Annotated in this window: 180 protein-coding genes, 1 other RNA gene and 34 pseudogenes (2 of these 215 running past the window's edge); 110 read left to right on the plus strand and 105 right to left on the minus strand. The window is 69.0% G+C overall.

The features are described from left to right. From ACHMXE_RS32765 to ACHMXE_RS32790, 6 genes and pseudogenes are all read right to left on the minus strand, one after another. On the minus strand, nt 1-418 hold the 5' portion of the coding sequence (locus ACHMXE_RS32765) for a Re/Si-specific NAD(P)(+) transhydrogenase subunit alpha (RefSeq protein ID WP_395348174.1). The gene continues 725 nt to the left of window position 1, outside the view; 418 of the gene's 1,143 nt are visible here — the first part of the coding sequence; the start codon lies at nt 416-418; its stop codon lies off the left edge, out of view. A gap of 91 nt (nt 419-509) precedes the next feature. Then, nucleotides 510-1,826 (minus strand): MFS transporter, encoded by a 1,317-nt coding sequence (locus ACHMXE_RS32770; protein ID WP_395348175.1) that lies wholly within the window; start codon nt 1,824-1,826, stop codon nt 510-512. Further along, entirely contained in the window at nt 1,823-3,103 is a 1,281-nt protein-coding gene (locus ACHMXE_RS32775; protein ID WP_395352908.1) for a M20 family metallo-hydrolase, read from the minus strand. Before ACHMXE_RS32775 ends, ACHMXE_RS32770 begins: the two co-directional genes overlap by 4 nt. Continuing rightward, a complete protein-coding gene (locus ACHMXE_RS32780; protein ID WP_395352910.1) occupies nt 3,100-3,798 on the minus strand; it encodes an alpha/beta fold hydrolase in 699 nt (232 codons plus the stop codon). The genes ACHMXE_RS32775 and ACHMXE_RS32780 overlap by 4 nt, the downstream gene beginning before the upstream one ends. A gap of 310 nt (nt 3,799-4,108) precedes the next feature. Beyond that, nucleotides 4,109-5,128: pseudogene (locus tag ACHMXE_RS32785) on the minus strand (pyridoxal phosphate-dependent aminotransferase); the annotation flags it as partial. Nucleotides 5,129-5,139: 11 nt separating this feature from the next. Continuing rightward, entirely contained in the window at nt 5,140-5,925 is a 786-nt protein-coding gene (locus ACHMXE_RS32790) for an SDR family oxidoreductase (RefSeq protein WP_395348177.1), read from the minus strand. Nucleotides 5,926-6,169: 244 nt separating this feature from the next. Between ACHMXE_RS32790 and ACHMXE_RS32795 the strand changes: the two genes are divergently transcribed. From ACHMXE_RS32795 to ACHMXE_RS32825, 7 genes and pseudogenes are all read left to right on the plus strand, one after another. Beyond that, complete coding sequence (locus ACHMXE_RS32795; protein ID WP_395348178.1) at nt 6,170-6,844, plus strand: GntR family transcriptional regulator; 675 nt, start codon at nt 6,170-6,172, stop codon at nt 6,842-6,844. Between the two features lie 195 nt (nt 6,845-7,039). Continuing rightward, nucleotides 7,040-9,319: an AMP-binding protein gene (locus ACHMXE_RS32800; protein WP_395348179.1), complete on the plus strand. Its 2,280-nt coding sequence runs from the start codon at nt 7,040-7,042 to the stop codon at nt 9,317-9,319. 16 nt (nt 9,320-9,335) lie between these two features. Next, nucleotides 9,336-10,313, plus strand: a complete 978-nt coding sequence (locus ACHMXE_RS32805) for an ABC transporter permease (RefSeq protein WP_203205166.1) — start codon at nt 9,336-9,338, stop codon at nt 10,311-10,313. A 94-nt stretch (nt 10,314-10,407) separates the two neighbouring features. Continuing rightward, entirely contained in the window at nt 10,408-11,433 is a 1,026-nt protein-coding gene (locus tag ACHMXE_RS32810) for a sugar ABC transporter substrate-binding protein (RefSeq protein ID WP_209541061.1), read from the plus strand. A 22-nt stretch (nt 11,434-11,455) separates the two neighbouring features. Further along, nucleotides 11,456-12,232: pseudogene (locus ACHMXE_RS32815) on the plus strand (ABC transporter permease); the annotation flags it as partial. Nucleotides 12,233-12,344: 112 nt separating this feature from the next. Further along, on the plus strand, nt 12,345-14,675 hold the full coding sequence (locus ACHMXE_RS32820; RefSeq protein WP_395348181.1) for an SMP-30/gluconolactonase/LRE family protein: 2,331 nt from the start codon (nt 12,345-12,347) through the stop codon (nt 14,673-14,675). After that, complete coding sequence (locus ACHMXE_RS32825; protein WP_395348184.1) at nt 14,672-16,225, plus strand: sugar ABC transporter ATP-binding protein; 1,554 nt, start codon at nt 14,672-14,674, stop codon at nt 16,223-16,225. Before ACHMXE_RS32820 ends, ACHMXE_RS32825 begins: the two co-directional genes overlap by 4 nt. Nucleotides 16,226-16,252: 27 nt before the next feature. On the opposite strand, the gene ACHMXE_RS32830 is transcribed toward ACHMXE_RS32825, so the two are convergent. Beyond that, nucleotides 16,253-16,702, minus strand: coding sequence for a CBS domain-containing protein (locus tag ACHMXE_RS32830; protein ID WP_203205161.1), 450 nt, complete (start codon nt 16,700-16,702; stop codon nt 16,253-16,255). A 145-nt stretch (nt 16,703-16,847) separates the two neighbouring features. Between ACHMXE_RS32830 and ACHMXE_RS32835 the strand changes: the two genes are divergently transcribed. Together ACHMXE_RS32835 and ACHMXE_RS32840 are read left to right on the plus strand one after the other, a co-directional pair. Continuing rightward, nucleotides 16,848-18,158, plus strand: coding sequence for an O-acetylhomoserine aminocarboxypropyltransferase (locus tag ACHMXE_RS32835; protein ID WP_395348185.1), 1,311 nt, complete (start codon nt 16,848-16,850; stop codon nt 18,156-18,158). Nucleotides 18,159-18,162: 4 nt separating this feature from the next. Beyond that, nucleotides 18,163-18,969 (plus strand): alpha/beta fold hydrolase, encoded by an 807-nt coding sequence (locus ACHMXE_RS32840; protein WP_296778471.1) that lies wholly within the window; start codon nt 18,163-18,165, stop codon nt 18,967-18,969. A 114-nt stretch (nt 18,970-19,083) separates the two neighbouring features. Here the strand turns inward: ACHMXE_RS32840 and ACHMXE_RS32845 are convergent, their stop codons facing one another. Further along, nucleotides 19,084-19,755: an NAD-dependent epimerase/dehydratase family protein gene (locus ACHMXE_RS32845; protein WP_395348186.1), complete on the minus strand. Its 672-nt coding sequence runs from the start codon at nt 19,753-19,755 to the stop codon at nt 19,084-19,086. A 46-nt stretch (nt 19,756-19,801) separates the two neighbouring features. Next, the gene (locus tag ACHMXE_RS32850; protein ID WP_395348188.1) at nt 19,802-20,197 is read right to left on the minus strand and encodes a thioredoxin family protein; all 396 of its coding nucleotides are present in this window, start codon (nt 20,195-20,197) and stop codon (nt 19,802-19,804) included. 100 nt (nt 20,198-20,297) lie between these two features. On the opposite strand from ACHMXE_RS32850, the gene ACHMXE_RS32855 reads away from it, so the two are divergent. Then, on the plus strand, nt 20,298-20,642 hold the full coding sequence (locus tag ACHMXE_RS32855; RefSeq protein WP_395348190.1) for an Mpo1-like protein: 345 nt from the start codon (nt 20,298-20,300) through the stop codon (nt 20,640-20,642). Between the two features lie 9 nt (nt 20,643-20,651). Here ACHMXE_RS32855 and ACHMXE_RS32860 read toward each other — a convergent pair whose 3' ends face one another. Continuing rightward, nucleotides 20,652-21,863: a YihY family inner membrane protein gene (locus ACHMXE_RS32860; RefSeq protein WP_395348191.1), complete on the minus strand. Its 1,212-nt coding sequence runs from the start codon at nt 21,861-21,863 to the stop codon at nt 20,652-20,654. A gap of 77 nt (nt 21,864-21,940) precedes the next feature. Between ACHMXE_RS32860 and ACHMXE_RS32865 the strand changes: the two genes are divergently transcribed. Both ACHMXE_RS32865 and ACHMXE_RS32870 read left to right on the plus strand, forming a co-directional pair. Next, nucleotides 21,941-22,348 (plus strand): DUF2069 domain-containing protein, encoded by a 408-nt coding sequence (locus ACHMXE_RS32865; RefSeq protein WP_203205155.1) that lies wholly within the window; start codon nt 21,941-21,943, stop codon nt 22,346-22,348. Continuing rightward, nucleotides 22,345-23,781, plus strand: a complete 1,437-nt coding sequence (locus ACHMXE_RS32870) for an FAD-binding oxidoreductase (protein WP_395348194.1) — start codon at nt 22,345-22,347, stop codon at nt 23,779-23,781. The genes ACHMXE_RS32865 and ACHMXE_RS32870 overlap by 4 nt, the downstream gene beginning before the upstream one ends. 142 nt (nt 23,782-23,923) lie before the next feature. On the opposite strand, the pseudogene ACHMXE_RS32875 reads toward ACHMXE_RS32870, so the two are convergent. The 6 genes and pseudogenes from ACHMXE_RS32875 to ACHMXE_RS32900 form a co-directional block, all read right to left on the minus strand. Then, nucleotides 23,924-24,274, minus strand: a pseudogene (locus ACHMXE_RS32875) (nitrile hydratase accessory protein); the annotation flags it as partial. Beyond that, nucleotides 24,271-24,930, minus strand: a complete 660-nt coding sequence (gene nthB / locus ACHMXE_RS32880; RefSeq protein ID WP_395348195.1) for a nitrile hydratase subunit beta — start codon at nt 24,928-24,930, stop codon at nt 24,271-24,273. The gene nthB and the pseudogene ACHMXE_RS32875, both read right to left, overlap by 4 nt. Next, on the minus strand, nt 24,927-25,559 hold the full coding sequence (gene nthA / locus ACHMXE_RS32885; protein ID WP_395348197.1) for a nitrile hydratase subunit alpha: 633 nt from the start codon (nt 25,557-25,559) through the stop codon (nt 24,927-24,929). Before nthA ends, nthB begins: the two co-directional genes overlap by 4 nt. A 24-nt stretch (nt 25,560-25,583) precedes the next feature. After that, entirely contained in the window at nt 25,584-28,013 is a 2,430-nt protein-coding gene (locus ACHMXE_RS32890) for a TonB-dependent siderophore receptor (protein ID WP_395348198.1), read from the minus strand. Nucleotides 28,014-28,125: 112 nt separating this feature from the next. Next, nucleotides 28,126-29,142 (minus strand): FecR domain-containing protein, encoded by a 1,017-nt coding sequence (locus tag ACHMXE_RS32895; protein WP_395348199.1) that lies wholly within the window; start codon nt 29,140-29,142, stop codon nt 28,126-28,128. Further along, nucleotides 29,139-29,678, minus strand: coding sequence for a sigma-70 family RNA polymerase sigma factor (locus ACHMXE_RS32900; protein ID WP_395348200.1), 540 nt, complete (start codon nt 29,676-29,678; stop codon nt 29,139-29,141). Before ACHMXE_RS32900 ends, ACHMXE_RS32895 begins: the two co-directional genes overlap by 4 nt. A gap of 143 nt (nt 29,679-29,821) precedes the next feature. On the opposite strand from ACHMXE_RS32900, the gene ACHMXE_RS32905 reads away from it, so the two are divergent. From ACHMXE_RS32905 to ACHMXE_RS32935, 7 genes are all read left to right on the plus strand, one after another. Beyond that, the gene (locus tag ACHMXE_RS32905; protein WP_395348201.1) at nt 29,822-30,655 is read left to right on the plus strand and encodes a thymidylate synthase; all 834 of its coding nucleotides are present in this window, start codon (nt 29,822-29,824) and stop codon (nt 30,653-30,655) included. 67 nt (nt 30,656-30,722) lie between these two features. Then, complete coding sequence (locus ACHMXE_RS32910; RefSeq protein WP_203205146.1) at nt 30,723-31,232, plus strand: dihydrofolate reductase; 510 nt, start codon at nt 30,723-30,725, stop codon at nt 31,230-31,232. Then, on the plus strand, nt 31,229-32,335 hold the full coding sequence (locus ACHMXE_RS32915) for a phosphatidate phosphatase App1 family protein (protein WP_395348204.1): 1,107 nt from the start codon (nt 31,229-31,231) through the stop codon (nt 32,333-32,335). The genes ACHMXE_RS32910 and ACHMXE_RS32915 overlap by 4 nt, the downstream gene beginning before the upstream one ends. A gap of 215 nt (nt 32,336-32,550) precedes the next feature. Further along, nucleotides 32,551-32,820: a hypothetical protein gene (locus ACHMXE_RS32920; protein WP_395348206.1), complete on the plus strand. Its 270-nt coding sequence runs from the start codon at nt 32,551-32,553 to the stop codon at nt 32,818-32,820. Then, nucleotides 32,817-33,008, plus strand: a complete 192-nt coding sequence (locus tag ACHMXE_RS32925) for a hypothetical protein (RefSeq protein WP_395348207.1) — start codon at nt 32,817-32,819, stop codon at nt 33,006-33,008. Before ACHMXE_RS32920 ends, ACHMXE_RS32925 begins: the two co-directional genes overlap by 4 nt. 20 nt (nt 33,009-33,028) lie before the next feature. Beyond that, nucleotides 33,029-33,424, plus strand: coding sequence for an ester cyclase (locus ACHMXE_RS32930; protein WP_395348209.1), 396 nt, complete (start codon nt 33,029-33,031; stop codon nt 33,422-33,424). A 221-nt stretch (nt 33,425-33,645) separates the two neighbouring features. Then, the gene (locus ACHMXE_RS32935; protein ID WP_281081207.1) at nt 33,646-33,879 is read left to right on the plus strand and encodes a hypothetical protein; all 234 of its coding nucleotides are present in this window, start codon (nt 33,646-33,648) and stop codon (nt 33,877-33,879) included. On the opposite strand, the gene ACHMXE_RS32940 is transcribed toward ACHMXE_RS32935, so the two are convergent. Next, nucleotides 33,866-34,858: an AraC family transcriptional regulator gene (locus ACHMXE_RS32940; RefSeq protein WP_395348211.1), complete on the minus strand. Its 993-nt coding sequence runs from the start codon at nt 34,856-34,858 to the stop codon at nt 33,866-33,868. The genes ACHMXE_RS32935 and ACHMXE_RS32940 overlap by 14 nt on opposite strands. 156 nt (nt 34,859-35,014) lie before the next feature. Here ACHMXE_RS32940 and ACHMXE_RS32945 point away from each other — a divergent pair, with 156 nt between their 5' ends. The 5 genes and pseudogenes from ACHMXE_RS32945 (at nt 35,015) to ACHMXE_RS32965 (ending at nt 40,195) form a co-directional block, all read left to right on the plus strand. Continuing rightward, nucleotides 35,015-35,863 (plus strand): TauD/TfdA dioxygenase family protein, encoded by an 849-nt coding sequence (locus ACHMXE_RS32945; RefSeq protein WP_395348212.1) that lies wholly within the window; start codon nt 35,015-35,017, stop codon nt 35,861-35,863. Between the two features lie 43 nt (nt 35,864-35,906). Next, a complete protein-coding gene (locus ACHMXE_RS32950; protein ID WP_395348213.1) occupies nt 35,907-36,965 on the plus strand; it encodes a 3-keto-5-aminohexanoate cleavage protein in 1,059 nt (352 codons plus the stop codon). Nucleotides 36,966-36,987: 22 nt separating this feature from the next. Beyond that, nucleotides 36,988-37,960 (plus strand): annotated as a pseudogene (locus ACHMXE_RS32955) (Bug family tripartite tricarboxylate transporter substrate binding protein). A gap of 31 nt (nt 37,961-37,991) precedes the next feature. After that, nucleotides 37,992-38,963 carry a quinone oxidoreductase gene (locus ACHMXE_RS32960; RefSeq protein ID WP_261210401.1) on the plus strand — a complete coding sequence of 324 codons (972 nt, stop codon included), beginning with the start codon at nt 37,992-37,994 and terminating at the stop codon, nt 38,961-38,963. An 11-nt stretch (nt 38,964-38,974) separates the two neighbouring features. After that, the gene (locus tag ACHMXE_RS32965) at nt 38,975-40,195 is read left to right on the plus strand and encodes a porin (protein WP_395348214.1); all 1,221 of its coding nucleotides are present in this window, start codon (nt 38,975-38,977) and stop codon (nt 40,193-40,195) included. A 19-nt stretch (nt 40,196-40,214) separates the two neighbouring features. Here ACHMXE_RS32965 and ligD read toward each other — a convergent pair whose 3' ends face one another. Beyond that, nucleotides 40,215-42,773 (minus strand): DNA ligase D, encoded by a 2,559-nt coding sequence (ligD, locus tag ACHMXE_RS32970; protein ID WP_395348215.1) that lies wholly within the window; start codon nt 42,771-42,773, stop codon nt 40,215-40,217. 13 nt (nt 42,774-42,786) lie between these two features. Further along, nucleotides 42,787-43,356, minus strand: a complete 570-nt coding sequence (locus ACHMXE_RS32975; protein WP_395348217.1) for a DUF4142 domain-containing protein — start codon at nt 43,354-43,356, stop codon at nt 42,787-42,789. 282 nt (nt 43,357-43,638) lie between these two features. On the opposite strand from ACHMXE_RS32975, the gene ACHMXE_RS32980 reads away from it, so the two are divergent. Then, complete coding sequence (locus ACHMXE_RS32980) at nt 43,639-44,181, plus strand: DUF421 domain-containing protein (protein ID WP_395348219.1); 543 nt, start codon at nt 43,639-43,641, stop codon at nt 44,179-44,181. On the opposite strand, the gene ACHMXE_RS32985 is transcribed toward ACHMXE_RS32980, so the two are convergent. The 4 genes from ACHMXE_RS32985 to ACHMXE_RS33000 all read right to left on the minus strand — a co-directional run bounded on the left by ACHMXE_RS32985 (nt 44,174) and on the right by ACHMXE_RS33000 (nt 47,010). Continuing rightward, nucleotides 44,174-45,193 carry a lysylphosphatidylglycerol synthase domain-containing protein gene (locus ACHMXE_RS32985; RefSeq protein ID WP_395348220.1) on the minus strand — a complete coding sequence of 340 codons (1,020 nt, stop codon included), beginning with the start codon at nt 45,191-45,193 and terminating at the stop codon, nt 44,174-44,176. The two genes, ACHMXE_RS32980 and ACHMXE_RS32985, sit on opposite strands and share 8 nt — an antisense overlap. Before the next feature lie 102 nt (nt 45,194-45,295). Further along, complete coding sequence (locus tag ACHMXE_RS32990; RefSeq protein WP_203205132.1) at nt 45,296-45,529, minus strand: hypothetical protein; 234 nt, start codon at nt 45,527-45,529, stop codon at nt 45,296-45,298. Nucleotides 45,530-45,642: 113 nt separating this feature from the next. Beyond that, entirely contained in the window at nt 45,643-46,518 is an 876-nt protein-coding gene (locus ACHMXE_RS32995; protein ID WP_395348221.1) for a c-type cytochrome, read from the minus strand. A gap of 195 nt (nt 46,519-46,713) precedes the next feature. Continuing rightward, nucleotides 46,714-47,010 carry a hypothetical protein gene (locus ACHMXE_RS33000; protein WP_395348222.1) on the minus strand — a complete coding sequence of 99 codons (297 nt, stop codon included), beginning with the start codon at nt 47,008-47,010 and terminating at the stop codon, nt 46,714-46,716. 205 nt (nt 47,011-47,215) lie between these two features. On the opposite strand from ACHMXE_RS33000, the gene ACHMXE_RS33005 reads away from it, so the two are divergent. After that, nucleotides 47,216-48,004, plus strand: coding sequence for a c-type cytochrome (locus tag ACHMXE_RS33005; protein ID WP_395348223.1), 789 nt, complete (start codon nt 47,216-47,218; stop codon nt 48,002-48,004). A gap of 8 nt (nt 48,005-48,012) precedes the next feature. Next, nucleotides 48,013-50,538: a cytochrome c oxidase subunit I gene (ctaD, locus tag ACHMXE_RS33010; protein ID WP_395348225.1), complete on the plus strand. Its 2,526-nt coding sequence runs from the start codon at nt 48,013-48,015 to the stop codon at nt 50,536-50,538. Between the two features lie 10 nt (nt 50,539-50,548). Here ctaD and ACHMXE_RS33015 read toward each other — a convergent pair whose 3' ends face one another. Then, complete coding sequence (locus tag ACHMXE_RS33015; RefSeq protein WP_203205128.1) at nt 50,549-50,818, minus strand: hypothetical protein; 270 nt, start codon at nt 50,816-50,818, stop codon at nt 50,549-50,551. Nucleotides 50,819-51,039: 221 nt separating this feature from the next. Between ACHMXE_RS33015 and ACHMXE_RS33020 the strand changes: the two genes are divergently transcribed. From ACHMXE_RS33020 to ACHMXE_RS33030, 3 genes are all read left to right on the plus strand, one after another. Further along, a complete protein-coding gene (locus tag ACHMXE_RS33020) occupies nt 51,040-51,309 on the plus strand; it encodes a hypothetical protein (protein WP_395348226.1) in 270 nt (89 codons plus the stop codon). A gap of 103 nt (nt 51,310-51,412) precedes the next feature. Continuing rightward, the gene (locus ACHMXE_RS33025) at nt 51,413-52,192 is read left to right on the plus strand and encodes an APH(3')-II family aminoglycoside O-phosphotransferase (RefSeq protein ID WP_395348227.1); all 780 of its coding nucleotides are present in this window, start codon (nt 51,413-51,415) and stop codon (nt 52,190-52,192) included. Between the two features lie 35 nt (nt 52,193-52,227). After that, nucleotides 52,228-53,496, plus strand: coding sequence for an acyl-CoA thioesterase/bile acid-CoA:amino acid N-acyltransferase family protein (locus tag ACHMXE_RS33030; RefSeq protein WP_395348228.1), 1,269 nt, complete (start codon nt 52,228-52,230; stop codon nt 53,494-53,496). A 194-nt stretch (nt 53,497-53,690) separates the two neighbouring features. On the opposite strand, the gene ACHMXE_RS33035 is transcribed toward ACHMXE_RS33030, so the two are convergent. Then, nucleotides 53,691-55,331: a long-chain-fatty-acid--CoA ligase gene (locus tag ACHMXE_RS33035; protein ID WP_395348229.1), complete on the minus strand. Its 1,641-nt coding sequence runs from the start codon at nt 55,329-55,331 to the stop codon at nt 53,691-53,693. Nucleotides 55,332-55,554: 223 nt separating this feature from the next. Here ACHMXE_RS33035 and ACHMXE_RS33040 point away from each other — a divergent pair, with 223 nt between their 5' ends. Beyond that, complete coding sequence (locus tag ACHMXE_RS33040) at nt 55,555-55,929, plus strand: hypothetical protein (protein WP_395348230.1); 375 nt, start codon at nt 55,555-55,557, stop codon at nt 55,927-55,929. Nucleotides 55,930-55,941: 12 nt separating this feature from the next. On the opposite strand, the pseudogene ACHMXE_RS33045 reads toward ACHMXE_RS33040, so the two are convergent. The 7 genes and pseudogenes from ACHMXE_RS33045 to badH form a co-directional block, all read right to left on the minus strand. Continuing rightward, nucleotides 55,942-57,121, minus strand: a pseudogene (locus ACHMXE_RS33045) (acetyl-CoA C-acetyltransferase). An 89-nt stretch (nt 57,122-57,210) separates the two neighbouring features. Beyond that, nucleotides 57,211-57,990 carry an enoyl-CoA hydratase-related protein gene (locus tag ACHMXE_RS33050; RefSeq protein WP_395348231.1) on the minus strand — a complete coding sequence of 260 codons (780 nt, stop codon included), beginning with the start codon at nt 57,988-57,990 and terminating at the stop codon, nt 57,211-57,213. A 16-nt stretch (nt 57,991-58,006) separates the two neighbouring features. Further along, nucleotides 58,007-58,999: a Bug family tripartite tricarboxylate transporter substrate binding protein gene (locus ACHMXE_RS33055; RefSeq protein ID WP_395348232.1), complete on the minus strand. Its 993-nt coding sequence runs from the start codon at nt 58,997-58,999 to the stop codon at nt 58,007-58,009. 55 nt (nt 59,000-59,054) lie between these two features. Beyond that, nucleotides 59,055-60,711 (minus strand): annotated as a pseudogene (gene aliA / locus ACHMXE_RS33060) (cyclohexanecarboxylate-CoA ligase). 51 nt (nt 60,712-60,762) lie between these two features. Beyond that, nucleotides 60,763-61,914, minus strand: a complete 1,152-nt coding sequence (gene aliB, locus ACHMXE_RS33065) for a cyclohexanecarboxyl-CoA dehydrogenase (protein WP_395348233.1) — start codon at nt 61,912-61,914, stop codon at nt 60,763-60,765. A 22-nt stretch (nt 61,915-61,936) separates the two neighbouring features. Further along, nucleotides 61,937-62,719 (minus strand): 2-ketocyclohexanecarboxyl-CoA hydrolase, encoded by a 783-nt coding sequence (badI, locus tag ACHMXE_RS33070; protein WP_203205117.1) that lies wholly within the window; start codon nt 62,717-62,719, stop codon nt 61,937-61,939. A 37-nt stretch (nt 62,720-62,756) separates the two neighbouring features. Then, entirely contained in the window at nt 62,757-63,524 is a 768-nt protein-coding gene (gene badH / locus ACHMXE_RS33075) for a 2-hydroxycyclohexanecarboxyl-CoA dehydrogenase (protein WP_296735818.1), read from the minus strand. A 134-nt stretch (nt 63,525-63,658) separates the two neighbouring features. Between badH and ACHMXE_RS33080 the strand changes: the two genes are divergently transcribed. Further along, nucleotides 63,659-64,174 carry a MarR family transcriptional regulator gene (locus ACHMXE_RS33080; RefSeq protein WP_209541102.1) on the plus strand — a complete coding sequence of 172 codons (516 nt, stop codon included), beginning with the start codon at nt 63,659-63,661 and terminating at the stop codon, nt 64,172-64,174. 12 nt (nt 64,175-64,186) lie between these two features. Here the strand turns inward: ACHMXE_RS33080 and ACHMXE_RS33085 are convergent, their stop codons facing one another. Further along, complete coding sequence (locus ACHMXE_RS33085; RefSeq protein ID WP_395348234.1) at nt 64,187-64,969, minus strand: SDR family NAD(P)-dependent oxidoreductase; 783 nt, start codon at nt 64,967-64,969, stop codon at nt 64,187-64,189. A gap of 134 nt (nt 64,970-65,103) precedes the next feature. Here ACHMXE_RS33085 and ACHMXE_RS33090 point away from each other — a divergent pair. After that, nucleotides 65,104-67,825, plus strand: a pseudogene (locus tag ACHMXE_RS33090) (LuxR C-terminal-related transcriptional regulator). A 7-nt stretch (nt 67,826-67,832) separates the two neighbouring features. Here the strand turns inward: ACHMXE_RS33090 and ACHMXE_RS33095 are convergent. The 14 genes and pseudogenes from ACHMXE_RS33095 to ACHMXE_RS33160 all read right to left on the minus strand — a co-directional run bounded on the left by ACHMXE_RS33095 (nt 67,833) and on the right by ACHMXE_RS33160 (nt 82,520). After that, nucleotides 67,833-68,982 (minus strand): annotated as a pseudogene (locus tag ACHMXE_RS33095) (acyl-CoA dehydrogenase family protein). A gap of 48 nt (nt 68,983-69,030) precedes the next feature. Further along, entirely contained in the window at nt 69,031-70,590 is a 1,560-nt protein-coding gene (locus ACHMXE_RS33100) for a long-chain-fatty-acid--CoA ligase (RefSeq protein ID WP_395348235.1), read from the minus strand. Between the two features lie 40 nt (nt 70,591-70,630). Beyond that, a complete protein-coding gene (locus tag ACHMXE_RS33105) occupies nt 70,631-71,743 on the minus strand; it encodes a CaiB/BaiF CoA transferase family protein (protein ID WP_395348237.1) in 1,113 nt (370 codons plus the stop codon). 111 nt (nt 71,744-71,854) lie between these two features. Beyond that, a complete protein-coding gene (locus ACHMXE_RS33110) occupies nt 71,855-72,424 on the minus strand; it encodes a DNA-3-methyladenine glycosylase I (RefSeq protein WP_395348238.1) in 570 nt (189 codons plus the stop codon). A gap of 25 nt (nt 72,425-72,449) precedes the next feature. Beyond that, complete coding sequence (locus tag ACHMXE_RS33115; RefSeq protein WP_395348239.1) at nt 72,450-73,889, minus strand: amidase; 1,440 nt, start codon at nt 73,887-73,889, stop codon at nt 72,450-72,452. Nucleotides 73,890-73,911: 22 nt separating this feature from the next. Next, on the minus strand, nt 73,912-74,901 hold the full coding sequence (locus ACHMXE_RS33120; RefSeq protein ID WP_395348241.1) for a Bug family tripartite tricarboxylate transporter substrate binding protein: 990 nt from the start codon (nt 74,899-74,901) through the stop codon (nt 73,912-73,914). A gap of 35 nt (nt 74,902-74,936) precedes the next feature. After that, entirely contained in the window at nt 74,937-76,313 is a 1,377-nt protein-coding gene (locus ACHMXE_RS33125; protein ID WP_395348242.1) for an amidase, read from the minus strand. Between the two features lie 22 nt (nt 76,314-76,335). Further along, the gene (locus ACHMXE_RS33130) at nt 76,336-77,097 is read right to left on the minus strand and encodes an SDR family NAD(P)-dependent oxidoreductase (protein ID WP_395348243.1); all 762 of its coding nucleotides are present in this window, start codon (nt 77,095-77,097) and stop codon (nt 76,336-76,338) included. A gap of 10 nt (nt 77,098-77,107) precedes the next feature. Further along, nucleotides 77,108-77,872, minus strand: a complete 765-nt coding sequence (locus ACHMXE_RS33135) for an SDR family NAD(P)-dependent oxidoreductase (protein WP_395348244.1) — start codon at nt 77,870-77,872, stop codon at nt 77,108-77,110. Then, nucleotides 77,869-78,693, minus strand: coding sequence for a polysaccharide deacetylase (locus ACHMXE_RS33140; protein ID WP_057589642.1), 825 nt, complete (start codon nt 78,691-78,693; stop codon nt 77,869-77,871). The genes ACHMXE_RS33135 and ACHMXE_RS33140 overlap by 4 nt, the downstream gene beginning before the upstream one ends. A 33-nt stretch (nt 78,694-78,726) precedes the next feature. After that, complete coding sequence (locus ACHMXE_RS33145; protein ID WP_296778607.1) at nt 78,727-79,527, minus strand: ABC transporter permease; 801 nt, start codon at nt 79,525-79,527, stop codon at nt 78,727-78,729. Next, complete coding sequence (locus ACHMXE_RS33150; RefSeq protein WP_203205102.1) at nt 79,524-80,375, minus strand: ABC transporter permease; 852 nt, start codon at nt 80,373-80,375, stop codon at nt 79,524-79,526. The genes ACHMXE_RS33145 and ACHMXE_RS33150 overlap by 4 nt, the downstream gene beginning before the upstream one ends. Then, nucleotides 80,372-81,457: an ABC transporter ATP-binding protein gene (locus tag ACHMXE_RS33155; RefSeq protein ID WP_395348245.1), complete on the minus strand. Its 1,086-nt coding sequence runs from the start codon at nt 81,455-81,457 to the stop codon at nt 80,372-80,374. Before ACHMXE_RS33155 ends, ACHMXE_RS33150 begins: the two co-directional genes overlap by 4 nt. A gap of 37 nt (nt 81,458-81,494) precedes the next feature. After that, nucleotides 81,495-82,520: an ABC transporter substrate-binding protein gene (locus ACHMXE_RS33160; RefSeq protein WP_395348246.1), complete on the minus strand. Its 1,026-nt coding sequence runs from the start codon at nt 82,518-82,520 to the stop codon at nt 81,495-81,497. A 170-nt stretch (nt 82,521-82,690) separates the two neighbouring features. Here ACHMXE_RS33160 and ACHMXE_RS33165 point away from each other — a divergent pair, with 170 nt between their 5' ends. After that, nucleotides 82,691-83,305: a MarR family winged helix-turn-helix transcriptional regulator gene (locus ACHMXE_RS33165; protein ID WP_395348248.1), complete on the plus strand. Its 615-nt coding sequence runs from the start codon at nt 82,691-82,693 to the stop codon at nt 83,303-83,305. Between the two features lie 4 nt (nt 83,306-83,309). On the opposite strand, the gene ACHMXE_RS33170 is transcribed toward ACHMXE_RS33165, so the two are convergent. From ACHMXE_RS33170 to ACHMXE_RS33185, 4 genes and pseudogenes are all read right to left on the minus strand, one after another. Continuing rightward, nucleotides 83,310-84,761 carry an HD domain-containing phosphohydrolase gene (locus ACHMXE_RS33170; protein WP_395348250.1) on the minus strand — a complete coding sequence of 484 codons (1,452 nt, stop codon included), beginning with the start codon at nt 84,759-84,761 and terminating at the stop codon, nt 83,310-83,312. A 35-nt stretch (nt 84,762-84,796) separates the two neighbouring features. Further along, nucleotides 84,797-85,588 (minus strand): alpha/beta fold hydrolase, encoded by a 792-nt coding sequence (locus tag ACHMXE_RS33175; protein ID WP_395348252.1) that lies wholly within the window; start codon nt 85,586-85,588, stop codon nt 84,797-84,799. Between the two features lie 116 nt (nt 85,589-85,704). Next, a pseudogene (locus tag ACHMXE_RS33180) lies at nt 85,705-87,217 on the minus strand (M81 family metallopeptidase). Nucleotides 87,218-87,256: 39 nt separating this feature from the next. Next, nucleotides 87,257-88,234, minus strand: coding sequence for a tripartite tricarboxylate transporter substrate binding protein (locus tag ACHMXE_RS33185; protein ID WP_395348253.1), 978 nt, complete (start codon nt 88,232-88,234; stop codon nt 87,257-87,259). 254 nt (nt 88,235-88,488) lie between these two features. Between ACHMXE_RS33185 and ACHMXE_RS33190 the strand changes: the two genes are divergently transcribed. After that, on the plus strand, nt 88,489-89,406 hold the full coding sequence (locus tag ACHMXE_RS33190) for a LysR family transcriptional regulator (protein ID WP_203205095.1): 918 nt from the start codon (nt 88,489-88,491) through the stop codon (nt 89,404-89,406). Between the two features lie 20 nt (nt 89,407-89,426). On the opposite strand, the gene ACHMXE_RS33195 is transcribed toward ACHMXE_RS33190, so the two are convergent. The 3 genes from ACHMXE_RS33195 to ACHMXE_RS33205 all read right to left on the minus strand — a co-directional run bounded on the left by ACHMXE_RS33195 (nt 89,427) and on the right by ACHMXE_RS33205 (nt 93,550). Continuing rightward, nucleotides 89,427-91,898 (minus strand): TonB-dependent siderophore receptor, encoded by a 2,472-nt coding sequence (locus tag ACHMXE_RS33195; RefSeq protein WP_395348254.1) that lies wholly within the window; start codon nt 91,896-91,898, stop codon nt 89,427-89,429. A 123-nt stretch (nt 91,899-92,021) separates the two neighbouring features. Beyond that, on the minus strand, nt 92,022-93,017 hold the full coding sequence (locus ACHMXE_RS33200; protein ID WP_395348255.1) for a FecR domain-containing protein: 996 nt from the start codon (nt 93,015-93,017) through the stop codon (nt 92,022-92,024). Beyond that, nucleotides 93,014-93,550 (minus strand): sigma-70 family RNA polymerase sigma factor, encoded by a 537-nt coding sequence (locus ACHMXE_RS33205; RefSeq protein ID WP_395348256.1) that lies wholly within the window; start codon nt 93,548-93,550, stop codon nt 93,014-93,016. The genes ACHMXE_RS33200 and ACHMXE_RS33205 overlap by 4 nt, the downstream gene beginning before the upstream one ends. Before the next feature lie 166 nt (nt 93,551-93,716). Between ACHMXE_RS33205 and xth the strand changes: the two genes are divergently transcribed. Both xth and ACHMXE_RS33215 read left to right on the plus strand, forming a co-directional pair. Further along, nucleotides 93,717-94,502 (plus strand): exodeoxyribonuclease III, encoded by a 786-nt coding sequence (xth, locus tag ACHMXE_RS33210; RefSeq protein ID WP_057589626.1) that lies wholly within the window; start codon nt 93,717-93,719, stop codon nt 94,500-94,502. A gap of 16 nt (nt 94,503-94,518) precedes the next feature. Beyond that, complete coding sequence (locus tag ACHMXE_RS33215; RefSeq protein ID WP_395348258.1) at nt 94,519-95,043, plus strand: hypothetical protein; 525 nt, start codon at nt 94,519-94,521, stop codon at nt 95,041-95,043. A 58-nt stretch (nt 95,044-95,101) separates the two neighbouring features. Here ACHMXE_RS33215 and ntrC read toward each other — a convergent pair. From ntrC to ACHMXE_RS33275, 12 genes and pseudogenes are all read right to left on the minus strand, one after another. After that, nucleotides 95,102-96,653: pseudogene (ntrC, locus tag ACHMXE_RS33220) on the minus strand (nitrogen regulation protein NR(I)). Nucleotides 96,654-96,677: 24 nt separating this feature from the next. Further along, a complete protein-coding gene (glnL, locus tag ACHMXE_RS33225) occupies nt 96,678-97,757 on the minus strand; it encodes a nitrogen regulation protein NR(II) (RefSeq protein ID WP_093343381.1) in 1,080 nt (359 codons plus the stop codon). A 40-nt stretch (nt 97,758-97,797) separates the two neighbouring features. Then, nucleotides 97,798-98,301 carry a hypothetical protein gene (locus ACHMXE_RS33230; RefSeq protein WP_395348260.1) on the minus strand — a complete coding sequence of 168 codons (504 nt, stop codon included), beginning with the start codon at nt 98,299-98,301 and terminating at the stop codon, nt 97,798-97,800. 148 nt (nt 98,302-98,449) lie between these two features. Beyond that, nucleotides 98,450-99,865: a type I glutamate--ammonia ligase gene (gene glnA / locus ACHMXE_RS33235; RefSeq protein WP_203205088.1), complete on the minus strand. Its 1,416-nt coding sequence runs from the start codon at nt 99,863-99,865 to the stop codon at nt 98,450-98,452. A gap of 147 nt (nt 99,866-100,012) precedes the next feature. Next, the gene (locus tag ACHMXE_RS33240; protein ID WP_395348262.1) at nt 100,013-100,813 is read right to left on the minus strand and encodes a competence/damage-inducible protein A; all 801 of its coding nucleotides are present in this window, start codon (nt 100,811-100,813) and stop codon (nt 100,013-100,015) included. Beyond that, nucleotides 100,810-101,691: an EI24 domain-containing protein gene (locus ACHMXE_RS33245; RefSeq protein WP_395348264.1), complete on the minus strand. Its 882-nt coding sequence runs from the start codon at nt 101,689-101,691 to the stop codon at nt 100,810-100,812. The genes ACHMXE_RS33240 and ACHMXE_RS33245 overlap by 4 nt, the downstream gene beginning before the upstream one ends. Before the next feature lie 119 nt (nt 101,692-101,810). Further along, the gene (locus ACHMXE_RS33250; RefSeq protein WP_395348266.1) at nt 101,811-102,785 is read right to left on the minus strand and encodes a sterol desaturase family protein; all 975 of its coding nucleotides are present in this window, start codon (nt 102,783-102,785) and stop codon (nt 101,811-101,813) included. A 10-nt stretch (nt 102,786-102,795) separates the two neighbouring features. After that, nucleotides 102,796-103,618, minus strand: a pseudogene (locus ACHMXE_RS33255) (polysaccharide deacetylase family protein). Continuing rightward, entirely contained in the window at nt 103,602-104,618 is a 1,017-nt protein-coding gene (locus tag ACHMXE_RS33260) for a beta-propeller fold lactonase family protein (protein ID WP_203205084.1), read from the minus strand. Before ACHMXE_RS33260 ends, ACHMXE_RS33255 begins: the two are co-directional and overlap by 17 nt. 89 nt (nt 104,619-104,707) lie before the next feature. Next, nucleotides 104,708-105,439 (minus strand): 16S rRNA pseudouridine(516) synthase, encoded by a 732-nt coding sequence (locus tag ACHMXE_RS33265; RefSeq protein ID WP_209541135.1) that lies wholly within the window; start codon nt 105,437-105,439, stop codon nt 104,708-104,710. Nucleotides 105,440-105,528: 89 nt separating this feature from the next. Next, on the minus strand, nt 105,529-107,262 hold the full coding sequence (ggt, locus tag ACHMXE_RS33270; RefSeq protein WP_395348269.1) for a gamma-glutamyltransferase: 1,734 nt from the start codon (nt 107,260-107,262) through the stop codon (nt 105,529-105,531). A 59-nt stretch (nt 107,263-107,321) separates the two neighbouring features. Next, complete coding sequence (locus ACHMXE_RS33275) at nt 107,322-108,677, minus strand: methyltransferase regulatory domain-containing protein (protein ID WP_395348271.1); 1,356 nt, start codon at nt 108,675-108,677, stop codon at nt 107,322-107,324. Nucleotides 108,678-109,135: 458 nt separating this feature from the next. On the opposite strand from ACHMXE_RS33275, the gene ACHMXE_RS33280 reads away from it, so the two are divergent. Then, the gene (locus ACHMXE_RS33280) at nt 109,136-109,294 is read left to right on the plus strand and encodes a hypothetical protein (RefSeq protein WP_203205080.1); all 159 of its coding nucleotides are present in this window, start codon (nt 109,136-109,138) and stop codon (nt 109,292-109,294) included. A gap of 217 nt (nt 109,295-109,511) precedes the next feature. On the opposite strand, the gene ssrA is transcribed toward ACHMXE_RS33280, so the two are convergent. The 4 genes and pseudogenes from ssrA to ompA form a co-directional block, all read right to left on the minus strand. Further along, nucleotides 109,512-109,896: a transfer-messenger RNA gene (gene ssrA / locus ACHMXE_RS33285) on the minus strand. 12 nt (nt 109,897-109,908) lie between these two features. Beyond that, nucleotides 109,909-110,574 carry an HAD-IA family hydrolase gene (locus tag ACHMXE_RS33290; RefSeq protein WP_203205079.1) on the minus strand — a complete coding sequence of 222 codons (666 nt, stop codon included), beginning with the start codon at nt 110,572-110,574 and terminating at the stop codon, nt 109,909-109,911. Continuing rightward, a complete protein-coding gene (gene ubiG / locus ACHMXE_RS33295; RefSeq protein WP_203205078.1) occupies nt 110,571-111,293 on the minus strand; it encodes a bifunctional 2-polyprenyl-6-hydroxyphenol methylase/3-demethylubiquinol 3-O-methyltransferase UbiG in 723 nt (240 codons plus the stop codon). The genes ACHMXE_RS33290 and ubiG overlap by 4 nt, the downstream gene beginning before the upstream one ends. A 129-nt stretch (nt 111,294-111,422) precedes the next feature. Next, nucleotides 111,423-112,081: pseudogene (gene ompA, locus ACHMXE_RS33300) on the minus strand (outer membrane protein OmpA). Nucleotides 112,082-112,306: 225 nt separating this feature from the next. Here ompA and gyrA point away from each other — a divergent pair. From gyrA to mnhG, 21 genes and pseudogenes are all read left to right on the plus strand, one after another. Beyond that, nucleotides 112,307-114,952, plus strand: coding sequence for a DNA gyrase subunit A (gyrA, locus tag ACHMXE_RS33305; protein ID WP_093343403.1), 2,646 nt, complete (start codon nt 112,307-112,309; stop codon nt 114,950-114,952). Continuing rightward, nucleotides 114,949-115,536, plus strand: coding sequence for a DUF2059 domain-containing protein (locus ACHMXE_RS33310; RefSeq protein WP_395348274.1), 588 nt, complete (start codon nt 114,949-114,951; stop codon nt 115,534-115,536). The genes gyrA and ACHMXE_RS33310 overlap by 4 nt, the downstream gene beginning before the upstream one ends. Then, nucleotides 115,533-116,672, plus strand: coding sequence for a 3-phosphoserine/phosphohydroxythreonine transaminase (gene serC, locus ACHMXE_RS33315; RefSeq protein ID WP_395348276.1), 1,140 nt, complete (start codon nt 115,533-115,535; stop codon nt 116,670-116,672). The genes ACHMXE_RS33310 and serC overlap by 4 nt, the downstream gene beginning before the upstream one ends. 19 nt (nt 116,673-116,691) lie before the next feature. Further along, nucleotides 116,692-117,816 (plus strand): annotated as a pseudogene (gene pheA / locus ACHMXE_RS33320) (prephenate dehydratase). A 19-nt stretch (nt 117,817-117,835) separates the two neighbouring features. Next, complete coding sequence (locus tag ACHMXE_RS33325; protein WP_395348278.1) at nt 117,836-118,729, plus strand: prephenate dehydrogenase; 894 nt, start codon at nt 117,836-117,838, stop codon at nt 118,727-118,729. Nucleotide 118,730: 1 nt separating this feature from the next. Beyond that, nucleotides 118,731-120,742, plus strand: a pseudogene (locus ACHMXE_RS33330) (bifunctional 3-phosphoshikimate 1-carboxyvinyltransferase/cytidylate kinase). Between the two features lie 196 nt (nt 120,743-120,938). Beyond that, the gene (gene rpsA, locus ACHMXE_RS33335; RefSeq protein WP_057589605.1) at nt 120,939-122,624 is read left to right on the plus strand and encodes a 30S ribosomal protein S1; all 1,686 of its coding nucleotides are present in this window, start codon (nt 120,939-120,941) and stop codon (nt 122,622-122,624) included. A 75-nt stretch (nt 122,625-122,699) separates the two neighbouring features. Beyond that, the gene (locus ACHMXE_RS33340; protein ID WP_395348279.1) at nt 122,700-123,017 is read left to right on the plus strand and encodes an integration host factor subunit beta; all 318 of its coding nucleotides are present in this window, start codon (nt 122,700-122,702) and stop codon (nt 123,015-123,017) included. Between the two features lie 84 nt (nt 123,018-123,101). Further along, nucleotides 123,102-123,443, plus strand: coding sequence for a lipopolysaccharide assembly LapA domain-containing protein (locus tag ACHMXE_RS33345; protein ID WP_203205073.1), 342 nt, complete (start codon nt 123,102-123,104; stop codon nt 123,441-123,443). After that, the gene (gene lapB, locus ACHMXE_RS33350; RefSeq protein ID WP_395348281.1) at nt 123,433-124,611 is read left to right on the plus strand and encodes a lipopolysaccharide assembly protein LapB; all 1,179 of its coding nucleotides are present in this window, start codon (nt 123,433-123,435) and stop codon (nt 124,609-124,611) included. The genes ACHMXE_RS33345 and lapB overlap by 11 nt, the downstream gene beginning before the upstream one ends. Before the next feature lie 146 nt (nt 124,612-124,757). Beyond that, complete coding sequence (locus ACHMXE_RS33355; RefSeq protein ID WP_203205071.1) at nt 124,758-125,087, plus strand: helix-hairpin-helix domain-containing protein; 330 nt, start codon at nt 124,758-124,760, stop codon at nt 125,085-125,087. A 176-nt stretch (nt 125,088-125,263) separates the two neighbouring features. Next, nucleotides 125,264-126,230, plus strand: a pseudogene (locus ACHMXE_RS33360) (TRAP transporter substrate-binding protein). Between the two features lie 3 nt (nt 126,231-126,233). Continuing rightward, nucleotides 126,234-126,767, plus strand: a complete 534-nt coding sequence (locus ACHMXE_RS33365; protein WP_203205069.1) for a TRAP transporter small permease — start codon at nt 126,234-126,236, stop codon at nt 126,765-126,767. 36 nt (nt 126,768-126,803) lie between these two features. Beyond that, complete coding sequence (locus ACHMXE_RS33370; RefSeq protein ID WP_203205068.1) at nt 126,804-128,117, plus strand: TRAP transporter large permease; 1,314 nt, start codon at nt 126,804-126,806, stop codon at nt 128,115-128,117. A 34-nt stretch (nt 128,118-128,151) separates the two neighbouring features. Next, nucleotides 128,152-128,529: a fluoride efflux transporter CrcB gene (gene crcB / locus ACHMXE_RS33375; RefSeq protein ID WP_395348284.1), complete on the plus strand. Its 378-nt coding sequence runs from the start codon at nt 128,152-128,154 to the stop codon at nt 128,527-128,529. A gap of 136 nt (nt 128,530-128,665) precedes the next feature. Continuing rightward, a pseudogene (locus ACHMXE_RS33380) lies at nt 128,666-131,513 on the plus strand (monovalent cation/H+ antiporter subunit A). Nucleotides 131,514-131,733: 220 nt separating this feature from the next. Further along, nucleotides 131,734-132,096, plus strand: a complete 363-nt coding sequence (locus ACHMXE_RS33385) for a Na+/H+ antiporter subunit C (RefSeq protein WP_057589595.1) — start codon at nt 131,734-131,736, stop codon at nt 132,094-132,096. Beyond that, complete coding sequence (locus ACHMXE_RS33390) at nt 132,093-133,814, plus strand: monovalent cation/H+ antiporter subunit D (protein WP_395348286.1); 1,722 nt, start codon at nt 132,093-132,095, stop codon at nt 133,812-133,814. The genes ACHMXE_RS33385 and ACHMXE_RS33390 overlap by 4 nt, the downstream gene beginning before the upstream one ends. After that, complete coding sequence (locus ACHMXE_RS33395) at nt 133,811-134,302, plus strand: Na+/H+ antiporter subunit E (protein WP_395348288.1); 492 nt, start codon at nt 133,811-133,813, stop codon at nt 134,300-134,302. Before ACHMXE_RS33390 ends, ACHMXE_RS33395 begins: the two co-directional genes overlap by 4 nt. Next, nucleotides 134,299-134,577, plus strand: a complete 279-nt coding sequence (locus ACHMXE_RS33400) for a K+/H+ antiporter subunit F (protein WP_203205064.1) — start codon at nt 134,299-134,301, stop codon at nt 134,575-134,577. The genes ACHMXE_RS33395 and ACHMXE_RS33400 overlap by 4 nt, the downstream gene beginning before the upstream one ends. Beyond that, complete coding sequence (gene mnhG, locus ACHMXE_RS33405; RefSeq protein WP_203205063.1) at nt 134,574-134,957, plus strand: monovalent cation/H(+) antiporter subunit G; 384 nt, start codon at nt 134,574-134,576, stop codon at nt 134,955-134,957. Before ACHMXE_RS33400 ends, mnhG begins: the two co-directional genes overlap by 4 nt. 31 nt (nt 134,958-134,988) lie before the next feature. Here mnhG and ACHMXE_RS33410 read toward each other — a convergent pair whose 3' ends face one another. Next, the gene (locus tag ACHMXE_RS33410) at nt 134,989-135,981 is read right to left on the minus strand and encodes an ABC transporter substrate-binding protein (protein ID WP_281081194.1); all 993 of its coding nucleotides are present in this window, start codon (nt 135,979-135,981) and stop codon (nt 134,989-134,991) included. A 106-nt stretch (nt 135,982-136,087) separates the two neighbouring features. On the opposite strand from ACHMXE_RS33410, the gene ACHMXE_RS33415 reads away from it, so the two are divergent. From ACHMXE_RS33415 to ACHMXE_RS33440, 6 genes are all read left to right on the plus strand, one after another. Continuing rightward, complete coding sequence (locus tag ACHMXE_RS33415; RefSeq protein WP_395348291.1) at nt 136,088-136,792, plus strand: TetR family transcriptional regulator; 705 nt, start codon at nt 136,088-136,090, stop codon at nt 136,790-136,792. 101 nt (nt 136,793-136,893) lie between these two features. Further along, on the plus strand, nt 136,894-137,709 hold the full coding sequence (locus ACHMXE_RS33420) for an ABC transporter permease (RefSeq protein ID WP_209541145.1): 816 nt from the start codon (nt 136,894-136,896) through the stop codon (nt 137,707-137,709). Then, nucleotides 137,706-138,758 carry an NAD-dependent epimerase/dehydratase family protein gene (locus ACHMXE_RS33425; protein WP_395348293.1) on the plus strand — a complete coding sequence of 351 codons (1,053 nt, stop codon included), beginning with the start codon at nt 137,706-137,708 and terminating at the stop codon, nt 138,756-138,758. The genes ACHMXE_RS33420 and ACHMXE_RS33425 overlap by 4 nt, the downstream gene beginning before the upstream one ends. Nucleotides 138,759-138,769: 11 nt before the next feature. Then, on the plus strand, nt 138,770-139,639 hold the full coding sequence (locus ACHMXE_RS33430) for a GNAT family N-acetyltransferase (protein WP_395348295.1): 870 nt from the start codon (nt 138,770-138,772) through the stop codon (nt 139,637-139,639). A gap of 11 nt (nt 139,640-139,650) precedes the next feature. Then, nucleotides 139,651-140,718 (plus strand): dihydrodipicolinate synthase family protein, encoded by a 1,068-nt coding sequence (locus ACHMXE_RS33435; protein WP_395348297.1) that lies wholly within the window; start codon nt 139,651-139,653, stop codon nt 140,716-140,718. Continuing rightward, complete coding sequence (locus ACHMXE_RS33440) at nt 140,715-141,515, plus strand: ABC transporter ATP-binding protein (RefSeq protein ID WP_209541149.1); 801 nt, start codon at nt 140,715-140,717, stop codon at nt 141,513-141,515. Before ACHMXE_RS33435 ends, ACHMXE_RS33440 begins: the two co-directional genes overlap by 4 nt. A 10-nt stretch (nt 141,516-141,525) precedes the next feature. On the opposite strand, the gene ACHMXE_RS33445 is transcribed toward ACHMXE_RS33440, so the two are convergent. From ACHMXE_RS33445 to ACHMXE_RS33475, 7 genes are all read right to left on the minus strand, one after another. Beyond that, the gene (locus ACHMXE_RS33445) at nt 141,526-142,542 is read right to left on the minus strand and encodes an XdhC family protein (RefSeq protein ID WP_395348299.1); all 1,017 of its coding nucleotides are present in this window, start codon (nt 142,540-142,542) and stop codon (nt 141,526-141,528) included. Nucleotides 142,543-142,580: 38 nt separating this feature from the next. Further along, nucleotides 142,581-143,252, minus strand: coding sequence for a CoxG family protein (locus ACHMXE_RS33450; protein WP_395348301.1), 672 nt, complete (start codon nt 143,250-143,252; stop codon nt 142,581-142,583). 48 nt (nt 143,253-143,300) lie between these two features. After that, nucleotides 143,301-144,503 carry a VWA domain-containing protein gene (locus ACHMXE_RS33455; RefSeq protein ID WP_395348303.1) on the minus strand — a complete coding sequence of 401 codons (1,203 nt, stop codon included), beginning with the start codon at nt 144,501-144,503 and terminating at the stop codon, nt 143,301-143,303. 12 nt (nt 144,504-144,515) lie between these two features. Further along, on the minus strand, nt 144,516-145,421 hold the full coding sequence (locus ACHMXE_RS33460; RefSeq protein ID WP_203205054.1) for a MoxR family ATPase: 906 nt from the start codon (nt 145,419-145,421) through the stop codon (nt 144,516-144,518). A 185-nt stretch (nt 145,422-145,606) separates the two neighbouring features. Beyond that, complete coding sequence (locus ACHMXE_RS33465; protein WP_209541152.1) at nt 145,607-146,398, minus strand: xanthine dehydrogenase family protein subunit M; 792 nt, start codon at nt 146,396-146,398, stop codon at nt 145,607-145,609. Between the two features lie 37 nt (nt 146,399-146,435). Further along, nucleotides 146,436-148,886 carry a xanthine dehydrogenase family protein molybdopterin-binding subunit gene (locus tag ACHMXE_RS33470; RefSeq protein WP_395348305.1) on the minus strand — a complete coding sequence of 817 codons (2,451 nt, stop codon included), beginning with the start codon at nt 148,884-148,886 and terminating at the stop codon, nt 146,436-146,438. A 10-nt stretch (nt 148,887-148,896) separates the two neighbouring features. Further along, complete coding sequence (locus tag ACHMXE_RS33475) at nt 148,897-149,400, minus strand: (2Fe-2S)-binding protein (RefSeq protein WP_203205051.1); 504 nt, start codon at nt 149,398-149,400, stop codon at nt 148,897-148,899. Nucleotides 149,401-149,690: 290 nt separating this feature from the next. Between ACHMXE_RS33475 and ACHMXE_RS33480 the strand changes: the two are divergent. Continuing rightward, nucleotides 149,691-150,218, plus strand: a pseudogene (locus ACHMXE_RS33480) (GAF domain-containing protein); the annotation flags it as partial. A 691-nt stretch (nt 150,219-150,909) separates the two neighbouring features. On the opposite strand, the gene ACHMXE_RS33485 reads toward ACHMXE_RS33480, so the two are convergent. From ACHMXE_RS33485 to ACHMXE_RS33520, 8 genes and pseudogenes are all read right to left on the minus strand, one after another. After that, a complete protein-coding gene (locus ACHMXE_RS33485; RefSeq protein WP_395348308.1) occupies nt 150,910-151,287 on the minus strand; it encodes a nuclear transport factor 2 family protein in 378 nt (125 codons plus the stop codon). Between the two features lie 100 nt (nt 151,288-151,387). Then, nucleotides 151,388-152,864, minus strand: a pseudogene (locus ACHMXE_RS33490) (M81 family metallopeptidase). Beyond that, nucleotides 152,861-154,114 carry a Zn-dependent hydrolase gene (locus ACHMXE_RS33495; protein WP_209541156.1) on the minus strand — a complete coding sequence of 418 codons (1,254 nt, stop codon included), beginning with the start codon at nt 154,112-154,114 and terminating at the stop codon, nt 152,861-152,863. The pseudogene ACHMXE_RS33490 and the gene ACHMXE_RS33495 overlap by 4 nt, the downstream one beginning before the upstream one ends. A gap of 27 nt (nt 154,115-154,141) precedes the next feature. Continuing rightward, nucleotides 154,142-154,855, minus strand: a complete 714-nt coding sequence (locus ACHMXE_RS33500; RefSeq protein ID WP_395348310.1) for an ABC transporter ATP-binding protein — start codon at nt 154,853-154,855, stop codon at nt 154,142-154,144. Further along, nucleotides 154,852-155,619 (minus strand): ABC transporter ATP-binding protein, encoded by a 768-nt coding sequence (locus ACHMXE_RS33505; RefSeq protein ID WP_395348312.1) that lies wholly within the window; start codon nt 155,617-155,619, stop codon nt 154,852-154,854. Before ACHMXE_RS33505 ends, ACHMXE_RS33500 begins: the two co-directional genes overlap by 4 nt. Beyond that, nucleotides 155,616-156,575: a branched-chain amino acid ABC transporter permease gene (locus ACHMXE_RS33510; protein ID WP_395348314.1), complete on the minus strand. Its 960-nt coding sequence runs from the start codon at nt 156,573-156,575 to the stop codon at nt 155,616-155,618. Before ACHMXE_RS33510 ends, ACHMXE_RS33505 begins: the two co-directional genes overlap by 4 nt. Nucleotides 156,576-156,580: 5 nt before the next feature. Then, entirely contained in the window at nt 156,581-157,441 is an 861-nt protein-coding gene (locus ACHMXE_RS33515; protein ID WP_057589571.1) for a branched-chain amino acid ABC transporter permease, read from the minus strand. A 164-nt stretch (nt 157,442-157,605) separates the two neighbouring features. Beyond that, nucleotides 157,606-158,811, minus strand: coding sequence for an ABC transporter substrate-binding protein (locus ACHMXE_RS33520; RefSeq protein WP_395348316.1), 1,206 nt, complete (start codon nt 158,809-158,811; stop codon nt 157,606-157,608). A 243-nt stretch (nt 158,812-159,054) separates the two neighbouring features. On the opposite strand from ACHMXE_RS33520, the gene ACHMXE_RS33525 reads away from it, so the two are divergent. After that, nucleotides 159,055-159,819: a FadR/GntR family transcriptional regulator gene (locus ACHMXE_RS33525; RefSeq protein WP_209541160.1), complete on the plus strand. Its 765-nt coding sequence runs from the start codon at nt 159,055-159,057 to the stop codon at nt 159,817-159,819. 105 nt (nt 159,820-159,924) lie between these two features. Here the strand turns inward: ACHMXE_RS33525 and ACHMXE_RS33530 are convergent, their stop codons facing one another. Continuing rightward, on the minus strand, nt 159,925-160,875 hold the full coding sequence (locus ACHMXE_RS33530) for a LysR family transcriptional regulator (protein ID WP_395348318.1): 951 nt from the start codon (nt 160,873-160,875) through the stop codon (nt 159,925-159,927). 98 nt (nt 160,876-160,973) lie between these two features. Here ACHMXE_RS33530 and ACHMXE_RS33535 point away from each other — a divergent pair, with 98 nt between their 5' ends. Then, complete coding sequence (locus tag ACHMXE_RS33535) at nt 160,974-162,326, plus strand: aspartate aminotransferase family protein (protein WP_203205040.1); 1,353 nt, start codon at nt 160,974-160,976, stop codon at nt 162,324-162,326. On the opposite strand, the gene ACHMXE_RS33540 is transcribed toward ACHMXE_RS33535, so the two are convergent. The 7 genes and pseudogenes from ACHMXE_RS33540 to ACHMXE_RS33570 form a co-directional block, all read right to left on the minus strand. Further along, the gene (locus ACHMXE_RS33540; protein ID WP_395348320.1) at nt 162,327-163,052 is read right to left on the minus strand and encodes a hypothetical protein; all 726 of its coding nucleotides are present in this window, start codon (nt 163,050-163,052) and stop codon (nt 162,327-162,329) included. It lies immediately after the preceding gene. A 256-nt stretch (nt 163,053-163,308) separates the two neighbouring features. Beyond that, nucleotides 163,309-164,696, minus strand: a pseudogene (locus tag ACHMXE_RS33545) (FAD-dependent oxidoreductase). A gap of 18 nt (nt 164,697-164,714) precedes the next feature. After that, nucleotides 164,715-165,164: a GNAT family N-acetyltransferase gene (locus tag ACHMXE_RS33550; RefSeq protein WP_395348322.1), complete on the minus strand. Its 450-nt coding sequence runs from the start codon at nt 165,162-165,164 to the stop codon at nt 164,715-164,717. Continuing rightward, complete coding sequence (locus ACHMXE_RS33555; RefSeq protein WP_395348325.1) at nt 165,161-165,724, minus strand: phosphonate degradation HD-domain oxygenase; 564 nt, start codon at nt 165,722-165,724, stop codon at nt 165,161-165,163. Before ACHMXE_RS33555 ends, ACHMXE_RS33550 begins: the two co-directional genes overlap by 4 nt. A 2-nt stretch (nt 165,725-165,726) precedes the next feature. Further along, on the minus strand, nt 165,727-167,175 hold the full coding sequence (phnY, locus tag ACHMXE_RS33560) for a phosphonoacetaldehyde dehydrogenase (protein WP_395348327.1): 1,449 nt from the start codon (nt 167,173-167,175) through the stop codon (nt 165,727-165,729). Between the two features lie 18 nt (nt 167,176-167,193). Next, on the minus strand, nt 167,194-168,420 hold the full coding sequence (gene phnA / locus ACHMXE_RS33565; protein WP_395348329.1) for a phosphonoacetate hydrolase: 1,227 nt from the start codon (nt 168,418-168,420) through the stop codon (nt 167,194-167,196). Nucleotide 168,421: 1 nt separating this feature from the next. Next, entirely contained in the window at nt 168,422-169,147 is a 726-nt protein-coding gene (locus ACHMXE_RS33570) for a phosphonate utilization associated transcriptional regulator (protein WP_203205034.1), read from the minus strand. Nucleotides 169,148-169,305: 158 nt separating this feature from the next. Here ACHMXE_RS33570 and ACHMXE_RS33575 point away from each other — a divergent pair, with 158 nt between their 5' ends. The 7 genes and pseudogenes from ACHMXE_RS33575 (at nt 169,306) to ACHMXE_RS33605 (ending at nt 178,680) form a co-directional block, all read left to right on the plus strand. Beyond that, on the plus strand, nt 169,306-170,346 hold the full coding sequence (locus ACHMXE_RS33575) for a putative 2-aminoethylphosphonate ABC transporter substrate-binding protein (RefSeq protein ID WP_395348331.1): 1,041 nt from the start codon (nt 169,306-169,308) through the stop codon (nt 170,344-170,346). A 178-nt stretch (nt 170,347-170,524) separates the two neighbouring features. Beyond that, nucleotides 170,525-171,664: a putative 2-aminoethylphosphonate ABC transporter ATP-binding protein gene (locus tag ACHMXE_RS33580; RefSeq protein ID WP_395348333.1), complete on the plus strand. Its 1,140-nt coding sequence runs from the start codon at nt 170,525-170,527 to the stop codon at nt 171,662-171,664. After that, nucleotides 171,661-173,394 (plus strand): putative 2-aminoethylphosphonate ABC transporter permease subunit, encoded by a 1,734-nt coding sequence (locus tag ACHMXE_RS33585; RefSeq protein WP_395348335.1) that lies wholly within the window; start codon nt 171,661-171,663, stop codon nt 173,392-173,394. Before ACHMXE_RS33580 ends, ACHMXE_RS33585 begins: the two co-directional genes overlap by 4 nt. Nucleotides 173,395-173,433: 39 nt before the next feature. Further along, nucleotides 173,434-174,565: pseudogene (locus ACHMXE_RS33590) on the plus strand (2-aminoethylphosphonate--pyruvate transaminase). 79 nt (nt 174,566-174,644) lie between these two features. Beyond that, entirely contained in the window at nt 174,645-176,084 is a 1,440-nt protein-coding gene (locus ACHMXE_RS33595) for an MFS transporter (RefSeq protein ID WP_395348337.1), read from the plus strand. Nucleotides 176,085-176,323: 239 nt separating this feature from the next. Then, nucleotides 176,324-177,394, plus strand: a complete 1,071-nt coding sequence (locus ACHMXE_RS33600) for a hypothetical protein (protein ID WP_395348340.1) — start codon at nt 176,324-176,326, stop codon at nt 177,392-177,394. Then, on the plus strand, nt 177,391-178,680 hold the full coding sequence (locus ACHMXE_RS33605; RefSeq protein ID WP_395348342.1) for a hypothetical protein: 1,290 nt from the start codon (nt 177,391-177,393) through the stop codon (nt 178,678-178,680). The genes ACHMXE_RS33600 and ACHMXE_RS33605 overlap by 4 nt, the downstream gene beginning before the upstream one ends. Before the next feature lie 12 nt (nt 178,681-178,692). Here the strand turns inward: ACHMXE_RS33605 and ACHMXE_RS33610 are convergent. Then, nucleotides 178,693-179,998, minus strand: a pseudogene (locus ACHMXE_RS33610) (SUMF1/EgtB/PvdO family nonheme iron enzyme). Between the two features lie 177 nt (nt 179,999-180,175). On the opposite strand from ACHMXE_RS33610, the gene ACHMXE_RS33615 reads away from it, so the two are divergent. The 4 genes and pseudogenes from ACHMXE_RS33615 (at nt 180,176) to ACHMXE_RS33630 (ending at nt 183,874) form a co-directional block, all read left to right on the plus strand. Next, nucleotides 180,176-180,715 carry a TRAP transporter small permease subunit gene (locus ACHMXE_RS33615; protein ID WP_203205026.1) on the plus strand — a complete coding sequence of 180 codons (540 nt, stop codon included), beginning with the start codon at nt 180,176-180,178 and terminating at the stop codon, nt 180,713-180,715. 65 nt (nt 180,716-180,780) lie between these two features. Continuing rightward, nucleotides 180,781-182,321: pseudogene (locus ACHMXE_RS33620) on the plus strand (TRAP transporter large permease subunit). Next, a complete protein-coding gene (locus ACHMXE_RS33625; RefSeq protein WP_395348343.1) occupies nt 182,318-182,797 on the plus strand; it encodes a hypothetical protein in 480 nt (159 codons plus the stop codon). Before ACHMXE_RS33620 ends, ACHMXE_RS33625 begins: the two are co-directional and overlap by 4 nt. A 306-nt stretch (nt 182,798-183,103) precedes the next feature. Next, on the plus strand, nt 183,104-183,874 hold the full coding sequence (locus ACHMXE_RS33630) for a hypothetical protein (protein ID WP_395348345.1): 771 nt from the start codon (nt 183,104-183,106) through the stop codon (nt 183,872-183,874). Between the two features lie 54 nt (nt 183,875-183,928). Here ACHMXE_RS33630 and ACHMXE_RS33635 read toward each other — a convergent pair whose 3' ends face one another. Then, complete coding sequence (locus ACHMXE_RS33635; protein WP_395348347.1) at nt 183,929-184,858, minus strand: TRAP transporter substrate-binding protein; 930 nt, start codon at nt 184,856-184,858, stop codon at nt 183,929-183,931. 416 nt (nt 184,859-185,274) lie between these two features. On the opposite strand from ACHMXE_RS33635, the gene ACHMXE_RS33640 reads away from it, so the two are divergent. From ACHMXE_RS33640 to ACHMXE_RS33660, 5 genes are all read left to right on the plus strand, one after another. Continuing rightward, a complete protein-coding gene (locus ACHMXE_RS33640) occupies nt 185,275-186,429 on the plus strand; it encodes an ABC transporter substrate-binding protein (protein WP_203205021.1) in 1,155 nt (384 codons plus the stop codon). A 149-nt stretch (nt 186,430-186,578) separates the two neighbouring features. Further along, complete coding sequence (locus ACHMXE_RS33645; protein ID WP_208508800.1) at nt 186,579-187,460, plus strand: branched-chain amino acid ABC transporter permease; 882 nt, start codon at nt 186,579-186,581, stop codon at nt 187,458-187,460. 2 nt (nt 187,461-187,462) lie between these two features. Continuing rightward, entirely contained in the window at nt 187,463-188,341 is an 879-nt protein-coding gene (locus ACHMXE_RS33650) for a branched-chain amino acid ABC transporter permease (protein WP_395348349.1), read from the plus strand. Beyond that, complete coding sequence (locus ACHMXE_RS33655) at nt 188,335-189,123, plus strand: ABC transporter ATP-binding protein (protein ID WP_395352912.1); 789 nt, start codon at nt 188,335-188,337, stop codon at nt 189,121-189,123. Before ACHMXE_RS33650 ends, ACHMXE_RS33655 begins: the two co-directional genes overlap by 7 nt. Beyond that, the gene (locus ACHMXE_RS33660) at nt 189,120-189,851 is read left to right on the plus strand and encodes an ABC transporter ATP-binding protein (protein ID WP_203205018.1); all 732 of its coding nucleotides are present in this window, start codon (nt 189,120-189,122) and stop codon (nt 189,849-189,851) included. Before ACHMXE_RS33655 ends, ACHMXE_RS33660 begins: the two co-directional genes overlap by 4 nt. A 138-nt stretch (nt 189,852-189,989) precedes the next feature. Here ACHMXE_RS33660 and dxs read toward each other — a convergent pair whose 3' ends face one another. The 3 genes from dxs to xseB are packed head-to-tail and all read right to left on the minus strand — an operon-like array spanning nt 189,990 to nt 193,052. Next, on the minus strand, nt 189,990-191,846 hold the full coding sequence (gene dxs / locus ACHMXE_RS33665) for a 1-deoxy-D-xylulose-5-phosphate synthase (protein WP_395348352.1): 1,857 nt from the start codon (nt 191,844-191,846) through the stop codon (nt 189,990-189,992). A gap of 22 nt (nt 191,847-191,868) precedes the next feature. Continuing rightward, nucleotides 191,869-192,789, minus strand: coding sequence for a polyprenyl synthetase family protein (locus ACHMXE_RS33670; protein ID WP_395348354.1), 921 nt, complete (start codon nt 192,787-192,789; stop codon nt 191,869-191,871). After that, complete coding sequence (gene xseB / locus ACHMXE_RS33675) at nt 192,786-193,052, minus strand: exodeoxyribonuclease VII small subunit (protein WP_203205015.1); 267 nt, start codon at nt 193,050-193,052, stop codon at nt 192,786-192,788. Before xseB ends, ACHMXE_RS33670 begins: the two co-directional genes overlap by 4 nt. Before the next feature lie 280 nt (nt 193,053-193,332). Between xseB and ACHMXE_RS33680 the strand changes: the two are divergent. From ACHMXE_RS33680 to ACHMXE_RS33720, 9 genes and pseudogenes are all read left to right on the plus strand, one after another. Beyond that, nucleotides 193,333-194,462, plus strand: a pseudogene (locus ACHMXE_RS33680) (aromatic ring-hydroxylating dioxygenase subunit alpha). A gap of 108 nt (nt 194,463-194,570) precedes the next feature. Next, complete coding sequence (locus tag ACHMXE_RS33685; RefSeq protein ID WP_395348356.1) at nt 194,571-195,494, plus strand: DMT family transporter; 924 nt, start codon at nt 194,571-194,573, stop codon at nt 195,492-195,494. A 70-nt stretch (nt 195,495-195,564) separates the two neighbouring features. Beyond that, nucleotides 195,565-196,476: a sulfurtransferase gene (locus tag ACHMXE_RS33690; RefSeq protein WP_203205012.1), complete on the plus strand. Its 912-nt coding sequence runs from the start codon at nt 195,565-195,567 to the stop codon at nt 196,474-196,476. Further along, nucleotides 196,473-196,772: pseudogene (locus tag ACHMXE_RS33695) on the plus strand (DUF2796 domain-containing protein); the annotation flags it as partial. The gene ACHMXE_RS33690 and the pseudogene ACHMXE_RS33695, both read left to right, overlap by 4 nt. 14 nt (nt 196,773-196,786) lie before the next feature. Further along, nucleotides 196,787-197,068 (plus strand): DUF2796 domain-containing protein, encoded by a 282-nt coding sequence (locus tag ACHMXE_RS33700; protein WP_395352914.1) that lies wholly within the window; start codon nt 196,787-196,789, stop codon nt 197,066-197,068. A gap of 4 nt (nt 197,069-197,072) precedes the next feature. Beyond that, on the plus strand, nt 197,073-197,819 hold the full coding sequence (locus ACHMXE_RS33705; RefSeq protein WP_057589538.1) for an ABC transporter ATP-binding protein: 747 nt from the start codon (nt 197,073-197,075) through the stop codon (nt 197,817-197,819). Further along, on the plus strand, nt 197,816-199,078 hold the full coding sequence (locus tag ACHMXE_RS33710; protein WP_395348360.1) for an ABC transporter permease: 1,263 nt from the start codon (nt 197,816-197,818) through the stop codon (nt 199,076-199,078). The genes ACHMXE_RS33705 and ACHMXE_RS33710 overlap by 4 nt, the downstream gene beginning before the upstream one ends. Nucleotides 199,079-199,082: 4 nt before the next feature. Then, a pseudogene (locus tag ACHMXE_RS33715) lies at nt 199,083-199,723 on the plus strand (DUF3299 domain-containing protein). A gap of 218 nt (nt 199,724-199,941) precedes the next feature. Next, the gene (locus tag ACHMXE_RS33720) at nt 199,942-202,182 is read left to right on the plus strand and encodes a DUF3300 domain-containing protein (RefSeq protein WP_395348362.1); all 2,241 of its coding nucleotides are present in this window, start codon (nt 199,942-199,944) and stop codon (nt 202,180-202,182) included. Between the two features lie 105 nt (nt 202,183-202,287). Here the strand turns inward: ACHMXE_RS33720 and ACHMXE_RS33725 are convergent, their stop codons facing one another. Next, nucleotides 202,288-203,562, minus strand: a complete 1,275-nt coding sequence (locus tag ACHMXE_RS33725; RefSeq protein WP_395348364.1) for a glutamate carboxypeptidase — start codon at nt 203,560-203,562, stop codon at nt 202,288-202,290. A gap of 394 nt (nt 203,563-203,956) precedes the next feature. Between ACHMXE_RS33725 and ACHMXE_RS33730 the strand changes: the two genes are divergently transcribed. The 3 genes from ACHMXE_RS33730 to ACHMXE_RS33740 all read left to right on the plus strand — a co-directional run bounded on the left by ACHMXE_RS33730 (nt 203,957) and on the right by ACHMXE_RS33740 (nt 208,451). Next, on the plus strand, nt 203,957-204,295 hold the full coding sequence (locus ACHMXE_RS33730) for a hypothetical protein (RefSeq protein ID WP_395348365.1): 339 nt from the start codon (nt 203,957-203,959) through the stop codon (nt 204,293-204,295). Nucleotides 204,296-204,823: 528 nt separating this feature from the next. Beyond that, nucleotides 204,824-205,732, plus strand: a complete 909-nt coding sequence (locus ACHMXE_RS33735) for a P-loop NTPase fold protein (RefSeq protein ID WP_395348367.1) — start codon at nt 204,824-204,826, stop codon at nt 205,730-205,732. A gap of 1 nt (nt 205,733) precedes the next feature. Then, the gene (locus ACHMXE_RS33740; protein ID WP_395348369.1) at nt 205,734-208,451 is read left to right on the plus strand and encodes an ATP-binding protein; all 2,718 of its coding nucleotides are present in this window, start codon (nt 205,734-205,736) and stop codon (nt 208,449-208,451) included. 573 nt (nt 208,452-209,024) lie between these two features. Here the strand turns inward: ACHMXE_RS33740 and ACHMXE_RS33745 are convergent. The 5 genes and pseudogenes from ACHMXE_RS33745 to ACHMXE_RS33765 all read right to left on the minus strand — a co-directional run bounded on the left by ACHMXE_RS33745 (nt 209,025) and on the right by ACHMXE_RS33765 (nt 214,395). After that, nucleotides 209,025-211,319, minus strand: a complete 2,295-nt coding sequence (locus ACHMXE_RS33745) for a molybdopterin cofactor-binding domain-containing protein (protein ID WP_395348371.1) — start codon at nt 211,317-211,319, stop codon at nt 209,025-209,027. Further along, nucleotides 211,316-211,801: a (2Fe-2S)-binding protein gene (locus tag ACHMXE_RS33750; protein ID WP_395348373.1), complete on the minus strand. Its 486-nt coding sequence runs from the start codon at nt 211,799-211,801 to the stop codon at nt 211,316-211,318. The genes ACHMXE_RS33745 and ACHMXE_RS33750 overlap by 4 nt, the downstream gene beginning before the upstream one ends. Then, the gene (locus ACHMXE_RS33755; protein ID WP_395348375.1) at nt 211,798-213,117 is read right to left on the minus strand and encodes a c-type cytochrome; all 1,320 of its coding nucleotides are present in this window, start codon (nt 213,115-213,117) and stop codon (nt 211,798-211,800) included. Before ACHMXE_RS33755 ends, ACHMXE_RS33750 begins: the two co-directional genes overlap by 4 nt. Before the next feature lie 229 nt (nt 213,118-213,346). Continuing rightward, nucleotides 213,347-213,664 (minus strand): hypothetical protein, encoded by a 318-nt coding sequence (locus ACHMXE_RS33760; RefSeq protein ID WP_395348376.1) that lies wholly within the window; start codon nt 213,662-213,664, stop codon nt 213,347-213,349. A gap of 19 nt (nt 213,665-213,683) precedes the next feature. Further along, nucleotides 213,684-214,395 (minus strand): annotated as a pseudogene (locus ACHMXE_RS33765) (helix-turn-helix domain-containing protein). A 247-nt stretch (nt 214,396-214,642) separates the two neighbouring features. Between ACHMXE_RS33765 and ACHMXE_RS33770 the strand changes: the two are divergent. The 14 genes and pseudogenes from ACHMXE_RS33770 to ACHMXE_RS33835 all read left to right on the plus strand — a co-directional run. Further along, nucleotides 214,643-215,809, plus strand: a complete 1,167-nt coding sequence (locus ACHMXE_RS33770; RefSeq protein WP_395348377.1) for an NAD(P)/FAD-dependent oxidoreductase — start codon at nt 214,643-214,645, stop codon at nt 215,807-215,809. A 59-nt stretch (nt 215,810-215,868) separates the two neighbouring features. Continuing rightward, complete coding sequence (locus tag ACHMXE_RS33775) at nt 215,869-217,320, plus strand: M81 family metallopeptidase (protein ID WP_395348378.1); 1,452 nt, start codon at nt 215,869-215,871, stop codon at nt 217,318-217,320. A 62-nt stretch (nt 217,321-217,382) separates the two neighbouring features. Then, nucleotides 217,383-218,969, plus strand: coding sequence for an ABC transporter substrate-binding protein (locus tag ACHMXE_RS33780; RefSeq protein ID WP_093349074.1), 1,587 nt, complete (start codon nt 217,383-217,385; stop codon nt 218,967-218,969). 33 nt (nt 218,970-219,002) lie between these two features. Next, nucleotides 219,003-219,939, plus strand: a pseudogene (locus ACHMXE_RS33785) (ABC transporter permease). A 224-nt stretch (nt 219,940-220,163) separates the two neighbouring features. Beyond that, nucleotides 220,164-221,009 (plus strand): annotated as a pseudogene (locus ACHMXE_RS33790) (ABC transporter permease). A 13-nt stretch (nt 221,010-221,022) separates the two neighbouring features. Continuing rightward, nucleotides 221,023-222,082, plus strand: a pseudogene (locus ACHMXE_RS33795) (ABC transporter ATP-binding protein). Beyond that, nucleotides 222,079-223,078, plus strand: a pseudogene (locus ACHMXE_RS33800) (ABC transporter ATP-binding protein). The pseudogenes ACHMXE_RS33795 and ACHMXE_RS33800 overlap by 4 nt, the downstream one beginning before the upstream one ends. 35 nt (nt 223,079-223,113) lie before the next feature. Continuing rightward, a pseudogene (locus ACHMXE_RS33805) lies at nt 223,114-224,569 on the plus strand (amidohydrolase family protein). Between the two features lie 222 nt (nt 224,570-224,791). Then, nucleotides 224,792-225,331 carry a MarR family winged helix-turn-helix transcriptional regulator gene (locus ACHMXE_RS33810; protein ID WP_093349062.1) on the plus strand — a complete coding sequence of 180 codons (540 nt, stop codon included), beginning with the start codon at nt 224,792-224,794 and terminating at the stop codon, nt 225,329-225,331. A gap of 234 nt (nt 225,332-225,565) precedes the next feature. Further along, nucleotides 225,566-225,904, plus strand: a pseudogene (locus ACHMXE_RS33815) (ABC transporter substrate-binding protein); the annotation flags it as partial. A 139-nt stretch (nt 225,905-226,043) separates the two neighbouring features. Further along, nucleotides 226,044-226,421, plus strand: a pseudogene (locus ACHMXE_RS33820) (ABC transporter substrate-binding protein); the annotation flags it as partial. A gap of 112 nt (nt 226,422-226,533) precedes the next feature. Next, nucleotides 226,534-226,728: a hypothetical protein gene (locus ACHMXE_RS33825; protein ID WP_395348379.1), complete on the plus strand. Its 195-nt coding sequence runs from the start codon at nt 226,534-226,536 to the stop codon at nt 226,726-226,728. A 318-nt stretch (nt 226,729-227,046) separates the two neighbouring features. Then, nucleotides 227,047-227,988 (plus strand): ABC transporter permease, encoded by a 942-nt coding sequence (locus ACHMXE_RS33830; RefSeq protein ID WP_395348380.1) that lies wholly within the window; start codon nt 227,047-227,049, stop codon nt 227,986-227,988. Nucleotides 227,989-228,017: 29 nt separating this feature from the next. Next, nucleotides 228,018-228,178: pseudogene (locus tag ACHMXE_RS33835) on the plus strand (ABC transporter permease); it runs 788 nt beyond the window's last position.

Below are 228,178 nucleotides of genomic sequence, written 5' to 3' on the forward strand. Positions count from 1 at the left end.
CCTTGTAGCCGGCGATGTTGGCCTGGGAGCTGAGCACGTCCATGCTCTGGGCGCGCGTGGTGCGCGGGGCGGCTTCGAGCGCGAAGCCGGTGAGGCCGGCCGCGGCCACGCGCTGCAGGCCGGCGGCATCGAAGGGGTTGAGCATGCCCACGAGCACGCTGCCGGATTTGGCGAGGGCGCATTCGGCGTCGCTCGGCGCGCGCACCTTGAGCACGATGTCGGCACCGAAGGCGCCGGCCTGGTCGGTGATCTCGGCACCGGCCGCCTGGTAGGCCGCGTCGGTCACGCTGGCCGCCACGCCCGCGCCGCTCTGCACACGCACCGTGTGCCCCAACGCCACCAGTTTCTTCGCCGTCTCCGGGGTCACGGCCACTCGGGTTTCGCCTGTCGTTGTCTCGGCAGGCACGCCTATCCACATGGGAATCTCTCCTTCGTGTTTTCGAAAAAAAGCCGACCGGCCGCGGTGCGGCAACGGTCGGCATCGCAAGCGCCGCGATCGGCGCGGCCTGCTAGCGATTCACCAGCTTGGCCGGGATGAGCAGGATGAGGCCAGCGCCGATCACGAGCACGACGGCCGACACATACATGGCAATGGTCGAGCTCTGGGTCAGGTCGCGCAGCCAGCCGATGAAATAGGGGCTGACGAAGCCGGCGAGCCCCGCGAAGGCATTGATCGCGGCCACACCGGCGGCGGCGGCGCTACCGACGAGAAAGGCCGAAGGCAGCGCCCAGAACAGCGGTCCCGGCGTCATCACGCCTGCGGCCGCGAGCGACAGGCCCACCAGCGCCAAGGGTACGTTGTGCCCCGCGAGCGCTGCGATCGTGTAGCCTACGGCTCCCATGAGCATTGGAACGATCAGATGCCATCGCCTTTCGCCCGTGCGATCCGAACTCCGACCGAACGACAACATGGCGATCACGGCAACCCCGTACGGTATTGCCGACAGCAGTCCGATGTTCACCACGCCCTGTACTCCCGACGCCTTGATGAGCGTCGGCATCCAGAAGGTCAGGCCGTATTGACCCATGATGACGCAGAAGTAGATCACCGCCAGCAGCAGCATGCGTGGATCGCTGAACACGTTGCCGACCGTCGAAAGAATGCGCGCGTGGGCTCTCACGGGAATCTCCAGCGCGCGCTGGATGTGCGCCTTCTGCTCGGGCGTGAGCCACTTCGCCTGCGAAGGGTTGTTGTCGAGGAAGAAGAGCGTCATCACGCCGAGAACCAGCGAGGGAACGGCCTCGATGATGAACATCCACTTCCAGCCGGCCATGCCATGAGCGCCGTTGAAGGCTTGCATGATCCAGCCGGAGAGCGGTCCCCCGATGATTCCCGCCACCGGAATGGCGACCATGAAGAGCGCAATGATCTGGGAACGGCGATGCGCCGGGTACCAGGACATCAGGTAGAAGATGACGCCCGGGTAGAAGCCGGCCTCCGCGGCACCCAGCAGAAAGCGCAGCACGTAGTACTGGGTCGGCGTCGAGACCAGCGAGAAGCCCGCGGAGATCACGCCCCAGGTGATCATGATGCGGGCAATCCAGATCTTGGCGCCCACGCGCTGCATCACGAGGTTGCTGGGCACCTCGAAGAGAAAGTATCCGATGAAGAAAACGCCGGCCCCGAGGCCGTAGACGGTCTCGCTGAACTTGAGATCGTCCAGCATCTGCAGCTTCGCGAAGCCGATGTTCACGCGATCGAGGTATGCCGCCACGTAGCAGAACATCAGGAACGGGATCAACCGCCACGTGATCCGGCGGTACATGCGGTCTTCGGTGGCGCGCGCGCTTCCAAGCGTCGCGGCCGTGATGGTTGCGTCAGTCATTGCTTGTCTCCTGGTTGTATTTTTCTCAGGCGGGCCGGTCCGCGAGTTCCGCCAACACGTCGGTCAGGACCCCGCGCGCCCGCTGCTGCGTGCGCGGGCGTGATCGACTCGGCCTCGTTGTGCGTGATGCCGAGGTGGCATGGGATGAACACCATTCCCGATGGGCAGACACCATGCAGGTAGCGCGCGTCGTGGCCCGCCGCGGAGTGCAGCTCGGTGTGCGAAAGACCGAGGCGTTCAGCTGCGGCGGAGATGCACTCGCGCATCCCGGTCGGGAACTCCAGCGACATCGCGGTGGAAAGCTCCTGCACGCGGACCTCGCAGGGGCCGGCCGCCTCCCGGCACAGGCCCTCGATGGCGTTGCCCAGTTGCCGCAGCAGCATGGAATCGGGATGACGCAGATCGATGGAGAAGCTCACGGCGCTGGGCACGACCGACGGCGCATTGGGCGTGACGGTGAATTGCCCGACGGTGAACTTCACGATGTCCTGCGGATCGTGCATGTGCCCCGCCAGCGCCTTGACCATGTCGACCGCCGCCAGCAATGCATCGCGCCGCTCGGCACGCCGGGAGGTCCCCGCATGCGCGGCCTCGCCGACCACCGAGACACGGAAGGTGCGCTTGCCCTGGATGCCGCTGACGACACCGATGGTCTTGCCCATGCGCTCGAGCAGCGGGCCTTGCTCGATATGCGCTTCCACATAGGCGAAGACGCTGCCTCCCAGCGGCCGCACCTGCACGTCGGCCATCGTCGCGGCGACGCGTGCCAGCGCGCCCGCGACGCTCTCGCCCCCGTTGTCTACCGAGGCCCCGATGTCCGCCAGGCTGCGCTCACCCGCGAAGACCGCCGAACCCATCATGCCGGGCGCGAAACGGGAGCCTTCCTCGTTCATCCATGCCACCACGTCGATCGAGCGCCGCGGACGGCCGCCCGATTCGACGATCGCCTCGCACGCTTCCAATGCGGCCAGGACACCGTAGACGCCGTCGTACTTTCCGCCAGTGGGCTGGCTGTCCAGGTGCGAACCCGAGAGCACCGGTGCCGCAGCGGCATCGCTGCCCTGCAGGCGCAGGAAGACATTGCCCGCGAGGTCGCGCGAGGCCTGCATGCCGAGCGCCTCTCCCCATCGGATCAGGAGCCGGCAGGCAGCGACGTCTTCGTCGGACAACGCCGGCCGGTTCACACCGCCCGAAGCGGTTGCACCGAGCCTGGCCATCGCCTCGTGCCGCTGCCAGAGACGGGCCTGGTCGACCCGTTCGGATGGCCGCGCGCTCATGAGGTCTTCATGATCTGGGCCGGCACCGCGCGCGGATCCCGCGCGAGCCAGCGGTTCTGCCCCACGGTGGCCAGGAAATCCGCCACGAGCTGATTGAAGAGAGCGGGTTCCTCCAGGTTCAGCGTGTGGCCGGCCTTCGGCAGTACCGCGAGCCCGCAGGCCGGCACGGTCCGCTTGAGAAAGATGCCCGGCTGCAGGCAATGATCGTCCTCGTCGCCCACCACGACCAGGGTGGGCACGTGCATCGCCTTCAGGCGGTCCTCGAGATCGTAGAGCGAGGGCCGGCGCGCCTGCACGCCACGCATCGTGAACGCCGCGCCCTTCGCGGAGTGCTGCGCCAGCTGCGCGGCGAATTCGGCCCAGCCTCGCGGATCCTTCAACAGGTACGCGATGCGCGATGCGGCCAGCGCGTAGGTCCTGGAGAAGGTTTCGGAGCCCTGGGCCTCGAACTGCGCTGCGACCTCGAGCGAGACGTCGCGAAAGTAGGCTTCGTGCTGCTTCTCCGCGCCATAGCCGGCCCCCGCCACGACCAGCGAGATCGCGCGCGTCGGCGCGATCAAGCCGAAGTGCAGGGTGGCGAAGCCTCCCATCGATAAGCCCACGACATGGGCGCGCGCCAGTCCCAGGTGATCGAGCACCGCGCCGATGTCCAGCGCGGCGCGCTCCTGCGTGTAGCTCTCCAGCGACTCGGGCACTTGCGAGGGCGGATAGCCGCGCGCATTGAAACAGATGCAGCGATAGCGGCGCGAGAAGTACCCGCATCTGCGGTTCCCAGCTGCGCCATGTCGCCGCCGAACTCGTGCACGAACACGATCGGCTCGCCTTCGCCAGCCTCCTCGTAGCAGAGATCGACCCGTCCGAAGTCTTCAGATACGGCATGTGACCTCCCCGCTCAGAAGAAGTCGGCCGGCACGTCGATCTTTCGCGCCCGCTCGACCATCGACGGAAGCAACTCGCAGAGCGGTCGGCCCATGCCTCGGGCACGGTAAGGCTGACCTTCACGAAGCGGTCGCCGAATCTTTTCGTGTGATAGGCGCCCTGGCGGATCATCACGCCCTCCTCCTGGTAGGCCGCGACCAGCGCTTCGGGCCGCAATCCGGCCTCCACCGTCTCGACGATCAACAGGTTGGCCTGCGAGGGATACACCGGTACCGAGAAGCCCGCGATGGCGGACGCGGCGCGGGCCACTTCAGCTTGGTTGCGACGCTGGCGGCGGAAGGTCTCGGGGAACCAGTCCGCCTTGGTACGCAGCCCGGCGATTGCGGCGCGCTGCGAGAGCACGTTGCTGCCGAGGTTGTTGGGCGGTGCGGTCGCGAGCATCTCGATGATGTCCGCGCTCGCGAGTACCGCGCCCAGGCGCATGCCTGCCAGGCCCAGCCATTTCGAGAAGCTGTAGGTCACGATGGTCTTCTCGGGATAGAACCGAAAGGCCGGAGTGAAGCTGTCGGCGAAGTGGCAGTAGGTCGCGTCGTGAATGAGGTAGGCCCCCACGGAACGTGCGATGTCGGCGATCGCGCGGATCTCGTCCTCCGTGTGGCATGTGCCCAGCGGATTGTTGGGATCCACGAGGTAGATGACCCGCGTGTTCGGCGTGACCGCCGCGCGCAGTTGTTCCACGGTGAGCTTGTAGCCTTGCGCGGCGTCGTAGATCGGAAGCTCGATGACGTTGGCGCCCGCCTTCCTGGCGAAGTGCATCGGCCACGCCCAGCTCGGGTCGGTCGTGACGAAGTCGGTCCCGGGCGCGCAGATATTGCTGCAGACGTTGTAGAGCGCCTCGACCGCGCCATCGGTGACGAGCACGGACGCGTTCGGCAGGCCCATATCCTCCTTGATAAGGGCCCGCAGTTCCTCGAAACCGACCGGCGGTGCATAGGCGTGGTACTCGCCGCCGTCGAGCGCCTCGATGACGGCTTCGCGCACGGACGGATGCGGATCGAAGTGGTTGGTGTTCTGCCCCAGCCACATCAGGCCGGGCGTGTCGCAGAGCTTGTCGAAGTAGGCGTTGCGTGTTTCGAACTTGCGCATGATGGGTCGCCTCAGATGATGGAACGGCGCGACGCGATGCCACCGTCGATGGTGACGATCGTTCCGGTGATGTACGCGGCGCGGGCCGAGGCAAGCCACACGATCAGGTCGGCGACCTCCTCGGCTTGTGCCGCGCGCTTGCCCGGGTACTTGTCGAACAGCTCTTCCCAGCGGCCCTCGTCGCCATACCAGTCGAAGGCGCGGCGCTTCATCATCTTGACCATCCGGTCGGTGGCCACAGGCCCGGGGTTCACGCCGACGACGCGGATGCCGTCGTCGAGGCTGCGCCCACCCACGCCGCGGGTGAAGGCCATCATGGCGGCATTGCCGGTGGTCCCGACGATGTAGTTGGCGTCCCAGTTCTCGCCCGAGTTGCCGATGTCGTTGACGATCACGCCCGAGCCGCGCTTCTTCATGTACGCGTAGAGCTCGCGCGTCAGGGTGACATACGAAAAGATCTTCATGTCCAGGCTGGAGCGCCAGTCCTGATCGGTCATCTGGTCGAGCGGGCCGGGCGTGGAGTCGGCTGCGTTGTTCACGAGCACATCCACGTCGCGGCAACGCTCGGCCAGGGCCATCGCATTGGCGGTCACAGACAGGTCCATCGGGTGGATCTCGACCTTGGCGCCGTAAGCCTCCTCGATCTCCTTCCTGGCTCGCGCCAGCCCCTCTTCAGAACGCGCGGCGAGGTGGAGGCGGCTCACGCCCTCCTTGGCAAAACTGTGCGCGGTCGCCAGGCCGATGCCCTTGGACGCCCCCGTGACGAGGACTGACTTACCTTCTAGACCCAGTTTCATGTATTCACTCCATTCATTTGATGTATTCGACAAATTGATTCAGCGCATACATATGCTACCGGGCAGCCCCTTTTGCCGAGACAGGTACAAACCCTTGCATTCGTATCTGCGATTTTTGTTTTCTTTTTTCCTTTCATGTATTCGTACAAAAATCCAACGAATACATCACGAGCGCCGATGCGGCCCCGGTTGGGCCTCGCATGGCTACACTCGACACGTTTTGCGCAGGAAAAAGAGACCACGAGTGACCGAGCCACAGACCCACGCCCTGAACATCCAGCAAACGCTGGAGCAGGAGATCCTTTCGGGAGTCCTCGCCCCTGGGGCACGGCTCGAGGAGGTCGATCTCTCAGCCAGGTTCAATTGCTCGCGAACGCCGGTTCGCGAGGCATTGCGACAGCTTGCCGCCGCCTCCCTGATCTCGGTGAAGCCGAGGCAGCCGGCAGTGGTCGCCGCGCTGTCGGCCCGCAAGCTGATCGAGATGTTTCAGGTCATGGCCGACCTGGAAGGCTTGTGCGCCCGCCTGGCGGCACGCCGTATCTCGTCGGCACAGATCGAGCGGCTGAAGCAGGCACATGCACGCATGGAAGCACTGGCCCTGTCCGACGACGTCGACCTCTTCTACGAGATCAACCGCGAGTTTCACGAGGTGATCTACGAGGCCAGCCAGAACGAGTTCCTGACCGAGCAGACGCGCAGCCTGCGCAACCGAGTGGCGGCCTATCGCAAACTGGTGACTCAGCGGCCGCGCCGACGCACCGACACATTGACGGAACACGCCGCGGTTCTCGAGGCCATCGTCAGCGGCGACGAGGACAGGGCCGACAGGACCATGACGGCCCACGTCAATCTGCTGGGGGAGAAACTGCTCGACTTCATCGCGCTCTTCCCCGAGAGCGACGAGGCTTACCGCAGGTAACGCCTGCGTCGATGAGCACCTGCGCCGCCCTTTCTTTGATGCGCCGCAGCTAAGGGAAATTCCCCGAACCCCCCTCCTCCGACGCTCCGAATAATCGCGCCAGTCAACCAGGGTACTTTTGAGTAACCCCCGGTTTTCCTGGCGCCACGCGGCCTCCGCGCGGCATCGGTCCCTGGTCGTCGCCGCAGGAGTCGAATGTCTACCGAGCTGGTCGAATCGCCTTGGCAAAGCCGCGGAGAGCGGCAGCAGGACCGCCATGCCAAGAAGGACGCGGTGCTGCTGGCGGCGGCGCGCCTGTTCACGACCAAGGGCTTCCAGGGCACCTCGCTCGATGACATCGCGCGCAGCCTGCGCGTGACCAAGCCCACCGTCTACCACTACGTCGAGAACAAGGAACAGATCCTGTTCGAGTGCGTGCAGCGCGGGCTCGAGGCGCTGCGCGCGGGCATCCTCGAGGCGGCGCGGCGCGGGCTGCCGCCGCGCGAGCGGCTGCGCGTGGCGATGGAGAACTACGCGGGCATCGTGACCAGCGACTTCGGCCTGTGCGTGATCCGCGTCGGCGAGGACCCGCTGGCCGAGCCGCGGCGGCGCGAGCTGCGCGCGCTCAAGGGCGAGATCGACACCGAGTTCCGCGCGCTGATCGAGGCCGGCATGGCCGAGGGCTGGATCGCGCGCGGCGACGCGGCGATGGCCTCGTACACGGTGGTCGGCGCGCTCAGCGGCATCGGCCGCTGGTACCGGCCCGACAGCCATCCGGCGCGCAGCCTGCAGGATGCCGTGCGGCACTGCATCGAGATGCTCATGCACGGCGTGCTCAGCGCCCCGACGGAGCTGCGGCCCTCGCAGACCTCCGCGTCCTCGTGGTCCCAGTGGGGAGATTCCATGCCCAAGATGCGACGTGAAGTGCACTTCAACGAGCGCGTGGTGCGCTGCTTCGCCGAGCGGCCCGCCAACGTGGCGCAGATGCTGGCCGACGCGGTGCGGCTGTCGCCCGAAGGCGAGGCGCTGGTCTGCGACACGCTGCGCCTGAGCTGGCGCGAGCTGCACCATGCCACCACCAAGTGCGCGGGCGGCCTCGCGCAGCGCGGCGTTCGGCCGGGCGACCGGGTGGCGCTCTACCTCTCGAACGGACCCGAGTTCGCGATCGCGGTGTTCGCCTGCGCCTGGCTCGGCGCGGTGGCGATGCCGGTGAGCGCGCGGGCGCGCACGGCCGAGCTCGAGTTCTCGCTGGCCGACGCCGAGGCGGTGGCGATCGTCTGCTCGCAGGAGCTGCAGGCGCTGGTGCCTTCGCCCGAGGCGCTGCCGCTGCTGCGCCTGCGCTTCTGCACCGGCGCCGCGCAGGCTGGCTTCGAATCCTTCACGGCGCTGATGCAGGCCGAGCCGCTGACGAGCGCGCACGCGGCCGCCGAGGAGGACCTCGCGGTGCTGCTCTACACCTCGGGCACCACCGGCAAGCCCAAGGGCGCGATGCTCACGCACCTGAACATCGCGCACTCGGTGATGCACTTCGTGCACGCGATGAGCCTGGGCGAATCGGACCGCAGCATCGTCGCGGTGCCGCTGAGCCACGTCACCGGGCTGGTGGCGCAGCTCTACACCATGCTGCATGCGCGCGGCTGCGCGGTGCTGATGACGCAGTTCAAGGCCGCCGAGTTCGCGCGGCTGGCCGCGGCCGAGCGCATCACGCACACGATCATGGTGCCGGCCATGTACAACCTGTGCCTGCTGCTGCCGGACCTGCAGGCGCACGACCTCTCGGCCTGGCGCATCGGCGCCTACGGCGGCGCCTCGATGCCCACCGCCACCATCGAGGGCATCGCGGCGCGGCTGCCGGGCCTCACGCTGATGAACGCTTACGGCGCCACCGAGACCTGTTCGCCCGCGACCATCATGCCGCCCGGCATGACGGCCGAGCACCGCGACAGCGTGGGCCTGGCCGTGCCCTGCGGCGAGATCTGCGTGGTCGACGAGAACGGCAACGAGGTGGCGCGCGGCGAGGTCGGCGAGATCTGGATCGCGGGCCCGATGGTGGTGCCCGGCTACTGGCGCAACCCGCAGGCCACGGCCAGCGAATTCCGCGGCGGCTACTGGCGCTCGGGCGACATCGGCAGCATGGACGCCGACGGCTACGTGCGCATCCTCGACCGCAAGAAGGACGTGATCAACCGCGGCGGCTACAAGATCTTCTGCGCCACGGTCGAGAACACGCTGATGGAGCATCCCCAGATCGTGGAAGCGGCCCTGGTGGGCGTGCCCTGCGCGGTGCTCGGCGAGCGCGTGCATGCCTTCGTCTGCGTGAGCGAGCTCGACGAGCGCACCCAGGCCGCGGCCCTGCAGGCCTTCTGCGCCGAGCGGCTGTCGGACTACGCCGTGCCCGAGACCTGGACCGTCGGCACCGAGGCGCTGCCGCGCAACCTCAACGGCAAGGTCATGAAGCGCGAGCTGCGCCAGTCGCTGCACGCGGCATTGAGCTGAAGCGGGGCGCCACACCATGACGACGAAGAAATTCAAGGCCACGCAGCAGGGCATCGTGTCCGCGCTGTTCGCGCTGCTGTTCGCGGGCTTCGCGGCGTTCCTGCCCGGCTTCGCGCAGATCGACAACCTGCTCACGCTGGTGCAGAACGTGGCCTTCCTCGGCATCCTGGGGCTGGGCATGGCGGTGGTGGTGATCGGCCGCGGCATCGACATCTCGATGATCGCCGCGCTGGCCGTGCCCTCGGGCCTGCTTTTGCAGCTGGTGCAGAACGGCCATTCGCTCGGCTCGGCCTTCCCGATCGCGCTGGGCCTGGCGCTGGCCTTCGGGCTGGTCAACGGCTGGCTGATCGCCTATGCCGAGGTGCCGTCGCTGTTCACCACGCTGGCCTCGGGCCTCTTTCTCGCGGGACTGGGCCAGGCCTACTTCTTCCAGCTCGAGGTGGTCCAGTGGCCGGCCGCGCTCGACCCGGCCGCCTGGCTGGGCCGCGGCACCCTGGCCGGGGTGCCGACGCCGGTCGTGATGTTCGGCGTGGCGGCCGCGGCCATGGCCTTCTTCCTGCGCCGCATGCGCGCGGGCGCCTTCGTCTACGCGATCGGCGACAACCCCTTCGCCGCGCGCGCCACCGGCCTGCCGACGCGGCCGATGGTGCTGCTGCAGTACGTGCTGGCGGCGCTGATCGGGCTGTTCGCGGGCGTGGTGATGGCGGCCTCGGTCAGCAGCATGCCGACGCGGATCTTCAACTCCACCATGATCTACGACGTGGTGCTGGTGGTCGTGCTCGGCGGCATCGGCCTGTCGGGCGGGCGCGGCGGCGTGTTCAACGTCGTGATCGGCACGCTCTTGATCGGCACCATGCTCAACGGCATGACGATCATGGACCTCTCCTACTCCGTGCAGAACATCGTCAAGGGCGTGGTGCTGCTGGCCGCGATCCTGATCGACTCCATGCTCAACCCGCGCAACGAAGAGACCGCGCAGCAGGGCGACATCTGATCCCGGGGTCCGCGAACGGACCCACCTGTTTTCCGAAGCCGGGCGCCAGGCGATTTTGGCGTCATCCGAGACCACCGAAAAAAGGAGACATGCAATGCACTTCGTTCGCACACTCGCCGCGTCCGCCAGGCTCGCGGGCATCGCGCTGGCACTGGTTGCCGCCTCGCAGCACGCGGCCGCCCAGGGCAAGGGCCTCGACGAGCCCTTCCGCGACGGCTACAAGAAGTCGCTGGCCGGCAAGACCGTGGGCTACATCCCGGTGGCCATGGGCTTCGACCTCGCGCAGGGCTGGTACAACGGCCTCAAGAAGGAGCTCGAGCCCGCCGGCATGAAAGTGGTGGCGCGCGATCCCAACTGGAACACCAACGCGGGCGCGCAGGCCTTCACCGCGCTGATGGCCGAGAAGCCCGCGGTGATCGTGATCCACAACCCCGACGTGCAGACCTACGCCAAGCTGATCAAGAAGGCCGAGGAAGACGGCATCTACGTGGTGCAGATCAACATGCGCTCGGTGCAGCCCTCGACCGTGTTCGTGGGCGCCGACTGGGTCGACGTGGGCGAGCGCAACGCCGAGGCCGTGGTGCAGGCCTGCAAGGGCAAGTCGAACAAGATCGCCATCGTGCAGGGCGCGCCGACCGCGGCCACCAGCGCCTACACGCTCAAGGGCGTGGAGAACGTGCTGGCGAAGAACCCGCAGATCAAGGTGGTGTCGAACCAGGCCGCCGACTGGGACGCGGCCAAGGCCAAGGGCCTGACGCAGACGGTGCTCAAGCAGAACCCCGACCTGTGCGGCATCGTCGGCTTCTGGGACGGCATGGACATCGGCACCGCGGCCGCCATCAAGGAAGCGGGCCTGACCGGCAAGGTCTACCTCGCGACCTCGGGCGGCGGCGAGCAGAAAGGCGCCTGCGACCAGGTCAAGTCGGGCGCCTTCGACCTCGACGTGAGCTACGACGTGCCGACGCAGGCCGCCAACATGGCCGCCATGATCAAGTGGCTGGTGCAGGGCGGCATGAAGCCCGGCGCGGCCAAGCAGAACATCTACACCACGCTGATCCCGATCACGAAGGAGAACGCGGGTGCCGACGGCACCTGCTGGAAGCTCACCGCCGCCAAGTGACGCCGACGCCGGAGCCGCACCGATGAACGAAACGCTCACCCGCCTGCGCTACCGCTGGTGGCCCGACCACTGGGTCGGCGAGATCCTGTCCAAGCGCTGGACCGAGACCGCGATCCCGGTGCTGCTGCTGGTGGCGGTGCTGCTGGCCTCGGGCCAGCTGATCGGTAACTTCTGGTCGCCGGTGGTGCTGGCCGACACGCTGCGGCAGGCCGGCGAGATCGGCTTCATCGTGCTCGGCCTGGCGCTGGTGATGATCGTCGGCGGCATCGACCTGTCGGTGGGTTCCATCTTCGCGCTCACCAACTTCTGCGCGCTGATGTGCATGCACGTGCTGAAGTGGCCGATGGGCGCGTCGGTGCTCGCGACGCTGGCCGTCGGCGCGCTGCTGGGCGCCGTCAATGGCGTGCTGATCGGCTACCTGCGGCTGCGCGCCTTCCTCACCACCCTCATCACGCTGATCATCTTCCGCTCGTTCTACGAGATCCTGAGCCTGCAGTACTCGACCGCGATCGCGGGCTCGCTGCCCGATTCGCCGGCCTGGGACTTCCTGGGCAACGGCACCTTGCTGGGCCTGCCGACGGTGGCCTGGGCCTACGCGGCGGTGGCGATCGCGGGCCACGTGCTGCTCACGCGCCTGCGCGCGGGCTGGCACATCATGGCCATCGGCGGCTCGCGCCGCTCGGCCTACAACAGCGGCATCGCGGTGCGGCGCACGGTCGCGCTGTGCTACGTGGCCTCGGGCACGCTGTGCGGCGCGGCCGGCTGCTTCTTCGCCTCGCGGCTGGCCACGGCCGGCGCCGACATCGGCGTGGGCATGGAGGTGCTGGTGCTCACGGCCGCCGTGCTCGGCGGCATCAGCCTGGGGCGGCGGGCGCGGCTCGGTCGCCAAGGCGCTGGTCGGCACGCTGCTGGTGCTCTTGATCACCAACGGCCTGACCTCGATGTCGGCGCCCGGCGGCGTGATCCGCATGGTGCTGGCCGCGATCCTGGTGCTGGCGGCCGTGATCGACGTGCGCTGGCTCAAGAACCGCCAGCGCATCATCAGCAAGGTCTACGTGAGCCCGACCTACTTCGCGCTGCCGCCGGCACCGGCCAGCAGCGGCGACGGCGCGAGCGTCTACGCGGTCAACAACAAGCTGCGCGACGTCACGCTGATCGGCCTGGGCCGCATCGAGTCGCCCGAGGACGTGATCCTCGACCGCGACGACAACCTCTATGCGGGCTCGCGCCATGGCGACGTGATCCGCTTCCTCGCGCCCGACTACGAGCGCATGGAGGTCTATGCCCACATCGGCGGACAGCCGCTGGGCCTGGCCTTCGACCGCGAGGACAACCTGCACGTGTGCGTGGGCGGCATGGGCCTGTACCGCGTCACGCCCGGGCGCAAGGTCGAGCGCGTGACCGACGAGACCAACCGCAGCTGGACCTCGATCAACGACGACAGCCGGCTGCGGCTCGCCGACGACCTCGACATTGCCGACGACGGCCGCATCTTCTTCAGCGAGGCCACGGTGCGCTACGAGATGCACGAGTGGCCGGTCGACGGGCTGGAGGCGCGCGGCAACGGGCGCATCGTCTGCTTCGATCCGCGCGACGGCTCGACGCGCACCGTGCTGCGCGGGCTGCGCTTTCCGAACGGCATCGCGATCGCGAGCGACGGCCAGTCGATCCTGTTCGCCGAGACCTGGGGCTGCTGCATCAAGCGCTACTGGTTCGACGGGCCGAAGGCCGGCCAGGTGCAGATGGTGATCGACAACCTGCCGGGCTATCCCGACAACATCAACCTCGCCTCCGACGGCCACTACTGGCTCGCGCTGGTGGGCATGCGCTGCCCGGCCTACGACCTCGCGATGCGCATGCCGGGCTTTCGCCGCCGCATGGCCACGCGCGTGCCGGTGGACGAATGGCTGTTCCCCCAACATCAACACCGGCTGCGTGCTCAAGTTCAGCGAGGCCGGCGAGATCCTCGAGACGCTGTGGGACCTGGGCGGCGAGAACCATCCGATGATCACCTCGATGCGCGAGCACCGCGGCCACCTCTACCTGGGCGGCATCTCGAACAACCGCATCGGCCGCTACAAGCTCGAGGGCGCCGACCCCGACTTCGTGCAGTACGAACGGCGCTGGAGGACAGCCTGATGCTCGACACCCTTCGCGGTTTCACCGACCGCCTGCTCGGCCGCGGCAGCGCCGCCATCACGGTGCCGGTCATGGACGGCGTGCTCAAGCCCAACCGCGCGCTCGACAACGCCGAGGTGGTGGCCGAGCTCGCCGACATCGACGACCTCGCGGTGGCCGACGGCGTGCTGTGGATTGCGGCCGGACATGCGCTGTACCGGCTCGACGGAGGCGTGCCCGTCGAGCTGCGGCGCTTCGAGCGCCCGATCACGGCGCTGGCCGCGGCGCCGGGTGGACGGCTCGCGCTGGCGCTCGGCGGCACGCAGGTGCTGCTGCTCGCACCCGACGGCGCCACCGCCCACACGCTCACGGAGGCCGGCGGCCGCGCGCTGCGCTGCGTCAATGCGCTGGCCTGGGACGAGGCCGGCCGGCGCTGGCTCTTCACCGAGGGATCGGCCGAGCATGCACCCGAACGCTGGTGCCACGACCTGATGGCGCATGGCGCGAGCGGCCGCGTCTGCGCCTGGGCGCCGGGCGGCGGTGCCGCGCAGCAGCTCGCGGCCGGGTTGCGCCATGCCTTCGGCGTGCTGCCGCAGGCGGGCGGCACGGTGCTGGTCGGCGAGAGCTGGGCGCATCGCGTGCTCGCGCTCGGATCGGGCGGCACCGCGCCGCGAGTGGCCGACCTGCCCGGCTATCCCTCGCGCATGGCTGCGGCGGCCGGCGGCGGCTTCTGGCTCAGCTGTTTCGTCTGCCGCACGCAGCTGGTGGAATTCGTGCTGCGCGAGGAGGCCTACCGCCGCCGCATGGTGGCCGAGATCGATCCGCGCTACTGGATCGCGCCGGCGCTCTCGTCGGGCCACAGCTTCCTCGAGCCGCTGCAGGGCGCGGGCGTCAAGCAGATGGGCGTGCTCAAGCCCTGGGCACCGCCGCGCTCCTACGGGCTGGTGGTGCGCGTGAATGCGCAGGGCCAGGTCGTGTCCTCGCTGCACAGCCAGGTCGACGGCCGCCACCACGGCATCACCGCGGTGGCCGAGCATGGCGGCGCGCTGTTCGCGGCCTCGAAAGGCAGCGGCCGGCTGCTGCGGGTGCGCATGACCGCCGAGGAACAGGGAGCCGCGCGATGAACGCCCGCGATACCAGCGCCGACACCGTGGCCGTTGAAACGGGCGCGCCGGCCGTGCACGAGACCATGCTCGAGCTGCGCCAGGCCACCAAGAAATACGCGGGCGTGCCCGCCATCGAGGACGTCGACTTCACGCTGCGCCGCGGCGAGATCCATGCGCTGCTCGGCGAGAACGGCGCCGGCAAGTCGACGCTGACCAAGGTGATGGCCGGCGTGGTGCCGCTGAGCGCGGGCCAGATGCTGGTGGAAGGCCGGCCGGTGCAGCTGCGCACGCCGCTGGAGGCGCGCCACGAGGGCATCGCGATGGTGTTCCAGGAAACCAGCCTGGTGCCGACGATGACGGTGGCGCAGAACCTGTTCCTGGGCCAGGAGTCCTTCTTCAACCGGCTGCGCGGCGTCTACATCTCGGCGCAGCAGTTCCTGCAGTCGCTCAATTTCGACGTCGATCCGACCGCCACCGTGGGCATGCTCGGCGCGGCCAAGAAGCAGATGGTGGAGATCGCGCGCGCGGTGCTGCACAAGGCGCGCATCATCATCTTCGACGAGCCCACGGCCAGCCTCACGCCCGAGGAGAAGAAGTACTTCTTCGACCTGGTGTTCGACCTCAAGGCGCGCGGCGTGTCGGTGATCTTCATCTCGCACGCGCTCGAGGAGGCGCTGCTGCTGGCCGACCGCATCACGGTGCTGCGCGACGGCCGCCACGTGGTGACCGACGACAAGGCCAACTTCGACCGCGAGCGCATCGTGCAGGCGATGGTGGGGCGCGATCTCTCGCAGACGCTCTACGGGCAGAAGAAGACCCACGTGCGGCCGCAGGGCGACTGTCTGCTGTCGGTGCGCAACCTGCGCATGGCGGCGATGGTCAAGAACAACTCGCTGTCGGTGTTCGCGGGCCAGATCACGGGCGTGTTCGGCCTGGTGGGCGCGGGCCGCACCGAGACCTTCAAGGTGGTGGCCGGGCTGATCAAGCGCGACTTCTTCCATGGCGGCGAGATCCTGCTGCGCGGCCGGCCGGTGCGCTACCGGGTGGCGCGCCAGGCGGTGCGCGACGGCATCGCCTACATCACCGAGGACCGCAAGTTCGAGGGCTTCTTCGAGACCATGTCGATCGCGCAGAACATCTACATGGGGCTGCAGGGCAAGCTGGCCGGCGCGCGCGGGCTGGTGTCGGGCGCGAAGGCGCGTTCGGTGGGCGAGCACTGGAGCCGGCTGCTCAATGTGCGCGCCATCGGCAAGGACGTGAAGGTGATCGAGCTGTCGGGCGGCAACCAGCAGAAGGTGGTGATCGCCAAGTCGCTGGTGCAGGAGCCCGACATCGTGATCTTCGACGAACCCACGCGCGGGGTCGACGTGGGCGCCATCGCCGAGATCCATGCCGAGATCAACCGACTGGCCGATGCCGGCAAGGCGGTGGTGGTGATCTCCTCCTACCTGCCCGAGGTGATGGCGCTGTCGGACCGCATCCTCGTGGCCAAGCAGGGCAAGGTGGTGACGGAGTTTTCCGCCACCGAGGCGACGCAGGAGGCGATCATGTACGCGGCCATCCACTGACCGCGCCGATCGCCGCGTTGCGGCGCTTCAGTTCTTCTCGTCTTCCGCCGGCCAGTCGCGGATGTAGGCCTTGAGCATCTTGTTCTCGAAGTTCTGCGCGTCGACCACGGCCTTGGCCACGTCGTAGAAGCTGATCACGCCCATCAGCATGCGCTTGTCCATCACCGGCATGTAGCGGGCATGGCGCTCGAGCATGATGCGGCGGATCTCGTCGAGGTCGGTTTCGAGGGTGCAGGTGACGGGGGCGTCGTCCATGGCCTTGCGCACCAGCGTGCCGCCGACCTGGCCGCCGTTGGCGACGATGGTCACGATCACTTCACGGAAGGTGAGCATGCCCACGAGGTCGCCATGCTCCATGACGACCAGCGAACCGATGTCCTTGTCCGCCATCGTCTTGACGGCTTCGGCCAGCAGATCGTCTGGCGTGATGGTGAAGAGCGTGTTGCCCTTGACTCGAAGGATGTCGGTGACTTTCATCGTGTGCTCCTCTCGGACTCTGTCTTTCCTGGCGGCCTGCCTTTTTTGAATATAGCCCACAATCGGCGCCGACCTCCACGGCCCGGTTTGTCGCTGTCACGCAGCGGACGCCACCGGTCCAAAGCGCCGCTCCAGAAAGGACCCCATGCCCGGCTATTCCGACCCCGGTTTCGACACCCTCGCGCTGCACGCGGGCGCCTCGCCCGACCCCACGACCGGCGCGCGCGCGGTGCCGATCCACCTGACCACCTCCTTCGTCTTCGAGTCGAGCGACCATGCGGCCGCCCTGTTCAACCTCGAGCGCTCGGGCCACGTCTACTCGCGCATCAGCAACCCGACCAACGCGGTGCTCGAGCAGCGGGTGTCGGCGCTCGAGGGCGGCATCGGCGCGATCACCACCGCCAGCGGCCAGGCGGCGCTGCACCTTTCCATCGCCACGCTGATGGGCGCGGGCTCGCACATCGTGGCCAGCACCGCGCTGTACGGCGGCTCGCAGAACCTGCTGCACTACACGATGCGCCGCTTCGGCATCGAGACCACCTTCGTCAAGCCCGGCGACCTCGACGGCTGGCGCGCCGCCGTGCGACCCGAGACCAAGCTGTTCTTCGGCGAGACCGTGGGCAACCCCGGCCTCGACGTGCTCGACATCCCGGCCGTGGCCGAGATCGCGCACGGGGCCGGCGTGCCGCTGCTGGTCGACTCCACCCTGACCTCGCCCTACCTGATCAAGCCGCTGGACTTCGGTGCCGACCTGGTCTACCACTCGGCCACCAAGTTCCTCTCGGGCCACGGCACCGTGATCGGCGGCGTGGTGGTCGATGGCGGCAGCTTCGACTGGGAGAAGTCGGGCAGATTCGCCGAGCTGACCCAGGCCTACGACGGCTTCCACAACATGGTGTTCAGCGAGGAGAGCACGGTCGGCGCCTTCCTGCTGCGCGCGCGCCGCGAGGGCCTGCGCGACTTCGGCGCCGCGATGAGCCCGCACACCGCCTGGCTGATCCTGCAGGGCATCGAGACCCTGCCGCTGCGCATGGAGCGCCACATCGACAACACGCAGAAGATCGTCGAATTCCTGGCCACCCATCCCTTCGTCTCGCGCGTGGGCCATCCGCTGATCGAGTCGCACCCGAGCCACGCGTTGGCGCAGAAGCTGCTGCGCCACGGCGCGCGCGGCGCGGGCGCGGTGTTCAGCTTCGACATCAAGGGCAGCCGCGCCCAGGGCAAGGCCTTCATCGAATCGCTCAAGCTCTTCAGCCACCTGGCCAACGTGGGCGACTGCCGCAGCCTGGTGATCCATCCGGCCAGCACCACCCACTTCCGCATGACCGACGAGGCGCTCGCGGGCGCGGGCATCTCGCAGGGCACGATCCGGCTGTCGATCGGCCTCGAGGATCCGGCCGACCTGATCGACGACCTGAAGCGCGCGCTGAAGGCGGCCGAGAAAGCGGGGGCCTGAGACCATGCACTACACCGTCAACGGCCACGCCACCTACTGCTACACCGGCGGCAAGCCCTTCGATGCCGCCAAGCCCACCGTGGTCTTCGTCCACGGCGTGCTCAACGACCACAGCGTCTGGATCCTGCAGAGCCGCTGGTTCGCCAACCACGGCTGGAACGTGCTCGCGGTCGACCTGCCCGGCCACTGCAAGAGCGAGGGCCCGCCGCCGGCCAGCGTCGAGGAGGCCGCGCAGTTCGTGCTCGCGCTGCTCGATGCGGCGGGCGTGCAGAAGGCGGCGCTGATCGGCCACAGCTTCGGCTCGCTGATCGCACTGGAGGCCGCCTCGCGCGCGCCCGAGCGCGTGACGCACCTGGCGATGGTCGGCAGCGCCTACCCGATGGTGGTGTCGCCGGCGCTGCTCGAGAGTTCGCTCAACGACCCGCAGCGCGCGATCGCGATGGTCAACACCTTCTCGCATGCGCTGCTGGCGCCGCCGCCCTCGGCGCTCGGCCCCGGCACCTGGCTCTACGGCAGCTCGCGCGCGCTGATGCGCCGCGTGCTCGCGAGCAACCGCGAGGTCAACGTGTTCCATGTCGGCTTCAAGGCCTGCAACGACTATGCGGGCGGCGAGGCGGCGATGGAGAAGCTGCAGTGCCCGGTGCTGTTCCTGCTCGGCGACGCCGACCAGATGACGCCGCCGCGCGCCGTGAAGGCGCTGGCCGCCAAGGCACGCGACGGACGGACGGTGACGGTGCATGCGGGGCACGCGCTGATGAGCGAGGCGCCCGACGCGGTGCTGTTCGCGCTGCGGGATTTCGTCTCGCGCTGAAAGAGACGCCGCCCCATCCGTTCGGGCTGAGCTCGTCGAAGCCCCGCGCGGGGCTTCGACAAGCTCAGCCTGAACGGGTCGGGGTCGGGGTCGGGGTCGGGGTCGGGGTCGGCCTCAGCCGCGCGCGGCCAGCTCGTTGATGTCGACCGGGTCGAGCACCTGCCTGGGCGCCCCGTGCCGCGCCACCGCCAGCATCGCGAGCCCCATGTTCTCGGTGGTGGTCACCAGGTGCGGCCACAGCCGCCGCGCGAGCCCGAACACCGGCGTCAGCAGCACGATGCCCGCCTTGTACAGCGGCGTCTTCGTGTTCGCGCCGTGCAGCGGCTGGATCGCACCGGGCCTGAACATGTAGGCGGCCCTGAACGGCAGCTTCAGCAGCGCGTTCTCGGTCGCCCCCTTCACGCGCGCCCACATGCTGCGGCCGCGCTCGCTGCTGTCGGTGCCCGAGCCGGTCACGTAGGCGAAGGTCATCCGCGGGTTGAGCCGCGCGAGCACGGTGGCGGCGGCCAGCGTGAGGTCGTAGGTCACGCGCCGGTACGCGTCCTCCTTCATGCCGACCGAGGACACGCCGAGGCAGAAGAAGCAGGCGTCGAAGCCCGTCAGTTGCGGCTCGACCGCCGTGTAGTCGTACATGTCGGGGAGCACGAGATCGCGCAGCTTGGCATGCTGCTGGCCGCTGGGCCGGCGGCCGACGGCCACGACCTCCGCCACGTCGGGAGCGAGCAGGCATTCGCGCAGCACGCCGAAACCGACCATGCCGGTGGCGCCGAAGACGAGGACTTTCATGGGAGGGGCGGCCCCGCGAGCCGCGTGTGTGGACGAGCCGAGTAGATCAGGCCGCCCGCGGCACTGTAAAGAGCGCGGGCTTCTTCTCGAGCACCGCCACCATCAGCTCGGCATGCAGGCTCGAGGGCTGGGGCGCCGGCAGCGCGGTCAGCATGCGCGACAACGTCTCGGCATGCGGCAGCAGCGGGCCGAGGAAGCGCGTGCCCGCGGCATCGGCCACCAGGAGGGTCGGGAAGGTCTCGACGTCGAACTCGTCGGCGATGTCGGCATGGTCCTCGATGTCGACCCAGGCGAAGCGCAGCCGGGGATGCGCGCGCGCCACCTGCTCGAACAGTGGCCGGTAGTCGCGGCAGGTGCCGCACCACTCGGCGCACAGGCACACGACCCAGGGCGCGCCGCCGGCCGGCATGGCGGAATCGGGGGTGGAAGGCAGGGCGCTCAAGGCTGGTACGTGGGCAGATAGGGAAGAAAGACCCGGGTGGTGCGCCCGGAAGGTCGTGGCTATTATGGACAAAGCCCCTCCGGGGCGCAGGAGACGCACGATGAACACCTCCACCGCCACGCCCTCCACCGCGAGCGTCGATCCGCGCCAGTTCAAGAGCTTCGCGGAGTTCTATCCCTTCTACCTGACCGAACACGCCAACCGCACGTGCCGGCGGCTGCATTTCGCGGGCTCCACGCTGTCGCTGGCCTGCCTGGTGATGCTGGTGCTGACGCTCCATCCGCTGTGGCTGCTGGCCGGGCTGCTGGTCGGCTACGGCTTCGCCTGGGCCGGGCATTTCGGCTTCGAGAAGAACAAGCCGGCCTCGTTCAAGCGGCCGCTCTACAGCTTCATGGGCGACTGGGCGATGTACCGCGACATCTGGCTGGGCCGCGTGAAGATCTGAGTTTTGCTCCTAGATCAATAGCACGTCGCCCAGCCGCAGCGAGCGCAGCGGCCCCTTCTGCCACAGGTCCTCGAGCGGCTCGGCCTTGGGCATCAGCAGCGCCTCGAGCAGCGGCTCGATCGGCGTCGACGGATCGGCCAGCAGCACGTAGCGCGGATCGCCGCCATCGCCGTCCTCGGCCAGCGGCGCGATCCAGTCGAGCGCCACCAGGGTCTCGAGCACCGGCACCAATTGCAGCGCGTCGACCCGCATCGAGGCCACCAGACGCGCCGCGCCCACGCCCTTGTCGGGCGTCGCGCGGGCCCTGGCGAGCTGCTGCAGCACCTCGAGCGCCAGCTGCATCGGCCAGCCGGCACCGCCGCCGCGCCGGGCCACGCCGGTCAGGATGCTCGGCAGGTAGGCCGCGATCACCGCGCCCAGCAGCACGATGACCCAGGCCACGTAGATCCACACCAGCAGGATCGGGAAGGTGGCGAAGGCGCCATAGAGCACCGAGTAGGTCGGCACCAGGCTCAGGTAGTAGCCCAGCACCCGCTTGGCGATCTCGATCGCCGCCGCCACGAACACGCCGCCGGCCCAGGCATGCGACCAGCGCACGTTGGTGTTGGGCACGTAGTGGTAGAGCGAGGCCATGCCGGCGGCCAGCAGCACGAACTCGAAGGCGTCGAAGAACAGCTTGACCACGCTCACCCCGACCACGTCGCGCGAGGCCGCGAACACGTAGGAAGTGGTGGACAGGCTCACCGCCAGGATCAGCGGCCCGAGCGTGATCGTGGCCCAGTAGATCAGCACCCGCTGCGCGAAGGGCCGCGGCGAGCGCACGCGCCAGACGTTGTTGAGCGTCTTGTCGATCGTGAGGATCAGCGCGATCGCGGTGATCAGCAGCACGATCAGGCCCGCGATCCCCAGGCCGCTGGCCTTGCTCGCGAACTGGTTGAGGTAGCCCAGCACCTGGCGCGCGATGTTCTCGGGGATCAGGCTCTCGATCAGCCAGCGCTGCAGGCGGCCCTGCATCTTGGCGAACATCGGGAACACGGTGAACAGCGCGAGCGCCACCGTGAAGAACGGCACCATCGCGATGGTGGTGGTGAAGGTCAGGCTGCTGGCCGTGAGGCCGAGGCGGTCCTCGCGAAAACGCTCCCCGAGCACCGCGGCGGTGTTTCGCCAGGGGAAACGGGAGAGATCCCTCCAGAGCTGACGACGATTCATGGCCGGTATCATGCCATCCGCCTTTTCCGTTTCGCCACGCGGCGCTCGCCGGGATCGCTCCCCTTTCCTCTCTTCACCGTCGCCCGCCCGTGTCCATCTCCCCGCCCCCGCCCTCCTCCGTCGCGACCACCCGCTGGCTCGCGGTCGGCAGCCTCGCCGGGCTGATCGTGCTGGGCCTGGCCTGGGAACTCTGGCTGGCACCGCTGCGCCCCGGCGGCTCACTGATGGCGCTCAAGGTGCTGCCGCTCGCGATCCCGCTGGCCGGCCTGCTGAAGAACCGCATGTACACCTACCGCTGGGTCAGCCTGATGGTCTGGCTCTATTTCACCGAGGGCGTGGTGCGCGCCTGGAGCGACACCAACGGCATCAGCCAGCTGCTCGCGCTGGCCGAGGTGCTGCTGTGCCTCGTGCTCTTCGTCGCTTGCGCCTGGCACGTCCGCCTGCGGCTGCGCCACGCCAAGGCCGCCGCCCGTCCCCTGGAGGCTTCCACCCCATGACCACTTCCGCTTCTTCCGCCGCCCTGCTCGAGCGGCTGCGCGCCATCGTCGGCGCCAACCACCTGCTCAACGAGGGCGACCTCACGGCCTACGAACAGGACTGGCGCAAGCGCTCGCGCGGCAAGGCGCTGGCCGTGGTGCGCCCGGCCGACGCACAGCAGGTGGCCGAGGTGGTCAAGGCCTGCGCCGAGGCCGGCACCGCCGTGATCCCGCAGGGCGGCAACACCGGCCTGGCGGTCGGCTCCATTCCCGACGACAGCGGCACCCAGGTGGTGCTGAGCCTGCAGCGACTCAATGCCATCCGCAACATCGACGCGGCCAACCTCACGATGACGGTGGAATCGGGCTGCATCCTGCAGACCCTGCAGGAGACCGCCGAGAAGGCCGGCTACCTGTTCCCGCTGAGCCTCGCGGCCGAGGGCAGCTGCACCATCGGCGGCAACCTCGCGACCAACGCCGGCGGCACGCAGGTCGTGCGCTACGGCAACACGCGCGAGCTCTGCCTGGGCCTGGAGGTCGTCACGCCGCAGGGCGAGATCTGGCACGGCACCAGCGGCCTGCGCAAGGACAACACCGGCTACGACCTGCGCGACCTGTTCGTCGGCAGCGAGGGCACGCTGGGCGTGATCACGGCCGCGACCATGAAGCTCTACCCGCTGCCGGCCGCGCAGCTCACGGCCTGGGCCGCCGTGCCCTCGCTCGACCACGCGGTCACGCTGCTGGGCCTGGCCCACAAGCAGCTGGGCCCGGGCCTCACGGGCTTCGAGGTGATGGGCAAGTTCGCGCTGAGCCTGGTCGACAAGCACATGCCGCAGCTGCGCGTGCCCTTCATCGGCGACGAGAACGTGCCCTACTGCGTGCTGCTCGAGAACTCCGACAGCGAATCGGAAGACCATGCGCGCGCGCGCTTCGAGGCCCTGCTCGAAACCGCCTTCGAGGACGGCTGCGTGACCGACGCGGTGGTGGCCGAGAACCTCGCGCAGGCGCACCAGCTCTGGCACATCCGCGAGAGCATCCCGCTCGCGCAGGCCGAGGAAGGCCTGAACATCAAGCACGACATCTCGATCCCCGTCTCGCGCATCCCGGCCTTCGTGGCCGAGACCGACGCGCTGCTGGCGCGCGAGATCGCCGGCGTGCGGCTGGTGAACTTCGGCCACCTGGGCGACGGCAACCTGCACTACAACGTGCAGGCGCCCGAGAACGTCGATACCAAGGCCTTCCTGAAGAACGAGGAAGACCGCATCAACACGCTGGTCTACGAGGCGGTCGAGAAGTTCGGCGGCTCGTTCTCGGCCGAGCACGGCGTGGGTTCGCTCAAGGTCGAGACGCTCGAGAAGCACAAGTCGCCGGTGGCGCTCGAGATGATGCGCGCGATCAAGCGCGGGCTCGATCCGAAGAACATCCTGAATCCGGGGCGTGTGATCCGGGTCTGAGGACTTTCTCCCTCCCCGCTGGGGGAGGGTCGGGGTGGGGGCACGACGGCCTCCGCAGCCGCACGAAGCTCCAGCGCGGGCGCTGGCCCCCCATCCCGGCCTTCCCCCAAAGGGGGAAGGAGTCAATGCCCGAAGTCCCGGGCCTCAACTCGATCGCCTGCCCATGCGGCGTGCGATCGGCCGCGTGGTCCCAGGCCTCGCGGTAGCGCGCCAGCTCGTCGTGCGAACTCGCGCCCTTGCGCGCCACCAGCGTCTCGAGCGCGGCGAGCCAGTGCCGGTAGTAGGTGTCGCCCGCATCGGGGTCGCCCGCGGCCTGCGCGGCCTGGATCTGCGCGGCCAGGGTCTCGGCCCACTCGCTCCAGCTGAACAGGCCCTTCTGGTGCAGCGCCAGCGTCATCGCGAAGGCCTGGGCCTGCCACGGCGCGCCGAAGACCGGGCCGTCGGCGTCGCGCGGCATGCCGGGGGCCAGCATCCCGTCGGGGTACCGCGTCATTCGGCCGCCTCCAGGTAGCTTTCCCAGGCATCGACCGACACCGAGAGCTGCTGCGCCCGCGAGCCCCAGAGCTCGGCCTCCTCGAACACCACCGTGTAGAGCCACTGCGGCGCCTCGCCCACGCCCTGCGCATTGCTGTCGGCGAACACGTGCGCGCCGTGCAGGCGCTCGACGGTGCCGCGCCGTCCCTGCACATAGCCCGGCAGCCGCGTGTGATGGTCGACGCGGCCCGCGCGCATGCGCACCGCCTGGCCGATCGCGAAGCGCGCGGGCGCCGCGGCCGGCCGCTCGGTGGGCGAACCCCGGGCCAGCACCGCGGCCACGTCGGCCGCATGCAGCACGCGCTTCACGGGCGCGGGCGCATGCAGCATGCGGCCCTGCGCGATCTCGTCCTCGAACAGCTGGCCGCGCTCGATCATCAGCCGCTCGAGCGCGGCGAGCCAGATCCGGTAATAGCTCAGCTGCAGGTAGTGCGGCAGGGTCTCGCGCACGGCGCGGCTCGCATCGATGTTCCACGAGCCGGTGGCGCCCATCGCGAGCACCAGCGCCAGCGCGCGCGGCTCCCAGTCGGCATGGAACAGCTCGCCCTCGGGCTCGGGCTGCACCGCGCCGAAGCCGGTACGGCCGCCGAGGTCGGCCTGGGTCTGGTAAGTCATGGCTGGCTCCCCTGCCCCGGCGCATCGGCGAGCCGGGTGCCGATCATCGAATCGCGCGACACCAGCGCCGCGAGCTCCTCCTCGCTCAGTTGCTCCGTGCCCGCGGGCCGCTGCGGAATCACGAGGTAGCGCACCTCCGCGGTCGAGTCCCAGATCCGGATGCGCGTGGTCTCGGGCAGCACCGTGCCGAAGTCCGCGAGCACGCCGCGCGGGTCGCGGACCGCGCGCGAGCGGTAGGGCGCGCTCTTGTACCAGGTGGGGGGCAGGCCCAGCACCGGCCACGGGTAGCAGCTGCACAGGGTGCAGACCACCATGTGGTGCTGTTCGTCGCTGTTGGCCACCGCCACCATGTGCTCGCCCTGGCGGCCGGTGTAGCCCAGCGAGGCGATGGCCGCGGTGGCGTCGGCCAGCAGCCAGTCGCGAAAGGCCGGGTCGACCCAGGCCTTGGCGACCACGCGCGCGCCGTTGCGCGGGCCGATGCGGGTCTGGTAGGTGTCGATCAGCGCGTCGAGCGCGGCCGGCTCGATGTAACCCTTCTCGGTGAGCACGCTCTCGAGCGCGCGCACGCGCAGGTCCATCTCGTCGAGTTCGCTGTGGTCATCGCCGTGGTCGTGGGGATGTTGGCTCATGCCCACGATGCTAAGCGCTGCGCCCTACCAGCGGTAGGTGGCCGACGCCACCGCCTTGCGCCGCTCGCCGTAGAAGCAGCCGTAGGTGCACGAGGCGATGTAGGCCTTGTCGGCCAGGTTCGTGAGGTTGAACGCGTAGCGCCAGTGGCCGGTGTCGTACGACACCATCGCGTCGAACACGGTGTACGAGGGCACGGTGCCGTTCACGTAGAGCCCGGTGGAGGCGCCCACGTAGCGCACGCCCAGCCCCGCGCGCAGGCCCGGCGCGCCGGCCGCGCCGAAGTCGTACTCGCCCCAGGCCGAGAAGGTGTTGTAGGGCACGTTGCCGCGCCGCTTGCCGACGTTGGCGGCGGTGGTGTCGGCGGTGACGCGCGCGTCGGTGTAGGCATAGGCGGCGATCAGGCTGGCCGAGCGGCCGATGCGCGTGCGCAGCTCGATCTCCAGCCCGCGCGAGCGCACCTCGCCGGTCTGCACCGAGAAGCCGGTGTCGACGGGGTCGGTCGACAGCACGTTCTGCTGCCGGAGCTGGTAGACGGCGGCGCTCAGCAGGGTGTCGCTGCCCGGCGGCTGGTAGCGCAGGCCGAGCTCGTACTGCTCGCCGCGCGTGGGCTCGAAGCGCGCGCCCATGCGGTCGACGCCGCTCTGCGGCTGGAACGACTGGCTGAAGCTCGCGAACGGCGCGAGCCCGTTGTCGGCCAGGTAGACCAGTCCCGCGCGGCCGGTGGTGGCCGAGGTCTTCTCCTTCGAGTTCGCGGTCTCGCCGTCGACCGGCACCTGGCGGTCGGTCACGCGGTCGTGCCGCGCGCCGAGCACCACCACCCAGCGCCCGGCGATCTTCATCTGGTCCTGCAGGTACAGCCCGGTGGCGTTGCCGGCCATGTCGGGGAAGTAGGTGTTCGGCACCGGCGCACCCGCCACGTAGACGTAGTTCGGCGCGTAGTAGTTGAACTGGGTCGCGATCTCGCGCGACGCGCGCCGCGTGGTGTAGGACTGGTAGGTGGTGTCCACGCCGGCCAGCAGCGTGTGCGCGACGGGGCCGGTGTCGACGCGGTACTCGAGCGAGGTGTCGGTGGTGCGCGCGCGCGAGCGGTCGCGGCGGTCGTAGGACTCGTGCGAGGTGGAGCTGGCGCCGTCGGGACTCACGCCGGAGGCGGAGGTGCTCGGGAAATCGACCTCCGAACGGAAGGCATGCGCGCTATGGCGCAGCTTCAGGCGATCGCTGAAGGCATGCTCGAAGCGGTAGCCGACGGCGGTGTTGGTGCCGGCGTAGCGGTCGCGCCCCGGCGTGCCGGTGTAGCGGCTGCTCGGCACCGGGCCGTGGATGTTCGGCAGGATCGTGATGCCGCCGGCCAGCCCGTACACGTAGTCGGTGCGGTTGCGCAGGTACTCGGCCTGCAGCGTGAGCGAGGTCGCCGCGCTCGGCTGCCAGCGGATCGCGCCCGACAGGAAGCGCCGGTCGTCGGGCACGTGGTCGATGAAGGTGTTGCTGTCGCGCACCAGGCCCGTGAGCCGGTAGCTCAGCGTGCCCTGCTCGTCGAGCTTGCCGCCGAAGTCGCCCTTGATCTGGCGGCGGTCGCGGTTGCCGAGCTCCACGCCCAGCTCGCGCAGCGGCTCGGCCGTGGGCTGCTTGGTCACGGTGTTGACCACGCCGCCGGGCGCGGCCGTGCCGTAGAGCAGCGAGGCCGCGCCCTTGAGCACCTCGGCGCGCTCGAGCCCGTAGAGCTCCTGCTGGCCGTCGTAGGCGTTGACCATGAACTTCGAGCCGTCGCGGTAGAGGCTGCCTGTGCCGGCGCCGGCCTGGAAGCCGCGGATCACGAACGAATCGGTGGTGCGGTCGGCGCCTTCCGAGCGCCTCACGCCGGCCGCGTAGTTGAAGGCGTCGACCAGGCTGGTGGGCTGCTGGGCCTCGATCTGCTCGGCCGTGACCACCGAGATCGATTGCGGCGTCTCGAGGATCGGGGTGTCGGTCTTGGTGCCGGCCGTGCTGCGGCGCGCGATGTAGCCATCGGCCGGCCCGCCGGCGGCGCCGCGCTCGGCATTCACGCGCACCTCGGCGAGCATGGCCGAGGGCGCGGGCGCCACCAGCTGCGGCGCGGTGGGCGCGGCCGGCGCGCCCGCGCGCACGGTGTAGCCGCCCGCGTCGGTCGGCAGCAGTTCGAGGCCGCTGTCGGCGAGCGCGCGGCGCAGCGCCTGCGGCGCGTCGTAGCGGCCGCGCACCGGCGCCGAGGCGCGCTGGCCGACCAGCGCGGCATCGACCGTCAGCGCCAGCCCGGCCTCGCGCGCGATGCGGTTGAGCGTGGCGCCGAGCGGGCCGGACGGCAGGTCGTAGTCGCGCAGCACGGGCGCGGCCTGCGCCTGCGCGCGGGCCACGGTCGGCAGCAGGGCCGGCGCGGCGGTGGCGAACAGCAGCGCGGCGACGAGCGGGGTCGGACGGAACGGGAAGGACGAGGACAAGACGGGACTCCAGGCAGGGGAAGGACGAGGGTTCTCTTCCTGCTTGCCGGACGAGGTTCTAAAAGTGAGAGGGGGCGGCCGAAAAAAATCCGGCGCCGCCCCGATCCAGGCTTCAGCGTGGCGCCTGCCTCGGCTCGACGCGCAGCCACCAGCGCGTGCCGCCCACGAGTTCGACCGGCAGCGCGGCGGTGAGCGCCAGCAGCGCCTTGTCGGTGTCGTCCAGCGGCAGCGTGCCGGTCACGCGCAGGCCGGCCACGCGCGGGTCGACCGCGAGATGGCCGGGCCGGTACCGCGCGAGTTCGGCCACCACCTCGGCCAGCGGCTGGTCGTCGACCACCAGCATGCCGTCCTTCCAGGCATCGGCGTCGGGGCGCGCGGGGCCGGGAGCGCCGACGCCATCGGCGTGCAGTTCCAGGCTCTGGCCCTGCTGCACGACGCGTTCGCCTTCGCAGGCCCGGGCCGGATCGGCGGCGCAGGCGGCCGGCCGGGCCGCCACCGCGGACTGCGTGACCGTGAGCCGGGTGCCGCCGCCGTCGTCGAGCCGGCGCACGACGAAGCGCGTGCCCAGCGCACGCAGGCTGCCCTCGGGCGTCAGCACGACGAAGGGACGCTGCTCGGCCGCGTCGCCATGGGCGGTCTCGATGGCGATCTCGCCCGCGCGCAGCACGATCGCGCGCCGATTGCCATCGAAGGCCAGGTCGACCGCGCTGCGGGTGTCGAGGTGCAGCACGCTGCGGTCGGGCAGCACCACGGTGAGCCGCTCGCCGGTGCCGGTGCGATAGTCGGCGCTCAGGGTGGCCAGCGGCTCGAAGCGGTTGACGGCCCCGAGCCCCAGCAGCAACGCGGCCAGCAGCCCCAGCACGCCCACCGACTGCTTCCAGCGCCGCGCGGCGCCGCGGCGCACCAGCGCCGAACGCACGGCCTCGCTGCGTGCGGGCGCCAGTTGCGCGTCGAGTTCGCCGAGCTGGGCCCAGGCACGCCGGTGGTCGGCATGGGCGTCGAGCCAGCGGCGCAGGCCCTCGGCATCGCGCGCGTCGGCCTCGCCCGAGCCCATGCGCAACTGCCAGCCGATCGCCGCGTCGAGCACGGCCGCGGACACCGGCAGCGACGCCGAGGCCTGCGCGCTCATGCCGACGCTGCCGGCAGCGCGACGCCGAAACGCAGTTCGTAGCCGCGGCGCGCGGCCGTCGCCAGGTACTGCCGCACGCGCGGCACCGACACGCCGAGCTGCGCCGCGATCTCGGCATGGGTCATGCCGTCGAGCCGGCTGTGCAGCCAGGCGGCGCGGGTCTTGGGCGTGAGGCTCGCAAGCAGCGCATCGAGCGCGCGCAGCGCCTGCACCGCCTGCAGTTGCTCCTCGGGCGAGGGATAGAGGGCCGGCGGCAGCGCCGCGAGGTCGGCGAGGTAGGCGCGCTCCAGGTCGGCGCGGCGGAAGCGGTCGATCAGCAGGCCGCGCGCCACCGTCGTCAGGTAGGCCCGCGGCTCCTTCATCTCGACCGGCGCCGCCTGCTGCGGCCGCGCGGCCAGCAGCCGCACGAAGGCATCGTGCGCGAGGTCGGCGGCATCCTCGGCGCAGCCCAGCCGGCGGCGCAGCCAGGCCTGCAGCCAGCCGTGATGGCTGCGGTAGAGCACCTGGAGGCTGTCGTCGAGGGCCGGGGCGGACACGGGTTGCGCTTGCGGAATGTTGAGAATAGTTCTCATCTTATAGTCTTGGCCTGCCCGGCCAGCCGCCGGCCCCTCATCCGAATAAGATTCGGGGCTCCAGCCCCGCCGTCCCGGGCGCGCCGTTGCCGCCGCCCTCCACCGCCATGACCCAACGCCCCATCCGCTCCCAGTACGAAGACTTCATGCGCCACGTCGACACCCACGGCGTGTACAAGAGCGACCGCACCGGCACCGGCACCAAGAGCGTGTTCGGCCACCAGATGCGCTTCGACCTCAACGAGGGCTTTCCGCTGGTCACCACGAAGAAGGTGCACGTGAAGTCCATCATCCAGGAGCTGCTGTGGTTCCTGACCGGCTCGAGCAACAACAACTGGCTCAAGGAACGCGGCGTCACCATCTGGGACGAGTGGGCGCGCGAGGACGGCGACCTGGGCCCGGTGTACGGCGTGCAGTGGCGCAGCTGGCCCACGCCCGACGGCGGCCACATCGACCAGATCGCCGAGGTCGTGAAGACGCTCAAGTCCAACCCCGATTCGCGCCGCATCATCGTGAGCGCCTGGAACGTGGCCGAGCTCTCGAAGATGGCGCTGATGCCCTGCCACGCCTTCTTCCAGTTCTACGTGGCGCCGCCGCAGAACGACGGCGAGCGCGGCCGGCTCAGCTGCCAGCTCTACCAGCGCAGCGCCGACATCCTCCTCGGCGTGCCCTTCAACATCGCGAGCTACGCGCTGCTCACGCACATGATGGCGCAGCAGTGCGACCTCGACGTCGGCGACTTCATCTGGACCGGCGGCGACTGCCACATCTACAGCAACCACGCCGAGCAGGTCGCGCTGCAACTGAGCCGCGAGCCCTACCCCTATCCCACGCTGCGCATCAAGCGCCGGCCCGACTCGATCTTCGACTACCGGTACGAGGACTTCGAGTTCGAGGACTACCGGCACCACGATCCGATCAAGGCGCCGGTGGCGGTCTGAGCCGTTCGGGGCCGGGCGGGCGCGGATGCGGTCAGAATCGGCCGGTTTCGAACCTGCTTCGCGCCCCATGAACCTCAACCTCATCTTCGCCCGCGCCGCCAACGGCGTCATCGGCGCCGGCAACACCATCCCCTGGCACCTGCCCGAGGACATGGCGCACTTCAAGGCGCGCACGCTGGGCGCGCCGGTCATCATGGGCCGCAAGACCTGGGACTCGCTGCCGCCGCGCTTCCGGCCGCTGCCGGGGCGCCGCAACATCGTGGTCACCCGCCAGGCCGGCTGGCAGGCCGAGGGCGCGCAGCGCGCGGGCAGCCTGCGCGAGGCGCTCGAGGTCTGCGAGCGGCTCGAGGCGCCCGATGTCTGGGTCATCGGCGGCGCGCAGATCTACGCCGAGGCCGAGCCCTTCGCCCGGCGCGCGCTGGTCACCGAGATCGCACGCGACTACGAGGGCGATGCCTTCGCGCCGGTGCTCGACGCCAGCGCCTGGCGCGAGACGCAGCGCGAGTCGCACGTGTCGGCCAAGGACGGCCTGGCCTTCAGCTTCGTGACGTACGAGCGCGTCACGGCCGGCGCATGACACTGGCGTTGCGCCGGCGCACGCTGCTGCTGGCCGGCGCGGCACTGGCGGCCGGCGGCCTCACGCCTGCGTTGGCGGCCGAGCCGATGGAGCCCGACGAGGAGGCGCTGTTCATGAACGGCACCGCGCGGCCCACCGACGACGGCCGGCTCGAGGTCGACATCCATGCCTGGGTCTACGAGCGCGAGCGCCGCTGGGGGCTCAATGCCGCGTTCGCGCGCTACCTCGGGCTCAACCTCAAGAAGCTCTCGCCGGCCGCGCAGCTGCGTTTCAACCAGCGCACCGCGCTGTTCCATGCCGAGTCGGAAGACGGCAAGGTGTTCGACGTGAAGTTCGACGGCAGCCCCGGGCGCAAGACCATGCCGCCCTCGGGCGCCGACGGCCGCGTCAACGTGCGGCAGGTGATCGAGGTGCCGCGGCTGCCGCCCGCGCAGCAGTGGCTCGAGTTCCACGCGGTCACCGGCCCCGGCGAGCTGCTGCACCGCTTCCGCGGCCGCGCGCTGATCGTGCCGGCGCAGGGCCTGTCGGTGATCTCGGACATCGACGACACCATCAAGCGCACCCAGGTGCGCGAGCGGCGCGAGATGCTGCTCAACACCTTCGCGCGCCGCTTCGAGCCCGCGCCCCACATGGCCGGCTGGTACCGCGCGCTCGCGCAGGCACCCGACACGCGCTTCCACTACCTGTCGGCCAGCCCGATCCAGCTCTATCCGCCGCTCGCGGAGTTCGTGCGCGAGGCCGGTTTTCCGCCCGGCAGCATGCACCTGCGCGAGAGCACGACCTGGCGCACGCTGATCCCGGGCGACGAGGATTCGCGCGCCCACAAGCTCGGCGTGATCGCGCGCCTGCTGGCCGACTTCCCGCAGCGCCGCTTCATGCTGGTCGGCGATTCGGGCGAGGCCGATCCCGAGATCTACGCCAAGGTGTTCCGCGACAACCCCGGGCGCATCGACGGCATCGTGATCCGCGACGTCACCGGCGAAGGCCGGCTGTCGGAACGCTACCGCGCCACCTTCGAGGGCATCGATCCGGTGCTGTGGCACCTCATCGCGCCCGACACGACGGCGTGGCCGATGCAGGCCCAGACCCAGGCCGCGCGTTAGAGCCTTGCGCGCGGCGCGCTCGCGCTGCGGCGCACAAGAATTCCAATGCCCGATCGTGACGGCCCTCACGGTCGATGCGTGCACGCGGCCGATAGGGCATCTCCTCCTGCCAATTGCGGTGATAGCTTCGTTGACGGTCTCCAGGAAAACTTTCGAAAAAAGTAATTCTGGATTCTTTCAATTGATTAACGCTTCATATGCAGGGAGAAATAACCATGCTCGAATTTGTCGACCCGAACGACAGCCGCGCCGTTCGCAACAAGAACAACATCCTGGGCTTCTACGACTTGGTGATCAACCAGAAGAAGGCCGAAGAGTCTGTGCACCGGTTCGTCAGCACCGCCTATGTCCAGCACAACCCCTTGATCGGCGATGGTGCGGACGCCCTGGGGAAATCTTCGGCAAGATCACCAGGGAACGCATCCTGGCACGCGTCGTGGTCCACAAGATCGTCGCCATTGGCGACCATGTGTGGGCCCACGTGAATTTCCTGAATCTCTTCAATGACGATCCGGAAGACACGGGAATCGCCGGCGTCGATATCTACAAGATGGATGCCGACGGAAAAGCGATCGAGCATTGGGACACGCTGCAGCCCGTGGGCAACCCCGGGAATTCGGCCCCCTGGCTCGCACCGGATATTCCGCGCGCCAATTCGAATGGCATGTTCTGACGGGAACGAGGCAACGAACCATGCTGGACAAGAACAAGGCACTCGTTCAACGATTCTTCGCTGCCATCGAGAGCGCCGACTTCGGCGTTTTCGACGACATCGTCGCGCTTGACTACGACGATCACCTGCCCGGGCAAGGCCGGGGACGCGAAACCCTCAAGCAGTATTTCAGGGGCCTGCATTCGGCCTTTGCCGATCTGAAGCTGCCGATCTCGGCCCTCGTCGCCGAAGGCGACAAGGTGGCGGTGCTGAATGCCGTACGCGGAACGCACCACGGCGATTTCGCGGGCCTCGCGGCCACGGGCAGGACCATCGATGCGCCGGCCTTCCAGCTCTACCGGATCGAGGACGGACGCCTCGCTGAGCATTGGGAGGTCGCGGACTTCTCGACGCTGATGCGGCAGCTCCAGGCTTGAGGATTCGGCCACGGCCGAGCCCCCTCCCTGCCCCCAAGCGACACCGCTGGAAACCAAGCGCCGCGCCACGCGCGGCGCTTTACGAAAAAGAGTGCTTCCGTACTGCCGGACTCCCACCTGACATAGGCACGACCGGCGCAGGGTTTAGGCTGTCCTAAGAGTTTCTGCGCACAATGTCACGAACCCATTGCCATCAACGTTCAAGGAGACGGCATATGCCCATGGAGTTTCTTCGGACCATCGCCGAGCAGAAATTGCCATACGTCGTGCACGCGCCCGCCGAGATCGACAAGCTGCGCGTGCTGCGCGCCGCGGACCTCGTGACCGCCTTCATTCCCCCGTCCGAGCGCCATCCCCAGGGCCGCGCGATCCGCCAGCTGGCCCAGGTCGAGAGCATCACGGCCAAGGGCATGCTGGCGCTCAACAAGGCGACCTCGGCGTTCATCGAGCTGTAGCACGCCAGGCTTCGGGCGAACAACCGAACTGGGTGCCGAACCAGCGGGTGAAGGCACTGTGCGTGCTGTAGCCCAGCATCGCCGCCACCTCGCCCAGGCTGTGGCGGCCATTGGCCACGTAGCGCCGCGCGAGTTCCTGGCGGACGTCGTTGACCAGCTGCTTGAAGGTCAGTTCGCGCGCATCGAGCTGGCGCTGCAAGGTGCGCATGCTGAGCCCCAGGCCCTGCGCCACCGACTTGCAGGTGGCCCGCCCCGCCGGCAGCATCAGGTAGATGGCCTTGCGCACCTCCTGGTCGATCGCGCGCTCACGCTCGCCGGGGACGGTGTCGATCAGCTTGCGCGCATAGGCCGCCAGCACCGGATCGCCGCCCGGATTGGGCACGTCGAGGTCCGCCGCGCGGCACACCAGTCCGTTGAAGCTGCCGTCGAACTCGACCGGGCACTGGAAGAAGCGGCGATGAACGGACGCATCGGCTGGCGGCCCATGGCTGAAGCTCACGCTGGCCGGACGCCACCGGTCGCCCAGCAAGGCCGCGCACATCCGGTAGAGCACGCCGATCGCGAGTTCGATCGACTGCCGCGCCGGCACCGAGACGGCCAGTTCCTCGCGCAGCAGCACCAGCTTGCCGACGTCCTCGACCTGGATCGCCAGCCTCTCGTTGAGCAGGTGCAGGTGCTCGATCAGCGTGAGCAGCACCTGGCGCAAGGTCGGCTGGTGCATCAGCAGCAGGCTCAGCACCCCGAAGTTCGATAGCTGGCGCCGCGCGGCGATGCGCAGTCCGAAGGACTCGCAGCCCGTGTCGCGCGCCGCGTCCTCGAACAGGCGGGCCACGCGGTCGGCCTCGATCAACTGGTCCGGCTCGCGCAGCATCCTGGCGCGCAGCCCGGCCCGGCGCAGCGCCGCGCCGGGGTCGTGGCCGAGCTCCTGCGCGAGCTCCGAGAAGTTCGTCAGCGCCGCCGCGCGCACCAGTGCCGTCATGCCGAGCCTTTCCAGGATGGCGGGAATTCTGGCACCAAATGCACAGCGATTGGCACCGAATGCAAAGCGCCGCCAAGGGCCGGCTCCTACAGTTGCCCCATGCCCGCACCCCGGAGGCCGGGGCGGTCGGACCGCCAAAAAGAACGGAGACAAGACATGCGCATCGAAGCGATGACCTGCGCCATCGGCGCCCAGCTCAGCGGCGTCAGCCTGGCCGATGCGGCCCGGGACGACGGCCTGTTCGAGGAGATCCGGGCGCTGCTGCTGCGGCACAAGGTGCTGTTCCTGCGCGACCAGAAGATCAGCCGGGCCGAGCACGTGGCCTTCGCGCGGCGCTTCGGCGACCTCGAGGACCACCCGGTCGCCGGCAGCGACCCGGAGCACCCGGGGCTGGTGCGCATCTACAAGACGCCGGACGCGCCCAACGACCGCTACGAGAACAGCTGGCACTCCGACGCCAGTTGGCGCGAGGCACCGCCGATGGGCTGCGTGCTGCGCTGCGTCGAGTGCCCGCCCGTCGGCGGCGACACGATGTGGGCCAACATGGCGCTGGCCTACGAGCGCCTGCCCGAGCAGGTGAAGGAACTGATCGCGCCGCTGCGCGCCCGCCACAGCATCGAGTGCACCTTCGGCGCGGCGATGCCGATCGCACAGCGCCTCGCGCTCAAGGCCCGCTATCCGGATGCGGAGCACCCGGTGGTGCGCATCCATCCCGAGACCGGCGAGCGGGTGCTGTACGTCAACGGCTTCACGACGCACTTCACCAACTTCCACACGCCCGCCAACGTGCGCTACGGCCAGGACTTCACGCAGGGCGCGTCGGCGCTGCTGCAGTACCTGCTCAACCAGGCCGCCATCCCCGAGTACCAGGTGCGCTGGCGCTGGCAGCCCGACAGCGTGGCGATCTGGGACAACCGCGCCACGCAGCACTACGCGGTGATGGACTACCCGCCCTGCCACCGCAAGATGGAACGCGCCGGCATCGTCGGCACGCCGACCGCCTGAGCCTCCCCTCCCCTTCGAACCACCCGCATCCCCGGAGCCCCCGATGAACTTCCTCGACGGTCACCTGTTCCCCGAAAACCAGCAGCCGCTGATCATCACCGCCGCCCCCTACGCGCCGTCCTGGCTGCCCTCGGACTTCCCCGGCGAGATCGCCGTGACGATGGAGGAGCAGGTCCAGAAGGCCGTGGACTGCTACGAAGCCGGCGCCACCGTGCTGCACCTGCATGTGCGCGAACTCGACGGCAAGGGCTCCAAGCGCCTGTCCAAGTTCAACGAGCTGATCGCCGGCGTGCGGGCCCGCGTGCCCGAGATGATCATCCAGGTCGGTGGCTCGATCTCGTTCGCGCCCGAGAGCGAGGGCGCGGCCGCCAAGTGGCTGTCGGACGACACGCGCCACATGCTGGCCGAGCTCGACCCCAGGCCGGACCAGGTCACGGTGACGGTCAACACCTCGCAGATGAACATCCTCGAGCAGTTCGACCTGCGCGACATCCGCGGCACCTCGATGGAGGACCCGGTCGTGTTCAATGCCTACAAGGAGATGACGGTGCCGGCGCAACCGGGCTGGGCCGAGGAGCACATCCGCCGCCTGACGGCCGCGGGCATCCAGAGCGCCTTCCAGTGCTACAACATCAACAGCTTCGAGTCGGTCGAGCGGCTGATGCGCCGCGGCGTCTACAAGGGCCCGCTGGTGCTCAACTGGGTCGCGATCGGCGGCGGCATGGACGCGCCGAACATCTACAACCTCGCCAACTTCGTGCGCGCGGTGCCCGACGGCGCGGTGCTCACGGTGGAGAGCTCGGTGCTCAACGTGCTGCCGGTCAACATGATGGGCATCGCCATGGGCCTGCACGTGCGCTGCGGCACCGAGGACAACCTCTGGAACCAGTCGCGCACCGCCAAGATCGGCACCGCCGCGCAGGTCGAGCAGCTGGTGCGCATCGCGCGCGAATTCGGCCGCCCGATCGCCACCGCGCAACAGGCGCGCGAGATCTCGCAGATCGGCGTGTTCCACGACACGGTGGACGAGACGCTGCGGGCCAACGGCTTCGCGCCCAACCGCAACGGCGGCCAGCAGGGCTTCCTGCGCAAGGCAGCCTGAAGCTTCACGCACCGGAGCAGCCATGCCGCGCCTCATGCATCTCGCCGCCCTGCTCGTCGCCGCCGCGTCGGCGCTGGGCTCGCCCTGGACCCACGCCTACACCGACAAGCCAGTGAAGATGATCGTCCCCGCGCCGCCCGGCGGCACCATCGACGTGCTCGCGCGCATCGTCGGCGACCAGCTCTCGCGCGACATCGGCCAGCCGGTGGTGGTCGAGAACAGGCCGGGCGCCGGCGGGGCGATCGCCGTGAAGTACCTGCTGTCCCAGCCGGCCGACGGCCAGACGCTGATGATGACCGCGAGCAACGTGCTCACCGAGGTGCCGCACGTGCTCAAGGGCGGCTTCGATCCGCTCAAGGACGTGCAGCCGGTCGCGCTGATGGCGCGCTCCTCGCTGCTGCTGATCGCCTCGCCGCAGTTCCCGGCCAGGGACGCGAAGGAGGCGATCGCCTACGTGAGGGCCCATCCGGGCCAGGTCTCCTATGCCTCCTACAGCGCCGGCACGGCCTCGCAGTACGCGGGCGCCATCCTCAACCAGGCGGCCGGGCTCGACATGCAGCATGTGCCCTATCCCGGTTCCGCGCCCGCGCTGGCGCAGGTCATGGGCGGCCAGGTGCCGCTGATGTTCGACGGCTCGGTCACGGCCCGGCCGCTGATCGCCGCCAACCGGGTGCGGCTGCTGGCGGTCGCGACCCCAGGCCCGGCTGCCCGAATTTCCCGCCGTGCCCACCTTCGCCGAGCTGGGCTACCCGGCGCTCGACTTCGCCAACTGGACCGGCGTGATCGCGTCCTCGCAGATGCCGGCGCCGCTGGTCGAGAAGATCCACGCGGTGCTGCGCAAGGTCGCGGCCAACCCGGCGGTGCGCGCGAGCGTGGCCAACGCCGGTTTCGAACCGATGGCCGACCGCACGCCAGTGCAGGCCCGCGACGAGCTGCGCGACGAGTTCACCCGCAACGCCGGCATCGTCAAGCGCTACGACATCCGCCTGAACTGAAGACCATCCAGAACAACGAGGAGACATCGCCATGCCCCAAGCCATCCGCTTCCACGAGACCGGCGGTCCCGAAGTCCTGCGGCTCGAGAACGTCGAGGTCGCGGACCCCGGTCCCGGCCAGGCGCGCGTGCGCCACAGCTTCATCGCGGTCAACTTCATCGACATCTACTTCCGCACCGGCCGCTATCCGCTGGCGCTGCCCGACGGACTGGGCTCGGACGCGGTCGGCGTGGTGGAGGCCGTCGGTCCCGGCGTGACGGAGGTCAAGGCCGGGGACCGCGTGGGCTACCTCACGGGTCCGCAGGGCGCCTACTCGCAGGTCCGCGTGATGCCCGCCGCGGTGCTGATCCCGCTGCCCGAAGGCCTCCCCGATCGCACCGCCGCCACGCTGATGATGAAGGGCATGACGGCGCAGTACCTGTTCCGCCAGGTCCGTCCGCTGCAGGCCGGCGAGACCATCCTCTACCACGCGGCCGCCGGCGGCGTCGGCCTGATCGCCTGCCAGTGGGCGCGCGCGCTGGGCGTCACGATGATCGGCACCGTCGGCACCGACGAGAAGGCGGCGCTCGCCCGGGCCGCCGGCTGCGCCCACGTCATCGTGACCGCGCGCGAGAACACCGTCGAGCGCGTGCGCGAGATCACCGGCGGCCGCGGCGTGCCGGTGGTCTACGACTCGGTGGGCAAGGACACGCTGATGGATTCGCTGGACTGCCTGCAGCCGCGCGGCACGCTGGTCAGCAACGGCACCTCCTCGGGCTCGGTGGTGATCGACTCGCAGCTGCTCGCGGCCAAGGGTTCGCTGTGGATGACGCGGCCGGCGATGGCGCACTACATCCAGCCGCGCGCCCACATGCTCGAGATGGCGCGCGAGCTGTTCGACCACGTGCTGGCCGGGCGCATCGTCAGCGAGCCGCAACGCAGCTTCGCGCTCGCCGATGCGGCGCAGGCCCATCGCGCGCTCGAGTCGCGCCAGACGGCCGGATCGACCGTGCTGGTCCCCTGAGGAGGCCCGCCATGAAGACCACCACGCTGGCCCTGTCGCTGCTGGCCGCCACGGGCGGTGCCGCCGCGCAATCCGCCCTCACCGTGTTCGGCGTCGTCGACGCCGGCATCAGCCACTACAGCACCCGCAGCCGGTCCTGGGGCCTCGCGGCGCCGCGCCAGGTCAGGCAGAGCCAGACCGCGCTCTCGCCCTCGGGCTACGCGTCCAGCCGGCTGGGCTTTCGCGGCACCGAGGACCTGGGCGGCGGCCTCGCGGCCGGCTTCTGGCTCGAGGCACCGCTGGCCAACGACAACGGCGGCGGCATCGGCAACTTCGGCCGCCGCTCCACCCTGAGCCTCTCGGGACCGTTCGGCGAACTGCGCCTGGGCCGCGACTACACCGCCTCGTTCTGGAACGACGGCGTGTTCGATCCCTTCGGCGTCAACGGCGTCGGCACCAACCTGATCGCCGTGGTCAACAGCAACCTCGCCGCCTCGCGGGCGCTGGCCACCGGCGGCCTGCTCAACGGCGCGCTCTCCGCCGGCACCGACAGCTACCTGCGCACCAGCAACGCCCTCAGCTACTTCCTGCCGCCGGGGCTCGGCGGCTTCTACGGCCAGGTGCAGTACGCCTTGCACGAGAACGTGAAGGCGAGCGACGCGAGCGACAGCCCGTCCGGGCGCGGCCGCTATGCCGGCGCGCGCGTGGGATGGACCGGCGGTCCGGCCGACGTGGCGCTGGGCTACGGCGAGAGCACGCTCATGAGCGCCGCGCCCGGCGGCGAGAAGATCAGGAGCCTGAACCTCGGCGGCTCCTACGACTTCGGCGCGGTGAAGCTGTTCGGAGAATGGTCCCGCGTGCGGAATACGCGCGACGACGCCGGTCCGTTCGGCAGCCGGGTCACCGACCGCTACGACGGCTTCGTCGCCGGCCTGAACATGCCGGTGGGCCCGGGCCTCGTGCGCGCCTCGTTCGCGCGCGTGAACTTCAGCAACGGCATGCCCGCCGGCAACGCCTCGGTCGACAAGCTGGCCCTGGGCTACGTGCACAACCTGTCCCGGCGCACCGCGCTTTATGCGACGGTGGCGCGCATCGGCATCCGCGACGGCCACAACAATCCGGGCGTGATGGGTGTCACCCCGCTGGTGTTGAGCCTGCCGGCGATCTTTCCGCAGGCGGCCTACGTCACCAAGGGCGGCATGGAGCCGCGCGGCGCGACCGGCTACGACGTCGGCATCCGGCACGCCTTCTGACCGCGCCGGGGGCCCCTGGTCAGCGCCCGCGGCCGCCGGCCTTCTTCGCGTCGAAGCCGAGCATCTTCATCGCCGCATTCGGACTGCGCGCCCCCTTCGCATAGCCCTCCCACGGCGCATTGCCGCGATCGAGCCGCGTGTGGATGTCGCGCAAGGTCCAGTGCGCGCCGCCGCGCAGATCGGGCACCTCGTCCCATGCCACCGGCACCGACACGCCCATGCCCGGCCGCGCGCGCACCGACCAGGCGCTGACCGTGGTCGCGCCGAAGCCGTTGCGCAGGTAGTCGATGAAGATGCGGCCCACGCGGTTCGAGGGCCCGCTCTTCGCCACGAAGAGTTGCGGCAGGGTGCGCGCCATGTGGCGCACGATGGCCTGCGAGAAATCCTTCACCGCGTCCCAGCCGTGCACGCGGCGCAGCGGCACCACCACGTGCAGGCCCTTGCCGCCGCTGGTCTTGCAGAAGGGCACGAGCCCGAGCTCGACCAGGATCACGCGCATCAGCTCCACGGCCTGCAGCATCGCGGGCCAGTCGACGCCTTCGCCGGGGTCGAGGTCGAAGGTCATCCGGTCGGGCTTGTCGATCGCGGACTTGACGGCGTTCAAGGTGTGCAGCTCGATCACGTTCATCTGCGCCGCGCCCGGCAGGCCGAGCGCGGCCGCCACCTCGATCAGCGCGGGATGCGCGGGCCACAGCGCGGGGTCGAGCTGGCGGATGCCCTCGATGCTGCCGTCCTCGAGATGCTTCTGGAAGAACAGCTGCCCGCCGATGCCGCGCGGCGCGCGCACCAGCGACACCGGCCGGCCGCGCAAATGCTCCATCATCAGCGGCGCGACCAGGCCGTAGAAGCGCACCACCTCGACCTTGGTGATGCCGGTCGAGGCATCGACCACGCGGTCGGCATGCGAGACCTTGAAGTTCGCGGGCAAGGTGGCGGCCGGGCCTTTCGTCGGGGTCTTCGCCCGGGTCTTCGCCGGCGCCCGGTCCGCCGCGCGCGCGGCCACCGGCGCCTCGCGCACGATCTGCTTCGCGGGCTTGTCGCTGCGCAGCGCATGGAACACCGGGTGGCGCACATGGCCATCCTGCGTCCATTCCGAGAACGCGACCTCGGCCACCAGCACCGGCTTGACCCAGTGCGCGCGGCGCTCGTTCTCGATGCGCTGCTTGAACGGACTCTTGTCGACCGCGAGCGGCTGGAGCCGCGCGAAGATCTCGCCCAGCATGCGTTCGTTGAAGCCCGTGCCCACGCCGCCCGAGAACACCAACTCGCCGTCGTCGTCGTGCACGCCGAGCAGCAGCGAGCCGAAGCCCGTGCGCGAACCCTGCGGGTCGGTGTAGCCGACGACCACGAACTCCTGCCTGCGCGCGCACTTGAGCTTGATCCAGTCGGGCGAACGGCGCGAGCGGTAGGCGCTGTCGCGCCGCTTGCCGATCACGCCCTCGAGCCCGATGCGGCAGGCCGAGGCCACGATGTCCTCGGGAGGTGCGTCGAACACCGCGCTGAAGCGGATCTCGGGCGGCGGATCGGCGAGCAGCCGCTCGAGCAGCGCGCGCCGCTCGACCAGCGGCACGGCGCGCAGGTCGTGGCCGCCGTAGTACGGCAGGTCGAACAGGAAGTAGACGATGTCCTGGGTGCGCGTGCTGTCGAAGGCGCTCTGCAGCGCCTGGAAGTCGGTGCGACCGGCCTCGTCGAGCACCACGATCTCGCCATCGAGCCAGCCCGGCTTCAGCTTCATGCGCTGGATCGCGCGCACCAGGTGCGGCATGCGATCGCTCCAGTCGTGGCCGTTGCGCGTGAACAGGCGCACCTGCTTGCCCTCGATGCGCGCGAGCAGCCGGTAGCCGTCGAACTTGATCTCGTAGAGCCAGTCGCCTGGAATCGGCGGTGGCCCGTCGACCAGCGTGGCGAGCAACGGCGCGAGCCTGGCTGGCGGCTCGGCCTCGACGGCTTCTTCGGGCCACCCGGTGCGTGTTCGCGCCGCCTTCTTCGCGACGGGCTTCGACACCGTGCTCGCCTGCGGCATCGCGAGCGCGGCCACGCTGTCGGGGAACTGGTCGACCACGCTGAAGTCCGCGGCCTCGCGCGCGAACTCGTCGCGCTCCTTGATCAAGAGCCACGGATCGCCGCTGCCCTCCTTGCGCGCCTTCATGCGCACCAGCGCCCAGCGCCCGCGCAGTTTGTGGCCATGCAGCTCGAACTTGATGTGGCCCGCGCGATAGTCCTTGCGCACATTGCCCAGCGGCACCCAGAAACCCTTGTCCCAGACGATCACCTTGCCCGCGCCGTACTGCTTCGCGGGAATCTCGCCCTCGAAGGCGTTGTACGACACCGGATGGTCTTCCACATGCATCGCCATGCGCTTGTCGTGCGGGTCGTAACTCGGGCCCTTGGGCACGGCCCAGCTCTTCATGGTGCCGTCGATCTCGATGCGGAAGTCGTAGTGCAGGCTGCGCGCCCAGTGCTTCTGCACCACGAACTGCAATGCGCCGGGCAGCGACTCGCCGCCCTCGGCGGGCTCGGGCGTGATGGCGAAATTGCGCTTTTCCTTGTAGCGCTTCAGTGCGGCGGTGCGCGCCATGCGGGGACGGGTGTCACTGCGACGCCGGCGTCTGCGCCGGGCGCCGATTGCTCGCCATCGTCTTCGCGGCGTCCAGGTGCGTCCTGAGCACCGGCAGCGTCTTCTCGGCGAAGGCACGCAGGTCGGGATCGCTGGCGTCGCGCGCCATGTTCTCGAACAGGCGGATGTCGGCCTCGTGGTCCTGGATGCCGACACGGTCCACATAGGCCCGGTCGAAGCCCTCGCCCGACAGGCCCTGCAGCGCCTCGATGCGCGCCTTCTTGTCGGCCGGGATCTCGGCCACCAGCGGCACCGACTTGCGCGCGGCCAGCTGGCGCAGCGCCTTGTTCGATTCGCCGTGGTGCTTCGCCAGCATCAGCGCGTAGTCCTTCACTTCGGAGCTCACGGCCTTGGCGGCGGCGAGCTTCGAGACCTCGACCTCGTAGAGACCGGCGCCCGCGGCCAGCGTCATCAGGCTGCGGTCGGGTGCGCTCAAGGCGCCGACGGGCGCGGGGTTCGCGGGCGCCTGCGCGGCCTGGGCGAGCCGCACCGCGGGTTCGGCCGCGAAGGCCGTGGGGACGGCGACGGCCGCGCCACCGAGCACGAGGGCGCAGGCGATCGCGCGGGTACGCGCTCGGAGGGAGTGGCTGGGAGTCGAAACGCAATGCATGCCGGACCTCGCAATCTGCAACGGGAGAACGCGGGCATCGCCAAGGCACCACGGGCCAGCGACGGCCGCCTGCGGCCACGCTGCGCCCGCGCTGCGGTCCACGGCGTAGGAAGCGACCCCTTGCTCGCACAAGCCGAAGCCTTTTCGTCGCCGCCTGCAAGCGATCGCGCGTCCCGCCGACGCCCCGCGCGCGCGCACCTTGCCCACAGTGCCCGCATGTCCGAACTCGCCGCCCTCCTCACGCCCGAACTGCCCCTGTGGGAAATGGTGCTGCGCGGCAGCGCCGTCTACTGGTTCCTGCTGGTCGTGTTCCGCTTCGTGTTGCGACGCGACGTCGGCTCGCTCGGCGTGGCCGACCTGCTGTTCGTCGTGCTGGTGGCCGACGCGGCGAGCAACGGCATGCAGGGCGACTACAAGACCCTGGGCGACGGCTTCGTGCTGCTGAGCACGCTGATCGCCTGGAACTTCGGACTCGACTGGCTCGGCTACCACGTGAAGGCGGTGTCGCGCTTCCTCGATCCGCCGGCCGAGGTGATCGTGAAGCATGGCCGGCCTGTCCACCGCGCGCTGCGCCGGCAGATGATCACGCTCGAGGAGCTCGGGGCCAAGCTGCGCGAACAGGGCGTGGAGGACATCGCGAAGGTGCGCGTCGCGCGCATCGAGAGCGATGGCCAGCTCAGCGTCTCGACCTATGCCGACGACAAGCAGGACAAGCCTCGGCAGCCGCCGCCGCGGACCGGCAGCGAGGCCGTCAAGTAGCGGCGGCATCGGCCGCGGCGGTATCCGGATGCGTCGACGCGTGGCGCTCGAGCAGCAGATACATCAGCACCCCACCGCCCAGCGGCAGCAGGTAGTAGAGCGCGCGATAGGCCAGCACCGCGCCCATCAGCGTGCCCTGCCGCACGCTGCCCGACAGCAGCGCGAGGTACACCGCCTCGAGCACGCCGAGCCCGGCCGGGATGGGCGTGAACACGCCCACGATCGAGGCCGCCATCAGCACCGACAGCGTGGTCGCGTACGGCACCTTCTGCCCGAGCAGCAGGTACATCGCCGCGCCCATCAGCGCCCAGTTGCAGGCCGACAGCGAGATCTGCAGCAGCGCGAGCCGCGCCGAGGGCAGCTGCACGCTGCGCCCGCGCAGGGTCCAGCGCTTGCCGCGCGTCAGGCCGCAGGCGATCACGTAGCCGATCGCGAGCGCGATCATCAGCACGCCGATGGCACGGAAGGCCACCACGCCCAGGTGCGCCTGGCGCGGCGGGTCGATCGCGCCCGCGGCGAACAGGCCGCCGGCCAGCAGGCCGTAGCCCAGCCAGTTGGTCGCGAGGCTGAGGCCGACGATCTGCGCCACCGTGGCCTCGTCGAGCCCGGCGCGCGCATAGAGCCGTGCGCGCATCGCGACGCCGCCCACCAGCGAGCCGAGGTTCAGATTGAAGGCATAGCTCGTGACCGCGATGGCCCAGGTGCGCCAGGCCGCGAGCTTGTGCCGCGTGTGCAGCCGGCCGAGTAGGTCGAAGCAGCCATAGAGCGCATGGCTGGCGGTCGAGAGCGCGAGCACGCCGAGCAGCAGCCACGCCGGATAGCGCTGCAACGCCTGCCACGCACCGGCCCAGTCGACCTTGTGGGCGTGCGAGAGCAAGAGGCCCAGCACCACGATGCCCAGCACCGGCAACGCCCAGCGCTTGCAGCGGCGCCAGAGACTTTGGGGAACGGAGGCGGCGTCGGTGTGGTCCGCCTCGGCAGAGAGTGTGGCTGTGGCGGCGGTCTGTGGCATCGTGGGCCGATCATCGGAACCGGCCAGCGCGAGCGACAGTCGCCGCGAGCGCTTGTGCGCGTAGTCCGGGGGCCATGCCGCGGGAACTGCGCGCCGGGCCGATCAGGAATCGGCCTTGGCCTTGCCCGGCGGCAGCTTGACCTTTGTGACGGTCACCGACACCGGGTCGCTGGCGGGAAAGGATTCCTCCACGCCGCTGTCGAGTGCGTCCTCGCTCGGTGCCTCGTGCGTGGGCTTGTCGTGCTCGGGCGCGGGCTTGCCGTGCGACTCGGCGGTGGGGAACGGAAAAGCCTTGCTGGTGTCCTTGGGGTCTTTGGCGGCGGTCTTCGATGTCATGGGGGTTCTCCTTCCGGAAGGGATCGGATGGTCGGACCCATTCTGGAAAGCCGCCGGCGCGCGGGCGTAGGACAAGGCCCGGCCTGGCCCGTCGCCGGGAGCGCTCCCGCGCTTCAGTCGAGCGTGCCCAGGTAAGCCGCGATGTCGCGCGCGTCCTGCTCGGTCACGCCCATCTCGGGCATGGCCGTAAGCGGATCGACCTCGCGCGTGTGGCGCAGCCAGCGCACCGTGTTCTCGGGCGTGTTGGCGAGCCGGCCCGCGATCAGGCCGCGCCCGCCGATGCCGGCCAGCGGCGTGCCGACGTGGGGATGCGAGCTGGTCACGCCGGGGATCGCATGGCAGGCGTTGCAGGCGTACTGCGTCAGCGCGGTGCGGCCGCGCAATGCATCGCCGGGCCGCGTGGCGGGCTGCGCGGCCAGCGCGTTGCAGCCGATCGCGGTGCCAGTCACCCCGCTGCGCGGCGTGCCGGGAACCGGCTCGAAGGCCGTGGCCTGCGCATAGGCCTGCGGCGTCATCTCGGGCAGCCGCTCGACGAAGGCCACCACGGCCCACAGCTCCTGGTCCGAGAGCCGGTATTCCCACGCCGGCATGCCGCTCATCTTGATGCCGTTGCGCGTGAGCCAGTAGAGCTCGCGCGCGCTCCAGCGCTGGCGCGCATCGACCAGCGGGCCGGGCAGCGGCTGCATGCTCTTGCCGATGTCGTCCTGCGCCACGCCCGGCGCGCCGTGGCATTGCACGCAGCGCGCGCGATAGCAGGCGGCGCCCTGCTGGAGCTGCCGCGCATCGCCCAGCGGCGGCGCCTCGATGCCGCGCGCGCGCCAGCGCACCGACTGGCGCATCGCGGTCTCGAGCAGCGAATACACCGGCTGCGTGTGCTGCACGTTCGAAGCCACGTCGTAGACGCCGCCCCACACCATCACCGCCGCGCCGATCGCGGCGCCGCCGGCCAGCGCGGCCAGGGTCAGCGCGACGGTCTTGGGCGCATTCATGTGGCGGCATTGTCCGACGCGGGTGCGGGCCGCCCTGTCGGCGCAAACCGCGTCCCGGCCCCGCAAGAATCGGCCATGCCCCTCGCGCCGCACGCTCGCCCGCCGCCCCGCGCACGCCGCGGCCGCGCCGCGCTGGCCGCGCTCTCGGTGGCGGCGGTCGGGCTCGCGGGCGGCTGCGAGCTTTCGGGCCGGGGCTTACCCGCGTTCGGGCCCGCGCCGCTTCCGTACGGCGATGCGCCCGCGGCTCAACTGGCGCGCGGACGCGAACTGCTCGCGCAATACCAGTGCGGCAGCTGCCATGCGATCCCGAAGGTGCCGGCGGCGCGCGCCAGCCTCGCGCCGCCGCTCGATGCCTTCGGTCGCCGCAGCTACATCGCGGGCCATCTGCCGAACCGGCCCGACACTGGCGCGCTGGATCGAGGCACCGGCCGCGCTGGTGCCGGGCACCACGATGCCGTCGATGGGCGTGTCGCCGCGCGATGCGCGCGACATGGCGGCCTACCTGCTGGCGCTCGAATCAGCCGGCCCACCACCGCGCCGCCCTCGCCTTCGGCCTTCGATGCCGCGGGACCGGTGGCCGACATGCTGCTCGAGGTCAGCTGGGTGCTGATCGGCGGCGCCGCCGCGATCTTCTTGCTCGTAATGGCGCTGCTCGCGCTCGCCGTGCGGCGCGCGCGCCGGCACGCGCCCGCGCGCGATGCCGCGCGCGCAGGCGCGCTGGTGGCTCTACGGCGGCGGCCTCGCGTTCCCGGCCGTGGTGCTGGTGGCGCTGTTCTTCTACGGCGAGCGCCACCGCCCCGCGTGGCGCCCGGTGCCGCCGGCCGATGCGCTGGTGATCGGCATCACGGGCCACATGTGGTGGTGGGAGGTGCGCTACCGCGATCCGGCCAGCGGCGCCGAGATCCGCACCGCGAACGAGGTGCGCATTCCCGCGGGCCGGCCGGTGTACTTCGGTCTCACGAGCGCCGACGTGATCCACAGCTTCTGGGTGCCCGCGCTCGGCGGCAAGATGGACATGCTGCCGGGCCGCGTGCAGCACCTGCTGCTGCAGGCCGACCGGCCCGGCGCCTGGCGCGGCCAGTGCGCCGAATACTGCGGCGAGCAGCATGCGCGCATGGCGCTGCACGTGGTGGCCGAGGAACCCGCGGCCTTCGAGGCCTGGCTCGCGGCGCAGGCGCGGCCCGCGAGCGCCACCCTCGCACGCGATCTGGCGCGCGGGCGCGACGCCTTCCTCGCGAACCGCTGCAACGCCTGCCACACGGTGCGCGGCGTGAGCGAGGAGAGCCGGCTCGGCCCCGACCTCACGCATGTCGGCAGCCGGCTCTACCTCGGCGCCGGCACCGTGCCCAACACGCCCGACCAGCTCGCGGCCTGGGTCGCGCACACGCAAGAGGCCAAGCCCGGCGCGCGCATGCCCTCCTCGCACGAACGGCTCGACGATGCCACGCTGCAATCGATCGCGCGCTGGCTCGCGCAGCTGCAATGAGCACCGCCATGAACACGCCCCTGGACCCTGCCGCCAACGCGCCGCAACCCGATGCCGGGCGCGACGCCCTCGAGCGCGCTTGGCGCCCGCCCTCGGGCTGGCGCCGGCTCTCGGCCGTCAACAACACGCAGATCGGCGTGTTCTACATCGCGACCGCGATGCTGTTCTTCGTGCTCGCCGGCGTGCTCGCGCTGGTGATGCGCGCGCAGCTCGCCGTGCCCGACAACGACCTGGTCGACCCCAGGACCTACAACCAGCTCTTCACCATGCACGGCACGGTGATGATGTTCCTGTTCGCGGTGCCGATCGTCGAGGCGATCGCGGTCTACCTGCTGCCGGGCATGCTGGGCGCGCGCGACCTGCCCTTTCCACGCCTGTCGGCCTATGCGTTCTGGGCCTATGCGATCGGCGGCCTGGTGTTCTTCGGCACGCTGTTCTTCGGCGAGGCGCCCGACGGCGGCTGGTTCATGTACCCGCCGCTCACGGGCAAGGAGTTCTCGCCGGGGCGCGGCGCCGACTGGTGGCTGCTGGGCATCGGCTTCATCGAGATCTCGGCGATCGCGGGCGCGATCGAGCTGATCATCGGCATCCTGTTCACGCGCGCACCGGGCATGACGCTCGCGCGCATGCCGATCTTCGCGTGGGCGATGCTGGTCAGCGCGCTGATGATCGTGTTCGCGTTCCCGGCCGTGATCGCGGCCACGCTGCTGCTCGAGATGGAGCGCGCCTTCGACTGGCCCTTCTTCATCGCGGCGCGCGGCGGCGATCCCGTGCTGTGGCAGCACCTGTTCTGGTTCTTCGGCCACCCCGAGGTCTACATCATCTTCCTGCCCGCCGCGGGCCTGGTCTCGATGATGGCCGCCACGCTCGCGGGCACGCCGCTGGTGGGCCACCGCGCGGTGGTGATCGCGCTGATGGCCGTGGGCGCCCTGAGCTTCCTGCTGTGGGTGCACCACATGTTCACCGCCGGCCTGGGCACCTGGTCGCTGCGGCTGGTGTCGGCCGCGAGCTTCGCGGTGGCGCTGCCCAGCGGCCTGCAGGTGTTCTCGTGGATCGCCACCTTCTGGAGCGGCCGCATCCGGCTCGATGCGCCCACCCTGTTCCTGCTGGGCTTCCACTTCATCTTCGTGCTGGGCGGGCTCACCGGCGTGATGGTGGCGGTACTGCCCTTCGACTGGCAGGCGCACGACAGCTACTTCATCGTCGCGCACCTGCACTACGTGCTGATCGGCGGCATGGTGTTCCCGGTGTTCGCGGGCCTCTACCACTGGGCGCCGCTGTTCAACGGCCACCGGCTTTCGGAACGCTGCGGGCGCTGGGTCTTCGGCCTGATGTTCGGCGGCTTCAACCTCGCCTTCTTTCCGATGCACATCGCGGGGCTGATGGGCATGCCGCGGCGCATCTACACCTACCCGGGCGACCTCGGCTGGAACGGGCTCAACCTGCTGTCGACCATCGGCGCCTTCGTGTTCGCCGCGGGCGTGCTGCTGTTCGTCGTCGACGTGGCGCGCACGCTGCGCAAGCCCGAGCGCGAACACGGCAACCCCTGGAACGCCGGCACGCTCGAATGGCTGCCCGCGCGCGAGTACGCGGTGCGCAGCATTCCCGAGATCGCCTCGCGCTATCCGCTGTGGCGCCGTCCCACGCTGGCGCGCGAGGTCGAGGAAGGCCGCCACTGGCTGCCGGGCACGGTCTTCGGCGGCCGCGAGACGCTGGTCACGAGCCCGCGCGATGCGCGGCCGCTGCACCTGCTGCGCCTGCCCAGCGACGGCTGGTCGCCGCTGGTGGCGGCCGCGGGCACGGCCGGCTTCTTCCTGCTGCTGACGGTCGAGCAGGTGCTGCTCGCGGGGCTGTGCGGCGTGCTCGCGGTGGCGGCCATCGTGTTCTGGCTCTGGGGGTCGGACCGCCCGCCGCCCGTGCCCATGGCCGACGTGGGGCACGGCCGACGGCTGCCGGTCGGCGCGATCGGCCGGGCCTCGCATTCATGGTGGGGCATGGTGGTGCTGGTCGCGGTCGACATGAGCATCTTCGCCTCGCTGCTGTGGGCGCACGTGCATGTGTCGATGGCGGCCGAGGTCTGCCCGCCGCCCGGTGCCGCGCTGCCGGCGCTGCGCTGGCCCGCCGCGGCCGTGCTGCTGATGCTCGCGGGCTCGCTCGCGCTGGTGTTCGCGGCGCGCGGCCTGCGCCATGACGATGCGGCGCGGCAGCGCGGCCTGCGCTGGCTGGTCGCGCTCGCGATGGCCTGCGCGGCCGCGGGCTATGGCGTCGACCTCTGGAGCCATGCGGGCTCCGGCCTCGATCCGCGCGCGCAGGCCTGGAGCGCGAGCGTGGCGATGCTGCTGGGCTACCAGGGCTTCCACCTCGCGGTGCTGCTGCTGATGGGGGCTTATGTGCTCGCGCGCTCGTGGCGCGGACGGATGCGCACCGATGCGCGCGCGACGATCGACAACACGCAGCCGCTGTGGCATTGCGTCAGCGCGCAGACCGCGATCGGCGCGGCGGCGATGCAATGGATGCCGCTGATCGCGGCCTGAGGAACCCGCCTCAGCGGGGAATGCGGACGAAGTCTTCCGAGGTCAGCGAGATCAGGCAGTGCGGCTCGTCGCGATAGCGCTCGCGGGCCTTGGCCTCGATCGCGTCGAAGTAGGCGCGGCAGGCCTCGAGCAACTGGGGACCACCCTCGCGCACGCCGAATTCATCGTGCAGCGCGTCTTCCGTGATCTCCGCCAGCACGCGCTGGCCCTGCGGACCGTGCGGGTAGAACGCGAAGCGCACCGTGGCGGTGTCGAAGCAATAGATTCCTTCGAAGTTCATCTCTCTTGTCTCCAGCGGGTTGCATCTTGTTTCGTCGCGCCGACTAGAGCGCGCCGTGCCGTCGCCTTTGCGAGGACGATTTCGCATCCCCTTGAAGGAATGCGCCTACAACACCAAAGACCTCGCCACGCCACTCCTGCGCGCACCGGCGATGTCGTCCCACGCCGGCCCGCCAGCCCTTCGTCGAGGCTCCGGTCTTCCCAACCGAGAACCTCCACGACATGAACACCACCGCCACTTCACGCCTCGACGCCCGCATCGCCGGCGTGGTCGAGTTCCGCGCGGGCGATGGCCCGCAGATCCGCATTCCCGAAGGCGTCTGCCAGGCGCTGGTCGCCGACGACAGCGTGGTGCTGACCTGGAGCGAGGACGGCAATCCGCTGACCGCCGCGATCCCGCGCATCGAGTTCGACCGCTTCGTCACCGAAGGCCAGATCGTGCTGGGCCACGCGGAAGAAGAAGACGCCGCCGACGCGTCGAAGAAGGACTAGCGCGCAACGGCCTGGGGGCCGGTGGTGGCTTGCTTGAAAAGCCGGGCGCGAGCGACGACGATGCGTGCCGCGCCATTCGCGCCACGCCTGGAGTCCTTTGCGCTTGAATCCCCTTCCCCCTGTTCCTCATGCTTGGCACGCCCGCCTGGCCGACGCCCGCTGGCAGCGCCAGACGATCGGCGAATCGGGCGCCGATGTGTTCCGCATCGAAGCCGCCAACGCCGAGGTCCTGTTCCTCAAGTCCGAGCCCGCCGGCCCCTTTGCCGAACTGCCGGGCGAGATCGCACGGCTCGAATGGCTCGCGCGCCATGACCTGCCCGCGCCCGCGGTCGTCGACCACGCACTCGAACACGATCGCCACTGGCTGCTGATGCGCGAAGTGCCAGGCCGCGATCTCGCGTCGGGCCCGTTCGGCCCGGCCGAGATCGTCGCGCGCCTGGCCGATGCGCTGCGCCTGCTGCACCGGGTGCCGGTCGCCACCTGCCCCTTCGACCATCGCCTGGCGCACCGGATCGAGGACGCGCACGCGCGCGCCGTGGCCGGCCAGGTCGACGAGAGCGATTTCGACGACGAGCGCGCGGGCTGGACCGCGATCGACCTGTTCGAGCGACTGCGCGCGACACGGCCCGCGAACGAGGACCTCGTCGTGACCCATGGCGACGCCTGCCTGCCGAACCTGATGGCAACGGCCGAGGGCTTCACGGGCTTCATCGATTGCGGCCGCGTCGGCGTGGCCGACCGCTGGCAGGACCTCGCGCTGGCCGCGCGCAGCATCGGCTTCAACCTCGGCGAGGCCTGGACCGCGCCCTTCTTCGAACGCTACGGCATCGCGCCGGATGCCGAGCGCATCGCGTTCTACTGCCTGCTCGACGAGTTCTTCTGAAGGTGCGCCGAAGGTGGCGCGGGGACAATGCGGGCATGAAATTCGATTCCCTGCCGTCGCAGTGCCTCGTCGATCAGTCGCTGGAGATCCGCCTGCGCGGTCTCGCACCCGGCGAGCGCGTCGCGCTCCAACTGTGCAGCCGCTTCGGCCGCGAGGTGCTGCAGTCCGAGGCCTTCTTCGTGGCCGATGCCAGCGGCACGGTCGATGCCACGCGCCAGTCGCCGGTCGCGGGCAGCTACCACGGCGTCGACGCGATGGGCCTGTTCTGGTCGCGCGCGCCGGTGCCGCCCGAACGCGTCGGCGGCATCGCGGGCCTGAGCGACGATCCGCTGACCGCCACGCTGCGCGCGGTGCGCGGCAACGACGAGGCGTCGACCGCGGCCTCGATCCGCCGCGTGTATGTCGGCGACGGCGTGCGGCAACGCGAGGTCGGGGAACGCGGCCTCGTCGGCAAGCTGTTCGAACCCGCGGGCACGGGCCCGCATCCGGCCGTGCTCGTGCTCGGCGGATCGAACGGCGGCCTGGCGTGGTCGCAGGAGATGGCCGCGCTGCTCGCCTCGCACGGCTTCGCGGCGCTCGCGCTCGCCTACTTCGCGGCCGAGGGCCTGCCACCCACGCTCGACCGCATACCGCTCGAGTACTTCGGCACGGCGCTCGAATGGCTGGCCGAACAGCCCGGCGTGATGGCCGATCGCATCGGCACCGTGGGCGTGTCGCGCGGTGGCGAACTCGCGCTGCTGCTCGGCGCGCACTTTCCCGCCATCGGCTGCGTGATCGGCTATGTGCCCAGCGGCATCGTGTGGCCCGCCTATCCCGCGAGCGGCCATGGCGCGTGGACGCTCGGCGGCCAGGAGATCGCCTTCGCCTCGACGCTCACGCATGCGCAGTGGGACGAGGCCGTCGCCAGGGGTCTCGCGCGAGAAGACAGCTTCGACTGGTACCTGATCCCGCTGCGCGATCGAGCGCTGCTGGAGCAGACCTCGATACGGGTCGAGAACATCAACGGCCCGGTGCTGCTGATCTCGGGCGAGGCCGATGGCCTGTGGCCGTCGACCGACCTCGCCGACTTCGCGCTGCAGCGGCTGCTCGAAAAAAGATTCCCGCACCGCGCCGAGCACCTGAGCTATCCGCGCGCCGGCCATTCGATCGCCTGGCCGAACGCGCCGACCACCATGACGCGCTCGACCCATGCGATATCCGGCGAAACGATGGACATGGGCGGCACGCCCGAGGGCAATGCGCGGGCACGCAGTGCATCGTGGCCACGCATGCTCGCTTTTTTGCGCGATGCACTGCAGCGCTGAAACCGCCCCCGGATCTCCGCCGCCTTACCACGATTTTTTGCACGCGAAGCCGGGGCCTCGCCCTCTTTTTGCCCCCCTCGCAAGCCCCTGCCTATTCAACAGGCAATGTGGCGGGAAGCCCCGCCAATGCTCGCTTCGCGAATCCGCTCCCCGCACAACCCACAGAGTTGTCCACAGAAAAATCGAACAAGTCATCAAACCGACTTGGTCGCGACATATCCCTTGAACATTTCCCGCAGGCGGGTCTTGAGCAGCTTTCCGGTGGCCGTATGCGGCAGGCTGTCGACGAAGACCACATCCTCGGGCAGCCACCACTTGACAACGCGCTGCGCGAGGAAATCGCGCAGCTGCGAAGCGGTCACTTCGCTGCCGGGGCGCTTCACCACGATGAGCAGCGGCCGCTCGGTCCACTTCGGATGCGGGATGCCGATGACCGCGGCCTCGGCCACCGCCGGATGGGCGCTGGCCGCGTTCTCGAGGTCGATCGACGAGATCCATTCGCCGCCCGACTTGATCACGTCCTTCGCGCGGTCGACCAGCTGCACATAGCCGTCGGCATCGATGGTGGCCACGTCGCCGGTCGGGAAGAAGCCCTCGGCATCGAGCACGCCGCCGCCCTCGCCGCGGAAGTAGCCGCTCGCGATCCAGGGGCCGCGCACATGCAGGTGGCCGAAGGCCTTGCCGTCGTGCGGCAGGCGCCGGCCGTCCTCGCCGACGATCTTGAGCGCCACGCCCCAGACGCCGCGGCCCTGCTTCATCTTGATGCCGATCTTCTCGTCCTCGCTCAAGGCCGCGTGCTTGGGCAGCAGGTTGCCGATCACGCCGATCGGACTGGTCTCGGTCATGCCCCAGCCCTGCACGAAGTCGGCGCCGAAGTCGCGCTCGAAGCGCTCGATCATGCTGCGCGGCGTGGCGGCACCACCGAGGCCGATGCGCTTCAAGCCCAGCGCGCGCGGATCGAGTTCGGGATGGGCATCGAAGTACTGGAACAGCATCAGCCACACGGTGGGCACGGCCTGCGAGATGCTGACCTTCTCGTCGCGCATCAGCTCGTAGAGGTTCTGCGCGTCGAGGTGCGGGCCGGGCATCACCAGCTTGACGCCGGCCATCGCCGCCGCGTACGGCATGCCCCAGGCATTGGCATGGAACATCGGCACCGCGAGCAGCAAGGTCATGCCCGAGTTCACGCCGAAGGTGTCTGGCGTGCACTCCATCAGCGAGTGCAGCACGGTCGAGCGGTGCGAATAGAGCACGCCCTTGGGATTGCCCGTGGTGCCCGAGGTGTAGCACAGCGACGAAGCGGTGCGCTCGTCGAACTGGGGCCAGTCGTAGTCCTCGCTCTGCGCATCGATCAGCTCGTCGAAGCACAGCAGGTTCGGCACGTCGATGGCCGGCATGTGGGCGCGGTCGGTCATCGCGATGAAGGTGCGCACCGAGCGCAGGCCCGGCGCGAGCTTCTCGACCAGCGGCGCGAAACCGATGTCGAAGAACAGCACCTGGTCTTCGGCGTGATTCACGATGTAGTCGATCTGCTCGGGAAAGAGCCGCGGGTTGACGGTGTGCAGCACCGCGCCCGCGCCCGAGACGCCGAAGTACAGCGCCAGGTGCCGGTGCGTGTTCCAGGCCAGCGTGCCCACGCGGTCGCCGCTCGCGATGCCCAGCTGCGCCATCGCGTGGGCCACCTGCTTCGCGCGGCGGTGCAGCGCGTCGTAGTCGGTGCGCACGATCGGCCCTTCGACGCTGCGCACCACGATCTCGGTGCGCGGGTGGAAGGTGGCGGCATGCTCGATCAGCGACGAGATCAAGAGCGGGCGGTCCTGCATCAATCCGAACATGGGGGCGTCTCCTGTGCTGGGGCCGCCGCATCGTGGCAGCAGCGCGCCGGGGCGGCATCGTCGGAACGGACGATTGAGGGCGCACCGTGGGGACGGAATCTGCGTGATGATGCGCAACCACCGGATGCCCGCCCCATGTCCATGCTCATCGCCCAGATCACCGACCCGCACGCGCGCCACATCGGGCCGATGCAGGGGCCCTGTTTCTCTGCCTGAAATGCGGATGCCGACCATCGCGAGGCCGCGTGCCTCGATCCTCTGCGCGGCCGCCTGGCTGGCCTGCGCCGCGCCGGCCTTCGCCAACGGCAGCCTGTCCTGCGAAGGACGGCCTTACGCGGTCGAGGTGCAGTTCAGCCTGTCGACGGGCGAACTGACGGCGCTGATCGTCGCGCGCGAGCAGCACGGCGAGCTTTCGTCCGAACGATTCGCGCCGCGGCGCCGGTCCGTCGACTATGCGCGCCGCACCGTGCAGGCGAGCGGCACCAGCGTCGACCGGCCGTCTCGCACCGCAACGCTGCGCATCGCCGACGAGCGCGGCACGCTGACCCTCGCGGGCCAGCGCCACCGCCTGCGCTGCGACTGGAACGGCCTGGGCTGAAGCGGCCCGCGTTCAGAGCCGCTCGACGATCGTCACGTTCGCCATGCCGCCACCCTCGCACATGGTCTGCAGCCCGTAGCGCTTGCCGCGCTGGCCCAGTGCATGCACGAGCGTGGTCATGAGCTTGGTGCCCGAGGCGCCCAGCGGATGGCCGAGCGCGATGGCGCCGCCGTGGACGTTGAGCCGTTCGGGATCGGCGCCCGTCACCTGCAGCCAGGCCAGCGGCACCGGCGCGAAGGCCTCGTTGACCTCGAACAGGTCGATGTCGTCGATCTTCATGCCGGCCTTCCGCAGCGCGCGCTGCGTGGCGGGGGATCGGTGCCTCGAGCATGATCACCGGGTCGTGGCCCATCACGCTCATGTGGTGGATGCGCGCGAGCGGCTTCAGGCCCAGGGTCTTGAGGCCACGCTCGTTGACCACCATCACGCCGCTGGCGCCGTCGCAGATCTGGCTCGCGGTGGCGGCCGTCACGCGCCCGCCCTCGGCGATCAGCTTGACCGCGCCGATGCTCTCGAGCGTCGCGTCGCCGCGGATGCCTTCGTCGGCCACATGCATCTCGCCGGGTTCGCCGCCATCGGCCAGCCGCACCGCCACCGGCACGATCTCGCGCTCGAAGTGGCCGGCGCGCGTGGCCGCGGCCGCGAGCTGGTGGCTGCGCAGCGCATAGGCATCGAGCTCGGCGCGCGCGATGCCGTAGTTGGCGGCGATCATCTCGGCACCCGTGAACTGGCTGAACTCGACGCCGGGGTAGCGCTTCTGCATGCCGGGGCTGACGTAGAAGCCCAGCCCGTTCTTCAGCGGCAAGGTGGTCGGCAGGCCCATGGGCACGCGCGTCATGCTCTCGACGCCGGCCGCGATCGCCACGTCCATGCTGCCCGACATCACGGCCTGGGCCGCGAAGTGCAGCGCCTGCTGCGAGGAACCGCACTGGCGGTCGACCGAGGTGGCCGGCACCGACTCGGGCAGGCGCGAGGCCAGCACCGCGTTGCGCGCGATGTTCGAGGCCTGCTCGCCGGCCTGGCCGACGCAGCCCATGATGACGTCCTCGATGGCGGCGGGATCGACGTCGGTGCGCGCGACCAGCGCGTCGAGCACCTGGGCGGCGAGGTCGGCGGGATGCCAGCCGGCCAGGCGGCCGTTGCGGCGGCCTCCGGCGGTGCGGGCGGCGGCGACGATATAGGCTTCGGGCATGGGTTCTCCTGGGTCTTGGTGTGACTCGGGGAATTGTTGGCCCCCAGGATACGGCGGGCGTCGTCGGATCGGACGATTTTGGGCGCGGCTCAGCGGTGGCGAAACACCGGCTCGCGCTTGGCGAGAAAGGCCCGCATGCCCTCGCGCGCATCCTCGGTCGCGAAGCGCGCATGCAGCTGCCGGCGCTCGAACAGGATGCCCTCGGACAGCGAGGACTCCCAGGCGCGGTTGACCGACTCCTTGATCGCGACCAGCGCCGGCAGCGAGAAGCCCGCGATGCGCGTGGCCAGCGCCAGCGCCTCGTCGCGCAGCGAGGCAGAGGGCACGACGCGCGACACCAGTCCGTAGCGGTCGGCCTCGTGCGCATCGAGCACGCGCGCGCCCAGGCACATCTCCATCGCCTTGGCCTTGCCGATGGCGCGCGGCAGCCGCTGCGTGCCGCCCGCGCCCGGCAGCATCGCGAGCCGGACCTCGGGCAGCGCGAAGCGTGCCGACTCGGCCGCCAGCACGATGTCGCAGGCCAGCGCGAGCTCGCAGCCGCCGCCATAGGCGAAGCCGGCCACCGCGGCGATCACGGGCTTGCGCACGCGGCGGATGGTTTCCCAGTTGCGCGTGATGAACTCCCGCGCGACCACCTCGGCATGGTCCCATTCGGCCATCGCCGCGATGTCGGCGCCGGCCGCGAAGGCGCGCTCGTCGCCGGTCAGCACGATGGCGCCGATGCCGGCATCGGCATCGAAGGCCAGCAGCGCGGCGCCGAGCGCGTCCATCAGCGCGTCGTTGAGCGCATTCATCTGCCGCGGGCGGTTCAGCGTCACGACGCCGACGCGGCCCTCGGTGCGCACGAGGATCGGTGCTTCCGGCTGCATGCGGGCCGGCTCCCGTTCAGTCGACCACGATCTTCTGCCGGGCGATCAGCGCGGACAGTACCGCGCCCTCCTCGGCCAGCAGCTTGCGGAACTCGGGCGTGTCCATCGCCACCGGTTCCGCGCCCAGGTCGGCATAGCGCGACTTCAGCGCGGGCTGCGCGAGCGCCTTGCCGATCTCGCGGCTCATGCGCGCCAGCACCTCGGGCGGCGTGCCGTTGGGCGCCCACATGCCGAACCAGATGTCGAGGTCGGCGCCCGGGAAGCCCTGCTCGCCGATGGTCGGCACCTCGGGAAAGAACGGCGAGCGCTTGGCGCTCACGATGCCCAGCAGCCTGGCCTTGCCGGTGCGGATGTGCGGAAAGGCGATGCCCGGGTCGCAGACGAAGTCGGCCTGGCCCGAGAGCACGTCCTGCAGCGCAGGCGCGGCGCCGCGGTACGGCACGTGGGTGGCCGAGACCTCGGTCGCCTGCTTGAACAGCTCGCAGGCCAGGTGCGGCGGCGTGCCGGTGCCGGCCGAGGCGTACGAGAAGGTGCCGGGCTTGGCGCGCGCCAGCGCAACCAGCTCGCGCGCGTCCTTCGCGTTCATCTGCGGCTTGGCCACCAGGTACATCTGCGTGCGGCCCACGGTCGCCACCGGCGACAGGTCGCGCGAGGGCAGCAGGGTCGACTTGAACAGCGACGGGTTCGCGGTCTCGACCGAGGTCGGCGCGATCAGGAAGGTGTGGCCGTCGGGCGCGGCGCGCACCACCTCGGCGGCCGAGATGTTGCCGCTGGCGCCGGGCTTGTTGTCGATCAGCACGGTCTGGCCCAGCGACTCGGTCAGCGACTGCGCGAGGATGCGCGCCATCACGTCGGTGCTGCCGCCGGGCGCGAAGCCCACGACCACGCGGATCGGCTTGGTGGGCCAGGCCGCGGGCGACTGCGCGAAGGCGGCGCCCGCGAGCGCGAGGCAGCCGAGCGCGACGAAGGCCCGGCGCAGGCGCGCCGGGGCCAGGAACGAAATGGCCATGTCTTGTCTCCGTTGTGTTTTGAAGGGTGCTGTCGTTCTCGGGTCCGCGCCGGGCTCAGCCCGCCGCGCCCGCCTCGTCCGCGCGCAACAGCTCGCGCAACCTGAATTTCTGGATCTTTCCCGAGGGCGTCGAGGGCATGGTCTCGCGCAGCACCAGCCGCTCGGGGATGTACTGCAGCGCCACCTTCTGCGCCCTGAGGAAGTCCGAGATCGACGGCAGGTCGACCTGGCAGCCGGGCCGCGGCACCACCACCGCGCAGGCGCGCTCGCCCAGGCGCTCGTCGGGATAGGCCACGATGGCGGCCATCGCGATGCCGGGATGGCGGTAGAGCAGCGACTCGATCTCGACCACCGGGATGTTCTCGCCGCCGCGGATGATCACGTCCTTGGTGCGGCCCGCGATGCGCACATAGCCGCGCTCGTCGATGCGCGCGAGGTCGCCGGTGTCGAACCAGTCGTCGGCATCGGTGCCGTTGAGCTGCGGGCGCTTCAGGTAGCCGCCGAAGTTGGAGCAGGCGCGCAGCAGCAGCCGGCCGACCTCGCCCGGAGGCAGGCGCTGGCCGTCGACGTCGACCACCTGGATCTCCACGCCGGGCAGCGGGCAGCCGTCGGTCTGGATCGAGCGCTCGTCGTCGTCGTCCAGCCGCGTCAGCGTGACCGCGCCGTTCTCGCTCATGCCCCAGGCCGAGACGATCTTGGCGCCGAGCGCGCGCCGCGCCTGCTCGACCAGCGCGCCCGGGATCGGCGCGCCCGCGCAGAGGAAGACCTCGAGCGACGGCACCTCGGTGCCGGTCTCGGCCACCGTCTTCGCGAGGTCCGAGAGGAAGGGCGTGGAAGCCATCGTGAAGCTCGCGCGCTCCGCGTTGATCGCGGCGATGGCCTGCTTCGGGTCCCAGATGTCCTGCAGCACCGCCGAGGCGCCGAGCATGATCGGCATCATCAGCCCATACATGAAGCCGGTCTGGTGCGCCATCGGCGAGGCCATCAGCACCACGTCGTCCGCGCCCAGGCCCAGGCGCTGCGCATAGGGCACGATGTTGGCCATGGTGGTGTTGGCCGAGTGCATCACGCCCTTCGGCTCGCCGGTGGTGCCCGAGGTGTAGATCAGCTGCGTGATGTCGTCGGGCCCGGGCCGGCCGCGCGAGAGGATCGCGGCGGCATCGGGCGCCTCTTCCCAGGCCGGTCCCGAGAGCAAGGCGTCGAAGCTGTTCGGCCCCGCGCCGCCGACGATCACCACCTGCCGCAGCGCAGGAAGTTCGGGCTGCAGGCCCGTGACCATGGCCTCGAAGTCGAAGCCGCGAAAGCGCGCCGGCGCGATCATCACCTTGGCCGCGCCGTGCTTGAGCATGAACGAGAGCTCGCGCTCGCGGAAGATGTGCATCAGCGGATTGATCACCGCGCCGATGCGCGAGCAGGCCAGGTAGGTCAGCGTGAACTGCCACCAGTTGGGCAGCTGGCAGGCCACCACGTCGTTGCGCCCCACGCCCAGGCGCGACAGGCCCACCGCGATGCGGTCGGCCATGCGGCCGAGCTCGCGGTAGCTGAAGCGCTCGATGGCACCGTCCTCGATGCGCATCGCGCTCAGCGCGAGCTTGTCGGGCGTGGCCGCGATGCAGGCATCGAGCGCGTCGTTGATGGTGCGGTCGTGCCACAGGCCCTCGGCGATCATCGCGCGCGCGGCGCGGCGGCAGCAGTACGGCGTCGAATTCCATGATGTCGTGTCTCCTCGTTGTCGTGCGAAACCGGGGGGCAAGACCACAGGCTCAGGCCGGCACGGCCGAGCGCCCGGCGCGCGTGCGCGCCACGATGGTCTTCATGATCTGGGCCGTGCCGTCGCCGATCTGGAAGCCCAGCACGTCGCGCAGCCGCTGCTCCATCGGCCCGCGGTCGTAGCCGCCATGGCCGAACATCAGCAGGCACTGGTGGATCGCGTCGTAGGCCAGCTTCGGCGCCCACCACTTGCACATGGCGGCCTCGGCCGTGTGCGGCGCGCCGCGGTCCTTGAGCCACAGCGTCTGCAGGCACAGCAGGCGCGCGGCCTCGACCTGGGTGTCGAAGTCGGCGAGCGGATGCGACACGCCCTGGAAGGCCGACAGCGGCTTGCCGAAGGCCTCGCGCTGCGCCACGTGGTCCCAGGTCTCCTCGAGCGCCACGCGCGCCACCGCCAGCACCTGCAGACCGATCAGCGCGCGCGAGAAGTCGAAGCCCTGCATCACCTGCACGAAGCCCTTGTTCTCGTCGCCCAGGCGGTGGTCGAGCGGCACGCGCACGTTCTCGAAGAACAGCGAGCCGCGGCCGATGGCGCGCTGGCCGTGACAGTCGAAGCGGTTGCGCGTGAGGCCGGGCGCGTCGGCGGGCACCAGCAGCGCGGTCACGCCGTGCGCGCCCGACTCCACCGGGCCGGTGCGGCCGAACACCACCACCGCGTCGGCCTGGTCGGCCGCCGAGATCGAGGTCTTCTCGCCATTGATCACGTAGTGGTCGCCCGCGCGCTCCACGCGCAGCCGCAGGTTGGCCGCGTCCGAACCGCCGCGCGGCTCGGTCAGCGCGATCGCGAACAGCGCTTCGCCGCGCGTGAGCTTCTGGAGCCACGGCCCCGCCACCTCGGGGCGGCCGTGCTCGGCCAGGATCTGGCCGTTGAGCGAGGCCAGCAGGTTGATGTAGCTCAGGCTCAGGTCGGCGCGCGCGATCTCCTCGTGGATCACGCCGGCAGCGAGGCAGCCCATGCCCTGGCCGCCGTGTTCCTCCGCGAGCTCGGGCGCGATGAAGCCCATCTCGCCCATCTCGCGCATCAGCGCGCGGTCGAGCACGCGCGTGGCGTCGCGCTCGAGGAAGCCCGGCGCCACGCGGCCGGTGGCGAAGCGGCGCGCATGCTCGGCCAGCGCGGCGAGGTCGTCGTCGATGTAGGGGTTCATCGCGGTGTTCTTCGCTGCGCGGCTACTTCGCGTACTTGCGGAACTCGGGCTTGCGCCGTTCCTGCAGCGCCTTCACGCCCTCGCGCGATTCCTCGGTGTCGTAGTAGAGCTTGAGCGCGTACATGCCCATGCCCGCGATGCCGGCCTGGTGCGCGGTGTCGGCGTTGAAGCTGCGCTTGGCGATCGCGATCGCCGTGGGGCTGCGCTCGCAGATCTCCTCGGCCCACCGCTGCACCTCGGCGTCGAGCTGCTCGTGCGGCACCACCGCGTTGGCCAGGCCCATGGCCACGGCCTCGGCACCGCTGTAGCGGCGGTTCAAGTACCAGATCTCGCGCGCCTTCTTCTCGCCGACCACGCGCGCCAGGAAGGCGGTGCCATAGCCCGGGTCGACCGAGCCCATCTTCGGGCCGACCTGACCGAAGACGGCCTTCTCGGAGGCGATGGTGAGGTCACAAATGGTGCACAGCACATTGCCGCCGCCGATGGCGAAGCCCTGCACGCGCGCGATCACGGGCTTGGGCACGTTGCGGATCGCGTCGTGCAGTTCCTCCATCGGCAGGCCGATGGTGCCGCGGCCGTCGTAGTTGCCGTCGTGCGCCGACTGGTCGCCGCCGGTGCAGAAGGCCTTCTCGCCGGCACCGGCCAGCACGATGGCGCCGATCTCGCGGTCGTAGCCCGCGCGGTTGAGCGCGCGGATGATCTCGTCGCAGGTCTGGCCGCGGAAGGCATTCATCTTCTCGGGCCGGTTGATGGTGATCCACGCCACGCGGTTGCGCACGTCGTAGAGGATGTCTTCGAACTGCATGTGTCTGCTCCTTGGGAATCCGTGGGGGGCGGCGGGGTCAGCCGTTCATCGTCAGGCCGCCCGAGACGCTGAGCACCTGGCCGGTGACGAAGGCCGCGTCGTCGCTCGCGAAGAACAGGATCGCGCCCGGCAGGTCGTCGGGCTGGCCGATGCGGCCCAGCGGGATGGAGCGCGTGAAGGCCTCCATCAGCTTCTCGGGATTGCCCGCGCCTTCCTTGTAGTCGGCGAACAGCGCGGTGTCGGTCGGGCCCGGGCACACCACGTTCGCGGTGATGCCGTGGCGCGCATGCTCGCGCGCGATGGTCTTGGTGAACGCGACCAGCCCGCCCTTGCAGGCCGCGTACACGGCCTCGCCCGAGGAGCCCACGCGCGCCGCGTCCGAGGCGATGTTGACGATGCGCCCCGCCTTGCGCGCCGCCATGCCCGGCAGCACCGCGTGGTGCATGTGCAGCGCGCCCGTGAGGTTGATGGCGATCAGCTTCTCCCACTGCGCGGGCTCGGTCTTCGTGAAGGGCCGGAACACGTCCCAGCCCGCGTTGTTGACCAGCACGTCGATCGCGCCGAAGCGCTCGAGCACCGCGGCGACCGCGGCATCGACGCTCGCGCGCTCGGTGATGTCGCAGCGCAGCGCGAGCGCGCGGCCGCCCTCGGCCTCGATGCGCGCGGCGACCGCTTCGGCGGCGCCGGGGTTCAGGTCGAGCACCGCCACCCGCGCGCCTTCGCGCGCGAAACGGCGGCAGGTCGCGCCGCCGATGCCACCACCGCCGCCGGTGACGACCACTGTCTTGTCTTCGAATCGTTGCATCAGGTTCTCCTTGGATCCGCGGGCTTGCTATCGTTGGCCGGTCGCGCCGGCTTCGAATCGGCATTTAGGTAAAGATGTTGACGTATTATGCGTTGGCATAGCTTCGCCGTGCAACCCAGTTCACGAAGATATCTATGGTTTTCCCTAATGAAAATGACGCTTCCGCCCGCATGGCGCTGGCCAACAGGGTTTTCTTTCGCCTCTACCAATGTGCCAACATGTTGCATAAAACAGGCACCCGCGCGGTCGAGAACGAAGGCCTGACGACGCAGCAATGGGCGGTGCTCGGCGCGTTGTCGCGCGACGAGGCGAAGGGGGGGATGAGCGTGGGCGACCTGGCGCGCTACCTGAAGGTGAGCCGGCAGAACCTCTCGGGCCTGCTGAGCCGCATGGAGCGCGACGGCCATGTGAAGACCGCGCCCGACGGGCGCGACCGGCGCTCACGCCTGGTGACGATGAGCGAGTCGGGACAGCATGTGTGGGTGGTCGAGGCGCAGCCGAAGATCTACGCCTACTACGAGCAGGTGCTCGAGGGCTTCTCGGTCAACGACGTGACCCACACCCTGCACTACCTGCTGAAGATCCTCGACAACATGCAGAAGGTGGACGACCGCCAGGGCGGGGCCGAGGAGCCGGCCGAGGAAGCCTGAAGCCGCGCGGCCTCAGCGCGGCGCCATGCGGATCGCGCCGTCGAGCCGCACGCTCTCGCCGTTGAAGTAGCCGTTGGTGATCATCAGCTCCGCCAGCGCCGCGTATTCGGCCGGGTTGCCCAGCCGCTTCGGGAACGGCACCGAGGCCGCCAGCGCGGCCTTCACGTTGTCGGGCGCGCCCTGCAGCAGCGGCGTGTCGAAGATGCCCGGCAGGATGGTGTTGACGCGGATGCCCTCGCTCATGAGGTCGCGCGCGATCGGCAGGGTCATGCCGACGATGCCGGCCTTCGAGGCGGTGTAGGCGGCCTGCCCCATCTGGCCGTCCTGCGCGGCCACCGAGGCGGTGTTGACGATGGCGCCACGCTCGCCGTCCTCGAGCATGTCGAGCGCGAGCATGCCGGCGGCCGACTTGGCGATGCAGCGGAAGGTGCCCACCAGGTTGATCTGGATGATGCGGTCGAAGTTGGCGAGCGGAAAGTGCTTGATCTCGCCCGTGGCCTTGTCGCGGCTCGCGGTCTTCACCGCGTTGCCCGTGCCCGCGCAGTTGACGAGCACGCGCTCCTGGCCGTGCGCGGCGCGCGCCCGGAAGAAGGCCGCGTCGACCTGCGTCTCGGAGGTGACATCGACCTGGCAGAACACGCCGCCGAGCTCGGCCGCGAGCGCCTCGCCCTGCGCCGCGTTGAGATCGAACAGCGCGACCTTCACGCCATGCCCGGCCAGGCGCCGCGCGGTGGCCGCGCCGAGGCCGGAGGCGCCGCCAGTGACGACGGCGGCAATGCGGGAATCGAGTTGCATCTTCGGAGGTCCTTGCTGGATGGTTTGGCGCCGGCCAGTTTAGGAAGCAGAATCGACGCGGGCATCGTCGGAACCGACGGTATCCGCCTCCCCCGCGGCGACCGCATGGCCCGCGCCCCACTCCGCCGTTCGCGATGTCGTCCGCTCCTTCCGCCCGCATCCTCGAGACCAAGCTCAGCCCGCCGGCCTTCGCCGCCACGCAGGTGCTGCGCGACGCGATCTCCGAACGCATCGCGGCCAGCGCGGTCAAGCTGGTGCTGGTGCGCGCGCCCGCGGGCTTCGGCAAGACCACCGCCATGGCGCAGAGCCGCGGGCGCATCGAGGCGCGCGGCACCGCCACCGCCTGGATCACGCTGGACCGCGCCGACAACGACGTCTCGCGCTTCCTCGCCGGCCTCGGCGAGGCCGTGCAGCGCCTCGGCGTGGAGGAGCCACGCGCCCACACGCCCTTCGACGCGGTGGCCGCGCTGGCCGCGCACGACGCGCCCTTCGTGCTGTTCCTCGACGACTTCGAGGTGGTGCAGGAGCCCGCGGTGATCGGGCTGGTGCGCGAGATCGTCGAGCACCTGCCGCGCGGCGGCAAGCTCGTGATCGGCTCGCGCGGCCTGCCCGACCTCGGCGTGGGCCGGCTGCGCGCGCGCGGCCAGCTCGAGGAGATCGACACCGACCGGCTGCGCTTCAGCCTCGAGGAGACCGGCGCCTTCTTCGGCCTGCGCCCGCACGCCGGCGACGCCGCGGCACCGGCGCTGCCGCACGAACTGCTCGCGCAGTTGCACCGCAAGACCGAGGGCTGGATCGCAGCGCTCTGGCTGGCCTCGATGGCGCTCGAGCGCCATGGCAGCGCGAGCGGCTTCATCGAGCGCTTCTCGGGCTCCGACCGCGCGGTGGCCGACTACTTGGCCGAGGACGTGCTCGCGCAGCAGCCCGCCGAGGTGCGCGAGTTCCTGCTGCGCACCAGCATCCTGCGCCAGCTCGATGCCTCGGTGTGCCAGGCGCTCAACCCGCGCGCCGACAGCGCCGCCATCCTCGAGCAACTGGCCGCGGCCAACCTGTTCCTGACGCCCGTGAGCGGCGCCGCGGACGGCGACGGCGCCTGGCGCTACCACAGCCTGTTCGCCGACTTCCTCGCGCGCGCGGCTCGCGCGCGAGACGCCCGGCGAGATCGCACGGCTGCATCTGGCCGCCTCGGGCTGGTACGAATCGCGCCAGCGGCCGGTGCCCGCGATCGACCATGCGATCGAGGGCGGCGACCATCCGCATGCGCTGACCCTGCTCGACAGCTATGCCGGCCGCTTCCTCGAGCAGGGCCGCATGCGCATGCTCGCGCGCTGGTTCTCGGCCATTCCCGAGCACCAGCTGCGCGAGCATCCCGCGCTGCAGCCGATCGCGCTGTGGGCCACCTGCTTCACGCATGGCCCCTGGCAGGCGATGCAGCAGCTCGAGAGCTCGGGCTGCCTCGACAGCCCCACGCCCGCGGTGCGCGCGAGCGCGCAGACGCTGATCCCGCTGCTGCTGGCGATGCAGGACCGGCACGACGAGGCCTACGAGGCCGGCCGCCTGAGCCTGGCGCGGCTGCCCACCGGCCTGCCCTTCGCCGACAGCGTGCTGCTCAACGCGATGGCGCACATCCTCGCGGTGCGCGGCGACCAGCACGAGGCGCAGCGCCTGCTCGACGCCGCGCGGCGCCAGCAGGGCAGCAGCACCTTCAACCGCATGTACACCGAGTCGCTGGCCGGCCTGTTCGACCTGCACGAGGGCCGGCTGCGCCAGGCCACCGCGCGCTTTCGCATGGCGGTCGACTCGACCCATGCGGTCTCCTACAACCACAGCCACGGCAACGCCTGGGCCGGCGTGCTCTACGCGGGCTCGGTCTACGAATCGAACCAGCTGCTGCAGGCCGAGCACCTGCTCAACGTCTACCTGCCGCTGGCGCGCGACGTCGGCCTGCCCGACCACATGATCCTGAGCCACGCGATGCGCTCGCGCATCGCCTTCCATGCGGGCGACATCGATGCCGCGTTCCAGGCCCTGACCGAGCTCGAGTACCTGGGCCACCAGCGCCAGCTGCCGCGCGTGGTGGCCGGCGCCAAGCTCGAGCGCTCGCGCATGCTGCTGCTGCAGGGCAACGGTCCCGCCGCGCACGACGAACTCGCGCGCGCCGACGACCCGGCCCTGTGGGCGCGCGAGAAGATCCAGCGCCTGCCCGCGCACGACCTCGACTACCTGACCCTGGCCCGCGCGCGCTGGGAGATCGCGTTCGGCGACGCGCGCGCGGCCCTCGACACCATCGACGCCGAGCTGCATGCGGCCCTCGCCGCCGCGCGGCTGCGGCGCGTGCTCAAGCTGCGGCTGCTGCGCGCCCTGGCGCTGCAGCGCGCGGGCAGCATCGCCGAGGCCATCGCCGAAGCCGCCGAGGTGCTGCAGACCGCGAGCCACGAGGGCTACATGCGCCTGATCCTCGACGAGGGCCCGGCCGCCGCGCTGCTGGTGCAGCGCTTCGCGAACGCGCTGCACGACAGCGCCACCGCGCGCGGCAGCAGCGACCCGATCCTCGGCGAGTACGTGCAGCGGCTGCTGCAGGCGGCCGGGCCGGTCGTGCTGCCCGATGGCGGCGAGGCGGAGACCGCCGAGGCCGCGGGCACCGACGCCCTTGTCACCAGCGAGCCGCTGACGCGCAAGGAGATCCGCGTGCTGCAGCTGCTGGCCGAGGGCTATTCGAACGGCGCGATGGCCGAGAAGCTGTTCGTGTCGGACAGCACGGTGCGCACGCACCTGCGCAACATCAACATGAAGCTCGATGCGAAGAGCAGGACGCAGGCGGTGGCGATCGCGCGGCGGCTGGGAGTGATCCGGTAGGGCTTGCTCACAACGCCCGCGAGATCACCTCCTTCATGATCTCGTTGGTCCCGCCGTAGATCCGCTGCACCCGCGCATCCGCATACATGCGCGCCACCATGTACTCGTTCATGAAGCCATAGCCACCGAACAGCTGCAGGCATTCGTCGACCACCCGGCCCTGCGCCTCCGAGCCCCAGAGCTTGGCCATGGAGGCGGTGGCGGTGTCGAGCGTGCCGGCGACGAGGTCCTCGACGCAGCGGTCGATGAAGGCGCGGCCGACCTTGATCTGGGTCGCGATCTCGGCGAGCTTGAACTTGGTGTTCTGGAACTCGGCGATGGGCTTGCCGAAGGCCTTGCGGTCGCGCACGTAGTCGAGCGTGGCCTGGTAGGCGCCCTCCATGGTGGCGAGCGCGCTGACGCCGATGATGGTGCGCTCGTAGGGCAGGTCGCCCATGAGCTGGAAGAAGCCCTGCCCCTCGACGCCGCCGAGCACGGCATCGGCCGCCACGCGCACGTCGTCGAAGAAGAGCTCGGAAGTGTCCTGCGCCTTCATGCCGATCTTGTCGAGCACGCGGCCGACGCGAAAGCCCTCGCAGCCCTCGGTCTCCACGATCAGGATCGAGGTGCCTTTGGCGGCCTGCGCGGGATCTGTCTTGGCCACGACCAGCACCACGCCGGCGAGGAAGCCGTTGGTGATGAAGGTCTTGGAACCGTTGATGACGTAGCCGCCGTCCTTCTTCTCGGCGCGCGTGCGCACGCCCTGCAGGTCGGAGCCGGCGCCGGGCTCGGTCATGGCCACCGCGCCGACCAGTTCGCCGCGCGCCATGCGCGGCAGGTAGTGCTGCTTCTGCGCCTCGGTGCCGTGGTTGAGGAAGTAATGCGCGACGATACTTGTGCACCGAGGTCGCCATGCCGCTGAGGCCGCGGCGCGCGGCCTCCTCGTAGAACACGGCCTCGTGGCGGAAGTCGCCGCCGGCGCCGCCGTACTCATCGGGGATGTCGGCGCACAGCAGGCCGAGCGCGCCGGCCTTGCGCCAGATCTCGTGGCCGACGTGGCCGCGCTTGCGCGCCTCCTCGTCGTTCGGAACCATCTCGGTCTCGATGAAACGCACCACGGTGTCGCGGTAGCGCTCCAGGTCCTCATCGCTCCAGGAGCGGCGGAAATCGATCGTCATGTTCGGCGTGTCCTCGTTCGTCTCTTCGTTGATGTTCTGTGCGTGGCTTCAACCCACGCGGCGCTGCTTGCCGGCCCAGTAGGGATCGCGCAGCTGGAATTTCTGCAGCTTGCCCGCGGCCGACAGCGGCAGCGCATCGCGGAACTCCACGCTGCGCGGGCACTTGTAGCTCGCGATCTGGGCGCGGCAGTGCGCGATCACGGCCTCGGCCTCGAGCGCCATGCCCTCGCGCCGCACGATCACGGCATGCACGCGTTCGCCCCACTGGTCGTCGGGCACACCGATCACGGCCGACATCAGCACCTGCGGCAGCTGCGCGATGGCATTCTCGACCTCGGCCGAGTAGACGTTCTCGCCGCCGCTCACGATCATGTCCTTCATGCGGTCGACCACGAAGACGAAGCCCTGCGCGTCCATGTAGCCGCCGTCGCCGGTGTGCATCCAGCCGCCGCGCAGCGCGGCCTCGGTCTCGGCCGGCTTGTTCCAGTAGCCCTGCATCACCATCGGCCCGCGCGCGACGATCTCGCCGACCTGGCCCGCGGGCAGCTCGCGGTCCTCGCCGTCGACGATGCGCACCTCGGCGATGGCGATCGGCGTGCCGGCCGAACGCAGCAGGCGCTCGCGATCGGGGCCCGGCAGATGGCAGCGCGGCGGCAGCGCCGTGACCACGGGCGACAGTTCGGTCATGCCGTAGACCTGCGCGAAGGCGGTGGCCGGCAGCGCGCACATGGCCTGGTCGAGCAGCGCGGCGTCGATGGGCGCGGCGCCGTAGAACAGCAGCTTCAGCCGCGACAGATCGAACTCGCCGAAGCGCGGATGCTCGATCACGCGCTTGATCATGGTCGGCACCAGGAACATCTCGGTGACGCGCGCCTGCTGCAGGGTGTCCAGCACCGCGAGCTCGTCGAACATCGGCACCACGTGCATGGGCACCAGCCGCAGCAGGTTCTGGATCGCGATGCCGCAGCCGGCGACGTGGAACATCGGCGCGGCGACGATCGAGACCGCCTCGTGCCCATCGCGCGGCAGGGCCGCAACGGTGGCCAGCGCATCGATGCAGAGGCTGCCATGGCTCAGCATCACGCCCTTGGGCCGGCCGGTGGTGCCGCCGGTGTACATCACGGCCGCGAGCTCGTCGCCGGTGTGCGGCGCGTCGTCGATGGCCCCGGTGCCGGCCAGCAGCGCCTCGTAGCCGACCATGCCCTCGGGCACCTCGCGCTCGCCGCAATAGACCACGGTGCGCAGCGACGTGGAGAGCCGGCGCAGCTCGCCGACCAGCGGCGCGAACAGGTCGTCCACCAGCAGGATGCGGGTGTCGCAATCGTCGAGCGAGTAGGCGACCTCCTTCGGGTTCCAGCGGATGTTGACGGGGTTGACGACGCCGCTGCCCCACCAGGTGCCGAAGAAGTATTCGACGAAGCGGTGCGAGTTGAGGCTCATCATGCCCACGCGGTCGCCGCGCGCCATGCCGAGCTGCCGCAGCGCGGCACCGAGCCGCGCGACGCGGTCGGCGAATTCGCCGAAGCCGAGGCGGTGCGCGCCGCTGACGATGGCGGTGGCCTCGCCCTTCTCGCGGCGACCCTTGTGAAGGGACTGGGTCAGGTACATGGGGCCTCCTGCGTCTTGCCGATGCGTGCGCGGGCGGCGCTCAGGCCGCGCGCAGCGACGGCGCGGCATCCTCGCCCACGCCCCAGCGCCGCAGCAGCGCCGCGCCCTCCTCGCGCGGCGCGGCCGAAGGCACGCTGGGCGCACTGCGGCTGAAGCGCGGCGCGGGCGCGGGCTGCACCATGCCGTCGACCTCGACGAAGGTGCCGCGCGCCACGTTGTGCGGATGCGCGGGCGCCTCGTCCCAGTCGAGCACCGGCGCGAAGCAGGCATCGCTGCCCTCGAGCAGCGCGCACCATTCGTCGCGCGTGCGGGTGCGAAACAGGTCGGCCATGCGCAGCTTGAGCAGCGGCCAGCGCGCGGTGTCCATCTGGGCGTCGAACACCGGGTCGTCGGCGATGCCGCAGCGCTCGCGCAGCAGCGCGTAGAACTGCGGCTCGATGGCGCCGATGGCCACGTACTTTCCGTCGGCGCAGGCATAGGTGTCGTAGAAAGGCGCGCCGCCGTCGAGCATGTTCTCGCCGCGCTGGTTGCTCCACTGGCCGGCCGCCTTGAAGCCGTACATCATGGCCGACAGCAGCGCCGCGCCGTCGGTCATGGCGGCATCGACCACCTGGCCCTGGCCCGAGGCCTTGGCCTCGTGCAGCGCCGCGAGGATGCCGAAGGCCAGGAACATGGCGCCGCCGCCGAAGTCGCCGACGTAGTTGAGCGGCGGCACCGGCGGCTCGCCCGCGCGGCCGACCGCGTGCAGCGCGCCGCTCAGCGCGATGTAGTTGATGTCGTGGCCGGCCGCCTGCGCGAGCGGGCCATGCTGGCCCCAGCCGGTCATGCGGCCGTAGACCAGGCGCGGGTTGAGCGCGAGGCAGTCGGCCGGACCGAGGCCCAGGCGCTCCATCACGCCGGGGCGGAAGCCCTCGATCAGCACGTCGGCGCGCGCGATGGCGTCGCGCACGGTGGCGGCCGCGCCCTCGGCGCGCAGGTCGATCTGCAGCAGGCTGCGGCCGCGCGCGAGGATGTCGTGGGGGTTGCGCGGCGTGCCGGGCCGCTCGATGCGCAGCACCTCGGCGCCCATGTCGGCGAACAGCATCGCGCAGAAGGGACCGGGGCCGAGGCCGGCCATCTCGATCACGCGCAATCCTTGCAATGGGCCCGGCATCGTCCGTCTCCTTGGCCGCGGGCGGCCTGGTCTGTGTGGAGAACGATCTTGTCGCGGCCCGGTGGGTGCCGCATCGTCGGAAGAGACGATAGAGGCGACGAGAAAAGCCGCTCAGCCCGCCTTGGCGACCTGCGCGCGCCGGAAGCAGGCCGCGTCGTGGTCGTTGACGATGCCCACCGCCTGCAGCCAGGCATAGACGATGGTCGGGCCGACGAACTTGAAGCCGCGCTTCTTGAGTTCCTTCGACACGCGCTCGGACAGCTCGGAGGACACGGTGCGCGTCTTGCCGTCGTTCTTGATCACCTTGCCGCCGGTGAAGGACCAGCAGAAGTCGGTGAAGCTCTCGCCGCGCGCTTCCATCTCGTTGTAGATCTGGGCGCCGCGGATGGTGGCCTCGATCTTGGCGCGCGCGCGGATGATGCCGGGGTTGCCCATCAGCCGCTCGATGTCCTTCTCGTCGAAGCGCGCGACCTTCTTCGGATCGAAGCCCGCGAAGGCCTCGCGGAAGGTGTCGCGCTTGCGCAGCACGGTGATCCAGGCCAGGCCGGCCTGGAAGCCCTCGAGCATCAGCGTCTCCCAGAGCATGCGCGGATCGCGCTCGGGCACGCCCCATTCGGCATCGTGGTAGGCGCTCATCAGGGCATCGCCCTCGGCCCAGCTGCAGCGGGTGTGTTGCTTCATGCGCCGATGATATCGGCGGCCCTCCTCAAGCAAGTTCGGGCCGCCGCGCGGCGTATCCCGTGGCGGCCTCGAAGGCCGCCGACGCGCCCAGCAGCGCCGCGTCGTCCTGGAAGCGGCCCACGAGCTGCAGGCCCAGCGGCATGCCGTCGCCGCCGAAACCGCTCGGCAGGCTGATCGCTGGATGGCCGGTCATGTTGAAGGGCATGGTCCACGGATACCAGTGCGCGCGCACGTTCTCGTACGGCTGGCCATCGATGTCGAGCGGCGCGAACAGGTCCTGCTCGAGCGCCACCGCCGAGCGCATGAGCGTGGGCATCGCGAGCAGGTCGGCGCGCTCGAACAGCGCCTGCACGCGCTTGAACAGCTGCGAGCGGGCGAACATCGCCTCCTGGTATTCGACGCCGCTCACGCCGGCCGCCGATTCGACCTGGCGCCGGAAGGTCTCGCTGAAGCTGTCGGGATGCCGTTCGACCAGCGGGCCGAAGCGCGCGCGCCACACCGTGTGGTTGATCGCGCGCCAGATCGGCTCGACCTCGAAGCCTTCGCCGTCGAAGTATTCGATGCTCGCGCCCAGGTCCTTCAGCGTGCGCAGCGCGGCCTCGAAGTTGCGCGCCACATCGGCCGACACCGGCCGGCCCGGCGGCGCGGCGCAGCACAGCACGCGCCGGCCGCGCAGGTCGCCGGTATTCGCCGCGGCCGCCACGTAGTCGTGCGAACGCAGGCCGATCGACCAGGGATCGACCGGCGACGGCCCGGCCATCGCCTGCAGCATCAGCGCGGTGTCGCCCACGGTGCGGGTCATCGGCGTGACGTAGGTCTGGTTGCCGTAGAGGTCCTGCGCCTGGCTGTGCGGGATCACGCCGACCGACTGCTTGATGCCGACCACGCCGTTGCAGGCGGCCGGAATGCGCGTGGAGCCGCCGCCGTCGGTGGCGACCGCGAGCGGCGCGATGCCCGCGGCGACCGCGGCCGCGGCGCCGCCGCTCGAACCGCCGCAGGTGCGCGCGAGGTTCCACGGGTTGCGCGTGCTGCCGAACAGCGGCGAGTTGGTCAGCGGGCCCGAGCCGAACTCGGGCGTGGTGGTCTTGCCGATCAGGATCGCGCCCTGGGCGCGCAGGCGCGCCACGCTCACGGCGTCTTCGGCGGGCACGTTGTCGCGGTGGATCACGGCGCCGAAGGTGGTGGCCACGCCCTCGGTGTTGACCAGATCCTTGACCGAGAACGGAATGCCGTGCAGCGCGCCGACCGGCCGACCGGCCGCGATGGCGTCCTCGGCGTGGCGGGCCTCGGCCAGGGCGCGCTCGGGCGTCAGGGTGATGAAGCAGTTGAGCGTGGGCTGCAGGCGCTCGGCGCGCGCGAGCACCGCCGTCACCAGCTCGACCGGCGAGAGCTGGCGCGCGCGGATCAGGCCGGCCAGCTCTGTCGCGGGCGTGAAGAAGAGCGAATCGTCGGAGATCGTGGACATGGACATCGAGCCTTCGTGCGTGCTATTCGTCGATGACGATGCCGGCCGCCTTGACGATCGGCTCCCAGTTCCTGCGCTCGCGCTGCGCCCGCTGCGCGAGTTCGGCGCGGCCCTCGGCATGGGCGACCAGCCCGGCCGCCTCGAGGCTGCGCGCGAGCTCGGGCTTGGCGGCCGCCGCGAGGAAACCGCGCTCCAGCGCCGACAGCACGGCGGCCGGCGTGCCCGCGGGCGCATAGACGGCATACCAGCTCGTGGCCGCGACGAACTCGCCGAAGCCCTGCTCCTTGGCCGTGGGCACGTCGGGCAAGGCCGGCAGCCGCCTGTCGCCGCTCAAGCCCAGGAACTTGATCTTGCCGCCCTTGTAGAGCGGCATCATGCTGGCGGCCGCGTCCCAGCCCATCGACAGCTCGCCACCGACCACGTCGATCAGCATCGGCGAGGCGCCGCGATAGGCCACGGGCGTGAGCTCGAAGCCCTGCGCCTTGGCGAGCGCGAAGGCGCCGAGATGGCCCGAGCTGCCGATGGTCGCGAGGCCCAGCGTCGCCTTGCTCGGGTTCTTCTTCGCCCATTCGACGTACTGCTTCATCGAGCTGTAGGGCTGCCCGGCGCCGGTGACGACCGCGGTGGGAATCTCGACCAGCAGCGCGACCGGCACCAGGTCCTTGTCGGCGTCGTAGCCCGGCGTCTTGTAGGTCAGCGGCAGGATGGTGAGCAGCGGCGACGGCGCGAGGTAGAGCGTGAGGCCGTCGGGCTTGGCCTTCTTGACCGTGTCCCAGGCTAGGCGCGCGGAGGCGCCGGGCTTGTTGTCGACCACGATGCTACCGAAGCCCGCGTCCTTGAGCTGCTCGGCATACAGGCGCGCGACCGTGTCGGCCGCGCCGCCGGCGGCATAGCCCACGACGATGCGCAGGTTGCCGCCCGCGAGGCCCGGTGGCAACTGGGCCTGGGCAGCCGGAAGGACGCAGGCCGCGAAGGCCGCGACGGCAAGGGATCGGCGGAGGAAGGACGGCATGGAAGACCTCGCGGTGAAAGAAGAAAGAGGAACGCTCAACCGAGCGCCTGCTCGACCAGCGCTGCGACATCGAGCAGGTAGTGGTCGTCGTACCAGCGGCCCACGAGCTGCAGGCCGATCGGCAGGCCGATGGCGCTGCGGCCGCAGGGCATCGACAGCGCGGGATGGCCCGTGAGGTTCATCGGGTAGGTGTAGGGATACCAGGCACCGCGCACCGTGCCCGCGGGCCGGCCGGCGATCTCGATCTCGCCGCTCACATCCATGTCGATGGGCAGCGGCGGCGCCGACAGCGTGGGCGACACCAGCACGTCGAAGCGTTCGAACAGCGCCTGCAGCTCGTTGAAGCAACGCGTCTTGGCGAAGGTGGCCTCGTGCAGGTCGACGGCCGTGTGGCGGCGGCCCTTTTGCACCGCGTCGATCAGCGAGGCATCGAGCCGGTCGCCGAAACGCTCGAGGTTGGCGCCCACGCGCGCGGCCAGCAGCGACTGCAGCACGACCAGGAAATGCTTCTCGAGCGAGACGAAATCGAGCTGCACGGTCTCGACGCTGGCGCCCTCGCGCGCCATCGCCTGCACGGCCGCGCCCGCGATGGCCTCCACCTCGGGATCGACGCGGTTGCCCGCGCTCGGCAGCCAGGCCACGCGCAGGCCGCGCAGCGAAACGGGCGCGGCACGGCGCGGCGGCGCGCTGCCCGCGCCCCAGGGATCGCGCGCGTCGAAGCCCGCGATGGCCTCGAACAGCAGCCGGGTGTCGGCCACGTCGCGCGCCATCGGCCCGGTGAAGGAGTTGGCCGAATAGAGGTCGGGCGCCTGCAGATGCGGCACCACGCCGAGCGTGGCCTTGAGGCCGACGATGCCGCAGCAGGCGGCGGGAATGCGGATCGAGCCGCCGCCGTCGGTGCCCAGCGCCAGCGGCCCCATGCCGGCCGCCACCGCGGCCGCGGCACCGCTGCTCGAGGCGCCGGGGGTGTAGGCCGGGTTGATGGGATTGAGCGTGCGGCCGAACAGCGGCGCCGTCGGCACCTGCTTGTGGCCGAACTCGGGCGTGAGGGTCTTGCCGATCAGGATCGCACCCGCGGCCTTGGCGCGAGCCACTGCCACCGCGTCGTCCTTCGGCACGAAGTCCTCGTGGATGGCCGAGCCCATGGTGGTGCGCACGCCGGCCGTCAGTGTCAGGTCCTTGACCGAATAGGGAATGCCATGCAGTGGGCCCAGCGGCTCGCCGGCCATCACGGCCGCTTCCGCGCGGCGCGCGGCGGCCAGTGCCCCGTCGGCGGTCACGGTGATGAAGGCGTTGAGCTCGCGGCGCGCCTCGATGCGCGCGAGCGCGGCCTGCACGATCTCCACCGGCGAGGCCTCCTTGCGCCGCACCAGCGCGGCCAGCGCCACGGCGCCGTGGTCCATCAAGTCCATGGTCGTTCCTCGAAGTCGGAAGTCAGAGCATCCAGCGGCCGCCGTCGATCAGCAGCGTCTGGCCCGTGATGAAGCGGGCGTCGTCACCCGCCAGGAAGGCCACGGCCGTGGCCACGTCGCGTGGCGTGCCGATGAAGCCCGCGGGCGTGTCGGCCACGATGCGCGCGAGCACCTCGGGGTTGAGCCGGTTGTGCGCGCGGGTGCGGATCGCGCCGGGGCACACGGCATTGACCGTGACGCCATGCGGCGCGAGTTCGCGCGCCAGCGAGCGCGTGAAGCCCACCACGCCCATCTTGGCGGCCGCGTAGTCGGCCAGGCCCACGTCGCCGACGAAGGCCGCGTCGGTGCTCATGTTGACGATGCGGCCGAAGCCGCGCGCCTTCATGCCGGGCGCCACGCGGCGCGAGGCGCGCATGGCGGTGAGCAGCGAGACCTCGAGCACGAAGCGCCAGACCTCCTCCCGCGACTCGACGAAGGGCGCGCCGCGCTCGCGCGCGCTCTGGCCGACGTTGTTGAACAGGATGTCGACCGGGCCGAAGGCCGATTCCACGCGGTCGAAGAAGGCCGAGACCACCGCCGCATCGGTGCAGTCGCCGCTCACGCGCAGGCAGCGCGAGGCCAGGCCGGGCGCGACGCCGTCGCCGGCGAGTTGCGCGTCGAGCGGCGCGCAATCGAGGTCGAGCACCGCGACGCGCGCGCCGCGCCCCAGGAACTCCATCACCGCGGCGGCGCCGATGCCCTGCCCGCCCCCGGTGACCACTGCCACGCGCCTGTCGAATGTCATCGCGGGCCTTTCAGTGGAAGGTGCGGCCGCCGTCGACGGCGAGCGCGGTGCCGGTGATGTAGCTGGCGCCCGGGCCGCTGAGGTAGAGCACGGCCTCGGCCACCTCCTCGGGCGCGGCGATGCGGCCCAGTGCGTAACGCTCGCGGATCTCGGCCAGCGCGCGCTCGGGATCGTCGGCGTTCTCGTAGCTGGTGCGAAACAGCGGCGTGTCGATCGCGCCCGGGCAAACCGCGTTGACGCGGATGCCGTCGGCCGCGGTCTCGATGGCGAGCGACTTGCCGAACATGATGAGCGCGGCCTTGCTCGCGCAATAGGCGGTGCGGTTGGGCAGCGGCCGCAGGCCGGCGCCCGAGGCGATGTTGACGATGCTGCCGCCACCGGCCGCGCGCAGGTGAGGCAGCGCGGCGCGGCACACCAGCATCGGCCCGGTGAGGTTGACGGCCAGCACGCGCGCCCATTCCTCGTCGCTGGTGGCCTCGAGCGATTTGAGCGCATCGATGCCGGCCGAGTTGACCAGCGCGTCGACGCCGCCCAGCCATTGCGCGGCGCGGTCCACCGCGGTGCGCACGGCCGGCGCGTCGCTCACGTCGCATTCGAGTGCCAGCGCCGCCTCGCCGAGCCGGCGCACGGCGTCGGCGAGCGCGGCGGTGTCGCGGTCGAGCAGCGCCACGCGCGCGCCGCGCGCCACCGCCATGCGCGCGACCGCGAGGCCGATGCCGCTGGCACCGCCGCTCACGATCAGGTGGCGCGGCGCCGGGGTGGCGGCGGCATTCATGCGGCCACCGCGGCCTGCAGGCGCGGGCGCATGTCGTCGGAGATGCGGTCGCAGCGGTCGATCCACACGTCGGAATGCGCGAGCGCATGCTCGATCAGGCCCTCGAGCACCTTGAGCCGCGAGGGCTGGCCGATGATCTGCGGGTGCATGCCGACCATCATCATGCGGTCCTCGGCATGCAGCACGTCGAACTCGCTCTTCCAGGCCTCGAGCGCGGCCGAGGGCGCCTGCAGGGTGCGGCCGGGCAGCGTGATCGAGTACTGGAAGAAGGGTGCGTCGTCGAGCACCCAGCGGAACGGCAGCTCGACGATGTCGGTGCGCTGGCCGCCGATCTCGAGCAGGTAGGGCGAGTCGTCGTCGAAGAAGTTCGAGGAGTAGTCGAAGCCGTACTCCTTGATCAGGTCGAGCGTGATGGCGCTGAACTCGGCCGCGGGCGAACGCCAGCCGCGCGGGCGGCTGCCGGTCAAACGCGTCAGCACCTCGAGGCCCTTCTCCATCTCCTCGCGCTCCTCCTCGGGCGTGAGGCCGACGATCCAGCGATGGCTGTAGCTGTGGTGCGCCACCTCGTGGCCGCGGTCGATCACCTCGCGCATCAGCTCGGGATGCTTCTCGGCCACCTCGCCCGGCACGAAGAAGGTCGAGTGGATGCCGTAGCGCTCCAGCAGCTTGAGGATGCGCGGCATGCCGACCTTCCAGCCGTAGGCGCCCTGCGACATCAGGATCGGCCGCTGCGCGTTGGCGGGATCGCGGCCGGTCCACATGGTCTCGGCGTCGAGGTCGAAGGTCAGCATGAGCGGGAAGCCTTTGCTCGTGGTGGGCATCGCGAAGTCCTGGGGAAGAAGAGGAAGAAGGGTCTAGACGTGCTTGTGGAAGCCGGTCCAGCGTTCGGCCAGCAGCAGCACGATGCCGGTGGCCACGATCAGCAGGGTGGAGACCGCGGCGACGCTGGGGTCGACGCCCTGCTCCACCGAGGTGAAGATCTTCACCGGCAGGGTGGTCTGGCTCGCCGAAAGCAGGAACACCGACACCGGCACGTTGTCGAGCGAGGTGATGAAGGCGAACAGGCCGCCGGCCACGAGGCCGGGCTTGACCAGCGGCAGGGTGACGAGCCGGAAGCTCGTGAAGCCATCGGCGCCGAGCACGCGCGCCGCGTCTTCCAGCGACTCGTCGACCGCCGCCAGGCTGCCGAGGCTGGCGCGCACCACGTAGGGCACGGTGATGACCACGTGCGCGAGCCACAGGCCCAGCGAGTTGCCGCGCAGGCCGGTCATCGTGTAGTACTGCAGCAGCGCCACGCCGAGCACCACCGAGGGCAGCACCAGCGGCGCCATGAACAGCGAGGTCAGCGCGGCCGCGCCCGGCACCATGCGGCGGTGTATCGCATAGGCGGCGATCAGGCCCAGCACCAGCGCGGCGGCGGTCGAGGCGGCGGCGAGCCAGAGGCTGGTCCAGGCGGCCGAGAGGTATTCGGGATCGCGCAGCACCACCTCGAACCAGTGCAGGGTCAGGCCCTTGGGCGGGATCGTGAGGTAGGCGGTCTTGCTGAAGGCCGCGAGCACCACCACCAGCACCGGGATTTGCAGGAACACGACCACCGCGATGGCGGTGGCGGCGAGGCCCAGGCCCTGGCGCTGCGTTTCGGTCGAGGTGCTCATGCCTGGCCTCCCCAGCGCTTGAGCAGCCGGCTCGACAGCGCGATCACGGCCAGCGTGAGCGCGGTCAGCACGAAGGACATGGCGGCGCCGGCCGGCCAGTCGAGCGTCTGCAGGAAGTCGTCGTAGATCAAGGTGGCCATCACCTTGTAGGTGGCGCCGCCGAGCATGCGCGGCGTGACCAGCGCACTGATGGTCAGCACGAACACCAGGATCGAGCCAGAGAGGATGCCGGGCGCGCTCATCGGCAGCGTGATCGACCAGAACACGCGCAGCCGGCTCGCGGCCAGGGTGTAGGCGGCCGATTGCACGTCCTTCGGGATCGCCTGGATCGCGGGCACCAGCATCAGCACCATGAAGGGCAGGAAGATGTGCGACATGCCGACCAGCAGCCCGAACAGGTTGAACATCATGCGGATCGGGCGCTCGATCAGGCCGACGTCGATCAGCAGGTTGTTGATGAGGCCGCGGTTGGCCAGCAGCGCGATCCAGCCGAAGGAGCGCACCACCAGGTTGAGCAGCATCGGGAAGATCACGAGCATGGTCAGCGCGAGCCGCATGCGCGGGCCCGCGTTGGCGATGTAGTAGGCCAGCGGATAGCCGAGCACGAGGCAGATCGCGGTGACGCCGAAGCCCAGCACCAGCGTGCGCAGCACCACCTCGCGGTAGTACTCGTCGGTGAGGATGCTGGTGTAGTTGGCCAGCGTCCAGCCGCTCGCGATGCCGCTGCCGGGCACGTAGGGATGCAGGCTCAGCGGCACCATCAGCAGCACCGGCGCGACGAAGGCCAGCAGCAGCACCAGCAGCAGGGGCGAGGCCAGCAAGGCGCCGGCGGTGTGGCGCGATGTCATGCCGCGGCGTTCACGTAGACATGGCGCGGATCGATCGCCACGCCGACCGGCGCGCCGACCTCGAGGCCGGCATGCGGGCCGTTGGTGGCGGCCTCGGCGATCAGCTCGATGCCGCCGAGGGCCAGCAGGTACTGCACGCGCGAGCCGACGAAGGAGCGCATCGCGACGCGGGCTTCGTAGCGCGGCAGGTTCGCGGCGTCGGAGGAATCCTGCGTGCCGAGGAAGCGGATGTCCTCCTGGCGCACGACCACGTCGACCGCGGCGCCATCGGCGATGCCCTCGGCCTGGGCCACGGCGAGCACCGGGCCGTCGCGCAACTGCACGGTGGTGGCGGCGCCGCCAGCGCGCGCGAGCTTTCCGCCGAGGCGGTTGGGCCGGCCCATGAAGCTCGCGACGAAGCCGGTGGCCGGGCGGTGGTAGATGGCCTCGGGCGTGTCGAACTGCTGCACCACGCCATGGGCCAGCACGCAGACCCGGTCGGACATCGACATGGCCTCGCCCTGGTCGTGGGTGACGAACAGCGTGGTGATGCCGACCTCGCGCTGCAGCCGCTTGAGCTCGATCTGCATCTCGTCGCGCAGCGCGGCATCGAGGTTGGACAGCGGCTCGTCGAACAGCAGGATGCTCGGGCGCGGCGCGATCGAGCGCGCCACCGCCACGCGCTGCTGCTGGCCGCCCGAGAGCTGCCGCGGAAGCCGGTCGCCAAGGGCCGAGAGGCGCACGCTGGCCAGCGCCTGCTCGACGCGGCGCGTGAGCTCCGCGCCCTGCACGCCCTGGCGGCGCAGGCCGAAGGCGACGTTCTCGAACACGCTCATGTGCGGGAACAGCGCATAGGACTGGAACACCAGGCCGATGTTGCGCTTGTTGGTCGGCAGCGCGGTGACGTCGCGGCCATCGATCAGGATGCGGCCGCCCGTGGGCTCGATCAGGCCCGCCACCATGCGCAGCACCGTGGTCTTGCCGCAGCCCGAGGGGCCGAGCAGCGAGATGAATTCGCCGTCGTTGACCGACAGCGAGACCGAGGAGGCGGCGACGTGTCCGGGGTAGCGCTTCTCGAGGCGCTCCAGCGTGAGTGCGGGCATTGGGCGTACGGAATCGTGGGAACGAAGGCGGCGGCGCTCAGCGCGCGACTTCGCGCTGCCAGCGGCGGGTCCACTCGGGCATGGACTTCGCGACCTGCTCGGGATCGGGCAGCCAGAGCTTGTCGAAGGTCTCCTTGTACGGAACGATCTTCGCGGCCTTGTCGCTGAGCTTGACCTGGGTGTTGACCGGGCCCGCGTACTTGCGCTCGGCGAAGCAGGCCTGGCCTTCCTTCGACAGCACCTCGTCGATGTACTTGAGCGCGAGCGCCGGCGACTTCGCGCCCTTGGGAATCACGAGCGCGGGCAGGATGCCGACCGCGCCTTCCTTCGGATAGACGATCGCGAGCGGCAGGCCCTTGTCGATGGCCGAGCCCGCGCGGTCGGGATACCAGACGGCGGCGGCGATCTCCTGGCGCTCGAACAGCGAGACGATCTGGTCGGCCTGGGTGTAGAGCGTGACCGAGGCCTTGGCGATCGGCCTCACGGCCGCGAAGCCGGCGTCCATGTTGCCCAGCTCGCCGCCCTTCATGCGGTTGAGCGCCATCAGGAACTGCGAGCCCGAGGTGCCGCTGATGTCGCCGATGGCGAGGCGGCCGTCGTACTCGGGCCTGGCGAGGTCGGCCCAGGAAGTGGGCGGGGTCTTGATCTGCTTGGTGTCGTAGACGATGACGGTGGCGCCCGTCATGAACACGATGTACTGGCCGTCCTTGTCGAGCGCGCGCGGCGAGATGTCGGCGGCGTTCGCGAGCTTCGACTTGTCGATGGTCTCGAGCAGCTTCTCGTTCTTGAGCTGCGCGGCGAGCGAGTTGTCGATGTAGACCACGTCGAAGTCGGACTTGCCGCCGGTCGCGCGGATGGCCGCGGCGAACTGCGAGGAGCTGCCGAGCTTGAGCGCCACCTTGGCGCCGGTCTTCTTCTCGAACGAGGCGATGTGGCAGGTCTTCGAGTCGTCGGCGAAGGAGCCGCCGAAGATGCCGACCACCAGCTCCTCGGCGTGCAGCGCACCCGACATCAGCAAGGAGGCAAAGCCCAGGGACAGGCAACGTGCGAGCGCGGTTTTCATGGAAGCGACTCCTGTGAGAGCGAAGGCTGGAGGGGATCGAAGCGCGATGCGATTCACTTTATCTTTTGCAAAAGATAAACGCAAGGCATTTAAGATAGGTACCAACCCGCTGCCGCGCGATGCACCAAGACGCATCGCGAACGCACGGAAATCGCCATCGAAAGGACGCCATGCAGCACAAGGACGATGCATCGAAGAGCCCGCCGCGACCCCGCGGTGCCAAGGCGCGCGAAGCGCTCGAGGTTGCCGCGCCCGAGGCCTTGCAACCCGCGACCGGCGCCGACCTCGTGGAGCGCGGCATCCGGCAATGGCGCACCGAGCGGCCCGACATCGACAGCAGCGGCAAGGCGGTGGTCGGCCGGCTGCTGCGGCTCGAGGAAGTGGTGCTGCGCACCATCAACGCAGTGCTGCAGCCCTTCGGCATCAAGTACCAGGAGTACGCGGTGCTCGCGACCCTGCGCGTGGCCGGCGCGCCCTATCGGCTGTCGCCCTCGCGGCTGCAGAGCACGCTGCTGTTCACCTCGGGCGGGCTGTCGAACCTGCTCAAGCGGCTCGAGCAGGAAGGGCTGGTCAAGCGCTCGATCCACCCCGACGACGGCCGCGGCGTGCTGGTGAAGCTCACGGCCAAGGGCATGCGGCTGGCCGACGAGGCGATGCCCAAGCATGCCGCCGCCGAGCTGCATCTGCTGCGCATGTTCGACACCGGCCAGCGCGAGGCGCTCGCCGGCCTGCTGAGCCAGATGATGACGGGCAACGCGCCCGAGACCGGCCCCGAGCCGGGCTGACGCCTCAGAGCAGCCCGAGCGTCATCGCCTTGAGCGTCGCGGCCGCGCGCGTAGTGCAGCCGAGCTTGCGGAAGATGTTCTCGAGGTGCGCGCGCACCGTGCTCGGGCTGATGCCGAGCGTGCGCGCCGCCTCCTTGTTGCTCTCGCCGAGGCTGATGCGGCCCAGCACCTCGACCTCGCGCGACGAGAGCAAGGCGCTGGCTTCGGCCTCCTCGGCGGGCGTCTTCGCTGCCACCGATGCGCGGCCGGTCAACGCGGCCACGGCGGCCGCATCGAGCCGGCCCTGCTCCGCCTCGCAACGCAGTTGCGCCTGCGCCTCCTCGGCCGCCAGCGCGGGCCGGCCCGGCGCGCCCGTGTGCAGCAGCACCCAGTGCACCGCCGCGGCCAGCACGCGTTCGGCCGTGCCGATCGCCGCGCCCTTCACGCCGCGGAAGAAGCCCGAGCCATCGAGCCGCTCGTCGACGAAGGAGGCGATCTCGGCCTCGGAGCGCAAGGTCTCGATGCGGCGCGCGGCGCGCTCGGTCCAGTAGGGCACGAGGCGCAGCCGCTCCTTGTCGGCCTCGCTGCGCAGCTTGGGCGAATCCCAGACCGCGTTCGGCACCGAGGCGCGGCCGATGCCGTGGATCAGCGCCGCGCGCCGCACCTGCTCGCAGGCCGCGGCATCGAGCCCCAGGCCCGCGGCGCAGGCGGCGGCCGCCTCGGCCACGCGGCGCGAGAAGCCGGTCATCCACGGCAGCTTGAGATCGATCACGTCGGCGATCAGCTCGAGCGGCGCGAGCGCGTCGCGCAGCGCGCCCTCGGGTGCCTGCAGCTCGGCCGCGGCACCCTGGTCGAGCGCGTGCAGCCAGTCGACCGCGTGCTGCCGCGCCACCTGCACCAGCGCCGCGGGATAGCGCCCGTCGGCGCGCTCGTCGATCTGGCGCAGCGCGCTCTGCAGGCCATGCGTGCGCGAGAAGATCTCGAGATCGCCCGCGAGCGTGGCCAGGTACACCGCCTCCGGGATGTGCGGCGCGGCCAGGCCCGCCGGTTTGCCGCTGCCGTCGAAGTTCTCGAACATGTGGCGCAGCGGCCGCTCGACCGCCTCGGGCAGGCCGAGGAAGCGCGCGATCTCGCCCGACACCTCGCAATGGATCTCGGCCAGCGAGCCGACCGTGCCCGCGAAGGCCGCCGCTTCGCGGGCCGAGGCGGTCGCGAGCATCGCGCGGCGCCCGCCGACGTCGTCGCCGAGCAGGTCGGAGAACTCGGGCGCGTTGGCGGTGCAGCCCGACCAGCGCAGCAGCGCGACGCAGGCCGCGTGTCCCTGCGCCGCCTCGTCCCGGCCCATCGCCTGCGCCAGCCTCGCGGCGATCCACGCCACGCGCGCCGAATGGTCGATGGGCTGGCCCATGCTGAGGTCGCCGACGAAGGCGAGCGCCTTGATGGCATCGAAGAGCGGGACGTGGGCGATGGGCTGCAAGGCAATGGATCCGGTAGGCGGCGGGCGCCGGCACCTTACTTCGACTGGCGCACCGCGTCCAGGATCACCTCGGCCACCTTCGCGGGCTGCGACTGCTGCGGCACGTGGCTGGTGTTCAGCGTGGTCACGTGCGCGCCGATGCGCTTGGCCATGTCGCGCTGCAGCGCGGGCTGGATCATGTGGTCGGCGCTGCTGACGATGTACCAGGAGGGCTTGGTCTTCCAGGCGGCGGCCGACACCTTCTGCTCGAAGGCCTTGGCCTGGATCGCGCCCTGCGTCACGGCCATCACGCGCGTGGTCGCGGCCGGCAGGTCCTGCGCGAAATGCTTGCTCATGCCCTCGGGCGTGAGGCGCAGGAAGCCCGAGGCATCGGCCGCGATGTGCGCGGAGCCGGGCGGCGCCGGATAGTCCTTGCCGAGCTCGCCCGAGTTCTGGCCCGCGTCGGGCGCGAAGGCTGCCACGTAGACCAGCGAGGCGACCTTGTCGTTGCCGCCGGCCTCGGTGATCACGGTGCCGCCCCACGAGTGGCCGACCAGCACCACCTTGCCGGGCTGGGCATCGATGGCGCGCTTGGCCGCGGCCACGTCGTCCTCGAGCGAGGTCAGCGGGTTCTGCACCGAGACGACGTCGACGCCCTTGGCCTGCAGCAGCGGGATCACCTTGGCCCAGTCGGAGCCGTCGGCGAAGGCGCCGTGCACCAGCACCACGCTGGGCGATGCGCTGGTGGCGACGGCCGCGGCCGGGCCCGCCGCGCTGGCGGCCGTGACGGAGAACGAGAGGCCGACGGCGAGGGCGGCGGCGAGCTGGAGGCGTTGGAAGTGCTTCATGGGAGGGTCTCTGGAAGGAAGTGACGGGAGCCGCTACTGTCGGCCGCGGCGTCTTTTCGCGCCATTGGACGAATGTCCGATCGCGCCGCCCCCGCTCCCCTCCTCCACCCCGGCGCTCAGGCCTGCGCCGGTGGCGCGCCGCCGAAGACCGGCCCCTCGGGCCGCAGCCGCATGCCGGGGCCGAGCCGGGTCCAAGGCAGGTCGGCCGGATCGGCGATGAACGGACCGGGGGCGCGCACCACGAGGATCTCGTGCGCGATCGCCGCGAAGTCGGCGCGGAAATGCACCGAGCTCTTGTTGACCAGGATCTTCATCGCGGCCGGCTCGATGCCGACGGCGCGGTACATGTTGCGGTCCAGCAGCTGCGCCTTGGCCGAGCTCACGACCACGCGCACGCCGTCGATGCGCAGGCATGCCATCGGCCCGAGCTCGGCCTGCTTGCCATGGAACATCGGCCCGCCATACACCAGCCGCCCGTCGGCCAGCGCCTCGACCTCGAAGCGCGCGCGCAGCGGCGCATCGCCCGGCACCTGCGGGCATCCGCCCAGCGCGATGTCGATGCGGGCACCGATGCCGGCCGCGTGGGCGGCGGCGGCCGCGGCGGGGTCGCAGATCAGGCCGATGGCGGCCTCCCGCGCGCCCAGCGCGAGCAACGCGCGCAGCAGCCCGGTGGTGTTCGAATCGCCGCCCACGCCCGGGTTGTCCTGCGTGTCGGCCAGGATCACCGGGCGCGAAGCCGTGGCGGCCAGCGCCATCGCGCGCCCCACGGCGGCCTCGGGCGTCTCGAAGCGCACGGCCCACTGCGCCTCGGGATGCGCGATGCGGTCGAACAGCGCATCGACCGCGCGCTCGGTGCGTTCGGCATCGAAGCCATGGCCCCAGACCACCGGCCCGCATTCGGGAAAGTCGGACGCGGGGAAGCCCGGCGCGAAGGACAGCGAGAGCACGCCGTCGCGTTGCTCCAGCGTCTCGAGCAGGTCGTAGACGCCGCGCGCGGGCTGCATCATGGTCGACATGCTGTTGACCGGGATCAGGAACGGCAGCCGCCGCACCGCGCAATGCGCCGGCCGGTCCGCGGCGCACAGCGCCAGCAGCAGTTCGCCCGCACGGCGGCCGGTGTCGGCCATGTCGACGTGCGGATAGGTACGGTAGGCCACGACGCCATCGGCCAGCGCCAGCATCCGCCGCGTGACGTTGCCATGCGAATCGAGCGACACCGCGATCTTCATGCGCGGCCCCACCACGGCGCGCACGCGCGCCAGCAGCTCGCCCTCGCCGTCGTCGAGGTGCTGCGCGACCATCGCGCCATGCAGGTCGAGGTAGATGGCGTCGAAGCGCGCCATCTTCGCGGCCTCGACGATCTCGCCCGCGATGCGTTCGTAGGCATCGGTCGTGACGTGCGCGGAGGCGCCGGCGCCGGCCCAGATCACCGGCAGCACCTCGTGGCCCTCATTGCGCACATGGCGGATGAAGCCGCTGACCGGCAGGTTGACCCCGAGCAGCTCGAGGATGGCGCCGCCGCGCGCCATGGCGGGGAAGTCCTCCCCGTTCACGAAGCTGCGGTAGGACGCGACGGTGGGGGCGAAGGTGTTGGTTTTCGTGCTGGAAACCGGCGACGAGGATTCTCACGGGAGGCTTTCGGTGCTTGTGCTTCGGTGGCTGGTGCGCTCACTGCGCGGCGAGCTGGATCGAGCGCGCCATCTTCTTGAACTTCGCGGTCTCGTCGGCATAGAAGCGCGCCGACTCGGCCAGCGGCTGCGGCTTCATCGGCTGCACGCCCGATTGCGCCAGCGCCTTCGCCATCTCGGGCGACTGGATCGCCTGCTGCGACGCGGCCAGCAACACCCGCGCCCGGTCGTCGGGCAGGCCGGCGCGCGCCATCACCGCGAGCCAGACCGAATGGACGAATTCGCTCTTGCGCGCGATGCCGCTCTCGGTGATGGCGGGCACCTCGGGCAGCGTGGGCATGCGCCGGGTGTCGAGCACCTCGAGGGCCTTGATCTTGCGGCTCTCGAGCAGCTGGATCGAGGCGCCGAGGTTCGGCAGGATGGTGATGTCGATCTGCTGCCCGACGAGGTCCTGCAGCATCGGCGTCGCGCCCTTGTAGGGCACCTGCAGTAGGCGCGCGCCGGTGGCCTGCGCCAGGTACTCCGAGACGATGTGGTACATCGAGCCGTGGCCCGGGCTGCCGAAGCTCAGGCTCTGCGCGCCGGGCTTGCGGGTGGCGGCGATGAGCTCCTCGAGCGAGCCGTAGGGCAGGTCGTTGCGCGCCATCACCACCAGCGGATGGTTGGAGATCGGCGCCAGCAGCGCGAGCTCCTCGGGCTTGTACTTCGCCGATGCGTTCGACAGCGGCGCGAGGATCGCCTCGTTGGGCGAGCCCATGATCAGCGTGTAGCCATCGGCGGGCCGGCTCAGCATGCGCTGCACCGCGAGCGCGCCGCCCGCGCCCGGCAGGTTCTCGATCACCATCGGCTGGCCCAGCGCCTTGGCCATCGCCGGCTGCATGGCGCGCGCCAGCACGTCGGCCGGCCCGCCGGGCGGGAACGCCACCAGCATCGTCACGGGGCGCGAGGGAAAGGTCTCGGCCCAGGCCGAGGCGACGGACGCGACGGCCGCCGCGGCGAGGAGCACGACGCGGGCCATGGAGCGGGCCATGGAGCGTGAGATGGCACGGGCCGGGCGATGGGCTCCGCCACGCGAACAGGTGTATGTCATGGATTCTCCGGTGGGTTCGAAGCGGGCTCGGGAACGTCATCGAGTAAGCGGCTCGCCCGGTACCGCCTCGCTGCATCCACGCGATGCATGCGGCAAATTGTTTGGGCTAGCATGAGTTCGAGCAACAGCAATTTCCGACGCACTTCGTTGCCCATCGAGCAACGCACAAAGGAGCCACCGCCATGCGCGAGATCAACCAGAAACGCCTGCGCTACTTCCGCGAGGTCTTCGTTCAGCGCTCGATCCGCGGCGCGGCCGATGCGCTCAACACGGCGCCGTCGGTCATCACGCGGCAGATCGCGCTGCTGGAGGAGGAGATCGGCGTGGTGCTGTTCGAGCGGCAGGCGCGCGGCGTCGCGCCGACCGATGCGGCCACGCACCTGGTCGACTACTGGCGCGGCTGCCAGGCGCACCAGGAGCAGCTGGGCGAACGGCTGCGTGCCATCGAGTCGATGGATGCGGGCAGCGTGCGCATCGTCGCGAGCGAGGGCTTCATCGACGGGCTGCTCGACCAGGTGGTCGCGCCCTTCTGCGCCGCGCATCCCGGGCTGTCGGTGACGGTCGACGCGCTGCCGGTCAGCGATCTCATGGAGGCGCTGGCCGACGATGCCGCGCACATCGGCGTGGCCTACAACCCCGAGTCGGATGCGCGGCTGCGGTTCGCGGCGAGCGCCGCCGCGCCGATGAAGCTGCTGGTGCGCCACGGCCATCCGCTCGCCGGGCTCGCGGGCCCGCTGAACATCCGACAGGTGATGGACTATCCGCTCGGCCTGATGCCGCCGGGCTACGGCGTCGGCCGGCTGCTGGAGCTGCTCGCCTACGCCGAGCACGTGAAGCTGCATCCCACCTTCTGCAGCAACTCGGTGGCCGGCCTCAAGCGTTTCGTGCGCGCCACCGACGGCGTGAGCTTCGTCGGCGCGGGTCTCGCGGCCGCGGCCGAGATCGAGGCCGGCCAGCTGGTCGCGCTGCCGCTCGCGCATGCACTGTGCCGCAAGGCGAAGGTGCGGCTGGTCGTGCGCGACGGACGGCCGCTGTCGGCGGCGGCGGCCTACCTGCTGGAGCAGATCCGCGAACGCTTCTCGATGTTCAGCGCCCGCTGAGCCGCCTCATCGCACGGAGTTCAGAGCTTCGGCGTGTACTTCACCGTGAACATCAGGTTGCGCGGGTCGCCGTAGTTGTTGTTGCCGTTGGTCTCGTTGAAGGCCGGGATGTAGTAGCGCTTGTCGAACACGTTGTAGACGTTGAGCGCCAGGCTCAGCTCGGGCGTCGCCTGGTAGGCCACGCGCGCGCTCCACACCATGAAGCCCGGCACCTTGAACGAGCGGTCGTAGCCCAGCGTGCTGCTCTGCACCGTGAATCCGCCGCCCACGCTGAGCCGGCTCCATGCGCCCGGCAGCCGGTAGTCGCTCCACACGCGCAGCATGTGGCGCGGCGTCCACTGGCTGAAGACCTGGCCCTGGTTGTCGGGGTCCTCGAGGAACTTGGTCGTGTTGTAGGTGTAGCCGGCAGTGAGCTGCAGCCGTGGCGCGATCTCGCCGCTGAGCTCGGCCTCGAAGCCTTCGCTGCGCACCTTGCCCGAGGACTTGTAGCAGTACCAGTCGTCGCAGGCGTAGCCGTTGTCGTAATCGGTCACGGCGCGGTTGCGGTGGTCGTAGCGGAACACGGCCAGCGAGGCATTGAGCCGGCCGTCCATCAGCTCGCCCTTCAGGCCCAGCTCGTAGTTGCGGCCGGTGATCGGCTTGAGCGGCTCGTTGTTCAGCGCGCGCTCGGACTGCGGTTCGAACACCTCGGTGACGCTGCCGTAGGCCGACCACTGCCGGTCGAGCGCGAACACCAGGCCGACATAGGGCGTGATCCTGGCGTTGGTGCTCACGGTGCTGCGGGTGTCGCGGGTGCGGTCGGCGTAGAGGTAGTCGTACCAGCTCGCGCGCGCGCCGAGGATCGCCGTCAGCGGCTCCGCGAGCTTCACGCGCCAGCTGCCGTACAGGCCCGACTGGCTGATGTCGTACGCGGTGTGGCTCTGGGTGCCGCCCGCCGCGAGGATGGTCTCGTAGTTCTGCGCCGGCCGGTAGTGGTCGGGCGCGAAGATGTTGCCGCCGCTCGTGAAGCGGCGGCCGAAGCGGTCCTTCGAGGTGTACTTGGCGTAGTTCGCGCCGACCGTCAGGTCGTGCTCCAGCGACAGTGCCTCGAAGCGGCCGCGCACGTAGACGTCGAGCCCGGCCTTCTTCGAATCGAACAGGTTGTCCCAGTCGGCGAAGCTCAGCCCGCTGCCGTCGGGCTGCACGTTGCCGTGCATGCGCTGGTGCTGCGAGGCATTGCGCTCGTTCATGCGCAGCGCCGAGGCCTTGAGCTTCCAGTTCGCGTTGAAGCGATGCTCCAGGTCGGCATAGAGCGTGGTCTGCTCGCTGTCGTGGCGGTTCCACCAGGCGCCGGTGTACACCGAGCGCGGCAGCCCGATGTCGCTGCCGTCGGGATAGCGCGGGAAGCCGCGCAGCATGGGGCGGCCGCTGCCCTTCACCTGGCTGATGCCCAGGCCGAGGGTGGTGTCGGGCGACAGGTCGTAGTCGATCGCGCCGTAGAGCGAACGCGTGCGGCTCCAGACGAAATCGGTGAACGAGTGGCTGCGATCCTCGTCGAGCACCACGCGCCCGCGCAGCGTGCCCTCGGCATTGAGCGGCCCGCCCGCGTCGAGCTGCGCGCCGTAGTGGTTCCAGCTGCCGGCCTTGCCGGTCAGCACCAGCGTCTTCTCGGACTGGCCGCGCTTGCGCACCAGGTTGACGGCGCCGCCCGGGCTGCCCGTGCCCTGCAGCAGGCCCGCGGCACCGCGCAGCACCTCGAGGCGGTCGTGGAACACCAGCGCCTCGGTGGCCCAGTTGCCCAGCGAGTACCAGTTGCGCGGCACCGGCACGCCGTCGTACTGCCAGGCGTCGATCTGGAAGCCGCGCGACGACAGCACCATGCCCGGCCCCACGCCCTTCACGCCGACCACGCCGGTGACGGCATTGGCCGCGTCGCGCAGGTCGACGAGGCCCTGGTCGTCGAGCCGCTGGCGCGTGAGCACGCTGACCGACTGCGGGATGTCCTTCGCCGCCTGCTCGCCCTTGCCGATCGTCAGCAGCGGCGCGGCATAGGAGTGCGTGCCCTCGCTGGTGGCGCTGCGCACCGAGGCCGCGGTGACGGTGATCGGCGCGAGCGTGGCGCCCGCGGCATCGCTCCCGGTGTCGGCCGCGGCCGGGCGCAGTACGTAGGCACCGCCCACGCCGCCGGCGGCCTCGAGCCCCGAGCCCGCGAGCAGGCGCGCGAAGGCTTCGCGCACGCCATGGCTGCCCTGCAGGCCCGGCGATCGCTTGTCCCGCACCAGGGCCGGCGGCATCGTGAGGCTCAGGCCCGCGGCGGCGGCGAAGCTGGCGAGCGCGTCGTCGAGCGGGCCGGCGGCGATGCTGTAGCTCCTGGGCTGTTCGGCCTGGGCCGTGGCGTCGGTGCCCTGCGCCTGGGCCGCGCTGCCGCCGGCGGCGCAGGCCGTGGCGAGCAAGGCGCCATGCACCGCGCGCGCGATGCGGGAATCGAAGAAGAACGGAGGGCGACGGGCCATGAGGAGAGATCTCGCAAGAAGGTGTGAAGTGGCTGTTCCTCAAGGCTTCACACGCGAGAAGAAGAAAAGGGACACGGCGCGGCGGATTTTTTTGGCCGGCCGGCGCGGCGCGCTCGCGCGCCCTCAGCCGCCGGCCGGCACCACCGTCACCCAATAGCGCGTGCGCGACAGCACCCGCACCGGCAGGGCCTGCGGCAGGCTGTCGAGCACGGGCGTGGTGTCGCGCAACTGGAAGACGCCCGAGACGCGCAGCTCGGCCACCGCGGGATCGCAATGCAGCACCCCGGGCCGGTAGCGGCCGAGCTCGGCGAGGAAATCGTGCAGGCGCATGTTCTTCACGCGCAGCACGCCGCGCGACCAGTCGTCGGCCCCCGGGTCCAGCGCACTTGGCGCATCGACCGCCGACGCGGAGAAGCCGGCCTGCTCGCCGGCGCGCACCACCACCGCGAGACCCTGCGCATCGTCGGGCCGGACCTCGACCGCGCCCTCGAGCACGCCCACGTGGCTGCGCCGGTCCTCGCGCTGCCGCACCACTAAGCGCGTGCCCAGCGCGCGCAGCCGGCCTTGCGCGGTCTCGACCACGAAGGGGCGGTAGGCGGGGTCGCCGGCGGGTACGCGGTCGGGCGCGGTGTCGATCAGGATCTCGCCCGCGCGCAGGCGCACCCGCCGCAGCGTGCCGTCGTAGGCCACGTCGATGGCCGTCGCGGTGTTGAGCTGGATGCGCGTGCCGTCGGGCAGCCGCACTTCGCGCCGCTCGCCGGTGGCGGTGCGGTGGTCGGCCAGCCATTCGCGCGCCGGCGAAGCGCGCCATGCGACCCAGCCGGCGGGCACCGCGGCCAGCAGCAACGCCAGCGCCTTGACCGCGGCGCGGCGGTCGGCCCGCACCGTGCGCCCCAGCGCGGGCATCGCCAGCGCGCCCGGCAGCAGGCCGAACTTGCGGCTCACCTGCTCGGCGCGCTGCCAGGCATCTTCATGGGCCGGATCGGCCGCGCGCCACTGCGTCCAGTGGGTGCGGTCGGCGGCCGTGGCCTCGCCCGACTGCAGCAGCAGGAAGCCCTGGGCGGCCTGCGTGGCGACGGCCTTGTCGACCACCACGCGCTGCGCGCTCGTCGCGCTCATGCGGCCAGCAGGATGCAATGCGCCATCGCCTCGGCCATGTAGCGCTTCACCGTGCGCTCGCTCACGCCCAGCCGCATCGCGATCTCGGCATAGCCCAGCCCTTCGAGCTGCGCCATCAGGAAGGCCTGCCGCACCGGCGGCGCGAGGCCGTCGAGCATCGCGTCGATCTCCTGCAGCGTTTCGAGAATGATCGCCTGCTGCTCCGGCGACGGCGCCAGCGGCTCGGGCATCGCGCCCAGCGCATCGAGGTAGGCCTGCTCGAGCGAGCGCCGCCGGTACAGGTTCGCGAGCAGGCGCTTGGCGACGACCGTCAGGTAGGCACGCGGCTCGCGCAGCTGCCAGTCGCCCTGCTTCTCGGGCGTGTGGTCGGGCGCGGCGAGGATGCGAAGGAAGGTGTCCTGCGCCAGGTCCGCGGCGTCGAAGGAATCGCCCAGCCTGCCGCGCAGCCAGCCCAGCAGCCAGCCGTGGTGGCCGCGGTAGAGGGCTTGGACATGTGCATGGGGGTGCGGGTGAAGGGCGGAATCGGCGTTCATTCTTCCGAACGGCGTGCGGGGATCGCGGCCTCATGAATACGAATGGTTCTCATCTTAGTCGATCGGGCGATGGCGCCCGCGCGTTTCGGTATAACCACGGACACGCCGGCCGCGAGGCCCACCCCACACTCCAGCAGCTGTCGATCAACGACAGCTCACCCACCCCATGAAGATCGCCACCTGGAACGTCAACTCCCTCACCGCCCGCCTGCAGCACGTGCTCGACTGGCTGATCGCCAACCCGGTCGACGTGCTGTGCCTGCAGGAACTCAAGATGAGCGACGACAAGTTCCCGCTCGAGATCCTCAAGTCGGCCGGCTATGACGCGGCGGTGTTCGGCCAGAAGACCTACAACGGGGTTGCGATCCTGAGCCTCGCGCCGGTGCGCGACGTGGTGAAGAACATCGGCGGCTTCACCGACGACCAGTCGCGCGTGATCGCCGCCACCATCGACACGCCGCGCGGGCCGGTGCGGGTGGTCAACGGCTACTTCGTCAACGGCCAGGCGCCGGGCTCCGACAAGTTCGCCTACAAGATGAAGTGGCTCGACGCGTTGCGCGAGTGGCTGCGCGCCGAACTCGCCGCGAATCCGAACCTGGTGCTGCTGGGCGACTTCAACATCACGCCCGAGGACCGCGACAGCTTCGACCCGGTGGGCCTGAAGGAAACCATCCACCACACGACCGAGGAGCGCGACCATTTCAAGCAGTTGCTCGGCCTGGGCCTGACCGACAGCTTCCGGATGTTCGAACAGCCCGAGAAGAGCTACTCGTGGTGGGACTACCGCATGCTCGGCTACCAGAAGAACCGCGGACTGCGCATCGACCACGTGCTGGTGAGCGACGCGCTCAAGCCGCAGGTCAGGGGCTGCGTGATCGACCGCGTGCCGCGCAAATGGGAAAAGCCCAGCGACCATGCGCCGGTGGTGCTCGATGTGGATCTCGGTGGCTGAGGCAAGGAAGCCCGGCGTGGCGATCGCCAGGACAGCGACCGTCGCCTTGCTGGCGCTGTCGCTCGCGGCCTGCGGCGTGTTCGACAAGAAGACCGCGAGCGGCGGCGAGACGCCCGCGAGCCCCGGCACCGCCGCCACCGCGCCCGACGACGGCCCGCCCGCGAAGTCCGAGGTGCCCACGGTGCGCCTCATCACGACGCAGACGCCGGTGGTGCGCGCCTACCGCAAGATCGGCGCGCGCCACATCTACACGAAGTACGCGCAACGCATCTACAAGGGCAAGATCCCGCCGCTGGTGTACGCGGTGGTGGTGGTCGAGACGGACATCGACGCGAGCGGCAAGGTCACGGGCGTGACCTTCAGCCGCATTCCGAGCCATGCGCCCGAGGTGCCGCCGATGATCGAGGAGCTGATCAAGGCGGCCTCGCCGCTGCCCAACCCGGGCAAGCTGGGCGGCCACACCTACATCGACACCTGGCTCTGGGACAAGAGCGGGAAATTCCAGCTCGATTCGCTGACGCAGGGGCAGCGCAGCCGCTGAAGCATCGGCGGGAAGGAAGACGAGCCGCGCGGCGCCGAGGCCGCGGGCTCGCCTGGCATCACTCGATGCCGAGTTCCTGGATCTTGCGCGTGATGGTGTTGCGCCCGATGCCGAGCTTCTGCGCGGCCTCGATGCGGCGGCCGCGCGTGCTCGACAGCGCCGTGAGGATCAGACGCGATTCGAAGCGGCGCGACAGCACGTCCCACACGTCGGTGCGGCCGGCCGCGAGCAGCGCCTGGGCCTCGGCCTCGAGGCCGCTCTCCCAATTGCCGGAAGCGTCGGCCGGCGCGTGCGCCGCGACGGCGGGTGCAGGCACCGCGCTGTCGATCGCCGTCCCCACGAAAGGCGTGGACGCATGCGGCGCCACGGGCACGGCGGCTGTCGCATGGGCCACGGGCTCGCCCGCATGGCTGTCGGGCGACAGCATCGGCGCGCCGCCGGTCGCGAGCACCTCGGGCGGCAGGTCCTTGGCCTCGATCAGCTGCGCCGGCGCCATCACGGTCAGCCAGTGGCAGATGTTCTCGAGCTGGCGGACGTTGCCGGGGAAGTTGAAGCCCCGCGAGCTTGGCCAGCGCCGCATCGGAGATGCGCTTGGGCTCGACGCCGAGCTGCCGCGCGCTCTGCTGCAGGAAGTGGCGCGTGAGCGCGGGCACGTCCTCGCCGCGTTCGCGCAGCGCGGGCAGGCGCAGGCGGATGACGTTGAGGCGGTGGAACAGGTCTTCGCGGAAACCGCCGAGCTTCACGCGCTGCTCGAGGTCCTGGTGGGTGGCCGCGATGACGCGCACGTTGGCCTTGACCGAGTTGTGGCCGCCCACGCGGTAGAAGTGGCCGTCGCTGAGCACGCGCAACAGGCGCGTCTGCAGGTCGAAGGGCATGTCGCCGATTTCGTCGAGGAACAGCGTGCCGCCCTCGGCCTGCTCGAAGCGGCCGCGCCGCATGGTCTGCGCGCCCGTGAAGGCGCCGCGCTCGTGGCCGAAGAGTTCGCTCTCGAGCAGGTCCTTGGGAATGGCCGCGGTGTTGATGGCGACGAAGGGGCCGTTGGCGCGCGGCGAGTGCTTGTGCAGCGCCCGCGCCACGAGCTCCTTGCCCGAACCCGATTCGCCGGTGATCAGCACCGTGACGTTGCTCTGCGACAGCCGGCCGATGGCGCGGAACACGTCCTGCATCGCGGGCGCCTGGCCGAGCATCTCGGGCGCGGCGACCATGCGTTCCTCGGCCACTTCCTCGCGCTGGCTCTCGTCGACGGCGCGGCGGATCAGCTCGACCGCGCGCGGCAGGTCGAAGGGCTTGGGCAGGTATTCGAAGGCGCCGCCCTGGAACGCCGAGACGGCGCTGTCGAGGTCGGAGAAGGCCGTCATGATGATGACCGGCAGGCCCGGATGCTTGGCCTTGATCTTGTCGAGCAGCTCGAGCCCGGAACCGCCGGGCATGCGGATGTCGCTCACCAGGACCTGCGGGCCCTGCTGCTCGTCCTCGGCGGCCTGTTCGAGGGCCGCCAGCACTTCGCGCGTGTTGGTGAAACTGCGGGTCGGGAGGTCCTCCCGAAGCAGGGCCTTCTCCAGCACGAAGCGGATCGATTGGTCGTCATCAACTATCCAGATCGGCTTCATGCATCTCCTTGTTGCCGGTGGCTGCTAGGGCAGCGGAATCAATATCTTGAAATCGGTTCGGCCCGGGACACTGTCGCACTCGATCACGCCGTGATGCTGTTGCACAAAAGTCTGTGCGAGCGTCAAACCCAGCCCTGTACCACCCTCCCTGCCCGACACCAGCGGATAGAAGATTCGGTCCTTGATCGCGTCCGGCACGCCCGGTCCATTGTCGATGACATGCAATTCCAGTGCCAATCGATACCACTGCTTGTTGAAGATCACCTGGCGCGCGACCCGGGTCTTGAAAGTGATGCACGCATCGCCGGCCGCGCGACGCTCGGCCAGGGCCTGCGCGGCGTTGTGGACGATGTTGAGCGTGGCCTGGATCAGCTGCTCGCGGTCGCCGCGGAACTCGGGGATCGAGACGTCGAAGTCGCGCTCGATGTGCAGGTCGCGCGGGAACTCCGCGAGGATCACCGAGCGCACGCGCTCGCAGACCTCGTGGATGTTCACGTCGCCCACCACGTGCGGCCGGCGGTGCGGCGCCAGCAGGCGGTCGACCAGCGTCTGCAGCCGGTCGGCCTCGTGGATGATGACCTGGGTGTATTCGATGAGGTCGCGCGACTCGACCTCCATCTGCAGCAGCTGCGCCGCGCCGCGGATGCCGCCGAGCGGGTTCTTGATCTCGTGCGCGAGGTTGCGGATCAGTTCCTTGTTGGCCTGCGCCTGGTCGAGCAGCCGCTCCTCGCGGTCCTGCCGCACCTGGTGCTCGAGCGGCAGCATCTCGACGATCAGTTCGCCGGCCTTCTCGCCCTTGGCCAGCGTGACCTGCACCGGCATCAGCTCGTGGTTGACGCGGCGCAGGAAGGCCTCGTAGCGCAGGGTGGCGAAGTCGTTGGCGCTGGCGCCGTCGATGGCGGTGCGCAGCACCTGGGGTTCGTGGAAGCAGGCGCCGAACTGCGAGCCCTCGAGCGTGCGGCGCGAGGTGCCGAGCGCGTCTTCGAGACCGGCATTGGCGAACAGCACCGAGCCCTTGCTGTTGACGACCGCGATCAGGGTCGACAGCAGGTCGAAGGCCTGAAAGCGCGGACTGGCGCTTGCCGCCTTCTTTCCGAAAGCCATGGAAATCCTGTGGTGTTCGTCCTGCCGATGCAGGAACGGGTTAGTTCTTGGGAGCCGGCAGCCGGCTGATCTCGCGGCGGATGCCGGCGATGTCGCTTTCGTTGCGGGCCAGTTCGGCCTTCATCTCGGCCACGCGGTCGAGGTACTTCTGGTAGTTGCGGCCTTCGCTGCCCTGCTTCTCGGGCTCGCCGTTGTTGTATTCCTTCTGCAGCTCGGCCTGGCGCGATTCGGCCTTGCGCAGTTCGGACTCGAGCACCGAGCGCGCCTCGCCGTCGCGCGCGCGCTGGTCGGCGCCCTCGACGCGCGGGCTGCCGGCCGGCGAGCGGGACGCGGAAGTCGAGCCCGCGGCACCGCCGAGCGCGGCGCGCGAGGCGCCCTGCACGACGGTGACGTTGCCGCCCTCCATCACCTTGCAGCCGCGCTGCTGCGCGACGGTGGCGTTGTTGGTGTATTCGTTCCCGCAACGCCAGACGCGCTCCTGCGCGAGCGCCGGCAGGGCGAACAGGGAGGCGGTCAGCAGGAGAAGTGGTGCGGCGGTCTTCATGGGATCTTGGGGGCCTCGAGGGTCCGGGAGAGCGCGAAAAGGCGCATTTTCATGCAATTCGACGCCTCCGATGCCAGGATGTTCCGGCCCCGATGAAAAGGACGGCCGAGGCCGTCCTTTCGTGTTACTCCGAGCGGGGAAACCGCGATCAGAGCGAGTAGTACATGTCGAATTCGACCGGGTGCGTGGCCATGCGGAAGCGCGTCACTTCCTGCATCTTCAGCTCGATGTACGCGTCGATGTAGGCATCGGTGAACACGCCGCCCTTGGTCAGGAACGCACGGTCCTTGTCCAGGTATTCCAGGGCCTGGTCGAGGCTGTGGCAGACGGTCGGGATCAGCGCGTCTTCTTCCGGCGGCAGATGGTAGAGGTCCTTGCTCGCGGCTTCGCCCGGGTGGATCTTGTTTTCCACGCCGTCGAGACCGGCCATCAGCAGCGCGGCGAAACCGAGGTACGGGTTCATCAGCGGATCGGGGAAGCGCGCTTCGACGCGGCGGCCCTTCGGGTTCGCCACGAACGGGATGCGGATCGAGGCCGAGCGGTTCTTGGCCGAGTAGGCCAGCTTCACCGGGGCTTCGAAGCCGGGCACCAGGCGCTTGTAGCTGTTGGTGCCGGGGTTCGTGATGGCGTTCAGGGCACGGGCGTGCTTGATGATGCCGCCGATGTAGTGCAGCGCGAAGTCCGAGAGACCTGCGTAGCCGTCGCCGGCGAACAGGTTCTTGCCGTCCTTCCAGACCGACTGGTGCACGTGCATGCCCGAGCCGTTGTCGCCGACGATGGGCTTGGGCATGAAGGTGGCGGTCTTGCCGTAGGCGTGGGCCACGTTGTGGATCACGTACTTCTGCAGCTGGACCCAGTCGGCGCGCTGGATCAGCGTGCTGAACTTGGTGCCGAGTTCCATCTGGCCGGCGTTGGCCACTTCATGGTGATGCACTTCGACCGGGATGCCCAGCGATTCGAGCACCAGGCACATTTCCGAACGCATGTCCTGGAAGCTGTCGACCGGGGGAACCGGGAAGTAGCCGCCCTTGACCGCGGGACGGTGGCCGGTGTTGCCGTGCTCGTATTCCTTGTCGGTGTTCCACGAGGCTTCTTCGGAATCGATCTTCACGAAGCAGCCCGACATGTCGTTCTTCCAGCGCACGCCGTCGAACACGAAGAATTCGGGTTCCGGACCGAAGTAGGCCGTGTCGCCCAGGCCCGAAGCCTTCATGTAGGCTTCGGCGCGCTTGGCCAGCGAACGGGGATCGCGCTCGTACGGCTTGCCGTCGGTCGGGTCGATCACGTCGCAGGTCAGGATCATCGTGGTCTCTTCGAAGAAGGGATCGATGTTGGCGGTGTTCGGGTCGGGCATGAGCTGCATGTCCGAGGCTTCGATCCCCTTCCAGCCGGCGATGGACGAGCCGTCGAACGCGTGGCCCGAGCTGAACTTGTCTTCGTCGAAGTGCGACACGGGCACGGTCACGTGTTGTTCTTTACCGCGGGTGTCGGTGAAACGGAAGTCGACGAACTTGACCTCGTTTTCCTTCACGAGCTTCATGACGTCGGCGACGGTCTTTGCCATCAATTTCTCCTGAGTTGGATGGGTGGTTGGGAATACAGGGATGCGGGATGCAGTTTCTGTGCCATTGTCGCCTGCGATCAACAGCCGTCGGCGGGCACTTTGGAGGCCTGAAACTCGGCCGAATTCACCAAATTGGTGCCATCGAAATCAACGCACCAATTCTGGGCCAAGTTGCGCATTAAAAGTGTGCAGACCTTCGATGAGCTGGCCATAGGCCGCGTCGAGCAGTTCCGGGTCGCCCTTGACGCCGAGCTCGATATGACGGCCGTACTGGGGGTGATCGACGCTCGGCAGGCTGAAAACCTTGATGCGCGCATGGCGTGCCTCGATCGCCTGCATCAGGGGCGTGAGGGTGGCTTCCATGGCACCGAAAACGATCACGGACTTCTCCATGACCCGGCTCTGGACGAAAAGATCGGCATAACGGGTGTCGAGCACCGACTCGATCATCGGCCAGGCCATGACCGGGAAACCGGGCACGAAATGGACGTCGTCGACGCTGAAGCCCGGGATCTTGTTGTAGGGGTTGGCGATGATCCGGGCGCCCTCGGGAAACACGCCCATGTTGAGCCGGTGGATGTTGTCGGGCCGGTCGGGCTCGTAGGCCACGCCCTGCTCGCGCGCCGTGTCCTGCATGCGCTCGCGGATCAGCAGCTCGGCCTCGGGATGCAGCGCCAGCGGCACGCCCAGCGCCTTGGCGGCGCACTGGCGGGTGTGGTCGTCGGGCGTGGCGCCGATGCCGCCGGTCGAGAAGACGACGTCGCCCGAGGCAAAGGCGCGCGCCAGCGCGGCGGTGATGCGCTCGGGTACGTCGCCCACGTATTCGGCCCAGCCCAGTTGCAGGCCGCGCGCCGCGAGCAGCTCGATCACCTTGGGCATGTGCTTGTCGAGGCGCTTGCCCGAAAGGATCTCGTCGCCGACGACGATCAGGCCGAATTCACGGGTCATGGGGATTTCCATTGGGAGAGAACGGCCTGGTCGGCCTCGATGGCGGCGGCGTCGCCCGGGATGGCGGCCGCCGCGGCGGCTGCGCGCTGGCCGCGCAGCTGCGCCAGCGCATCGAGGCAGTAGTGGCCGAACCACAGGGCCGAGAAGGCGAAGACCAGGGTGTAGATCCAGATCGCGAGCGGCACCAGCACGAAGAAGGCGGCCGCGAACAGCAGGCCCGAGGCCCAGACGATGCTCGGCGCCGCGCCCAGGTAGCCGCAGAGCACGCCGATGCACAACAGCGGCAGCCGGTGCGCGCGCAGCAAGGTGGCGCGCTCCTCGGCGCTCGCATGCTCGGCCAGCGCGTCGAAGCTCATCACGCGGTAGGTGAGCCAGCCCCAGATCAGCGGCGGCAGGATCAGCACCAGCGGGGGAATCAGCCACAGCGGCATCGAGACCACGAGCGCGAGCAGCGCCAGCACGGTCAGGCCGATGGAACGCGCCACGCTGCCGAAGAAGGAGGCGCCCTTCTTGCGCTCGAGCGAGGGAAAGCGGCGCTCGGCCACCAGCCGCGTGAGCGCGGGCGCCATGAAGCCGGCCACGATCACCAGCGCCAGCACCACGATCAGCGGCGTGGCGGCGAACACCACCACCAGCGGCGCCAGCATCGAGGTGACATCGCCCGAGAACAGCCGCCCGATCCAGCTCCAGAAGCTCGCCAGCAGCGGCCAGGATTCGAGCGCCCCGCGCGTCCACGTGACCGCGGCATCCCAATAGAAGTAGCCGAAGACGGCGGCCAGCACCACCATCAGGCCCAGCGGCAGCAACGACAGCACGATCACGCGCGGCAGCATGCAATAGGCCACCGCGCGCCAGAAGGAGTCGAGGAGCAGGCGCATCGGGCGGGAGGATAACCCGGCGCGCCCCGCGCGGCCGTGAAGCCAGAGCCGGCGGCCGGGCGATTCGCCGGTTCGCGCGCACGCCGCGCGCGGGTGAGGCAGCTGGAGAGAAGCCGCGCTCAACCGCGCCCGACCATGCGTTTCAGCCCCAGCCACTGCTGGGCCCAGAAACCCTGGCCGTAGTCGCGCAGCTTGCCCGCGGCATCGGGTTCGACCTGGTCGCGCACGCCGGTCGGGTCGTAGCGGTTCTCGAAGTTGGCGGTACCGAACATCATGTCCCACCAGGGCAGCAGCACGCCGAAGTTGTGGCCGCCGAGCGTACTCTTGCCGTGCGATTCGTGGCCCAGCCCGATGCTGTGGTGCAGCCGGTGGAAGCGCGGGCTGATCCACAGCCGCTCGCCGAGGGCGCCGAAGCTCAGGCGCAGGTTGGCGTGCTGCAGGCTTTCGCTCAACTGGGTGAAGGCGACGAAGGCGATGAACTGGCCGGGCGCCACGCCGATCAGCTGCGCCACGATCACGATCAGGGTATCGTGCAGGATGTCGTCGAGCAGGTGGTTGCGGTCGTCGCTCCACATGGTCATCTGGCGCTGCGAGTGATGCAGCGAATGCAGCCCCCACCACCAGTTGAACTGGTGCTGGCCGCGGTGGATCCAGTAGCCGACGAAGTCGAGCACCACGAGGTAGATCGCGAACGCGACCACCGGCACGTCGGTCACGCCGGGCCAGAGTTCGTCGAGGTGCAAGGTGCCCCAGCCGGCCGCGCGCAGGCTGCCCATGAGGTCGTCGAACACCGGCTGCAGCGTGAAGAACATCGCGAGCCGGAACAGGCCCAGCCGGTGGATCAGCGTGTAGAGCATGTCGATGCGGATCGCGCGCCGGTCGATCACCGGCTCCACGGCACGCCAGCGCTGCAGCGGGCCGATCAGCGCGATCAGCACCACGATCTGGATCAGGCCGACCAGCAGCCAGCCGGTGGCGTCGAAGGCGTCCTCGGTCCAGCCGCCGAGGCCGATCGCGTAGACGAAAGGCTGCACGACGGTTTCGAAGAACCAGCCCTGCAGCGAGGAGAAGAGATCCGTCAGCCAGTCGATCACGGGAACCGCCTCAGGGGTGCGATGCGATCCAGGCGCGGTAGTCGGGATGCTGGCGCAGCGTCTGGAAGCAGAAGCCCTTGGCCTTCAGGCCGACGATCAGCGGCTCGAGGTTCGCCGGCGCCCACGGATCCTTGCGCGACCAGATGCCCAGGTGCGCGAGCAGGATGTCGCCGGGGCGGATGGTGTCGAGTGCCTGCGTGAGCAGCTTCTCGTTGCTGAACTTCTCGCTCGGCAGCTCGTCGCCGAGAAAGCCCGCCGGCGCCCAGCCCACGTGCGCATAGCCGCAGTCGCGCGCGGCGGCCAGCAGCTTGGGCGAGGTCTTGCCGCCAGGGGCGCGGTACAGCGGCAGCGGCTTCTTGCCGGTGATCAGCTCGAGCCGCTCGGACGCCTTGCGGATGTTGGCGCAGTACTCGGCCGCGCTCCAGGTGAATTCGCGCCCGGCCAACGCGCCCGCCGAGGGCTTGACGCGGAAGCTCGGCGTCACGCCCTTGAGGTCGCCGCGCCAGTAGACGTGGTCGTAGGTGTGCGAGCCGAATTCATGGCCCTCGGCCGCCCTCGCCTTCCACCAGGCGGCCCAGTGGTTGTCGAGGCTGTCGCCCTCGGTCTCGGGTGCGCTCGGCGGCGGCAAAGAAGGTGACGTGCACCTGCTGGCGCTTGAGCACCTCGGCCACCAGCGGCGCGATGCCCATGTGGCCGGTGTCGAAGGTCAGGTAGACGGGTTTCTCGCAGCTCGCCGGCGCCTGGGCCCAGGCCGCGGGCATCGCGATGGCGGTGGCCAGCAGCGCGGTGAGCCCCGTGGCCGTACGCCGGCGCAGCTTAGAGGCGCTTCGCATGATCGAGCGTCCAGACGCCGTGCGGCGAACGGCCGACATTCACCTGCCGCACCACCTTGCCGCTGGCCAGGTCGACCACGCTGAGCTTCTTGGCCCAGCGCGAGGTCACGTAGAGGGTCTTGCCGTCGGCCGACACGTCCATGCAGTCCGGGCCGCCGGGCACCGGGTAGGTGTCGGTGACCTTGAGCGTGGCGAGGTCGATGCGGCTGATGGAATTGGCCACCCGGTTGCTCACGAACACGCTCTTGCCGTCGCCGGCCGAGCGGAAGGCGTGCGCGCCCTTGCCGGTCGGGATCTTGCCCACCAGCTTCGGCTGCGCGCCCGCCACGTCGAACACCTGCACGCCGTCGCTGCCGGTCAGGCCCACGAGCAGCGTCTTGTCGTTGTGCACGCCGTAGATGTCGGCCGGCATCGGACCGGTGGCCATGCGCCAGCGGACGGTCTGCGTCGGCAGGTCGACGGCGATCAGCTCGTCGCTGTCCTGCATCGTGACGTAGGCGATGGTGCTGGTGTTGTCGATCCAGATGTGGCTGGGCGTCTTGCCGGTGGCGATGCGCTTGGCGAGCTTCAGGTCCTTGCCGTCCCAGCGGTAGATGTCGACGTGGTTGAGCCGGTTGGCCGCGGTCACGAACCACTTCATGTCGCGCGAGAACTGCAGCTGGTAGGGGTCGATGATCCCGTAGACCACGCGCTGGACCTCGGCCGTGCGCGGATTCACGAAAGTCAGCGAGTCGCCGGCCGAGTTCGCCACGATGACCGACTTCTCGTCGGGCGTCATGTAGATGTGGTGCGGCTCCTTGCCGGTCGCGATGCGCTGCTTCTCGGTCCAGTCGAGCGGATTGATCACGCTGACGCTGGCGTCGAGCGAGTTGAGCACGAAGATCGGCGGAGGTTCTGGCGGGGCTGCGGAGGCGGCGACGGGAGCCATGAAGGCGATCGCGCTGGTCAGGCAGGCAAGCAGCAGGGCCGCGGCGCGGCCGGTCGGGGCAGGAAGACGCAAGGGAAGTTCCGGAAAAGGGCTTCGAATGTTAACGATCCGAACCGACCGCTGGCTGACCGCCAGCCGCCGAAAAGGCGGTCGGTCGGAAGTTATTTCGTCGGCGCGCGCAGGGCGGCGACCTCGTCGGCCGCCAGCCAGCGCCACTGGCCGGGCGCGAGGTCGGCCGGCAGCGCCACCGTGCCGATGCGCGAGCGGTGCAGCGCCTCGACGCGGTTGCCCACCGCGGCCAGCATGCGCTTGACCTGGTGGTACTTGCCCTCGGTCAGCGTGAGCCGCAGGTGCAGCGGGCTGTCGGACTCGCAGGCGGCCGCGCGCACCGGCTTCGGATCGTCGTCGAGCACCACGCCGGCCAGCAGGCGGGCGATCTGTTTGTCGTCGATCGGGTGCTTGGCCGTCACTTCGTAGACCTTGGGCACGTGGTGCTTGGGCGAGCCCATCTTGTGGATGAACTGGCCGTCGTCGGTCAGGAGCAGCAGGCCGGTGGTGTCCTGGTCGAGCCGGCCGATGGCCTGCACGCCCTGCACCGCGCCCTTGTTGGGCCGCAGCCGCAGCGGCGACGGCAGCAGCGTGTAGATGCTCGGGTAGGTCGAGGGCTTCTGCGAGCACTCGGTGCCGGCCGGCTTGTGCAGCATCAGGTAGGCCTTCTCGTGGTAGGCCCAGGCGGTGCCCTGCACGGTGAACTGCAGGCCTTCCGCGTCCAGATCGGTGGCGGGATCGTCGACCACCGCGCCGGCGATGGTCACGAGGCCCTGTTGAACCAGGCCGGCGCACACGCGCCGCGTGCCGAAGCCCTGGGAATAGAGGATGTCTTGCAGTTGCATGGCGAAAAGAAAAGGCGGCCGCGCTTCGCGCGCGGCCGCCCTGGAGTGTCTAGAAGGCGCGGACCGGCCCGGCACCCTCCTCGCGGCGGTCAGTAGCCCGCGGCCAGCCCGGTGTTGCGGCGCGGGTCGTTGGCGCCATAGAAACGGTTGTTGCCCATCGGCTTGCCGCCCAGCGTGGGCGCGCCCACGATGATCGCCGCCAGGTGGTTGGCCGGCTGCGGCACGCCGAGGTTGTGGCCCATGTCGGTCAGGATCTTGCGGGTGTCGGGGCTCAGCGCGAAGGTCTCGACGTTGGTCACGTCGGGCAGCCATTGCTGGTGGAAGCGCGGCGCATCGACCGCTTCCTGCACGTTCATGCCGTAGTCGACCACGTTGAGTATGGTGTGCAGCACGGCCGTGATGATGCGGCTGCCGCCCGGCGTGCCGACCACGAACACCGGCTTGCCGTCCTTCGACACGATGGTCGGGCTCATCGAGCTCAGCGGGCGCTTGCCCGGGGCGATGGCATTGGCTTCGCCCTGCACCAGGCCGTACATGTCGGGCACGCCGACCTTCGAGGTGAAGTCGTCCATCTCGTTGTTCAGCAGCACGCCGGTCTTGGCGGCCGTGACCTTGGCGCCGAACCAGTCGTTGAGCGTGTAGGTGACCGAGACCGCGTTGCCCCACTGGTCGGTGATCGAGTAGTGGGTGGTGTTGCTGCCCTCGTGCGGCGCGACGCCCGGCTTGATGTCCTTGGAGACGCCGGCCTTCTTCGGATCGATGGCAGCGCGGATCTTCTCGGCGTAGCCCTTGTCGAGCAGGCGGTCGAGCGGGTTCTTCACGAAGTCGGGGTCGCCCAGGTAGCTGTTGCGGTCGACGTAGGCATGGCGCATGGCCTCGATCTGGTAGTGCACCGACTGCGCCGAGCGGAAGCCCAGGTCCTTGAGCGGGTAGCCCTCGAGGATGTTGAGCATCTCGCAGATGATCACGCCGCCCGAACTCGGGGGCGGTGCCGACACCACGCGGTAGCCGCGGTAGTCGCACTCGACCGGCGCCAGCTCGCGCGTCTTGTACTGGTCGAGGTCGGCCTGGGTGATGATGCCCTTGCCGGCCTGGCTCGACGCCACGATCGCCTGGCCCACCCAGCCCTTGTAGAAGCCGTCGGTGCCGTTCTGGCTGATCGCGCGCAGCGTCTTGCCCAGGTCCTTCTGCACCAGCTTCTGGCCGACCTGGAACGGCTCGCCCTTGTTCAGGAAGATCGCGCCGGACACCGGGTCCTTCTGGAAGTCGGCGGTCGAGGTCCAGAGCATGTCGATGTCGCCCTGCTCGAGCGCGAAGCCCTTCTCGGCGAGCTGGATCGAGGGGGCGATCAGCTCGGCGCGCTTCTTCGTGCCATACTTCTCGCGCGCGTACTCCATGCCCGACACCGTGCCGGGCACGCCCACGGCCAGGTGGCCGTTGGTGCTCAGGCCCTTGATGACGTTGCCGTCCTTGTCGAGGTACATGTTGGCCGTGGCGGCCAGCGGCGCCTTCTCGCGGAAGTCGAGGAAGGTCTTGCGGCCGTCGGCCAGCTGCACCGTCATGAAGCCGCCGCCGCCGAGGTTGCCCGCGGCCGGATAGACCACCGCGAGCGCGTAGCCCACTGCCACGGCCGCGTCGACGGCATTGCCGCCGCGCTGGAGCACGTCGACGCCGACCTTGGACGCGAGGTGCTGGGCGCTCACCACCATGCCGTGTTCGGCCGCGACCGGCGCCTGCGACGCGGCCTGGGAAGCGCCGGCGGCCAGTGCGAGCACGGCGACGATCGCCGCGCGCAGTTGGGGGGTCGATGGAAGTCGATGCATCTGGATGTCTCCTCTTGAGATGTGGTTGGTGGTGGAGCCTGGGGTGTGTCTGGTGAGGGTCAGCCGGCGAGCAGTGCCTTGCGCCGCAGGTCGCGCAGCGCCAGCGCCACCTGCTCGCGGGCGAAGGCGCTCAGCGCCTCGGGATCGGTCATCTGCTCGTCGTTGCGCACGAAGCGCAGGCGGTCGGCGCGCACCTCGGTCTCGAGATGCTCGACCAGCGCCTCGTGCGAACGGGTGCCGTCGAGCAGCGGCAGCAGCGCGCGCTCGAGCAGCGACAGGGCCACCGTCTCGTGCCAGCCGTTGCAGACCGTGACCGAAGGCGCCTGGCCCGGCGCCAGGCCCGGCGCATTGCGCACCGAGGCCGGGGCCTGCGGCCGCGCGGGTACCTGCGCCACCGAGGGCACGGGCGTACGGCGGATGCGCAGCGCGCCGAGGATCAGCATCTCCTCGAGCATCGCCATCACCGCGGGCTCGACCGCCTCGCGCGGCTGACCGAGCAGCGGCAGCACGCAGGCGATCAGCGCGTCGGCGCTCAGCGCCTGCGGGTAGTGGCTGTCGAGCGCATGCGCCACCGCCTTGTGCAGCGGCTGGCGCAGGGTGACCGTCACGTTGCGGATCCCGGTGCAGTTCTGCTCGCGCGTGTCGAGCGTGAGCGGCGCGCCGTTCTCGCCATGGAACACGCCCGCGAACAGCAGGCCGCGGATGCGCGTGGCGTCGAGCCGGTAGCGGATGTGACGCGCCCGGTCCTGCTTCACCAGCAGCGTCTGGCGGAAGGTGCGGTTGACCAGGAAGTCGAGGTACTGCTCCATCAGCACCTGGCTGCCGCCGCATTCGCGCAGCAGCGGATCGCGCACCTGGGTGCCGTAGTTCTGCACGAACATCGTCGAGGGCTCGGCCTCGGCCAGGTAGGCCAGACCATGGCTCTCGGCGCGCGCGACGAACTCCTTGAAGTAGCACGGCGCGTTGCAGGGCTCGAGGAACTCGTGCAGCAGGTACGAGGTGGCGCCGTCGCGCACGATCGGCGCGGTTTCGTCGAGCGTCTTCTTGAGCACGCTGTCGGGGCGCGCCGACTGCGCGAGGAACTCGATCATCCCGCGGGCATACGAGAGCTTCTCCTCGGGCGTGTCGCGCGGGCCGCCGCGCAGGATCATCGCGTCGCGCACGATCTCGCGCGCCTTCCAGCCCGGGTAGACGTTGTAGCTCACGTAGGCCACGCCGTTCGGCGCGAGGTTCTCGGAGCACACGCGCAGGATCGCATCCTGCACCGGGCCCGGCACCCAACTGTAGACGCCGTGGCAGACGATGTAGTCGAACTGGCCGAGCGAGGCGTCGACCTCGGAGATGTCGAAGGTCTTCACCTCGACGTTCGACAGGCCCAGCCGCTCGATCGCGCTCACGCCTTGCGCGATCTGCACCGACGACAGGTCGAGGCCGACGCGCGCGCGCGCCCGGATGGCGCTCGGCGAAGGGAATGAGGTTGTTGCCCGCCGCGCAGCCCAGCTCGAGCACGCGCGCGCCGGCGGGCGGCGGCGTTTCGAGGCCGAAGAGAAATGCCGTGGCTTCCAGGTGCTCCACCGCCGTCTGCGGGAACGGGTGCGAGTCGTAGGGCACCGCGTCGTAGTAGCTCGTCAGAACCGAAGTCAGGGAATCGGGCACGGGCAGCCTTTTAGATGAAGATGCGAGGGAAGAACGCGCGATCGGCGCGCGTCGGTGCCCGCCGAATATAGCCCTGCACGACGGCGAAAAGAGCCGGGGTCGGGTTGTCCAGGAGGGCGTTCGTGCTGCGAGGGCCGCCTGTAAGACAATGCCGCGACCTTCCGCGCCAGCGGCGCCCTATGCGGTCTTTGGGTGTACAAATCGGCGTTCTGACACCATGCAGCTCTCCGATCCATCCTTCGTTCTGTCGGTCTTTTTGGCCGGTGTCGCCGTCGGGGCGATGCTGGTTGCCGTCATGTCGGCCATTCGCGCCGAACGTGGGCCGAACGGCCCGATGCCCAAGCCGGGCAGCGACGGCGATCGACTGGCGCGATAACACGCCTGGCCCTCGGCCACCTGGGCTCGGCACCGTCGAGACCGGGCATGCGGCTTTGCCGCCTTCCCTTGCGCTCTTTCATCAGGCACGAACGCGCGCTTCACGCAGGTGAAGCGCGTGTCGGATCCATGGAAGGTGAGGTTTGGCCGTGTGGCCGACCCGGGAATGCCTCCCGGGTCGCCAAGCCCGGATCGGTCCGGGCCAGCCTCAGGCAATGTGGTGGAGCTGGGGGGATTTGAACCCCCGTCCGCAAGCCTTCATCGCGCAGTTCTACATGTTTAGCGATCTGATTTAAGTCTCGCTTCCGGAGTCGCGCAGTCGCACGCTACACCGGACGCCAGCACCCTATTTTCTTGCCCCGACCCAAGGTACCCGGATCGAAGCCAGCCGATGTAATTATCCTTGCAGCCGGGAGGCACTGATTGCTCAGAACCCCCTTGCCCAGCCCATCGGCCTGCTGTTGCAAGGCTCACTGGCAATTAAGCAGCGAGTGCGAAACGTTCGTCGTTTGCAGTTAGTTTGTTTGAATCTGTTTTACGAGCGCATTCAGCTCGACATGCCCCGCTGCGACTCCGAACCCGCGTCGAAACCAGTGCAGCCCCAAGGGGCCTATTTTAGGCGCTATCCAGCAGTTTCAAGAGTTCGCCCGGAGAAGTTATCAAGGCATCGGCTTCCCAGCGGGTCGCATCGGCCTGCGCGCCCATGTAGCCGTAGGCCGCTGCGACGGTCCGCATGCCCGCCGCGCGGCCCGCGATGATGTCGCGCTCGTCGTCGCCGACGTAGATGCAATGCTCGGACGGGATGCCCAGCCGCCGGGCCGCTTCGTGCAGCGGCTCGGGATGCGGCTTGGCATGCGGCGTGGTGTCGCCGCTCACCACCGCGCCCGCGCTCGCGAACAGCGGCATCGCCTGCGTGAGCGGCTCGGTGAAGCGCTTCGACTTGTTCGTGACCACGCCCCAGCGCAGCCCGCGCGCGACCAGTGCCTCGATCAGCGGCGGAACGCCATCGAAGGCCTGCGTGTTGAACATGCAGCGCTCGTAGGTCACGAAGAACTCCTCGCGCAGCGCATCGAACTCGGGCGCATCGGGCGTGATGCCGAAGGCCACGCCGAGCATGCCGCGCGCGCCCGCGCCGGCCATGGGGCGGTAGCGCTCGAGCGGGTACGACGCCAGTCCGCGGGCGGTGCGCATCTGGTCGGCGGCGGCGCCCAGGTCGGGCGCGCTGTCGATCAGCGTGCCGTCGAGGTCGAACAGCACGGCACGGGTCGGCACGCCCTTCATGCCTGGGCCTCCGCCGGCTTCTGCGTGGCGAACATGTAGTTGACGCTGGTGTCGGCGCTGAGCCAATAGCGCCGCGTGATCGGGTTGTGCTCGAGCCCGCGCGTGTGCCGCACGTCGAGCCCCGCGGCGCGGCAATAGGCCGCCAGCTCGCTGGGCCGGATCAGCTTCGCGTACTCGTGGGTGCCTCGCGGCAGCATGCCCATCACGTACTCGGCGCCGACGATCGCGAGCATGAAGGACTTGAGGTTGCGATTGATCGTCGAGAAGAAGACCCAGCCGCCGGGCTTGACCAGCGTGGCACAGGCCCGGATGACCGACGCCGGGTCCGGCACGTGCTCGAGCATCTCCATGCAGGTGACGACGTCGAAGCTGCCGGGCTGCTCCGCCGCGAGCGCCTCGGCGCTGACCTCGCGGTACTTCACGCCGCGCGTGCCGGCCTCGAGCGCGTGCAGCTGCGCCACCTTCAGCGCCTTGCCCGCGAGGTCGGCACCGAGCACGTCGGCGCCCTTGCGGGCCATCGAATCCGAAAGAATTCCGCCGCCGCAGCCTATATCCACGACGCGCCGCTGGGAAATCGGCGCAATACCTTCAATCCATTCCAGGCGCAAAGGATTGATTTCGTGCAAAGGGCGAAATTCGCCTTCCATATCCCACCACTTGTGGGCCAGCTCCGAAAATTTGGCGAGTTCGGCGGGATCGGCATTCACGTTTTCTGTCATATGACGGATTATGAAACGGACGATGACCGGCCCATGACGAATGGGCCCGTTTGAAAGCTTTCTGCCTGCATTGATTCAGGCATAAAAACCCCGCCGAGGCGGGGTTTCATGGTCGATGGAATCGAGCTATCAGTTGGCGCGGGTGCCGACCACTTCGATTTCCACGCGACGGTTCTTGGCGCGACCTTCCTTGGTGCGGTTGTCAGCCACAGGCTGCTTCTCGCCCTTGCCTTCGGTGTAGACGCGGTTGCGTTCGATGCCCTTCGAGACCAGGAAGGCCTTGACGGCTTCGGCGCGACGCACCGACAGACGCTGGTTGTAGGCGTCCGAACCGATCGAGTCGGTGTGGCCGACGGCGATGATCACTTCGAGGTTCACGCCACGGATCTTCTCGACCAGGTCGGTCAGCTTCGCACGGCCTTCAGGCTTCAGCACCGACTTGTCGAAGTCGAAGAATGCGTCGGCAGCGAAGGTCACCTTCGAAGCGGCAACGGCCGGGGGTTGAGCGGGAGCGACGGGCGGGGGAACCGCGCCAGGAGCCGTGGGAACGGCGGCGGCCGGGGAACCAGAGCGCCGTCGCAACCGGCAGCAGCCGTGGCGGGCGTCCAGTTGGCATCGCGCCAGCACAGTTCGTTCGTGCCGTTCTTCCAAACCAGTTCGCCGGTGCCGTTTTGCCAGTTGTCGATCGTAGGACCGCCATTCGCAGCGGTGACACGGGTCTGCGCGCCGGCGGCAGTGGCGAGCGCAGCGACTGCAAACATCATCGCCACTTTATTCAGTTTCTTCATGGTTCTCCTCTTGGGGAAAAAGCCGCAGCCGCGCTGCGAATCAAGGACGCTTTAAGTGACCACCACCCAAAACGTTGAGGCGATTGTGCCATAGGGTCTTTGGCAAACAGGCCGCACGGCGGCCACGAAGCGTAGGACGGAGGCGGAATAGAGTCCTTGTGTTGCGGCGGTGCGACACCCCTCACAGCGTAAAATTTCGCCTTCCTGCCGCCAGCCTCTCGCTCAATGACGTCCTTCGCCAAAGAAACCCTGCCCATCAGTCTCGAAGAGGAAATGCGCCGCAGTTATCTCGATTACGCCATGAGCGTGATCGTGGGCCGCGCCCTTCCCGACGCGAGGGACGGCCTCAAGCCGGTGCATCGCCGCGTGCTCTACGCGATGCACGAGCTCAACAACGACTGGAACCGGCCGTACAAGAAGTCGGCCCGTATCGTCGGCGACGTGATCGGCAAGTACCACCCGCACGGCGACCAGTCGGTCTACGACACCATCGTGCGGCTGGCCCAGGACTTCTCGATGCGCCACATGCTGGTCGACGGCCAGGGCAACTTCGGGTCCGTGGATGGCGACAACGCGGCCGCAATGCGGTATACGGAAATCCGGCTGGCCAAAATCGCGCATGAAATGCTGGCCGATATCGACAAGGAAACGATCGATTTCCAGGACAATTACGACGGCTCCGAAAAAGAACCGGCCGTGCTGCCGAGCCGGCTGCCGAATTTGCTGGTCAATGGCTCCGGCGGTATTGCGGTCGGCATGGCCACCAATATTCCGCCGCACAACCTCAATGAAGTGGTGGACGCCTGCCTGCACCTGCTGCGCAACCCGCAGGCCAGCATCGACGAGCTGATGGAGATCGTGCCCGCGCCCGACTTCCCCACGGCCGGCATCATCTACGGCATCAACGGCGTGAAGGACGGCTACCGCACCGGCCGCGGCAAGGTCGTGATGCGCGCCAAGTGCCACTTCGAGGACATCGACCGCGGCCAGCGCCAGGCGATCATCGTCGACGAGCTCCCCTACCAGGTCAACAAGAAGACGCTGCAGGAGCGCATGGCCGAGCTGGTCCACGAGAAGAAGATCGAGGGCATCAGCCACATCCAGGACGAGTCCGACAAGTCGGGCATGCGCCTCGTCATCGAACTCAAGCGCGGCGAAGTGCCCGAGGTGGTGCTCAACAACCTCTACAAGCAGACCCAGCTGCAGGACACCTTCGGCATCAACATGGTGGCGCTGGTCGACGGCCAGCCGAAGCTGTGCAACCTCAAGGACCTGATCGAGGTCTTCCTGCAGCACCGCCGCGAAGTGGTGACGCGCCGCACGGTCTTCAACCTGCGCAAGGCCCGCGACCGCGGCCACGTGCTCGAAGGCCTGGCGGTGGCGCTGGCGAACATCGACGACTTCATCGCCATCATCCGCAACGCCCCCACCCCGCCGGTCGCCAAGGCCGAGCTGATGGCACGCAGCTGGGACAGCAAGCTGGTGCGCGAGATGCTCACGCGCACGCGCGCCGACGGCGGCGTGATCAGCGCCGACGACTACCGCCCCGAAGGCCTCGAGCGCGAGTTCGGCATGGGCAACGACGGCCTCTACCGCCTCTCGGAAACGCAGGCCCAGGAAATCCTGCAGATGCGCCTGCAGCGCCTGACCGGCCTGGAGCAGGACAAGATCGTCGCCGAGTACAAGGAAGTGATGGCCGAGATCGACGACCTGCTCGACATCCTGGCCAAGCCCGAACGCGTCTCGACCATCATCGGCGACGAGCTCGGCGCCCTCAAGCAGGAGTTCGGCCAGTCGAAGGTCGGCGCGCGCCGCAGCCTCGTCGAGCACAGCGCCTTCGACCTCTCGACCGAAGACCTGATCACCCCCACCGACATGGTGGTGACGCTCTCGCACAGCGGCTACATCAAGAGCCAGCCGCTCGGCGAATACCGGGCGCAGAAGCGCGGCGGCCGCGGCAAGCAGGCCACCACCACCAAGGAAGACGACTGGATCGACCAGCTCTTCATCGCGAACACGCACGACTACATCCTGTGCTTCTCGAACCGCGGCCGGCTCTACTGGCTCAAGGTCTGGGAAGTGCCGGCGGGCTCGCGCGGCTCGCGCGGCCGCCCGATCGTCAACATGTTCCCGCTGGCCGAGGGCGAGAAGATCAACGTCGCGCTGCCGCTCACGGGCGAGAAGCGCAACTTCCCGGCCGACCAGTACGTGTTCATGTCGACCTCGATGGGCACGGTCAAGAAGACCACGCTCGACGAGTTCAACAACCCGCGCAAGGCCGGCATCATCGCGGTCGACCTCGATGCGGGCGACTACCTGATCGGCGCCGCCCTCACCGACGGCAAGCACGACGTGATGCTGTTCAGCGACGGCGGCAAGGCGGTGCGCTTCGACGAGAACGACGTGCGCCCGATGGGCCGCAACGCGCGCGGCGTGCGCGGCATGATGCTCGAGGAAGGCCAGGGCGTGATCGCCATGCTGGTGGCCGAGGACGAGCAGCAGAGCGTGCTCACGGCCACCGAAAATGGTTACGGAAAGCGAACAAGCATTACCGAATACACGCGCCACGGCCGTGGAACCAAAGGCATGATCGCTATTCAACAGAGTGAGCGAAACGGCAAGGTCGTTGCCGCCACACTCGTGCATTCGGACGATGAGATCATGCTCATCACCGACAAGGGCGTGCTGGTGCGCACCCGGGTCGCCGAGATTCGTGAACTGGGTCGCGCGACGCAAGGCGTTACGCTGATCGGGCTCGACGAAGGTGCCAAACTCAGCGGGCTGCAACGTATCGTCGAAAACGATGCCAATGGCGAACCCGAGCCCGGCGCAGACGACACTTCCACATCTTCAACGGAGAATCCTCAGTGAAAAAACAAATCAAGCTCGCACTCCTGACCGTCGCCCTGGCCGGCAGTTCGATGGGCGCCCTGGCGCAGGACAAGGCCACGCTCATCAAGCAGTTCCTCGATCTGCAGCGCCCCGGCATCGAAGCCCTGGCCCGCGGCCTGGTCGAGCAGTCGAGCGCCCCGATCGCGCAGGCCGGTTCGCAGTACCTGCAGACCCAGGTGCCCGAAGCCAAGCGCGAAGCCGCCGCCAAGGCCGCCGATGCCGAGCTCAAGAAGTACTACGACGACGCCTATCCGATCGTGCGCGACAAGGCCGTGCAACTGGCCCCGACCACGCTGACGCCGCTGCTCGAGCAGTCCTTCACCGAAGACGAACTCAAGCAACTGCTGGCCTGGATCAACTCGCCGCTGAGCAAGAAGTACCAGGACCTGAACCCCAAGATGCAGACCGCGCTGACGGAAAAAGCTGGTGGCCGAGACCCGCGCCTCCATCGAACCGAAGATGCAGGCGCTCGACACCAGCGTCGCCAAGGCGCTGGGCGCTCCGACCGAAGGAGCGGCACCCGCCAAGGCACCGGCCAAGGCTCCCGCCAAGAAGTGACGTGAACGCCCCGCACGCCCTGCAGACCCCGGCCGGCCCGCGCCCCTACAACTTCTCCGCGGGCCCCGCCGCCATGCCCGAGGCGGTGCTGCAACGCGCCGCCGCCGAAATGCTCGACTGGCACGGCAGCGGCATGAGCGTGATGGAGATGAGCCATCGCGGCAAGGAGTTCGGCGAGATCTACGCGCAGGCCGAAGCCGACCTGCGCGCGCTGCTGGCGGTCCCCGCCAACTTCCGGATCCTGTTCATGCAGGGCGGCGGCCTCGGCGAGAACGCCATCGTGCCGCTGAACCTGTCACGCGGCGGCACGGTCGACTTCGTGGTCACCGGCAGCTGGAGCATCAAGTCGCACAAGGAAGCGCAGCGCTACTGCAGCGCGCGCGTGGCCGCGAGCAACGCCGACGACCAGCACACGCGCCTGCCCGATCCCGCGAGCTGGCAGCTGTCCGGCGATGCCGCGTACGTGCACCTTTGCAGCAACGAGACGATCAACGGCATCGAATTCCACGAGCTGCCCGACCTCGCCGCCCTCGGCAGCAAGGCGCCGCTGGTGATCGACTTCTCCTCGCACGTCGCCTCGCGCGGCGTCGACTGGAACCGCGTCGGCCTGGCCTTCGGCGGTGCGCAGAAGAACCTCGGCCCGGCCGGGCTCACCATCGTCGTCGTGCGCGACGACCTGCTGGGCCATGCCCTCGAGATCTGCCCGAGCGCGTTCAACTACAAGACCGTGGCCGACAACCAGTCCATGTACAACACCCCGCCGACCTGGGGCATCTACATGGCGGGGCTCACGTTCCAGTGGCTGCGCGAGCAGGCCGAAGGCGCGCTCACGGGCGTGGCCGCGATGGAGCAGCGCAACATCGCCAAGGCGAAGCTGCTGTACGACTTCATCGACGCGTCGTCCTTCTACCTGAACAAGATCGACCCGGGCTGCCGCTCGCGCATGAACATCCCGTTCTTCCTGCGCGACGAAGCCCGCAACGAGGCCTTCCTGTCGGGCGCCCGCGCGGCGGGGCTGCTGCAGCTCAAGGGCCACAAGTCGGTAGGCGGCATGCGCGCCAGCATCTACAACGCCATGCCCCTGGAAGGCGTGCAGGCCCTGGTGAGCTACATGCGAGAATTCGAGCGGTCGCACGCCTAGACGCGCGCGAACCTCACCGATGACCGCTCCAGCTCCTACCCAGCCCTCCTCCCCCGACAACTCCGAAAGCCTCGCCGATCTGCGCGTGCAGATCGATTCGCTCGACCAGCAACTGCTGCGCCTGCTCAACGAGCGGGCCCATGTGGCGGAGCTGGTCGGCGAAGTGAAGAAGCGCGAAGGCACGCCCTTCTTCCGCCCCGACCGGGTGGCCCAGGTCATCGACAAGATGCAGAAGACCAACGGCGGTCCGCTCAAGGACCTGCACGTGGCGGCCATCTGGCGCGAGATCATGTCGGCCTGCCTGGCGCTCGAGTCGCCGCAGCGCGTGGCGGTGCTCGGCCCCGAGGGCACCTTCTGCGAGCAGGCCGCCATCGAGTATTTTCGGCGGCGCGGCCGACCTGATCTACTGCGCCAACTTCGACGAGGTCTTCCACGCCACCGCCGCCGGCAGCGCCCAGTACGGCGTGGTCGGCGTCGAGAACTCGACCGAGGGCGTGGTCACGCGCTCGCTCGACCTGTTCCTGCACTCCCCCCACCCACGTGGTCGGCGAGGTCAGCCTGCTGGTGCGCCACCACCTGCTGCGCAGCAGCAATTCGCTCGAGGGCGTCGAGGCCGTGCTGGCCCATCCGCAGGCCCTGGCCCAGTGCCAGAGCTGGCTGGCCAAGCATCTGCCGCATGCCGAGCGCCGCGCCGTGTCGAGCAATGCCGAAGGCGCGCGCCTCGCGGCCGCCAACCCGGCCTTCGCCGCGCTGGCCGGCGAACGCGCCGCCACCCGCTTCGGGCTGCACATCGTGGCCCACGCGATCCAGGACGACTCCTACAACCGCACCCGCTTCTCGGTGATCTGCCTGCCGCAGACGCTCGCGATGCCGCCCGCCTCGGGCCGCGACTGCACCAGCCTGATCGGTGTCGGTGCCCAACCGGCCGGGCGCGGTGCACGACCTGCTGGTGCCACTGAAGCTCAACAACGTGTCGATGACGCGCTTCGAGTCGCGCCCCGCGCGCACCGGGCAGTGGGAGTACTACTTCTACATCGACCTCGACGGCCATCCCTCGCAGCCCAACGTGGCCGCGGCGCTGGCCGAACTGCGCGGTCTCTGCGCGTTCTACAAGGTGCTCGGCGCCTATCCCGTCAAGGCCTGAGTCCGTCGCAAGCAAGCACATGTTCGAGCAACTGGGATTGATCGGCTGCGGCCTGATGGGCGGCTCCTTCGCGCTGGCGCTGAAACGCGCCAGGCTGGTGAAACGGGTGGTGGGCTACAGCAAGTCGCCCTCCACCACCGAGAAGGCCCGGCAGCTCGGCGTGATCGACGTCGCCGCGCCCTCGGCGCTGCTGGCGGTGTCGGGCGCCGACATCGTGCTGCTGGCCGTGCCGGTGGCGGCCTCGGAAGCCACCTTCAAGGCGATCCGCCACGGCATCGGCAGCGACGCGCTGGTGATGGACGTCGGCTCGACCAAGGGCGACGTCATCGAGGCCGCGCGCCGCGGCCTGCAGGGGCAGCTCGGCAACTTCGTGCCGGCGCACCCGATCGCGGGCAAGGAGGTCTCGGGCATCGAGCATGCCGAGGCCTCGCTGTTCACCGGCCGCCACGTGGTGCTCACCCCGATCAAGTCCACGCTGCGCTCCAACGTGCAGCGTGCCTCGCAGGTCTGGAGCGGCATCGGCGCCAACGTGCTCACCATGACCCACGAGGAGCACGACGGCGCCTTCGCCGCCGTGAGCCACCTGCCGCACCTGCTGGCCTTCGCCTACGTCAACGGCCTCGCCGGCCAGCCGCAGGGCGATCGCTTCCTGGGCTTGGCGGGTCCGGGCTTTCGCGACTTCTCGCGCATCGCCGCGAGCGATCCCGTGATGTGGCGCGACGTGCTGCTGGCCAACCGCGAGCAGGTGCTGGCGCAGTCGCGCGCCTTCCGCGCCGCGCTGCTCGAGATGGAGAACGCCATGGCCGGGGGCGAATCGCAGGCCTTGGAGCAATCGATCGAGCGCGCCCGCCGCGTGCGGGCCGCCTGGCAGTCCGGCGCCTCGTCGTCGCCCGATTCGCAGCAGGACGCTTGAGATGTACGCCTCGGCCTTCCTCGATCTCCCCGCGCTGACCGGTGCCTCGGGCACGGTGCAGCTGCCCGGCTCCAAGAGCATCTCGAACCGCGTGCTGCTGCTGGCCGCGCTCGCGAGCGGCACCACCACCCTGCACGACGTGCTCGATTCCGACGACACCCGCGTCATGCTCGATGCGCTGCGCGCGCTGGGCTGCGGCGTCGAGCCGGCCGGCACGCTGGTGCGCATCACCGGCATCGGCGGCCGGGAGATCGGCAACACCGAGCTGCTGTCGCTGTTCCTCGGCAATGCCGGCACCGCGATGCGGCCGCTGACGGCGGCGCTGTCGCTGCTGGGCGGCGAGTTCGAGCTGCGCGGCGTGCCGCGCATGCACGAGCGCCCCATCGGCGACCTGGTCGACGCCCTCACCCAGCTGGGCTGCCGCATCGACTACCTCGGCAATCCCGGTTATCCGCCGCTGCGCATCCATCCGGTGCCGCACGGCGAGCTCGTGCTCGACGCCCCGATCCGCGTGCGCGGCGACGTCTCGAGCCAGTTCCTGACCGCCCTGCTGCTCGCGCTGCCTCTCGCCGCGGCAAGCGACATCACGATCGAAGTCGTCGGCGAGCTGATCTCCAAGCCCTACATCGAGATCACGCTGAACCTGCTGGCGCGCTTCGGCATCGCGGTGCGGCGCGACGGCTGGGAGCGCTTCACGATTCCCGCCGGCAGCAGCTACCGCTCGCCGGGCGACATCCATGTCGAGGCCGACGCCTCGTCGGCCAGCTACTTCATCGCGCTGGGCGCCATCGCGACGGGCGCCTCCGGGCCCGACGGCATCCGGATCGAAGGCGTGGGCGCCGATTCGATCCAGGGCGACATCCGCTTCGTCGACGCCGCGCGCCAGATGGGCGCCGAGGTCGACAGCGGCCCGAACTGGCTCGCGGTGCGCCGCGGCGCCTGGCCGCTGAAGGCCATCGACCTCGACGCCAACCACATTCCCGACGCGGCGATGACGCTGGCCGTGATGGCGCTCTACGCCGACGGCCCCAGCACCCTGCGCAACATCGCGAGCTGGCGCGTCAAGGAAACCGACCGCATCGACGCCATGGCCAACGAGCTGCGCAAGCTCGGCGCCACGGTCGAGGCCGGCCCCGACTTCATCCGCGTGCATCCGCTGGCGCCGGCCGGCTGGCGGCCCGCGAGCATCCGCACCTACGACGACCACCGGGTCGCCATGTGCTTCTCGCTCGCCGCTTTCAACCCGGCGCGGGTGCCGGTGCGCATCCTCGAGCCGCACTGCGTCGCCAAGACCTTCCCCGACTACTTCGAGACCCTGTTCTCGGTCTCCACGGCCGCCCACATCCCGGTGATCAGCATCGACGGGCCGACCGCCTCGGGCAAGGGCACCCTGGCCTCCGAAGTGGCGCGCCTGCTGGGCTACCACTACCTCGACTCGGGCTCGCTCTACCGCGTGACCGGCCTCGCCATGCGCCGCGCCGGCCTGAGCGCCGATGCCGCGCACGAGGCACGGATCGCCTCCCTGGCCGCCGCCCTGCCGCTGCAGTTCGTCGAGGGCAAGGTGCTGCTGGACGGCGAGGACGTCAGCGAGCTGATCCGCTCCGAGGCCGCCGGCATGGACGCCTCGCGCGTCTCCACGCTGCCGGCCGTGCGCGAGGCCCTGCTGGGCCTGCAGCAGCGCTTTCGCCAGCTGCCGGGCCTGGTGGCCGACGGCCGCGACATGGGCACGGTGATCTTCCCCGACGCCGCGCTCAAGGTGTTCCTGACCGCGAGCGCCGCCCAGCGTGCCGAACGGCGCCATAAGCAGTTGATTTCAAAGGGTATTTCGACTACACTCGACAGTCTTCGCTCCGACCTGGAGGCGCGCGACGCCAGGGACTCGTCCCGCAGCGTCGCCCCCTGAAGCCGGCGCAGGACGCGCGCCACCTCGACAACTCCCAGCTCTCGATCGAGCAATCGATCGACACGGTGTTGGACTGGTGGCAGCAAGTGCAGCCTTTCAAGTCCGCTTGAAGGGCTCGCGCCCACCGGGTGTTCCGGGGGCGCCTACCGCTCCAGAAGGCTCCCTTCGCGCGACAGCGCACCGGCCTTCTGGTTGTTCAACCGACCGGGCTTCCGCCCACAACCAACCGCCGTCTCCAGATCCAGCGCAGTCGCATGCAATGTCGCAAGAGCGCCTGCCAACCCTGCCTGACGGAAGGAACCATAAATGTCTGAATCTTTTGCCGACCTATTCGAAGAGTCCCTGAAGCGTTCCGAAATGCGCACCGGCGAGGTCATCACGGCCGAAGTCGTGCGTGTCGAACACAACCACGTCGTCGTCAACGCCGGTCTGAAGTCCGAAGCGTATGTGCCGATCGAAGAGTTCAAGAACGACAAGGGCGAGCTCGAAGTCCAGGCCGGCGATTTCGTTTCCGTTGCCATCGGCAGCGTTGAAAACGGCTACGGCGACACCATCCTCTCGCGCGACACCGCCAAGCGTCTCGCTTCGTGGCTGGCCCTCGAGAAGGCGCTGGAATCGGGCGACTTCGTCACCGGCACCACCAGCGGCAAGGTCAAGGGCGGCCTCACGGTGCTCGTCAACGGCATCCGCGCATTCCTGCCGGGCTCGCTGATCGACACGCGTCCGATCAAGGACCTGACCCCGTACGAGAACAAGACCCTCGAATTCAAGGTCATCAAGCTCGATCGCAAGCGCAACAACGTCGTGCTGTCGCGCCGTGCCGTGGTCGAAGCCAGCATGGGCGAAGAACGCGCCAAGCTGATGGAAACCCTGAAGGAAGGCGCTGTTGTCCGCGGCGTGGTCAAGAACATCACCGAATACGGTGCGTTCGTGGACCTCGGCGGCATCGACGGCCTGCTGCACATCACCGACATGGCATGGCGCCGCGTCCGCCACCCGAGCGAAGTCGTTCAGGCCGGCCAGGAAATCACCGCCAAGATCCTCAAGTTCGACACCGAGAAGAACCGTGTCTCGCTGGGTCTGAAGCAGATGGGCGACGACCCGTGGATGGGCGTTTCGCGCCGCTACCCGCAATCGACCCGCCTGTTCGGCAAGGTCACGAACATTGCCGACTACGGCGCGTTCGTCGAGCTCGAGCCCGGCATCGAAGGCCTGGTGCACGTCTCGGAAATGGACTGGACCAACAAGAACATCGCTCCGAACAAGATCGTCTCGCTGGGCGACGAAGTCGAAGTCATGGTCCTCGAGATCGACGAAGACAAGCGCCGCATCAGCCTGGGCATGAAGCAGTGCAAGGCCAACCCGTGGCAAGAGTTCGCTCAGAACACGAAGCGTGGCGACCGCGTCAAGGGCCCGATCAAGTCGATCACCGACTTCGGCGTGTTCGTGGGTCTGGCTGCCGGCATCGACGGCCTGGTTCACCTCTCGGACCTCTCGTGGAACGAAGCCGGCGAAACCGCCGTTCGCAACTACAAGAAGGGCCAGGAAGTCGAAGCGATCGTGCTGGCCGTCGACGTGGACCGCGAGCGCATCTCGCTGGGCATCAAGCAGCTCGACAGCGACCCGTTCACCACCTTCACCACGGTCAACGACAAGGGCCAGATCGTGACCGGCAAGGTCAAGACGGTCGACGCCCGCGGCGCCGAGATCGACCTGGGTGAGGACATCATCGGCTACCTCCGTGCTTCGGAAATCTCGCGCGACCGCGTCGAAGATGCCCGCAACGTGCTGAAGGAAGGCGACGAAGTCACGGCCATCGTCGTGAACGTGGATCGCAAGACCCGCAACATCCAGCTGTCGATCAAGCAGAAGGACATGGTCGACGAGCAAGGCGCCATGGCCAGCCTGAGCCAGCAGTCGGCACGCGAGAACGCGGGCACGACGAGCCTGGGCGCCCTGTTGCGCGCCAAGCTGGACAACAGCGACAAGTAAGCCGTCGCCCGAAGACAGAGCAGGCCCTGGTGGCCTCTCTGTCTTTTTTTTCGCCCCTGCTTTTTGCTTTGACCTATGACCCGCTCTGACCTCGTCGAAGAACTCGCAGCGCGCTTTGCGCAACTCACCCACCGGGATGCCGAATACGCCGTCAAGACCATCCTCGACGCGATCAGCGATGCCCTGGTGCGCGGGCACCGGATCGAGATCCGCGGCTTCGGCAGCTTCTCGGTCAACCGGCGTCCGCCGCGCATCGGCCGCAACCCGCGCTCGGGCGAGAGCGTGCAGATTCCCGAGAAGCGCGTGCCGCACTTCAAGCCCGGCAAGGCCTTGCGCGAGGCGGTCGACGCCCGCAGCGCCGAACTCGGCATCAAGACGACGCCGAAGGCCTGAGTCCAGCCGCCGACGGCCCGGCCATCGGCGCGGACCGTTCGGCGCAGGTGCAAACGTAGAATCGTCCCGCCAACGGGACCGCGCATGAAATACCTCCTGTGGCTGCTCAAGGCAGCCATTTTTTTTACGCTCTTCGCCTTCGCGCTGAACAACCAGCACGACGCGACCGTCTATTTCTTCTTCGGCACCTACTGGCGCGCGCCGCTGGTGCTGGTCGTGCTGGCCGCCTTCGCGGGCGGCCTCGTGGTGGGCGCGCTCGGCATGCTGCCGGGCTGGTGGAAGCACCGCAGCGCCGCGGCCCAGCTGCCGGCCGTCTCCGCGGGCAATGCCGCCGCCTCCTCCGCCCCGGCCGCCGCGCCGGCGGCAACCCCGGCGCCGACCATCGCCGCCACCGACCTTCCCGCCGTACGCCAACATGGACTTTGATCCCAGCTGGTTGCTGATCAGCCTGCCCGTCGCCTTCGTTCTCGGCTGGCTGGCCTCCCGCTTCGACATCCGCCAGCTCAAGCTCGAGAACCGCCAGGCCCCCAAGGCCTACTTCCGCGGGCTCAACTTCCTGCTCAACGAGCAGCAGGACCAGGCCATCGACGCCTTCATCGAGGCGGTGCAGAACGACCCCGACACGCAGGAGCTGCACTTCGCGCTCGGCAACCTGTTCCGCCGCCGCGGCGAATACCAGCGCGCGGTGCGCGTGCACGAGCACCTGCTCGGCCGCGGCGACCTGAGCCGCAGCGACCGCGAGCGTGCCCAGCATGCGCTGGCGCAGGACTTCCTGCGCGCCGGCCTGCTCGACCGCGCCGAAGCCGCGCTGCAGAAGCTCGAGGGCACGCGCTACGAGAACGAGGCGCGGCTCGCGCTGCTGGCCATCTACGAGCGCTCGCGCGAATGGAGCCAGGCCGCCGACGTGGCGCGCAAGCTCGACGAGTCCGACCAGGCCAGCTACGGCACGCGCCGCGCGCACCACCTGTGCGAGCAGGCCGCCGAACAGGTCGGCATGGGCGACCTCGCCGCCGCGCGCCGCCTGCTCGAACAGGCCGTGGCCCAGGCACCGCAGGCGCCGCGCCCCGCCATCGACACCGCGACCCTGCAGCTGCGCAGCGGCGAAGCCGGCGCCGCCTTCGACACCCTGGTGGCGCTGAGCGACACCGCGCCGCTCGCGCTGCCGCTGTATGCCGCCGCGCTGCAGCAGGCGGCCGTGGCCGCGCAGCGCGAGCCCGAGGCGCTCGCGCTGCTGCAGCGGCGCTATGCCGAATCGCCGTCGATCGACGTGCTCGAGGCGCTGATCGCGCTCGGCGGCGCGCCCGCCGGCACCACGCCCGAGGCCGAGGGTGAAGCACCCGTGCCGCGCGACGGCTACATCGCGCACCTCGCGCACCAGCCCTCGCTGGTCGCGGCCTCGCGCTGGCTCGCGGGCGAACGCTTCGAGCACGAGCAGTTCCATCCGCAGGTGCAGCGCGCGCTCGACCAGGCCACGCGGCCGCTGATGCGCTACCGCTGCGCGGCCTGCGGCTTCGAGGCGCACCAGTACTTCTGGCACTGCCCCGGCTGCCAGGCCTGGGACAGCTATCCGCCGCGCCGCGTCGAAGAACTCTGATCGGCCTCGGAGGCGAGACCTTCGATCACCTTGCTGAACAATGGTGGCCGCTGGCGCGCGGCCGTCAACGCCCCGTTCCGAGCCCTCGTTGAGCCGAAGCCGACGTCTTGTCGGCGCATCAAAAGCATCAACGAGGGAGTTCAAACATGTTCAAGAAAATCGTGGCCACGGCCGCCCTGCTGTTCGCTGCCGCATCGTTCGCGGCGGTCGATGTCAACAAGGGCAGCGAAGCCGATCTCGACGGCCTCAAGGGCGTGGGGCCCGCGCTCTCCAAACGCATCCTCGACGCGCGCAAGCAGGGCGAGTTCAAGGACTGGGCCGATCTCATGCAACGCGTGAAGGGCGTGAAGGAGAAGGCCGCGGCCAAGCTCTCGGCCGAAGGCCTGACGGTCAACGGCAAGGCCTACGCGGGCGGCGACGCACCGGCCGCCGCGCCCAAGGCCGGCAAGCCAGCGAAGGTCGCGGCCAAGGAATGACGGGGCACTGACCCCGCGAACGAGCCGCCCTTCGGGGCGGCTTTTTCATGCGCGTCAACCCATGCCGCCACGGTGCCGCCACCGCGCAACACGCAGGGAAAGGCCTCAGCAAGTGGCCCGGAATTTGCACGTATGCTTTTCTTTCGTTTTGCTTTCACTACATCCGGAGCGCGCACATGAATCACAAGTTCGGCCTGGCCCTCGCAGGCCTCACCCTCGGCGCCGCGGCCTTCGCGCAAACCAAGTGGGATCTGCCCACGGCCTACCCGGCCACCAACTACCACACCGAGAACATCACGCAGTTCGCGAAGGACGTGGACGCGGCCACCGGCGGCAAGCTCAAGGTCACGGTGCACGCGAACGCCTCGCTGTTCAAGGCGCCCGAGATCAAGCGCGCGGTGCAAAGCGGCCAGGCCCAGGCCGGCGAGATCCTCCTGGCCAACTTCGCCAACGAGAACCCGATCTACGCGCTCGACGGCGTGCCCTTCCTGGCCACCACCTACCCCGAGGCGAAGAAGCTCTACGACGCTTCCAAGCCCGCGATGGAGAAGCTGCTGGCCGCGCAAGGCATCAAGGTGCTGTTCGTGGTGCCGTGGGCGCCGCAGGGCATCTACTCGAAGAAGGAAGTCGCCTCGGTGGCCGATCTGCGCGGCATCAAGTGGCGCGCCTACAGCCCGGCCACCGCCAAGATCGCCGAGCTGATCGGCGCGCAGCCGGTGCAGATCCAGCAGGCCGAGCTCAGCGCCGCCATGGCCACCGGCGTGATCGAGAGCTACATGAGCTCGGGCTCGACCGGCTACGACACCAAGACCTTCGAGCACATCAAGAACTTCTACGACACGCAGGCCTGGATCCCGAAGAACGCGATCCTCGTCAATGCCAAGGCCTTCGACGCGCTCGACGCCACCACCAAGGCCGCCGTCACCAAGGCCGCGGCCGATGCCGAAACGCGCGGCTGGAAGGTCGCGCAGGAGAAGAACGAGGAATACAAGCGCCTGCTCGCCGAGCGCGGCATGAAGATCCACAAGCCCTCGGCCAAGCTCGATGCCGACATGCGCCAGGTCGGCGGTCATGCAGGCCGACTGGCTCAAGGCGGCCGGGCCCGACGGTCAAGCCATCGTCGACGCGTACAAGAAAAAGTAGCCCGTGCGCAAATTCCTGGACCGCCTCTACGACGGCGCCGGCGCGCTCGGCGCGTTCTGCGTGTTCCTGATCTTCGTGCTGATGATCCTGGCCGGCGTGGGCCGGCAGATGAACTGGCACGTGAGCGGGCTCAACGACGTGGTGGCGTGGCTCTGCGCGGCCGCGGCCTTCTTCGCGATGGCGCATGCATTCCGCCACGGCGACTTCGTGCGCGTCACGCTGCTGCTCGAGGCCGTGCCGCCGAAGACGCGGCGCGTGCTCGACGTCACCTGCCTGCTGATCGCGGCGGTCTCGGTGTCCTACCTCACCTACTGGGCCACCAGCTTCACCTGGGAGAGCTACGAGTTCGCCGAGATGGCCACGGGCCTGGTCGTGATCCCGATCTGGATTCCGCAATCGACCTTCGTGATCGGCTGCTGGCTGCTGCTGATCGCGATGATCGACGAGCTCGTGGGCGTGCTGCGCGGCGAGAAGCCCAGCTACCAGCGCGCCATCGAAGAACGCCACGCCGCGGGCGACTTCTCCTCCGACGTCTGAGTCTTCGAACACCCACAACAACACCCAAGACACCCGATGTTCGAAAACCTCTGGATGGGCGCCCTGCTGCTCGGGATCATGCTGCTGCTGCTCGCGGGCGGCGTCTGGATCGCGATGACGCTGGCCATCGTCGGCTGGGTCGGCCAGGCCTTCTTCACCAACACGCTGCCGGGCAAGAACCTGTTCTCGGCCTTCTGGGAAAGCAATGCGAGCTGGGAGCTCGCGGCGCTGCCGCTGTTCATCTGGATGGGCGAGATCCTCTTTCGCACCAAGCTCAGCGAGGAGATGTTCGAGGGCCTGCGCCCCTGGCTCAATCGCGTGCCGGGCCGGCTGATGCACACCACCATCCTCGGCTGCGGCGTGTTCGGCTCGGTCTCGGGTTCGTCGGCCGCAACCTGCGCCACCATCGCCAAGGTCGCGCTGCCCGAGCTCAAGCGCCGCGGCTACAACGAGAAGCTCGCGATCGGCTCGCTCGCCACGGCCGGCACCCTGGGCATCCTGATCCCGCCTTCGATCACGATGGTGGTCTATGCCGTGGCGGCCGACGCGTCGATCATCCGCATCTTCCTCGCCGGCTTCCTGCCCGGGTTCCTGCTGATGCTGCTGTTCTCGGGCTACATCGGCTGGTGGAGCCTGCGCAATCCCGACAAGGTGCCGCCGGCCGATCCGCCGACCACCTTCATGGAGAAGATCCGCCTCTCGGGCAACCTGATCCCCTGCGCGCTGCTGATCGTGTTCATCGTCTGGGTGCTGGTCGCGGGCTGGGCCACGGCCACCGAGTGCGCGGCCTTCGGCGTGCTCGGTTCGCTGGCCATCGCGGCCTGGGGCCGCAGCCTGACCTGGAAGAACTTCAAGGACGGACTCATGGGTGCCACGCGCACCAGCTGCATGATCATGTTCATCCTCGCGGGCGCGGCCTTCCTCACCAAGACCATGGCCTTCACCGGCATCCCGCGCGAACTCGCCGAATGGGTCGACAGCATGCACCTGTCGCCCTACGCGCTGATCGGGGCGCTGGTCGTGGTCTACCTGGTGCTGGGCACGGCGCTCGACGGCATCTCGATGATCGTGCTGACCAGCGCGGTGGTGCTGCCGATGATCCAGAAGGCCGGCTTCGACCTCGTGTGGTTCGGCATCTTCATCGTGCTGCTGGTCGAGATCGCCGAGGTCACGCCGCCCGTGGGCTTCAACCTCTTCGTGCTGCAGAACATGACGGGCAAGGACAGCAACGTGATCGCCAAGGCGGCGATCCCGTTCTTCTTCTGCCTCGTGCTGTGCATCGCGCTGATCACGCTGTTCCCGAGCATCGTCACCATCCTGCCCGACGTCGTGATGGGCAAGGAGCGCTAGCAGCGCCCGCGGCGGCCTGCGGATAATCGCCGCCATGCTGCTGAACGCCGTCTTCATCTGCCTCGCCGCCTGTGTCGGCGCCCTCCTGCGCTGGGGCTTCGCCCTGTGGCTCAACCCCGGCGGCGTCCTGCCGTGGGGCACGCTGGCAGTGAACCTGATCGGCGGCTACCTGATCGGCGTGGCCATCGGCGTGTTCAGCGGCCTGCCGGACATCAACCCGGCCTGGCGCCTGATGGTGATCACCGGCTTCCTCGGCACCCTCACCACCTTCTCGAGCTTCTCGGCCGAAGTGGTGGGCATGCTGACCGCCGGCCGCGTCGGGCTCGCCATGGGCACCATCGCCCTGCACCTCGGCGGCTCGCTGTGCATGACCTGGCTCGGACTGCGTACCGTGCAGGCCTTCTCGGCCTGATCGCCGGCCCAAAAACCGCCTTATGTCCTGCGGTTATAGATAGGGTCCTCCATAGAGGCGGCCGATAGAATCGACCGCAATGCCCCTCGTCCTGCTCGTCGCACTCCCGTTCCTTGCCAGCGTACTGGCGGCCTTGATGCCGTCGAACGCGCGCAACCGGGAATCCACGCTCGCAGGGCTGGTCGCGCTGGGCTGCGCGGTGCAGACGGCGTGGCTGTTCCCGCGGCTCGCCAACGGCAACGTGCTGCGCCACGAGATCGAATGGCTGCCTGCGCTGGGCCTGAACCTCGTGTTCCGCATGGACGGCTTCGCCTGGCTGTTCTGCATGCTGGTGCTGGGCATCGGCACGCTGGTGGTGCTCTACGCGCGCTACTACATGTCGGCCTCCGACCCGGTGCCGCGCTTCTTCTCGTTCTTCCTCGCGTTCATGGGCGCGATGATGGGTGTGGTGCTTTCGGGCAACCTGATCCAGATGGTGCTGTTCTGGGAGCTCACCAGCCTGTTCTCGTTCCTGCTGATCGGCTACTGGCACCACCGGCGCGATGCCCGGCGCGGCGCGCGCATGGCGCTCACGGTCACCGGCGCGGGCGGGCTGTGCCTGCTGGCCGGCGTGCTGGTGCTGGGCCGCATCGTCGGCAGCTACGAGCTCGACGTGGTGCTGGCCTCGGGCGACGTGATCCGCGCCCACGCGCTGTACCCGGTGGCGCTGGTGCTGATCCTGCTGGGCGCCTTCACCAAGAGCGCGCAGTTCCCGTTCCACTTCTGGCTGCCGCGCGCCATGGCCGCGCCCACGCCGGTGTCGGCCTACCTGCACTCGGCCACCATGGTGAAGCTCGGCGTGTTCCTGATGGCGCGGCTGTGGCCCGTGCTCTCGGGCACCGAGCAGTGGTTCTGGCTGGTGGGCGGCGCGGGCGCCATCACGCTGCTGCTCGGCGGCTTCATCGCGATGTTCCAGCGCGACCTGAAGGCGCTGCTGGCCTACTCGACCATCTCGCACCTCGGCCTCATCACCCTGCTGCTGGGCCTCAACAGCCCGCTCGCGGCGGTGGCGGCGGTGTTCCACGTCATGAACCACGCGACCTTCAAGGCGTCGCTGTTCATGGCCGCCGGCATCATCGACCACGAGACCGGCACGCGCGACATCCGCAAGCTCAGCGGCCTGATGCGGCTGATGCCGATCACCGGCACGCTGGCCATCATCGCGAGCGCCTCGATGGCCGGCGTGCCGCTGCTCAACGGCTTCCTCTCGAAGGAGATGTTCTTCGCCGAGACGGTGTTCATCCAGGCCACGCCCTGGGTCGACCTCAGCCTGCCGCTGATCGCCACGCTGGCCGGCATCTTCAGCGTGGCCTACTCGGCGCGCTTCGTGTTCGACGTGTTCTTCGGCGCGCCCTGCGGCAACGAGGTGCCCAAGCCGCCGCACGAGCCGCCGCACTGGATGCGCGTGCCGGTAGAGCTGCTGGTGCTGATCTGCCTGGTGGTGGGCGTGGCGCCGGCCTGGTCGGTCGGGCCGATGCTGGCGGCCGCGGCGGCGCCCGTGGTCGGCGGCATCCTGCCCGAGTACAGCCTGGCCGTGTGGCACGGCTTCAACCTGCCCCTTCTGATGAGCTTCGTCGCCCTGGCGGGCGGTGCGGGCCTCTACCTGCTGCAGCGCCGCCAGCGCGCGGCTGGCGGCCTCGAGAACACGCCGCTCTTGCACCGCTTCGACGGCCAGGTGATCTTCGAGCACCTGATCGCGCTGCTGAGCGAGGCCGGCCGGCGCAGCCGCCGCCTGTTCGGCACGCGCCGCATGCAGACCCAGCTGCTGCTGCTCGTGGTGGTGGCCGTGGCCGGCGCCTTCGCCGCGCTCAAGCAGACACCCGCGGCCGCCGGCACGCGCGAGCTGCTGCCCTTCTCGCCGATGTTCGCCATGACCTGGCTGATCGGCGGCGTCTGCGCGCTGGCCGCCGCCTGGCAGGCCAAGTTCCACCGGCTCGCCGCATTGATGCTGGCCGCGGGCGCGGGCCTGGTCTCGTGCGTCACCTACATCTGGTTCTCGGCGCCCGACCTCGCGCTCACGCAGCTGGTGGTCGAGGCCGTGACCACGGTGCTGATCCTGCTCGGGCTGCGCTGGCTGCCGATGCGCAGCAAGGACGCGGTGCAGACCGCGAGCGCGCGGCTGCGCCCCTGGGGCCGGCGCGGCCGCGACCTGCTGGTGGCCACCGTCGCGGGCTGCGGCATGGCGGCACTGGCCTGGGCCATGATGACGCGCACCTTTCCGCAGAGCATCTCGCCCTTCTTCCTCGAGCGCGCGCTCAGCGAGGGCGGCGGCACCAACGTGGTCAACGTGATGCTGGTCGACTTCCGCGGCTTCGACACCTTCGGCGAGATCACCGTGCTCGGCGTGGTGGCGCTCACCGTCTACGCGCTGCTGCGCCGCTTCCGGCCCGCGGTCGAATCGATGGCGCTGCCGCCGCAGCAGCGCGCCCAGGCCGACGACGGCAGCAGCGACCTGCTGAACCCGCGCCGCGCCAAGGACACCGCCGTCGGCTACCTGATGGTGCCCGCGGTGCTGGTGCGCCTGCTGCTGCCGCTGTCGGTGCTGGTGGCGGTCTATCTCTTCATGCGCGGCCACAACGCGCCCGGCGGCGGCTTCGTCGCGGGGCTGGTGATGTCGGTGGCGCTGGTGCTGCAGTTCATCGTCTCGGGCACCGAGTGGGTGGAGGAGCACCTGCGCATCTACCCCGCGCCGCTGGATCGCCATCGGCCTGCTGTTCGCGCTCGGTACCGGCAGCGGCGCTGTCTTCTTCGGCTACCCCTTCCTGACCACGCACACCGCCCACCTGCACCTGCCGGTGCTCGGCGACATCCACGTGCCCAGCGCCCTGTTCTTCGACATCGGCGTGTTCGCGCTGGTGCTCGGTGCCACCATGCTGATCCTCACCGCGCTCGCGCACCAGTCGGTGCGCAGCCATCGCTGGGCCGACGAGCAGGCCGAACAATGACCACCCCCGTTGCTTGCTCACTTCGTGTAGCCGCCTCCCCCCTCAAGGGGGCAACACCAGCGGCCCGGCAAAGCCGGTTCCGCGGTGTTCCCCGCAAAAAGCGGAAGGCCGTGTTGCGCGGGGCATCATCGATCCGGCTTTGCCGGGCGATCGATGCCGCCCCCGGTAGGGGGTTGGCGAAGCGACACGAAGTGCGCGCAGCCTGGGGGGGAGCCTAGTACTGGAAATCGTGCTCGCCCTCGCCATTGGCGTGCTGACCGGCTCGGGTGTCTACCTGCTGCTGCGTCCGCGTACCTTCCAGGTCATCATGGGCCTGACCCTGATCTCGTACGCGGTCAACCTCTTCATCTTCAGCATGGGCCGGCTCAAGGTCGACAGCGAGCCGGTGCTGATCCCCGGCTTCGCGGCCACGCTGGCCAACACGGCCGATCCGATGCCGCAGGCGCTGGTGCTCACCGCGATCGTGATCGGCTTCGCGATGACCGCGCTGTTCCTGGTGGTGCTGCTGGCCTCGCGCGGCCTGACCGGCACCGACCACGTGGACGGCGAGGAACGCCAGGAACAGGAAGAGGCGCGCGAATGACCGAGCTCTTCCGCCTGCTCGACCAGCTGCTCGAGATCAGCATGCCGCACCTGGTGGCGGTGCCGATCCTGGTGCCGATGCTCACGGCCGCGTTGATGCTGCTGCTGGGCGAGCAGCGCCGCCGCACCAAGTCCTTCCTCAGCGTGGTCTCGGGCCTGGTGGGCCTCATGGCCGCGCTCGCGCTGCTGCGCTGGGTCAACGCGGCCGACACCGGCGGCGGCCCGGGCTCGATCGGCGTCTACCTGCCCGGCAACTGGCGCGCGCCCTTCGGCATCGTGCTGGTGGCCGACCGGCTCTCGACCATGATGGTGGCGCTGACCGGCGTGATCGCCTTCGCCGCCTCGATCTATTCCACCTCGCGCTGGGACCGCGCGGGCGTGCACTTCCATCCGCTGCTGCAGCTGCAGCTCATGGGCCTGAACGGCGCCTTCCTCACCGGCGACCTGTTCAACCTGTTCGTGTTCTTCGAGGTCATGCTGGCCGCCTCCTACGGCCTGCTGCTGCACGGCTCGGGCCGGCTGCGGGTGCAGGCCGGGCTGCACTACATCGCGATCAACCTCGCCGCCTCCTCGCTGTTCCTGATCGGTGCGGCCATGCTGTATGGCGCCACCGGCACGCTCAACATGGCCGACCTGGGGCTGCGCATCGCCCAGCTCGCGCCCGGCGACCGCGGCCTGGTGCACGCGGCCGCGGCCATCCTGTTCACCGCCTTCTTCGCCAAGGCCGGGGCCTGGCCGCTCAACTTCTGGCTGGTGCCGGCCTACAGCGCGGCCGTGTCGCCGGTGGGCGCGGTGTTCGCGCTGCTCACCAAGCTCGGCGTCTACACCGTGCTGCGGCTGTGGACCGTGCTGTTCGCGCCCGACACCGGCGCCTCGGCCGAGTTCGGCCAGGTGGTGCTGATCGGCGCCGGCCTCGCCACCCTGTTCGTCGCGGCCATCGGCATCGTCGGCACGCAGCGGCTGTCGAACCTCGCGGGCTTCAGCGTGCTGATCTCGGCCGGCACCTTGCTCACCGCGGTCGGGCTGGGCCAGCCCGATGTCTGGGCCGGCGCGCTGTTCTACCTGCTGAGCTCCACGCTCGCGGTGGCCGCCTTCTTCCTCTTGATCGACATGATCGAGCGCTGGCGCAACGCCGGCATGAGCGTGGCGCCGCACGAGGCCGCGGGCAACGCGCCCTTCCTGGCCGAGGACCTGCGCGCGCTCGACGACGTGAACCTCGACGACAACGCGCAGGCACTCTACGGCCGCGCCATTCCGGCCGGCGTGGCCTTCCTGGGCCTGAGCTTCATGATCTGCACGCTGCTGCTCACCGGCCTGCCGCCGCTGTCGGGCTTCGTCGGCAAGTTCGCGATGCTCTCGGGGCTGATGGGCAGCGCCAGCGCGCTCACCGCCGCCGACTGGACCTTCCTCGTGCTGCTGATCGTCTCGGGCTTCCTCGCGCTGATCGCGCTGACCCGCACCGGCATCCGCCATTTCTGGACCCAGCCGCATGCCAACCTGCCCTCGCTGCCCGCGCTCGAGGTGCTGCCGGTGGCCGGGCTGATCGCGGCCTGCATCGCGCTCACCGTCTGGTCCGAGCCCGTGCTGCGCCACGCGATGGCCACCGCCGAGGGCCTGCGCACGCCGAGCGCCTACCGCGAGGCGGTGATGGGCGCGCGGCAGGTGCCGAACCCGGTGCCCGCTGCTGCCAAGGGCGATACGAAGGCCGGCACGCCATGAAGCGCCTGATCCCCTCCCCGCCGCTGTCGGTCGCGCTGCTCGTCGTCTGGCTGCTGCTCAACCAGTCGCTCGAGGCCAGCACGCTGGTGTCGGGCCTGCTGCTGGCCGTCGCCGTGCCGCTGCTGACCAAGGGCCTGCGGCCCGCCACCGTGCGCATGCGCCGGCCCGGCGTGGCGTTGCGGCTGGCCGGCGTCGTGCTCTACGACATGTCGCTGTCGGTGTTCGCGGTGGCGCGCGCGCTGCTCACGCGCCGCAGCGACCAGATCCATTCGAACTTCCTGCGCATACCGCTGGACCTGCGCGACCCCAACGGCCTCGCGGTGCTCGCGATGATCATGTGCCTCACGCCGGGCACCGCCTGGGGCGAGGTGGCCTTCGACCGCAGCACCCTGCTGATCCACGTCTTCGACCTCGACGACGAGGCGGCCTTCATCGCCCAGATCAAGAACCGCTACGAACGTCCGCTGATGGAGATCTTCGAATCATGACGCCCATCCTTTTCTGGTCGCTCAAGTTCGCGCTGTTCCTGCTCGCGGTGGCGATGCTGTGCGCCGTCGCGCGCCTCTTGATCGGCCCCACCGCCCAAGACCGCGTGATGGCGCTCGACTGCCTCTACATCAACGGCATGCTGATGATGCTGACGCTGGGCATCGTCTACGCGAGCGACGTGTACTTCGGCGCCGCGATGCTGATCGCGCTGTTCGGCTTCGTCAGTTCGACGGCGATGGCCAAGTTCCTGCTGCGCGGGGAGGTGATCGAATGAGCGATTTCATCGTGGGCCCGCTGCCCTTGTGGGCCGAGGTCGTCACCGGCGTGTTCGCGGTGCTGGGCGCGGCCTTCGCGGCTATCGGCTCCTTCGGCCTGGTGCGGCTGCCGAGCTTCTTCCGCCGCATCCACGCGCCCACCCTGGGCGCCACCGGCGGCGTGTGGTCGATGATGGTCGCGACCATCGTCTACTTCTCGGTGCAGAGCCACAGCCTGTTCCTGCACGCGACCCTGATCGCGCTGTTCGTGGCGCTCACCACGCCCGTCACCACCATCTTCCTGATGCGCGCCGCGCTGTTCCGCGAACGGCAGAAGCACGGCGACGTGCCGCCGCCCGCGCCCTCGGACCAGGCGCCGATTCCGCCCTACCAGGGCTGACAAGGTGTGAGGGCCCGCGGCGCCGAGGCGCTCAGGGCGCCATGCGCACGTTCTTGTCGAGGAAGTCGTTGCTGAACAGCAGCGCGGGGTCGTAGGGCTTCTCGATGCCGATCAGCGACGAGACCAGCTCGTAGTCGGCCTTCACGCGCGCGCCATCGAAGGCGCCGAGCGCCACCTTGGTGGTGGTGTCGTCGCGCATCAGCTGCTTGATGCGTTCCCACTGGTCGCGCTGGTTGTCGGGCGACAGGCCGCTCACGCTCGCGGTCAGCGCCTGCAGGCAGGGCGCGAAGTCCTTCACGCAGGCCTCGTAGGCGCGCTGCGTGACGGCGACGAACTTCTTCACCTGCTCGGGCTTCTTCGCGAGGTAGGCACCGTTGACGATCAGCGAGTTGCCGTAGACGTTCACGCCGGCCGTGCGCCAGGGCTGGAAGCCGAGGTCGTCGCCGAACTCGCGCACCTTGAGGTCGTGCTCGTTGTAGAAGTCGCTGATGATGTCGACCGACTTGCTCTTGAGCGCCGCGACCTTGGCCTGCGGGCTCACGTTGACGAAGCTCACGCTGGCCGGGTCGAGGCCGGTCTTCTTCGCGAAGGCCGGCCACATCAGGCGCGCGGCGTCGCCCGGCGGATTGCCGATCTTGCGGCCCGCGAAGTCCTTCGGCCCCTGGATGCCCGAGGACTTGAGCCAGTAGAAGCCCTGCGGGCTGTTGGCGTAGATCACCATCAGCGCCTTCACGTCGGCGCCCTTGCCGCGGGCCTGGATGGTGGTCGGCAGGTCGGAGATGCCGAGCTCGCTGCCGCCCGTGCCCACGCGCTGCGCCGACACGGCCGAGCCCTTGCCGGCCTCGATGTTGAGGTCGATGCCGGCCTCCGAATACCAGCCCTTGGACTTCGCGTAGTAGAGCGGCGCATGGTCCGCCGTGGGCGTCCAGTTGAGCATCAGGCTCATGGAATCGGCGGCGAATGCCGCGGGGCCCTGCAGCGCGAGAACGGCGGCGGCGCCAGCCACCGACAACAGCTTTTTCATGCAGCTCACTCCAAAAGAAGGTACAAACAGATCCTGAAATTCATATTACCAACTGTTTGGTTGATAGGCAATCGAAGCCTTCCCGCCCTGGAGACAGAATCCGACCATGCCTTCCGCCACCTCCCGCAAGTCCGCCACCGGACCCGCCACCGCGCCCGCCGCCACACCGGCGGCCACCGTCCCCGTCGCCACGCGCCGCGAGCGCGACCCCGTCGCCGCCAAGCAGGCGCTGATCGCCGCCGCGGTCGCCGAGTTCGCGACCAAGGGCTTCGCGGGCGCGCGCGTCGACGAGATCGCCTCCGCCGCGGGCGTGAACAAGCAGCTCGTCTACCACTACTTCGAGAGCAAGCAGGGGCTGTACCTGGTGGCGCTCGAATCGGTCTATGCCGAGATCCGCGAGAAGGAACAGAAGCTCGAGCTCGGCGCGCTCGAGCCGCGCGAGGCGATGGCGCAGCTGGTGGCCTTCTCCTTCGACTACCTGGCCGAGCATCCCGAGTTCATCGCCATGCTGGCCGACGAGAACCGCAACCGCGGCGAGCACCTGCACGAGTCGGAGCGGCTGCAGAAGATGCACTCGCCCTTCATCGAGATGCTCGAGGCCACGCTCGAGCGCGGCGTGGCCGCGGGCGTGTTCCGCGCCGACTTCGACGCGATCAACCTCTACATCTCGATCGCCGGCATCTCCTACTTCTTCTTCTCGAACAACCACACGCTGTCGGCCATCTTCGGCACCCCGCTCGACGCGCGCGGCGCGCTGCTCAAGCGCCGCCGCCACGTGATCGAGTTCGCGCTCAACGCGCTGCGGCCCTGAGCGCCCGCGGCCCTCGCGCCGCTTTTTATCAACTGGTTGGTTGACTCGATCGGCCAGCCTGCCTATGATCCGCCGCATTGTTTCCTTCCACAGGAATTGAGATGACGGCATCCGACGGCGCCTCCCCGCCCACCGCAAGCTCCGCGCCGCTGTCCGGCGAACGCCCCGCCTGGCAGCGCTGGGCCGTGGTGGTCGCAGTGCACATCGCCGCGGTGCTGCTGTGGGAGTTCGCGGTGCGCGCCTTCCAGATCCAGCCCTTCGTGCTGCCGGCGCCGTCGAAGGTGCTCGCCACGCTGGCCAATCCGCAGCACGCCTGGCTCATGAACACCGGAGTGACCGCGCTCGAGGTGTTCGGCGGCTACGTGCTGGGCCTGGTGCTCGGCATCCTCTGCGCGCTGCTGTTCGTCACCAGCCGGCGTCTGATGCTGGTGGCCTTCCCGCTGCTGGTCACGCTCAACATGATCCCGAAGGTGGCGATGGGCCCGCTGGTGATCGTGTGGTTCAGCTACGGCATCGGGCCGAACATCCTGATCACCTTCAGCCTGTGCTTCTTCCCGATCCTGCTGACCACGATCCGCGGGCTCAACGAGACCGAGCCCGAGCTGCTCGACCTGGTGCGCGCGCTCAAGGGCTCGCGCTGGCAGCTGTTCCGCTACATCCAGCTGCCGGGCTCGCTGCCCTACGTGTTCTCGGGCATGAAGGTCGCCACCATCCTCGCGGTCGCGGGTGCGGTGGTGGGCGAGTTCATCGCGTCGGAGCGCGGCCTGGGCTACCTGATGATCCAGGTGCAGGCCTCGCTCGACACCCCCGCGGTCTTCATGGCCGTGCTCCTCATCACCGGCCTGGGCGTGCTGCTCTACCTGCTGGTGCTGCTGCTGGAGCGCCTCTTCATCACCCAGGACGCCCGAATCCAATGAACACCACCATCCCTGTGCTCGACGACCTCCCCTTCCCCGAACGCTTCGACACCGAGGCCGCGCTCGAGGACTACCTCGCCACGCCCTCGCGCGACCTGCTGCGCGACATGGCGCGCATCGACGGCGACCTGATGGTGCTCGGCGTCGGCGGCAAGATGGGCCCGACGCTCGCGCGACTGGCGAAGAACGCGATGCCGGGCCGGCGCGTGATCGCGGTGGCGCGCTTCAGCGAGGCCGGCGTGCGCGAGGCGCTCGAGGCGCACGGCATCGAGACCCTGGCCTGCGACCTGCTCGACGCCGAGGCGATCGCGAAGCTGCCGCGCACGCCCAACGTGGTCTTCATGGCCGGGCGCAAGTTCGGCGCCGATGCCGACAACCCGCTGACCTGGGCCATGAACGCGCATGTGCCCGCACTGGTGGCGCAGCACTTCAGCGGCTCGCGCATCGTGGCCTTCTCCACCGCCTGCGTCTATCCCTTCGTGCCGGTGATCGGCCAGGGCGCGCACGAGAGCGAGGCGCCCAATCCGCCCGGCGAGTACGCCAACTCCTGCGTGGGCCGCGAGCGCATGTTCGAGTACTTCTCGCAGCGCCACGGCACGCCGGGCCGGCTGTTCCGCCTGAGCTACGCCATCGACCTGCGCTACGGTGTGCTGGCCGACGTGGCCGGCAAGGTCTGGCGCGGCGAGCCGGTGGACGTGACCATGGGCCACGTCAACGTGATCTGGCAGGGCGACGCCAACGCGCAGGCGCTGCGCTGCCTCGCGGCCGCGACGGTGCCGACCTCGCCGCTCAACGTGAGCGGCCCCGAGACCACCTCGATCCGCTGGCTGGCCGAGGAGTTCGGCCGCCGCTTCGGCAAGCCGGTGCAGATCGCGGGCAGCGAGGCGCCCACCGCCTGGCTCATGAACACCGGCGAGGCCGAGCGGCTGTTCGGCTATCCGCGCGTGCCGCTGTCGCAGCTCGTGGGCTGGGTCGCCGACTGGATCGCGCGCGAGCAGCGCCAGTACGGCAAGCCGACCAAGTTCGAATCGCGCGACGGCAGGTACTGAAGGAAGACACCGTGCCCGCCACCGCCCTCGTCGAAACGCTGGACGCGCTCTCGCCGCGCGACCTGCCGCAGCTGGACGCGCTGGTCGCGGCCAGCGGCTGGAACCAGCTCGCGGCGGACTGGCGGCTGTTCGAGCGGCTCGGCAGCGTGCATGCGATACGCGACGGCGAAGGCAGCATCGTCGCCAGCGGCGCGGTGCTGCCGATGGAGCGCGCGGCCGACGCGCCGCGCAAAGATCCCGGCGCCGCCTGGATCAGCATGATCCTCGTGGCCCCCGACGCGCGCGGGCAGGGCCTGGGCCGCGCGGTGTTCGCGCACTGCCTCGAGCGCGTGCGCGCGCAGGGCCGCATCGCGATGCTCGATGCCACGCCGCAGGGCGAGCCGCTCTATGCGAGCTTCGGTTTCGCGCCGCTGTGGCGGCTCACGCGCTGGCGCCGCGAGGCGCTCGCGCATGCGGCCGATCCCGCGCCGGGCGACCGGCCCGATGCCGCGCCGCTCGCCGCGCTCGACACCGAGGCCCTGGGCCTCGCCCGCCCCCAGGTGCTCGCCGACCTGCTCGCGCGCACCGGCAGCCGCTGCGTGCGCGATGGCCGCGCCTTCGCCGTCGTGCGAGAGGGCCGCGTCGCCCATCACATCGGCCCGCTGCTCGCGGCCGACGAAGCCCATGCCCGCGCGCTGCTGCCGCGCGCGCTCGCCGGTATCGCCGGCCCGGTGCTGATCGACGTGCCCGACGGCCGCGCGCAACTCGCGCAGGCACTGCGCGCCGCCGGTTTCGAGCCCCAGCGCGGCTTCGCGCGCATGGCGCTGCCGCCCACGGGCGCGGCGGCGCCGGCCGGTCATCCCTCGTTCATCTACGCCATTGCCGGCCCCGAGTTCGGCTGAGGACTTCGCACATGCCATTGAACCGCTCCGACCTGCCCGCCGACGTGCTCGCGCTGCTCGCCAAGGGCACCGTGATCCCGGCCCATCCGCTCGCGCTCGATGCCGAACGCCGCTTCGACCGCCGGCGCCAGCGCGCGCTCACGCGCTACTACGTCGATGCCGGCGCGGGCGGGCTCGCGGTCGGCGTGCACACCACGCAATTCGCGATCCGCGAGCGCGGCCTCTATGCCGAGGTGCTCGAGGCCGCGATGACCGACCGGCTGGCCTGGAGCGACCGGCCGATGGCGATGATCGCCGGCCTCTGCGGCCCCACCGCGCAGGCGAGCGCCGAGGCCCGCACCGCCGTCTCGCTCGGCTACCACGCGGGCCTCTTGAGCCTGGCCGCGCTGGCCGGCGCCTCGGAAGACGCGCTGATCGCCCACTGCGAGGCGGTCGCGCAGGAGATCCCGCTGATCGGCTTCTACCTGCAGACCGTGGTCGGCGGCCCGGTGCTGTCGAGCGACTTCTGGCGCCGCTTCGCCTCGATCCCGAACGTGCTCGCGATCAAGGTCGCGCCCTTCAACCGCTACCGCACCATCGACGTGGTGCGCGGCGTGGTCGAGGCGCGCGCCGAGGAGCGCGTGTTCCTCTACACCGGCAACGACGACCACATCGTGCTCGACCTCGCCCTGCCCTTCGCGGCCATGCGCGACGGCGCGCCGGTGCAGGTGCGCTTTCGCGGCGGCCTGCTGGGCCACTGGTCGGTGTGGACCGCGGGCGCGGTGCAGCTGCTCGCGCGCATCCAGGCCGAGCTGGCCGCCGGCCAAGGCAACCTGAGCCCCGAGCTGCTCGCGCTCGATGCGCGCGTGACCGACTGCAACGCCGCCTTCTTCGACGTGGCGAACAATTTCCACGGCTGCATCGCGGGCTGCCACGAGGTGCTGCGGCGCCAGGGCCTGCTCGAGGGCATCTGGTGCCTCGATCCGGCCGAGGGCCTGGGCGCGGGCCAGTCGGCCGAGATCGACCGCGTGTACGCCGCGCACGGCGACCTCGCCGACGATGTCTTCGTGCGCGACAACCTCGCACGGTGGCTCGCATGACCGAGGCTGCCGTCCGCGCGCAGGCCCGAGCGGAGGTCGAAGTGCCGCTGATCCGCATGCGCGGCCTGCGCAAGGTCTACCGCCGCCGCGACCAGGAGTTCCTCGCTGTCTCCGACGTCACGATGGACATCCACGCGGGCGACATGGTGTCGCTGGTCGGCCCCTCGGGCTGCGGCAAGTCGACGCTGCTGAAGATCCTCGCCGGGCTGCACGGCCACGACGGCGGCACGCTGGAGATCGGCGGCGGCCAGGCCTTCGAACCGGGCCGCGATGTGGGCATGGTGTTCCAGCAGCCGCTGCTCTTGAAGTGGCGCACCATCCTCGAGAACGTGCTGCTGCCGGCCGACATCCTCGGCCTCGACCGCAAGGCCGCGACGCAACGCGCGCACGAACTGCTCGAGATGGTCGGCCTCGCGGGCTTCGCCGACAAGCGGCCCTACGAACTCTCGGGCGGCATGCAGCAGCGCGCCGCGATCGCGCGCGCGCTGATCCACGAACCGAAGCTGGTGCTGATGGACGAACCCTTCGGCGCGCTCGATGCACTCACGCGCGAGAAGATGAACCTCGAGATGCTGCGGATCTGGGAGCGCAGCCGCACCACCTTCGTGGTGGTCACGCACAGCATCCAGGAGGCGGTGTTCCTCGGCTCGCACTGCGCGGTGCTCACCGCGGGGCCGGCGCGCATGGCCGATTTCTTTCCGATCGAGCTGCCCGCGCCGCGCACCCTGCACATCAAGACCAGCGCCGAGTTCGGCCTCTACGTGCGGCGCATCTACGACCTGCTCGGGGTCGAGTAGCCCCTGCGGCTCAGGCCGGCAGCAGCCGTTCCTTGGCGCGCGCCACTTCCATCTCGCGCGGCAGCGGCACGGCGTTCTTCACCGCGAGGATCTCCGCCATCACGCTGACCGCGATCTCGGGCGGCGTCTTGCTGCCGATGTAGATGCCGATCGGCCCGCGCAGCCGCGCCAGCGATTCGGTGGTCTGGTCGAAGTGCTCGATCATGCGGTCGCGCCGCGCGTCGGCATTGCGGCGCGAACCGATGGCGCCGACGTAGAAGGCATCGCTCTGCAGCGCCTCGAGCAGCGCGAGGTCGTCGAGCTTGGGGTCGTGCGTGAGCGCCACCACGCAGCTGCGGCGGTCGGGCCGGAAGGCCAGCACCGCGTCGTCGGGCATCTCGGTGGTGATCTGCACGCCGGGCAGCGACCAGGCGGTGCGGTACTCGGCGCGCGGATCGCACAAGGTGACCGCGAAGCCGCTGAACTTGGCCATGGTCGCGAGGTACTCGGCGAGCTGGCCGGCGCCGATCAGCAGCATGCGGTACTCGGGACCGAAGGTGTTGGCGAGCTCGGTGTCGTTGACCGTGAGTTCGTCGGGCGCCTTGGCCTCCTCGAGCCGTACCACGCCCGTGGCCAGCTCGACGGTGCGCCGCATCAGCCGGCCCTGCTCGAGCTGCGACACCAGCGTGTCGAGCGCGCCCGCGTCGGGCGCGTACTCGAGCAGCAGCTCGAGCGTGCCGCCGCAGGGCAGGCCGAAGCGATGCGCCTCGTCGGCCGTGATGCCGTACTTCACCAGCGCGGGCGGCGCGCCCAGCGGCACCTCCTCGGCCTGGCCGTGGGCATGGCTGTAGCGCGCGATCAGGTCGTCCTCGATGCAGCCGCCCGAGACCGACCCGACCACCGCGCCGTCTTCGGCCAGCGCCATGATCGAGCCCACGGGCCGCGGCGACGAGCCCCAGGTGCGCACCACCGTGGTCAGCAGCGCGCGCTTGCCGGCACGCCGCCAGTCGCGCAGCGTGCGCAGCACCATCACGTCGAGGTTTTCCATCGCGTCTTCTTTCGTGGGAGCCGGATCCTGCGGCCGCCTCAGCCGCCGCTGGAGGAGTCGCCGCCCGTGCCGGGTTCGGCGTCCTTCTCCGATTTCTTGCCGAGGCCGATCTTCTTCATGAAGCCTGCCACCGCGCCGGTCTTCTCGGCCGCCGCTTCCGCATTCTCGGGCGCTGCCGCCGGCGGCGGGCCGTAGCGGCTTTGCATTTCGGCTTCGAAGCGCTTGAAGAAATCGTCGGCCGTGGACTTGGCCGCGCCGTCGATCAGGCGCTGGCCGAGCTGGGCGATCTTGCCGCCGACCTGGGCCTGCACGGTGTAGTCGAGCTCGCAGCCGACTGCGGCGGCGGCGGGCGCGCTCTCCGCGCCCTCGGCCACCGGGGCGTCCGCGGGCGCCGCCGCCGGCGCGGCATCGGCCAGCGGCCGCAAGGTCACGCTCGACGAGCCCTTGGCGAAGCCGGCCACGCCGCCCTGCCCTTCGAAGCTGAGCTTGTAGCCGTCGGGCGCGACGATGTCCGAGAGCATCACCTTGCCGCTGAACTTGGCCGACACCGGGCCGATCTTGACCGCGAGGCCCACGCTGTAGGTGTTCTCGCCCGTCAGCTCGAACTTGTCGCAGCCGGGAATGCACTTCTTGAGCGTTTCCGGGTCGTTGAGCGCCTCCCAGGCCTGTTGCTGGGTGATGGCGAGCCGGCGGTTACCGAGCATTTCCATGGTGGTCTTTCCTTCTTGTGATCCTGTCCCGTCGCGGCCGGGAGAACGCTAGCGTCCCGACCGCATCAGCGCCGCGAGACTCGCGGCCAGCTGTTCGAGCGCGCTGAGATTGTGAACCGCGAGCATCGCGTCCGCATGGCGGTGCAGCACGCCGGCCCCACGCGCCAAAGGGGCGTAGCCCTCGAAGCGCAGCAGCGGGTTGAGCCACAGCAGCCGGCGCGAATGGCGCTTGAGCCACTGCAGTTCCTGTGCGAGCTGGGCCGGCTCGCCGGTGTCGAGCCCGTCGCTGATCACCAGCACCAGCGTGCGGCGGCCGGTCAGCCGGCGCGCATGGCGCTGGCGCAGCTCGGCCAGCGAGCTGCCGAGCCGCGTGCCGCCCGCGAAATCGTCGATGGCGAGGCTGGCCGTGGCCAGCATGTCGTCGGTGTCGGCCAGCCGGAAGGCCGGCGTGAGGTCGGTCAGCCCGGTGCCGAAGGCGAACACGTCGCGCCGGCCCGCGCGCCGCGTGGCCGCGTGCAGGAAGGCCAGCAGCAGCCGCGCATAGCGCTCCATCGAGCCCGAGACGTCGACCAGCACCAAGAGCGGCAGCGGCTGTTCGCGCCGCGCCAGCCGCGGCAGGCGCAGCATCTCGCCGCCGGTGCGCGCCGCCTCGCGCAGTACGCCGGGCCAGTGCATGCGCGCATGGCGGCCGCTCTCGCCGGCCGGGCGCAGGCGCCGCGTCGGCAGCCGCGGCACTGGCAGCGAGATGTCGCGCGCGAGCCGCTCGACCAGCCGGTATTCGGCCGCGCCCAGCGCATTGAAATCGGCATGGTGCAGCCGCTGGCGGTCGCTCGCGGTCATCGCGGCGTCGAACTCGACCTCCTTGTCGGGCAAGGCGGCCAGCGGCGGCTTGTGCGGATCGCGCGGCGCGGCCAGCGCCTCGCGCACGCGCGGCCGGCGCTTCGAGGGCTCGGCCTTGCCCTCGGCGCTCGGCAGCATCTGCGCGAGCAGCTTGTTGGCGAGTTCGGGATCGCGGAACCAGGCGTCGAACAGCTCGCGGAACACCAGCCGGTCCTGCTCGCGGCTCACCATCACGGCCTCGAGCGCGGCGCTCAGGTCGATCCTGCGCTCCACGCCGACCAGCGTGGCGGCCTCCTCGGCCAGCGCGATGCGCGCGGCGTCGGTGCGCACGCCCGCGCGGCGCAGCGCCCGGCCGAAGGCGGCGATGTTGCCGGCCAGCTTGCCGGTGCGGGCGTCGCCTAGTTGCTGCATCGCGCCCTCATCTCACGCGCCGGCCTGCTCCGGTTCCGGCTTCAGCAGCTCGCTCGCCAGCTCGCGCGTCAGCGCCGCCACGTCGTCGCGCTGCTTGAACAGGATGCCGGCGGTGTCGGACACCACCTCGGGATCGAGCTCGACCGTGTCGAGCGCGATCAGCGCCCGCGCCCACTCCACGCTCTCGGCAATGCCGGGCGCGCGCTGGAAGGCGTTGACGAAGGGCGCGCTGCGCAGGCGGGCCGCGAAGTCGGCCACCTGCGCCGACAGCTTCTCGCCCACGCCCGGCACCTGGGCGCGCACGATGGCCAGTTCGCGCTCGCGCTCGGGATAGTCGAGCCAGTGGTAGAGGCAGCGCCGCTTCACGGCGTCGTTGAGTTCGCGCGTGCGGTTGCTCGTGAGGATGGTGACCGGCGCCACCTCGGCGCGGATGGTGCCGAGCTCGGGAATGCTGACCTGGTACTCGCCGAGGTACTCGAGCAGGAAGGCCTCGAAGGGCTCGTCGGCGCGGTCGACCTCGTCGATCAGCAGCACCGCGCCCGGGGCCGGCGCCTGCAGCGCCTGCAGCAGCGGGCGTCGGATCAGGTAGTGCGGCTGGTAGACCTCGGCCTCGACGTCGCGCACCGCGCCCGAGGCCTCGACCGCGCGCATGTGCAGCAGCTGCGCGGCGTAGTTCCATTCATAGAGCGCCTCGCGCTGCTCGAGGCCGTCGTAGCACTGCAGCCGCAGCAGCTCGCGCTGCAGCGCCTTGGCCAGCGCCTTCGCGAGCTCGGTCTTGCCCACGCCGGGCTCGCCCTCGAGCAGCAGCGGACGCTGCAGCTTCAGCGCGAGGAACACGGCGGTCGCGAGCCGGCGGTCGGCGTAGTAGCCGGCGCGCAGCAGGCCGTCGGTGAGGGAGTCGATGGTCTCGAAGGTCATGGCCTAGGGTAATGCACGGCCGCAGGGAGGACGCCGGGAAGCGGACATCCGGACGCAGAGGACGCGAAGGTTTCGCGAAGGGCGCGAAAGGGAAACCGAAAAACTTCTTCGGATGTTCTTTTGCGCCCTTCGCGAAACCTTCGCGTTCTTCGCGTCCGGTCAGCCCGTGTTCGACGGCTGCTGGATCAGCCCAGCGCCTTCGTCACCGCGCGCTGCGTCAGCACGTTGATCAGGTTGGCGCGGTAGGCCGCCGTGGCGTGCAGGTCGGTGTTGAGCTCGCCGGCGTCGATCTTCACGCCGGCCGCGGCCGCGGCGGTGAAGCTCTTGTTCAGCGCATCCTCGAGCCCCGCGTGCCGGAACACGCCGTTGCCCGCGCCGGTGATGGCCACGCGCACGCCGCTGTCGTACTGCGCGAGGAACACGCCGACCAGCGGGAAATGCGAGGCCTTCTGGCGCAGCTTCTCGTAGACCGCGCGCTTGGGGATCGGGAAGCGGATCGCGGTGATCAGCTCGCCCTCTTCGAGCGCCGTGGTGAACAGGCCCTGGAAGAAGTCGTCGGCCGCGATCTCGCGCTTGCTCGTGACCACGGTCGCGCCGGTTGCCAGCACCGCGCTCGGATAGCAGGCGGCCGGATCGTTGTTGGCCACCGAGCCGCCGAGGGTGCCCATCGCGCGCACCTGCCGGTCGCCGATGCGCGAGGCCAGGTCGGCCAGCGCCGGGAAGGCGGCCTTCACCTCGGCGTTGTTGGCCACGTCGAGGTGGCGCGACATGGCACCGATGACGATGGCGTCGCCGTCCTTGCGGATGCCGGTGAGTTCCTTGATGCCGCCGAGGTCGACGAGCTGTTCGGGCGCCGAGAGGCGCAGCTTCATCGAAGCCAGCAGGGTCTGGCCGCCCGCCAGGGGCTTGCCGCCGGCTTCGGCCAGCTTGACGGCGTCGGCCAGGGCCGCGGGCCGTTCGAACGTGAAGGCGTACATGGGGTGGTTCCTTCTTTATTTGTAGGGAGGGGGTGGGTCAGGCGGCCGGACGGCCCTGCGTGCTGGCGGCCAGCGCGGGCTGCTGCGCCACCGGGTCGCTGGCCGCGCTGCCGCTGCCCTTCTGCATCGCTTCCCAGACGCGGCTCGACGAGGCCGGCATGTCGAAGTCCTTCACGCCCAGCGGGGCCAGCGCATCGAGCACGGCGTTGATGACCGCCGGCGGCGAGCCGATCGCGCCCGCCTCGCCGCAGCCCTTGGTGCCCAGCGGGTTGTGGGTGCAGGGCGTGCAGACGGTGTCGAGCTTGAACTGCGGGAACTCGGCGGCGCGCGGCATGGCGTAGTCCATGAAGCTGCCGGTCAGCAGCTGGCCGGTCTCGTTGTCGTAGACGCAGTTCTCGAGCAGCGCCTGGCCGATGCCCTGCACCAGCCCGCCGTGCACCTGGCCCTCGACGATCATCGGATTGATGATGGTGCCGAAGTCGTCGACCGCGGTGAAGCGGTCCACGCGCACCTCGCCGGTCTGCCGGTCGACCTCGACCTCGCAGATGTAGGTGCCGCCCGGGAAGGTGAAGTTGGTCGGGTCGTAGAAGGCGGTTTCGTTGAGGCCCGGCTCGAGCTTGTCGAGCGGGTAGTTGTGCGGCACGTAGGCCGTCAGCGCCACCTGGCCGAACGGGATCTTCTTGTCGGTGCCCTTGACCGTGAACTCGCCGTTGGCGAACTCGATGTCGGCGTCGCTCGCCTCCATCAGGTGCGCGGCGATCTTCTTGGCCTTGGCCTCGATCTTGTCGAGCGCCTTCATGATGGCCGCGCCGCCGACCGAGATCGAGCGCGAGCCGTAGGTGCCCATGCCGAAGGGCACGCGGCCGGTATCGCCGTGCACCACGTCGACCGCGTCGACCGCGATGCCCAGGCGCGCCGCCACCACCTGCGCGAAGGTGGTCTCGTGGCCCTGCCCATGGCTGTGCGAGCCGGTGAACACGGTCACGCTGCCGGTCGGATGCACGCGGATCTCGCCGCACTCGAACAGGCCCGCGCGCGCGCCGAGCGCGCCCGCGATGTTCGACGGCGCGATGCCGCAGGCCTCGATGTAGCTCGAGTAGCCGATGCCGCGCAGCTTGCCGGCCGCCTCGCTGGCCGACTTGCGCTGGGCATAGCCCTCGACCTCGGCCAGCTTGCGCGCCTTGTCCATGCAGGCATGGAAGTCGCCGGTGTCGTACTGCAGCGCCACCGGCGTCTGGTACGGGAAGGCGGTGATGAAGTTGCGCTTGCGGATCTCGTCCTGGCCCAGGTTCATCTCCCAGGCGCAGCGCGAGACCAGCCGCTCGAGCAGGTAGGTGGCCTCGGGCCGGCCGGCGCCGCGGTAGGCGTCGACCGGTGCCGTGTTGGTGAACCAGGCATCGACCTCGACATAGATCTGCGGCGTGGTGTACTGGCCCGCGAGCAGGGTGGCGTAGAGGATGGTCGGCACCGCGGTCGAGAAGGTCGACAGGTAGGCGCCGAGGTTGGCGTCGGTGTGGACCCGCATCGCGAGGAACTTGCCGTCCTTGTCCATCGCCATCTCGGCATGGCTCACGTGGTCGCGGCCGTGCGCGTCCGACAGGAAGCATTCCGAGCGCTCGGCCGTCCACTTGATGTTGCGGTTGAGCTGCTTGGCGGCCCAGGTCAGGCACACGTCCTCGGCGTAGAGGAAGATCTTCGAGCCGAAGCCGCCGCCCACGTCGGGCGCGATCACGCGCACCTTGTGCTCGGGCAGGCCCAGCACGAAGGCCGTCATCAGCAGGCGCTCGACGTGCGGGTTCTGGTTCGACACGTAGAGCGTGTAGTCGTCGGTGCCGCGGCTGTAGCTGCCGATGGCCACGCGCGGCTCGATCGGGTTGGGAATCAGCCGGTTGTTGACCAGGTCGAGCTTCGTGACGTGCGCGGCGCCCGCGAAGGCGGCATCGACCGCCGCCTTGTCGCCCAGCGCCCACTTGTAGCACTGGTTGTCGGGCGCCTCGTCGTGGATCGTGACGCCGCCGGCCTTCTTCGCCGCGTCGGCCACGCCGACCAGCGCGGGCAGCACCTCGTACTCGACCACCACGGCCTCGGCGGCGTTCTTCGCCTGCTCGACCGTCTCGGCCACCACCATCGCGACGTGGTCGCCGACGTAGCGCACCTTGTTGATCGCGAGGATCGGGTGCATCGGCTCCTTCATCGGCGTGCCGTCGGGGTTGTTGATCAGCCAGCCGCAGGGCAGCCCGCCCATCTTGCCCTCGATGTCCTTGCCGCTGAAGATGCCGACCACGCCGGGCATGGTGAGCGCATCGGCGATGTCGACCGAGACGACACGCGCATGCGCGTGCGGAGAACGGACGAACACCGCGTGCGACTGGTTGGCCAGCGTGATGTCGTCGGTGTAGTTGCCCGCACCGGTCAGGAACCGGTAGTCTTCCTTGCGCCGGAGCGCGTCGCCGATGTGCGGCAGGTTCGCGAAGTCGGAGGCACCCATGTCGCTCTCCTCAGGCCGCGGCCGTGGCTTTGACCGGAACCGGGTTGCCCGAGGCCATGGCCTCGCCGCCCATCTGCACCGCCTTGACGATGTTCTGGTAGCCGGTGCAGCGGCACAGGTTGCCGTCGAGCAGCTCGCGGATCTCGGATTCGCTCGACTTCGGGTGGTGCGTGCACAGGTCGATGGCGCTCATGACCATGCCCGGGGTGCAGAAGCCGCATTGCAGGCCGTGGCATTCCTTGAACGCCGCCTGCATCGGATGCATGGTGCCGTCGGGCTGGGCCACGCCCTCGATGGTGGTGATCTCGGCGCCGGCCACCTGGGCGGCCAGGATGTTGCACGACTTGACGGCCCGGCCGTCGACATGGACGGTGCAGGCGCCGCACTGGGCGGTGTCGCAGCCGACGTGGGTGCCGGTGAGGTGGAGGTGCTCGCGGATCGCGTGCACGAGGAGGGTGTTGGGTGGCGCGTCGACGGTGACCGAGCGGCCGTTGACCTTGAGGGCTACCTGCATGTGGCTGTCTCCGTGAAGGGTGATGGCTGACAGGCCCGAACCTCGCTGCCGCGTGGCGGCATGGGCGGGCCCCGAGGGCATTCTTGGATGCCGACCCCCTGCACTATCCTAGGCAAAACCCTCGGCGCTTGCGCCGGGGGCCTGAAATTCTCGAAAATGAAACAGCTTGCCGTTCGGCAGGTCCTAAAAACGGGCGTCCCACGCGCCCCGCAAACCGATGCTCGCTTCCAACGCCCTGCCGACACCCGAGCGCTCGCTGGCCATCGCCCAGGCCCGACAGGCCCTGATCCATGGCGACGCCGCCGATCTGCGCATCCCCGCCCGGTACCCGCATCGAACCCTGGATCGCCCGCTCCTGGCAGCGCTGCATCGAGGCCGGCCAGCAGCCGCAGCAGCGCGTGAGCTTCGAGCCGGTGGGCCGCGGCGCCCAGCGCGCGGTGGCGGAACGCAACCGCGCGCTGGTGTCGGCCGCGCGTCCGGTGATCGAACGCCTGTCGCGCGCCATCGCCGACACCCGCTATTTCGCCGTGCTGACCGATGCCGAGGGCATCGTGGTCGACGTCGGCGTGCTGCCCGACGGCACCGACGACGCCAGCCGCTACGCGCGCAACATCGCACGCATCGGCGTCGACCTGTCGGAACGCGCCATCGGCACCAGCGCGATCGGCACCGCGCTGGCCGAGCAGGAATCGGTCTGGCTGCATGGCGGCGAGCATTTCTTCGACGACACCAGCGTCTACAGCTGCGCCGGCGCGCCGCTGTTCGGTCCCCAGGGCGACTGCATCGGCATGCTCGACCTGACCGGGGTGCAGGTGGCCGAGCGGCCCGAGCTGCGCCACCTCGCGACCCTGTCGGCGCGCAGCATCGAGAACGCGCTGGTGCTGCGCGCGCCCTGCGAGATGCTGCTGCGCCTGGCCTGGCCCGGCTGCGCCACCAGCGAGGCGGCCGAGGGCCTGCTGTGCATCGACGGCGGCGGCAACGTCACGGGCGCCAATGCTGCGGCGCGGCAAATGCTGCACCAGCCGCTGGCGCGCAGCCAGGGCGGCCTGCATTGCAACGACCTGTTCGCGCTGCCGCTCGACATGCTGTTCGATGCCGCGCGGCGCGGCGACGCGGTGCTCGAGGTGCCGCTGTGGTCGGGCCTGCGGGTGCAGGTGCGGCCCCAGCGCGGCGACGGCAGCCGTGCCAGTGCCGCCGCGCCCGAGGCCCGCCCGCGGCTGCGCGACGTGGAAACCGCGCTGATCCGCAAGGCCGTGGCCGATGCCCGCGGCAACGTGGCCGAGGCGGCGCGCGCGCGCTGGGCATCAGCCGCGCCACGGTCTACCGCAAGCTCTGGCGCGGTCGCGGGAGCGGCGGCGCCGACTGAATCGGGTCTTGCCCCTTCCCCCTCTGGGGGAAGGCCGGGATGGGGGCACGCAGCGGTGGCAGCGCCGAGGCCGTGTCGACCGCCCCGGTGCCCCCCACCCCGACCCTCCCCCAGCGGGGAGGGAGCCTCGAGAGCGGCGCCGCTCAGGCGCCGACCGGCACCTTGTCGAGAAAGCCGGTCACCGAACGCAGCTTGCCCGCGTCCATCCGCACGAAGTCGGTGCCCTGGATCAGGTCCTCGGCGCCGCTCGGCCCGAGCGTCCACGAGAAACGCACATGGTCGCCGTGCGCGTCGGCCTTGCCCAGCAGGTTGAAGCGGAAGCCCGGGTAGCGCTGGTGCACGGCGCCGACCAGCGCGCTGATCTGCGCATGGCCGCTGCCCTGCATGATCGGGTCGACGTACTGCGCGTCGGCCGACCAGCCGGCTTCGAGCAGCGCGGCGCGGCGCGCGGGATCGGTCTCGTTCCAGACGGCGATGTAGCCCTGGGCGATGGCGGCGGGGTCGTGTGCGGCGGTGTTCATGGCGACGATTCCTTCGGTGGATGCCCGCGACGTTGCGGGGTGAAGGAATGGTCGTTTCAGCGGCGTTTCGGGTCCATGACGCGGGAGGTCATGAAAGCCTTCAGATCGGGTCGAGCGGAAACACCGGCCGCCGCACCTTGCCGAACGGGAACAGCCCGTAGTCCGAACTGGTCACGCCACGGCTGTCGCACTCCACCAGCGCGGCCGCGAGCGGCTCGAACACCGGCCGGCAGTACATGCGCGACTTCAGCAGCAGGAAGCGCTCGCGGCGCGGATCGAGCCCCGTGCATGCGAACACGCCGATGTCCCACGGTTCCTGCGTGCGCTCGGTGACCACGATGCGCGCGGCGCCGATGTCGAACAGCACGGTGCGGCCCATGCTGGCACGCTGGCCGGTGTAGGTCGGGCCGGTGATGACGTACTCGCCGTCGCAGATGCTGCGCACCGTGCCCGTGAGCCGCACCGGCGCGCTCTCGCGGCCGATGCCGGCCAGCGAGACCTTGTTGCCCAGCGCCACCGTCACGCGCGCGCCCTCGCCCGCCGCGACCAGTTCGGCCACCGCCTCGGGATCGCACAGCGGTCCGACGCCGATGCCCTCGAGCCCCTGGGCCAGCGCTTCCTGCAGCACGTCCATGGTGTCGCAGCTGCCGCCCGACATGCAGTTGTCGCCATGGTCGAGCAGCAGCACAGGACGCTCGGCGCCTTCGGCCAGCTGCTTCGCGCGCGCGACCGAGTCGGCCAGCGGCTCGCTGTCGTAGACGAAGGCCTCGCGCTCGTTCCACATCTGCGCCGCGATGCGATCGGCCGTGGCCTGCGCGCGCTCGCCCGATTGCGCGTCGACCACGATCACGCTCATGCACGGCGCCTCGATGTCCGACAGCGAGAAGCCCGCGAGGATCGAGACCGCGAGCGATTCGCCCGCGGCCTCGGCCCGCGCGCGCGGCGTCGATGGCGCGCTGCATCGCGCCGGTGTAGGAGGCGCTGCGCAGCGTGTGGGCCATCAGCGGCAGCGAATGCCAGCGCATCGCGGGCCGCGCGCGTCCCGCCAGCCGGTCGAACAGCAGCCGGCCCGCGTGTTCGCCGGTCTCGTACATGTCGACGTGCGGATAGGTCTTGAAGCCGACGATCACATCGGCGTTCTCCACCATCGCGGGCGTGACGTTGGCATGCAGGTCGAGCGCCACGCCGATTGGCACGCCGGGCGCGGCGGCGCGCAGCCGCACCAGCAGGTCGCCTTCGCCGTCCGCGCTGTTGTGGGCCACCATCGCGCCATGCAGGTCGAGCAGGATCGCGTCGCAGCCCCGCGCCGCGTCGACGATGCACTGCGTGAGCAGGTCGTAGGCGCGCGCATCGACCGGCCCGCTCGGGTTGGCCGAAGCCGACACCGGCGTGACCAGCTCGGCGCCGGCCGCCTCGGCCAGGTCGATGAAGGCCGACATCGCGGTGCGCATGCCCTTGTTGTCGCGGTAGGCCTGCTGGCCGAAGGTCGGGCCGTCGGGCCCGAAGGCCGCGAGCGGCGTGGGCACGGGCGAGAAGGTGTTGGTCTCGTGGTTGAGACGCGCGATCAGCACCTTCATGCGGCCACCCCGGCGCTGCGAAGCATCGCCTGCAGCAGCACGTTGCAGCCGGCCTCCAGGTGATCGGGCTGCGCGTCCTCGATCTCGTTGTGGCTGATGCCGTCGCGGCAGGGCACGAAGATCATCGCCGTGGGGCACACGCGCGCGAGGTACACCGCGTCGTGGCCGGCGCCGCTGATCACGTTCATCCAGCCCAGGCCCTGCGCCTCGGCCGCTTCGCGCACGGCAGACACCAGCGCCGGCGTGAAGGGCTGCGGCGGGAAGTACACGACCTGCTCGAGCGTGGCCTCCACCTTCGACGTGCCCGCGATGCGCTGCACCGCGGCCTTGAGCGCGGCGTCCATCGCCGACAGCACCACGTCGTCGGCCGCGCGCAGGTCCACGCTGAGCTTCACGCGGCCCGGGATCACGTTGCGCGAGTTCGGATAGGCATCGATCCAGCCGACCGTGCCGCGCCCGTGCGGCGCATGCGCCAGCGCGATGCGGTTGACCTCGGTCACCAGCTCGGCGGCCGCGAGCAGCGCGTCCTTGCGCAGCTCCATCGGCGTGGGACCGGCATGGGCCTCCATGCCCTGCAGCACCACGTCGTACCAGCGCTGGCCCAGCGCGCCCTCGACCACGCCGATGACGCGCTCGTGGGCCTCGAGCACCGGACCCTGCTCGATGTGCGCCTCGAAGTAGGCGCCGACCGGCGACGAAGCCGCCGAGGCCGGCACGCTGCCCGCGTAGCCGATGGCTTCGAGCGCCTCGGCCACGCTCACGCCCTCGGTGTCGCGCTGCGCGAGCGCATGCTCGAGCGTGAAGGCATCGGCGAACACGCCCGAGCCCATCATCACGGGCACGAAGCGCGAGCCCTCCTCGTTGGTCCACACGGCCACCTCGATCGGCGCCTCGGTCTGCACGCCGGCGTCGTTGAGGCAGCGGATCACCTCCAGCCCGGCCAGCACGCCGTAGTTGCCGTCGAACTTGCCGCCCGTGGGCTGGGTGTCGATGTGGCTGCCGGTGGTGACCGGTGGCAGCGCGGCGTTGCGGCCGGCGCGGCGCGCGAAGATGTTGCCGATGGCGTCGACGCGCACCTCGCAGCCCGCCTCGCGCACCCAGCGCACGAACAGGTCGCGGCCCTGGCGGTCGAGTTCGGTCAGCGCGATGCGGCAGACGCCGCCCTTCTCGGTGGCGCCCAGGCGCGCCAGTTCCATCAGCGAGCGCCAGAGGCGCTGGCCGTCGATACGCAGTTCGGTGTGTCGTGTCATGGTTTTCTCTGAATCGATGAATGCGCCTCAGGCGAGGCCCACGCCCAGGTAGCGGTCTTTCACGTCGTGGTCGGCCATGAAGGCGGCATTGCCGGCCTCGTGCACGATCCGGCCCTGCTCGACGATGTAGTGGCGGTCGGCGAGCTGCACGCAGACCTCGAGGTTCTGCTCCACCAGCAGGATCGCGACGCCCGCGGCCTTGATGGTCTGGAGCTGCGCGACGATCTCCTCCACGATCACCGGCGCCAGGCCTTCGACCGGCTCGTCGAGGATCAAGAGGCGCGGGTGGTTCATCAGCGCGCGGCCGATCGCCAGCATCTGCTGCTCGCCGCCCGAAAGCTGGCCGCCGCCGTTGCGGCGCCGCTCCTTCAGGCGCGGAAAGATGCGGTAGATGTCGTCGAGCTGCCACGGCGATTCGCGCCGCTGGCCGAGCAGCAGGTTCTCCTCGACCGTCAGCAGCTTGAAGATGCCGCGGTGCTCGGGCACCAGGCAGACGCCGCGCGCGGCGATGCGGTGCGCGGGCTGGCCCGCGATGTCGGCGCCCTGGAAGCGCACGCGGCCCGCTGTGGGCGTGACCGCGCCCGCGATGCTCTTGAGCGTGGTCGACTTGCCCGCGCCGTTGCGGCCCAAGAGCGTCACCAGTTCGGCCTCGCCCACGCGCAGCGACACGCCCTGCAGCACGTGGCTCTTGCCGTAGTGCGCGTGCAGGCCCTCCACCTCGAGGATGTTCCCGCCGCTCATGCCTTGCCTCCCGTGATCATGTTGCCGAGGTAGGCGCTGCGCACGCGCGCGTCGGCGCGGATGTCGCCCGGCAGCCCCTCGGCCAGCACGCGGCCCAGCTGCATCACGGTCACGGTGTCGGAGATGTCCATCACGATGTTCATGTTGTGTTCGATCAGCACCACGGTGTGTTCCTCGCGCAGGCCGCGGATCAGCTGCTTCATGTCGTCGAGGTCGTCGATGCCCATGCCCGAGGTCGGCTCGTCGAGGAAGATCGCCTTCGGCCGCGCGGCCAGCGCCATGCCGACCTCGAGGCGCCGCTGCTGGCCATGCGAGAGCTCGGCCGCCGGCACGTGGGCGAAGCGCTCGAGGCCCACGCGCTGCAGCACCTCGTCCACGATCGTCTTGCAGGCCATCTCGCCGACCGGCGCGCGCCAGCAGTTCATGGCCTGGCGCGGCGCGATGCCCTGCGCCGCCACGCGCAGGTTCTCGCGCACCGCGAGGCTGCCGAACAGGCTCGTGACCTGGAACGAGCGCGCCATGCCGCGCTGCACGCGGCGGTGGTCGGGCTCGCGCGTCACGTCGTGGCCGTCGAACAGGATGCGCCCGCCGGTGGTGGTGCCGGTGCCCGTGAGCATGTGGAACAGCGTGGTCTTGCCCGCGCCGTTCGGACCGATCACCGAGTGCACGGTGTTGCGGCGGATCTGGAGGTCGACGCCGCCGAGCGCGGCGAACTTGCCGTAGTGCTTGGTGACGCCGACGGCTTCGATGAGGATGTCGCTCATGCTTTCTCTCCCTGCGCGGCGGAGGCGCCGGCGCCTTGCGCGCCCTTCCTGAAGATGCGTCGCCAGGCGCTCTCGCCCAGCCCCCAGAGGCCGCGCTGCATGCCGATGCTCACGCCGATCAGCAGCAGCCCCAGCAGCAGCAGCCAGCGCGGCCACAGCGTGGAGAGCCAGTCGGCCAGCAGCACGTAGAAAGCCGAACCGAGCACCGAGGCGAACAGGTTGCCGGTGCCGCCGATCACGGTGATGACCAGGATCATCTCGCTCGTGTGGTACTCGGCGTTCGACAGCGGCGCGATGCCGGTCATCATGGCGTGCAGTCCGCCTGCGAGGCCGGTGACGGCGCCCGAGATCACGAAGGCCAGCAGCTTGAAGCGCCGCAGGTCGTAGCCCACCGCGGCGGCGCGGTCGCCGTTGTCGCGGATCGCCAGCAGCGTGCGGCCGAACACCGAGTCGGTCACGCGCAGCAGCAGGCCGAAGGCGATCAGGAACATCACGGCCACGAAGGCGTAGTACTTCCACGGCGTGTCCATGAAGGCCGGGCGCGGCACGTCGAGCAGGCCGTTGTCGCCGCCGGTCAGGCCCGAGGCCGTGTAGGCCACGAAATAGAACATCTGCGCGAAGGCCAGCGTGAGCATCACGAAGTAGGTGCCGCGCTGGCGGATCGCGACCCAGCCGACCAGCGCCGCGCCGAGCGCGCCCATGGCGATGGCCGCGAGCAGCGCCAGCGGCATCGGCAGCGCGAGCCGCGTGAGCAGGATCGCGATGGTGTAGCTGCCCAGGCCGAAGAAGATGCCCTGGCCGAAGGACAGCAGGCCCGTGTAGCCCAGCAGCAGGTTGCAGCCGAGCGCGGCGAGCGCGTAGATCAGCACCTCGCTCGCGAGCGAGCCCGAGCGCATGAAGAGCGGGAGCGCCAGCGTGACGGCCAGTGCCAGCAGGAAAGTGATTTTTCTGGGCATGGCGTTCATCCTCTGCGGCCGAGCAGGCCATGCGGGCGCAGCAGCAGCACGGCCGCCATCGCGATGTAGATCATCAGGCTCGCACCGGGCGGCCACAGCGTGCTCATCAGGCTCTGCACGATGCCGATCAGCAGGCCGCCGACCAGCGCGCCGCCGAAGCTGCCGAGTCCGCCGATCACCACCACCACGAAGGCCACGCCGAGCGCCTCCACGCCCATGAAGGGCTCGGCGCCGCGGATCGGCGCGGCCAGCACGCCGGCCAGCGCCGCCGTGGCCGCGCCGAGCGCGAACACCAGGCTGAAGACGCGGAACACATTGATGCCGAGCAGCGAGACCATCTCGGTCGATTCGCTGCCCGCGCGCACCGCGCTGCCCAGGCGCGTGCCCTCGAGCACCCACCACAGCAGCACCGCGAGCACGGCGGTGAAGCCGATCACGAACAGCCGGTACTTCGGATAGATGAAGCTGCCCCACATCACCACGCCCTGCAGCAGGTCGGGCGTGGGCACGCTGTTGCCCAGCGGGCCCCAGAAGACGATCACGATCTCCTGCACCGCGAGCGCCAGGCCGACGGTGACGAGAATGTGGAATTCATGCGCCTTCGCGTACACGCGGCGCAGCAGCAGCTTCTCGGCCAGCCAGCCGAGCGCGCCGACGGCCAGCGGCACCAGCACCAGCGCGGCCCAGAAGTTCAGGCCCCACTGCAGCGCCTGGAAGCACAGGTAGGCGCCCAGCAGGTAGAAGGCGCCGTGCGCGAAGTTCACGAAGCGCAGCAGGCCGAACACGATCGACAGGCCGACGGCCAGCAGGAAGTACAGCATGCCGATGCCGATGCCGTTGATGGTCTGGAGCAGGTAGACGGACATGAGGGTTCCGGTTTTCAGGATCCGTTCGATCCCACACGACGACCGCGCAGGCTGCGTTCCCCACCACCGTTCGGGCTGAGCCTGTCGAAGCCTGGCGCAGGCGCGAACAGCCCTTCGACAGGCTCAGGGCGAACGGTGGAGAAGGTGTGCGAACGGAAGCGGCGTCAGGCCAGCTTGCAGCCGGTCTTGTCGACGGGCAGGAACGACTTGCCCGAACTCACGACGTCGACATAGTCCGCCGCGTCCTTCATCTTCGACTTGGCCTTGCCCTTGAGCAGGTAGTAGTCCTTCACCACCTGGTGGTCGGCCCTGCGGATCTCCTCGCCGCCCGTGAGGCCGTCGAACTTCATGCCCTCGAGCGCCGCGATCACGGCCTTCTGGTCGACCGTGCCGGCCTTCACGATGCCGTCGATCAGGATCTTGGTGCAGATGTACGAGCCCGCGAGGCTGTAGTTGGGCACGATCTTGAGCTTGTCGGCGGTGCGTTTGACCAGCTCCTTGTTGAGCGGCGCATCCACCGTGTGCCAGTACTGCGCACCGAAGTACACGCCGTCGCAGAGGTCGGCACCGAGCTCGTCGAACTGCTCGAGCCCCGAGGCCCAGGCCATCAGGATCGTCATGTTCTTGTGCATGCCGAAGCTCACCGCCTGGCGCAGCGCGGCCGAGGACTGCGCGCCGAAGTTCAAGAGCAGCAGCACGTCGGGCTTGGCCGCCATCGCATTGGTGAGGTAGCCGCTGAACTCCTTCTCGTTGAGCGAGTGGTAGCTGTTGCCCACGTGCTCGATGCCCTTCTCCTGGAAGATGGTCTTGGCCGCGCTCAACAGGCCGTCGCCGAACACGTACTGCGGCGTGATCGTGTACCAGCGCTTGGCCTTGGGCATCTGAGCGACCAGCGGGCGCACCGTCTGCTCGATGGCGCCGAAGGTGGGCACCGACCAGCGGAAGGTGGCGGGGTTGCAGTCCTTGCCGGTGATCTCGTCGGCGCCCGCGGTGGTGATGAACAGGCCGCCGGCCTTCTCGGCCTCCTTGCCCATGGCCAGCGCTTCCGACGACAGGATGCCGCCCGCGAAGAACTTGGCGCCCTGCTGCTGCGAGGCTTCCTGCACCTTGCGCACCGCGGTCGCGGGCTTGCCCTCGGTGTCGAGCACCGTGTAGGCCAGCGGGCGCTTGAGCACGCTGCCGTACTGCTCGATCGCCAGCTTCATGCCGAGGTCGGCGAACTTGCCGTTGGCCGCGAAGGCGCCCGACATCGGCACCGGGCAACCGAAGCGGATCGCCTCGGCCGATTGCGCGAAGGCCGAGCGGCCGGCCAGCAGGGAAGCGGGAGCGGCCGACAGGGCGGCCAGTTGGAGAAGGTGTCTGCGTTGCAAGAGGAACTCCGTCGTAGTGAGGGTGGAGAGGGATGGGCGTCCGCGGTCGCGGCGAATTTAAGCGGATAAATAGGATTAATATGCTGGTAAAAACCCGTTAGCAATCCCCGTGCCCAGCAAACACCGACCCCGCAGGCCCCCGGCCCCGCCCGCGCGCACCACGCCGATGCGCGCGGAGGCCCTGGGTAAGATCGCCCGCTGTTGCGCATTCCGCGCATCTCCCGAGGGACATCGAGCGTGGGCATGACAGTGGGGCAACACCGCCCGAAGCGACAAAAGCTCTCGGACGTCATCGTCGAGGACGTGAAGCGCTGGATCGTGGCCGAGCGCAAGCAGCCCGGCGACCGGCTGCCGAACGAGAAGGAACTGATCGAGCTGTTCGGCTATTCGAAGAGCACGGTGCGCGAGGCGCTCAAGGCGCTCGAGGTCAGCGGCCTGATCTCGATCCGCACCGGGCCCGGCGGCGGCGCCTACCTGCAGCAGGTGTCGGTCGAGCATGCGTCGGAGCCGCTGCGCAACTTCCTGCACTTCCACCACCTCGACGGCCACCACATCTACCAGCTGCGCAAGGCGCTCGAGCCCGAGCTCGCGGTCAGCGTGGTGGGCCGGCTCACGCCCGAGATGCTCGAGCGGCTCGAGGAGAACGTGCGCCTGTGCACCAAGGAGCCCACCTCCGAGGACGAGCTGCGCATCCAGCGCGAGGCCGAGCTGGCCTTCCACACCATCCTGGCCGAGGCCTGCCCCAACCCGGTGCTGTCCTTCATGTGCCGCTTCCTCAACGACCTGCTGCGCGACCTCGTGGTCTACAAGAAGGCGCTCGACCATCACCACTTCGGCGAGGCCAACGTCGACTACCACACGCAGTTGCTGGCGGCCTACCGCAAGGAGGACGCCGCGACGGTGCAGCGGCTGATGAGCGAGCACATGGTCGACGCCGAGCAGCACATGCACGAGATGGAGGCACACATCGGCGCCAAGCACCTGTTGGTGCCCAACGCCCAGCGCTGAGCGTCGACGGGAATCCGTTCACGCTGAGCTCGGCCTGTCCTGAGCTTGTCGAAGGATCGAAGCGCCGCGCAGGGCTTCGACAAGCTCAGCCTGAACGGTCCCGGTCTAGCGTTCGCGGTGCGCCGCCGTGAGGCAGGCCTGGAACGCCAGCACCGCGCGCGAAGGCTTCGGCGAACGCCGCAGCAAACTCACGAAGCGGCATTCGTAATGGAAGCGCTCGGGCAGCACCGGGCGCATCAGCCCGCGCTGCTCGAACACCTGCGCATAGTGGTCGGGCAGGAAACCCAGGAAGCGCCCCGACAGGATGAGCGTGGCGATCGCCTCCTGGTCGAAGCCCGTGGCCTTGCGCGAGAGCTGCGCGCGGTGGCTCAGCTCCATGTTCGGCGAGTGGTAGCCCAGGCCCGCGAAATGGTGCTCGCGCAGCTTGGGCCAGGTGAGCTTCGCATGGCTGGCCTCGAACAGCGGATGGCCGCGGCCGCAATACAGCAGCATGGTCTCGCCGAACAGCTCCTCGTAGACCAGGCTCTTCGAGCTGCGGTGCGCCGGGATGATGCCGATCTGGAAGTTGCCCTCGAGCACGCCCTGCTCGATCGCGTTGATCGAACCCACGTGCACCGCCAGGCTGACCTCGGGCGCCACCTCGGCAAAACGCGCGATCGCCTCGCCGATGCGCGCCTGCGGATTGGTCGCGGTCTTGTCGAACAGCGCCACCTCGAGCTGGCCGCCCATGCGGTTGTGGATATCGTCGATGCTGCCGCGGAAGGCATCGACCGAAGCGAGGAGCCGCAGCGTCTCGTCGTAGACGCGCTGGCCCTCGGCCGTGAGCGCGAAGCCGGCCCGGCCGCGCCGGCACAGCACCAGGCCGAGCCGGGTCTCGAGGTCTTTCACGTGGCGGCTCACGGTCGAGGTGCCGATGTTGAGCTCGAGCTCGGCCGCCGCCATGCCGCCGCAGTCGACCACGCTCTTGAACACCTTGAGCAGGCGCAGGTCCATGTCGCTGAGCTGGCCCAGCACGGCACGGCTGCGGGCCGTGGAAGCGCCTTCTTTTACTTGCATGGATCGTCAAGTGAACATTGATATTGCGCCATTCTCCACACTGAATGGCTTGCCAACAATCGTCGCGTCACCTTTCCCACCCCAACCTGGACGCACCCATGACCCTCGCCACGCCCGAACTCGCCCACCCGGCCCCGCGCACCGATGCCGCCTGGCTCGAGGCGCACTGGATGCCCTACACCGCCAACCGCCAGTTCAAGGCCGACCCGCGCCTGATCGTCGAGGCCAAGGGCGCCTACTTCACCGACCACGAAGGCCGCAAGATCTTCGACGGCCTCTCGGGCCTGTGGTGCTCGGGCCTGGGCCACGGCCGCCCCGAGATCACCGAGGCGGTGAGCCGCCAGATCGCGAAGCTCGACTATTCGCCGGCCTTCCAGTTCGGCCATCCGCTGTCCTTCGAGCTCGCCAACCGGCTCAAGGAACTCACGCCCGCCGGCCTCGACTACGTCTTCTTCACCGGCTCGGGCTCCGAGGCCGCCGACACCTCGCTCAAGATGGCGCGCGCCTACTGGCGCGCCAAGGGCCAGGCGAGCAAGACCCGGCTGATCGGCCGCGAGAAGGGCTACCACGGCGTCAACTTCGGCGGCATCTCGGTCGGCGGCATCGGCGCCAACCGCAAGCTGTTCGGCCAGGGCGTCGAGGCCGACCACCTGCCCCACACCCAGCTCGCGGCCAATGCCTTCACGCGCGGCATGCCCGAGAACGGCGCCGAGCTGGCCGACCGCCTGCTCGACCTGATCGCGCTGCACGACGCCTCGAACATCGCGGCCGTCATCGTCGAGCCCTTCGCCGGTTCGGCCGGCGTGGTGATCCCGCCGCAGGGCTACCTCAAGCGCCTGCGCGACATCTGCACCGCGCACAACATCCTCTTGATCTTCGACGAGGTCATCACCGGCTTCGGCCGCTGCGGCACGCTCACCGGCGCCGATGCCTTCGGCGTGGTGCCCGACATCATGAATGCCGCCAAGCAGATCACCAACGGCGCGCAGCCGCTGGGCGCCGTGATCGCCAGCAAGGAGATCTACGACACCTTCATGGCCGCGGGTGGCCCCGACTACATGCTCGAGTTCCCGCACGGCTACACCTACTCGGCCCACCCGGTGGCCTGCGCCGCCGGCATCGCCGCGCTCGACGTGCTGCAGAAGGAAGACATGCCCGCGCGCGTGAAGGCGCTGGCCCCGCATTTCGAGAACGCCGTGCACAGCCTCAAGGGCAGCAAGCACGTCACCGACATCCGCAACTTCGGCCTCGCGGCCGGCCTCACCATCGCCGCGCTGCCCGGCGAACCGGCGCGCCGCCCCTACGAGATCGCGATGAACTGCTGGAAGAAGGGCTTCTACGTGCGCTACGGCGGCGACACCATCCAGCTCGCGCCGCCGTTCATCTCGGAGAAGGCCGAGATCGATCGCATGATCAATGCGCTGGGCGACGCGCTGGCGGAAACCAACTGATCAGACTCCGCCCGACATGACCTTGATGTTCGAGGTGCGCACGGCATACACGCCGCCGAAGCTCCTGAACCAGATCAGGTCGCCGGACCGCGCGATGAACCGGCCATTCATCTCGATCTCGATGCGGGGCGTCAGCAGATCCGACTTGTAGCTGAAGTCTTTCTCGGTCCCGCCCTTGGCTTGGCCGTCCTGCTGCGGCGCTTCCTTCGCGATGAAGGCCGCGAGCGCCGAGAAGCCCTGGGCCGCCTCCGTGCCCAGGCGGGCCTGCATCTCGGGCGTGAGGCGGGCCAGGTCGTCCAGCTGGTACGACGAAGGCAGCTGGTACATGTAGACGCCCGACCACTGGTCGGCGCCCTGCCCGTACTCCAGCCGCACCGCCGCCGCGGTCAGCAGGCGGTCGTTGTCGGTCTTGCTCACGAACAGGTAGGGCGTGGCCAGCGTGCGGCCCGCCGCGCCGGCCGCGCCGGCCGCGGCATCGTCCACGACCTCCAGGCCCTGTTGCGTCGCGGCCGCGAGGAACAGTTCCCGTGGCGCCAGCGTCAGCTTGCCTCGCAGGCGCACGGCGTCCGCCTCGGTGTTGCTGTCGATCATGCTGATGTTGGCCGCCACGCCCAACGGGCCAAGCAGCAGGCCAAGGGCCGCGCCGCCACCGCCGAAGTTCTGGGAGTAGACGATGCTCTTGGCCGCATCCAGATGACGCGTCCCATGGCGCTCGTCCTCGACCACCTTGGAATGGGCCAGCGAGAAAGTCCCGGCGACTGGCCGGTGACGGGGCGAAGCTTGTAGGTCGGCGGCGTTCCGCAGCCGACAAGACTCGCGACGGCCAGCAACGCGCCCAGCCAGAACGTGCGGCGGCGCACGGCCTTGAAATATGTCATGCCTTCTCCTCGTCTTCGTGTTGTGATGCCTGCCGCTCCCATGCGGCGCGCGGATCATAGACGGGTGCCATGACGTGCGGGCCCGCCCGGCCCGCCGCCTCGGGTCAGGCCTTGTCGGCCTTGCCCGCTGCGTTGGCGAGCTTGCTGAGCATGCGGTCCACCAGCCACGGCTGGCGGTTCTCGTCCTCGGCGAGCTCCTTGCGGCGGATCGCATTGCGCACCACGATCGATCCCACGTAGCGCACCGGCTCAGGCGGGAAGTAGCCCAGCGGCCCCTTCGTGATCGGGCTGCGGGTCCAGGCGTTGTCCTGGTCGAGCACCAGCGACGACAGGATCTGCCCGCCCATGTAGGTCGGGCCGACGCCATTGCCCGAATAGCCGAAGCCGTAGTAGATGTGCGGCGCGCCATCGAGCCGGCCGAAGAACGGGAAGCCCGTGACCGAGCGATCGGACGGGCCGTTCCAGCTCGCGGTGATCGGCGTTTCGCTCAGGGCCGGAAGAAGGAACGCAGCGCCTGCGTGAGCTCGGCCTCGTAGGGCGAGCGCTCGTCGAACACCTTGGCCATGCGCCCGCCCCAGGCGAAGGTGTTGCCGCCCTTGCCCAGCATGAGGCGGCCATCGGCGGTGCTGCGGTAGTAATAGACGAAGGTGCGCGAATCGAGCACCGACACGCCGTCGGTCAGGCCGCTTCGCTCGAGCAGCTCGGGGCAGCGCTCGGTGATCACCATGTCGCTCGACACGATGGCGATGGTGCGCTCGAACTGCGCGAAGCGGCTGGCCATCCAGGCATTCATCGCGAGCACCAGCTTGTTCGCGCGCACGCTGCCGGCCGGCGTGCGCACCACGACCGGATGGCCGGTGGAGAAATCGAGCATCGGCGTGCGCTCGTGGATGCGGATGCCCATCGCGAGCGCCACGCGCCGCAGTCCGCGCACCAGCTTGCCCGGATGCACGGTGGCCGCGATCGGCGAATACACGCCCGCGAGATTGCGCGCCGAGCCCGAGCGCCACGCCACTTCCTCGGGCGGCAGCGTGCGGTAGGAATGGATGCCGCGCGCCTCGAGCGCGCGCATCATCGGATCGAGCGTGCCGACCTGGGCCGGCGAGGTGGCGGTGTAGAGCGTGCCGTCCTGGCGCAGTTCGGCGTCGATGCCGTGGGCGGCGCAGAAGTCGGCGATGTGCTGCACCGCGGCCTCCGAGGCCTTGACCAGGCGCACCGCCTCGTCCTCGCCGAACAGCCGGCGCAGGGTCAGGAACTTGGCCGACCAGGTGAGCAGGCAGCCACCGTTGCGCCCGCTCGCGCCGGCACCGCAGAGGTCGCTCTCGAGGATGACGATGTCGAGCGCGGGCGCCTGCTGCTTGGCCTGGATCGCGGTCCACAGGCCGGTGAAGCCGCCACCGACGATGCAGAGGTCGGCCTCCCATTCGCCCTGCAGCGCGGGCGCGAGGTCGCCGTCGTTGAAGAGAGCCTGTTCGATCCAGAAGGGGCGCATGGCGGCTCCGTGAAGTGGTCAGGGCTTGCGCCGCATCTCGTAGGAAAACTCGGACTCGCGCTCGACGACGAAGCCGAAGCGCGCATAGAGCGCGCGCGCCGGATTCGCCTTGAGCACGCTGAGCGTGAGGTCCACGCCGGCACGTTCGGCCTCGGCGATCACTTCGGCCAACAACTTGGTGCCGATGCCACCGCCCTGATAGCCGGGCGCGAGCTGGATCTGGATCAGCACCCAATCGTGCGGATCGCGCGACACCTTGAGCAGGCCGACCGGCTCGCCCTCGTGCAGCAGCAGCTCGGCGCATTCGAAGCGGTGCATCAGCCGCGCCATGTGGTGCGCATCGCTGACCTCGGCGCCCGAGGCCACCACGTGGCCGTTCATCGTGCGCTGCCGCAGCGCGAGCAGGAAGGGCACATCTTCCTGCGTGGCCGGCCGGCGCGCCAGCACGACCGGTGGCGTAGCGCTCATGCGGCGATGGCGGTGGGCTTCAACGCGGCCTCGAGGTGCCGCACGTAATGCGCGAGGTCTGGCGTCTTCGCGTCGGCGCACTTGGCCGTGTCGTCCCAGCGCCGCAGCCGCACCGCATCCTTCGCGTAGGGCAGCGCCTCGAAGGCACTGGCCTGCGCCGAATCAAACACGCCGCCCTGCAGCTGCAGGCTGCGCCGCGAATCGGGCGACAGCGCCTCGAGGTAGCCGGGCTCTCGCGCGCACAGGAAGCGCTTGGCATCGACGTGCAGCCGGATCGGTTCCAGCGTGGCCGCACCGAACAGCGCGCGCAGGAACGGCAGGCAGCGGTACTGATGCAGGTCGTCGAGCCCCTGCTGCGTCGGCGTGCCGCCGAAGTCGTGCAGCAGGTGGCCCAGGTCGTGCAGCAGCGAGGCGGCGATCAGCGCGCTGTCCGCCCCCTCCTGCTCGGCCAGGTGCGCGGATTGCAGCGCATGCTCGAGCTGGGTGACGGGCTCGCCGTCGTACTGGGCATGGCCCTTGGTTTCGAACAGGCCGACGATGTCGGGAAGGCTCAGGCTCATGGTTACCAGGGCAGCGAGTAGGTCTTGGTGTTGGTGAAGCTCTTCATCGCCTCGAGCACGCCTTCCTTGTAGCCCAGGCCGGAGTCCTTGATGCCGCCGAAGGGCGTGAGTTCGAGCCGGTAGCCCGGCACCTCGCGCACGTTGACGCTGCCGACGTTGAGCTCGCGGATGAAGCGCGTGATGTGGTCGAGCCGGTTGGTGCAGATCGACGACGACAGGCCGTAGGCCGTGCCGTTCGAGATGCGGATCGCCTCGTCGATGGTCTTGAAGCGGATCACCGGCGACACGGGACCGAAGGTCTCGTGCTTGGCCACCGTCATCCCGGGGTCGACGCGGTCGAGCACCGTCGGCGAATACAGCGCGCCGCGGCGCTCGTTGCCGTACAGCAGCTTCGCGCCGGCCGCGATGGCCTCGTCGACCACGCCCTCGAACTGCTTCGCGGCCGCCTCGTCGATCACCGTGCCCATGTCGGTGTCGGGATCCATCGGGTCGCCGTACTTCAATGCGCGGGTCTTGGCCACGAGCAGCTCGACGAACTGGTCGGCCACCGATTCGTGCACCAGCATGCGCTTGATCGCGGTGCATCGCTGGCCCGAGTTCTTGTACGAGCCGCTCGCCGCGAGCGTGGCCGCTTCCTCGATGTCGGCATCGTCCATCACGATGATCGGGTCGTTGCCGCCGAGCTCGAGGATCTGCCGCTTGTAGACCGCCTTGGCCGCGATGTACTTGCCGATCGGCACGCCGCCGGTGAAGGTGACGAGGTCGACGTCGGCATTGGTCAGCAGTTCGTCGGCGATCTCGCGCGGGTCGCCAGTGAGCACCGACAGCATCGGCGGCGGCAGGCCGGCCTCGTAGAGGATGTCGGCCAGCAGGAAGGCCGCCAGCGGCGTCTTCTCGCTGGGCTTGAGCACGATGCGGTTGTTGGTGGCGATGGCCGGCGCCACCTTGTGGATCACCTGGTTGAGCGGATGGTTGAACGGCGTGATGGCCGTGATCGCGCCCTGCAGCGGCTCGCGCAGCGTGTAGACCTTGCGGCTCTTGCCGTGGTGCGTGAGGTCGCACGAGAACACCTGGCCGTCGTCGACCAGCGCCTGGTTGGCGGCGAACAGCAGCACGTCGGAAGCGCGGCCCACCTCGTAGAGCGAGTCCTTGCGCGACAGGCCCGATTCGAGCGTGATGGTGCGCGAGATCTCGTCGAGGCGCGAGGCGATGATCTCGCCCGCGCGCATCAGGATCTTGTAGCGCTCGTAGCGCGTGAGCGTGGGCTTGTAGTCGCGCGCGATGCGCAGCGCGTTGCGCACGTCGTCGAGCGTGGCCTTGGGCACGGTGGCGATCACCTCGCCGGTGTAGGGGTAGGTGACCTCGATCGTGCGGTCGCGGTAGACGCGCTCGCCGGCGATGCGCAGGGCTTCGCGGTGGATGGTGCCTGGCTTCGGCGTGGCTTGGCTCATGGGTGCTCCGGCGGTCGGTTACTGGGCGTGGTTCAGCGCGATGTCGAGCGCATCGAAGTTGCGCAGGCGGCGGCCGGCGGCGATGCCCGCCACCGGGCGGTTGCAGATCAGCGGCACGCGCTGCTCCGACACGCCGCCGTGCGAACGCAGCGGCACCTCGAGCGCCGACAGGTCGTGGCGACTGGCCGCGGTGCCGATCACGGTGTTCTTCTCGCTCACGACCACGATGTCGCCGATGCGGTCGGCGGGCAGCTCGAATCGCTGCGCCGCTTCCTTGCGCGACAGCACCGACTCCATGCCCGGCACCTGCCGGATGCGCTCGATCCAGCCCGGCACGCTGGCCTCGTCGGGCGCGTAGACCGTGGCGAAGGAACCGAGCGCGCCGTGGTGCACCACGTAGGGATCGGTGATCGGCAGGATCACGCGCGCGGTGCCGGCGCCGTACCAGCCGTCGAGCACGTCCTGCAGGTAGATGACGTTGGGCGAGCCGTCGGCGCCGTGCTTGTCGTTCATGCCGTGGTCGGCGGTCAGCACGATGGTGGCGCCGAGCGCATCGAGCTGCGCGAGGTAGCGGTCCATCATCGCGTAGAAGGCATTGGCCTGTTCGCTACCGGGCGCGGCCTTGTGCTGCACGTAGTCGGTGGTCGACAGGTACATCAGGTCGGGGCGGCGCGACTCCATGAGCTTCACGCCGGCCGCGAACACGAACTCGGAGAGCTCGGCGCTGTAGACCGAGGGCACCGGCATGCCGACCATGCCGAGCACGTCGTCGATGCCGTTCTCCTCCATCGTCACCTGGTCCGACTTCTCGGACGAGAAGCAGATGCCCTTCATGCGGTGGCCCAGCAGCTTGCGCAGCTTGTCCTTGGCCGTGACCACCGCCACCTTGGCGCCCGCGTCGGCGAACGCGGCCAGCACGGTGCCGGCGCGCAGGTACTTGGGGTCGTTCATCATCACTTCCTGGCCCAGCTCGCGGTCGAAGAAGTAGTTGCCGCAGATGCCGTGCACCGCGGGCGGCGCGCCGGTCACGATCGACAGGTTGTTCGGGTTGGTGAAGGACGGCACGACGCAGTCGGCGAGCAGGTCGGCGCCTTGCTCGCGCATGCGGCCGATGTACGGCGCCACGCCGGCGGCGATGGCCGCGTCGAGGTAGGCCGGCTCGCAGCCGTCCACGCACACGACCACGATCGGGCGCGCCATCCAGCGATAGCTCCTGGCATTGACTTCGAGGGTCTCCGGTGTCATTTCAGACTTCCTTTGGTGGGTTGTTCGTGGTGGCCGCCGCCTCTGCATCGGCGCGGCCGAAGGCCTTGTGCATGCGGGCACGGCTGCCCGCGACGTGCTGGCGCAGCGCGCGGCCCGCGACATCGGGGTCGCCGCTGGCGATGGCCTCGACGATGTCGCGGTGCTCGTCGGCCGAGACCCGCAGGCCGCCGCCGCTGTCGAGCGCGCGCATGCGGAACAGGTGCAGTTCCTTCACGAGGCGCTTGTAGGTCTCGGTCAGCTTCTTGCTGCCCGCGGTGTCGAGCAGGATTTCGTGGAACTGCAGGTTGAGCTGCGCGTACTGCTCCACGTCCTGCGCCTGGGCCGCCGAACGCATGGCGTCGAGCATGGCGCGCAGCCGCTCGACGGCATCGGGCTTGATCGCCAGCGCCACGCGGCGGCCGATGATTTCCTCCAGCGCCTCGCGCAGCTCGTAGATCTCGTCGGCCTCCTCGAACGCGATCTCGCGCACGAAGACGCCGCGGTTCTTCTCGTTGCGCACCAGGCCCGCTTCCTCCAGCGCACGCAGCGCCTCGCGGATCGGGCCGCGGCTGGTGTTGAAGCGCTGCGAGAGCTCGCTCTCGTTGATGCGGCTGCCCACCGGGAGCTCGCCCGTCATGATCAATCGCTCGATCTCCTCCTGCATCAGCATCGGCAGCGAGCTGGACTGGAGGAATGCGAGGGCGGAGGAGGGATTGCTGGTGACCATGGAACGCATTCTCCAGCCGCGGATTGAAAACTGTCAACAATTTTTTATTGACAGTCTTCAGTCTGCAATCTACATTGCCTTCACCGGATCCCGGCCGCCAGGCCCCGGACGCCCGCCACTCACCCTTCCGTGACAGCAAGCCCTCTCAGGAGAAACAGATGACGATGAAACCAAGCTCGCGCCGTCTCGCGGCCGTCCTGTGCGCCGCGGCGCTCGGCCTCGTGGCCAGCGGCGCCGCCTGGGCGCAGAAGACCTCGCTCCTGGTCTACACCGCGCTCGAGACCGATGCCATGAAGCTCTACAAGGACGCCTTCGAGAAGGCCGATCCCGACATCGAGGTGAAGTGGGTGCGCGACTCCACCGGCATCGTCACCGCCAAGCTGCTGGCAGAGAAAGCCAATCCGCAGGCCGACGTGGTGGCCGGCCTGGCCGCCAGCAGCCTCGCGCTGCTGCAGCAGGAAGGCATGCTGCTGCCCTACGAGCCCAAGGGCTTCAAGGAACTGAACCCCGCCTATTCGGATGCCGCGCGCCCGCCGGCCTGGGTCGGCATGGACGTCTGGGCCGCCACCATCTGCTTCAACCGGGTCGAGGCGCAGAAGCTGGGCCTGCCCAAGCCCGAGAGCTGGAAGGACCTGGCCAAGCCGGTCTACAAGGGCGCCATCTCGATGCCGCACCCGGCCTCCAGCGGCACCGGCTACCTCGACGTGTCTTCGTGGCTGCAACTGTGGGGCGATGCCGAGGGCTGGAAGTACATGGACGCGCTGCACCAGAACATCGCGCAGTACGTGCACTCGGGCTCCAAGCCCTGCAAGCAGGCCGGCGCGGGCGAGTTCCCGATCGGCATCTCGTTCGAGTTCCGCGCCCACCAGGTCAAGAAGTCGGGCGCGCCGGTCGACCTGATCTTCCCGAAGGAAGGCCTGGGCTGGGACATCGAGGCCACCAGCCTCATGAAGACCAGCACCAAGCTCGAGCAGGCCAAGCGCTTCGCCGACTGGATGGCGAGCAAGGAGGCCAACCAGATCAGCGCGCGCTGGTGGGCCGTGGTGGCCTACCCCGGCGTGGTCTCGAAGCTCGAGGGCATTCCCGACAACTACGAGAAGCTGCTCGCGAAGAACGACCTGAACTGGGCCGCCAAGAACCGCGAACGCATCCTGGCCGAGTGGAGCAAGCGCTACGAAGGCAAGGCCGAAGCTAAATAGGCTCGCCCCCAGGCTGCGCGCACTTCGTGTCGCTTCGCCAACCCCCTACCGGGGGCGACACCGGCGGCCCGGCGAAGCCGGTTCCGCGGTGTCCCGCGAACGAGTCCGATCCGGCCGCTGTCCTTCCCTGTCCTTCTTCAACCCGCGGACGCGCGTCCGCCAACGACGAGTGCGAACAATGGATATGACCGACACCCCGTTCATGGCCGGCCGGCGGCCCGCGAGCGGCGCCGCGGCGCTCGAGGTCATCGGGGTCCGCAAGGACTTCGAGACCTTCAGCGCGCTGCGCGACGTGCACCTGCGCGTCAACCCCGGCGAGATGCTGTGCTTCCTCGGCCCCTCGGGCTGCGGCAAGACCACGCTGCTGCGCATCATCGCGGGACTGGAAACCCAGACCTCCGGCCAGATCCTGCAGAACGGCAAGGACGTCTCGTGGCTGCCGCCCGACCGGCGCGACTACGGCATCGTGTTCCAGTCCTACGCCCTGTTCCCGAACCTCACGATCGCCGAGAACATAGGCTATGGCCTGGTCAACGGCCGCGCCCGGCGCGCTGAGGTCAAGGCGCGCGTCGACGAGTTGCTGACCCTGGTCGGCCTGCCGACCTCGGGCGCCAAGTACCCGAGCCAGCTCTCGGGCGGCCAGCAGCAGCGCGTGGCGCTGGCGCGCGCGCTCGCCACCCGGCCCGGCCTGCTGCTGCTCGACGAGCCGCTGTCGGCGCTCGACGCGCTCGAGCGCATCCGCCTGCGCGGCGAGATCCGCCGGCTGCAGAAGCAGGTCGGCATCACCACCATCATGGTCACGCACGACCAGGAAGAGGCGCTGTCGATGGCCGACCGCATCGTGGTCATGAACCATGGCGTGATCGAGCAGGTCGGCACGCCGATGGAGGTCTACGAGCAGCCGGCCACGCCCTTCGTGGCGGACTTCGTCGGCAAGGTCAACGTGCTGCGCTCGGTGGCGCTGGGCAACCACCGCTTCCAGGTCGGCGACATGGAGCTGCAGTGCGATGCCTGCGACGGCGCCTTCGAGCCCGGCGAGGCGGTCAACCTCTACCTGCGGCCCGAGGACCGCGCGGTCGAGCACCTGCGCGAGGACACGGCCAACCGGCTGCAGGCCATGGTCACCAAGGTCGAGTTCCTCGGCGGCCTGTGCATCGCCGAGGTGACGGCCGACGCGCTGCACGGCCAGACCCTCGGCCTGCACTTCTCGCTCAACCAGCTGCACGACCTCGGCATCCGCGAGGGCCACACGGTCGACATCGCGCTGCGCGCCAACCGCATCCGCGCCTTCTCCGCCGCGCGCGCCACACAGCCATGAACACGCTGGCCCATCCCCTCGCCGCCAAGCCGGCCATCACGACGCGGCCCGCCCTGCGCTGGAGCCGCGACGAGACCATCGCGCGCGCCGTGCTGTGCGTCGTGATGGCGATGCTGTTCGTGTTCCTGGTCGCGCCGCTGCTCACCATCCTCGCGCACGCGGTGCAGGACAAGGACGGCCGCTTCGTCGGCCTGGCCCACTTCATCACCTACTTCCAGACGCCGAGCCTGCTGCGCGCCGCCTGGAACTCGGTCTGGGTCGCGGCCGCGGTGGTAGCGATCTCTGTGCCCACGGCCTTCGTGTTCGCCTACGCGCTCACGCGCAGCCGCATGCCGGCGCCGCTCAAGGCCGTGTTCCGGCTCATCGCGCTGATCCCGCTGCTCGCGCCCTCGCTGCTGTCGGCGATCTCCTTCGTGCAGTGGTTCGGCAACCAGGGCGCGCTCAAGTTCCTGCTCGGCGGCACCTCGATCTACGGCGCGCCCGGCATCATCCTGGCCGAGGTCTACAACACCTTCCCGCATGCGCTGATGATCCTGGTCACCGCGCTGTCGCTGGCCGACGGGCGGCTCTACGAGGCCGCCACCGCGCTGCGCACGCGGCCGCTGCGGCAGTTCATGACCATCACCCTGCCCTCGTGCAAGTACGGCCTGATCAGCGCGGCCACGGTGGTCTTCACCTACGTGGTCAGCGACTTCGGCGCGCCCAAGGTGATCGGCGGCAACTTCAACGTGCTGTCGGTCGACGTCTTCAAGCAGGTGGTCGGACAGCACAACTTCTCGATCGGCGCGGTGGTCGGCATGCTGCTCCTGCTGCCGTCGATCGTCTCCTTCGTCATCGACTACGTGGTGCGGCGCAAGCTCAAGGCGCAGCTCACGGCGCGCTCGGTGCCCTACAGCCCGAAGCGCCGGCGCGTGGCCGACACGCTGCTCACGCTGTTCTGCACCGTGGTCTGCGCCTTCCTGCTGGCCACCATCGGCATGGCGGTCTACACCTCGCTGATCGCGCTGTGGCCCTACGACCAGTCGTTCACGCTCAAGCACTACCACTTCGTGCTGGTCGAGAGCGACATGGCCGCGGCCTACGGCAACAGCCTGCTGGTGGCCATGGCCACCGCGGTGGCCGGCTCGCTGATCGTGTTCACGGGCGCCTACCTGATCGAGAAGACGCGCGGCCTCGGCCTGATGCGCAAGGGCATGCACCTGATGGCGGTGCTGTCGATGGCGGTCCCGGGCCTGGTGCTGGGCCTGGGCTACGTGATGTTCTTCAACCATCCGGCCAATCCGCTGAACTTCCTCTACCAGACGATGGCGATCCTGATCGTGTCGATGGTGGTGCACTACTACACCTCGAGCCACCTCACGGCCGTCACCGCGCTCAAGCAGATCGACAACGAGTTCGAGGCCGTCTCGGCCTCGCTCAAGGTGCCGTTCTTCAAGACCTTCCTGCGCGTCACGGTGCCGGTGTGCCTGCCGGCCATCCTCGACATCGGGCGCTACTTCTTCGTGGTGTCGATGGCCAGCCTGTCGTGCGCCATCTTCCTCTACACGCCCGAGACCATCCTCGCGTCGGTCGCGATCATGCACATGGACGACGCCGGCGACATCGGCCCGGCCGCCGCGCTGGCCAGCCTGATCGTGGTCACCTCGACGCTGGTGTGCATCGCCTATGCGCTGCTCACGCGCGTGCTGCTCGCGCGCACGCAGGCCTGGCGCAACCTGGGCCGCGGCTGAAGAGCCCTTCCTCATTTCCCTTCCCTGCCTGGAGACACCATGAGTCAAGCCCCGCATCCGATCCTGCTCACCCCCGGCCCCCTGACCACGTCCGAGCGCACGCGCCAGGCGATGCTGCGCGACTGGGGTTCATGGGACGGCGACTTCAACCAGATCACCGCGCGCATCCGCCGCCAGGTGCTGGAGATCGTGCACGGCACGGGCACGCACGAATGCGTGCCGCTGCAGGGCAGCGGCACCTTCTCGGTCGAGGCCGCCATCGGCACCGTGGTGCCGCGCGACGGCCACGTGCTGGTGCCGAGCAACGGCGCCTACTGCCAGCGCCTCGCGAAGATCTGCAAGGTGCTGGGCCGCAAGCTGACCACCATCGACTACACCGAGGAGAAGCAGATCTCGCCCGCCGACGTGGACCGCGCGCTCGCGGCCGATCCCGGCATCACCCACGTCGCGGTGGTGCACTGCGAGACCGGCGCCGGCGTGCTCAACCCGCTGCACGAGATCGCGCTGGTCGTTGCAAAACACGGGCGCGGCCTGATCGTCGATGCCATGAGCTCCTTCGGCGCGCTCGAGATCGACGCGCGCAAGACCCCGTTCGACGCCGTGGTCGCGGCCTCGGGCAAGTGCCTCGAGGGCGTGCCGGGCATGGGCTTCGTGATCGTCAAGCGCAGCACGCTCGAGCAATGCGAAGGCCACAGCCCCTCGCTGAGCCTGGACCTGTACGACCAGTGGGTCTACATGGAGAAGACCACGCAATGGCGCTTCACGCCGCCCACCCACGTGGTGGCCGCGCTCGACACCGCGATCGCGCAGTACGTGGAGGAAGGCGGCCTGGCCGCGCGCGGCGGCCGCTATCGCGCGCAACTGCAAGGCGCTGGTGGGCGGGCTGGCCGCGCTGGGCCTGCGCGCCTTCCTCGACCCCGCCATCCAGGCGCCGATCATCGTCACCTTCCATGCGCCCGACGATCCGCGCTACGACTTCAAGACCTTCTACAACGAGGTCAAGCGGCGCGGCTACATCCTCTACCCCGGCAAGCTGACGCAGGTGGAGACCTTCCGCGTGGGCTGCATGGGGCACTTCGGCGACGCGGGCATTCCGGGCGCGGTCGCCGCCATCGCCGAGACGCTCGAGGCCATGGGCATCCGCCAGCCATCGGCGGCCGTCGCGGCCTGAGCGGGGAGTTCATCGGACCGGCGCATTGCAGCGTCGGTCCTACAACGCGGGGCACGGCACGCTTCCCATAATCGGGCGCATGACGGTGCTGCGCAGCGACATCCCCGCCCGCCTCGACCGCCTGCCCTGGTCGCGCTGGCACTGGCGCGTGGTGATCGCCCTCGGCGTGGCCTGGGTGCTCGACGGCCTCGAGGTCACCCTGGTCGGCTCGATCGGCGCCGTGCTCGAGCGGCCCGACACGCTCGGGCTCACGGCCGGCGAGATCGGCCTCTCGGGTTCGATCTACGTGGCCGGCGCCGTGCTCGGCGCGCTGCTGTTCGGCCGGCTCACCGACCGGCTCGGGCGCAAGAAGCTGTTCCTGGTCACGCTGGTGGTCTACACGCTGGGCACGCTGGCCACGGCCTTCTCTCCCGACTTCGCTTTCTTCGCCCTGTGCCGCTTCGTCACCGGGCTGGGCATCGGCGGCGAGTACGCGGCCATCAACTCGGCCATCGACGAACTGATCCCCGCGCGCGTGCGCGGCCGCGTCAACCTCGCGATCAACGGCAGCTTCTGGATCGGTGCCGCGCTCGGCGCCGGGCTGAGCCTGGTGCTGCTCGACACGCGCGTGATCGGCCCGGTGTGGGGCTGGCGCGTAGGCTTCGGCCTGGGCGCGGTGCTCGCCGTGGCGATCCTGCTGGTGCGGCGCCATGTGCCCGAGAGCCCGCGCTGGCTGATCGCGCATGGCCGCGCCGACGAGGCCAACCGCATCGTCGACGAGATCGAGGCCGAGGTCTCGGCGCAGCACGGCCCGCTGCCCGCGCCGCGCAGCTACGTCGACTACACGGCCGCGCGCCGCGAGAGCCCGCCGATGCGGCAGGTGGCGCGCGTGCTGCTGCAGCACTACCGGCAGCGCAGCGTGGTCGCGCTCGCCTTGATGATCGCGCAGGCCTTCTTCTACAACGCGATCTTCTTCACCTATGCGCTGGTGCTGACGCGCTTCTACGCCGTGCCCGAAGCGAGCGTGGCGCTCTACATCTTCCCGTTCGCGCTCGGCAACGTGCTGGGGCCGCTACTGCTGGGCCCGCTGTTCGACAGCGTGGGCCGGCGCCGCATGATCGCGCTGACCTATGTGCTCGCGGGCGTGGGCCTGGCCTTCACCGGCTGGGCCTTCATGCAGGGCTGGCTCGATGCGCGCAGCCAGGCGCTGTGCTGGTCGGCCGTGTTCTTCCTGGCCTCGGCCGCCGCGAGCTCGGCCTATCTCACCGTCAGCGAGGTGTTCCCGCTCGAGATGCGCGCCATGGCGATCGCGATCTTCTATGCCATCGGCATGGGCGCGGGCGGCTTCGCGGCGCCGGTGCTGTTCGGCCTCTTGATCGAGACCGGCAGCCGCGGCGCGGTGATGGTGGGCTACTGCTTCGCCGCGGTGCTGGTGGTGGTGGCCGGGCTGCTGGCCTTGCGCTACGCGGCCGACGCCGAACGCAAGCCGCTCGAGGAGGCGGCGCCGCCGCTGGCCTCCGGGCACGGCGGCGAACGCTGAGGCGCGCGAACAACATCGCCACACGGTTGCACTAGGAAGGTGCCACGCAGGGGCACGTGAATTGCTTGCACCCCACGGTCCGCAGCGCGAGACGCAGGACTCTCACAAACGTCGACACCCGTCTTCGATTCATTGGCTATCGCGATGCCGACATCGCCAGAGGCGAGTTGCGGCCCCGCCGCCCATCGCCTCGATCCTTAAGAAATCTTGGGAGAAAGCAAATGAAAAGAAGGCGTTCCATGCGCATGGCGGCAGCCTGCGCGATCGTTCTCGCGCTCGCGCTCGCGAGCGGATGCGGTGGTGGCGACGATGGCGGCAGCATGCTGTCGCTCACGGCCCCACCCACGGCACCCACCGCGACCGCCGACCCCGTGCCGACGATTCCCGTGACCACCCCGCCCGATCCGCAGGACCCGACGGCGATCACGCGCTTCACGGCGACGGTGCCGTTCGGCGAGAAGGGCGACTACCAGTCCTCGGCGCAGGTGGTCTACGGCTTCGGCACCACGGCGGTGGCCGATGCGCAATACAAGGACGTGATCTACACGGTGCCGCTGCAGGGCACGGTGCGCTATCCGGCCGGGCCCGCCGGCACGCCGGGCAGTTCCAAGGTCCAGCCCTCGGCCAGCGGCGGCCATCCGGTGGTGGTGTTCCTGCATGGCATGCACGACTCCTCCGATCTCAACAACGCCAAGGGCTACGACTACCTGCAGAAGGACCTGGCCGAGCACGGCTATGTCGCCTTCTCCATCGACGCCGGAAAGATCAACGGGCTCAGCAGCTGGAACGCCTCGGACGCCGGCGCGTTCGCGCGCGGCCAGTTGCTCATGACCACGCTCGACCTGCTGCGCGCCGGCAATGCAACCGGCCTCTTCAACGGTGTCGCGATGCCCGAGCTCAAGGGCAAGCTGGACCTCGAGCGCGTGGGCATCGTCGGCCACTCGCGCGGCGCGGAAGCGGTCGCCTACGCGGTGGAACTGAACAAGCAGCGCATCGGCATCAGCTACCAGGACGTCGAGACGGCACGCCGCAGCCGCGAGCTCGTCGCGCTGGCCAAGTCCGAGAAGGAGAAAGCCGAGAAGCGGGTCGATGAAGCCACCGCCGCCGCCACCGACGTCACCGTGAAGCTGTTCATGGCCCAGGCGGCGCTGCTGGCCGCGCGAATCCAGTCGCCGCCCGCATCGCCCGAGCGCATCGACGCCCTGACGCAGGCCCTGCAGCAGTTGCAGCAGCAGGCGGCGCAGGCGCAGGCCGACTCGCCGCCGAGCAGGCCGCGCTCGAGGAAGTCGACGCGAAGTTCCGTGACGTGAACACGTTCTCCTACGCGATCAACGCGGACAGCGAGAAGTGGCTCGCGCAGATGACCTCGCCCGAGGCCCTGCTGCAGTCGGGCGTCGTCCTGCCTTCGTCCACCGAGCCGCCGCACCGGGTCCGCGCCGTGTTCTCGCTGGCGCCGATCAATGCCAGGCAGTTGTCGCGCGTGACCCATGTGCCGTTCGCCACCCTGCTGCCCACCTGCGACGGCGATGTCTACACGCTCAACGGCGCGCAGATCTTCGACGACAGCCGCAACACGGCGAACGACGAGAGCGCGCCCAAGTACCAGGTGGTCGTCAGGGGCGCCAACCACAACTTCTACAACGACCATTGGTCCGAGGACGACGATGCCGAGAAATACGCCCCGCTCTATTGCCAGTCGGGGAAGATCGACACGCTGCGCCTGAGCCCCGACGACCAGCGCCGCAACGGCGCGTTCCTGATGGCCTCGTTCCTGCGCTACTTCGTCGGCGACGAGTTCCAGTTCGCGCCCTACTGGAAAGGCCAGGCCCCGATTCCACCGGCCGGCTGCCCGGCCGGCGAAAGCCGTTGCGACGAACGCGTCGTGCTGACGGTCCACCAGCCCGCCGCCCAGCGCAAGCTGCTGCAGGACTTCCGCAACGTGGATGCCAGCGCGAAGAACGCGAGCGGGCTGTCGACCGCGTACGAGCGCTTCAAGACGACCGTTCAATGCCGCTTCCTGGCCATCGTCGCCGCGCCGAACGCTCGCGAGGCGTCCTGCACCGATCCCGTGAGCCAGCTTCCGGTCGAAGCCCTGTTCAATGAGGGCGAGCGCTACAGCCCCTCCTCGTACGACAGGAAGAACCTGCTGATCTGGTCGATCGCCGACCAGGCCCAGCTACAGTGGGACACGGCCGGCCCCCTGATCACGATCCCCACCGGCGACCTTTCAACCCAGGGCTTCGACACGCTGAGCGTGCGCGTCGCCGTGCTGGCGCCGATCGGCCAGGAAGTCGAGATCGCGCTGACCGACACGCAGGGCCGCAAGGCGGCGCTCAAGGGCAGCGATTTCAGCGATGCGCTCTATGGCATCGCGCGCAAGCCCGATGGCGCGATCCCGCTGGTCGACGCGCCCGATGACGCGATCTATGCCGACACCGGCACCACGCGGCCGCTGCTGAACATGGTGGCGGTTCCGCTCAAGGCCTTCGCGCTGCATGGCGTGGACCTCGCGCACATCCGGCAGGTGACGCTGCGCTTCCCGAAGGCCGCGGGCAGCGTGGCCGTCACCGACGTGCAGCTGCAGCGGATGAACTGAACGCCGCGCCGGCTACAGCGCGCAGGTCCTGAAACCCAGGAAGCCGTCGTCGCGCTGCGGCAGCGCGAAGCCGCGCCGCCGCATCGAGCGCAGCCGGGCGCGCGTCGCGAACGAGGCCCCGCGCAGCACCGCGCGCGCGGCCGAAGCCCGCGGCGGGATCGAACTCGCCGCCGCCGCTCCACGGATCGGCGCGATAGCCGGGCCAGGGCTGCAGCGTGCCCGCGGTCCATTCGTGCACGTCGCCCCAGCGGAAGCCGCGCCGCGCCGCGGTGTGGGCCGCGATCTCCCACTCGACCTCGGTCGCGATGCGGCGGCCCGCCCAGCGCGCCCAGGCATCGGCCTCCCACCAGCTCAGGTGCACCGCGCTGTGGTGGCCGGCGGCGCGCACGGTGGCGCCGAAGCGCTGCTGCAGCACCGAGCCGCCGGTGGCGCTGCGCGCCGCGCCGATCTGCTCCACATGACGCGGGCCGCGCCGGCCCTCGGCCTGCGCGGCCAGCCAGCGCCAGCCCTCGCCATGCCACAGTTCCTCGCGGTCGTAGCCGCCGTCGTCGACGAATTCGGTGAACTGGTTCCAGGTGACCGGCTGGGCATCGATCTCGAACTCGGGCACGTCGACGCGGTGCGCGCCGCGCTCCTGCGCGAAGGCGAAGCCGGCCTCGTCGCGGCCCAGCGTCCAGCGCGTGGCCGGCAGCGCCAGCGGCTCGCGCACCACGCTCACGGGCGCCTGCTCGATGCCCAGCGGCAGCCCGAGGGTCTGCGCCATCACCACGAACTGCTCGCCGCGCAGGTCCTCGTGGAACAGCGCGAGGCGGTAGAAGTACAGGCCGGCGTCGGTCTCGGCCGCATGCTCGAGCAGCTCGAGCGTGCTCTCGAGCGTCTCGAGCAGGTAGGCCTTGGTCTGGCCCAGGTCCGGCAGCTCGGGCGACCAGCGGCGCTCGGGGCCGATCTGGACCGGGTTCCACCAGTCGTCGGCGCCGGGGTCGATGGCCGCGAGCCGGGTCGGCCGCACCGGGCAGTCGGCGCCGAAGGCACGCTGCGTGTTGCGCCCGATCCACCATTCGGCGAACCAGCCGATGTGGCCGGCCAGCCAGACCGGCGGCTGCATGCCCTCCTCGCGCTGCAGCTCGGGCGGCACCGGCAGCGCGGCCGAGCCCAGCGCCTGCTCGTAGAGCGACAGCAGGTGCAGCGTGTGGTTGCGTGCGTCGATCAGGGCCAGCGACAGCAGCTCGCGGCCGGCGCGGTGCATGTCGGGCGAATCGATCGAATGCGGTAGGCCCAGGGCGCCTGAGGGAGTCGAGGGCAGCGGGCTGGAAGACATCGGTCCATTATCAGCACCCATCCCCGGGCATCGCGGGTGCCGACTCCCGGGTAAACCCGGGCGTTGCGGCCCCGGCGGACGGGGCAATACAAAGGTACACCGCGTTACCATTGCGGGCTTTGCGCAGGCCCCACCAGGGCCTGTCGCCTTCACCCTGGGCTTTGTGGGAGACACCCCTTGTCTGCATTCCTCAAATTCGCGGCCGGCATGGACTGGGTCAGCGAAAAGTTCGGCAAGTTCGCCGGCTACACCGTGCTGGCCGCCTCGCTCATCTCCGCCGCCAACGCACTCGTGCGCTACGGCTTCGACTTCAGCAACAACGCCTTCCTCGAGATCCAGTGGTACCTGTTCGCGGCCACCGTGATGCTCGGCGCGCCCGTGGTGCTGCGCTTCAACGAGCATGTGCGCGTGGACATCATCTACGGCAAGCTCAAGGGCAACGGCCCGGTCTACGTCGACCTGTTCGGCCTGATCTTCTTCCTGCTGCCGGTGATGGGCATGTTCACCTACCTCACCTGGCCCTACTTCTGGAACACCTGGGTCACGGGCGAGATGTCCGGCAACATCGGCGGGCTGGTCCGCTGGCCCGCCGCGCTGCTGATGCCGGTGGGTTTCGCCGCCATGTTCCTGCAGGGCGTGGCGGAAATCGTCAAGCGCATTGCCTACCTGCGTGGGCTCATCGAGATGAACACGCACTACGAGAAGCCGGTGCAGTGAGCGCGCAGCGCCCTCGCCCCGTCACCGTCTCCCTTCTCTGTGTCCCAACGGCAGGATAAGTAGAAATGCACATGGAAAACTTCGCCCCGATCATGTTCGCGGGGCTCGTGGTGATCATGCTGATCGGGTTCCCGGTCGCGTTCTCGCTCTCGGCGCTCGGCCTGATCTGCGGCTTCTTCGCGATCGAGATGGGCTGGTTCCCGGCCGGCTTCATGGCCAACCTCCCGCTCAACGTCTTCGGCATCCTGTCGAACGAGACGCTGCTCGCCATCCCCTTCTTCACCCTCATGGGAGCGGTACTGGAGAAATGCGGGCTGGCCGAGGACATGCTCGACTCCATGGGCCAGCTGTTCGGCCCAGTGCGCGGCGGCCTCGGCTACTCGGTGATCATCGTGGGCTTCATCCTCGGCGCCATCACCGGCACGGTGGCGGGCCAGGTGATCGCGATGGCGATGATCTCGCTGCCGGTGATGATGCGCTACGGCTACAACATGCGCTACTCGACCGGCGTGCTCGCCGCCTCGGGCACCATCACGCAGCTGGTGCCGCCCTCGCTGGTGCTGATCGTCATGGCCGACCAGCTCGGCACCGACGTCGGCCAGATGTAGAAGGGCGCCTGGGTCCGTCGATCCTGCAGGTGATCATCTTCGCGATCTACACCTTCCTGATCGGGCGCATCTACCCGAGCTACGTGCCGGGCCTGCCGGCCAGCGCGCGCACGCTCAACGGCTGGGCGCTGTGGGGCAAATGCCTGCGCGGCATCATTCCCTCGGCGATCCTGATCTTCGCGGTGCTCGGCTCGATGGGCGGCCTGCCGTTCATGGACAAGGCCATCGCCACGCCGACCGAAGCCGGCGCCATGGGCGCGGTCGGCGCGCTGATCCTCGCGCTGATCCACCGCCGCCTGAACTGGGAGCTGCTCAAGGGCGCGATGGAAGGCACGATGCGCCTGACGGCCATGGTGGTGTTCATCCTGATCGGCTCGCGCGTGTTCTCGCTGGTGTTCCAGGGCGTGGACGGCGCCAAGTGGATCGAGCACATGCTCTCGGGCCTGCCGGGCGGCCAGGTCGGCTTCCTGATCGCGGTCAACATCTTCGTCTTCTTCCTCGCGTTCTTCCTCGACTTCTTCGAGATCGCGTTCATCATCCTGCCGCTTCTGGGCCCCGTGGCCCACAAGCTCGGCATCGACATGGTGTGGTTCGGCGTGCTGCTGTGCGTGAACATGCAGACCTCGTTCATGCACCCGCCGTTCGGCTTCGCGCTGTTCTACCTGCGAGGGATCGCCGACACCCTGTTCAAGAATGGGGCGCTGCCCAAGAAGGTGGAGTCGCGCGACATCTACCTGGGCGCCGTGCCCTGGGTCATCATGCAGCTGCTGCTGGTGGCCATCGTGATCTTCTTCCCGCAGACGGTGACCGTGTTCCTCGACAAGGAGAAGGTGGTCGACATCGACAAGGTGATCCTCGAGATGCCTGTGGACGAGCAGTCGAACGCGCCCGACGCCAACGGCGTGAACATGGAAGACCCGTTCGGCAACGAGAAGAAGGACGAGCCGGCCCCGGCGGCCGAGCCCGCGCCGGCGCCCGCCGACGGCGCCGAGCAGTGACGCAGGCCGGCGCCGACGCAGGCGCTGCGCTCGAGAGCGCCGCCTTCCCGCCGCTGCTGCGCACGCTCGCGGTCGTGATCGTCGTCGACCTCTTCGCCATCGCGCTCTGGAGCCTGCCCTCGCTGCGCGAGACCAGCTGGTCGGCCTCGAGCCTCGTGGTCTTCGGCCTCGCGGGCCTGTGCGTGGTGTGGGTTGGCTACTGGATCGTCTACAGCCGCACCCGGCTCGAGGGCGACGAGCTGGTCCAGACCTGGCTGTGGACCAAGCGCGTGCGCGCGCAGGACGCCTCGCAGCTCAAGCTGGTCCACATCCGCATGCTCGAGCGCGTCGTCGCGCCGCGCCTGCTGGTGCGCCGTCGCAATGGCGGCATCACCTGGTTCCATGCCTACGACCCGAAGGTGCTGGTCGCCTTCGGCGAGCAGGTGGCGCTGCGCGCGGTGCCGGCGCGGCAGCCCGCGGTCGACGACGCCACCTGAGTCAGCCTCGCGGCACCCGATGCGGCGAAGATAGCCGCATGCATCCCGGATCTCTTCTCCTGTCGAACGGTGCGCGTGCCCTGGCCGCGGCCCTGTGCCTCGCTGCATTCGCGACTGGTGCCGCCGCCGACTGCACGGCATCGGCCGCACCCGACTGCTACCGCGCCTTCGAGCCGCCGCAAGCCGGTGGCGCCCTGCACTACTACGCCTCGCTCGCCCCCGGCGCGGGCCCCACGCAGGCGCTCGTCGCCATGCACGGCCATCCCGCGCGATGCCGGCAAGACCTTCGACGCGGCGCTGCGCACCGTGCGCCAGGCCGGCGCGCTCGAGCGCACGCTGGTGGTCGCGCCGCTGTTCCAGGTCGCGGCCGACAAGGCCGGCAAGTGCAGCAGCGCGGGCGTGCCGGCGGCGCAGGACGGCGACCTGCTGTGGACCTGCGCCTCCTGGCTCGAAGGCGGCCGCGCGGAGAACGGCAATGGCCTGTCCTCGTTCGCGGCCATGGACGCGCTCGTGGCCGAGCTGCACCGGCGCTGGCCGAGCCTGCGCACGGTCACCATCGCGGGCTTCTCGGCCGGCGCGCAGATCGTGCAGCACTACATCGGCTTCGCGGCCGACCCACCCGCGGCCTCGCTCGCGCTGCGCTACGTGGTGGCCGACCCCGGCACCTGGCTCTACTTCGATGCGTACCGTCCGTTTCCTCCGAGCGACGCCGCCGCCTGCCCCGCGCTCGACCGCTGGAAGTACGGCACCGAGGGCCTGCCCGCGCACCTGGGCCGCGATGCCGCCCAGGCCCGCGCGCGCTATGCCGCCGCCGACATCCACTACCTGCAGGGCGAGCTCGACACCGGCGAGGGCAAGGGCACGGCCTACCGGGTGCTCGACAAGTCCTGCGCGGCCGCCGCCCAGGGCCCCTACCGGCTGCAGCGCGGCCTGGCCTACGCGCAGTACGACCGCACGCTGCTCGCGCCCGAGAAGCGCCGCGAGGTCACGGTGGTGCCGGGCTGCGCGCACGACGTGGCCTGCGTGTTCCCGTCCGAGGCCGCGCGCGCCGCGCTGCTGGGCACGCCCTCCAAATGAAAAAGCCCCGCCGTTGCCGGCGGGGCTTCTGCATGGGCGCGAAGGAGTCGACGCTTACAGCTTCTGCTGCTGCATGAAGCGGTCGAAGGTGCCTTCGGTGTAGCGGAACCAGGCGTTCTGGTCGGCCAGGAATTTGGACCAGTCGCCGTAGATCTTCTTCCACTCGGGGTTGGAGTTGTTGAGGTCCGAGTAGACCTGCTGGGCCGACTTGAAGGCGGCGTTCATCACGTCCTGCGAGAACGGGCGCAGCTTGGTGCCCGAACCCACGAGCTGCTTGAGCGCGATCGGGTCTCGGCGTCGTACTTGGCCGTCATCGTGATGTTGGCGTGCGCGGCGGCCGCCTCGACGATCGCCTTGTAGTCGGCCGACAGGCCTTCCCGACGCCTTGTTGTTGATGTAGAAGTCGAGCTCGGGGCCGCCTTCCCACCAGCCGGGGTAGTAGTAGAACGGGGCGATCTTGTTGAAGCCCAGCTTCTGGTCGTCGTACGGGCCGACCCACTCCAGGCCGTCCAGCGTGCCCTTTTCGAGCGCGGGGTACAGGTCGGCGCCGGGGATCGATTGCGGGATCACGCCGAAGGGCTCGAGCACCTTGCCCGCGAACGGGTTGGTGCGGAACTTCAGGCCCTTGAGGTCGGCGACCGACTTGATTTCCTTGCGGAACCAGCCACCCATCTGCGCGCCGGTGTTGCCGCCGGGCAGATTGATGATGTTGTACTTGGCATAGAAGGCGCGCATCAGCTTCAGGCCGTTGCCTTCGTACATCCAGGCGTTCTGCTGGCGGGTGTTCATGCCGAAGGGCACCGAGCAGCCGAGGCAGAAGGTCGGGTCCTTGCCGTAGAAGTAGTACGGCGCCGTGTGGGCCATTTCGACCGAGGCGTTCTGCACGCCGTCGACCACGCCGAACGCGGGCATCAGCTCGCCGCCGGCATGCACCGAGATCTGGAACTTGCCGCCCGTCATGTCGCTGACGCTCTTCGCGAACACCTCGGCGGTGCCGAAGATGGTGTCCAGCGACTGGGAAAGCTCGACGCCAGGCGCCAGCGGACGGTGGCCTGCGCATGAACGGCAGGCGCGATGCCGGCAGCCAGGACGCCAGCGATGCCGGCGTTTTTGATGAGGGAACGACGATCCATGGATAGCTCTCCGAATACTTGGAAAAAACAACGCACGGCTTGTGACCGCTGGGGACTCTTGTAGAAGCCCGGGCGATTGTAAAACGCGCTTACAGCGACCGGCCGGGGTTTACCCTGCGCTGCAGCAATGTGGGCGATGCCGACCACGCTGGCGGAGAAGCCGCCCGAAGCGCCGGAAAGGCTGTTGCGGACGCCTCCGGGGCCCGGATTCCGACGAGGCATAAAATGTTAATCCGCCTTACACACACCTCCGATACGGCATCCGACATGAGACTCTCCCATTCCTTCAAGCCCGCGCTGCTCGCCTTCGCCGCAGCCACCGCCTTCGGCGCGCAAGCCGCCGACATCAAGATCGGCGTCGCCGCCGCGCTGTCCGGCGGTGCCGCCCAGTACGGCGCCGCGATCCGCAACGGCTTCCAGCTCGCGGCCGACGAGATCAATGCCGCCGGCGGCATCAACGGCGACAAGATCGTCCTCGCCATCGAGGACGAGCAGGGCAAGAAGGAAGACGCCATCAACGTCTTCAAGAAACTGATCTTCCAGGACAAGGTCCTGATGACCTTCGGCCCCACGCTGTCGAACTCGGCCCAGGCCGCCGACCCGATCGCCCAGGCCGCCAAGACCGTGGCCTTCGGCACCTCGAACACCGCCGACGGCATCACCTCGATCGGCGACTACGTGTTCCGCAACTCGGTGACCGAGGCCGACGTGCTGCCCGAGACCCTGCGCGTGGCGATCAAGCACGCCAACGTCAAGAAGGTCGCCGTGCTCTACGGCAACGACGACGTGTTCACCAAGAGCGGCTACGACAACTTCAAGAAGGCCCTCGAGGACCTGAAGCTGCCCGTGACCACCACCGAGACCTTCGCCAAGGGCGACGTGGACTTCAAGGCCCAGCTGACCAAGATCAAGGCCAGCAACCCCGACGCCATCGTGCTGTCGGCCCTGCTGGCCGAGGGCGCGCCGATCATGGTGCAGGCCCGCCAGCTCGGCCTGAACGTGCCGGTCATCGGCGGCAACGGCATGAACTCAACCAAGATCTTCGACCTGGCCAAGGGCAGCTCGGACAACCTCTACGTCGGCAGCCCCTGGTCGGCCAGCAACGCCACGCCCGAGAACACCAAGTTCCAGAAGGCCTACAACGACAAGTTCAAGGTCGCGCCCGACCAGTTCGCGGCCCAGGCCTACGACGGCCTGTACGTGGTGGCGCAGGCGCTCAAGGGCGTGAAGCTGTCGGGCAACCTGCCGGCCGACCGCACCGCCCTGCGCGACGCACTGCCCAACGTGAAGTGGACCGGCGCCACCGGCGCCTTCACCTTCGCGCGCGCCAAGGACAAGGCCGGCAAGCCCGCCGGCTACGACGCGCAACAGACGGCCATCGTGAGCGTGACGCGCGGCACGCAGTTCGTGATCGAGAAGTAAGCAAGGGGCGGCACCTTCGCCGCTCGAGGCGGGCCGCGCGGCCCGCCCTGCCTTTTGCACCCGGCGCAGGACGACCCACTGCGCCATTCGTTTCTTCCTGTTTTGATTCGCCGCGGCGCCCTTCGGCCGCGGCCCGACGAAAGCCCATCGTGCTCGATCAGCAGCTTGTCAACGCCCTGTCGCTGGGGTGCGTCTACGCACTCTTCGCACTGGGCTTCACACTCATCTTCGGCGTGCTCGGCGTCATCAACCTCTCGCATGGCGCGGTGTTCATGGTGGGCGCCTACGCGGCCGCCGAGTTCATGCGCCTGACGAACCTGCCCCTGTGGGCCGGCCTGCCCTTCGCGTTCGTGCTGTGCGGCGTGCTGGGCCTCTTGATCGACGTGCTGGTGCTCAAGCCGCTGCGCAAGCGCGACGCGCCCCACCTGATCCCGATGATCGCCACCATCGGCGTGGCCATCATCCTGAACAACGGCGTGCAGGGCATCTTCGGCGCGGAAAACCTGCGCTTCCCGTCCGGCACCATCCCCGACGACGCGCTGGTGCTCGCTGGCATCCACGTCACGGCGCTCGAGCTCGGCATCATCATCGCGTCCTTCGCGCTGATGGCGGTGCTGCTGCTGTCGCTGCAGCGCACGCAGTTGGGCCGCGCGCTGCGCGCCATCGCCGAATCGCCCAAGGCCGCCTACCTCGTGGGCGTGAACGTCGAGGGCCTGTTCTACCTGACCTCGTTCGTGGCCGCGGGCCTCGGTGGCGTGGCCGGCGTGCTGATCGGCCTGTACTCGAACGCGCTGTTCCCGCTGATGGGCCAGCCGATGCTCGAGAAGGGCATCGCCGTGATCATCCTCGGCGGCATGGGCGACATCCGCGGCGCGCTGCTCGGCGGCCTGTTCCTCGGCTTCGCCGAGGTGCTGTCGGTGGCCTACGTGGGCTCCACCATGCGCGACGCGGTGGCCTTCGGCCTGCTGTTCCTGGTGCTGCTGGTGCGTCCCAAGGGCCTGTTCGGCTCGCTCAAGGAGCGCAAGGTCTGACCATGGAAGCGCTCGACAACTTCTGGTCGGTCTACAGCAACCTGGTGCTCTCGCTGGGCATCAACGGCCTGCTGGCGCTCTCGATCTGGCTCACCCTGGCCTGCGGCATGCTGGCCCTGGCCAACGCGGCCTTCATGGGCATCGGCGCCTACGCGGCCTCGATCCTCACGCTCAACTACGGCGTGCCGTTCCCGGTCGCCATCGCGGCCGGCATGGCCGCGCCGGCGCTGGTGGCCTTCGCCATCGGCAAGCCCACGCTGCGCCTGTCGGGCGTGTACCTGGCGATGGCCACGCTGGCCTTCGGCGAGGTGGTGCGCATCGCCGTGCTCAACGCCGAGTCGCTCACGGGCGGCGCGCTGGGCCTCAACGGCATCCCGCAGTCGACCGAGTGGTGGCACGTGGCGCTCGCGCTGGTGCTGGTGCTGCTGGTGCTGTGGCGCATCCGCCGCTCGAAGGTGGGCCGCGCCTTCGAGGCCATCAAGGAGGACGAGACCGCCGCCGGCCTGATGGGCATCGACGTGGCGGGCCACAAGATGCTGGCCTTCGTGCTCGGCGGCGCGATCGCCGGCCTGGCCGGCACGCTCAACGCGCACCTGACCTTCTTCATCGGCCCGTCGGAGTACGGCTTCAACCGCGCGGTCGACATCCTCACGATGGCGATCCTCGGCGGCATCGGCGGCCTCACCCGCCCGGTGCTCGGCGGCACCATCCTCACGCTGCTGCCCGAGATGCTGCGCGGCCTGGGCGCCTTCCGCCTCGTGGTCAACGGCTTCATCCTGGTGTTGATCGTGCTGTTCCTGCCCAAGGGCATCTGGGACCCGGCGCGCATCCGCCAGTGGTTCGGCCGCAAGGGAGCGCCGCATCGAGCCAGACCCTGCTGACATTGAAGAACGTGTCGCGCCATTTCGGCGGGCTCAAGGTGCTGCAGGACGTGAACCTCGAGATCCCGCAGGGCGGCATCTTCGGGCTCATCGGACCGAACGGCGCCGGCAAGACCACGGTGTTCAACCTGATCACCGGCCTCTTGCCGACCACCAGCGGCAGCATCCATTTCGAAGGCAGCGACCTGGCGGGCCGCAAGCCCTTCCAGATCACGCGCGGCGGCATCGCGCGCACCTTCCAGAACATCCGCGTCTTCAAGGAGATGTCGCTGCTGGAGAACGTGATCGTGGGCATGGATTCGAAACTGCGCTACGGCCCGCTGGGCCTGCTCGCGGGCTCGGGCCTGTTCCGCGGCGAGGAGAAGCGCGCCCGCGAACGCGCGCACGAGCTGCTGGGCTGGGTGCGCCTGGACCACAAGGCGCACGACATCGCCGACAACCTCTCGTACGGCGAGCAGCGCAAGCTGGAGCTGGCGCGCGCGCTGGCCACCGAGCCCAAGCTGCTGCTGCTCGACGAGCCGGTCGCCGGCATGAACAGCACCGAGAAGAGCGAGCTGATGGTCGAGATCGAGAACATCGCGGCGCGCGGCTTCACGGTCTTCATGATCGAGCACGACATGCGCTTCGTGATGGGCCTGTGCCAGCAGATCGCGGTGCTGAACTTCGGCCGCATCATCGCGCGCGGAGGCCCCGAGCAGATCCGCAACGACCCGCAGGTGATCGAGGCCTACCTCGGCCGCGAGGACGACGAAGCCACCAACGAACCGGAGGCCGCGGCATGAGCGCACTCAGCAAGCAACCCCTGCTGCAGGTCCAGGGCCTGAAGGTCTCCTTCGGCCATGTGCAGGCCGTCAAGGGCATCGACTTCGAACTGCACGAAGGACAGATCACCACGCTGGTCGGCGCCAACGGCGCCGGCAAGTCGACCACGCTGCTGGCGCTGTCGGGCCTGGTGAAGAAGACCGCCGGGCGCGTCGTGTTCGCGGGCCAGGACATCTCCGCGCTCGCGCCGCACAGGATCGTGGCCGGCGGCGTGGTGCAGGTGGCCGAGGGCCGCGCCACGCTGACCACGCTGACGGTGCGCGAGAACCTCGAGCTCGGCGCCTACACGCGGCGCGACGGCGCGGCCGCGCGCACGGCCGACCTGGAGCGCATCTACGCCCTGTTCCCGGTGCTCAAGGACCGCGCCGACGGCCTGGCCGGCAACCTCTCGGGCGGCGAGCAGCAGATGCTGGCGATCGGCCGCGCCCTGATGGCGAAGCCGCGCGTGCTGCTGCTGGACGAGCCCTCGATGGGCCTGGCGCCGATCATCGTGCAGGACATCTTTCGCACGCTGCGCGAGATCAACCGCCAGGGGCTGACGATCTTCCTGGTGGAGCAGAACGTGCGCCAGGCGCTGAAGATCGCGGACCGGGCCTACGTGATCGAGACCGGCAGCATCGTGCTGTCGGGCAGCGGGCGCGACTTGCTCGGCGATCCGAAGGTGCAGGAAGCCTACCTGGGCAGCTGATCGTTTCGGCTGTTCCTCCCTCCCCCGCTGGGGGAGGGTCGGGGTGGGGCACGCGGCCTTCGAAAGACCGCAGCGCTTTTCGAGGCCGCTGCCCCCATCCCGGCCTTCCCCCAGAGGGGAAGGAGCAAGACACCGGACTCAGCCTTCGCGGCCGAAGCGCTGCACGATCGACTGCTCGATGCCCGGGGCGTCGAGCCCGATCGAGGCCAGCAGCTTGGCCGGGTCGCCGTGCTCGATGAAGCGGTCGGGCAGGCCCAGCTGCAGCACCGGCACCTGCACGCCCGCGGCCTGCAGCGCCTCGAGCACCGCGCTGCCCGCGCCGCCCATCAACGCGCCTTCCTCGAGCGTGACCAGCGCCTCGTGCGAGCGCGCCACCTCGAGCAGCAACTCCACGTCGAGCGGCTTGGCCCAGCGCATGTTGGCGACCGTGGCGTCGAGCGCCTCGGCGGCCGTGAGCGCCGGATACAGCAGCGTGCCGAAGGCCAGGATGGCGATGCGCTTGCCCTGGCGGCGCAGCTCGCCCTTGCCGAAGGGCAGGCCGTCGAGCGCGAGGTGCGGCTCGACGCCGGCACCCGCGCCGCGCGGATAGCGCACGGCCACCGGGTGGTCCTGCTCGTAGGCGGTGGTCAAAAGCTGCCGCGTCTCGCGCTCGTCGGCGGGACAGGCGATGCTCATGTTCGGGATGCAGCGCAGGAACGGGATGTCGTAGGCGCCCGCGTGCGTGGCGCCGTCGGCACCCACCAGGCCCGCGCGGTCGAGCGCGAACACCACCGGCAGGTTCTGGATCGCGACGTCGTGCACCAGCTGGTCGTAGCCGCGCTGCAGGAAGGTCGAATAGATCGCCACCACCGGCTTCAGGCCCTCGCAGGCCAGGCCCGCGGCGAAGGTCACGGCATGCTGCTCGGCGATGCCGACGTCGTAGTAGCGGTCGGGGAAGCGCTGCTCGAACTCGACCAGCCCCGAGCCTTCGCGCATGGCCGGCGTGATGCCGACCAGCCGGCCGTCCCTGGCCGCCGTGTCGCACAGCCACTGGCCGAAGACCTGGGTGAAGGTCTTCTTGGGCGCCGACGCGGGCTTGACCAGCCCGACCTGCGGATCGAACTTGCCGGGGCCGTGGTAGGCCACGGGGTCGGCCTCGGCCAGCTTGTAGCCCTGGCCCTTCTTGGTCACCACGTGCAGGAACTGCGGGCCCTCGAGATGCTTGAGGTTCTCGAGCGTGGGCACCAGCGAGTCGATGTCGTGGCCGTCGATCGGGCCCACGTAGTCGAAGCCGAACTGCTCGAACAGCGTGGCCGGCACCACCATGCCCTTGGCATGCTGCTCGAAGCGCTTGGCCAGTTCGAACAGCGGCGGCGCGGCGCGCAGCACGCTCTTGCCCACGTTCTTGGCGGCGGCGTAGAAGTTGCCGCTCATCAGCTGCGCGAGGTAGCGGTTGAGCGCGCCCACCGGCGGGCTGATCGACATGTCGTTGTCGTTGAGGATCACGATCAGCCGGCAGTCGCAAACGCCCGCGTTGTTGAGCGCCTCGAAGGCCATGCCGGCCGTGAGCGCGCCGTCGCCGATGATGGCCACGGTGAAGCGGTCCTCGCCCTTCTGCTTGGCGGCCATGGCCATGCCGAGCGCGGCCGAGATGCTGGTCGACGAGTGCGCGGTGCCGAAGGTGTCGTACTCGCTCTCGCTTCGCTGCGGAAAGCCCGAGATGCCGCCGAGCTGGCGCAGGGTGGGCATGCGCTCGCGCCGGCCCGTGAGGATCTTGTGCGGATAGGTCTGGTGGCCCACGTCCCACACCAGCCGGTCGTGCGGCGTGTTGAACACGTGGTGCAGCGCGACCGTGAGCTCCACCGTGCCGAGGTTCGAGCTCAGGTGCCCGCCGGTGCGCGAGACGTTGTCGAGCACGCAGGCGCGCACCTCGTCGGACAGCTGCTTGAGCTGGGCCCGGTCGTACTGGCGGATGGAGGACGGATCGTTGAGCGTGGGGAGCAGCGGAGCGGCCATGGATCGTGGTGTTCGTTCTTGTCTAGCGGTCGCGGTCTACGACCATGTGGGCCAGCGCGCGCAGCGCTGCGGTGTCCTGCAGGCCGCTCGCATCGAGCGCGACGAGCGCATCGTCGAGCAGCTGCGAAGCCTGGGCCCGGGCGCCCTCGAGCCCCAGCAGCGACACATAGGTGGGCTTGTCGGCCGCGGCATCCTTGCCGGCGGTCTTGCCGAGGGTCTGCGAATCGGCCGTGACGTCGAGGATGTCGTCGACCACCTGGAAGGCCAGGCCGATCGCCGCGCCATAGCCACGCAGCGCGGTCAGCGCCGCGGGCGAAACACCGGTGCCGCAGGCCGCGCCCATCTCGACGCTGCCCTGCAGCAGCGCGCCGGTCTTCAGCCGGTGCATCTCGCGCAGTTGCGCTTCGTTCAAGGCCACGCCCACGCTCGCGAGGTCGATCGCCTGCCCGCCGGCCATGCCCTGGCTGCCGGCGGCACGCGCCAGCATGCGGCACAGCGTGGCCTGCATCGCGGGCGGCACCTCGTCGCCATCGGGCGTGAGCAGCTCGAAGGCCAGCGCCTGCAGCGCGTCGCCCGCGAGCAGCGCGTCGGCTTCGCCGAACTTCACGTGCACCGTGGGCTTGCCGCGGCGCAGCACGTCGTTGTCCATGCACGGCAGGTCGTCGTGCACCAGCGAATAGGCGTGGATCAGTTCGGTGGCGCAGGCCGCGCGCAGCGCCGCGGCCACATTGCCGCCGACCGCCTCGCTGGCCGCGAGCACCAGCAGCGGCCGCAGCCGCTTGCCGCCGTCGAGCACCGCATAGCGCATGGCCTCGCCGAGCAGCACCGGCGAATCGACGCCGACCCAGCCCGACAGCGCCTGTTCGACGCGCTCGAGGTGCGGACGGCTCCAGAGCGCGAGGCGGGCCTGGTCCCAGGCTGGGGACGTGGTGGCCGCGGTCATTCGGCGGCCCAGGGCTTGAGGCTGCCCGCGTCGAGCACCTTGATCTGGTCCTCGACCGCCTGCAGCCGGTCGCGGCAGAAGGCCAGCAGCGCGGCGCCGCGCTGGTAGCTGCCCAGCAGCCGGTCGAGCGGCAGCTGGCCCGACTCGAGTTCCGCGACCAGTTGCTCGAGTTCCTGGAGTCCCGCTTCGTAGCTGACGGGCATCGGGCCCGTGTCGGGCGTGGGCGCCGGACTGGACGCGGGAGTGGAAGGCACCTTGGGCATGCGGGGGCAACGAGGATGAAACCGCGCATTTTAGGTCTCGGCCAGTGACGCATCGACGGCCTGCGCGACACCGGGCGACGGCGTCATGCACGGCCGTACCGGACGCCGGCCCCATCAGGGTGAAAGCCCCAGGGGCCACAAGGAAGGCCCCCCGGGTACAATCACCCTCCCCCAGCCGGTCACGCCGGCGTAACTCTCGGGCCGACACGCCTCTCCTGTCGTCGGTACCTTCCGTTTCAATTTTGTTTTTCTCCCTGTGGGGAGCTTGGTCAGGTCCTCCATGTCTGATTTAAGTCTTCAACTGCAGCAGGCCACGAGCCAACTTCCGGTTTCCGCGTATTCGACGAGGCGCTCTTCGCCCGCGAGATGGAAACGCTCTTTGCCCGTGGCCCACGCTATGTCGGCCACCGCCTTGCCGTGCCGGAGGCCGGCAACTTCCACACGCTGCCCCACGAGCACCAGGGCCGCGCGCTGGTCCACACGCCCAAGGGCGTGGAACTGATCTCCAACGTCTGCCGCCACCGCCAGGCCGTGATCCTGCAGGGCCGCGGCGAACTCGACGCGCGCACCGGCGGCAACATCGTCTGCCCGCTGCACCGCTGGACCTATGCCGCGGCCGACGCGCGCACCACCGGCACGCTGATCGGCGCCCCGCATTTCGCGCAGGACCCCTGCCTGAACCTGCACAACTACCCGCTCACCGAGTGGAACGGCCTGCTGTTCGAGGCCAACGGCCGCGACATCGCGGCCGACATGGCCGGCCTGGGCCCGCGCGCCGACCTCTCGTTCGAGGGCTTCGCGCTCGATCACGTCGAGCTGCACGAGTGCAACTACAACTGGAAGACCTTCATCGAGGTCTACCTCGAGGACTACCACGTCGGCCCGTTCCACCCGGGCCTGGGCAGCTTCGTCACCTGCGACGACCTGCGCTGGGAGTTCAACCGCAACTATTCGGTGCAGACGGTGGGCGTGGCCAACCGCCTGGGCCGCGCGGGCAGCCCGGTCTACCAGAAGTGGCAGGAACAGCTGCTGCAGTACCGCGAGGGCAAGCCGCCCAAGTACGGCGCGATCTGGCTCACCTACTACCCGCACGTGATGATCGAGTGGTATCCGCACGTGCTCACGGTCTCGACCCTGCACCCGGTCAGCCCCACCAAGACGCTCAACATGGTGGAGTTCTTCTACCCCGAGGAAATCGTCGCCTTCGAGCGCGAGTTCGTCGAGGCCCAGCGCGCCGCCTACATGGAAACCTGCGTGGAAGACGACGAGATCGCCGAGCGCATGGACGCCGGCCGCCGCGCGCTGATGCTGCGCGGCGACAACGAGACCGGCCCCTACCAGAGCCCGATGGAAGACGGCATGCAGCAGTTCCACGAGTGGTACCGGCGCGAGCTGCAGACCGCCGGCTGAAGCGCCGAAGCCGCTGCTTCGGTTCCGTTTCCTGCTATTCTCTTGATAGCTGAATGCGCCCGGTTGGCGGGCGTTTCAGCTATTTTTCTTTTGTAAGAAGTCAAGACGATGCAAGCGCTCTGGATGGTGCTCGGCGCCTTTTTGTTCGCCTCCATGGGCGTGGCCGTGAAGATCGCCTCGGCCTGGTTCTCCAGCGGCGAGATGGTGCTCTGGCGCGGCGTCATCGGCATCGTCTTCCTGTGGCTGCTGGCGCGCAGCCGCGGCGTCTCGCTCGCCACCCGGTACCCGGGCATGCATGCCTGGCGCAGCCTGATCGGCGTGGTCTCGCTGGGCGCATGGTTCTATGCCATCGCCCACATGCCGCTGGCCACGGCCGTCACCCTCAATTACATGAGCAGCGTCTGGATCGCCGCCTTCCTGGTCGGCGGCGCGCTGCTGGCCTGGATGCCGGTGCCCGGCCGCGACGGCCGCGTCTCGCGCCCGCCGCTGCAGGCGCCGCTGGTGCTGACCGTGCTCACGGGTTTCGCCGGCGTGGTGCTGATGCTCAAGCCCAGCGTCGATTCGAGCCAGGGCTTCGCCGGCCTGCTGGGCCTGCTGTCGGGCCTGACCGCCGCCTTCGCCTACATGCAGGTGGTGGCGCTCTCGCGCATCGGCGAGCCCGAGATGCGCACGGTGTTCTATTTCGCGCTCGGCTCGGCCGTGGCCGGGGCGCTGGCCACGGCCTTCACGGGCTTCTCGGAATGGAACTGGCGCCACGGCCTCTGGCTGCTGCCGATCGGCCTGCTGGCCGCCCTCGGACAGCTTTGCATGACGCGCGCCTACGCCACCGCCAAGACCGAGAGCGGCACCCTGGTGGTGGCCAACCTGCAGTACTCGGGCATCATCTTCGCGGCCTTCTACAGCGTGGTGCTGTTCGACGACCGCATCGACGCCGCCGGCTGGACCGGCATGGCGCTCATCATCGCGAGCGGCATTGCCGCAACCGTGTTGCGTCAGCGTACAGTTCCGCAAGCGCCGGCCGAGGAACATTGAGGCCGGTTCGCAGTCCCTTCACCGTCCGCCGCGCCTGTTGCGCGGCCCATGCGCCAAGGAGTTCTTCGCCATGACCTTCACCACCCTCGTTTCCGCCACCGAGTTGCGCGCCCTGCAGGCCGCGGGCACGCCGCTCATGGTGTTCGACTGCAGCTTCGACCTCATGAAGCCCGAGTCGGGCGCCCAGCAGTACGCGGCCTCGCACATCCCGGGCGCGCTGCATGCCGACCTCGACACCGATCTCAGCGCCAAGCACGGCGTGCCCGGCGCGCATGGCGAGGTGGTGGTGGCGCAGGAGGACGGCGTGCCGGCCTCGGGCGGGCGCCATCCGCTGCCCAGCCGCGAGCGCTTCGCGGCCTGGCTCAGCGGCATCGGTTTCTCGAACGACATGCAGGCCGTGGTCTACGACCGCAACGGCGCCAACTACTGCGGGCGCCTGTGGTGGATGCTCAAGTGGATGGGCCACGACGCCGTGGCCGTGCTCGACGGCGGCCTGCAGGGCTGGCAGGCCGAGGGCGGCGAGGTCACCGACCGCGAGGAGCCCGCGCGCTTCCAGTCGAACTTCGTCATGGGCGAACCGCTGGTGCGCCTCGTCACCACCGACACCGTGGTGGGCCGGTTGGGCCAGCCTGACCAGAACCTGATCGACGCGCGGGCCGGTGCACGCTATCGCGGCGAGGTGGAACCTCTGGACCCGATCGCCGGTCACATCCCCGGGGCACTCAACCGCCCCTTCGCCGAGAACCTCGGTCCCGACGGCAAGTTCAAGCCCGCCGCGCAACTGCGCGCCGAGTTCGAAACGCTGCTCGAAGGCCGCGATCCGGCGACGGTCGTCCACCAGTGCGGCAGCGGCGTGAGCGCCGTTCCCAATCTGCTCGCGATGCGCATCGCGGGGCTCGGAACGGCCGCGCTCTATGCCGGCAGCTGGAGCGAATGGAGCAACACCCCGGGGCTGCCGACCCGGCAAGGCGCCCAACCATGACCCTGACCCGATCCAGCACCGACCGACGCGCTCTCCGACGCATCCTCGCCTCCGCCGCCCTCGCGCTGCTTGCCTCGGCACCGTTCGCCGCCGCGCAGGCCCAGCAGCAGCACGCCCACGTGCACGGCCAGATCAAGCTCGACGTCGCCATCGACGGCCCCACGGTCGTGATCGACATGGAGTCGCCGCTCGACAACATCGTCGGCTTCGAGCGCGCCCCCAAGACCGATGCCGAGAAGAAGACCGTCGAGGACGCCGTGGCCCAGCTGCGCGCGGCCGACAAGCTGTTTGCCATCGACCCCGCCGCGAGCTGCAAGCTCGGCCCGGTCGACCTGCGCTCCGGCGCGCTCGGCCTCGGCAAGCCCGATGCCAGCGAGCCGAGGGCCATGCCGACCTCGACGCCACCTTCTCGTTCAACTGCGCCAACGCGGCCGCCGCCAAGTACATCGACATCGGCCTGTTCGCCGCCTTCAAGGGCACGCGCCAGATCGATGCGCAGATCGCTTCCGCCCAAGGCCAGTTCAAGCGCCAGCTCAAGCGCCCCGCCGGCGCGCAGGCCGCGCAGCCGGCCCGCCTGACCTGGGGCAAGTGAGGCCGTGAGCCTTCCTTCGCAGGCCGAATCCACGCCGCTGCGCGTGGTGCTCTCGGCCGAATCGCTGCGCTTCTCCTGGCCCGGCAGCGCCACGCCCTGCATCGACATCGAGGCCTTCCGCATCACGGCCGGCGAATCGGTGTTTTTGCATGGCCCGAGCGGCTGCGGCAAGAGCACCCTGCTGTCGCTGCTGGCCGGCGTGCTGGTGGCCGACGAGGGCCGCGTGTGCCTGCTGGGCCACGACTGGTCCAAGCTCTCGGGCGCCGCGCGCGACCGCTGCCGCGTGGCGCACGTGGGCTACATCTTCCAGCAGTTCAACCTGCTGCCCTATCTGAGCGTGGTCGACAACGTGCTGCTGCCCTGCCGCTTCTCGGCACGCCGCCGCGAGCAGGCCTCGCGCCAGCGCGGCGCGCGCGAGGAAGCCGAGCACCTGCTCGATCAGATGGGCCTGGACCGCAAGCTCTGGCAGCGCCAGGCCATGCAGCTCTCGGTGGGCCAGCAGCAGCGCGTGGCGGCGGCGCGCGCGCTCATCGGCCAGCCCGAGGTGGTGATCGCCGACGAGCCCACCTCCGCGCTCGACGAGGACCGGCGCGAGGCCTTCCTCGACGTGCTGCTCACCGCCTGCGCCGAGAACGACAGCGCGCTGGTGTTCGTGAGCCATGACCAGCGCATCGCGCAGCGCTTCGCGCGCCACGTGCTGCTGCCCGAGATCAACCGCGCCTCGAGCGCGACGATGGCGACCGAAGAATGAAGGCCCTCTTCTCCATCGCCTGGCGCAGCGCCTGGAACCGCCGCTTCACGCTCGCGCTCACCGTGTTCTCGATCGCGCTGTCGACCTTCCTGCTGCTGGGCGTCGAGCGCATCCGCACCGAGCTGCGCGAGAACTTCGCCTCCTCGGTCTCGGGCACCGACCTGATCGTGGGCGCGCGCACCGGCTCCACGCAACTGCTGCTGTACTCCGTGTTCCGCATCGGCGCGGCCACCAACAACATTGCGTGGAAGAGCGTGCAGGCGCTGCAGGCGCATCCCGGCGTCGGCTGGGTCGTGCCGCTGTCGCTCGGCGATTCGCACCGCGGCTTCGCCGTGCTCGCGACCTCGCCCGAGTACTTCACGCGCTTTCGCTACGGCGACCGCCAGTCGCTCGCGCTGCGCGAGGGCAAGCCCTTCAGCGAGCTGTTCGACGCCGTGGTGGGCGCCGAGGTGGCCGACAAGCTCGGCTACCACGTGGGCCAGAAGATCACGCTGGCGCACGGCAGCGGCGAGCTCAACGTGGCCGAGCATGCCGACAAGCCCTTCACCGTGGTGGGCGTGCTCGCGCGCACCGGCACGCCGGTCGACCGCACCGTGCACATCGGCCTCGCGGCCATGGAGGCGATCCACCTCGAATGGGTGGGCGGCGCGCCCATGCCCGGCGTGAAGATCCCGGCCGACCAGGTGCGCAAGTTCGACCTCACGCCCAAGAACGTGACGGCCGCGCTCGTGGGCCTGAAGAATCGCGCGGCCGTGTTCTCGGTGCAGCGCTGGATCTCCACCTACACCGGCGAGCCGCTGATGGCGATCCTGCCCGGCGTGGCGCTCGACGAGCTCTGGAGCGTGATCGGCGTGGGCGAGAACGCGCTGCTGCTGATGTCGGGCCTGGTCGCGCTCGTGAGCCTCGCGGGCCTGGTGTCGGTGGTGATGGCCGGCCTCGACGAAAGGCGGCGCGAACTCGCCGTGCTGCGCGCCGTGGGCGCGGGCCTGCGCCACGTGCTGGCGCTGCTCGCGCTCGAAGGCGCGCTGGTCACCGTGCTCGGCGTGCTCGTGGGCGTGCTGATGGCGGTGCTGGGCATCGCCGGCCTCGCGCCCTGGCTGCAGTCGCAGTTCGGGCTGACATTGCGGCTTTCCGAACCTACACTGAACGAATGGCTGCTGCTCGCGAGCCTGCTGGCCGCCGGCTGGCTGGCGAGCCTGCTGCCCGGCATTCGCGCCTACCGGCTCTCGCTCGCCGACGGGCTTTCACCGAGGATCTGATCCCATGCGCCACGCAAAGACTCTCCATCCCGCCGTCCAGGCCTCGAAGCGCTTCGCCCTGCTGATGGCCGGCGCCAGCCTCGCGGCCGCCGCCTGGGCCGCCGAACCCGCGCCCAAGGACACCACGGCCACCAACCCCCTCGGCGGCAAGGCCGCCCCCGCGGCCACCGCCAAGGCCCCGGCCGGCCAGCCGCGCCAGATCACCTGGGAAGAACTCGTGCCCAAGGACTGGGACCCGTCGAAGGAGTTCAAGGGCATGGACCTCAGCGCCCTCGACGACGGCGACCCGCGCGCCAACGAGCTGCTGATGAAGATGCAGGAGGTGTCGAACAACGCGCCGACCAATCCCGCGATGAACGGCGTGGAGGTGAGATCCCCGGCTTCATCGTGCCGCTCGAGGAAGCCAAGGGCGAGGTCACCGAGTTCCTGCTCGTACCCTACTTCGGCGCCTGCATCCACACCCCGCCGCCGCCGGCCAACCAGATCCTGCACGTGGTGCCGCAGAAGGGCGCCAAGTTCCGCGCCATGGACACCGTGTGGGTCACGGGCAAGCTGCAGACCCTGCGCAACGATTCGATGATGGGCGTGAGCGGCTACCACGTGAGCGCGAGCAGCGTCACCAAGTACACCGGCGGCGCGAAGTAGCCGCCAGCCCCACGCCGCGGCACTGACCGCGAGCTGACTGGGACCAAGGGGCCGGCATTCACCGGCCCTTCACCTTCTTGACAGGCCTGTTCCTACCCGGCCTGCGCCCGGCAGACGACACAGCCGGTTGCATCCTCGGGCCATCCTGCGTCATCGCTTGATAAGCGGCCCCCGTTCAGTACGGGCGGGTGCCGCCAAAGCGCCCCAGGAAGGCCAGCATGATCCCCTCCCATCACACTCCCATCGCGCGTGCACTCACGCTGTCGCTGTGCACCGCAGCATTGGTGCTCGCGGGCTGCGACAAGTCCGAGACCCCCGCCGCGCAGAACGCCGCCGCACCCGCGCCCCAGGCCGCGGCCTCCGTGCCAGCCGTCGCGGCACCGGCACCCGCGGCGCCCATGCCCGTGGCCTACGTGCCACCCGCGGCCGAGGAGCTCTACCAGATGGTCGCGCCCATCGCGCTGTACCCCGACAAGCTCGTGGCGCAGGTGCTGGCCGGCGCCACCTATCCCGAGCAGATCACCTCCGCGCAGGAGTGGCTCAAGCAGAACCCCACGCTCAAGGCCGGCGCTCTGGCCGATGCCGTCAACCAACAGCCCTGGGACCCGAGCGTCAAGTCGCTGACCGCCTTCCGCAACGTGATGGACCAGATGGCCGGCAACCTGCCCTGGACCGAGGCCCTGGGCAAGGCCTACTACAACGACCCGGCCGACGTGATGAACGCGATCCAGGTCATGCGCCAGCGCGCCTCCAAGGCCGGCCGGCTCAAGAACAACGACAAGCTTAAGGTCGCCACCGCCGCGGCGCCGGCCAACTACACGCCCGCGCCCGATCCGCAGGGTGCCTATGCGGGCCCGCTCATCGTCGAGCCGCCGCAGCAGCTCATCACCATCCAGCAGGCGCAGCCCGACGTGGTCTACGTGCCCAGCTACAACCCGCAGCAGATCTACGGCGAGCCCGTGGCGGCCTACCCGGGCTACGCCTACACGCCCCCGCCGCAGCCCGTGTACGTCGACCGCGGCTACAGCGGCGCCCAGGTCGCCACGGCGGGCGTGCTGGCCTTCGGTGCCGGCGTGGTCGTGGCCTCGGCGCTCGAGCGCCATGGCTGGGGCTGGAACTCCTGGAACGTGAACTGGGGCCGCCCGCGCGACCGCGACTATCAGCGCGCCGCGCCGCCGCCGCCGGCCTATCGCCCGGCCGTGGTCTACAACAACAATACCTACGTCTCGCGCTCGACCACCGTCGTCAACAACGTCTACAACAACAACGGCGGCGGCCGCGACCGTGACCGCCCGCGCGGCGATGCGGGCGTGGCAGCCTGGCAGGCCGCCCATCCGGGGCAGTCGCCCAACTTCGCGATGCAGCAGCAGGCCCAGCAACAGCAGGCCGCCGCGCTGCTCGCCCAGCAGCAACAGGCGCGTCAGCTGCAGATGCAGCAACAGCAGCAGCAACACGCGCAGCAGTTGCAGAGCCAGCAGCATGCACAGCAACAAGCCCAGCAGCAGGCCCTGGCGCGCCAACAGCAGATGCAGCAGCAGGCGCATCAACAACAGGCGCAACAACAGGCACAGCAGGACCAGGCGCGGCGCCAGCAGTTGATGACGCAACAGCAGACGCGCGAGCAGCAAGCCCAGCAGGCCCAGGCCGCGCGCCAGCAGGCGCAGCAGCAGCAAGCACAGCAGGAGCAGGCTCGTCGCCAGCAGCAACTGGCCCAGAACCAGGCCGGCCAGCAGCAGGCGCAACAGGAACAGGCGCGCCGCCAACAACAGCAGCAACAACAACAGGCGCAGGAACAGGCGCGACACCAGCAACAGCAGGCTCAGCAAGACCAGGGCCGCAGGCAGCAGCAGCAACAGCAGGCGCAGCAGGAACAGGTTCGTCGCCAGCAAGAGCAGCAACAGCAAGCCCAGCAGAACCAGGCCCGCCAACAGCAACAGGCCCAGCAGGAGCAGGCACGCCGCCAGCAGATGCAACAGCAGCAGGTCGCGCAGAACCAGGCACGGCAGCAACAGCAACAGGCCGCCCAGCAGGCACAGCAGCAGGAACAGGCGCGGCGCCAGCAGATGCAGCAACAACAGCAGCAGCAACAACAGGCCGCGCAACGCCAGCAACAGCAGGCCCAGCAGCAACAGGAGCAGGTCCGTCGCCAGCAGCAGCAAGCGCAACAGGCACAGCAACAAGCCCAGCAGCAGGCCATGCAGCGGCAACAGCAGCAGGCTCAACAGGCGCAGCAGCAAGCCATGCAACGCCAGCAGCAACAGGCTCAACAAGCACAGCAGCAAGCGATGCAGCGCCAACAGCAGCAGGCCCAAAAGGCCCAGCAGCAGGCCGCGCAACGCCAGCAGCAACAGGCCCAGCAGATGCAGCAACGGCAGGCGCAAGCTCAAGCGCAGGCCCAGGCACAAGCCCAGGCCGCCGCGCACCGCAACCGCCCGCCCGGCGATCAGCGTCCGCAGTGACGGCAGGCGCCCCGGCGCGCCACCCGATCGAAGCCTTCAGCCCCCAGCAAAAAGGCGCATGCGAGTCCTTCGCATGCGCCTTTTTGACGTCGGGTGCGGCGTGCTTCAGCGGCCCTTGCCGATCTCCGTCAGCAGCCGCGTCACCAGGTACAGCCGCGGCACGATCGAGTCGACCTCGATGTACTCATCGCGCGCGTGGTAGCCGAAGCCCGCGAGGCCGAAGCTCTCGACCACCGTCGCCTTGCCCGAGCGCCCCGCGTAGCCCGCGTCGGTGCCGCCGCCGGTCATCGGCGTGAGCGCGAGCTCGCGGTCGATCTCCTTGTAGATCGCCTGTGCCTTCTCGGCCAGCGCGCGGCCCTTCTCGCCTGCCACGAAGGCCGGGCGGCCCACCTCCACCTTCACCGTCGTCTCGGTGTCGGGAATCAGCTTGCCGCTCGCGATCTTCGCCTGCAGCGCCGCGTCGAGCTTCTTCTCCGCGCCGGGCTCGGTGATGCGCACGTCGCCGAGCGCCTGCGCCTTCTCGGTGATCTGGTTGATCGGGCCCACCGCGCGCGCCACCGTCCAGTTGAGCGTCACGCCCGGGATGTCCTTCGCGAGGTCCTTGGTCTGCAGCATCTGGTACGAGAGTTCGTACAGCGCGTTGCGGCCCAGCTCGGGCGCCGCGCCCGCGTGCGAGGCGCGGCCCTTCACCTCGAGCGTGGCTTGCGCGATGCCGGCCGCGCCGAGCAGCAGCGATTCGCCCTTCACCACCGACTTCGCCGCCGTCGGCTCGAACGACAGCACCGTGTCGTGCAGGTCGGCCGTGGTCGCGATCAACTCGCCCGAACCCACCGAGCCCACTTCCTCGTCGGGATTCATCAGCACCGTGAGCGTGTCGTAGTCGCGCCAGCCCGCGTCGGCCAGGATCTTGAGCGAGGCCATCATCACCGCCAGCCCGCCCTTGTCGTCCGCGATGCCGGGCCCGTAGATGCGGTTGCCGTCGACCTTGTAGGGCTGCGAGTTCAGGATGCCGGGCTGGTAGACCGTGTCCATGTGGCCCTGCAGCATGATCTTGCGCTTGCCGTTGCCCTTCATCGCGCCGATCACGATGTCGGCCCCCGCCCCGGCCGTCGCCTTGCGCCGCTCGACCTTGAAGCCGGCCGCCTTGAGCCGGCCTTCCACCACGTCGGCCATCTTCATCAGCCCGTCGACGTTGAGGCTGCCCGACTGGATCAGCACCATCTCCTTGAGGTTCTCGATCATCGCCGGCTGCGCCTTCTCGGCCGCGGCGAGCAGCTTGGCATCGGGGGCGGCATGGGCTGCGGTCGCGGCGCCCAGGACGAAGGTGCAGGCCAGCGCGATGGAGCGCAGCGAGAAGATGGGTGAGGAAGGTTGAGTCATCAGGGTCCCCTTTTCTTGAAGTGAATGCGAGCGGAAGGATAGCGAGGCGGGGTGGGATGGGGAGCAAATTGGTGACAGGGTGCCGCGTCGATGGAGACACCCTTGCGGCATCGGATAGAAGGCTTGACTGCCTTTGTGATGAGCGCGTACATTGCCCTCGCCTCGTGATGAGCGGGGCCGGGATTGGCGTCCCGAAGACATCCTGCGACGAAAGCCGCAGCTACCGCACTGGTCTGCGGCTTTCTCGTTCGCGCCCCTTTAGGCGGCTCGGACGGGAGGGCTCGCGCCCTGCCGGTTTCCGCAAGGATGTCCCGGTACGCCAACCCGTTCGAGCTGCCGCCCTCGATTGGCGTCGAGTGCGTCGGTTGTTGCAAATCAACATCCTTGGAGGCCTATGGCCGACGACTCCAACGCGACCGGCGATGCCAGCACATCCCTGCGTCCTCGCCCTCAGTTCAAACCCTTCGAATGGATTCCATGCGAAGGACTCGATCCATCCCTGCATCACCGGGCTTCATTTCTCAACGATGCGCGCGACGTGGTGCAAGGCGCGCACTTGCTGGTTCAACTGTTGCAGTGGGATGAAGAGCGGCACGATGCTGCGTCACCCGATACCGACCCCGCCCCCGTGTTCGAAGCGTGCCAACGCAGTTCGCTGCAGCGTTTCGTTGCGGTATCGCTGGGTTTGCTTCATGCGCGGATCGAAGAGCAGTGCGAAACGATGAGGAAATAGCGCTGGGTCCACCAGTCGACGCTGGCGTGACACGGCGCCAGAGTGAATTGGGTTGGCGGACGCGCCCACAATCAAGCTCGTGGATCGAGTGGCTGCTCCAGACCGGTTGCTCTCGGTCAGCGGGAGAGCTCAGAGTGGCAGTGCGCCCAAAGCAGACGTCGTAGTGCAGTGACCTGACCAGACAGCGACTGCTGATGCTGGCAGCCACATTGCGACCAATCGGCTACCGCTCCAATTGGCTATCCGAGCATTGACGTTGCCGACTGCCTAACAACGGGTCGCGGGTGAGTTGCAGAACACTTGTCGTCAGTTGCAGGTGGATAGATTGCGGGATGCTCTCTGCATCGTGCGGACAGGGGTTTGCGACCAAAGCATCTTTCGATCCTCATAGGAGACCGCCATAAAGTGAGAAAAACAATATCCCACCGAAGTCAAGCGCATCGAAAAATCCTCACGGACAGAAGCAGAGTTATCCTCAGAGGTATCAAAAATTTGGGGACAAAACGCAATCCGACTCCTGAAGATGAGATGGACCAGCATCGTATGAAAAAAACCCTTATCTCTCTAGTTCGCGGACTTGCGAACATCCTCGATAGCGTTTTGTCTTGGCAGGAAAATAAAGACAACTCCAGCGCCACCAAAACCAAGTTCTTGGATCTCGCGCCAACTGATAAGGCGGACCAGGCCGGCGTGTATTCCGAAGCAATTCGATTTGCCACAAACAATGCAAAGGTCTCCAATATTGCTCTAACTGGCCCCTATGGCTCGGGAAAGAGCAGCATTATCCAATCTTTCTTGAAGAGTTATCGGCGGCCTGCGCTTCATATCTCTCTTGCTGCGTTCGTCCCCGAAGTCAATTCGGACGGCGGAAAAGTGAGTCGCCAAGAGATTGAGAGAAGTATTTTACAGCAAATGTTGTATGGCGCCGATGCAAATAAACTTCCGCTGTCACGATTTAAAAGAATCCAGTCACCCGGCGTTTGGTCCATCCTTAAATCTTTATATATAACACTGGGAATTCTCGCACTTTGGTATGTGTTTAGTCAGCGCAAGGATATTATCAGCGGCACATTTTTCACTCCATTCGCACTCAGCAATGGATTTAATTTTGGAATTGGCGCGTTCGCAGCAATATTCTTATGGTTAACGCTGCATCATTTTTATGTTGCCAGCTTCGGCCTATCCCTCAAGAGCGTTTCGTTGAAGGACGTTGAAATACGGCCCGCACATGATGACCAAACCTCAATATTGAATCGCCACTTGGATGAAATATTGTATTTCTTTCAGTCAACAGATTACGATCTTGTGATCATTGAGGACCTAGATCGATTCAATGATAGCGAGATTTTCGTAACATTGCGAGAAATTAATAGTCTTGTAAACGAGAATGCGGGCGTAAAAACGAACCATCAGGTTTCTCTACGCCTTGCGCGATGACATGTTTATCAACACCGATCGAACCAAGTTTTTCGAATTTATTATTCCCGTAATACCGATCATCAATACATCAAATTCGATAGACATGGTATTAGCGCAAGGAAGAAGACTCGCACTAGACGAGCGTCTCGATCGACAGTTTTTGCGAGAAGTCTCACACTACCTGAACGACTTGAGATTGATTCAGAATATCTTCAACGAGTATGCTATTTATGTGGCCAACTTGGAAACTGACGGCGAAAGCCTGCTTGACGCCAACAAGCTTCTGGCAATTCTAATCTATAAAAACGTCTATCCGAGGGATTTCGAACAATTGCATCGCGGCGTGGGGAATCTCGCTGAAATCCTGAATCACCAACACGAACTTATTAGACAGGGCGAAGCCAGATACAGAAGCGAGATCGAGGAGCTCGAAAGGGGACTTGAAGTTGGCGAGCGACAGACCCCTTCAGACTTGAGAGAGTTGCGGCAAATTTACGCTATGGCTCTTATTGAGAAGCTTCCGGTGAGTGTTATCAACGTTGGACTTGATCGGCAAACATGGATTCCACTTAACCAAATGGTGAATCATGATGCGTTTGAACAACTGATCATGGCACCACGCCTTTTCTTCTATCATGCCAATAACCATTCGAGTTGGGCTGATTTCTCTAATCTGCAAGCCGAGGTGGACCCCCAGAAATCCTATCAACAACGCAAGGAGGAGATCAAAAATAAGGAGGCCGATAATAAAAATAAGGTGCTAAGAAGAATTTACGATCTGAGATTAAAGATTCCCGCACTTCGGATGGTCAAGCTTAATGAACTGTTGCGTTTAAATGCCGATCACACAGAAGACCTCTTTAAAGGTTTCGAAGAGAATGGAGAATTGGCTCGTTTTCTGATCTTAGAAGGTCATCTCGACGACACCTATTACCAATACACTTCACTTTTTCACTCAGGCCGCTTGTCGCCCAATGACAATAGATTTTTGATTCAAATACGGGCATTCGTTACCCCCGAACCAAATTTCCCACTTGACAATCCCAAAGAAGTGATTGCGGCGATGCGAGAGGAGGATTTTCGACAGAGCTACGTCTTGAACATTAGGCTCGTCGATACCCTTCTAAACGACCAAAGTCTTAACCCTGTCCAAGTACAAAAACTTTTTGAGTTTCTTTCCTCTAATTTCGAAAGCTGCGAAGAATTTTTCAACGCTTATTACACCAGCGGCCTCAATGTCTCTGTGCTTCTCCTGAGATTGGCCAACGCTTGGAAAAATCTTGTACCAGCTGCCATTGAGAGTCCCAACAGTATTTCCCACGTTACCCAATTGATCGCGAGTCTACCGTTAAGCTCGCTCAAACAACTCGCGGAAGATTTTAACGAACTATCGACGTTTGCTGCTGAAAACCTTTCCGAAATTTTGGCACGCCTGCCTGAATTAACAACCGAGCGCCTTGGCTGTCTCGATTTTGAGGTCACAGACCTAACCGAAATCAAAGACCATCCTGAAATCGCACACTTCATGTTCGACGAAGGGAGATACGGACTCACAATAACGAACCTGGAATATATCCACCAACAGATTTTGAGAAAAAGCGATCTCAATTCAATGCGCGCAAGGAATTTCACCACCATTCGCTCAACGAATAACATCGCCTTGATACGCAGGGTAGAACGCAGTTTTGATATTTATCTGCGCGATGTTCTTTTGAAATTGCAAGAAAACACAAAAGAGGATGCCTCTGCTATTTTGGCCATCCTTAGCCAGGATTCGCTTGATCCCGACGCTGTTCGAAATTTCCTTGAAATACAGACAACCCAATTACCAACTCTGGAGGGTGTGCCTGAGAAATGGCAGACAACAATATTTCAGCTAAATGCCATTGAAGCAAATTGGACGAATTGCCTCGCATTCATAGAGGCTGCTGGGTTTGAGCCAGATAGCCTGATCGGATTTCTCGATTTAGATTCAGTGCGTGCGACTATCTTGCAACACCCTATACCAAGCGACTCGGGCTCACTGAAGCTGCGTCAGTTCCTCTTCGATGCTGGTTCGCTGTCTGATTCCGCGTACAAAGCGTATATCCACGCTCTGCCGGAGTCATTTCAAACGCTGCCTCAAGAACTTGAACAAGCCAAGCTTCAAATTTTGATATCTGAAGGGAAAGTTACATTTACAAAAGAGAATTTCGACGCACTCGCTCATAGTGAAGATTTGCAGATAATTTTCGCCAAGAACAACATCAACACATATCTTAATGATCACAACAGCTTTGCGCTAGACGACGACTTCCATGAAAATCTTTTAAGATCTGACTTTGATAATTCAACTAAGCTTCGGATAATAGAATTAATGAACCTGGAGGCGCTGGAAAATTTTCCAGAACGATCTGCACTTATCGGCTCGATTATTATTAACACAGATGGCAACATATCCAGAATTGATGGGGACAGTGCTCAGTCAATAATAATTAATTCCCACCCTATTGCAACGCAAATTTCCCTCTTCAACAAATATCATGCCCTTCTGTCAGATGAAGAAGTGCGTCATATCTTGGCCAGCCTGCCTCGTCCATTTTCTGAAATTAAGACGGGCTACGCCACGCCGAGGCTGAAAAACAACTCCGAAAATCGAGATTTGGTCAATTGGCTTGATTCAAGAAATATTATTTCATCGTGGGGTGAGGATCGTTTGTTCACCGATGATATTAAAGTGAATCTTTATAGGCGTTAGTAAGCTACTCCCGATGTATGCACCGCTTCGGCTTTTGCGGATACCCGCCTGAAGCGGCCGCAACGAGTGACCGGTTTTGACCCCACAGCGGTCGTCGAAGTTTGGTCCGCGACCGGCTGAAACCGCTGCTAAGCGACCTTCCCCGCTGAAGATTTAAACGCAACAGACCTCCCCGCGGTTCAAAGTCTCGCGGGACTCCTCATCAATGCGTCCTCTTCGCAAGAATGGATTTTCTCAGCGCAGCAAACGGATGGAGATGCATCCTCTCAAAGAAACTCTTGGCTTTACACCGACGACGCATCGACGCACAAAACCATGCTCGACGGCGCCCATATTTCTCTTCTCGAAAAAAGGGCTCTCCTCGCTTCAGCAGAGAGGCCCCTCGGCAAACTCAGAATCGCCGTTCTTTAACGGACGACCAAAGTACATTGCCAATGCGCCATGCAAAAGACGTAATCGGTTGAGCTTGCGACAGCCAAAGTTTTTTAAGATCGTTTGCGAGCACTAACCCAAATAGCGCTCTCTCCAGGCAAGACCTCACAGGCGCGGCGCCCACTATCAGCCTCCCCAGTCTCAGCCTTGGCTGAATTCCCCAAGCCTCCGCCCCGCCGCCAACGGCAGCCCCCGCAACCTCCGCCCCGTCGCATCCGCAATCGCATTCCCCAACGCCGCAGGCGCCGGCCCCTGCGATGCTTCGCCGGTCCCCAGAAATGGCGCCCCGGGCCGATCGATGATGTGCACCTCCACCTTCCGCGGCACGTCCGAGAACCGCATGATCGGATAGCGGCTCCAGTCGTAGCTGCGGATGCGCTGGGCGTCGTACTGCACCTGCTCGTACAGGGTCCAGCTGGCCGACTGCAGGATGCCGCCCTCGACCTGGTTGCGCACGCCGTCGGGGTTGACGACCTGGCCGCAGTCGATGGCCGCGATGGCGCGCTCGATGCGGATCTCGCCGGTCTCCGGCACGATCGACACCTCGACCGCGAGCGCGAGGTAGCTCATCAGGTTCTTGTACTGGGCGAATGAGAAGCCCACGCCGCGGTTCGGCACGCGCTTGCGCCTGGGGTCCCAGCCGAACTTCTTCGCCGCGAGCTGCACCACGTCGCGCCCGCGCGGGTCGTCGAGATGGCGCAGCCGGAACTCGACCGGATCGGCGCCCGCGGCGGCGGCCAGCTCGTCCATGAAGCTCTCGATGGTGAAGACGTTCATGTACGCGCCGAGGCCGCGCATGGCCGATACGCGCACCGGCATGTCGGGCAGGAAGTGGTGCTCGACGTTGTAGTTGGCGAAGTTGTACAGCGGCAGGCTGTTGCGGTCGCCGCCGCCCTCGGGCATGGGAATGGGCTTGGGCGGCGCCGGCGTGAAGGGCCTGGCGAGGTACTGCGCGGAGATGAAGCGCCCGGCGTTGTCCAGGCGCTGGTTGTGCGAGTTGCTCCAGATCTCGTACTGCCAGTCGACCACGCGGCCGCTGGCGTCGAGCGAGGCCTTCACGTCGGTGACCATCGCGGGACCGAAGGGCTCCCAGGTGAACTCGTGCTCGCGCATCCATTGCAGCCGCACCGGCCGACCCGGCACGGCGCGCGCGATGAGCGCGGCCTCGGCGCCTGCATCGTCGGCGGCGTTGTGGCCGTAGCAGCCCGAGCCTTCGACATGCACGCAGCGGATGTCCTCGGGCTTCATCGAGAGCAGTTCCGACAGCGCGCCGCGCATCGGGAACACGCCCTGCGAGTGGGTCCACACGGTGAGCTTGCCCTGCGCGTCGAACTGCGCGACGGCGCACGAGGGGCCGATCGACGCATGCGCGAGGTAGGGCTTGGTGTAGCGCGCGTGCAGGGTCTTGGCCGCGGGCACGGTCTCGCCATGGCGGTCGCCGACGTGGATCTCCTGCCGCGGCAGCTTCATCAGCGTGTCGTAAATGGTGGCCGGCGTGGGCAACGAAGCGCTCTCCTGCCAGCGCGCGGCCTCGGTGAGCGCGCGCATGGCCTGGATGGCCTGCCACTCGTCCTGCGCCACCACGGCCAGAAAGCTGCCGTCGCGCACCACCTTGACGACGCCCGGCATCTTCTCGACGGCCGCGCTGTCGACGCCGGTCAGCACGGCGCCGTACGACGGCGGCCGCACCATGCGCGCATGCACCATGCCCGGCAGGCGCATGTCCTGCACGTAGCTCGCGCCGCCGGTGACCTTGCCCGGGATGTCGAGCCGCCGGCGCGACTGGCCGATGACGCGGTGCTGCTTCGGATCGACCAGCTCGGAGCGCGGCTCGGCGCGCCGGTGCAGGTCGAGCCCGCTCACGGCCTGGCCATAGCTCAGGGTGCGACCGTCAGGGGCGGAGATGACGCCGTCGCGCAGCTTGAGGGTATCGGCCGCCACGCCGAGCTTGCCGGCGGCCGAGCCCACCAGCAGCACGCGCACCTGCGCCGCCGCGTTGAGGATGGCGGTGCCGCTGTCGGCGGTGGAATGGCTGCCGGCCGTGTAGTCCTCGTTGGGCGTGACGGCGGTGTCGGCCGTCACCAGGTGCACTGCCTCGAAGGGCACGCTCAGCTCTTCTGCGGCGATCTGCGTGAAGGCGGTGCGGATGCCGGTGCCGAGTTCGGCCTTGCCGGTCCACACGGTGATGCGGCCCTGCTCGTCGATGCGGATCCAGGCGTCGAGCATGGGCGTGCCGGTGAGGTCGCCCGGCAGCTTGGCGGTGCCGGCATCGAGCGCGCTGGGCGCGCCCGCCTCGGTGGCCTGCTTGCCCTGCTGGGCCAGCGCGGCGGCGCCGGGCCAGAGCGAGAAGCTCACGGTGAGCGAACCCGCCGCCAGGAAGTGGCGCCGGCTCGGGTTGCGCAGCGCGGCGTCATGCCGCCGTGCGGGGCGGCTCATCGCGATGCTCCTTGTCGCGCGGTGCCGGCCAGCGTCTTCGACGCATCGACGATCGCGGCCACGATGCGCATGTGGGTGCCGCAGCGGCAGAGGTTGGGCTGCATGTGCTGGCGGATCTCTTCCTCGTCGGCGCCCGGGCGCTCGTCGAGCAGCGCCTGCGCGCGCATCACCATGCCGGCGATGCAGTAGCCGCACTGGGCCGACTGCTGCGCGATGAAAGCCTGCTGGATCGGCGCCGGCTTGTCGGCACTGCCCAGGCCCTCGATGGTGCGCACCGCGCGCTTGCCCACCGCCGACACCGGCATCAGGCACGAGAACACGGGGCGCTTGTCGACGATCACGGTGCAGGCGCCGCACTGGCCGAGGCCGCAGCCGTACTTGGCGCCGTTGAGCTTCAGGTGGTTGCGCAGCGCATACAGCAGCGGCATGGAGGGGTCGATGTCGAGCGCGTGGTCGACGCCGTTGACGGTGAGCGTGATCATTTCGGCAATGCCTCCTTCTCCTTGCGGACCTTCGCAACCTCGTTCTGCAGATCGGGCCAGGCCGGGCGCTGCGTGGCGCTGGCGCGCACGTAGCTCAGCACCTCGGCGATCTGCTCGTCGCTCAACACATCCGCGAACGGCGGCATGTAGTGCGCCGATGCCGAACCGCCCCACGGGTTGCCGCCCAGCACCAGGTTGATGGCGTTGCGTGCGCTGTCGGCATTGACCGCCGTGCTCAGGCCGAGCGCGGGCCGGTCGCCGATGGTGCGCATGGGCGCCGCGCCGCCGTGGCAGCCGGCGCACGAGCCGTTGAACAGCGCGGCACCAGCATCGACGCGCTGGCCCGCGGGCACTGCCGCGGCGGCGACCGAGGCGGACGCAGCCGCCCTGGCCGGCTCGGCCTGCGCCGCGGCAGGGGCCGCGGGCTGCAGGCCCATGATGTAGGTCGCGATCGCGCGCACGTCCGACTCGGGCACGTCGGCCAGGTGCTGCGTCACCGGCAGCATCGGCCCCGCGGCCGCGCCGTGTTCGCTCGCGAGGCCGGTGCGCAGGTAGGACACGAGCTGCTCCTTCGTCCACGGCCTGGGCGCGCTGGCCAGCGCATTCAGCGGCGGCGCTTCCCAGCCGTCGATGAGGTTGCCCGCGAAGGGCTGGCTGCTCTTCTCGGCGCCGAGCAGGTTCATCGGCGTGTGGCAGGCCGCGCAGTGCGCCGCGCCCTCCACCAGATAGCGGCCACGCAGCCATTCGTCGGACTGCGCCGTGCCGGGCGCGGGCAGCGGGCCCTTCTGCAGGAACAGCAGATTCCAGCCCGCGACCAGCGGCCGGAAGCCGAGCGGGAACGTGAGCTGGTTGGCCTTGGCTGGCGCATGCGCCGGCGTGCGCGCCATCAGGTACGCATAGAGCGCGCCGATGTCGTCATCCGACATCCGCGTGAAGTGCGGATAGGGAAAGGCCGGGTACAGCAGGTGCCCGTCGCGCGACACGCCGGCGCGCATGGCGCGGGTGAAGGCCTCGAGCGACCAGGTGCCGATGCCGGTCTCGGCATCGGGCGTGATGTTGGTGCTGTAGATCGTGCCGAAGGGCGTGTTGAGCGGCAGGCCGCCCGCGAAGGGTTTGCCGTTGGCGGCCGTGTGGCACACCATGCAGTCGCCCGTGCTGGCCACGTGCGAGCCTCGCACCAGGAGCGCCTGGTCGCCGCTTGGCGGCGGTGGCGCGGGCAAGGCCGCGATGGCCGGCTCCCACGCATAGGCAAAGGCCGCGCCAACGGCAGCAGCCGCGACGACCAGCAGCGTCGCGATCTTGTTTCTCGTGTTCATTCGTCCATCCTGCCCGGCCGGGTTTGCGTACGGCGCATCGCTTCATCGTGGGCGGCGCGGATGCTACGCGGCAAGAATTAGATGGAGATTCGGGCCTGGAGATACCTGAGTCGCATGCGGGCCGGTGTCGGGCCTTGCGAGGCCTCGATGCGCGGGAACGTGTAGGCCGACTGTTTGCCTACCGGCGGCCGATGAATGCCGCCGTCGGCGCCTGGATCGAGGTCTCGGTTCAGTCTTCAGTCGGCAGGAAATTCCGCCCTTGGCCGAGATATCCACGGCGAGTTCTTGTCTTCGCGCCAGCAAACCAGCCTAGCGGCAGGTTCGCGAGTTCAACAAGGGTTTGGTCCAACTGAACCAACTCCTTCAACCCCACGATCATTGCTTCTGACGTATCCGCACCGCTGCTGGGCAGCATTTGCCAGGCGCCATCGTCCTCGTCGTGGAACACGAGCAAGATTGGAGCGGTCTCGTTCATGATGGACCTCACGGTGAAGCACGCAAGATTCGGTGCATCGCTGAAAGGCCAGGTGTCGTCGGAAATGGACATGCTCTTGTTCAGTGAAACATCAAGCCTTGCCGGCGCGGCCTAACTTCTTCTTCGCCACCGCCTCCACGGCTTCCACCTCCGGCGCCTCCCGCGCCGACTTCATGTGCCCGCTCTCCCCGATCGTCATCCCCCACGATCTTCGCGAGCTGCCGGCTCACGCTGATGTACGCATGCCCGAGCCGGCTGTCGAAATAGAGCGAATCCCCCCGCCCCAGCCGCACCACCTCGCCGTTGTCGAAGTGCACCTCGATCTCGCCCGAGAGCACATAGGCGAACTCCTCGCCCGAGTGGCGCACGAAGTCCTCGGGGCCGTGGATGCGCCGCGCGTGCACCACGCCGACGATGGGGCTCATCTGCTTGCCGGCGGCGGTGGTGCCGAGGAACTCGTAGGCGATCGACAGGCCGCGGTACACCACGCCCTTGCCGGCGCGCGTGACCACGGGGCCGTCGAACTGGGCGGGCTTGACGCCGGCGCCCGCGAACATGGCGTTCATGTCCATGTCGAGCGCGCGGCCCAGGGCGGTGAAGTTCTCGTAGCCCAGCGCGAGCTGGCCGCGCTCGGCGCGCGAGATGGTGGTGATCGACACGCCCGAACGCTCGGCCAGTTGCGCCAGCGTCCAGCCGAAACGCTTGCGCGCGGTGCGCAGGCGATAACCGAAAGTGGTGCGGTCCAGCGTGGGCGCGGCCTCCTTCGGCTTCGCCGCCTGCTTGGTCCCTGTATGTGGATTCACGCTTGGCTCTCTCTTGTGATGCGCAGGATTCTGCCAGTCCATGCGCCGCCCCTCCACCGCCGGGCCGCCGCGGCCGGGCCCGGAATTTGCGTATGCGCAAATTGCAAGTACGCAAATTTCACCGCCATGGTGCAACGAACGTCCTGGGCCCCTCGCCGCGTCCTCACTCTGCACGAGACGATGCCAAAGGAACTCAGGGCTTTCGATAATTTGCGGATACGCAAATTTGTTCCTACACTCCGCCGCGATGACAACGACCGAACACACCACCGCCACCGCCGACTTCCTCGTGATCGGCGGCGGCATCGCCGGCGCCTCGGTGGCGCACTGGCTCGCGCCGCATGCCCGCGTGATCCTGCTCGAACGCGAGAACCAGCCCGGCTACCACTCCACGGGCCGCTCGGCGGCGCTGTTCATGGAGAGCTACGGCACGCCGCAGGTGCGCGCGCTCACGATGGCCAGCCGCGCCTTTCTCGAGAACCCGCCGCCGGGCTTCGCCGAGCATCCGCTGCTCACGCCGCGCGGCGCGATGATGATTGCGGGCCCGGGTCAGGAGGCGCAGCTCGAAGAGCACTGGCAGGTGCTGCAGGGCATGCCCGGCGATCCGCGCCGGCTCGGTGCCGACGAAGCGCGCGCGATGGTGTCGGCGCTGCGGCCCGAGCAGGTGATCGGCGCGGTCTACGAACCCGACGCGGCCGACATGGACGTGCATGCGATCCACCAGGGCTACCTGCGCGGCATGCGGCGCGCGGGCGGGCAGCTGGTGTGCGACGCGGGCGTGACGGCCATCGAGCGCGTGGGCGAGATCTGGCGCGTGCAGGCCGGCGGGCGCAGCTACGAGGCACCGGTGCTGCTCAACGCGGCGGGCGCCTGGGTCGACACGGTGGCTCGGCTCGCGGGCGTGCCGCCCATCGGCATCGAGCCGCGCCGGCGCTCGGCCTTCATCTTCGCGCCGCCCGAGGGCGAGGCCGCGACGGCCGCGCGCTGGCCCATGGTGTTCGGCGCCGAGGAGGACTGGTACATCAAGCCCGACGCCGGCATGCTGCTCGGCTCGCCGGCCAATGCCGACCCGGTGGAGCCGCAGGACATCCAGCCCGAGGAGCTCGACATCGCGATCGCGATCGACCGCATCGAGCAGGTGACCACGCTTTCGATCCGCCGCCCCACGCGCACCTGGGCCGGCCTGCGTTCCTTCGTGGCCGACGGCGACCTGGTCGGCGGCTTCGATCCCGCGGCGCCGGGCTTCTTCTGGGTCGCGGCGCAGGGCGGCTACGGCATCCAGACCTCGGCCGCGATGGGCGAGGCCTGCGCGGCGCTGGCACGCGGGCTGCCGCTGCCCGAGCGCATCGCGGGCTTCGGGCTCACGGCCGAGATGCTCGGGCCGCAGCGGCTGCGCAGCAAGGTCGCCGCCTGACGCGGCAACGCCCCATCTTTCCTCCTTCTTCCCTCCACCCCGAGAACAAGAGAAACCCCATGCGTGTCTTCAGTGCCTCCCTCGCCACCGAAACCAACACCTTCGCGCCCATGCCCACGGGCCTGGCCTCGTTCAAGGACCGCGGCTACTTCCCCGCCGGCAAGCATCCCGAAGCGATGACGCTGTTCTCGGGCCCGCTGTGGGCCGCGCGCATCCGCGGCAAGGAACGCGGCTGGACGCTGTTCGAAGGCATGGTGGCCGGCGCGCAGCCCAGCGGCACGACCACGCGCCACGCCTACGAGACGCTGCGCGACGAGCTGCTGGCCGACCTGCGCGCGGTGCTGCCGGTCGACATGGTGCTGCTGGGCCTGCACGGCGCGATGGTGGCCGACGGCTACGACGACTGCGAGGGCGACCTGCTGAAGCGGGTGCGCGAGATCGTGGGCCCGAAGGTGGTGATCGGCGCCGAGCTCGATCCGCACAACCACCTCACGCCCGAGATGGTGGCCAATGCCGACCTGATGATCTCGTTCAAGGAGTACCCGCACACCGACGTGCTCGAGCGCGGCATGGAGCTGGTCGACATCTGCGCGGCGCAGGTCGAGGGCAAGGTGAAGCCGGTGGCCGCGATGGTCGACTGCGACATGATCGTGACGGTCCACACCTCGCGCCAGCCGGCGCGCGGCTTCGTCGAGCGCATGCAGTCGCTCGAGGGCAAGGACGGCGTGCTCTCGGTCTCGCTCACGCACGGTTTCTCGTGGGGCGACGTGCCCGAGATGGGCACCAAGCTGCTGGTCTACACCGACGGCGACGCAGCCAAGGCGCAGGCCCTGGCGCGCCAGCTGGCCGACGAGGTGATCGCGATGCGCGACGCGCTCACGGTCCCCTACCCCGGCATCGACGCCTCGCTCGACGCGGCGCTGGCCTTCGACGGCGGCCCGGTGGTGCTGGCCGATGGCGCCGATAACCCCGGCGGCGGCGCGGCCAGCGATTCGACCTTCATCCTGCGCCGCCTGGTCGAGCGCGGCATCACCAATGCGGCGCTGGGCCCGATGTGGGACCCGATCGCGGTGCGCATCGCCTTCGACGCGGGCGTGGGCGCCAAGCTCACGATGCGCATCGGCGGCAAGATCAGCCCGCTGTCGGGCGACCCGATCGACCTCGAGTGCACGGTGAAGGCGCTGCAGCGCGACCTGGTGATGACCGGCCTGGCGGGCACGCCGGTGCTGATGGGCGACAGCGCGCTGGTGGAAGCCAACGGCATCGAGATCGTGCTGATCACGCTGCGCAACCAGGCGATGGGCACCGACCTCTTCACGCAACTGGGCTGCGATCTCGCGGCCAAGAAGATCGTGGTGGTGAAGTCCTCGCAGCACTTCTATGCCTCGTACTCGAAGGTCGCCAAGCACGTGATCTACGCGGGTGCGCCGGGCGCGGTCACGCTCGATCTCAGCACCCTGCCCTACCGCAAGGCGCGGCTGCCCAAGTGGCCGATCGGCGCCACGGCCTGACGCCTCGTTTTTTTCTTTCTCCCTCGTTCCCTTTTCTTTTCCTCAGCCCACGGAGTTCCGCGATGACTTCACCACGCCGCCTTCTCGCCGCCTGTCTCGGCGGACTCGCCCTCGCCACGGCGAGCCTGCACGCGCCGGCCCAGCAGCAGCCCAAGACGCTGCGCGTGGTCGCGCATGCCGACCTGAAGATCCTCGACCCGACCTTCACCACGGCCTACATCTCGCGCAACTTCGGCTACATGGTCTACGACACGCTGTTCGCGCAGGACGCGAACGGCAAGCCGCAGCCGCAGATGGTCGAGAAGTACAGCACCTCGAAGGACGGCAAGCAGTGGAGCTTCACGCTGCGCCCGGGCCTGAAGTTCTCGGACGGCAGCGCCGTGACCTCGGCCGACGCGATCGCCTCGCTGCAGCGCTGGGCCGCGCGCGACAGCCTGGGCCGCGCGATGGTGGCCAGCGGCGCCGAATGGAAGGCGGTCGACGCCCACAGCTTCACGCTCACGCTGACCGAGCCCTTCGGCATGGTGCTCGACGGGCTGGCCAAGCCCTCGGGCTTTCCGCCGGTGATCCTGCCCGAGCGCATCGCGAAGATGCCGGCGACCGCGCCGCTGACCGAGGTCGTGGGCTCGGGCCCGTTCGTCTTCAAGCGCGACGAATGGGTGCCGGGCAACAAGGCGGTGTTCGTGCGCAACACCAACTACGTGGCGCGCAGCGAGCCGCCGAGCGGCCTCTCGGGCAGCAAGAAGACCAGCTTCGACCGCGTGGAGTGGCTCTACCTGCCCGACGCCAACAGCGCGGTCGCGGCGCTCAAGCGCGGCGAGGTCGACCTGGTCGAGCAGCTGCCGCCCGACTACATCGCGCCGCTGCGCACCGACAGCAACGTCAAGATCGGCTCGGGCGGCGCCTACCAGGCCTTCCTGGTGATGAACCAGCTGCACGCGCCCTTCAACGACCCGAAGGTGCGCCAGGCGCTGCTGCAGGCAGTGAGCCAGGAGCGCTTCGTCGCGGCCATGGGCTATCCGCTCGACATGCGCATGAGCTACTGCGCCACCTACTTCATCTGCGGCAGCCCGAACGAGACCGCGGCCGGCGCCGAGCCCTTCCGCAAGGCCGACGTGGCCAAGGCCAAGAAGATGCTGGCCGACGCCGGCTACAAGGGCGAGAAGGTGGTGCTGCTGGTGCCCAGCGACGTGCCCTACCTCAACGCCGAGGCGCTGATGGCCGCGCAGACCATGCGCAGCATCGGCCTGAACGTCGACGCGCAGACCATGGACTGGGCCTCGATCGGCGCGCGCCGCGCCAAGCGCGATGCGCCCGAGGCCGGCGGCTGGAACATGTACGTGACGGTGGCCGGCGAGTTCGACGCCAACTCGCCGATCGCCAACGCCTACCTGAGCGCGGCCTGCGGCAACAGCCTGCCGGGCTGGCCCTGCGACAAGAAGCTCGACGAGCTGCGCACGGCCTGGCTCAAGGAGACGGTGCCGGCCAAGCGCAAGGAATTGCTCGACGCCTTCCAGTCGCGCGCCTACGAGGCCGTGCCCTACATCAACGCGGGCCAGTACTCGGCCGCGTTCGCCGCGCGCTCCAGCCTCAAGGGCGTGGACAAGCTCTGGGCCGGCATGCCGACGGTCTGGATGCTCGACAAGTAAGCCCTTCTCCCCAGCCACGAGAACCTCGAAGCCATGGGCTACATCCTCCGTCGATTCCTCTCGACGCTCCCGGTCATGGCGGTGGTCGCCGTGGTGGTGTTCCTGCTGATCCACCTCTCGCCCGGCGATCCGGCCGCGCTGATCGCGGGCGACCTCGCCACCGGCGAGGACATCGAGAAGCTGCGCGCCGCGCTCGGCCTCAACCTGCCGCTGTGGCAGCAGTTCGCGCTGTGGCTCGGCCGGCTCGCCACCGGCGACCTCGGCACCTCGATCTTCACGCAGGTGCCGGTGTCGCAACTGCTCGGGCAGCGGCTCGAGCCCCACGGTGTCGATCGCGCTGCTCACCATGGCGATCACGCTGGTGGTGGCGGTGCCGCTGGGCACGCTCGCGGCCTACCGCGCCGGCACCTGGATCGACCGGCTGGTGATGCTGTTCGCGGTGCTGGCCTTCTCGGTGCCGGTGTTCCTGGTCGGCTACCTGCTGATCTACGCCTTCGCGATCCAGCTGCCGTGGTTTCCGGTGCAGGGCTACGTGCGCTTCGGCCAGAGCCCGGCGGACTGGCTGCTCGGGCTGGTGCTGCCGTGCGTGAACCTGGCGCTGGTCTACATCGCGCTGGTGACGCGCATGACACGCGCCACCGTGCTCGAGGTGCTGCACGAGGACTACATCCGCACCGCGCGCGCCAAGGGCCTGGGCGTGCTGCCGGTGCTGGGCCATGCGCTGCGCAACGCGGCGATCCCGATCGCCACCACGGTGGGCGTGGGCATCGCGCTGCTGATCGGCGGCGTAGTGGTCACCGAGACGGTGTTCGCGATCCCCGGCGTGGGGCGGCTGGTCATCGATTCGGTGCAGCGCCACGACTATCCCGTGATCCAGAGCGTGCTGCTGCTGTCGGCCGGCGTGTACGTGCTGATCAACCTGCTGATCGACCTGAGCTACCGCTTCTTCGATCCGCGCATCCAGTACTGAACATGTCCACTGCACTGCCTCTGGCATCGACCAGCGCTTCCGGAGAAGAACCGGCTCGGAATGAACCTTCATCCGTTCACGACGTACCCCAAATTGGTCATGCGGCCCCCTCAACCGTTCACGCTGAGCTTGTCGAAGCGCGGCGCGAGGCTTCGACAAGCTCAGCCCGAACGGGTGGGGGCTAAGCCCGAACGGGCGGCGGAGCATCCCCGCCAGAGGCCGACATCGCGCCCTTCGTCCCGCCGCGCTTCCGCTGGCTGCGCAAGCACCCCACGCTGATCGTCGGCCTGCTGCTGCTGCTCGCGGTGGCGGCGCTGTCGATCGCCGCGCCCTGGATCGCCACCCACGACCCGCAGGACATCGACCCGCTGGCACGCATGCAGCCGCCCTCGGCCGAGCGCTGGTTCGGCACCGACGCGCTGGGCCGCGACGTGTTCAGCCGCGCGGTGTGGGGCGGCCAGGTGTCGATGATCGTCGGCGCCTCGGTCGCCGTGCTGGCCACCGTCTTCGGCATCGTGCTGGGGCTGCTGGCCGGCTTCGTGCGCCGCATCGACGGCTTCGTGATGCGCGTGATGGACGGGCTGATGGCGATCCCCGGCATCCTGCTGGCGATCGCGCTGATGGCGGTCACGCGCGCCAGCCTCACGACCGTGATCGTGGCCATCACCATTCCCGGATACCGCGCGTGGTGCGGCTGGTGCGCTCGCTGGCGCTCACCTTGCGCGAGCAGCTGTTCGTGGAAGCCGCGCATGCGGTGGGCACGCGGCTGCCGACCATCCTGTGGCGCCACGTGCTGCCCAACATGGTGGCGCCGCTGATCGTGCAGTCGACCTTCGTCGCGGCGGCCGCGGTGCTGACCGAGGCGGCGCTGTCCTTCCTCGGCGTGGGCGTGCCCGCGCAGGACGCCGAGCTGGGGCAACATGATGGCCGAGGGGCGCGACTTCGTCGCCGTGGCCTTCCACATCATCCTGTACCCGGGCCTCTTGCTCGCGGCCACGGTGCTCGCGATCAACCTCGTGGGCGACGGGCTGCGCGATGCGCTCGATCCGCGCCTGGCGCGCCAACTCTGAGGGACGACGCCCCATGACCACTCCCCTGTCCCGCGTCGCGCTCGCGACCGGCGAGCCGCTGCTCGAGGTCGACGCGCTGCGCACCCACTTCCACACGCTGGCCGGCGTGGTGCGCTGGGTCGACGGTGTGTCCTACACCGTGCGCGCCGGCCGCACGCTCGGCGTGGTCGGCGAATCGGGCTGCGGCAAGAGCGTGACCGCGCTGTCGATCCTGCGGCTGGTGCCCACGCCGCCGGGCCATCACGCGGGCGCGGTGCGGCTGCGCGGCACCGACCTGATGCAGCTGAGCGAGCGCGAGATGCGCCAGATCCGCGGCAACCGCATCTCGATGATCTTCCAGGAGCCGATGACCTCGCTGAACCCCGTGCTGACCGTGGGCCGGCAGATCGCCGAGACGGTGCAGCTGCACCAGAAGGCCAGCCGCGCCGAGGCGCTGCAGCGCGCGGTCGAGATGCTGCGGCTGGTGCAGATCCCCGAGCCCGAGCGACGCGTGAACGAGTACCCGCACCAGCTCTCGGGCGGCATGCGCCAGCGCGTGATGATCGCGCTGGCCCTGGCCTGCAACCCCCGAGGTGCTGATCGCCGACGAGCCAACGACCGCGCTCGACGTGACGATCCAGGCGCAGATCCTCGACCTCATCAAGCGGCTGCAGAAGGAGCTGGGCATGGGCGTGGTGATGATCACGCACGACCTCGGCGTGGTGGCCGAGAGCTGCGACCGCGTGGTCGTGATGTACGCGGGCAAGAAAGTGGAAGAAGCCGAGGTGGTCGAGCTGTTCGACCGGCCGCTGCATCCCTACACGCGCGCGCTGATGGCCTCGATGCCCGCGATGAACACCGCGAGCACGCGGCTCACCGAGATCCCGGGGCTGGTGCCGGCCGCGCACGAACTGGGCCGCGGCTGCGCCTTCGCGGCGCGCTGCGCCTCGGCGCGCGAGCGCTGCCGGCACGAGACGCCGCGGCTCACGCGCCAGGGCGATGCGAACGACGCCGACGGCGGCCACGTGGTGGCCTGCTTCGCGGTGCAGGAAGGCTGGGCCACGGCTTCGGTCGAACAGGAGGTGGCGGCATGAGCACGACGACGACGACAACAACAGCCAATGCCGCGCCGCTGCTGCGCGTGCACGAGCTGCGCAAGCACTACGTCTCGCCCAAGCGCTGGCTGCGGCCGGCGCGGCCGCCGATCCAGGCGGTCGATGGCGTGTCGTTCTCGGTGGCGCGCGGCGAGACGCTCGCGCTGGTCGGCGAATCGGGCTGCGGCAAGACGACCACCGCGAAGTCGGTGCTGCGGCTGGTGGAGCCGAGCGCGGGCTCGGTGCAGCTCGACGGCGAGGAGCTGGTGGGACTCTCGCCCTCGCAGATGCGCCAGCGCCGGCGCGACCTGCAGATCATCTTCCAGGACCCGTATGCCTCGCTCAACCCGCGCCTGACCGCGGGCGAGATCGTGGCCGAGCCGCTGCGCAACTTCGGCGGGGCCGACGCGGCGGCGCGCGAGGAGCGCGTGCGCTGGCTGTTCTCGCGCGTGGGCCTGCGGCCCGAGGCGGCGAAGAAGATACCCGCACGAATTCTCGGGCGGGCAGCGCCAGCGGCTGGGCATCGCGCGCGCACTGGCACTGCAGCCCAAGCTGATCGTCTGCGACGAGCCGGTGTCGGCGCTCGACGTGTCGGTGCAGGCGCAGGTGGTGAACCTGCTGATGGACCTGCAGGCCGAGTTCGGCATCGCCTACCTGTTCGTCGCGCACGACCTCGCGGTGGTGCGTCACATCAGCCACCGCGTGGCCGTGATGTACCTGGGCCACATCGTCGAGATCGCGGACCGCGACACGCTGTTCTCGGCGCCGCGCCATCCGTACACAGAGATCCTGCTGTCGGCGGTGCCCGTGCCCAACCCGCGCACGCCCGCCAAGCGCATGCTGCTGCAGGGCGATCCGCCGAGCCCCGCGAACCCGCCCTCGGGCTGCCGCTTCCACACCCGCTGCCCGATGGCGCAGGCCGTGTGCAAGGAGCAGCAGCCCGTGCTCACGCCGCGCGAGGCCGAGGGGCACCTGGTGGCCTGCCATTTCCGCTGAACCCCGAACACCCCAACACGAAGAAGGAAGACGCGATGTCGAACCCCACCCACCACGACCTGCTGATCCGCGGCGGCACCGTGATCGACGGCACCAAGGCGCCGCGCTTCGAGGCCGACGTGGCCATCTCGGGCGGGCGCATCGCCGCCATCGGCAAGCTCGACGGCCACACGGCCGACCAGGTGCTCGACGCCACGGGCCGCATCGTGGCGCCGGGCTTCATCGACTCGCACACGCACGACGACCAGGCGGTGCTGTCGCAGGCGCAGATGCCGTTCAAGGTGTCGCAGGGCGTGACCACGGTGATCGCGGGCAACTGCGGCATCAGCGCCGCGCCGCTGCGCGAGGACATGGAGCTGCCGATGCCGCTGAGCCTGCTCGACTCGCCGGTCGAAGGCCGCTTCACCACCTTCGCGGCCTACCTCGATGCGCTGCGCGCCACGCCCTCCTCGGTCAACGTGGCGGCGATGGTGGGCCATTCGACGCTGCGCGCCGTGACCATGGCCGACCTCGACCGTCCCGCCACCGCGAGCGAGATCGCGGCCATGCAGGCGCTGGTCGAGGAAGCGATGCAGGCCGGCGCCATCGGCCTGTCGACCGGCACCTTCTACCCGCCCGCGGTGAAGGCCACGACCGAGGAGATCATCGAGGTCGGTCGCCCGCTCACGTCGCGCAAGGCGCTCTACGTGACGCACATGCGCGACGAGGCCGACCGCGTGATGGAATCGCTCGAGGAGACCTTCGCCATCGGCCGCGCGCTCGACATCCCGGTGGTGGTGTCGCACCACAAGGTGCAGAACGTGCAGAACCACGGCAAGACCAAGGTCACGCTGCCCTTCATCCAGGAGGCGATGAAGCACCAGTGCATCGGCCTCGACTGCTATCCCTACACGGCCGGCTCGACCATGATCCGCACCGACCGCGGCATGATGGACGGCCGCGTGCTGATCGCCTCGAGCGTGCCGCATCCCGAATGCGCGGGCCGCGACCTGAAGGACATCGCGGCCGACTGGGGCGTGTCGGGCGAGGAGGCGGCCAAGCGGCTGCAGCCCGGCAGCGCGATCTACTTCATGATGGACGAGGACGACGTGCAGCGCATCCTCGCCTTCGACGAGACCATGATCGGCTCCGACGGCATTCCGCTCGGCGAGAAGCCGCATCCGCGGCTGTGGGGCACCTTCCCCGCGCGTGCTGGGCCACTACAGCCGCGACGTGGGCCTGTTCCCGCTCGAGACCGCGGTGTGGAAGATGACCGGCCTCACGGCGCGCAACTTCGGCCTGCACGAGCGCGGCACGCTCAAGCCCGGGCACCGCGCGGACGTCGTGGTGTTCGATGCGAAGACCGTGCGCGACACCGCGAACTACCAGGAGCCGACGCAGGCGGCCGAAGGCATCGAGGCGGTGATCGTGAATGGCGCGCTGACCTGGCGCGATGGGGCGCACAGCGGGGCGCGCAATGGGCAGGTGATCGTGCGGCGCGACGCGGCCTGACCGGATGCGCGCGCGGATGCACCGGGCGCTGTGCCGGTGCGTCCGGCGCACCGGATCGGTGATGCCTGGGCGCGGGCTCGAAGGTCCGCTGCCTCTCTTTTCCACGGATTTCCCTCGGAAGTCCCCGTCCTAGGGGATTTCCCTCGCCACCTGGCCCGGAGCTTGCGTAGGTCGCCAAGATAGTTGAATATTTCAACTATTGAAGATTTCTCCTACAAGCTCATGCACGCCCCGCTGCAACTCAAGACCGACTACCTCAACGTCCTGATGGACATTGCCTCGGAGCGCACGCGCGACCGCGGCTCGCGGGTCTACGAGATCGAGCTCGGCATCTCGATCCGCGACGTGCGCCTGCTGCGCATGATCGGCGGCGCGCCCGGCATCACCATCGGCCAGCTGGTGCAGACCTGCGGCATCGAAAAGACGCTGGTCTCCAAGCTGGTGAGCTCGCTGGTGCAGCGCCAACTGGTCGAGCGCCACGTCGGCACCGAGGACGCGCGGCAGATCTGCCTGTGCCTGAGCGAGAGCGGCCTCGACATGGTGCTGCGCGCCGAGCCCCTCGGCCACGAGATGGAGTTGCGCTTCCTCGACACGCTGAGCGCCGCGGAGGTCGACAGCCTGCACCGCATCCTGCGCAAGCTCATCGACTCCGAGGAGCGCACGCGCGACATCTTCGAATTCCTGCTGCAGCAACTGCGCGAGAGCAAGGAATCGCCGCCTGCCCCCGTTCCTCCGTCCTCCGCTCCCTCCCGAAAGAAGTAAGGCTCCATGGCACTCCATCTCTCGCCGCGCCACGCCGCGGCAGCCGCCCTGTCGGCACTGGCCCTGACCTTCGGCGCCGGCGCTGGCGCCGAGACGGTGCTTCGCACCGTGCCCTCGTCCGACCTCAAGATCCTCGACCCGATCTGGACCACGGCGAACATCACGCGCAACCACGGCCTGATGATCTACGACACCCTGTTCGCGATGGACGAGAAGGGTGCGATCAAGCCGCAGATGGTCGACAAGTACAGCGCGAGCGCCGACAACAAGGTCTGGACCTTCACGCTGCGCCCGGGCCTGAAGTTCCACGACGGCGCGCCGGTCACCTCGCAGGACGTGATCGCCTCGCTCGCACGCTGGGCCAAGCGCGACACGCTGGGCCAGAAGATGTACGAGGCCATGGACAGCATCGCAGCCGAGGGCCCGAACGGCTTTCGCATGAGCTTCAAGCAGCCCTTCGGCGTGGTGCTCGACGCGCTCGGCAAGCCCAATCCGCTGGTGCCCTTCATCATGCCCAAGCGCGTGGCCGACACGCCGGCCGACCGGCAGATCGAGGAGATGATCGGCTCGGGTCCCTTCACGCTCGCCAAGGAGGACTTCCGCCCCGGCGACCGCATCGTCTACCGAAAGAGACACGGCCTACGTGCCGCGCAAGGAACCGGCCTCGGGCCTGGCCGGGGGCAAGGTGGTGCACGTGGACCGCGTCGAGTGGGTGCTGCTGCGCGACCCGCAGACGCAGGCCAACGCGCTGCTCAACGGCGAGGTCGATATGCTCGAGACCGTGCCCAGCTCGGGCTATGCCGGCATGCGTACCAACGAGAAGATCGAGCTGGTCGACGTGATGCCCGCGGGCCCCTACACCGTGGTCTACAACCACAAGGTGCCGCCCTTCGACAACCCGAAGGCGCTGCGCGCCGCGATGCTCGCCATCAACCAGGAGGCGCTGCTGCGCGCCCAGGCCACCTTCCGCGACTTCTACAAGCCCTGCATCTCGATCTACCTCTGCGGCTCGACCTATGCGAGCGACAAGACCGGCTTCTACACCGGCAAGCCGCAGTTCGAGGAAGCGCGCAAGCTGCTCAAGGAATCGGGCTACGACGGCAAGCCCGTGGTCATCCTGCTGCCGGGCGACTCGCCCGCGCTGAACAAGCTGCCGGCGGTGTACGGCCAGTTGCTGCAAGCAGGTCGGCTTCAACGTCGACGTGCAGACCACCGACTGGGCCACGCTGGTGACCCGGCGGACGAAGAAGGACCTGCCCGAGAACGGCGGCTGGAATGCCTTCATCACCTTCTGGGGCGGCGTGGATGCGAGCAGCCCGATCGGCTACAGCCCACTGACCGGCAACGGCGACCAGGGCTACTTCGGCTGGCCCACCGTGCCGAGCTCGAGACGCTGAAGTCGAAGTTCATCGCCACCACCGACCTCGCGCAGCGCAAGGAGATCGCGACGCGGATCCAGCAGCTGGTGCTCGACAACGGCGTGCTCGCGCCGCTGGGCGAAGTCGAGAGCACCCACGGCCGTGCGCCGCGGCGTGATCACCGGCCTGCTGCCCTCGCCGGGGGTGCTGTACTGGAACGTGCAGAAGAAGCAGTCGCCGCAGTAAGCGCCGCCCCCCGTCCCTTCGTCGCTCCTGACCGGCTGCGCCCCCGCGGCAGCCGGGCGGGCCCTGTCACGCCCGCGCCGGGTGCCCGGCGCTCATTCATGGGATCTCTCCATGCTCAACTTCCTGCTGCGCCGCGGACTGGCCACCGCGCCCGTGCTCCTGATCGTGGCCGTCATCGTCTTCCTGCTGCTGCGCATGACGCCCGGCGACCCGGCCGCCGCCATCGCGGGCGACGCGGCCAGCGCGCAGGACATCGCGCGCATCCGCATGCAGCTCGGGCTCGACGAATCGATCCTGGTGCAGTTCGCCCGCTGGCTCGGCCAGGTGCTGCGCGGCGACCTCGGCCATTCCTTCTTCTACCGCATGAGCGTGACCGACCTGATCGGCCAGCGGCTCGAGCCCACGCTGTCGATCGCGGCCGTGACGGTGGTGCTCACCGTGCTGATCGCGCTGCCGCTCGGCGTGCTGGCCGCATCGCGGCGCGGCGGCCGGCTCGATCGCTTCATCATGGGCGCATCGGTGCTCGGCTTCTCGGTGCCGGTGTTCGTGGCCGGCTACGCGATGATCTGGCTGTTCTCGATGCACCTCGGCTGGCTGCCCTCGCAGGGCTACAGCCGCATCGCCGACGGCGTCGGCCCCTGGCTGCGCAACCTGGTGCTGCCCTGCATCACGCTGGCCGTGATGTATGCGGCGCTGATCGCGCGGGTCACGCGTGCCTCGGTGTCGGAAGCGCTGACCGAGGACTACGTGCGCACCGCGCGCGCCAAGGGCATCGCCGAGTGGCGCATGCTGCTGCGCCACGCACTCGCCAACGCGGCGGTGCCGATCGCCACCGTCATCGGCCTGAGCGTGGCCGGTCTGATCGGCGGCGTGGTGGTCACCGAGACCATCTACGCGATCCCCGGCCTGGGCCAGCTCACGGTCGACGCCGTGCTCTCGCGCGACTACCCGCTGATCCAGGGCATCACGCTGTTCTTCTCGCTGGTCTACGTGGTGGTGAACCTGCTGGTGGACCTGAGCTACCTGCTGCTCGATCCGCGCATCCGCTACTGACCTCCCGACCTCCCATCGAAAGCTTCGCCATGACTTCGATCTCCCTGCCCGACGACGCCATCGGGCCCGACACCGCCGCGCCTCCGCCCCGCCCGCGTTCCGCATCGCGCCGCCTGCTCGCCAACGGCGCGGTGCGCATCGGCGGCGCGCTGCTGCTCGCGATGCTGCTGCTGGCCGTGGCCGCGCCCTG

This window comes from Variovorax sp. UC122_21 (assembly GCF_044056785.1).
Lineage (GTDB): Bacteria > Pseudomonadota > Gammaproteobacteria > Burkholderiales > Burkholderiaceae_C > Variovorax.

Coding starts and splice junctions, on each gene's coding strand:
- ACHMXE_RS33265 (WP_209541135.1), bottom strand. CDS start 105,439: ATGCAACTGCAAGACATCCTCTATTCCCAGGGCTTCGGCACGCGGCGC.
- ACHMXE_RS32770 (WP_395348175.1), bottom strand. CDS start 1,826: ATGACTGACGCAACCATCACGGCCGCGACGCTTGGAAGCGCGCGCGCC.
- ACHMXE_RS32935 (WP_281081207.1), top strand. CDS start 33,646: ATGGAGTTTCTTCGGACCATCGCCGAGCAGAAATTGCCATACGTCGTG.
- lapB (WP_395348281.1), top strand. CDS start 123,433: ATGGACTTTGATCCCAGCTGGTTGCTGATCAGCCTGCCCGTCGCCTTC.
- ACHMXE_RS33205 (WP_395348256.1), bottom strand. CDS start 93,550: ATGAACGCCGATTCCGCCCTTCACCCGCACCCCCATGCACATGTCCAA.
- ACHMXE_RS33120 (WP_395348241.1), bottom strand. CDS start 74,901: ATGCCGTCCTTCCTCCGCCGATCCCTTGCCGTCGCGGCCTTCGCGGCC.
- crcB (WP_395348284.1), top strand. CDS start 128,152: ATGCTGCTGAACGCCGTCTTCATCTGCCTCGCCGCCTGTGTCGGCGCC.
- ACHMXE_RS33050 (WP_395348231.1), bottom strand. CDS start 57,990: ATGCAGCCGGAAGCACCGATCCTCGTGCGCACCGAGGGCCGCGTCGGC.
- ACHMXE_RS33495 (WP_209541156.1), bottom strand. CDS start 154,114: ATGACACGACACACCGAACTGCGTATCGACGGCCAGCGCCTCTGGCGC.
- ACHMXE_RS32965 (WP_395348214.1), top strand. CDS start 38,975: ATGAAGACCACCACGCTGGCCCTGTCGCTGCTGGCCGCCACGGGCGGT.
- ACHMXE_RS33640 (WP_203205021.1), top strand. CDS start 185,275: ATGAGACTCTCCCATTCCTTCAAGCCCGCGCTGCTCGCCTTCGCCGCA.
- mnhG (WP_203205063.1), top strand. CDS start 134,574: ATGAGCGATTTCATCGTGGGCCCGCTGCCCTTGTGGGCCGAGGTCGTC.
- phnA (WP_395348329.1), bottom strand. CDS start 168,420: ATGACACCGGAGACCCTCGAAGTCAATGCCAGGAGCTATCGCTGGATG.
- ACHMXE_RS33130 (WP_395348243.1), bottom strand. CDS start 77,097: ATGACATTCGACAGGCGCGTGGCAGTGGTCACCGGGGGCGGGCAGGGC.
- ACHMXE_RS33370 (WP_203205068.1), top strand. CDS start 126,804: ATGTTCGAAAACCTCTGGATGGGCGCCCTGCTGCTCGGGATCATGCTG.
- ACHMXE_RS33115 (WP_395348239.1), bottom strand. CDS start 73,889: ATGTCCACGATCTCCGACGATTCGCTCTTCTTCACGCCCGCGACAGAG.
- ACHMXE_RS32810 (WP_209541061.1), top strand. CDS start 10,408: ATGCACTTCGTTCGCACACTCGCCGCGTCCGCCAGGCTCGCGGGCATC.
- ACHMXE_RS33055 (WP_395348232.1), bottom strand. CDS start 58,999: ATGGCCATTTCGTTCCTGGCCCCGGCGCGCCTGCGCCGGGCCTTCGTC.
- ACHMXE_RS33195 (WP_395348254.1), bottom strand. CDS start 91,898: ATGGCCCGTCGCCCTCCGTTCTTCTTCGATTCCCGCATCGCGCGCGCG.
- ACHMXE_RS33760 (WP_395348376.1), bottom strand. CDS start 213,664: ATGTCCATTTCCGACGACACCTGGCCTTTCAGCGATGCACCGAATCTT.
- ACHMXE_RS33390 (WP_395348286.1), top strand. CDS start 132,093: ATGACCGAGCTCTTCCGCCTGCTCGACCAGCTGCTCGAGATCAGCATG.
- ACHMXE_RS33690 (WP_203205012.1), top strand. CDS start 195,565: ATGACCTTCACCACCCTCGTTTCCGCCACCGAGTTGCGCGCCCTGCAG.
- ACHMXE_RS33080 (WP_209541102.1), top strand. CDS start 63,659: ATGGTTTTCCCTAATGAAAATGACGCTTCCGCCCGCATGGCGCTGGCC.
- ACHMXE_RS33125 (WP_395348242.1), bottom strand. CDS start 76,313: ATGGACTTGATGGACCACGGCGCCGTGGCGCTGGCCGCGCTGGTGCGG.
- ACHMXE_RS33460 (WP_203205054.1), bottom strand. CDS start 145,421: ATGACCTTCGAGACCATCGACTCCCTCACCGACGGCCTGCTGCGCGCC.
- ACHMXE_RS33730 (WP_395348365.1), top strand. CDS start 203,957: ATGGCCGACGACTCCAACGCGACCGGCGATGCCAGCACATCCCTGCGT.
- ACHMXE_RS33190 (WP_203205095.1), top strand. CDS start 88,489: ATGCGCGAGATCAACCAGAAACGCCTGCGCTACTTCCGCGAGGTCTTC.
- ACHMXE_RS33455 (WP_395348303.1), bottom strand. CDS start 144,503: ATGCAGCAACTAGGCGACGCCCGCACCGGCAAGCTGGCCGGCAACATC.
- ACHMXE_RS33435 (WP_395348297.1), top strand. CDS start 139,651: ATGCCATTGAACCGCTCCGACCTGCCCGCCGACGTGCTCGCGCTGCTC.
- rpsA (WP_057589605.1), top strand. CDS start 120,939: ATGTCTGAATCTTTTGCCGACCTATTCGAAGAGTCCCTGAAGCGTTCC.
- ACHMXE_RS33530 (WP_395348318.1), bottom strand. CDS start 160,875: ATGCAAGTAAAAGAAGGCGCTTCCACGGCCCGCAGCCGTGCCGTGCTG.
- ACHMXE_RS33325 (WP_395348278.1), top strand. CDS start 117,836: ATGTTCGAGCAACTGGGATTGATCGGCTGCGGCCTGATGGGCGGCTCC.
- ACHMXE_RS32950 (WP_395348213.1), top strand. CDS start 35,907: ATGAACTTCCTCGACGGTCACCTGTTCCCCGAAAACCAGCAGCCGCTG.
- glnA (WP_203205088.1), bottom strand. CDS start 99,865: ATGGCAAAGACCGTCGCCGACGTCATGAAGCTCGTGAAGGAAAACGAG.
- ACHMXE_RS33410 (WP_281081194.1), bottom strand. CDS start 135,981: ATGAAAAAGCTGTTGTCGGTGGCTGGCGCCGCCGCCGTTCTCGCGCTG.
- ACHMXE_RS33030 (WP_395348228.1), top strand. CDS start 52,228: ATGAAATTCGATTCCCTGCCGTCGCAGTGCCTCGTCGATCAGTCGCTG.
- ACHMXE_RS33165 (WP_395348248.1), top strand. CDS start 82,691: ATGCAGCACAAGGACGATGCATCGAAGAGCCCGCCGCGACCCCGCGGT.
- ACHMXE_RS32920 (WP_395348206.1), top strand. CDS start 32,551: ATGCTCGAATTTGTCGACCCGAACGACAGCCGCGCCGTTCGCAACAAG.
- ACHMXE_RS33710 (WP_395348360.1), top strand. CDS start 197,816: ATGAAGGCCCTCTTCTCCATCGCCTGGCGCAGCGCCTGGAACCGCCGC.
- ACHMXE_RS33725 (WP_395348364.1), bottom strand. CDS start 203,562: ATGACTCAACCTTCCTCACCCATCTTCTCGCTGCGCTCCATCGCGCTG.
- ACHMXE_RS33650 (WP_395348349.1), top strand. CDS start 187,463: ATGGAAGCGCTCGACAACTTCTGGTCGGTCTACAGCAACCTGGTGCTC.
- ACHMXE_RS33185 (WP_395348253.1), bottom strand. CDS start 88,234: ATGGCCCGCGTCGTGCTCCTCGCCGCGGCGGCCGTCGCGTCCGTCGCC.
- ACHMXE_RS33770 (WP_395348377.1), top strand. CDS start 214,643: ATGACAACGACCGAACACACCACCGCCACCGCCGACTTCCTCGTGATC.
- ACHMXE_RS32805 (WP_203205166.1), top strand. CDS start 9,336: ATGACGACGAAGAAATTCAAGGCCACGCAGCAGGGCATCGTGTCCGCG.
- ACHMXE_RS33510 (WP_395348314.1), bottom strand. CDS start 156,575: ATGCCCAGAAAAATCACTTTCCTGCTGGCACTGGCCGTCACGCTGGCG.
- ACHMXE_RS33830 (WP_395348380.1), top strand. CDS start 227,047: ATGCTCAACTTCCTGCTGCGCCGCGGACTGGCCACCGCGCCCGTGCTC.
- dxs (WP_395348352.1), bottom strand. CDS start 191,846: ATGGCCGCTCCGCTGCTCCCCACGCTCAACGATCCGTCCTCCATCCGC.
- ACHMXE_RS33400 (WP_203205064.1), top strand. CDS start 134,299: ATGACGCCCATCCTTTTCTGGTCGCTCAAGTTCGCGCTGTTCCTGCTC.
- ACHMXE_RS33600 (WP_395348340.1), top strand. CDS start 176,324: ATGCGCATGGCGGCAGCCTGCGCGATCGTTCTCGCGCTCGCGCTCGCG.
- ACHMXE_RS32790 (WP_395348177.1), bottom strand. CDS start 5,925: ATGAAACTGGGTCTAGAAGGTAAGTCAGTCCTCGTCACGGGGGCGTCC.
- xth (WP_057589626.1), top strand. CDS start 93,717: ATGAAGATCGCCACCTGGAACGTCAACTCCCTCACCGCCCGCCTGCAG.
- ligD (WP_395348215.1), bottom strand. CDS start 42,773: ATGGCGCGCACCGCCGCACTGAAGCGCTACAAGGAAAAGCGCAATTTC.
- ACHMXE_RS33575 (WP_395348331.1), top strand. CDS start 169,306: ATGACGATGAAACCAAGCTCGCGCCGTCTCGCGGCCGTCCTGTGCGCC.
- ACHMXE_RS33595 (WP_395348337.1), top strand. CDS start 174,645: ATGACGGTGCTGCGCAGCGACATCCCCGCCCGCCTCGACCGCCTGCCC.
- nthA (WP_395348197.1), bottom strand. CDS start 25,559: ATGAGCCAACATCCCCACGACCACGGCGATGACCACAGCGAACTCGAC.
- ACHMXE_RS33580 (WP_395348333.1), top strand. CDS start 170,525: ATGGATATGACCGACACCCCGTTCATGGCCGGCCGGCGGCCCGCGAGC.
- ACHMXE_RS33395 (WP_395348288.1), top strand. CDS start 133,811: ATGAAGCGCCTGATCCCCTCCCCGCCGCTGTCGGTCGCGCTGCTCGTC.
- ACHMXE_RS33475 (WP_203205051.1), bottom strand. CDS start 149,400: ATGCAGGTAGCCCTCAAGGTCAACGGCCGCTCGGTCACCGTCGACGCG.
- ACHMXE_RS33230 (WP_395348260.1), bottom strand. CDS start 98,301: ATGAAGACCGCCGCACCACTTCTCCTGCTGACCGCCTCCCTGTTCGCC.
- ACHMXE_RS32800 (WP_395348179.1), top strand. CDS start 7,040: ATGTCTACCGAGCTGGTCGAATCGCCTTGGCAAAGCCGCGGAGAGCGG.
- badH (WP_296735818.1), bottom strand. CDS start 63,524: ATGCAACGATTCGAAGACAAGACAGTGGTCGTCACCGGCGGCGGTGGT.
- ACHMXE_RS33780 (WP_093349074.1), top strand. CDS start 217,383: ATGACTTCACCACGCCGCCTTCTCGCCGCCTGTCTCGGCGGACTCGCC.
- ACHMXE_RS33550 (WP_395348322.1), bottom strand. CDS start 165,164: ATGAGCGCTACGCCACCGGTCGTGCTGGCGCGCCGGCCGGCCACGCAG.
- ACHMXE_RS32945 (WP_395348212.1), top strand. CDS start 35,015: ATGCGCATCGAAGCGATGACCTGCGCCATCGGCGCCCAGCTCAGCGGC.
- ACHMXE_RS32825 (WP_395348184.1), top strand. CDS start 14,672: ATGAACGCCCGCGATACCAGCGCCGACACCGTGGCCGTTGAAACGGGC.
- ACHMXE_RS33735 (WP_395348367.1), top strand. CDS start 204,824: ATGGACCAGCATCGTATGAAAAAAACCCTTATCTCTCTAGTTCGCGGA.
- ctaD (WP_395348225.1), top strand. CDS start 48,013: ATGAACACGCCCCTGGACCCTGCCGCCAACGCGCCGCAACCCGATGCC.
- ACHMXE_RS33720 (WP_395348362.1), top strand. CDS start 199,942: ATGATCCCCTCCCATCACACTCCCATCGCGCGTGCACTCACGCTGTCG.
- ACHMXE_RS33100 (WP_395348235.1), bottom strand. CDS start 70,590: ATGTACCTGACCCAGTCCCTTCACAAGGGTCGCCGCGAGAAGGGCGAG.
- ACHMXE_RS32830 (WP_203205161.1), bottom strand. CDS start 16,702: ATGAAAGTCACCGACATCCTTCGAGTCAAGGGCAACACGCTCTTCACC.
- ACHMXE_RS33440 (WP_209541149.1), top strand. CDS start 140,715: ATGACCGAGGCTGCCGTCCGCGCGCAGGCCCGAGCGGAGGTCGAAGTG.
- ACHMXE_RS33415 (WP_395348291.1), top strand. CDS start 136,088: ATGCCTTCCGCCACCTCCCGCAAGTCCGCCACCGGACCCGCCACCGCG.
- ACHMXE_RS32940 (WP_395348211.1), bottom strand. CDS start 34,858: ATGACGGCACTGGTGCGCGCGGCGGCGCTGACGAACTTCTCGGAGCTC.
- ACHMXE_RS33555 (WP_395348325.1), bottom strand. CDS start 165,724: ATGAGCCTGAGCCTTCCCGACATCGTCGGCCTGTTCGAAACCAAGGGC.
- ACHMXE_RS32775 (WP_395352908.1), bottom strand. CDS start 3,103: ATGAGCGCGCGGCCATCCGAACGGGTCGACCAGGCCCGTCTCTGGCAG.
- gyrA (WP_093343403.1), top strand. CDS start 112,307: ATGACGTCCTTCGCCAAAGAAACCCTGCCCATCAGTCTCGAAGAGGAA.
- ACHMXE_RS33175 (WP_395348252.1), bottom strand. CDS start 85,588: ATGAAGCACTTCCAACGCCTCCAGCTCGCCGCCGCCCTCGCCGTCGGC.
- ACHMXE_RS33745 (WP_395348371.1), bottom strand. CDS start 211,319: ATGAGCCGCCCCGCACGGCGGCATGACGCCGCGCTGCGCAACCCGAGC.
- ACHMXE_RS33465 (WP_209541152.1), bottom strand. CDS start 146,398: ATGTACGCCTTCACGTTCGAACGGCCCGCGGCCCTGGCCGACGCCGTC.
- ACHMXE_RS32845 (WP_395348186.1), bottom strand. CDS start 19,755: ATGAAAGTCCTCGTCTTCGGCGCCACCGGCATGGTCGGTTTCGGCGTG.
- ubiG (WP_203205078.1), bottom strand. CDS start 111,293: ATGACAGAAAACGTGAATGCCGATCCCGCCGAACTCGCCAAATTTTCG.
- ACHMXE_RS33245 (WP_395348264.1), bottom strand. CDS start 101,691: ATGCGCCTGCTCCTCGACTCCTTCTGGCGCGCGGTGGCCTATTGCATG.
- nthB (WP_395348195.1), bottom strand. CDS start 24,930: ATGACTTACCAGACCCAGGCCGACCTCGGCGGCCGTACCGGCTTCGGC.
- ACHMXE_RS33570 (WP_203205034.1), bottom strand. CDS start 169,147: ATGGTCACCAGCAATCCCTCCTCCGCCCTCGCATTCCTCCAGTCCAGC.
- ACHMXE_RS33160 (WP_395348246.1), bottom strand. CDS start 82,520: ATGAAAACCGCGCTCGCACGTTGCCTGTCCCTGGGCTTTGCCTCCTTG.
- ACHMXE_RS33085 (WP_395348234.1), bottom strand. CDS start 64,969: ATGCAACTCGATTCCCGCATTGCCGCCGTCGTCACTGGCGGCGCCTCC.
- phnY (WP_395348327.1), bottom strand. CDS start 167,175: ATGAGCCAAGCCACGCCGAAGCCAGGCACCATCCACCGCGAAGCCCTG.
- ACHMXE_RS33015 (WP_203205128.1), bottom strand. CDS start 50,818: ATGAACTTCGAAGGAATCTATTGCTTCGACACCGCCACGGTGCGCTTC.
- ACHMXE_RS33240 (WP_395348262.1), bottom strand. CDS start 100,813: ATGACCCGTGAATTCGGCCTGATCGTCGTCGGCGACGAGATCCTTTCG.
- ACHMXE_RS32895 (WP_395348199.1), bottom strand. CDS start 29,142: ATGAGCGCGCAGGCCTCGGCGTCGCTGCCGGTGTCCGCGGCCGTGCTC.
- ACHMXE_RS32930 (WP_395348209.1), top strand. CDS start 33,029: ATGCTGGACAAGAACAAGGCACTCGTTCAACGATTCTTCGCTGCCATC.
- ACHMXE_RS33140 (WP_057589642.1), bottom strand. CDS start 78,693: ATGCCCACCACGAGCAAAGGCTTCCCGCTCATGCTGACCTTCGACCTC.
- ACHMXE_RS32860 (WP_395348191.1), bottom strand. CDS start 21,863: ATGATACCGGCCATGAATCGTCGTCAGCTCTGGAGGGATCTCTCCCGT.
- ACHMXE_RS33040 (WP_395348230.1), top strand. CDS start 55,555: ATGCCGACCATCGCGAGGCCGCGTGCCTCGATCCTCTGCGCGGCCGCC.
- ACHMXE_RS33355 (WP_203205071.1), top strand. CDS start 124,758: ATGTTCAAGAAAATCGTGGCCACGGCCGCCCTGCTGTTCGCTGCCGCA.
- ACHMXE_RS33420 (WP_209541145.1), top strand. CDS start 136,894: ATGACGGCATCCGACGGCGCCTCCCCGCCCACCGCAAGCTCCGCGCCG.
- ACHMXE_RS33755 (WP_395348375.1), bottom strand. CDS start 213,117: ATGAACACGAGAAACAAGATCGCGACGCTGCTGGTCGTCGCGGCTGCT.
- badI (WP_203205117.1), bottom strand. CDS start 62,719: ATGCAGTTCGAAGACATCCTCTACGACGTGCGCAACCGCGTGGCGTGG.
- glnL (WP_093343381.1), bottom strand. CDS start 97,757: ATGGCTTTCGGAAAGAAGGCGGCAAGCGCCAGTCCGCGCTTTCAGGCC.
- ACHMXE_RS33485 (WP_395348308.1), bottom strand. CDS start 151,287: ATGAACACCGCCGCACACGACCCCGCCGCCATCGCCCAGGGCTACATC.
- ACHMXE_RS33500 (WP_395348310.1), bottom strand. CDS start 154,855: ATGAGCGGCGGGAACATCCTCGAGGTGGAGGGCCTGCACGCGCACTAC.
- ACHMXE_RS33290 (WP_203205079.1), bottom strand. CDS start 110,574: ATGAAGGGCGTGCCGACCCGTGCCGTGCTGTTCGACCTCGACGGCACG.
- ACHMXE_RS33775 (WP_395348378.1), top strand. CDS start 215,869: ATGCGTGTCTTCAGTGCCTCCCTCGCCACCGAAACCAACACCTTCGCG.
- aliB (WP_395348233.1), bottom strand. CDS start 61,914: ATGAACCCCTACATCGACGACGACCTCGCCGCGCTGGCCGAGCATGCG.
- ACHMXE_RS33740 (WP_395348369.1), top strand. CDS start 205,734: ATGTTTATCAACACCGATCGAACCAAGTTTTTCGAATTTATTATTCCC.
- ACHMXE_RS33280 (WP_203205080.1), top strand. CDS start 109,136: ATGCAGCTCTCCGATCCATCCTTCGTTCTGTCGGTCTTTTTGGCCGGT.
- ACHMXE_RS33670 (WP_395348354.1), bottom strand. CDS start 192,789: ATGACCGCGGCCACCACGTCCCCAGCCTGGGACCAGGCCCGCCTCGCG.
- xseB (WP_203205015.1), bottom strand. CDS start 193,052: ATGCCCAAGGTGCCTTCCACTCCCGCGTCCAGTCCGGCGCCCACGCCC.
- ACHMXE_RS33660 (WP_203205018.1), top strand. CDS start 189,120: ATGAGCGCACTCAGCAAGCAACCCCTGCTGCAGGTCCAGGGCCTGAAG.
- ACHMXE_RS33000 (WP_395348222.1), bottom strand. CDS start 47,010: ATGTCGCGCGCATCGCGCGGCGACACGCCCATCGACGGCATCGTGGTG.
- ACHMXE_RS33340 (WP_395348279.1), top strand. CDS start 122,700: ATGACCCGCTCTGACCTCGTCGAAGAACTCGCAGCGCGCTTTGCGCAA.
- ACHMXE_RS32995 (WP_395348221.1), bottom strand. CDS start 46,518: ATGAATGCGCCCAAGACCGTCGCGCTGACCCTGGCCGCGCTGGCCGGC.
- ACHMXE_RS33445 (WP_395348299.1), bottom strand. CDS start 142,542: ATGGAAAACCTCGACGTGATGGTGCTGCGCACGCTGCGCGACTGGCGG.
- ACHMXE_RS33200 (WP_395348255.1), bottom strand. CDS start 93,017: ATGAGCGCGACGAGCGCGCAGCGCGTGGTGGTCGACAAGGCCGTCGCC.
- ACHMXE_RS33810 (WP_093349062.1), top strand. CDS start 224,792: ATGCACGCCCCGCTGCAACTCAAGACCGACTACCTCAACGTCCTGATG.
- ACHMXE_RS33525 (WP_209541160.1), top strand. CDS start 159,055: ATGACAGTGGGGCAACACCGCCCGAAGCGACAAAAGCTCTCGGACGTC.
- ACHMXE_RS33685 (WP_395348356.1), top strand. CDS start 194,571: ATGCAAGCGCTCTGGATGGTGCTCGGCGCCTTTTTGTTCGCCTCCATG.
- ACHMXE_RS33020 (WP_395348226.1), top strand. CDS start 51,040: ATGAACACCACCGCCACTTCACGCCTCGACGCCCGCATCGCCGGCGTG.
- ACHMXE_RS33145 (WP_296778607.1), bottom strand. CDS start 79,527: ATGAGCACCTCGACCGAAACGCAGCGCCAGGGCCTGGGCCTCGCCGCC.
- ACHMXE_RS33150 (WP_203205102.1), bottom strand. CDS start 80,375: ATGACATCGCGCCACACCGCCGGCGCCTTGCTGGCCTCGCCCCTGCTG.
- ggt (WP_395348269.1), bottom strand. CDS start 107,262: ATGCATCGACTTCCATCGACCCCCCAACTGCGCGCGGCGATCGTCGCC.
- ACHMXE_RS33505 (WP_395348312.1), bottom strand. CDS start 155,619: ATGAGCGACATCCTCATCGAAGCCGTCGGCGTCACCAAGCACTACGGC.
- ACHMXE_RS32910 (WP_203205146.1), top strand. CDS start 30,723: ATGAACCTCAACCTCATCTTCGCCCGCGCCGCCAACGGCGTCATCGGC.
- ACHMXE_RS33155 (WP_395348245.1), bottom strand. CDS start 81,457: ATGCCCGCACTCACGCTGGAGCGCCTCGAGAAGCGCTACCCCGGACAC.
- ACHMXE_RS32960 (WP_261210401.1), top strand. CDS start 37,992: ATGCCCCAAGCCATCCGCTTCCACGAGACCGGCGGTCCCGAAGTCCTG.
- ACHMXE_RS32905 (WP_395348201.1), top strand. CDS start 29,822: ATGACCCAACGCCCCATCCGCTCCCAGTACGAAGACTTCATGCGCCAC.
- ACHMXE_RS33585 (WP_395348335.1), top strand. CDS start 171,661: ATGAACACGCTGGCCCATCCCCTCGCCGCCAAGCCGGCCATCACGACG.
- ACHMXE_RS32840 (WP_296778471.1), top strand. CDS start 18,163: ATGCACTACACCGTCAACGGCCACGCCACCTACTGCTACACCGGCGGC.
- ACHMXE_RS33005 (WP_395348223.1), top strand. CDS start 47,216: ATGCCGCGCGCGCAGGCGCGCTGGTGGCTCTACGGCGGCGGCCTCGCG.
- ACHMXE_RS32835 (WP_395348185.1), top strand. CDS start 16,848: ATGCCCGGCTATTCCGACCCCGGTTTCGACACCCTCGCGCTGCACGCG.
- ACHMXE_RS32855 (WP_395348190.1), top strand. CDS start 20,298: ATGAACACCTCCACCGCCACGCCCTCCACCGCGAGCGTCGATCCGCGC.
- ACHMXE_RS32990 (WP_203205132.1), bottom strand. CDS start 45,529: ATGACATCGAAGACCGCCGCCAAAGACCCCAAGGACACCAGCAAGGCT.
- ACHMXE_RS33105 (WP_395348237.1), bottom strand. CDS start 71,743: ATGCCGGGCCCATTGCAAGGATTGCGCGTGATCGAGATGGCCGGCCTC.
- ACHMXE_RS33535 (WP_203205040.1), top strand. CDS start 160,974: ATGACCCTCGCCACGCCCGAACTCGCCCACCCGGCCCCGCGCACCGAT.
- ACHMXE_RS32980 (WP_395348219.1), top strand. CDS start 43,639: ATGTCCGAACTCGCCGCCCTCCTCACGCCCGAACTGCCCCTGTGGGAA.
- ACHMXE_RS33345 (WP_203205073.1), top strand. CDS start 123,102: ATGAAATACCTCCTGTGGCTGCTCAAGGCAGCCATTTTTTTTACGCTC.
- ACHMXE_RS32870 (WP_395348194.1), top strand. CDS start 22,345: ATGACCACTTCCGCTTCTTCCGCCGCCCTGCTCGAGCGGCTGCGCGCC.
- ACHMXE_RS32985 (WP_395348220.1), bottom strand. CDS start 45,193: ATGCCACAGACCGCCGCCACAGCCACACTCTCTGCCGAGGCGGACCAC.
- ACHMXE_RS33035 (WP_395348229.1), bottom strand. CDS start 55,331: ATGTTCGGATTGATGCAGGACCGCCCGCTCTTGATCTCGTCGCTGATC.
- ACHMXE_RS33425 (WP_395348293.1), top strand. CDS start 137,706: ATGAACACCACCATCCCTGTGCTCGACGACCTCCCCTTCCCCGAACGC.
- ACHMXE_RS33515 (WP_057589571.1), bottom strand. CDS start 157,441: ATGTCCGTCTACCTGCTCCAGACCATCAACGGCATCGGCATCGGCATG.
- ACHMXE_RS33470 (WP_395348305.1), bottom strand. CDS start 148,886: ATGGGTGCCTCCGACTTCGCGAACCTGCCGCACATCGGCGACGCGCTC.
- ACHMXE_RS33135 (WP_395348244.1), bottom strand. CDS start 77,872: ATGAATGCCGCCGCCACCCCGGCGCCGCGCCACCTGATCGTGAGCGGC.
- ACHMXE_RS33450 (WP_395348301.1), bottom strand. CDS start 143,252: ATGGAAATGCTCGGTAACCGCCGGCTCGCCATCACCCAGCAACAGGCC.
- ACHMXE_RS33750 (WP_395348373.1), bottom strand. CDS start 211,801: ATGATCACGCTCACCGTCAACGGCGTCGACCACGCGCTCGACATCGAC.
- ACHMXE_RS32915 (WP_395348204.1), top strand. CDS start 31,229: ATGACACTGGCGTTGCGCCGGCGCACGCTGCTGCTGGCCGGCGCGGCA.
- ACHMXE_RS33110 (WP_395348238.1), bottom strand. CDS start 72,424: ATGAAGCAACACACCCGCTGCAGCTGGGCCGAGGGCGATGCCCTGATG.